The 227,503-nt window shown below is 60.8% G+C and carries 218 protein-coding genes, 3 pseudogenes and 1 riboswitch (2 of these 222 only partly in view); of the genes and pseudogenes, 120 read left to right on the top strand and 101 right to left on the bottom strand.

What is annotated here, in order from left to right; all coding sequences use genetic code 11:
- The 6 genes from EFQ99_RS03300 to EFQ99_RS03275 all read right to left on the bottom strand — a co-directional run.
- Nucleotides 1–1,831 carry the 5' portion of an ABC transporter ATP-binding protein gene (locus EFQ99_RS03300; protein WP_126919216.1) on the bottom strand. Its footprint begins 2 nt before the window's first position, so 1,831 of the gene's 1,833 nt are visible here — the first part of the coding sequence; the start codon lies at nucleotides 1,829–1,831; only part of the stop codon is in view: it crosses the left edge, with 1 base visible at nucleotide 1.
- A gap of 17 nt (nucleotides 1,832–1,848) precedes the next feature.
- On the bottom strand, nucleotides 1,849–3,045 hold the full coding sequence (locus EFQ99_RS03295; RefSeq protein ID WP_126919215.1) for an aminotransferase class V-fold PLP-dependent enzyme: 1,197 nt from the start codon (nucleotides 3,043–3,045) through the stop codon (nucleotides 1,849–1,851).
- 135 nt (nucleotides 3,046–3,180) lie between these two features.
- Entirely contained in the window at nucleotides 3,181–3,693 is a 513-nt protein-coding gene (locus tag EFQ99_RS03290; protein WP_037173635.1) for a RidA family protein, read from the bottom strand.
- Nucleotides 3,694–3,741: 48 nt separating this feature from the next.
- A complete protein-coding gene (locus EFQ99_RS03285) occupies nucleotides 3,742–4,611 on the bottom strand; it encodes an ABC transporter permease (protein WP_126919214.1) in 870 nt (289 codons plus the stop codon).
- On the bottom strand, nucleotides 4,611–5,552 hold the full coding sequence (locus EFQ99_RS03280; protein WP_164736330.1) for an ABC transporter permease: 942 nt from the start codon (nucleotides 5,550–5,552) through the stop codon (nucleotides 4,611–4,613). The genes EFQ99_RS03285 and EFQ99_RS03280 overlap by 1 nt, the downstream gene beginning before the upstream one ends.
- Before the next feature lie 84 nt (nucleotides 5,553–5,636).
- Entirely contained in the window at nucleotides 5,637–7,163 is a 1,527-nt protein-coding gene (locus tag EFQ99_RS03275; protein WP_126919213.1) for an ABC transporter substrate-binding protein, read from the bottom strand.
- 225 nt (nucleotides 7,164–7,388) lie between these two features.
- Here EFQ99_RS03275 and EFQ99_RS03270 point away from each other — a divergent pair, with 225 nt between their 5' ends.
- From EFQ99_RS03270 to EFQ99_RS03205, 14 genes are all read left to right on the top strand, one after another.
- Nucleotides 7,389–7,973, top strand: a complete 585-nt coding sequence (locus EFQ99_RS03270) for a DUF1349 domain-containing protein (protein ID WP_126919212.1) — start codon at nucleotides 7,389–7,391, stop codon at nucleotides 7,971–7,973.
- A gap of 201 nt (nucleotides 7,974–8,174) precedes the next feature.
- The gene (locus EFQ99_RS03265; RefSeq protein WP_126919211.1) at nucleotides 8,175–9,839 is read left to right on the top strand and encodes a S8 family peptidase; all 1,665 of its coding nucleotides are present in this window, start codon (nucleotides 8,175–8,177) and stop codon (nucleotides 9,837–9,839) included.
- A 9-nt stretch (nucleotides 9,840–9,848) separates the two neighbouring features.
- A complete protein-coding gene (locus EFQ99_RS03260; protein WP_126919210.1) occupies nucleotides 9,849–11,174 on the top strand; it encodes a hypothetical protein in 1,326 nt (441 codons plus the stop codon).
- 82 nt (nucleotides 11,175–11,256) lie between these two features.
- Nucleotides 11,257–11,353: riboswitch (TPP riboswitch) on the top strand.
- Nucleotides 11,354–11,401: 48 nt separating this feature from the next.
- Entirely contained in the window at nucleotides 11,402–12,205 is an 804-nt protein-coding gene (gene thiM / locus EFQ99_RS03255) for a hydroxyethylthiazole kinase (protein ID WP_126919209.1), read from the top strand.
- The gene (gene thiE, locus EFQ99_RS03250) at nucleotides 12,202–12,837 is read left to right on the top strand and encodes a thiamine phosphate synthase (protein ID WP_126919208.1); all 636 of its coding nucleotides are present in this window, start codon (nucleotides 12,202–12,204) and stop codon (nucleotides 12,835–12,837) included. The genes thiM and thiE overlap by 4 nt, the downstream gene beginning before the upstream one ends.
- Complete coding sequence (thiD, locus tag EFQ99_RS03245; RefSeq protein WP_126919207.1) at nucleotides 12,834–13,643, top strand: bifunctional hydroxymethylpyrimidine kinase/phosphomethylpyrimidine kinase; 810 nt, start codon at nucleotides 12,834–12,836, stop codon at nucleotides 13,641–13,643. Before thiE ends, thiD begins: the two co-directional genes overlap by 4 nt.
- Before the next feature lie 250 nt (nucleotides 13,644–13,893).
- Nucleotides 13,894–14,373, top strand: coding sequence for a GNAT family N-acetyltransferase (locus EFQ99_RS03240; RefSeq protein WP_126919206.1), 480 nt, complete (start codon nucleotides 13,894–13,896; stop codon nucleotides 14,371–14,373).
- A 24-nt stretch (nucleotides 14,374–14,397) separates the two neighbouring features.
- Nucleotides 14,398–15,420, top strand: coding sequence for a glycoside hydrolase family 3 N-terminal domain-containing protein (locus EFQ99_RS03235; RefSeq protein ID WP_126919205.1), 1,023 nt, complete (start codon nucleotides 14,398–14,400; stop codon nucleotides 15,418–15,420).
- A gap of 42 nt (nucleotides 15,421–15,462) precedes the next feature.
- Nucleotides 15,463–17,109, top strand: coding sequence for an ABC transporter substrate-binding protein (locus EFQ99_RS03230; RefSeq protein ID WP_126919204.1), 1,647 nt, complete (start codon nucleotides 15,463–15,465; stop codon nucleotides 17,107–17,109).
- 106 nt (nucleotides 17,110–17,215) lie between these two features.
- Entirely contained in the window at nucleotides 17,216–18,193 is a 978-nt protein-coding gene (locus tag EFQ99_RS03225; RefSeq protein WP_126919203.1) for an ABC transporter permease, read from the top strand.
- A 1-nt stretch (nucleotide 18,194) separates the two neighbouring features.
- Nucleotides 18,195–19,073 (top strand): ABC transporter permease, encoded by an 879-nt coding sequence (locus tag EFQ99_RS03220; RefSeq protein ID WP_126919202.1) that lies wholly within the window; start codon nucleotides 18,195–18,197, stop codon nucleotides 19,071–19,073.
- On the top strand, nucleotides 19,070–19,873 hold the full coding sequence (locus EFQ99_RS03215) for an ABC transporter ATP-binding protein (RefSeq protein WP_126919201.1): 804 nt from the start codon (nucleotides 19,070–19,072) through the stop codon (nucleotides 19,871–19,873). The genes EFQ99_RS03220 and EFQ99_RS03215 overlap by 4 nt, the downstream gene beginning before the upstream one ends.
- Nucleotides 19,870–20,769, top strand: a complete 900-nt coding sequence (locus tag EFQ99_RS03210) for an ABC transporter ATP-binding protein (RefSeq protein WP_126919200.1) — start codon at nucleotides 19,870–19,872, stop codon at nucleotides 20,767–20,769. The genes EFQ99_RS03215 and EFQ99_RS03210 overlap by 4 nt, the downstream gene beginning before the upstream one ends.
- Before the next feature lie 70 nt (nucleotides 20,770–20,839).
- Nucleotides 20,840–21,520: a spermidine synthase gene (locus EFQ99_RS03205; RefSeq protein WP_126919589.1), complete on the top strand. Its 681-nt coding sequence runs from the start codon at nucleotides 20,840–20,842 to the stop codon at nucleotides 21,518–21,520.
- Between the two features lie 18 nt (nucleotides 21,521–21,538).
- On the opposite strand, the gene EFQ99_RS03200 is transcribed toward EFQ99_RS03205, so the two are convergent.
- From EFQ99_RS03200 to EFQ99_RS03190, 3 genes are all read right to left on the bottom strand, one after another.
- Nucleotides 21,539–22,165: a CatB-related O-acetyltransferase gene (locus EFQ99_RS03200; RefSeq protein WP_126919199.1), complete on the bottom strand. Its 627-nt coding sequence runs from the start codon at nucleotides 22,163–22,165 to the stop codon at nucleotides 21,539–21,541.
- A gap of 116 nt (nucleotides 22,166–22,281) precedes the next feature.
- Nucleotides 22,282–23,070: an HpcH/HpaI aldolase family protein gene (locus EFQ99_RS03195; RefSeq protein WP_126919198.1), complete on the bottom strand. Its 789-nt coding sequence runs from the start codon at nucleotides 23,068–23,070 to the stop codon at nucleotides 22,282–22,284.
- Nucleotides 23,071–23,130: 60 nt separating this feature from the next.
- Entirely contained in the window at nucleotides 23,131–23,334 is a 204-nt protein-coding gene (locus EFQ99_RS03190; RefSeq protein WP_125848475.1) for a hypothetical protein, read from the bottom strand.
- 582 nt (nucleotides 23,335–23,916) lie between these two features.
- Between EFQ99_RS03190 and EFQ99_RS03185 the strand changes: the two genes are divergently transcribed.
- Nucleotides 23,917–24,849 carry a hypothetical protein gene (locus tag EFQ99_RS03185; protein WP_126919197.1) on the top strand — a complete coding sequence of 311 codons (933 nt, stop codon included), beginning with the start codon at nucleotides 23,917–23,919 and terminating at the stop codon, nucleotides 24,847–24,849.
- Nucleotides 24,850–24,976: 127 nt separating this feature from the next.
- On the opposite strand, the gene EFQ99_RS03180 is transcribed toward EFQ99_RS03185, so the two are convergent.
- Nucleotides 24,977–25,882, bottom strand: coding sequence for a choline sulfate utilization transcriptional regulator (locus EFQ99_RS03180; RefSeq protein WP_126919196.1), 906 nt, complete (start codon nucleotides 25,880–25,882; stop codon nucleotides 24,977–24,979).
- Nucleotides 25,883–25,977: 95 nt separating this feature from the next.
- Here EFQ99_RS03180 and betC point away from each other — a divergent pair, with 95 nt between their 5' ends.
- Nucleotides 25,978–27,492, top strand: a complete 1,515-nt coding sequence (gene betC, locus EFQ99_RS03175; RefSeq protein WP_126919195.1) for a choline-sulfatase — start codon at nucleotides 25,978–25,980, stop codon at nucleotides 27,490–27,492.
- Nucleotides 27,493–27,510: 18 nt separating this feature from the next.
- On the opposite strand, the gene EFQ99_RS03170 is transcribed toward betC, so the two are convergent.
- Together EFQ99_RS03170 and EFQ99_RS03165 are read right to left on the bottom strand one after the other, a co-directional pair.
- Nucleotides 27,511–28,371 (bottom strand): sugar phosphate isomerase/epimerase family protein, encoded by an 861-nt coding sequence (locus EFQ99_RS03170; RefSeq protein WP_126919194.1) that lies wholly within the window; start codon nucleotides 28,369–28,371, stop codon nucleotides 27,511–27,513.
- A 66-nt stretch (nucleotides 28,372–28,437) separates the two neighbouring features.
- Nucleotides 28,438–29,808, bottom strand: a complete 1,371-nt coding sequence (locus EFQ99_RS03165; RefSeq protein ID WP_126919193.1) for an amidase — start codon at nucleotides 29,806–29,808, stop codon at nucleotides 28,438–28,440.
- A 274-nt stretch (nucleotides 29,809–30,082) separates the two neighbouring features.
- Between EFQ99_RS03165 and EFQ99_RS03160 the strand changes: the two genes are divergently transcribed.
- A complete protein-coding gene (locus EFQ99_RS03160; protein ID WP_126919588.1) occupies nucleotides 30,083–30,361 on the top strand; it encodes a hypothetical protein in 279 nt (92 codons plus the stop codon).
- A 68-nt stretch (nucleotides 30,362–30,429) separates the two neighbouring features.
- Nucleotides 30,430–30,867, top strand: a complete 438-nt coding sequence (locus EFQ99_RS03155) for a DUF1810 domain-containing protein (protein ID WP_126919192.1) — start codon at nucleotides 30,430–30,432, stop codon at nucleotides 30,865–30,867.
- A 32-nt stretch (nucleotides 30,868–30,899) separates the two neighbouring features.
- On the opposite strand, the gene EFQ99_RS03150 is transcribed toward EFQ99_RS03155, so the two are convergent.
- The gene (locus EFQ99_RS03150) at nucleotides 30,900–31,088 is read right to left on the bottom strand and encodes a hypothetical protein (protein ID WP_126919191.1); all 189 of its coding nucleotides are present in this window, start codon (nucleotides 31,086–31,088) and stop codon (nucleotides 30,900–30,902) included.
- A 68-nt stretch (nucleotides 31,089–31,156) separates the two neighbouring features.
- Nucleotides 31,157–31,780 carry a TetR/AcrR family transcriptional regulator gene (locus EFQ99_RS03145; RefSeq protein ID WP_126919190.1) on the bottom strand — a complete coding sequence of 208 codons (624 nt, stop codon included), beginning with the start codon at nucleotides 31,778–31,780 and terminating at the stop codon, nucleotides 31,157–31,159.
- A gap of 127 nt (nucleotides 31,781–31,907) precedes the next feature.
- On the opposite strand from EFQ99_RS03145, the gene EFQ99_RS03140 reads away from it, so the two are divergent.
- The 4 genes from EFQ99_RS03140 (at nucleotide 31,908) to EFQ99_RS03125 (ending at nucleotide 34,021) form a co-directional block, all read left to right on the top strand.
- Complete coding sequence (locus tag EFQ99_RS03140; RefSeq protein WP_126919189.1) at nucleotides 31,908–32,123, top strand: hypothetical protein; 216 nt, start codon at nucleotides 31,908–31,910, stop codon at nucleotides 32,121–32,123.
- Nucleotides 32,124–32,404: 281 nt separating this feature from the next.
- Complete coding sequence (locus EFQ99_RS03135; protein ID WP_126919188.1) at nucleotides 32,405–33,253, top strand: IclR family transcriptional regulator; 849 nt, start codon at nucleotides 32,405–32,407, stop codon at nucleotides 33,251–33,253.
- A 70-nt stretch (nucleotides 33,254–33,323) separates the two neighbouring features.
- Nucleotides 33,324–33,578: a FitA-like ribbon-helix-helix domain-containing protein gene (locus EFQ99_RS03130; RefSeq protein WP_126919187.1), complete on the top strand. Its 255-nt coding sequence runs from the start codon at nucleotides 33,324–33,326 to the stop codon at nucleotides 33,576–33,578.
- Complete coding sequence (locus EFQ99_RS03125; RefSeq protein WP_126919186.1) at nucleotides 33,575–34,021, top strand: type II toxin-antitoxin system VapC family toxin; 447 nt, start codon at nucleotides 33,575–33,577, stop codon at nucleotides 34,019–34,021. The genes EFQ99_RS03130 and EFQ99_RS03125 overlap by 4 nt, the downstream gene beginning before the upstream one ends.
- A gap of 125 nt (nucleotides 34,022–34,146) precedes the next feature.
- Here the strand turns inward: EFQ99_RS03125 and EFQ99_RS03120 are convergent, their stop codons facing one another.
- Nucleotides 34,147–35,355: an amidohydrolase/deacetylase family metallohydrolase gene (locus EFQ99_RS03120; protein ID WP_126919587.1), complete on the bottom strand. Its 1,209-nt coding sequence runs from the start codon at nucleotides 35,353–35,355 to the stop codon at nucleotides 34,147–34,149.
- Between the two features lie 249 nt (nucleotides 35,356–35,604).
- A complete protein-coding gene (locus tag EFQ99_RS03115) occupies nucleotides 35,605–36,474 on the bottom strand; it encodes a sigma-70 family RNA polymerase sigma factor (protein ID WP_126919185.1) in 870 nt (289 codons plus the stop codon).
- Between the two features lie 126 nt (nucleotides 36,475–36,600).
- Between EFQ99_RS03115 and EFQ99_RS03110 the strand changes: the two genes are divergently transcribed.
- A complete protein-coding gene (locus tag EFQ99_RS03110; protein ID WP_126919586.1) occupies nucleotides 36,601–37,059 on the top strand; it encodes a carboxymuconolactone decarboxylase family protein in 459 nt (152 codons plus the stop codon).
- Between the two features lie 51 nt (nucleotides 37,060–37,110).
- On the opposite strand, the gene rhaI is transcribed toward EFQ99_RS03110, so the two are convergent.
- Together rhaI and EFQ99_RS03100 are read right to left on the bottom strand one after the other, a co-directional pair.
- A complete protein-coding gene (gene rhaI / locus EFQ99_RS03105; RefSeq protein WP_126919184.1) occupies nucleotides 37,111–38,403 on the bottom strand; it encodes an L-rhamnose catabolism isomerase in 1,293 nt (430 codons plus the stop codon).
- 227 nt (nucleotides 38,404–38,630) lie between these two features.
- Complete coding sequence (locus EFQ99_RS03100; RefSeq protein WP_126919183.1) at nucleotides 38,631–40,727, bottom strand: bifunctional rhamnulose-1-phosphate aldolase/short-chain dehydrogenase; 2,097 nt, start codon at nucleotides 40,725–40,727, stop codon at nucleotides 38,631–38,633.
- A 200-nt stretch (nucleotides 40,728–40,927) separates the two neighbouring features.
- Here EFQ99_RS03100 and EFQ99_RS03095 point away from each other — a divergent pair, with 200 nt between their 5' ends.
- The 8 genes from EFQ99_RS03095 to EFQ99_RS03060 all read left to right on the top strand — a co-directional run bounded on the left by EFQ99_RS03095 (nucleotide 40,928) and on the right by EFQ99_RS03060 (nucleotide 48,931).
- Nucleotides 40,928–41,740: a DeoR/GlpR family DNA-binding transcription regulator gene (locus EFQ99_RS03095; RefSeq protein WP_126919182.1), complete on the top strand. Its 813-nt coding sequence runs from the start codon at nucleotides 40,928–40,930 to the stop codon at nucleotides 41,738–41,740.
- 47 nt (nucleotides 41,741–41,787) lie between these two features.
- Nucleotides 41,788–42,783: a rhamnose ABC transporter substrate-binding protein gene (gene rhaS / locus EFQ99_RS03090; RefSeq protein WP_126919181.1), complete on the top strand. Its 996-nt coding sequence runs from the start codon at nucleotides 41,788–41,790 to the stop codon at nucleotides 42,781–42,783.
- Nucleotides 42,784–42,853: 70 nt separating this feature from the next.
- Nucleotides 42,854–44,389, top strand: a complete 1,536-nt coding sequence (locus EFQ99_RS03085; protein ID WP_126919180.1) for a sugar ABC transporter ATP-binding protein — start codon at nucleotides 42,854–42,856, stop codon at nucleotides 44,387–44,389.
- Nucleotides 44,390–44,399: 10 nt separating this feature from the next.
- Nucleotides 44,400–45,389 (top strand): ABC transporter permease, encoded by a 990-nt coding sequence (locus EFQ99_RS03080; RefSeq protein WP_126919179.1) that lies wholly within the window; start codon nucleotides 44,400–44,402, stop codon nucleotides 45,387–45,389.
- Nucleotides 45,386–46,411, top strand: a complete 1,026-nt coding sequence (locus EFQ99_RS03075) for an ABC transporter permease (protein ID WP_126919178.1) — start codon at nucleotides 45,386–45,388, stop codon at nucleotides 46,409–46,411. Before EFQ99_RS03080 ends, EFQ99_RS03075 begins: the two co-directional genes overlap by 4 nt.
- Nucleotides 46,408–46,728 (top strand): L-rhamnose mutarotase, encoded by a 321-nt coding sequence (gene rhaM / locus EFQ99_RS03070; RefSeq protein WP_126919177.1) that lies wholly within the window; start codon nucleotides 46,408–46,410, stop codon nucleotides 46,726–46,728. The genes EFQ99_RS03075 and rhaM overlap by 4 nt, the downstream gene beginning before the upstream one ends.
- On the top strand, nucleotides 46,725–48,092 hold the full coding sequence (locus EFQ99_RS03065) for an FGGY-family carbohydrate kinase (RefSeq protein WP_126919176.1): 1,368 nt from the start codon (nucleotides 46,725–46,727) through the stop codon (nucleotides 48,090–48,092). The genes rhaM and EFQ99_RS03065 overlap by 4 nt, the downstream gene beginning before the upstream one ends.
- Before the next feature lie 77 nt (nucleotides 48,093–48,169).
- A complete protein-coding gene (locus EFQ99_RS03060; RefSeq protein ID WP_126919175.1) occupies nucleotides 48,170–48,931 on the top strand; it encodes a fumarylacetoacetate hydrolase family protein in 762 nt (253 codons plus the stop codon).
- A gap of 37 nt (nucleotides 48,932–48,968) precedes the next feature.
- Here EFQ99_RS03060 and mmsB read toward each other — a convergent pair whose 3' ends face one another.
- The 7 genes from mmsB to EFQ99_RS03025 form a co-directional block, all read right to left on the bottom strand.
- Nucleotides 48,969–49,850 (bottom strand): 3-hydroxyisobutyrate dehydrogenase, encoded by an 882-nt coding sequence (gene mmsB, locus EFQ99_RS03055; RefSeq protein WP_126919174.1) that lies wholly within the window; start codon nucleotides 49,848–49,850, stop codon nucleotides 48,969–48,971.
- 9 nt (nucleotides 49,851–49,859) lie between these two features.
- A complete protein-coding gene (locus EFQ99_RS03050; protein WP_126919173.1) occupies nucleotides 49,860–51,455 on the bottom strand; it encodes a GMC family oxidoreductase in 1,596 nt (531 codons plus the stop codon).
- Between the two features lie 132 nt (nucleotides 51,456–51,587).
- Complete coding sequence (locus EFQ99_RS03045; RefSeq protein WP_126919172.1) at nucleotides 51,588–52,577, bottom strand: branched-chain amino acid ABC transporter permease; 990 nt, start codon at nucleotides 52,575–52,577, stop codon at nucleotides 51,588–51,590.
- Between the two features lies 1 nt (nucleotide 52,578).
- On the bottom strand, nucleotides 52,579–53,466 hold the full coding sequence (locus EFQ99_RS03040) for a branched-chain amino acid ABC transporter permease (protein WP_126919171.1): 888 nt from the start codon (nucleotides 53,464–53,466) through the stop codon (nucleotides 52,579–52,581).
- Between the two features lie 4 nt (nucleotides 53,467–53,470).
- Entirely contained in the window at nucleotides 53,471–54,172 is a 702-nt protein-coding gene (locus tag EFQ99_RS03035; protein ID WP_126919170.1) for an ABC transporter ATP-binding protein, read from the bottom strand.
- Entirely contained in the window at nucleotides 54,172–54,954 is a 783-nt protein-coding gene (locus tag EFQ99_RS03030) for an ABC transporter ATP-binding protein (protein ID WP_126919169.1), read from the bottom strand. The genes EFQ99_RS03035 and EFQ99_RS03030 overlap by 1 nt, the downstream gene beginning before the upstream one ends.
- Nucleotides 54,955–54,959: 5 nt before the next feature.
- Nucleotides 54,960–56,165: an ABC transporter substrate-binding protein gene (locus EFQ99_RS03025; protein WP_126919168.1), complete on the bottom strand. Its 1,206-nt coding sequence runs from the start codon at nucleotides 56,163–56,165 to the stop codon at nucleotides 54,960–54,962.
- A gap of 175 nt (nucleotides 56,166–56,340) precedes the next feature.
- Between EFQ99_RS03025 and EFQ99_RS03020 the strand changes: the two genes are divergently transcribed.
- Nucleotides 56,341–57,294, top strand: coding sequence for a LysR family transcriptional regulator (locus tag EFQ99_RS03020; protein WP_126919167.1), 954 nt, complete (start codon nucleotides 56,341–56,343; stop codon nucleotides 57,292–57,294).
- Here the strand turns inward: EFQ99_RS03020 and EFQ99_RS03015 are convergent, their stop codons facing one another.
- A complete protein-coding gene (locus EFQ99_RS03015; protein ID WP_126919166.1) occupies nucleotides 57,295–57,633 on the bottom strand; it encodes a cupin domain-containing protein in 339 nt (112 codons plus the stop codon). It abuts the gene before it with no gap.
- A gap of 172 nt (nucleotides 57,634–57,805) precedes the next feature.
- Between EFQ99_RS03015 and EFQ99_RS03010 the strand changes: the two genes are divergently transcribed.
- The 4 genes from EFQ99_RS03010 (at nucleotide 57,806) to EFQ99_RS02995 (ending at nucleotide 61,501) form a co-directional block, all read left to right on the top strand.
- Nucleotides 57,806–58,993 (top strand): acyl-CoA dehydrogenase, encoded by a 1,188-nt coding sequence (locus EFQ99_RS03010; protein WP_126919165.1) that lies wholly within the window; start codon nucleotides 57,806–57,808, stop codon nucleotides 58,991–58,993.
- A gap of 90 nt (nucleotides 58,994–59,083) precedes the next feature.
- On the top strand, nucleotides 59,084–59,542 hold the full coding sequence (locus tag EFQ99_RS03005) for a DUF4126 domain-containing protein (RefSeq protein WP_126919164.1): 459 nt from the start codon (nucleotides 59,084–59,086) through the stop codon (nucleotides 59,540–59,542).
- The gene (locus EFQ99_RS03000; protein WP_126919163.1) at nucleotides 59,542–60,909 is read left to right on the top strand and encodes an FAD-containing oxidoreductase; all 1,368 of its coding nucleotides are present in this window, start codon (nucleotides 59,542–59,544) and stop codon (nucleotides 60,907–60,909) included. Before EFQ99_RS03005 ends, EFQ99_RS03000 begins: the two co-directional genes overlap by 1 nt.
- A 22-nt stretch (nucleotides 60,910–60,931) precedes the next feature.
- Complete coding sequence (locus EFQ99_RS02995) at nucleotides 60,932–61,501, top strand: DedA family protein (RefSeq protein WP_126919162.1); 570 nt, start codon at nucleotides 60,932–60,934, stop codon at nucleotides 61,499–61,501.
- Between the two features lie 14 nt (nucleotides 61,502–61,515).
- On the opposite strand, the gene EFQ99_RS02990 is transcribed toward EFQ99_RS02995, so the two are convergent.
- Entirely contained in the window at nucleotides 61,516–62,559 is a 1,044-nt protein-coding gene (locus EFQ99_RS02990; protein ID WP_126919161.1) for an NAD(P)-dependent alcohol dehydrogenase, read from the bottom strand.
- Nucleotides 62,560–63,059: 500 nt separating this feature from the next.
- Here EFQ99_RS02990 and EFQ99_RS02980 point away from each other — a divergent pair, with 500 nt between their 5' ends.
- From EFQ99_RS02980 to EFQ99_RS02935, 9 genes are all read left to right on the top strand, one after another.
- Entirely contained in the window at nucleotides 63,060–63,422 is a 363-nt protein-coding gene (locus EFQ99_RS02980; RefSeq protein WP_126919159.1) for a copper resistance CopC family protein, read from the top strand.
- 312 nt (nucleotides 63,423–63,734) lie between these two features.
- Nucleotides 63,735–63,824, top strand: a complete 90-nt coding sequence (locus EFQ99_RS02970; protein ID WP_003547774.1) for a K(+)-transporting ATPase subunit F — start codon at nucleotides 63,735–63,737, stop codon at nucleotides 63,822–63,824.
- 50 nt (nucleotides 63,825–63,874) lie between these two features.
- Nucleotides 63,875–65,578 carry a potassium-transporting ATPase subunit KdpA gene (gene kdpA / locus EFQ99_RS02965; protein ID WP_126919158.1) on the top strand — a complete coding sequence of 568 codons (1,704 nt, stop codon included), beginning with the start codon at nucleotides 63,875–63,877 and terminating at the stop codon, nucleotides 65,576–65,578.
- Nucleotides 65,579–65,587: 9 nt separating this feature from the next.
- Nucleotides 65,588–65,743, top strand: a complete 156-nt coding sequence (locus EFQ99_RS34895; RefSeq protein WP_164736329.1) for a hypothetical protein — start codon at nucleotides 65,588–65,590, stop codon at nucleotides 65,741–65,743.
- A gap of 45 nt (nucleotides 65,744–65,788) precedes the next feature.
- Complete coding sequence (gene kdpB, locus EFQ99_RS02960) at nucleotides 65,789–67,849, top strand: potassium-transporting ATPase subunit KdpB (protein ID WP_126919157.1); 2,061 nt, start codon at nucleotides 65,789–65,791, stop codon at nucleotides 67,847–67,849.
- Nucleotides 67,850–67,886: 37 nt separating this feature from the next.
- On the top strand, nucleotides 67,887–68,456 hold the full coding sequence (kdpC, locus tag EFQ99_RS02955; protein WP_126919156.1) for a potassium-transporting ATPase subunit KdpC: 570 nt from the start codon (nucleotides 67,887–67,889) through the stop codon (nucleotides 68,454–68,456).
- A gap of 204 nt (nucleotides 68,457–68,660) precedes the next feature.
- Nucleotides 68,661–71,369, top strand: a complete 2,709-nt coding sequence (locus tag EFQ99_RS02945) for a sensor histidine kinase (RefSeq protein ID WP_126919154.1) — start codon at nucleotides 68,661–68,663, stop codon at nucleotides 71,367–71,369.
- On the top strand, nucleotides 71,366–72,058 hold the full coding sequence (locus EFQ99_RS02940) for a response regulator (protein ID WP_126919153.1): 693 nt from the start codon (nucleotides 71,366–71,368) through the stop codon (nucleotides 72,056–72,058). Before EFQ99_RS02945 ends, EFQ99_RS02940 begins: the two co-directional genes overlap by 4 nt.
- A gap of 53 nt (nucleotides 72,059–72,111) precedes the next feature.
- Complete coding sequence (locus EFQ99_RS02935; protein ID WP_126919152.1) at nucleotides 72,112–72,567, top strand: PTS sugar transporter subunit IIA; 456 nt, start codon at nucleotides 72,112–72,114, stop codon at nucleotides 72,565–72,567.
- Nucleotides 72,568–72,625: 58 nt separating this feature from the next.
- On the opposite strand, the gene EFQ99_RS02930 is transcribed toward EFQ99_RS02935, so the two are convergent.
- A complete protein-coding gene (locus tag EFQ99_RS02930) occupies nucleotides 72,626–73,642 on the bottom strand; it encodes a porin (RefSeq protein WP_126919151.1) in 1,017 nt (338 codons plus the stop codon).
- A gap of 362 nt (nucleotides 73,643–74,004) precedes the next feature.
- Between EFQ99_RS02930 and EFQ99_RS02925 the strand changes: the two genes are divergently transcribed.
- The 5 genes from EFQ99_RS02925 (at nucleotide 74,005) to EFQ99_RS02905 (ending at nucleotide 78,832) form a co-directional block, all read left to right on the top strand.
- A complete protein-coding gene (locus tag EFQ99_RS02925; protein ID WP_126919150.1) occupies nucleotides 74,005–75,030 on the top strand; it encodes a sulfate ABC transporter substrate-binding protein in 1,026 nt (341 codons plus the stop codon).
- An 8-nt stretch (nucleotides 75,031–75,038) separates the two neighbouring features.
- Nucleotides 75,039–75,896, top strand: a complete 858-nt coding sequence (cysT, locus tag EFQ99_RS02920) for a sulfate ABC transporter permease subunit CysT (RefSeq protein WP_126919149.1) — start codon at nucleotides 75,039–75,041, stop codon at nucleotides 75,894–75,896.
- Entirely contained in the window at nucleotides 75,886–76,758 is an 873-nt protein-coding gene (gene cysW, locus EFQ99_RS02915) for a sulfate ABC transporter permease subunit CysW (RefSeq protein WP_126919148.1), read from the top strand. Before cysT ends, cysW begins: the two co-directional genes overlap by 11 nt.
- A gap of 10 nt (nucleotides 76,759–76,768) precedes the next feature.
- Nucleotides 76,769–77,809, top strand: coding sequence for a sulfate/molybdate ABC transporter ATP-binding protein (locus EFQ99_RS02910; protein WP_126919147.1), 1,041 nt, complete (start codon nucleotides 76,769–76,771; stop codon nucleotides 77,807–77,809).
- Between the two features lie 162 nt (nucleotides 77,810–77,971).
- Complete coding sequence (locus EFQ99_RS02905) at nucleotides 77,972–78,832, top strand: cell wall hydrolase (protein ID WP_126919146.1); 861 nt, start codon at nucleotides 77,972–77,974, stop codon at nucleotides 78,830–78,832.
- Nucleotides 78,833–78,868: 36 nt separating this feature from the next.
- On the opposite strand, the gene pepT is transcribed toward EFQ99_RS02905, so the two are convergent.
- The 7 genes from pepT to EFQ99_RS02870 all read right to left on the bottom strand — a co-directional run bounded on the left by pepT (nucleotide 78,869) and on the right by EFQ99_RS02870 (nucleotide 86,307).
- Nucleotides 78,869–80,101 carry a peptidase T gene (gene pepT, locus EFQ99_RS02900; protein WP_126919145.1) on the bottom strand — a complete coding sequence of 411 codons (1,233 nt, stop codon included), beginning with the start codon at nucleotides 80,099–80,101 and terminating at the stop codon, nucleotides 78,869–78,871.
- Between the two features lie 91 nt (nucleotides 80,102–80,192).
- The gene (locus tag EFQ99_RS02895) at nucleotides 80,193–81,251 is read right to left on the bottom strand and encodes an ABC transporter ATP-binding protein (protein ID WP_126919144.1); all 1,059 of its coding nucleotides are present in this window, start codon (nucleotides 81,249–81,251) and stop codon (nucleotides 80,193–80,195) included.
- A 5-nt stretch (nucleotides 81,252–81,256) separates the two neighbouring features.
- Entirely contained in the window at nucleotides 81,257–82,087 is an 831-nt protein-coding gene (locus tag EFQ99_RS02890) for a carbohydrate ABC transporter permease (protein ID WP_126919143.1), read from the bottom strand.
- Nucleotides 82,088–82,091: 4 nt separating this feature from the next.
- On the bottom strand, nucleotides 82,092–83,027 hold the full coding sequence (locus EFQ99_RS02885; protein ID WP_126919585.1) for a carbohydrate ABC transporter permease: 936 nt from the start codon (nucleotides 83,025–83,027) through the stop codon (nucleotides 82,092–82,094).
- A gap of 97 nt (nucleotides 83,028–83,124) precedes the next feature.
- A complete protein-coding gene (locus tag EFQ99_RS02880; protein WP_126919142.1) occupies nucleotides 83,125–84,384 on the bottom strand; it encodes an ABC transporter substrate-binding protein in 1,260 nt (419 codons plus the stop codon).
- A 31-nt stretch (nucleotides 84,385–84,415) separates the two neighbouring features.
- Nucleotides 84,416–85,588 carry a PLP-dependent transferase gene (locus EFQ99_RS02875; protein WP_126919141.1) on the bottom strand — a complete coding sequence of 391 codons (1,173 nt, stop codon included), beginning with the start codon at nucleotides 85,586–85,588 and terminating at the stop codon, nucleotides 84,416–84,418.
- Complete coding sequence (locus EFQ99_RS02870) at nucleotides 85,585–86,307, bottom strand: FadR/GntR family transcriptional regulator (protein WP_126919140.1); 723 nt, start codon at nucleotides 86,305–86,307, stop codon at nucleotides 85,585–85,587. Before EFQ99_RS02870 ends, EFQ99_RS02875 begins: the two co-directional genes overlap by 4 nt.
- A 325-nt stretch (nucleotides 86,308–86,632) precedes the next feature.
- Between EFQ99_RS02870 and EFQ99_RS02865 the strand changes: the two genes are divergently transcribed.
- Nucleotides 86,633–87,346, top strand: coding sequence for a PDZ domain-containing protein (locus EFQ99_RS02865; protein ID WP_126919139.1), 714 nt, complete (start codon nucleotides 86,633–86,635; stop codon nucleotides 87,344–87,346).
- Between the two features lie 157 nt (nucleotides 87,347–87,503).
- Here the strand turns inward: EFQ99_RS02865 and EFQ99_RS02860 are convergent, their stop codons facing one another.
- On the bottom strand, nucleotides 87,504–88,475 hold the full coding sequence (locus EFQ99_RS02860; RefSeq protein WP_245441426.1) for a GGDEF domain-containing protein: 972 nt from the start codon (nucleotides 88,473–88,475) through the stop codon (nucleotides 87,504–87,506).
- Nucleotides 88,476–88,629: 154 nt separating this feature from the next.
- On the opposite strand from EFQ99_RS02860, the gene EFQ99_RS02855 reads away from it, so the two are divergent.
- From EFQ99_RS02855 to EFQ99_RS02845, 3 genes are all read left to right on the top strand, one after another.
- On the top strand, nucleotides 88,630–89,730 hold the full coding sequence (locus EFQ99_RS02855) for a heparin lyase I family protein (RefSeq protein ID WP_126919138.1): 1,101 nt from the start codon (nucleotides 88,630–88,632) through the stop codon (nucleotides 89,728–89,730).
- Between the two features lie 159 nt (nucleotides 89,731–89,889).
- The gene (locus EFQ99_RS02850) at nucleotides 89,890–90,846 is read left to right on the top strand and encodes an AraC family transcriptional regulator (RefSeq protein WP_126919137.1); all 957 of its coding nucleotides are present in this window, start codon (nucleotides 89,890–89,892) and stop codon (nucleotides 90,844–90,846) included.
- Between the two features lie 113 nt (nucleotides 90,847–90,959).
- Nucleotides 90,960–91,247 carry a putative quinol monooxygenase gene (locus tag EFQ99_RS02845; protein ID WP_126919136.1) on the top strand — a complete coding sequence of 96 codons (288 nt, stop codon included), beginning with the start codon at nucleotides 90,960–90,962 and terminating at the stop codon, nucleotides 91,245–91,247.
- A gap of 5 nt (nucleotides 91,248–91,252) precedes the next feature.
- Here EFQ99_RS02845 and EFQ99_RS02840 read toward each other — a convergent pair whose 3' ends face one another.
- A complete protein-coding gene (locus EFQ99_RS02840) occupies nucleotides 91,253–92,143 on the bottom strand; it encodes a LysR substrate-binding domain-containing protein (RefSeq protein ID WP_126919135.1) in 891 nt (296 codons plus the stop codon).
- A 313-nt stretch (nucleotides 92,144–92,456) separates the two neighbouring features.
- Between EFQ99_RS02840 and EFQ99_RS02835 the strand changes: the two genes are divergently transcribed.
- The gene (locus EFQ99_RS02835; RefSeq protein ID WP_126919134.1) at nucleotides 92,457–93,029 is read left to right on the top strand and encodes a hypothetical protein; all 573 of its coding nucleotides are present in this window, start codon (nucleotides 92,457–92,459) and stop codon (nucleotides 93,027–93,029) included.
- A gap of 52 nt (nucleotides 93,030–93,081) precedes the next feature.
- Here the strand turns inward: EFQ99_RS02835 and EFQ99_RS02830 are convergent, their stop codons facing one another.
- Nucleotides 93,082–93,897 carry an endonuclease/exonuclease/phosphatase family protein gene (locus EFQ99_RS02830; RefSeq protein WP_126919133.1) on the bottom strand — a complete coding sequence of 272 codons (816 nt, stop codon included), beginning with the start codon at nucleotides 93,895–93,897 and terminating at the stop codon, nucleotides 93,082–93,084.
- A gap of 94 nt (nucleotides 93,898–93,991) precedes the next feature.
- Nucleotides 93,992–95,455, bottom strand: a complete 1,464-nt coding sequence (locus EFQ99_RS02825) for a phospholipase D-like domain-containing protein (RefSeq protein WP_126919583.1) — start codon at nucleotides 95,453–95,455, stop codon at nucleotides 93,992–93,994.
- Nucleotides 95,456–95,614: 159 nt separating this feature from the next.
- On the opposite strand from EFQ99_RS02825, the gene EFQ99_RS02820 reads away from it, so the two are divergent.
- The 6 genes from EFQ99_RS02820 (at nucleotide 95,615) to EFQ99_RS02800 (ending at nucleotide 98,437) form a co-directional block, all read left to right on the top strand.
- Complete coding sequence (locus EFQ99_RS02820; RefSeq protein WP_126919132.1) at nucleotides 95,615–96,256, top strand: UdgX family uracil-DNA binding protein; 642 nt, start codon at nucleotides 95,615–95,617, stop codon at nucleotides 96,254–96,256.
- A gap of 142 nt (nucleotides 96,257–96,398) precedes the next feature.
- Nucleotides 96,399–96,656 carry a DUF2934 domain-containing protein gene (locus tag EFQ99_RS02815; protein WP_126919131.1) on the top strand — a complete coding sequence of 86 codons (258 nt, stop codon included), beginning with the start codon at nucleotides 96,399–96,401 and terminating at the stop codon, nucleotides 96,654–96,656.
- 137 nt (nucleotides 96,657–96,793) lie between these two features.
- Nucleotides 96,794–96,994: a hypothetical protein gene (locus EFQ99_RS02810; RefSeq protein WP_126919130.1), complete on the top strand. Its 201-nt coding sequence runs from the start codon at nucleotides 96,794–96,796 to the stop codon at nucleotides 96,992–96,994.
- A 9-nt stretch (nucleotides 96,995–97,003) separates the two neighbouring features.
- On the top strand, nucleotides 97,004–97,177 hold the full coding sequence (locus EFQ99_RS34890) for a hypothetical protein (RefSeq protein WP_164736328.1): 174 nt from the start codon (nucleotides 97,004–97,006) through the stop codon (nucleotides 97,175–97,177).
- 237 nt (nucleotides 97,178–97,414) lie between these two features.
- The gene (locus EFQ99_RS02805) at nucleotides 97,415–97,705 is read left to right on the top strand and encodes a DUF3175 domain-containing protein (RefSeq protein WP_126919582.1); all 291 of its coding nucleotides are present in this window, start codon (nucleotides 97,415–97,417) and stop codon (nucleotides 97,703–97,705) included.
- 6 nt (nucleotides 97,706–97,711) lie between these two features.
- Nucleotides 97,712–98,437, top strand: a complete 726-nt coding sequence (locus tag EFQ99_RS02800; RefSeq protein ID WP_126919129.1) for a glutathione S-transferase — start codon at nucleotides 97,712–97,714, stop codon at nucleotides 98,435–98,437.
- Between the two features lie 2 nt (nucleotides 98,438–98,439).
- On the opposite strand, the gene ligD is transcribed toward EFQ99_RS02800, so the two are convergent.
- The 11 genes and pseudogenes from ligD to EFQ99_RS02740 form a co-directional block, all read right to left on the bottom strand.
- Complete coding sequence (gene ligD, locus EFQ99_RS02795) at nucleotides 98,440–99,318, bottom strand: non-homologous end-joining DNA ligase (RefSeq protein ID WP_126919128.1); 879 nt, start codon at nucleotides 99,316–99,318, stop codon at nucleotides 98,440–98,442.
- A complete protein-coding gene (locus tag EFQ99_RS02790) occupies nucleotides 99,315–100,322 on the bottom strand; it encodes a DNA topoisomerase IB (protein ID WP_126919127.1) in 1,008 nt (335 codons plus the stop codon). The genes ligD and EFQ99_RS02790 overlap by 4 nt, the downstream gene beginning before the upstream one ends.
- 14 nt (nucleotides 100,323–100,336) lie before the next feature.
- A complete protein-coding gene (glgX, locus tag EFQ99_RS02785; RefSeq protein WP_126919126.1) occupies nucleotides 100,337–102,493 on the bottom strand; it encodes a glycogen debranching protein GlgX in 2,157 nt (718 codons plus the stop codon).
- Nucleotides 102,494–102,595: 102 nt separating this feature from the next.
- The gene (locus EFQ99_RS02780) at nucleotides 102,596–103,390 is read right to left on the bottom strand and encodes an SDR family NAD(P)-dependent oxidoreductase (protein ID WP_126919125.1); all 795 of its coding nucleotides are present in this window, start codon (nucleotides 103,388–103,390) and stop codon (nucleotides 102,596–102,598) included.
- A 349-nt stretch (nucleotides 103,391–103,739) separates the two neighbouring features.
- Entirely contained in the window at nucleotides 103,740–104,954 is a 1,215-nt protein-coding gene (locus tag EFQ99_RS02770) for an MFS transporter (RefSeq protein WP_126919124.1), read from the bottom strand.
- A 132-nt stretch (nucleotides 104,955–105,086) separates the two neighbouring features.
- The gene (locus EFQ99_RS02765) at nucleotides 105,087–105,569 is read right to left on the bottom strand and encodes a GNAT family N-acetyltransferase (RefSeq protein ID WP_126919123.1); all 483 of its coding nucleotides are present in this window, start codon (nucleotides 105,567–105,569) and stop codon (nucleotides 105,087–105,089) included.
- A 130-nt stretch (nucleotides 105,570–105,699) separates the two neighbouring features.
- Entirely contained in the window at nucleotides 105,700–106,827 is a 1,128-nt protein-coding gene (locus tag EFQ99_RS02760; RefSeq protein WP_126919122.1) for an ABC transporter ATP-binding protein, read from the bottom strand.
- 7 nt (nucleotides 106,828–106,834) lie between these two features.
- Complete coding sequence (locus EFQ99_RS02755; RefSeq protein ID WP_126919121.1) at nucleotides 106,835–107,680, bottom strand: carbohydrate ABC transporter permease; 846 nt, start codon at nucleotides 107,678–107,680, stop codon at nucleotides 106,835–106,837.
- A 2-nt stretch (nucleotides 107,681–107,682) separates the two neighbouring features.
- A complete protein-coding gene (locus tag EFQ99_RS02750) occupies nucleotides 107,683–108,600 on the bottom strand; it encodes a carbohydrate ABC transporter permease (RefSeq protein ID WP_126919120.1) in 918 nt (305 codons plus the stop codon).
- A gap of 181 nt (nucleotides 108,601–108,781) precedes the next feature.
- A pseudogene (locus EFQ99_RS02745) lies at nucleotides 108,782–109,896 on the bottom strand (ABC transporter substrate-binding protein).
- Between the two features lie 234 nt (nucleotides 109,897–110,130).
- The gene (locus tag EFQ99_RS02740; RefSeq protein ID WP_126919119.1) at nucleotides 110,131–110,829 is read right to left on the bottom strand and encodes a GntR family transcriptional regulator; all 699 of its coding nucleotides are present in this window, start codon (nucleotides 110,827–110,829) and stop codon (nucleotides 110,131–110,133) included.
- A 64-nt stretch (nucleotides 110,830–110,893) separates the two neighbouring features.
- Here EFQ99_RS02740 and EFQ99_RS02735 point away from each other — a divergent pair, with 64 nt between their 5' ends.
- Nucleotides 110,894–112,039: a mandelate racemase/muconate lactonizing enzyme family protein gene (locus EFQ99_RS02735; RefSeq protein ID WP_126919118.1), complete on the top strand. Its 1,146-nt coding sequence runs from the start codon at nucleotides 110,894–110,896 to the stop codon at nucleotides 112,037–112,039.
- A gap of 60 nt (nucleotides 112,040–112,099) precedes the next feature.
- Here the strand turns inward: EFQ99_RS02735 and EFQ99_RS02730 are convergent, their stop codons facing one another.
- The gene (locus EFQ99_RS02730) at nucleotides 112,100–113,644 is read right to left on the bottom strand and encodes an acid phosphatase (protein WP_126919117.1); all 1,545 of its coding nucleotides are present in this window, start codon (nucleotides 113,642–113,644) and stop codon (nucleotides 112,100–112,102) included.
- Nucleotides 113,645–113,837: 193 nt separating this feature from the next.
- Here EFQ99_RS02730 and EFQ99_RS02725 point away from each other — a divergent pair, with 193 nt between their 5' ends.
- On the top strand, nucleotides 113,838–115,130 hold the full coding sequence (locus EFQ99_RS02725) for a cytochrome-c peroxidase (protein WP_425376261.1): 1,293 nt from the start codon (nucleotides 113,838–113,840) through the stop codon (nucleotides 115,128–115,130).
- Between the two features lie 199 nt (nucleotides 115,131–115,329).
- Here the strand turns inward: EFQ99_RS02725 and EFQ99_RS02720 are convergent, their stop codons facing one another.
- The 3 genes from EFQ99_RS02720 to EFQ99_RS02710 form a co-directional block, all read right to left on the bottom strand.
- A complete protein-coding gene (locus EFQ99_RS02720; RefSeq protein ID WP_126919116.1) occupies nucleotides 115,330–115,896 on the bottom strand; it encodes an ankyrin repeat domain-containing protein in 567 nt (188 codons plus the stop codon).
- 12 nt (nucleotides 115,897–115,908) lie between these two features.
- Nucleotides 115,909–116,217, bottom strand: a complete 309-nt coding sequence (locus EFQ99_RS02715) for an immunity 53 family protein (protein WP_126919115.1) — start codon at nucleotides 116,215–116,217, stop codon at nucleotides 115,909–115,911.
- A 72-nt stretch (nucleotides 116,218–116,289) separates the two neighbouring features.
- Complete coding sequence (locus tag EFQ99_RS02710) at nucleotides 116,290–116,571, bottom strand: hypothetical protein (RefSeq protein ID WP_126919114.1); 282 nt, start codon at nucleotides 116,569–116,571, stop codon at nucleotides 116,290–116,292.
- Between the two features lie 211 nt (nucleotides 116,572–116,782).
- Here EFQ99_RS02710 and EFQ99_RS02705 point away from each other — a divergent pair, with 211 nt between their 5' ends.
- The 10 genes from EFQ99_RS02705 to EFQ99_RS02660 all read left to right on the top strand — a co-directional run bounded on the left by EFQ99_RS02705 (nucleotide 116,783) and on the right by EFQ99_RS02660 (nucleotide 128,349).
- Nucleotides 116,783–116,983 carry a type II toxin-antitoxin system VapB family antitoxin gene (locus EFQ99_RS02705; RefSeq protein WP_126919113.1) on the top strand — a complete coding sequence of 67 codons (201 nt, stop codon included), beginning with the start codon at nucleotides 116,783–116,785 and terminating at the stop codon, nucleotides 116,981–116,983.
- A complete protein-coding gene (locus EFQ99_RS02700) occupies nucleotides 116,980–117,363 on the top strand; it encodes a type II toxin-antitoxin system VapC family toxin (protein ID WP_126919112.1) in 384 nt (127 codons plus the stop codon). Before EFQ99_RS02705 ends, EFQ99_RS02700 begins: the two co-directional genes overlap by 4 nt.
- A gap of 119 nt (nucleotides 117,364–117,482) precedes the next feature.
- Entirely contained in the window at nucleotides 117,483–118,409 is a 927-nt protein-coding gene (locus EFQ99_RS02695; RefSeq protein ID WP_208722713.1) for an ArsR/SmtB family transcription factor, read from the top strand.
- Nucleotides 118,410–118,618: 209 nt separating this feature from the next.
- Nucleotides 118,619–120,127: an arabinosylfuranosidase ArfA gene (arfA, locus tag EFQ99_RS02690; protein ID WP_126919111.1), complete on the top strand. Its 1,509-nt coding sequence runs from the start codon at nucleotides 118,619–118,621 to the stop codon at nucleotides 120,125–120,127.
- Nucleotides 120,128–120,315: 188 nt separating this feature from the next.
- Nucleotides 120,316–122,220, top strand: coding sequence for an ABC transporter substrate-binding protein (locus EFQ99_RS02685; protein ID WP_126919110.1), 1,905 nt, complete (start codon nucleotides 120,316–120,318; stop codon nucleotides 122,218–122,220).
- Between the two features lie 120 nt (nucleotides 122,221–122,340).
- Nucleotides 122,341–123,345, top strand: a complete 1,005-nt coding sequence (locus tag EFQ99_RS02680) for an ABC transporter permease (protein ID WP_126919109.1) — start codon at nucleotides 122,341–122,343, stop codon at nucleotides 123,343–123,345.
- A gap of 3 nt (nucleotides 123,346–123,348) precedes the next feature.
- Nucleotides 123,349–124,206 (top strand): ABC transporter permease, encoded by an 858-nt coding sequence (locus EFQ99_RS02675; protein WP_126919108.1) that lies wholly within the window; start codon nucleotides 123,349–123,351, stop codon nucleotides 124,204–124,206.
- A 1-nt stretch (nucleotide 124,207) separates the two neighbouring features.
- Nucleotides 124,208–125,197, top strand: a complete 990-nt coding sequence (locus EFQ99_RS02670; protein ID WP_126919107.1) for an ABC transporter ATP-binding protein — start codon at nucleotides 124,208–124,210, stop codon at nucleotides 125,195–125,197.
- Nucleotides 125,194–126,006: an ABC transporter ATP-binding protein gene (locus EFQ99_RS02665; protein WP_126919106.1), complete on the top strand. Its 813-nt coding sequence runs from the start codon at nucleotides 125,194–125,196 to the stop codon at nucleotides 126,004–126,006. Before EFQ99_RS02670 ends, EFQ99_RS02665 begins: the two co-directional genes overlap by 4 nt.
- Nucleotides 126,007–126,108: 102 nt before the next feature.
- A complete protein-coding gene (locus tag EFQ99_RS02660; protein WP_126919105.1) occupies nucleotides 126,109–128,349 on the top strand; it encodes a bifunctional diguanylate cyclase/phosphodiesterase in 2,241 nt (746 codons plus the stop codon).
- A 118-nt stretch (nucleotides 128,350–128,467) separates the two neighbouring features.
- On the opposite strand, the gene EFQ99_RS02655 is transcribed toward EFQ99_RS02660, so the two are convergent.
- Genes EFQ99_RS02655 through EFQ99_RS02625 form a run of 7 tightly spaced genes read right to left on the bottom strand, consistent with a single transcriptional unit; the run spans nucleotide 128,468 to nucleotide 136,155 of the window.
- Nucleotides 128,468–128,935 carry a RidA family protein gene (locus tag EFQ99_RS02655; protein WP_208722712.1) on the bottom strand — a complete coding sequence of 156 codons (468 nt, stop codon included), beginning with the start codon at nucleotides 128,933–128,935 and terminating at the stop codon, nucleotides 128,468–128,470.
- Nucleotides 128,935–130,131: a kynureninase gene (gene kynU, locus EFQ99_RS02650; RefSeq protein ID WP_126919104.1), complete on the bottom strand. Its 1,197-nt coding sequence runs from the start codon at nucleotides 130,129–130,131 to the stop codon at nucleotides 128,935–128,937. The genes EFQ99_RS02655 and kynU overlap by 1 nt, the downstream gene beginning before the upstream one ends.
- Nucleotides 130,132–130,133: 2 nt before the next feature.
- Nucleotides 130,134–130,973, bottom strand: a complete 840-nt coding sequence (locus EFQ99_RS02645; RefSeq protein WP_126919103.1) for a tryptophan 2,3-dioxygenase — start codon at nucleotides 130,971–130,973, stop codon at nucleotides 130,134–130,136.
- A complete protein-coding gene (locus tag EFQ99_RS02640) occupies nucleotides 130,973–132,589 on the bottom strand; it encodes an AMP-binding protein (protein WP_126919102.1) in 1,617 nt (538 codons plus the stop codon). The genes EFQ99_RS02645 and EFQ99_RS02640 overlap by 1 nt, the downstream gene beginning before the upstream one ends.
- Nucleotides 132,590–132,635: 46 nt before the next feature.
- Nucleotides 132,636–133,121: a MarR family winged helix-turn-helix transcriptional regulator gene (locus tag EFQ99_RS02635; RefSeq protein WP_126919101.1), complete on the bottom strand. Its 486-nt coding sequence runs from the start codon at nucleotides 133,119–133,121 to the stop codon at nucleotides 132,636–132,638.
- Nucleotides 133,118–133,861: an SDR family NAD(P)-dependent oxidoreductase gene (locus EFQ99_RS02630; protein ID WP_126919100.1), complete on the bottom strand. Its 744-nt coding sequence runs from the start codon at nucleotides 133,859–133,861 to the stop codon at nucleotides 133,118–133,120. Before EFQ99_RS02630 ends, EFQ99_RS02635 begins: the two co-directional genes overlap by 4 nt.
- Nucleotides 133,858–136,155 (bottom strand): bifunctional salicylyl-CoA 5-hydroxylase/oxidoreductase, encoded by a 2,298-nt coding sequence (locus EFQ99_RS02625; RefSeq protein ID WP_126919099.1) that lies wholly within the window; start codon nucleotides 136,153–136,155, stop codon nucleotides 133,858–133,860. Before EFQ99_RS02625 ends, EFQ99_RS02630 begins: the two co-directional genes overlap by 4 nt.
- 200 nt (nucleotides 136,156–136,355) lie before the next feature.
- Here EFQ99_RS02625 and EFQ99_RS02620 point away from each other — a divergent pair, with 200 nt between their 5' ends.
- From EFQ99_RS02620 to EFQ99_RS02600, 5 genes are read left to right on the top strand one after another with little or no spacing between them, the layout of a single operon-like run.
- Nucleotides 136,356–137,171, top strand: coding sequence for an alpha/beta hydrolase (locus EFQ99_RS02620; RefSeq protein WP_126919098.1), 816 nt, complete (start codon nucleotides 136,356–136,358; stop codon nucleotides 137,169–137,171).
- A gap of 40 nt (nucleotides 137,172–137,211) precedes the next feature.
- Nucleotides 137,212–137,673: an acyl-CoA thioesterase gene (locus EFQ99_RS02615; protein WP_126919097.1), complete on the top strand. Its 462-nt coding sequence runs from the start codon at nucleotides 137,212–137,214 to the stop codon at nucleotides 137,671–137,673.
- A complete protein-coding gene (locus tag EFQ99_RS02610; protein ID WP_126919096.1) occupies nucleotides 137,663–138,091 on the top strand; it encodes a cupin domain-containing protein in 429 nt (142 codons plus the stop codon). The genes EFQ99_RS02615 and EFQ99_RS02610 overlap by 11 nt, the downstream gene beginning before the upstream one ends.
- Nucleotides 138,088–138,936 (top strand): fumarylacetoacetate hydrolase family protein, encoded by an 849-nt coding sequence (locus tag EFQ99_RS02605; protein ID WP_126919095.1) that lies wholly within the window; start codon nucleotides 138,088–138,090, stop codon nucleotides 138,934–138,936. The genes EFQ99_RS02610 and EFQ99_RS02605 overlap by 4 nt, the downstream gene beginning before the upstream one ends.
- A 2-nt stretch (nucleotides 138,937–138,938) precedes the next feature.
- On the top strand, nucleotides 138,939–139,721 hold the full coding sequence (locus tag EFQ99_RS02600; protein ID WP_126919094.1) for an SDR family NAD(P)-dependent oxidoreductase: 783 nt from the start codon (nucleotides 138,939–138,941) through the stop codon (nucleotides 139,719–139,721).
- A 196-nt stretch (nucleotides 139,722–139,917) separates the two neighbouring features.
- Here EFQ99_RS02600 and EFQ99_RS02595 read toward each other — a convergent pair whose 3' ends face one another.
- The 4 genes and pseudogenes from EFQ99_RS02595 to EFQ99_RS02580 all read right to left on the bottom strand — a co-directional run.
- A complete protein-coding gene (locus tag EFQ99_RS02595; RefSeq protein WP_126919093.1) occupies nucleotides 139,918–142,014 on the bottom strand; it encodes a carboxy terminal-processing peptidase in 2,097 nt (698 codons plus the stop codon).
- A 233-nt stretch (nucleotides 142,015–142,247) separates the two neighbouring features.
- A complete protein-coding gene (locus tag EFQ99_RS02590; RefSeq protein WP_126919092.1) occupies nucleotides 142,248–142,769 on the bottom strand; it encodes a hypothetical protein in 522 nt (173 codons plus the stop codon).
- Between the two features lie 6 nt (nucleotides 142,770–142,775).
- Complete coding sequence (locus tag EFQ99_RS02585) at nucleotides 142,776–144,533, bottom strand: hypothetical protein (protein ID WP_126919091.1); 1,758 nt, start codon at nucleotides 144,531–144,533, stop codon at nucleotides 142,776–142,778.
- Between the two features lie 117 nt (nucleotides 144,534–144,650).
- Nucleotides 144,651–144,858 (bottom strand): annotated as a pseudogene (locus EFQ99_RS02580) (alpha-glucosidase/alpha-galactosidase); the annotation flags it as partial.
- 82 nt (nucleotides 144,859–144,940) lie between these two features.
- Between EFQ99_RS02580 and EFQ99_RS02575 the strand changes: the two are divergent.
- Nucleotides 144,941–145,246 (top strand): hypothetical protein, encoded by a 306-nt coding sequence (locus EFQ99_RS02575; protein WP_126919090.1) that lies wholly within the window; start codon nucleotides 144,941–144,943, stop codon nucleotides 145,244–145,246.
- Nucleotides 145,247–145,384: 138 nt separating this feature from the next.
- Here EFQ99_RS02575 and EFQ99_RS02570 read toward each other — a convergent pair whose 3' ends face one another.
- Complete coding sequence (locus tag EFQ99_RS02570; protein WP_126919089.1) at nucleotides 145,385–146,281, bottom strand: GGDEF domain-containing protein; 897 nt, start codon at nucleotides 146,279–146,281, stop codon at nucleotides 145,385–145,387.
- A 203-nt stretch (nucleotides 146,282–146,484) separates the two neighbouring features.
- On the opposite strand from EFQ99_RS02570, the gene EFQ99_RS02565 reads away from it, so the two are divergent.
- From EFQ99_RS02565 to EFQ99_RS02535, 7 genes are all read left to right on the top strand, one after another.
- Nucleotides 146,485–146,919, top strand: coding sequence for a hypothetical protein (locus EFQ99_RS02565; protein WP_126919088.1), 435 nt, complete (start codon nucleotides 146,485–146,487; stop codon nucleotides 146,917–146,919).
- A gap of 469 nt (nucleotides 146,920–147,388) precedes the next feature.
- Complete coding sequence (locus tag EFQ99_RS02560; RefSeq protein WP_126919087.1) at nucleotides 147,389–150,379, top strand: ATP-binding protein; 2,991 nt, start codon at nucleotides 147,389–147,391, stop codon at nucleotides 150,377–150,379.
- Nucleotides 150,380–150,397: 18 nt separating this feature from the next.
- Nucleotides 150,398–151,546 (top strand): YcaO-like family protein, encoded by a 1,149-nt coding sequence (locus tag EFQ99_RS02555; RefSeq protein ID WP_126919086.1) that lies wholly within the window; start codon nucleotides 150,398–150,400, stop codon nucleotides 151,544–151,546.
- Nucleotides 151,536–152,300: a TfuA-like protein gene (locus EFQ99_RS02550; protein ID WP_126919085.1), complete on the top strand. Its 765-nt coding sequence runs from the start codon at nucleotides 151,536–151,538 to the stop codon at nucleotides 152,298–152,300. The genes EFQ99_RS02555 and EFQ99_RS02550 overlap by 11 nt, the downstream gene beginning before the upstream one ends.
- A gap of 42 nt (nucleotides 152,301–152,342) precedes the next feature.
- Nucleotides 152,343–153,563 (top strand): gluzincin family metallopeptidase, encoded by a 1,221-nt coding sequence (locus EFQ99_RS02545; protein ID WP_126919084.1) that lies wholly within the window; start codon nucleotides 152,343–152,345, stop codon nucleotides 153,561–153,563.
- A gap of 20 nt (nucleotides 153,564–153,583) precedes the next feature.
- A complete protein-coding gene (locus EFQ99_RS02540; RefSeq protein ID WP_126919083.1) occupies nucleotides 153,584–154,063 on the top strand; it encodes a hypothetical protein in 480 nt (159 codons plus the stop codon).
- Nucleotides 154,064–154,085: 22 nt separating this feature from the next.
- Nucleotides 154,086–154,388, top strand: coding sequence for a hypothetical protein (locus EFQ99_RS02535; RefSeq protein ID WP_126919082.1), 303 nt, complete (start codon nucleotides 154,086–154,088; stop codon nucleotides 154,386–154,388).
- A gap of 118 nt (nucleotides 154,389–154,506) precedes the next feature.
- On the opposite strand, the gene melA (EFQ99_RS02530) is transcribed toward EFQ99_RS02535, so the two are convergent.
- From melA (EFQ99_RS02530) to melA (EFQ99_RS02505), 6 genes are all read right to left on the bottom strand, one after another.
- Nucleotides 154,507–155,877 (bottom strand): alpha-glucosidase/alpha-galactosidase, encoded by a 1,371-nt coding sequence (melA, locus tag EFQ99_RS02530; RefSeq protein ID WP_126919081.1) that lies wholly within the window; start codon nucleotides 155,875–155,877, stop codon nucleotides 154,507–154,509.
- A gap of 22 nt (nucleotides 155,878–155,899) precedes the next feature.
- Complete coding sequence (locus EFQ99_RS02525; protein WP_126919080.1) at nucleotides 155,900–157,567, bottom strand: ABC transporter ATP-binding protein; 1,668 nt, start codon at nucleotides 157,565–157,567, stop codon at nucleotides 155,900–155,902.
- A gap of 10 nt (nucleotides 157,568–157,577) precedes the next feature.
- Nucleotides 157,578–158,714 carry an ABC transporter permease gene (locus EFQ99_RS02520; protein ID WP_126919079.1) on the bottom strand — a complete coding sequence of 379 codons (1,137 nt, stop codon included), beginning with the start codon at nucleotides 158,712–158,714 and terminating at the stop codon, nucleotides 157,578–157,580.
- A gap of 1 nt (nucleotide 158,715) precedes the next feature.
- A complete protein-coding gene (locus EFQ99_RS02515) occupies nucleotides 158,716–159,723 on the bottom strand; it encodes an ABC transporter permease (RefSeq protein WP_126919078.1) in 1,008 nt (335 codons plus the stop codon).
- Between the two features lie 116 nt (nucleotides 159,724–159,839).
- Nucleotides 159,840–161,927, bottom strand: a complete 2,088-nt coding sequence (locus tag EFQ99_RS02510) for an ABC transporter substrate-binding protein (RefSeq protein WP_126919077.1) — start codon at nucleotides 161,925–161,927, stop codon at nucleotides 159,840–159,842.
- A 121-nt stretch (nucleotides 161,928–162,048) separates the two neighbouring features.
- The gene (melA, locus tag EFQ99_RS02505; RefSeq protein ID WP_126919076.1) at nucleotides 162,049–163,515 is read right to left on the bottom strand and encodes an alpha-glucosidase/alpha-galactosidase; all 1,467 of its coding nucleotides are present in this window, start codon (nucleotides 163,513–163,515) and stop codon (nucleotides 162,049–162,051) included.
- A gap of 245 nt (nucleotides 163,516–163,760) precedes the next feature.
- Between melA (EFQ99_RS02505) and EFQ99_RS02500 the strand changes: the two genes are divergently transcribed.
- On the top strand, nucleotides 163,761–164,603 hold the full coding sequence (locus EFQ99_RS02500) for an AraC family transcriptional regulator (RefSeq protein WP_126919075.1): 843 nt from the start codon (nucleotides 163,761–163,763) through the stop codon (nucleotides 164,601–164,603).
- A gap of 24 nt (nucleotides 164,604–164,627) precedes the next feature.
- Here EFQ99_RS02500 and EFQ99_RS02495 read toward each other — a convergent pair whose 3' ends face one another.
- A complete protein-coding gene (locus EFQ99_RS02495; protein ID WP_126919074.1) occupies nucleotides 164,628–165,689 on the bottom strand; it encodes a class I SAM-dependent methyltransferase in 1,062 nt (353 codons plus the stop codon).
- Nucleotides 165,690–165,923: 234 nt separating this feature from the next.
- On the opposite strand from EFQ99_RS02495, the gene EFQ99_RS02490 reads away from it, so the two are divergent.
- The 9 genes from EFQ99_RS02490 (at nucleotide 165,924) to EFQ99_RS02450 (ending at nucleotide 175,016) form a co-directional block, all read left to right on the top strand.
- Entirely contained in the window at nucleotides 165,924–166,244 is a 321-nt protein-coding gene (locus tag EFQ99_RS02490) for a helix-turn-helix domain-containing protein (protein WP_126919577.1), read from the top strand.
- A gap of 3 nt (nucleotides 166,245–166,247) precedes the next feature.
- A complete protein-coding gene (locus tag EFQ99_RS02485; RefSeq protein WP_126919073.1) occupies nucleotides 166,248–166,508 on the top strand; it encodes a hypothetical protein in 261 nt (86 codons plus the stop codon).
- A 9-nt stretch (nucleotides 166,509–166,517) separates the two neighbouring features.
- On the top strand, nucleotides 166,518–166,757 hold the full coding sequence (locus EFQ99_RS02480; protein ID WP_126919072.1) for a hypothetical protein: 240 nt from the start codon (nucleotides 166,518–166,520) through the stop codon (nucleotides 166,755–166,757).
- Nucleotides 166,758–166,835: 78 nt separating this feature from the next.
- Nucleotides 166,836–166,955 (top strand): hypothetical protein, encoded by a 120-nt coding sequence (locus EFQ99_RS36270; protein ID WP_164736327.1) that lies wholly within the window; start codon nucleotides 166,836–166,838, stop codon nucleotides 166,953–166,955.
- Nucleotides 166,956–167,182: 227 nt separating this feature from the next.
- Nucleotides 167,183–169,744, top strand: a complete 2,562-nt coding sequence (locus tag EFQ99_RS02470; RefSeq protein ID WP_126919071.1) for a GcvT family protein — start codon at nucleotides 167,183–167,185, stop codon at nucleotides 169,742–169,744.
- Nucleotides 169,745–170,160: 416 nt separating this feature from the next.
- Nucleotides 170,161–171,141, top strand: a complete 981-nt coding sequence (locus EFQ99_RS02465; RefSeq protein ID WP_126919070.1) for an HlyD family secretion protein — start codon at nucleotides 170,161–170,163, stop codon at nucleotides 171,139–171,141.
- 1 nt (nucleotide 171,142) lies between these two features.
- Nucleotides 171,143–172,351 (top strand): ABC transporter permease, encoded by a 1,209-nt coding sequence (locus EFQ99_RS02460; protein WP_126919069.1) that lies wholly within the window; start codon nucleotides 171,143–171,145, stop codon nucleotides 172,349–172,351.
- A complete protein-coding gene (locus EFQ99_RS02455; protein ID WP_126919068.1) occupies nucleotides 172,348–173,484 on the top strand; it encodes an ABC transporter permease in 1,137 nt (378 codons plus the stop codon). The genes EFQ99_RS02460 and EFQ99_RS02455 overlap by 4 nt, the downstream gene beginning before the upstream one ends.
- 14 nt (nucleotides 173,485–173,498) lie before the next feature.
- Entirely contained in the window at nucleotides 173,499–175,016 is a 1,518-nt protein-coding gene (locus tag EFQ99_RS02450) for a mechanosensitive ion channel family protein (RefSeq protein WP_126919067.1), read from the top strand.
- Between the two features lie 63 nt (nucleotides 175,017–175,079).
- Here the strand turns inward: EFQ99_RS02450 and EFQ99_RS02445 are convergent, their stop codons facing one another.
- Entirely contained in the window at nucleotides 175,080–175,817 is a 738-nt protein-coding gene (locus EFQ99_RS02445) for a phosphatase PAP2 family protein (protein WP_126919066.1), read from the bottom strand.
- A 191-nt stretch (nucleotides 175,818–176,008) separates the two neighbouring features.
- Between EFQ99_RS02445 and EFQ99_RS02440 the strand changes: the two genes are divergently transcribed.
- A complete protein-coding gene (locus EFQ99_RS02440) occupies nucleotides 176,009–176,554 on the top strand; it encodes a hypothetical protein (protein WP_126919065.1) in 546 nt (181 codons plus the stop codon).
- A gap of 5 nt (nucleotides 176,555–176,559) precedes the next feature.
- On the opposite strand, the gene EFQ99_RS02435 is transcribed toward EFQ99_RS02440, so the two are convergent.
- The 5 genes from EFQ99_RS02435 to EFQ99_RS02415 all read right to left on the bottom strand — a co-directional run bounded on the left by EFQ99_RS02435 (nucleotide 176,560) and on the right by EFQ99_RS02415 (nucleotide 181,243).
- Nucleotides 176,560–178,053, bottom strand: coding sequence for an HAL/PAL/TAL family ammonia-lyase (locus EFQ99_RS02435; protein WP_126919064.1), 1,494 nt, complete (start codon nucleotides 178,051–178,053; stop codon nucleotides 176,560–176,562).
- Complete coding sequence (locus EFQ99_RS02430) at nucleotides 178,050–178,826, bottom strand: ABC transporter ATP-binding protein (protein ID WP_126919063.1); 777 nt, start codon at nucleotides 178,824–178,826, stop codon at nucleotides 178,050–178,052. Before EFQ99_RS02430 ends, EFQ99_RS02435 begins: the two co-directional genes overlap by 4 nt.
- Before the next feature lie 27 nt (nucleotides 178,827–178,853).
- Nucleotides 178,854–179,558 (bottom strand): ABC transporter permease, encoded by a 705-nt coding sequence (locus EFQ99_RS02425; RefSeq protein WP_126919062.1) that lies wholly within the window; start codon nucleotides 179,556–179,558, stop codon nucleotides 178,854–178,856.
- A gap of 10 nt (nucleotides 179,559–179,568) precedes the next feature.
- The gene (locus EFQ99_RS02420) at nucleotides 179,569–180,294 is read right to left on the bottom strand and encodes an ABC transporter permease (protein WP_126919061.1); all 726 of its coding nucleotides are present in this window, start codon (nucleotides 180,292–180,294) and stop codon (nucleotides 179,569–179,571) included.
- Between the two features lie 106 nt (nucleotides 180,295–180,400).
- Nucleotides 180,401–181,243: a transporter substrate-binding domain-containing protein gene (locus EFQ99_RS02415; RefSeq protein WP_126919060.1), complete on the bottom strand. Its 843-nt coding sequence runs from the start codon at nucleotides 181,241–181,243 to the stop codon at nucleotides 180,401–180,403.
- A 195-nt stretch (nucleotides 181,244–181,438) separates the two neighbouring features.
- On the opposite strand from EFQ99_RS02415, the gene hutC (EFQ99_RS02410) reads away from it, so the two are divergent.
- Nucleotides 181,439–182,194, top strand: a complete 756-nt coding sequence (hutC, locus tag EFQ99_RS02410) for a histidine utilization transcriptional repressor HutC (RefSeq protein ID WP_126919059.1) — start codon at nucleotides 181,439–181,441, stop codon at nucleotides 182,192–182,194.
- Between the two features lie 34 nt (nucleotides 182,195–182,228).
- Here the strand turns inward: hutC (EFQ99_RS02410) and hutC (EFQ99_RS02405) are convergent, their stop codons facing one another.
- Both hutC (EFQ99_RS02405) and EFQ99_RS02400 read right to left on the bottom strand, forming a co-directional pair.
- On the bottom strand, nucleotides 182,229–182,951 hold the full coding sequence (hutC, locus tag EFQ99_RS02405) for a histidine utilization transcriptional repressor HutC (RefSeq protein ID WP_126919058.1): 723 nt from the start codon (nucleotides 182,949–182,951) through the stop codon (nucleotides 182,229–182,231).
- A gap of 155 nt (nucleotides 182,952–183,106) precedes the next feature.
- Complete coding sequence (locus EFQ99_RS02400) at nucleotides 183,107–184,453, bottom strand: formimidoylglutamate deiminase (RefSeq protein ID WP_126919057.1); 1,347 nt, start codon at nucleotides 184,451–184,453, stop codon at nucleotides 183,107–183,109.
- Nucleotides 184,454–184,575: 122 nt separating this feature from the next.
- On the opposite strand from EFQ99_RS02400, the gene hutI reads away from it, so the two are divergent.
- The 6 genes from hutI to EFQ99_RS02370 all read left to right on the top strand — a co-directional run bounded on the left by hutI (nucleotide 184,576) and on the right by EFQ99_RS02370 (nucleotide 191,416).
- Nucleotides 184,576–185,838: an imidazolonepropionase gene (gene hutI / locus EFQ99_RS02395; protein WP_126919056.1), complete on the top strand. Its 1,263-nt coding sequence runs from the start codon at nucleotides 184,576–184,578 to the stop codon at nucleotides 185,836–185,838.
- Nucleotides 185,835–187,370: a histidine ammonia-lyase gene (hutH, locus tag EFQ99_RS02390; protein ID WP_126919055.1), complete on the top strand. Its 1,536-nt coding sequence runs from the start codon at nucleotides 185,835–185,837 to the stop codon at nucleotides 187,368–187,370. Before hutI ends, hutH begins: the two co-directional genes overlap by 4 nt.
- Before the next feature lies 1 nt (nucleotide 187,371).
- Nucleotides 187,372–188,175, top strand: coding sequence for an N-formylglutamate deformylase (hutG, locus tag EFQ99_RS02385; protein WP_126919054.1), 804 nt, complete (start codon nucleotides 187,372–187,374; stop codon nucleotides 188,173–188,175).
- Between the two features lie 30 nt (nucleotides 188,176–188,205).
- A complete protein-coding gene (gene hutU, locus EFQ99_RS02380) occupies nucleotides 188,206–189,879 on the top strand; it encodes a urocanate hydratase (protein WP_126919053.1) in 1,674 nt (557 codons plus the stop codon).
- A gap of 5 nt (nucleotides 189,880–189,884) precedes the next feature.
- Nucleotides 189,885–190,460, top strand: a complete 576-nt coding sequence (locus EFQ99_RS02375) for a HutD/Ves family protein (RefSeq protein WP_126919052.1) — start codon at nucleotides 189,885–189,887, stop codon at nucleotides 190,458–190,460.
- Nucleotides 190,461–190,786: 326 nt separating this feature from the next.
- Nucleotides 190,787–191,416 carry an outer membrane protein gene (locus EFQ99_RS02370; protein WP_126919051.1) on the top strand — a complete coding sequence of 210 codons (630 nt, stop codon included), beginning with the start codon at nucleotides 190,787–190,789 and terminating at the stop codon, nucleotides 191,414–191,416.
- Nucleotides 191,417–192,088: 672 nt separating this feature from the next.
- On the opposite strand, the gene EFQ99_RS02365 is transcribed toward EFQ99_RS02370, so the two are convergent.
- From EFQ99_RS02365 to EFQ99_RS02355, 3 genes are all read right to left on the bottom strand, one after another.
- Nucleotides 192,089–192,388, bottom strand: coding sequence for a hypothetical protein (locus tag EFQ99_RS02365; RefSeq protein WP_245441425.1), 300 nt, complete (start codon nucleotides 192,386–192,388; stop codon nucleotides 192,089–192,091).
- A gap of 147 nt (nucleotides 192,389–192,535) precedes the next feature.
- The gene (locus EFQ99_RS02360) at nucleotides 192,536–193,969 is read right to left on the bottom strand and encodes a sensor histidine kinase (protein WP_126919049.1); all 1,434 of its coding nucleotides are present in this window, start codon (nucleotides 193,967–193,969) and stop codon (nucleotides 192,536–192,538) included.
- Nucleotides 193,966–194,640, bottom strand: coding sequence for a response regulator transcription factor (locus tag EFQ99_RS02355; protein ID WP_126919048.1), 675 nt, complete (start codon nucleotides 194,638–194,640; stop codon nucleotides 193,966–193,968). Before EFQ99_RS02355 ends, EFQ99_RS02360 begins: the two co-directional genes overlap by 4 nt.
- A 310-nt stretch (nucleotides 194,641–194,950) precedes the next feature.
- Here EFQ99_RS02355 and EFQ99_RS02350 point away from each other — a divergent pair, with 310 nt between their 5' ends.
- Nucleotides 194,951–195,580 carry a J domain-containing protein gene (locus EFQ99_RS02350; protein ID WP_126919047.1) on the top strand — a complete coding sequence of 210 codons (630 nt, stop codon included), beginning with the start codon at nucleotides 194,951–194,953 and terminating at the stop codon, nucleotides 195,578–195,580.
- 13 nt (nucleotides 195,581–195,593) lie between these two features.
- Here EFQ99_RS02350 and EFQ99_RS02345 read toward each other — a convergent pair whose 3' ends face one another.
- A complete protein-coding gene (locus EFQ99_RS02345; protein WP_126919046.1) occupies nucleotides 195,594–196,295 on the bottom strand; it encodes a DUF899 family protein in 702 nt (233 codons plus the stop codon).
- 352 nt (nucleotides 196,296–196,647) lie between these two features.
- Between EFQ99_RS02345 and EFQ99_RS02340 the strand changes: the two genes are divergently transcribed.
- A complete protein-coding gene (locus EFQ99_RS02340; protein ID WP_126919045.1) occupies nucleotides 196,648–197,289 on the top strand; it encodes an alpha/beta hydrolase family protein in 642 nt (213 codons plus the stop codon).
- A gap of 19 nt (nucleotides 197,290–197,308) precedes the next feature.
- Here EFQ99_RS02340 and EFQ99_RS02335 read toward each other — a convergent pair whose 3' ends face one another.
- The 3 genes from EFQ99_RS02335 to pcaQ form a co-directional block, all read right to left on the bottom strand.
- Nucleotides 197,309–197,980: an RES family NAD+ phosphorylase gene (locus tag EFQ99_RS02335; protein WP_126919044.1), complete on the bottom strand. Its 672-nt coding sequence runs from the start codon at nucleotides 197,978–197,980 to the stop codon at nucleotides 197,309–197,311.
- On the bottom strand, nucleotides 197,977–198,498 hold the full coding sequence (locus EFQ99_RS02330; protein ID WP_126919043.1) for an MbcA/ParS/Xre antitoxin family protein: 522 nt from the start codon (nucleotides 198,496–198,498) through the stop codon (nucleotides 197,977–197,979). Before EFQ99_RS02330 ends, EFQ99_RS02335 begins: the two co-directional genes overlap by 4 nt.
- A 131-nt stretch (nucleotides 198,499–198,629) precedes the next feature.
- Nucleotides 198,630–199,556, bottom strand: a complete 927-nt coding sequence (pcaQ, locus tag EFQ99_RS02325) for a pca operon transcription factor PcaQ (RefSeq protein ID WP_126919042.1) — start codon at nucleotides 199,554–199,556, stop codon at nucleotides 198,630–198,632.
- 95 nt (nucleotides 199,557–199,651) lie between these two features.
- Here pcaQ and pcaD point away from each other — a divergent pair, with 95 nt between their 5' ends.
- The 8 genes from pcaD to EFQ99_RS02280 all read left to right on the top strand — a co-directional run bounded on the left by pcaD (nucleotide 199,652) and on the right by EFQ99_RS02280 (nucleotide 206,396).
- Nucleotides 199,652–200,461, top strand: a complete 810-nt coding sequence (pcaD, locus tag EFQ99_RS02320; RefSeq protein WP_126919041.1) for a 3-oxoadipate enol-lactonase — start codon at nucleotides 199,652–199,654, stop codon at nucleotides 200,459–200,461.
- Nucleotides 200,458–200,862 carry a 4-carboxymuconolactone decarboxylase gene (pcaC, locus tag EFQ99_RS02315; protein WP_126919040.1) on the top strand — a complete coding sequence of 135 codons (405 nt, stop codon included), beginning with the start codon at nucleotides 200,458–200,460 and terminating at the stop codon, nucleotides 200,860–200,862. Before pcaD ends, pcaC begins: the two co-directional genes overlap by 4 nt.
- A 9-nt stretch (nucleotides 200,863–200,871) precedes the next feature.
- Nucleotides 200,872–201,621, top strand: coding sequence for a protocatechuate 3,4-dioxygenase subunit beta (gene pcaH / locus EFQ99_RS02310; RefSeq protein ID WP_126919039.1), 750 nt, complete (start codon nucleotides 200,872–200,874; stop codon nucleotides 201,619–201,621).
- A gap of 2 nt (nucleotides 201,622–201,623) precedes the next feature.
- Entirely contained in the window at nucleotides 201,624–202,235 is a 612-nt protein-coding gene (gene pcaG, locus EFQ99_RS02305; protein ID WP_126919038.1) for a protocatechuate 3,4-dioxygenase subunit alpha, read from the top strand.
- A gap of 194 nt (nucleotides 202,236–202,429) precedes the next feature.
- Nucleotides 202,430–203,476 carry a 3-carboxy-cis,cis-muconate cycloisomerase gene (locus EFQ99_RS02300; protein ID WP_126919037.1) on the top strand — a complete coding sequence of 349 codons (1,047 nt, stop codon included), beginning with the start codon at nucleotides 202,430–202,432 and terminating at the stop codon, nucleotides 203,474–203,476.
- A gap of 65 nt (nucleotides 203,477–203,541) precedes the next feature.
- Nucleotides 203,542–204,309 carry an SDR family oxidoreductase gene (locus EFQ99_RS02295; protein ID WP_126919036.1) on the top strand — a complete coding sequence of 256 codons (768 nt, stop codon included), beginning with the start codon at nucleotides 203,542–203,544 and terminating at the stop codon, nucleotides 204,307–204,309.
- A gap of 313 nt (nucleotides 204,310–204,622) precedes the next feature.
- The gene (locus EFQ99_RS02290; protein WP_126919035.1) at nucleotides 204,623–205,453 is read left to right on the top strand and encodes an MBL fold metallo-hydrolase; all 831 of its coding nucleotides are present in this window, start codon (nucleotides 204,623–204,625) and stop codon (nucleotides 205,451–205,453) included.
- Between the two features lie 181 nt (nucleotides 205,454–205,634).
- A complete protein-coding gene (locus EFQ99_RS02280) occupies nucleotides 205,635–206,396 on the top strand; it encodes a hypothetical protein (RefSeq protein WP_126919034.1) in 762 nt (253 codons plus the stop codon).
- A 58-nt stretch (nucleotides 206,397–206,454) separates the two neighbouring features.
- Here the strand turns inward: EFQ99_RS02280 and EFQ99_RS02275 are convergent, their stop codons facing one another.
- Both EFQ99_RS02275 and EFQ99_RS02270 read right to left on the bottom strand, forming a co-directional pair.
- Nucleotides 206,455–207,207, bottom strand: coding sequence for a polysaccharide deacetylase family protein (locus EFQ99_RS02275; RefSeq protein WP_126919033.1), 753 nt, complete (start codon nucleotides 207,205–207,207; stop codon nucleotides 206,455–206,457).
- Nucleotides 207,207–208,295 carry a glycosyltransferase family 4 protein gene (locus tag EFQ99_RS02270; RefSeq protein ID WP_126919032.1) on the bottom strand — a complete coding sequence of 363 codons (1,089 nt, stop codon included), beginning with the start codon at nucleotides 208,293–208,295 and terminating at the stop codon, nucleotides 207,207–207,209. The genes EFQ99_RS02275 and EFQ99_RS02270 overlap by 1 nt, the downstream gene beginning before the upstream one ends.
- A 181-nt stretch (nucleotides 208,296–208,476) precedes the next feature.
- On the opposite strand from EFQ99_RS02270, the gene EFQ99_RS02265 reads away from it, so the two are divergent.
- On the top strand, nucleotides 208,477–210,195 hold the full coding sequence (locus EFQ99_RS02265) for an adenylate/guanylate cyclase domain-containing protein (RefSeq protein WP_126919031.1): 1,719 nt from the start codon (nucleotides 208,477–208,479) through the stop codon (nucleotides 210,193–210,195).
- Nucleotides 210,195–211,073: an FkbM family methyltransferase gene (locus EFQ99_RS02260; protein ID WP_126919030.1), complete on the top strand. Its 879-nt coding sequence runs from the start codon at nucleotides 210,195–210,197 to the stop codon at nucleotides 211,071–211,073. The genes EFQ99_RS02265 and EFQ99_RS02260 overlap by 1 nt, the downstream gene beginning before the upstream one ends.
- A gap of 63 nt (nucleotides 211,074–211,136) precedes the next feature.
- On the opposite strand, the pseudogene EFQ99_RS02255 reads toward EFQ99_RS02260, so the two are convergent.
- Nucleotides 211,137–212,266 (bottom strand): annotated as a pseudogene (locus EFQ99_RS02255) (hypothetical protein).
- Between the two features lie 357 nt (nucleotides 212,267–212,623).
- On the opposite strand from EFQ99_RS02255, the gene EFQ99_RS02250 reads away from it, so the two are divergent.
- On the top strand, nucleotides 212,624–214,537 hold the full coding sequence (locus tag EFQ99_RS02250; RefSeq protein ID WP_126919029.1) for an adenylate/guanylate cyclase domain-containing protein: 1,914 nt from the start codon (nucleotides 212,624–212,626) through the stop codon (nucleotides 214,535–214,537).
- Nucleotides 214,538–214,880: 343 nt separating this feature from the next.
- Here the strand turns inward: EFQ99_RS02250 and EFQ99_RS36265 are convergent, their stop codons facing one another.
- The 9 genes from EFQ99_RS36265 to EFQ99_RS02210 form a co-directional block, all read right to left on the bottom strand.
- Nucleotides 214,881–215,093 (bottom strand): DUF6719 family protein, encoded by a 213-nt coding sequence (locus tag EFQ99_RS36265; protein WP_425376260.1) that lies wholly within the window; start codon nucleotides 215,091–215,093, stop codon nucleotides 214,881–214,883.
- Between the two features lie 286 nt (nucleotides 215,094–215,379).
- The gene (locus tag EFQ99_RS02245; protein ID WP_126919028.1) at nucleotides 215,380–216,279 is read right to left on the bottom strand and encodes an RDD family protein; all 900 of its coding nucleotides are present in this window, start codon (nucleotides 216,277–216,279) and stop codon (nucleotides 215,380–215,382) included.
- Nucleotides 216,276–217,355, bottom strand: a complete 1,080-nt coding sequence (locus EFQ99_RS02240) for a stage II sporulation protein M (RefSeq protein WP_126919575.1) — start codon at nucleotides 217,353–217,355, stop codon at nucleotides 216,276–216,278. The genes EFQ99_RS02245 and EFQ99_RS02240 overlap by 4 nt, the downstream gene beginning before the upstream one ends.
- Complete coding sequence (locus EFQ99_RS02235; protein ID WP_126919027.1) at nucleotides 217,355–218,674, bottom strand: DUF58 domain-containing protein; 1,320 nt, start codon at nucleotides 218,672–218,674, stop codon at nucleotides 217,355–217,357. Before EFQ99_RS02235 ends, EFQ99_RS02240 begins: the two co-directional genes overlap by 1 nt.
- Nucleotides 218,675–219,631 (bottom strand): AAA family ATPase, encoded by a 957-nt coding sequence (locus tag EFQ99_RS02230; RefSeq protein WP_126919026.1) that lies wholly within the window; start codon nucleotides 219,629–219,631, stop codon nucleotides 218,675–218,677.
- Complete coding sequence (locus EFQ99_RS02225) at nucleotides 219,618–220,892, bottom strand: hypothetical protein (RefSeq protein ID WP_126919025.1); 1,275 nt, start codon at nucleotides 220,890–220,892, stop codon at nucleotides 219,618–219,620. Before EFQ99_RS02225 ends, EFQ99_RS02230 begins: the two co-directional genes overlap by 14 nt.
- Nucleotides 220,885–221,655 carry a DUF4129 domain-containing protein gene (locus EFQ99_RS02220; RefSeq protein WP_126919024.1) on the bottom strand — a complete coding sequence of 257 codons (771 nt, stop codon included), beginning with the start codon at nucleotides 221,653–221,655 and terminating at the stop codon, nucleotides 220,885–220,887. The genes EFQ99_RS02225 and EFQ99_RS02220 overlap by 8 nt, the downstream gene beginning before the upstream one ends.
- 3 nt (nucleotides 221,656–221,658) lie before the next feature.
- Complete coding sequence (locus EFQ99_RS02215; protein ID WP_126919023.1) at nucleotides 221,659–222,108, bottom strand: DUF805 domain-containing protein; 450 nt, start codon at nucleotides 222,106–222,108, stop codon at nucleotides 221,659–221,661.
- A 235-nt stretch (nucleotides 222,109–222,343) separates the two neighbouring features.
- On the bottom strand, nucleotides 222,344–222,823 hold the full coding sequence (locus EFQ99_RS02210) for a class I SAM-dependent methyltransferase (protein ID WP_126919022.1): 480 nt from the start codon (nucleotides 222,821–222,823) through the stop codon (nucleotides 222,344–222,346).
- 122 nt (nucleotides 222,824–222,945) lie between these two features.
- Here EFQ99_RS02210 and EFQ99_RS02205 point away from each other — a divergent pair, with 122 nt between their 5' ends.
- Complete coding sequence (locus EFQ99_RS02205) at nucleotides 222,946–224,121, top strand: DUF3095 domain-containing protein (protein WP_126919021.1); 1,176 nt, start codon at nucleotides 222,946–222,948, stop codon at nucleotides 224,119–224,121.
- Here the strand turns inward: EFQ99_RS02205 and EFQ99_RS02200 are convergent.
- Complete coding sequence (locus tag EFQ99_RS02200; protein ID WP_126919020.1) at nucleotides 224,111–225,448, bottom strand: nucleotide sugar dehydrogenase; 1,338 nt, start codon at nucleotides 225,446–225,448, stop codon at nucleotides 224,111–224,113. The two genes, EFQ99_RS02205 and EFQ99_RS02200, sit on opposite strands and share 11 nt — an antisense overlap.
- Nucleotides 225,449–225,892: 444 nt before the next feature.
- Between EFQ99_RS02200 and EFQ99_RS02195 the strand changes: the two genes are divergently transcribed.
- On the top strand, nucleotides 225,893–227,236 hold the full coding sequence (locus EFQ99_RS02195) for an adenylate/guanylate cyclase domain-containing protein (RefSeq protein WP_126919019.1): 1,344 nt from the start codon (nucleotides 225,893–225,895) through the stop codon (nucleotides 227,234–227,236).
- 156 nt (nucleotides 227,237–227,392) lie between these two features.
- Nucleotides 227,393–227,503 carry the start of an ABC transporter ATP-binding protein gene (locus EFQ99_RS02190; RefSeq protein ID WP_126919018.1) on the top strand. 1,779 nt of this gene lie beyond the right edge of the window, so 111 of the gene's 1,890 nt are visible here — the first part of the coding sequence; it begins with the start codon at nucleotides 227,393–227,395; its stop codon lies beyond the right edge, outside the window.

Here is a 227,503-nt window from a genome sequence, read left to right as displayed (position 1 = left end):
AGCGATCGGCCATCACCAGATGGCCCGGACCGACCTCACGATAAAAAGTGGCCGAAGGCTGATAATCGACCGCACGCATCGGGCTCTTGACCTCGTCATTCGCCACCATTCGTTTTTCATGGCGACGGTCGGGATCGGGCACCGGCACGGCTGAAATCAATTTCTTCGTATAGGGGTGCTGCGGATTTTCGAAGACGGCGGCGCGTGGGCCAATCTCGACGATCTCGCCGAGATACATCACCGCCACCCGGTGGCTGACGCGTTCGACCACCGCCATATCATGCGAGATGAACAGGAAGGCGAGATTGAGGCTCTGCTGCAGGTCCAGCATCAGGTTGATGACCTGCGCCTTGATGGAAACGTCGAGCGCCGAGACGCTTTCATCGGCGACGATGACCTTCGGCTGCAATGCAAGCGCTCGGGCGATGCAGATGCGCTGGCGCTGGCCGCCGGAAAATTCATGCGGATAGCGCGAAGCCATGTCAGGCGACAGGCCGACCTTCACCAGCAGGTCGGCCACGACCTCCTTTGCCTGTTTCGAGCTACCCATCCTGTGTTCGAGATAGGGCTCGGCGATCGCCGCACCAACCGTCATGCGCGGGTTGAGGCTGGCAAAGGGATCCTGGAAGATCATCTGCACGGATTTGCGCATCTCGCGCAGATCCTTCCTGTCGAGGCCGAGCACCTCCCTGCCCTCAACGAGAACCGAGCCGGCCTGCGGCTCGATCAGACGCATGATGGCGCGGCCGGTCGTCGATTTGCCGCAGCCGGATTCGCCGACAAGCGACAGTGTCTCGCCGGCGTGAAGGTCGAAGGAGACGTTTTCGACCGCATGCACCCGGCTGGTCAGCCGATTGAAGAGGCCGGAATGAATATCGAAGCGCTTGGTAAGGTTCTTCACCTGCAACACCGGCGTCGCCGCCACCGTATCGGCAGCCTCGGCGGGAATGTCCGATTCACCGGTCGCAGTGTTGACTACGGGAAAACGCAGAGGCCTTTGACGGCCCTGCATCGAGCCCAGCACCGGCACGGCTGATAGCAGCGCTCTCGTATAGGGATGTCTGCCGCGGTGGAAGATGTCGGCGGTGACGCCGCTTTCGACCTGTTCGCCGCGATACATCACCACCGTCCTGTCGGCGATCTCGGCGACCACACCCATGTCATGGGTGATGAAGAGAACGGAAGTCCCCTCCTCGTCCTGCAGCATCTTGATGAGATCGAGGATCTGGCCCTGGATGGTCACGTCGAGCGCCGTCGTCGGCTCGTCGGCGATCAGGAGCTTCGGCCGCGAGGCAAGCGCCATGGCGATCATCACCCGCTGGCGCATGCCGCCGGAAAACCGATGCGGATATTCGTCGAAGCGCGAGCCCGCAGAGGGAATGCGAACCTTTTCCAGAAGCCTTATCGTCTCGGCCCTGGCATCGGCCCTGCTCATATCGGAATGGCAAAGCAGCGCTTCGGAAATCTGGTCGCCGATGGTGAAGAGCGGATTGAGCGAGGTCATCGGCTCCTGGAAAATCATCGCCACTTCATTGCCGCGCACCTGCCGCATGGCACGTTCGGGCAAGTTTAGAAGGTCGCGTCCGCCGAGCATGACGCGGCCCTCGATGCGGCTCATGTCAGCCTGCAGCAGCCGCATGATCGAGAGCGATGTGACGCTCTTGCCCGAGCCGGATTCGCCGACGATTGCCACCGTCTCACCCGGCGCTACAGTGAAGGAGACGTCGCGCACGACCGGTTTCCAGGCGCCGTCCACCAGAAAGGACGTCGTCAGTCTATCGACGGAAAGTACGGCGTCTGTCTCGATCGATTGCGCTTGGGCCCTGGCCATGATGGTTCCTCTGCAGTTCAATCCGGCCAGCGCAGCGCGGAATCAAAGCGGTGCCGGCTGCGGTTCTCGATGGGCGTGGCGATGATCTCGTTGGAGGCGCGCGCCTTGTCGAGTTCCTGCGCCAGGCGCTCCGCCACGATCTTCTCCTCGCCCGGATGCAGGTTGCAGGGGTCGAGATAGAAATAGCGGTGCTCGACCTCATGGTCGCGCACGATGATCGGCGGGCTGCCCTTGGCAAGTGCATCCGCCAGATCCCAGGCGGTGATATGCGCCTGCTCGGGATCGACGATCAGGCGCAGCCGATCGAGCGGATTGTTGGTTGGGTCGGGCTCGATCAGCGCGGTGAGGCCGGGGCGGCCGTCGAGTGTGCGCTTCCACAGGTTGAGATAGCTAGTCTCCCGTTCCCGGATGCCGGCATGGTCGCGCTTTTCCCAGGCTTCGAGTGCGGCCATGACGCCGAAAATGCTCTCCTTGCCGACCTTCATGCCGCGGCCGATACCCATATTCTGCAGGAAGGCATGGCGCACCAGCTCCTTCCTGCCGGCGACGATGCCCGAGGTCGGGCCGCCGAGGAATTTGTGGCCGGAATAGAGCGCGATATCGGCCCCCTGCTCCAGGAAAATCCTGAGGTCATATTCCGAGGCCGCATCGATGATGACGGGCACGCCCCTGGCATGGGCAATCTCGACGAATTCCTTCAGGTTCAGCAGGCCGTAATCGACCACATGGTGGGAGACGACATAGACGGCGGCGGCCGTCTTGTCGGTGATGGCATTTTCCATGTGGAAACGATGCGTCGAGGTCGCCTGGCCCACAAGCACGACCTTGCCGCCGGCAAGTCGGATCGCCTGGTCGACGGGCGCGCCATAGCTCACCACATGGCCCATTTGCACCAGCACCTCGTTCTTTTCAGACACGATATCCGGCAGCTTCTCGATCGCCAGCAGATTATTGCCGGTGATCGCGCCGGCAACCGCGAGTGAAATACCGGCCGAGCAGGAGGCGGTGACGAAGCCCGCCTCGCCGCCGGTCAACCGGGCGATGACGCCGCTTGCCTTGCGCTGCAGATCGTTGATCTCGACGAAGTGCGGCAGGATCGATGCCATTGCCTCGATCGCCTCCGGCACGACGATCGAAGCGCCGAGGCTCGTCATCGTGCCCGATACATTGATGACAGGGCGAAGGCCGAGCGAAGGGCGGATGTCAGTGGACATGAAGATCTCCAGGATTCTGGGTCGAAAGGCGGGACATGACACAGTCATTCCGCAATGGTGCACTGCTGAATGAGGAACATGGACTTGAACACAAAGAGGTCATCGAAATGACTGCTCCAAATATGGAAAACTTTGTCAGCCGTGCAAGGCGACGATCGCCTCGATCTCGACGGTGATGTTACCGGGCAGCGAGCCGAAGCCGACAGCCGAGCGGGCATGTTCGCCAGCCGGCCCGAAGACTTCGATCAACAGGTCCGAGCAGCCGTTGATGACGCTCGGATGATCCTCGAAATCAGGCACGGCATTGACCATGCCGAGCAGCTTGACCACCCGCTTGACCCGGGAGAGATCGCCGAGCGCCTCATGCATCACCGACAAGAGGTTGATGCCGGTCAGCCGCGCATGGCCGTATGCCTCCTCGACACCGACGCCGCCGGCGCCGACCTTGCCGGCATGCAGGAAGCCATCGGCCTCGCGCGGCCCCTGGCCGGAGAGATAGAGCATGTTGCCCTCCAGCACATGCGTCACGAAATTGGCGATCGGCGGCGGCGGCGGCGGAAGCTCGATGCCGAGCGCGGCAAGCCGTTCATAGGGCGAGTTCTCAACCGTGTCTGCGGCGGGAAACTGATTCACGCTAACTCCTGTCATGCGAATTCCAATTGGCGAATGTCATTTGGCCGAGGTTTCCTCGGCGGATTAAAGGTCCTTGCGAAGTCTGGGATCGAGCATGTCCCTGAGGCCGTCGCCGACCATCTGCAGCGACAACACGGAGAGGATGATCGCGACACCGGGAAAGAGCGTCATCCAATCGGCCTGGCCGATATATTGCCGGCCGGCGGCGATCATCGTTCCCCAGGTCGGGATCTCGGGGCTGACGCCGAGGCCGAGGAAAGACAGGCCGGCTTCGGCAAGCATGGCGCTGGCGAAAAGGAACGTCGCCTGCACCAGGATCGGCGACAGCAGATTGCGCAGCACATGCCGCGTCATGATATGGAAGGTCGAAATCCCAAGCGCCCTCGCCGCCTCGACATAGGGCAACTCGCGAATAACAAGCGTCGAGGCGCGCACGATGCGGGCAAGGCGCGGCGCATAGACGATCGACAGCGCGATGATGACGGTCGTCAAGGATGGCCCGAGGGCGGCAACGAGCGCGATCGCCAGCAGAATATCCGGAAACGCCATCATCGCATCGATCAGCCGGGCGATCGGCGTGTCGAGTTTCTGGAAGAAACCGGCAAGCAGGCCGAGCGTCACGCCGATCACCGCTGACAAGGTCACGACCGCCGCACCAACGAGCAGCGACAGGCGGCCGGCAAAGATCGTGCGCGAGAAGACGTCACGGCCAAACTCATCCGTGCCGAAGAAGAAGAGCTCGCTCGGCGGCTTCAGCCGGTTGACGATCGAAAGCTTCGACGGTGAATAAGGCGCGACGACAGGTGCGAAAACCGCCAGCAGCACGAAGATCGTCAGGATCAGCAGGCCGCAGGCGACCGTCTTGCGCTTCAGCAGGCGGCGGACGAATTTGCCGCCCTCGCTTTCGGTGGGCTTGATTGCGATATCGGCCATCAGTAGCGCACCCTCGGATCAACAAGCAGGTAGAGCATGTCGATCGCAAAATTGATCAGCACGTAAAGGGCGGCGATGACGAGCAGAGCGCCCTGGATGACGGGGTAATCGCGGCGCAGCACCGCCGAGACGACGAGATTGCCGACACCCGGCAGGCCGAAGACGGTCTCGGTGACGACGGCGCCCGAAATCAGCACCGCCGCCGTCAGGCCGATCACCGTCAGGATCGGGATCAGCGCATTCTTCAGCGCATGCTTGAGGATGACTTTGCGCTCGATCAATCCCTTGGCGCGTGCCGTGCGGATGTAATCGTCGCCGAGCACATCGAGCATCGAAGCGCGGGTGAAGCGCAGGATCAGCGCCGAAGAGACGATGCCGAGCGCAAAAGCCGGCAACGTCAGGTGATACATCCGCTCGAAAAAGGTCGAGCCGGGGCCGCCATAACCCGAGACCGGGAAGAGATTGAGCCTGACGGCGAAGAACTGCATCAGGATGAGGCCGAGCCAGAAGCTCGGAATGCTGGCGGCAAACATCGCGAGCGTCGTGGCCGCCTGGTCGACGAACGAGCCGCGCCGATAGGCGGCATAGATACCGATCGGCAGAGCGATGACGCTGGCGATGGCGAGCGAGAACAGCGTCAGGAAGAAGGTCGGTTCGGCGCGGTCGAGCAGTGCCGAGGTAACAGGCATGTTGAGGAAGATCGACTGGCCGAGATCGCCCTTCAGCAGCTGGCCGATATAATAGACATATTGCAGGCCGAGCGACCGATCGAGGCCGAGCCGGGCCCTGAGATCGGCAATATCCTGCGGCGTCGCATCCGGCCCGAGCATGACGGCAGCCGGATCTCCCGGCGTCACGCGCACGATGACGAAGACGATCGTGACGACAAGAAACATCACGACGATCATGCCGAACAGGCGCTGGAGGATGTAGCGTATCATGAATGGCCTGTTTTCGAGCCCTTGCAGATGCGGCTGAAAGGAAGACCGGCACCAGCCACGGAGGGCCGGCGCCGGTGGCGATGCTTACTTCTTGATCGAGGCATTCCAGAAATACGGCCACGGAGCCGGATCGACGCCTTCGAGCTTGACCGATTTCGCCGAGACGGCGTTGAAATCGCCGATCTTCATAAAAGGCGCGTCGGCATAGATCGCCTTCTGAACATCGGCCCAGAGCGCGACGCGCTTCTTCGGGTCGACCTCGGAGGTGAAGGCATCGACAGCGGCCTTGCGGCCAGGCGTATCCCACCAGCCCGGCGAGCTGGTCGAGAGCGAGCCGATGAGCGCCGGCTCCGGCAGGAAGGGGCTGTGGGTGATGTAGATATCCCAGAGCTTCGGATCGGTGCGGCGCTGCGTCAGCGTTGCCCAGTCCACAACCTGCATGTCGACGGTAAAGCCGGCAAGCTTCAGATATTCGGCGGCGACCTGCGCCATCTTGTAATGAAACTCATACTGGCGGCTGGTCAGGATACGGATCGGCTCGCCATTGTAGCCGGCCTTCTTGGCGGCAGCCGCCGCCCCTTCCGGATCGGCGACGTTATAGGCTTCCTCGACGCCGGCATCCGTCGACCAGGCAAAACTCTTCGGATAGATGGCGCCATCGAGCGCATAGAAATCCGTGCTGCCGAAGGCGGCTGCCAGCATGTCTTCCATGCTGAGCGCCTGGCGGATCGCCTTGCGAACTTCGACATTCCCAGCAACACCTTCCTTCGTGTTGAAGACGAAGACCGGATAACCGAAGGGCTTCAACATGACCGGCTGAGAGGCTGTGGAGGCCTTCAGCTTGTCGTAGGATTCCACAGGGATCGAGTCGACATAATCATACTGGCCGGACACGGCGGCCTCGACGCGGGTGTTCGGGTCCGGCACCGGCACGAAGCGGATCTCGTCGAGATATTGATGACGGGCGCCGCCATAACCATCGCTCTCGCCGCTGCGCGAGACATATCCGTCGAAGCGGACAAGCTGGATATACTGGTCGGCCTTGCGCTCCTTCAGCATATAAGGACCGGTGCCGATGAATTCCTTCATCGGCTCGTCCTGCTTTTCGGAGGGGATGATGATCGCGGCCGAATTGTTGAAGGCAAGCAGCGAGGTCAGCGGCGCATAAGGCTGCTTCAGCGTGATCGTGACGGTTGCCGGATCGACGGCTGTGATGTTGTCGATGAAGCCCGCCACCTGCTTGCCGCGCGAGGCGATCTTCGTCCAGCGGCCAAGCGAAGCGACGACATCTTCCGAGGTCATGTCACTATTGTCGTGAAACTTGATGCCGGTCCTGAGCTTGATCGTATAGGTTTTGCCGTCGGCGCTGACCTCAGGCAGGCTTTCGGCCAGCAGCGGCGTGACGTTCCAGCTCTTGTCGAATGTGTAGAGCGTTTCGAAAATATGCTGCGTGACAATGCCGACGAGATCGGCCGTCGACGACATCGGATCGAGCGTCGGCGGCTCACCGATCGTCGCAACGTTGATGACGCCGCCCTTTTCCTGGGCAAGAAGGGTCGACGGCAGGGCGACGAGCGCGGTGCCGAGCAGGAATGCGACCAGAATTTTCATGTGATGGCTCCCCTTTAGTTCCACAATTATGTAATTCATCTTTTTGTAACAGAATAGGAGCTGGATCAGTCCTGTCAAGCATGAGCGGCCGATTATGCAGCCGCCGATAGCGCACCGTCGGAAGGCGCCATCTTCGGCTGCGCCCGCCCTCTGCACGAAGCCTGCGTGATATGCCAAGGTGAGGCGACCGCCCTGCGGCAAGGTTTCAAAGGAAGGAAGATGCGAATGAGCATCAATTTCAACGACGGAAAATGGCTGAACGAACCGGCCAGCTGGCACACCGACGAAACCGGCCTGACGGTGACGACAGGCGAGAAGACCGATTTCTGGCGCGAGACCTATTACGGCTTCACCCGCGACAGCGGCCACTTCCTCGCCTTTCCCACCGGCGACAGCTTCACCGCGCAGATCCGCGTCCAGGGCGAATTCCGCACCCTCTACGACCAGGCCGGTCTGATGGTGCGCATCGACGAAAAACGTTGGGTGAAGACAGGCGTCGAATTCACCGACGGCGAACCCTTCCTCAGCACCGTCGTCACCGACGGCAGATCCGACTGGTCCGTGGCGCAACCGTTCAAGGAGCTCGAGGATTTCCGCGTCCGGGTGACGGTCGCAAACGGCGCCCTGCGCATCCAGGCCTCGCGCGATGGGAGCTTCTGGCCGCTGCTGCGGCTAGCGCCCTTCCCCGCCGCCGAGCGCTATGAGGTGGGGCCGGCTGCCTGCACGCCGGAGCGCAGCGGGTTGAAGGTGCGGTTTTCGGAGTTTTCGGTTGAGGCGGCGATTACGACCGGGCTGCATGATTTGAGTTAGAAGTCTCCGGCTTCGCCACAAGCATAGTTTACATGAAACGTCTGGCATCTGAACGTAAAAGATGAATAGCAGACGCGTTTCGAGCATACTTAATCAAGTCTGCCTTGCCAAGTTTCAGTAAAATATGCAGGTGTATTTTAGAAATGAATTGCACCCATGGTTGTTGCTGTTATTCTTTCCGAAACGGGAGAGGACAGTCGCATGGCGAAGAGGCAACGGCCGGCGCAACCCCGGACGGAATCCGAAGACAGCATTCAGGAAAACCTGGTCAAGACCCGAATCGGCGGCGATCTCTCGTCTTTTATGAAAGGCGATCAGGACCGCCCGAAGAGGGCCAGCAAGACTCCTGAGAGTTTCGATGTCGTCATCGAATTCAACCGCGATTTCCCCGGTGGCGTGACGGCAGCGCAGCAGCTCTTGTTCGAGGCATATCTGCTCTCCCTCGACAGGGTCGGCGCGACGGACGAGAGCAATAATCTGCGGCGTTTCGGCATCTCGGCGCCGCTCGGCATGCCGGCGATCCCCGATGCCAGCAAGCTCGATCTCTCGCAGATCTTCTCGAACGGCAGCAGGATTGCCGCCAAATCGCTCTGGACCGACAGCTACGCTTTCGCGACCCTGACCCGGGAAGCCATCGGCCGGCTGTCGACCTGGATGATGCCCAAGAGCGATGACGAAAAGAAGAGCGGCGGCAAGCAGAGGGATATCCCGCTCGTCTACAAGATCTGGCACGATCACGAGATATCTCGCTGCGTCTATGAATCCGTCAGGACGATCAAGTGCGATGCGGCGCAAGCCTCGTTCGCGGCTAGCGGAAAGGGCGTCGTCTGGGCTGTGGCCGATACCGGCATCGACAAGAATCATCCCCACTTCTCGACGCTGAAAACGCTCGAATTGCCGGATGGCCTCAGCCATTGGGATTTTACGTCGGACAATCCCGATCCGGCGTCCGCCCCGGCAACGGCGCTGACTGACGCCGCCGGCCATGGGACTCATGTCGCCGGCATCATCGCCGGCCGCACGTCCGTATCGGAAGACCCGAAGACGGATAAGCTAACGAAAATCTCGGTCACCTCGGAAATACGCAACGAGGATGATACCAAGTCTGAGGTGACCGAGGAGCATCAGGGCGCGATCTCAGGCATGGCGCCGCATTGCAAGCTGATGAGCCTGAAAGTGCTCATCAATGAGAAGCAGGGGAAACTCAGCAACCTGCTGGCCGCAATCAACTACGTCCAGCGTTCGAACGACTATGGGCGCAATATCAAGATCCACGGCGTCAATCTCAGCCTGGGATATGTGTTCAACCCGGTGTGGTTCGCGGCAGGGCAAAGCCCGCTCTGCGTCGAGGTCAACAGGCTCGTGCGCTCGGGCGTCTGTGTCGTCGTTGCCGCCGGCAATGCCGGCTACGGCACGGTGGCGCAATTTTCCGGAGCGGTGGAGCGCGCCGCCCATAGCGGCACGATCATGGATCCCGGCAATGCGGCGCTCGCCATCACTGTGGGGTCGACGCATCGCGACATGCCGCATACCTACGGCGTCTCCTATTTCTCCTCAAAGGGGCCGACCGCCGACGGGCGCATGAAGCCCGATCTCGTCGCACCCGGCGAGCGCATCATTTCCTGCGCGCTCTACGACGGTGACAAGCCGGGCGAGGCGCCGTTCCGGGAGGATACCGGCACGAGCATGGCCGCGCCCCACGTCTCCGGCGCGATCGCCGCGTTCCTGTCCGTCCGACGCGAATTTCTCGGTCAGCCGGAGCGCGTCAAGGAGATCTTCGTCGGCGCTGCGACAGACCTCAAGCGGCGGCCGGAGTTTCAGGGCGCCGGACTGCTCGATCTGATGCGAACGCTGCAAGCTGTGTAAGGAGGACACATGGACACGCTTGGACCCTCGCCATTCCTGTGGCTCGAATTCGACAAGGACGGTGTGATCGATCCCGCGCTGACGGGAAAGCTCGCCGCACTGCTAAACCAGCCCGATATGACCGATCTGGTCGTGATGTCGCATGGCTGGAAGAACACCAAGGACAATGCCCGGACACTCTACGGAACGCTGTGGGCGAACGCCTGTAAAAAGCTTTCGCCCGATAAGACACGCCACATCGTCGTCGCCGGCGTCGTCTGGCCGGCCAAGGCCTATCGCACCGATTTCGACGAGCAGACGCTGGTGACGGCAGGCGGCGGAGCCCAGGCAGCCGGCGGGACGGCAGCGGATATCAAGGATATCGACGACCAGGTTTTCAACCAGGTGCTGGCCGATTTCGAGGATCTCTTCGGGCCTGACGGCGCTGCCACGACCGAAAAGGCGCGGGCCGCGGCCAAGACCCTCGATGAAACGACGTCGCTCTTTCTCGTCAGGAAAGGCAATGAAGCACTCGGCTCTCCCGGAGACGATACGGAACTGAAGGCCGATGCCGAGCCGATCGCTCTGGCGACGGAGGATGCCAACAGCGCCAAGGTGCTGATGGAAGGGCTGGTCCCGCCGCCGACCTTCAAGATCGAAAGCTCCGTCGGCAAGGCGCAGGGCCTCGGCGACGTCGTCTCGGGCCTGATCTCCGGGCCGAGAGCAGCCGTCGCGCGGTTCCTGAACCAACTCACCTACTACGAAATGAAGAACCGCGCCGGCATCGTCGGCGAGGCGTTGACGAAAAGCGTGCTGTCGAAACTCGTGTTGCAGCGGCCGATCCGTCTGCATCTCGTCGGCCACAGCTTTGGAGCCCGGCTGGTTTCGGCGGCGGCAAATGAGCTCGCCCCGGTCCCGAAGCTGGAATTCTTCTCGCTCACGCTGCTGCAGGGCGCCTTCTCGCATAATGGCTTCGCCAAAGAGATCAAGCCGGGCCTCGCTGGCGCCTTCCCCAATGTCGTGGGCAAGCCGACCGGGCCGATCTGCATCACCCACACCCACAACGATCTCGCCTGCACGCTCGCCTATGCGCTGGCGTCGCGCCTGTCGCGCGACATTTCGAAGAGCATCGGTGATGCCAACGATGCGTTCGGCGCGATGGGGGCAAACGGCCCCCAGCACCTGAAGGCCGGACAAGCGGTCGCGGACGATACGGACACCGTCTTCGCGCCGCAGTCCGGCAAGGTGAACACCTTCCTGGCGGACAAATACATCATCAAGACGGAAACGTTGGATGCCCATAATAACGTAACGAATGAGGATGTCGGACGGTTGCTCGCAAAGATCGTCGGCTGATCGCCTTTCGGCCGCACCGCGCAGTTCGCAGAATTGTCATTTTCGGGGTGACATGCACCCCGTTCTCTGCAAAATAGAGCCTGATGAGAGACAGGGGCGTCCGTCGAAAGACGGGCTGAGAAGTACCCTTCGAACCTGAACCGGATAATGCCGGCGGAGGGAGTCGCTCGGGGTTGCGGCTTGCCCGCACGAAACGCCCCGTGCCTGCCCCGCCTGAAAGGGGCAATATGCAGACCGAGACCACGCCAGGAACGATGCTGAAGGCGATGCGCGAGAAGCCGCCGCTCGTTCAGTGCATCACCAACTACGTCGCGATGAACATTGCCGCAAATGTCCTGCTTGCATCTGGCGCTTCGCCCGCCATGGTGCATGCCGCTGAGGAAGCCGGCGAATTCGCCGGGATCGCGAGCGCGCTGACTGTCAACATCGGCACGCTCTCGACGCAATGGATCGAAGGTATGCGGGCGGCGGCCAAGGCTGCGAACGCCGCCGGCAAACCCTGGGTGCTCGATCCGGTTGCCCATTACGCCACGGCCTTCCGCCGCAGCGCCACTGCCGATCTCCTGGCGCTCAACCCCACCGTCATCCGCGGCAACGCCTCCGAAATCATCGCGCTTGCCGGTGGGCAGAGCCGCGGCCAGGGCGTCGACAGCCGCGATCCGGTCGAGCAGGCGGAAGATTCGGCGCGATGGCTTGCGAAGCGACAGCAGGCAGTCGTTGCCGTCACTGGTGCGGTGGATTTCGTGACCGATGGTGAAAGGGCGGTGCGCGTTGCGGGTGGATCGGCCTTGATGCCCCAGGTCACCGCGCTCGGCTGCTCGCTTACCTGCCTTGTCGGTGCCTTCGCCGCGACCGCGCCCGAGGATATTTTCGGCGCGACTGTCGCAGCCCTCGCGATCTTCGCTGTCGCCGGTGAGGATGCAGCGCTGGGGGCTGCCGGCCCCGGCTCCTTCTCCTGGCGCTTCCTCGATGCGCTGGCCGCGATCGATTCCGAAACGCTCGATGCCAGGGCAAGGATATCGGCGGCATGAAGCCTTTCGACCTCTCGCTCTATCTCGTCCTCGATCCCGAACTCTGCGCCGGGATCGGCATGGTCGAAACGGCGCGCCTTGCCGTTACCGGCGGTGCGACGATGGTGCAACTGCGCGACAAACATGCGAGCACCGCCGGAATGATCGAGACCGGCCGCGGCTTGAAACAGGTGCTTGAGGGAACCGGCGCCCTCCTCATCGTCAACGATGACGTCGAGGCGGCGATTGCCATCGGCGCCGACGGCCTGCATATCGGCCAGGACGATATGGATGCGCGGACGGCACGAGCCATGATCGGCCCCGACATGATCCTCGGCCTCTCGGTCGAAACCGAACTGCTTGCCCGCGCCGTCGATCCCGATCTCGTCGATTATACCGGCGTCGGACCTGTCTTTGCGACGCCGACCAAGACCGATCACAAGCAGCCGATCGGCTTTGACGGCCTTGCGAGGCTGGTGAAGGCCTCGCCGGTGCCGTCGGTTGCTATCGGCGGCCTCAAGGTGGAGCATGTGGCCGAAGTGTTCACAGCCGGCGCAAAGGGGCTTGCCGTCGTCTCCGCAATCTGTGGCACGCCCGACCCTGAAGCCGCCACGCGCCGCATCGCCGCAGAAATCCGAAAGGTGCGCTCATGATCCGTAACGTTCTCTCCATCGCCGGCTCCGATCCCTCCGGCGGCGCCGGCATCCAGGCCGATCTCAAGGCCTTTTCCGCCCGCGGCGTCTACGGCATGGCGGTGCTGACCGCGCTGACGGCGCAGAACACACAAGGCGTCAGCGGCGTGCATCTGGTGCCGCCACAATTCGTCGCCGATCAGATCAATGCCGTCTTTGCCGATGTGCGCGTCGACGCCGTCAAGATCGGCATGATCGCCAATGCCGGCATCGCCGAAGCCGTTGCCGGCGCACTCGCCGATCGAGGCGGCATCCCCGTCGTCATCGATCCCGTCATGATCGCCAAGGGTGGTGCTGCCCTGCTTGCGCCCGAGGCGGTCGACGTGCTGACCCGCCAACTGCTGCCGCTCGCAACCCTTCTGACTCCGAACCTGCCCGAAGCCGCCGCCCTGCTGCACCGACCGGTCGCGACAAACCGCGCTGAGATGGCAGAACAGGCCGAGCGACTGCGTGCGCTTGGCCCGGCCGCCGTGCTGGTCAAGGGCGGCCATCTCGACAGCAATGAAAGCCCCGACGTGCTGGCCACGGCCGATGGCCTGCATTGGTTCGAAGCCCGGCGTGTGCCGACCAAGAACACTCACGGCACCGGCTGCACGCTCTCCAGCGCGCTGGCAGCCGAGCTCGCCAAGGGCGCCTCAGCCCGGGAGGCCGTTGCCATCGCGAAGGAATATCTCGCCGGCGCGGTCGCGGCGGCCGGCAGCCTCACCGTCGGTTCCGGCCACGGCCCGGTTCAGCATTTTCATGCGCTTTGGAAGCACACCGCATAAGCGGATGGATCAGCAATCATACCGGCCGCCATCACATGATGGTTGTCCGGCCTAACGATTACAGAAACGGCCCGCCTCATGGGCCGTTTTGCATTCCGTGTCCACTTTGCGTTGCTATGCGGCTCGCTGCGGCTTGCGACACTACGCCCATTTGAAAAATCCCTGTTGACAAGCTCGGCCCCATGGCCAAGTCTATAACATTAAAAGGGGATACATTCTCTAATAACGGAATAAACGGGAGGAGAGACAGGTGCCAGACCTGCTTGTGAGCTTATATTCCGCCAAGCTCGCCGAACTCAAAGAACGAGCCGATGCCGTCCGTGTCTCCATCCGCCCGGCTCTCCCTCCGGAACTGCATCTCGTCGTTGGCTGGGTTCGTGAACAGTTCAGCGAAAACTGGGCGAGCGAAGTGTCGGTCGCCTTCTCCCGCCAGCCCATCGCCTGCCTCATTGCCGTCGAAGGCAGCCAGCTTTTGGGCTTTGCCTGTTATGACACGACAGCCCGCGGCTTCTTCGGCCCGACCGGCGTCGATCCCGACGCGCGGGGCAAGGGCATCGGGCTCGCCCTCTTTTCAGCCTGCCTGCAGACGATGAAGACGCTTGGCCACGCCTATGCCTTCATCGGCGATGCCGGCCCGGTCGATTTCTACGCCAAGACGGCAGACGCAATCATCATCCCCGCCCCCGACAAGGGCATCTACGAAGGCATGCTGAGAAGCGCGCCGAAATGATCCTCTGATACCGGAGTTACAGAATTGTCCTCGACCCCGCTCGCCCTTTTCGTCGGCCTTCCCACTCCCACGATTTCGGACGATGAATTCGCCCTCTTTCGCGAGACCAATCCGCTCGGCCTCTTCGTCGGCAGGCGCAATCAGCGCGAGCCGGATCAGACTAGGCGTCTGATCGAGCGCTTCCGCGAAGCCGTCGGCCGCGACGACGCGCCTGTTTTCACCGACCAGGAAGGCGGCCGCGTCCAGCATCTCGATGCCGGCCCCTGGCCGCTCTTCCGCAGCTTTGGCCAGTTCGCCGAACTTGCGCGCCGCGATTTTGATCTCGGCAAAAAAGCACTGCGCCTTTCCTCCCAGGCCATGGGCGCGATGATGACGGAACTCGGCCTTTCCAGCGGCTGCTCGCCGGTTCTCGATCTCGTTTTCGACACCACGAGCGCGGTCATCGGCGCCCGCTCCTTCGGCCCTGATCCCGACTTCATCGCCGCCCTCGGCCGCGAGGTGGTCGACGGTTTGCTCGAGACCGGCAACATGCCTGTCATCAAGCATATTCCCGGCCATGGCCGGGCAACGCTCGATTCCCACAAGGAACGACCGGTGGTCGACGCCAGCCGCGAGACGCTCATCGCCACCGATTTCAAGCCCTTCGTGGCGCTGAAGGATACGCCATGGGCCATGGTCGCCCATGTTGTCTATTCGGCCTACGATCCGGAATTACCGGCTTCTATCTCGCCAATCATGCACGACGTGATCCGCAAGGACATGGGGTACGAGGGTGTGCTGATCTCCGACTGCATCTTCATGGAATCGCTCTCCGGCACCCTGCCGGAGCGCGTCGCCCAAGTGCTCGACGCGGGCTTCGATATCGCGCTGCACAGCCATGGCGACGTTAGGGAAAGCGAAGCTGCTGCCAAGGCTGCGCGCCCGCTGACGGACGCCGCCTTGAAGCGGATTGCCGCCGGCAAGGCTCGCCTCGGCACGCTCAAGCTCGATATCCGCGCCGCCCATGCGGAAGTGGAAGACATGTTTGCAAACGCGCTGGTCTCCTGACCGGCACGTCATCTCTCACCGCATAAGAAAAGGGGAATAAACATGAAAAAATATCTTCTTGCTGCCGCCGCGCTGACACTGCTTTCCGGATCCGCCATGGCGCAGACGGTCCTGACCGCGAATATCGAACCGGCGACGACCTGGGTGCGCAACTTCAACCCGTTCAACCAGACCTCGGCGCGCCAGTCGACGCTCGACTTCATCTACGAGCCGCTTGTTATTTTCAATCGCTTCGACAGCAACAAGCCGGTCTATCGCCTGGCCGAAAGCTTCAAGCTCTCCGACGACCTGAAGAGCATCGATTTCAAGCTGCGCCCGAACCTCAAATGGTCCGACGGCAAACCGCTAACCGCAGCCGACGTCAAGTTCACCTATGACTACCTGAAGAAATTCCCGGCGCTCGACTTCGTCAGCATCTGGACCTTCATCACCGACGTCCAGGCCGTCGACGGCCAGACGGTGCGCTTCACGCTCGCCAATCCGAGCTCGCTTGCCGCCGAGCAGATCTCGCAACTGCCGATCGTTCCGGAACACGTCTGGAAGGATGTCGCAGATCCCGTCACCTTCGCCAACGAGACCCCGGTCGGCAGCGGCCCGCTGACGGAAGTGCCGCGCTTCACCGGCCAGACCTATGATCAGTGCCGCAACCCGAACTACTGGGACAACGCGCATCTGAAGGTCGATTGCATGCGCTTCCCGCAGCTTGCCGACAACAACCAGATGCTGACGGCAACTGCCGACGGCACACTCGACTGGGGCGTCTCCTTCATTCCTGATATCGACAATGTCTATGTCTCGAAGGATCCGGCCCATTTTCACTACTGGTATTCGCCAAGCAGCATGGTCGCCTTCCTGTTCAACTTGGAAACAGCGAATGAGAACAACAAGAAGGCTTTCAACGACCTGAAATTCCGCCGTGCCGTCTCGATGGCGCTCGACCGCAAGACGATGATCGACGTCGCCGGCTACGGCTATCCGACGCTGAACGAAGACCCCGGCCTGATGGGCGAGCTTTACAAGAGCTGGGCGGACCCTTCCGTCAAGACCGACTTCGGCAAGTTCGCAACCTATGATGCCGATGCCGCTAAGGCCCTGCTCGACGAAGCGGGTTACAAGGACAAGGACGGCGACGGTTTCCGCGACAATCCCGACGGCAGCAAGATCTCCTTCTCGATCATCGTTCCGAGCGCCTGGACCGACTGGATCGACACCGTCAACCTCGCCGTCGAAGGCATGCAGGCGGTCGGCATCGACGCCAAGATCGAAACGCCGGAGGAAGCCGTCTGGACCGGCAACCTCATCAACGGCACCTTCGATGCGGCGATCAACAGCCTGCCGGCATCGGCTTCGCCCTATTATCCCTACAAGCGCGCCTTCAGCGCTTCGGACAAGGGCAAGACCCGCTTCACCGCGCAGCGCTGGTTCAACCCGGAGGTCGAGAAACTCGTCACCGAGTTCACCCAGACCGCCGACCTTGCCAAGCAGAAGGAAGCGATGAACAAGGCGCAACGCATCGTGGCCGAAAACATGCCTGTCATTCCGGTGTTCAACAATCCGAACTGGTATCAGTACAACACCAAGCGCTTCACCGGCTGGTCGACCAAGGAAAACCCCTTCGTCAATCCGTCGATCTCGCGCACCAATCCGGCACGCCTGCTGAACCTGCTCGCTCTCGAGCCGGTGAAGTAAAGCATCTTCCAGGAGCGGCGTCAGAGCATGATGCCGAAAAGTGTAAGCGGTTTTCGGATGACATCATGCTCATCCAAAGCGCCGCTCCTGTTACGACGGAGTTTTCATGGTTTTCCTGCTTCGCCGCCTCGTCTTTTACATCTCAGCCTTCATCGCGGCAGCGACAATCAATTTCTTCCTGCCCCGTCTGATGCCGGGCGACCCCGTGCAGATCATGTTCTCGAGCGCCGGCACCGAATTGCCGCCGGAAAGCCTGCAGGCGCTGAAGCTCACCTTCGGCTTCGTCGACGGTCCGCTCTGGCAGCAATATCTCACCTATCTCGGCAGCATCTTCACCGGCGATCTCGGCCGCTCGATCAAGTATTTTCCGCTGCCCGTGACGTCGGTGCTCGGCCATGCCTTGGTCTGGACGGTTGGCCTGATGGGCACTGCGACGATCGTCAGCTTCGCGCTCGGCACCTTCCTCGGCATCCTCGCCGCCTGGCGGCGCGGCAGCCGGTTCGACGTGATCATCTCTGTCGGCGCGATCTTTGCGACTTCGGTGCCGGCGGTCGTCACGTCGCTGATCGTGCTCTTTATCTTCGGCTTCACGCTTGGCTGGTTTCCGAACGGCTATGCCGCCGACCCCTCGCTCGATCCGGCCTTCAGCCTGCAATATGCCGGCAGCGTCGCCTATCACGGCATCCTGCCGATGGTGACGCTCTGCACCGTGCTGATCGGCGGCTTCACCGTCACCATGCGCAACAACATGATCAACCTGCTCGGCGAGGACTATATCGTCATGGCCCGCGCCAAGGGCTTGTCCGACCGGCATGTGATGCTCTGGTACGCGGCCCGCAACGCCCTGCTGCCCACCGTCTCCAGCCTTGCCATCGCCATCGGCACCATCCTCGGCGGCTCGCTGGTGACGGAGGTCGTCTACAACTATCCCGGCCTCGGCAACATTCTCTACCAGGCGATCCTCGCCCGGGATTACCCCGTCATCCAGGGCCAGCTTCTCATCATGACCGCGACCATGCTGATCGCCAATTTCATCGTCGATATCAGTTACGTCATGCTCGATCCCAGGCTGAAGGGAGCGTGAGATGAAGACGCTGCTTCGAAACCGCAAGGCGCTCATCGGCCTCGCCATCATCGCCTTCATCGTCATCGTCGCGCTCGCGGCGCCGCTGCTGACGCAATACGATCCCGCCGCCCGCACCGGCAGGCCGCACCAGCCGCCGTCGCTCGACCATCTGCTTGGCACGACCCGCATCGGCCAGGACGTCTTCGCCCGGCTGATCTACGGTGCTCGAACCTCGCTCGCTGTCGGTTTCGGCGCTGGCCTGCTGATCACGGTGGTCGGCACCGCGCTCGGCATCATCTCAGGCTATCGCGGCGGCAAGACTGATGAGGTGATCAGTTTCTTCACCAACATGGTGCTCGTCGTTCCGAACCTGCCGCTGCTGCTGGTGCTCGCCGCCTTCATCGGCCAGGCAAGTCCCGTCGTCATCGCCCTCATCCTCGGCGCCACCTCCTGGGCATGGGGCGCGCGCGTTACCCGTGCCGAGACGCTCTCCGTCAAGCAGAAGGATTTCGTCAAATCGGCCGAGATGATGGGCGAGCCGCAATGGCGCATCATGACATTCGAGATCTTCCCCAACGTGATCTCGATCGTCGGCATCAACTTCATCGGCAGCGTTATCTTCGCGATCATCACCGAGGCTACGCTTGAGTTTCTCGGCCTCGGCGATCCCCGAGCAATCTCCTGGGGCACGATGCTCTACAATGCGCAGAAGGCCTCGGCACTTTCGGTCGGCGCGTGGTGGGATATTCTCACCCCCTGCTTCGCGCTCGCCTTCCTCGGCATCGGCATGTCGCTCCTGAACTTCGCCGTCGACGAGATCGCCAATCCGCGGCTGCGCACCGGCAATCATCTGAAGCGCTGGTCTCTGCTCGTCCGCTCCGGGGAGGGCCGCCTGTGACGCAACCGCTGCTTTCGGTGAGGAACCTCACTATCGACTATATCGGCGAAGAGAAGGATTTCCGCGCCGTCGACGATGTCAGCTTCGACGTCGCACCCGGCGAAGTCTTCGGCCTTGCCGGCGAATCCGGCTGCGGCAAGAGCACCATCGCCTTCGCCATCAGCCGCCTGCACAAGCCGCCGGCGCTGATCCGCAAGGAGAGCCGCATCCTGCTCGACGGCCGCGATGTGCTCGGCCTCGACCGGCAGGCGCTCAGCGCCTTCCGCTGGCGCGAAGTCGCCATGGTCTTCCAGAGCGCCATGAACTCGCTGAACCCGGTGCTGCGCATCGAGACGCAATTCTACGACATGCTGCGCACCCACAAGGGCATGAGCCGTGCGGCGGCTCGTGAGCGCACCGCCGAGATGCTGAAGCTCGTCGATATCGCACCCGACCGCATGCGCGACTATCCGCACCAGTTTTCGGGCGGCATGCGCCAGCGCATCGTCATCGCCATCTGCATGGCGCTCGACCCGAAGCTCGTCGTCATGGACGAGCCGACGACGGCGCTCGACGTCGTCGTCCAGCGCGAGATCCTGCAGCGCATCAACGAACTGCGCCGCCGCTTCGGCTTCTCTGTTTTGTTCATCACCCATGATCTCGGGCTGATGGTGCAGTTCTGCGACCGCATCGGCATCATGCTCGCGGGTCAGTTGGTGGAACAGAATTCAGCCGAGGCGATCTACAGGACACCCAAGCACAACTATACCAAGAAGCTCTGGGCCTCCTTCCCCTCGCTGCATGGAGGAGTGCTGCTATGACCGACGCCATTCTCGCGCTCGACCAGGTGACCAAGACCTTCGGCCACGGTCCCGGGGCCGTACATGCGGCGCGCGCCATTTCGTTTTCCCTGCATGCCGGCCGTGCACTGGCGCTGGTCGGCGAGTCCGGCAGCGGCAAGACCACCTGCGCCCGCATGGCGATGCGCGAATATCTGCCGACGTCGGGCCGGATCCTCTATAAGGGCCGGCCTGTCGAACCGGCGAAATCCGCCGAGATCGCTCGCTACCGTCGCTCCGTGCAGATGATCTTCCAGGACCCCTTCGCCTCGCTCAACCCGGCTCATACGATTGCCCATCATCTCAGGCGGCCACTGAAGCTGCATCGACCGGAGATCAAGGGGGCCGAGATCGACGTTGCGGTCCGGGAATTGCTGCAGCGCGTCAGGCTCGATCCCGATCTCGTCGCACCGAAATATCCGCATGAGCTCTCCGGCGGCCAGCGCCAGCGTGTCAACATCGCGCGCGCCTTGGCCGTCAAGCCGGAGGTGATCGTCGCCGACGAGCCGACTTCGATGCTCGACGTTTCGGTGCGCCTCGGCGTGCTGAACCTGTTGAACGAAATGAAGCAGGAGATGAATCTCGGCCTGCTCTACATCACCCATGATATCGCCACCGCCCGTTATATAGCCGAGGACATCGCCGTCATGTATGCCGGCCAGATCGTCGAATGGGGCAGCGTCGCCAAGGTGATCGACAATCCACTGCATCCCTATACAAGACTGCTGCTTTCGGCCGTGCCCGATCCCGACGTCCGCTTCGAGGACCCGAAGGCGCGGCTGCGGCCCGACGAGGTCGAGGATATCCGCCGCCGTTCAGCCGCGCCGCACGACGAGATCGTCGAAATGGAGCCGGATCACTTCATGAGGATGATCTGAGGCCGGCTTGCTGGCCTCATCACGCGCCCTATGCTAGGGGACGGTCCCTTTCATGCGAGGCGAAGCCGTCATGCTGCCCTGGATCCAGCTCGATTCCGCGACCATTCCCGGCGAAGCCGGCGAACTCAGGCTGAAGCAACGCGGCAACGAATTTTCGATCATGCTCGGCGCCAATGAGCTGATGAACAGCCGTCTCAGCGGCTCTGAGGAAGCGCTTGCGACCCTTTCCTGGGAACGGATCAAGGCGCATCCAAAGCCGAAGATCCTGATCGGCGGGCTCGGCATGGGCTTCACCCTGCGCGCTGCCCTCGCTGTCCTTCCAGAAGACGCTGGCGTCACGGTTGCCGAACTCGTGCCGGCCGTGGTCGCCTGGGCGCGCGGGCCGATGGCCGAGGTTTTCAAGGGTTGTCTCGACGATCCGCGCGTCGGCATTCATCAGGGAGATGTCGGCGAGGCGATCCGCGCCGGCAAGGCCGCCTATGATGCGATCCTGCTCGATGTCGACAACGGCCCGGATGGCCTGACCCGCAAATCCAACGATCGGCTTTATGATTTTGCCGGCCTCCGCGCCGCTCGCGACGCGCTGCGCCCCGGCGGCGTGCTCGCCGTCTGGTCGTCCGGCCCCGACGCCGATTTCACGCGGCGTCTCAAGGATAGCGGCTTTGCTGTCGATGCCGTCAACACACGCGCCAACGGCAAACGCGGCGGCGCCCGTCACGTCATCTGGCTGGCCGTCAAATCGGCCCGCTGACGGACAGCCTTAGAGACGTTAGGCGGCGTCCGTCTGTGGCTCGCCGTCGGTGCCCTGCCCCCGGAACGCCTGCAGCATCAGATCGAGAAGCTCCTTGGTCGGTTCGCTGCAGAAGAGGATCTCGGAAATCTGCTTGATGCTCTCGTCCGGCAGCTCCCACCATCTCAGCTGCATCATGAGATCGCGGATTTCGGGATTGAAGCGATATCGTATATGCTTGGCCGGATTGCCGCCGACGATCGAGAAAGGCTCGACATCCTTGTAAACATGCGAGCGGGCGGCGATGACCGCGCCATCGCCGATGGTAACGCCCGAAAGAATGGTGGCTCCGAAGCCGATCCAGACGTCGTTGCCGATAACGACATCTCCCTTGGTACCGCTCGGCTGCTTGATCCCCTCGCCGCCGAGTTGCGATAGAAATTTCGCATGTCCGAAAGGATAGGTCGTGAAGCAGTTGGTCCTATGCTCGCCGCCAAGCAGGATGCTTACGTCCATGGCCATGGAGCAGAACCTGCCGACCCGCAATGACGCGCCCTGATCGTAGGTAAAGACTCGAACCCCCGAGATGCCATAGGAATACTTTCCGATATATACGCGGCTTGCACCGCTTTCGATAATGCGATCCTCAGCTACTGCGTCGTCCATATAGACCCCCGATTGTTGGGGTCATGTTGCCAGGCGAAGCTTTCGTCAGGCTTGCACCGACACAACGACTGCGTGCCGTCGGAATGACATGAGGGCTTCGCTCAAACAGGCGTTATTCAGCTTCCCGACGCGATCCTGCGCGCGGCGTTGATCGCGCGGCGAGCACCAGCGCGCAGTTGCACGGTCTCGGCGCCGGCGATGACCAGATCGAAGCCGAACTTCAGCAATTCGCCGGCCCGCTCGCCGTCGCCGGCATAGGCACAGGCGAATTTGCCGTGGGCCCGGCAACGCGCCACGGCGTGCTGCATGGCGCTGTCGATTTCGGCAGCGTTCGGCGCCACCTGATCGCCGTTCGACAGCGCAATCGAAAGGTCGGCTGGGCCGATGAAGATGCCGTCGATGCCGGTAACGCCAAGAATGCCGTCGATCGCATCGAGAGCGGCGCGGGTTTCGACCATGGCGATAGCGACGGTGAGGTCGTTGGCGCTCTTGAGATAGTCGTCGGCCGACAGGCCCATATGGTTCAGCGCCAAAGACGGCCCCCAGCTGCGTTCGCCGAGGGGCGGATATTTCGTGGTCCTGACGAGCGCCCTCGCGTCTTCGGCCGAATTGATCATCGGCGCGATGATACCGGAGGCGCCAGCATCGAGCAGTCGCGAGGCGGAGGCGAAATCGCCGACGGGAATACGCGCGATAGCCGGCTTGCCGGCAAGACGTACCTGGGCGACGGCATTTGCCGCCGCCGGCATATCCCACATGCCGTGCTGCATATCGAGCACGACGGCATCGAAGGCCTCCTGCGCCAAATGGTTGACGAGCATGGCATCGGGAATCCCGACCCAAGCGGAGATCATGCCGCCCTGATGCTTCCTGATCCGGTCGGCAAAACCATCGATTTCACTCATGCCATTCTCCTCAATTCATCAGACCGCCAGCGGCCATTGTTGTCCGGCAGCGGCGGCGGTTCACACTCTCCGGCGCAGTCGCGAGACGATGATCATGACCACGACTCCCAGTCCCGCCAGGATGGCTCCCCAAAGGATCCAGATCGTTTGCCTGATCATGAAGCTGGACGACGGATAGGGAAAATAGCCACTTCCCTGGCCGATCCAGATCAGTCCGAAGATGATCATAAGCACTCCGAGAACATATCCGATCGTTCGCCACATGCTTCAGCCGCCTTCCCTGTCGATTCGATCCCACAATGGCGACCGGCGTCGTTCATGACAAGGCTTCTCCTGGGCACAAACGTCGGCGTTGAGGCGTGGTGAGCCGCAAGGCTGCTGCTAGCCACCCAGATCGGCGGGCATCCATGTGGCGCTTTTGAAATCCCGATATAGACCAGGAGAACGAGATACACCCGCCCACTCACCGAATGCCTCTCTATTACTCATGTTGCATAGATCGCTAGCAAGCCACGATCCAGTACGGGAGGAAGAACTCCATCGAATCTCGCAAATCCGAAGGAATCACAACTCGCTGAAATCACTCAATTCTTTTTGAGGCAGCCTCTCATGCGCTTCAGCAACCCAGCCATGGTCATTGTGATTATTGCTGTACGCCCAATGAATGACTTTAGGTTCGTGAAAATATCAATCACTATGAGCCGCGTACAATCCAAACTAGCGAGTCCAAGGCCGAACCATATTGCTTGGCTTTTCTTTGGTCTCTGATGATGTTGCACGCGAATTCTGCTGGGTAGAGCACGCCGGACATTGCTGTGCTGGAGTTTCGATGAAAAAGGTGGCGCCATGACCCATATTGCACTTCGCTCCCTAGCCAAGGGACTGGGTTCCTTTGTCCTTCCGCAACTGCGAAATACGCACGTTGAAGGGGGCACTGCTTCTGCGCGCCACTGTTATGACCTTTTCTTTCGCCACTACGGTCACCTAGCGCCTTGGCTGAACGGCAAAAGACCTGAAGTATTGGTCGAGGTCGGCCCCGGAAGTTCGCTTGGCGTTGGGCTTGCCGCACTGCTTGCGGGCGTCGACACGTATATCGGGCTGGATTTGCAAGACCACCGGAGCATCGAGCACGATCTTGAAGTCCTCAACGGTTTGATTGAACTCTTCGGCGAGCGGGCCGCATTTTGGGATAACACCGTATCGGGCGACATCTTCTTTCCGCCGTCACCGACAAACTTCGCCTGGGATCGTATAGATGGGATCGTGCAACAGCGCCTCAGTGCGGAGGCGATCGACGCGCTGAAGGCGGACCTCGTGAATGGCAGCGAACGATTAAAGTTCGTCGCACCATGGACCGATTTCAACGTACTGCAGGCGGGTGTGGCTGATTGGCTGATGACGCATTCAGTCATGGAGCACGTGGACAACCTCGTTGATACCTATATCGCTATTGCCCGGTGGCTGAAGCCAGGAGGGTTTGCGACGCACCTGATCGACTTCCAATCTCACGGTCTGTCAAGCGACTGGAATGGGCACTGGGTTTTGAGCGCGCCCACGTGGACGATGATGCGTGGACGACGACCCTACCTGATAAATCGGAAGTGGCGCAGCCATCACATCAATCTGATGCAGGAGAGCGGCTTCGAAATCCTTGCGGAACTCCAGTACATCCGTACGGACGGACTAGGACGGAAGGAACTTCGATCGCCGTTCACGTCAATGCCAAATGGCGACGAAAAAGTTGCGATGAGTTTCTTTGTGACGAGAAAAATCGGCTAAGAGTCGGACTCGAAAAGGCTTCAACTATATCCATATCTTGCGAGGCGTCTGGTGAGCATGCGGATGTGGCGACGGTTATCCGGGATAACCGCCGTCAGAGCCTTTGCGCCATGCGGCGCGGCTCGAGCTAGCCGACCTTTCCCGCCTCGTTCATCAGCCAGGCGCTGAGCTTCTCGCTGTGGGCGCTTGCCGATCGCGGCGGTACCAGCCAGTAACCGCGGTCGGCCGCCTCCAGCGACGGGCCGGCCTCCACCAGCATGCGCGCGGAGAGGAGCGTATCGACGAGACCGATCCAGCCGAGCGCTACGCCCTGCTCGCTGAGCGCGGCCTGTACAACCAGCGAATAGGTATTGAAACTGATGTCGCCGCGCCCGGCATAGGCGTCCCGGGCAGCGGAGAATTCGGCAAAATAACTGCGCCAGTCGAACCATGGCGACGGCATCGACGCGTCGAGATGGATCAGTCTCGCCTTGGCAAGCTGCCCTGGATTTTCGAATGGTCCGTTGCGATCGAGAAAGCCTTGCGTGCAGACTGGCACGACCTCTTCCGGCAGCAGAAGCGTACCGACAGCGCCGAAATCCGCCCGCGTCCCGAAAACGATCGCGACATCCGCATCGTCGCGAAACCCGACCTCCACCCTTTGCGTTGCGACGATCTGTGTGTCGGTTTCGGGATGCAGAAGGCGAAATCCGTCCATGCGCGGGATCAGCCAAAGCGCTGAAAAGGCATAGTCGGTTCTGAGCCTGACGACCGGCCTTTGGGCTTCGAGACGGAAACTGCGGGCGAGCGCATCGATGTCGCCGACCGCCTTGGCGGCCACATCAAGAAGCCGCTCGCCCTCTGCAGTCAGCTCGACGCCGCGGTGCCGCCGGTGCAGCAGGCTGACGCCGAACTGCTCTTCCAGCCGGCGGATCTGGTAGCTGACGGCAGGTTGCGTGAGTCCGAGACGTGCTGCCGCAGACGAAAAGCTCCCGAGTGTCGCGACCTGGACGAAGATGCGCATCCATCCAAGCTCAGGCTGATGGTCTGGCATAAAAATTCCTTTTGTCACCTATCAAAAAAAGCTGTCTTTACAGTTGCAATGATAGGCGCTTGAGTAAATTCTTCAAATAGCCAAAGAGGAATTCCATGACGCGTCCCAATATGCTCATCCTGATGGTGGACCAGTTGAATGGGACCTTCTTCCCGGATGGTCCCGCAGATTTTCTTCATGCGCCGCATCTGAAATCATTGGCAGATCGCTCCGTGCGTTTTACGAACGCCTATACCGCAAGCCCGCTCTGCGCGCCGGCGCGGGCCTCCTTCATGTCCGGACAGTTGCCGAGCCGGACGCGCGTCTATGACAATGCGGCGGAATTCGCCTCCGACATCCCGACCTATGCGCATCACCTGCGCGCCGCCGGATACCAGACGGCACTATCAGGCAAGATGCACTTCGTCGGCCCCGATCAGCTTCACGGTTTCGAGGAACGGCTGACGACGGACATCTACCCCGCCGATTTCGGCTGGACGCCCGACTATACCAAGCCGGGCGAGCGCATCGACTGGTGGTATCACAACCTCGGTTCCGTCACCGGCGCCGGCATTGCCGAGATCACCAACCAGATGGAGTATGACGATGAGGTCGCTTACCACGCCGCCCGCAAGCTCTTCGATCTCTCGCGCGGCCACGATGAGCGCCCCTGGTGCCTGACCGTCAGCTTCACCCATCCGCACGATCCTTATGTCGCGCGCCGCAAGTTCTGGGACCTCTATGAGGATTGCCCGGCGCTCGATCCGGCGGTTGCGCCGATCGCCTTCGACCAGCAGGACCCGCACTCGCAGCGGCTGATGAAAGCCTGCGATCACGATGCTTTCGACATCAGCCCGGAAGAAATCAGACGGGCAAGGCGCGGTTATTTCGCCAATATCTCCTATGTCGACGAGAAGATCGGCGAAATCCTCGACGTCCTGGAGCGGACCCGCATGGCCGAAAACACGATCATCGTCTTCGCATCCGACCATGGCGACATGCTCGGTGATCGCGGCCTCTGGTTCAAAATGAACTTCTACGAAGGATCGGCCCGCGTTCCGCTGATGATCTCAGTTCCCGGCTGGAAGCCCAGCCGCATCGATCAGCCCGTTTCCACGCTCGACGTGACGCCGACGCTCGCCGGTCTTGCCGGGATCGATATCGCCTCGTTGAAGCCGTGGACCGAGGGCTGGGATCTCGCAGCACTCGCTGAAGGTACCGGCAGTCGCGGTCCCGTGCCGATGGAATATGCCGCCGAAGGCTCCGAAGCGCCGCTCGTCTGCATCAGGGACGGTCGATACAAGCTGTCGCTCTGCGAGAAGGACCCGCCAATGCTGTTCGATCTCGACGCCGATCCCGAAGAACTCGACAATCTGGCGACCAATCCCTCGCATGCCGAGACCTTGGCAAGGCTTACCGAAGAGGCAAGCCGCCGCTGGAACCTTGCCGATTTCGACGCCGCCGTGCGCGAAAGCCAGGCGCGCCGCTGGGTGGTCTATGCGGCGCTTCGCAATGGCGCCTATTATCCATGGGACTATCAGCCGCTGCAGAAAGCCTCAGAGCGCTATATGCGCAACCACATGGATCTGAACGTGCTTGAGGAAAGCCAGAGGTTCCCGCGCCAGGAATGAGCGGGAAGTGTTTTTGATTTAAGCCGTCCGGCGCGCCGGCGCCTCGCGCAGGAAATCCTCGATGAACTGCTTTTGCAGCAGGATGCCATCCCATTCATCTTGGAAGAAGGGCGAGTCGTAGATCAGCGTGAAAGGACCGGCGTAACCGGCCTTCTCGCACATCTCCAGGCATTTGCGGTAATCCTCGGCATCGAGACCGGTGACGCCGTAATCAGCCTTGGCATGGCAGATTTCTGCCCGGCGCATGATATCGGCGAGGCCCTGGTATTTCGCAGGCGTTGCCCAGTTGCCAAGATCGCCGTTGAGCCCAACCTTGCCGTCCAGCCGGTCCAGCAGCCAGTTCATTTCGACGGGTGACGGCAGCAGGTCGAACCAATTCTCGACGACAACGCGCACACCGCTGCCTTCCGCCTTTTCGGCCAGCCAGCCAAGGTGACGAGCGGCGCGCCTGAGATTTTCCTCCGTCGGCTTCTGCTTGCCCGCAATGACCCGCATTCTCTGCGCTCCGAGGGCAGCGGCAATGCCGATCCACTCCGCCATCCATTCAACATCGCGTTCCGCTGTCTCGGCATGGCTGGGATCGCCATCCTCGACGAGCAATGTCTGGAACAGCACGTTCGACGCCGCCATGGCGCCGCGGAGTTCACCGAGATAGCCGGCATCGAGGCTCGGCAGATGGAAGGAACAGATTTCCAACCGGCGGATGTCGCGCGCCGCAAGTGCCGCGGGCACATCGATCAGCGCTGCGACGCCGGGTCCATAGGGCTCCTTCGGCGCAGCGCTTTTGTCGGGATCGGGGCTATAGGCATGGACGGCGCCAAGCAGCCGATGCAGTGACCATGTCGAAACCGCGAAGCGTCCGTTCTGCAAAACCTGCATATGCCTTCCTCCAGGATCTCCTCGTGCCATCAATGGCAACAAAAGCCGGGCGGTTCAATTGCGAATTCAGGCAAAATCGCCGCGGATGATCGCCTCGGCGGCAAGGCTCGTCCCGAGCAGCGCCTCATCGCGGCGGGCGGTCGCCGAAAGCAGCAGGCCGACCGGCATGCCTGATGCACCCGTGCCGCAGGGAATGGAGACGCCGCACCAGTCGAGGAAATTGCCGAGCGCGGTGTTGCGCAGCGTCTTGTTGTTTGTCGCGAAAAACAGATCGTCATCCTGCTCCAGAGGTTTAATCGGCGGAGCGACGTGCGCAACAGTGGGAAAGGCGATCAACCGGTCGCCGACAAGACGGTCGACATTAGCGACTAAGCGGCTGCGCGCTTCAAGGATACTGAGGTAATCGGGCAGCGTCGTCTTGCTTCCCAAGCGGGTGCGCACGACGACACGGTGATCCATCCTGTCTGCGTCCGGTCCCGCCAGCCGTTCGCGGTGAAGTGCGAAAGCCTCCGCCGTTACCAAAGGACCATATCTCGTCATCAGATCGAATATCTTGTCGAAGGCGGGAATGACGGTGCGGGCAATAGAGACGCCGGCCTTTTGGAGGCGTTCCAATGCTGCCTCGAAGGCGGCGACGACGCCGGGTTCCGCGCCCTCGAAGACGATATTTTCAGGCACGACGAGTTCCAATCCGTGCAGCGGACGCTCGACAACGTCAGGCGCCGTCAGACCGCGCATGCCGGCATCGATCCAGACCGCGTCCTTGACGGTGCGGCAGAGCGGCCCCAGCGAATCGAGGCTCTTTGCCAGGGGATAGACACCCTCCATCGCATAGCGGCCGCGGGTCGCCTTATAACCGACGATGCCGTTGAAAGCGGCTGGAATACGCACCGAGCCGCCCGTATCCGTGCCCATCGCCACCGGCACCAGCCCCGCTGCAACCGCGACGCCGGCGCCTGAGGACGAACCGCCGGGAATGCGAGGGAGATCCGCGCTTCGCGGATTGACCGGCGTACCGTAATGCGGGTTGATGCCAAGCCCGGAAAAAGCGAATTCGCTCATATTGGTGCGACCGACGGCAACCATGCCAGCCTGCCTGAGCAAACCGACGACGGCCGCATCGCGCTCGGCTGATGCATCCGCGGCTAGGACGACCGAACCGGCCGTGGTCGCCAGGCCTTCAATGTCGAAAAGATCCTTCCAGGCGATCGGAATGCCGTCCAGCAATCCGAGCGAGCGCCCTTCCCGCAAACGCTTCGAGGAGGCAACCGCCTCCTCCATCGCTCGGCTTTCGGTGAGCCTGGTGAAGACGGCCTTGTCGGCGTAATTGGCGATCGATTCGAAGATCGCCTCGGCCACGTCGACCGGATCGGCCGCACCGCCTTGAATGAGAACGGAAAGCTGCGCGACCGACATCGCGCCGAAGGATTTGCTCATAGGACGATCCAGACGAAAGATGATCCTTTCGACTACCCCGGATCGTTCCAACGAACCAGAGCTTCACGATATTTTGCATTTATTAGGACGATTTTTTGAACACTGAGTTTGCAGATTGCCCCTTCAATTACCACGATTGAAGACACACATGCTGCTCGCGTGAGGAGTGGGCTCGGCATGAGGGTAAGAGGTTTGCTCTTAAAGAACCGACTCCGCATGTGTTGCAGGAGTAAATTAAATGACAGATTGTGAAACTTTAAGCCGCCGCCAGGATATGGTGACCCTTCATGCGAAAGAGGATGAAACCATCGGCTTGGGCGAGCGCGACTATGTGGATCATGTCAGCGCGCAGAAACTTTCGGGCTTCGAACGCATTGTTGTGGTCGGAGCGCTTGTTGTCTTGAGCTTTGCGGGGTTCGCCGCATATTCTTCGGGCAACACAGACCCGATGACGACGTCGGCCATCACCGCCACATCAGGCGACAGCGCGCCGCATCATCCGGCCTACGGCCATTGCCGCGAGAGCAGCCCTTACGCCGAAAGGGTCTGCTGACCGAAAATACATCGCCGGGCATGGCAACCTTGGCCCAGGCTGCATCGACAGCAGAAAGGGAAAGGACCATGGCCGGCGATATCGACTACAACCTTCACCGCTTCGTCGACGCCCAGAACGGCATCTATGAAAAGGCGCTCTCCGAGCTGAAAGCCGGGCGCAAGACGTCTCACTGGATGTGGTTCATCTTCCCACAGATCGCCGGTCTCGGCACCTCTGTCATGGCCGAGAAATATGCGATCCGTTCGGCTGAGGAAGCCGCCGCCTATCTCGCCGATCCCATTCTCTCAAGCCGGCTGCTGCGCTGCGTCGAAGCCATACTGTCCATCAAAAGCCGATCCGCCCATGAGATCCTCGGCTCGCCCGACGACCTCAAATTCCGCTCATCGATGACCTTGTTTGCCGCGATCAGCGACCACGGTTCGCCCTTCCACCAGGCGATCGAGCATTTCTATCAGGGAAAATTCGACGAGCGGACGATGGAAATCCTCAGCGCCGGAAATTAGGCTTTTGGCGCATGCTTTTACTGGGAGTGCTTTCAGCGGCCTGGTCCGCTTTCCAGCGCGGCAATTTCCTCGGAAATCTCGCTCAGCCGCTCGCGCAGATCGCTGTCGGTGCCGTCATCGACTTCCTCGTCGCCGAAGCAATAACGCGCATCATGAAGCTCCAGCTTGGCTTCGAGCTCCGCGCGTCTGGCATACAGGCGCTTGAGATAGACGTAGTTCATCTCTCTGCCTCCACGTCATCCTCCCTTAGGGAACAACGACACCGAAGCAGTAAGGTTCCCGACGCGGTTCAGGCGAAAGAGGCGATCGCTGCCCTGCAGGCCTTGGCGAAATGGCCGCAGCATCCGTCGGCGCCCATGGCCTGCCGGCTGACACGCGCGCCTTCGAGGAGCAGCGTCAGAGTGTCGGCAAGCAACTGGGGTTCGCGTGCACCGGCCGCCGAACAGAGCGCAACCAGGCGGTCCCGCTGCTCGGCCTTGTGCCGCTCGATCATCTCATGGGCGGGATGGCCCTCGCCTTTGAGCTCGATGGCGGCGTTAGCGAGATCGCAGCCAGCGGGCTCGCCGTTCAGACACTGCGCCCGCATATCCACCCAGGCATTCAACTGGGCACGCGGATCGCCGGGATACTCTGCCTCCAGCTCGCGCCAGATCGCGCCCGCCTTGTCGGAAGCCCGGCGCAGCGTCTCGCAGACCAGTTCGTCCTTCGAACCGAAATGCCGATAGAGCGTCATCTTGTTGGTCAGAGCCGCGTCGGCGATAGCATCGACGCCGATGCCGCGGATGCCGTGCTCACGGAAAAGCTCCAGGGCAGTCGAGACGATACGCTCCCGCGGTGGGATGCGATCTTCTGGAGCGACTGCGGAGATTTCATTCGAAGTTTCTGATTTTTTTGCGGACGAAGTCCTTGACATCAATGTGACCGATCGGTAACAAACGTATTGTTACTTACCGGTAACACCACAGACCGCGAAAGTCAATGCCGAGGGCGTGGCGGCGGGAGTGGAACACGGGCGACCGCCCACGAAAGGAGGACAAGCCATGAGAAAGACCAGAGACGACCTGACGATATCCGAAGCCCTTCGCGACCCCCTGATCGCCATGGTGTTGCGCGCCGACGGCGTGAAGCTTGAAGACTTCAAGCAACTTCTGGAGACGGCGGCCGGTAAACGCGAACCGCGCCAAACGTCGGTGGGCAACATGATCGGTGCGCTTGCGAGCCGCGCCAATCTGCCGGCGATGCCCTGCTTCGGCTGATAACGCCGCCTGAACATTTTGGGGATCTCTCCCTGCCCCCGTCAAGGGCTGCCGTCCTAAGAAGCGGCGGCCTTTGTCGTTTGACGGTAACGTCCTGATATCCGGGGGACGACGCGCTCCGGCACTTCTCCTCATACCGCAGGATCATGCTTCCGGCGGCAGACGAAATGGCTAGCCGATTTCCATCGCTGCCGTATCGGCCCGCACGATCAACCTACAAGATGTTGCGATTTGCCACAGCGACCGCTGTGCCATAGTAATGTAATATAACCGCAGTTTTCATGAGGTGCGTGGAATTGGACGGAAAGACATCACCCGAAGTTTACTCCGAAGATGAAGGCCTTGCCGCCGAAGGCGGCGACAAGGGCACACGGCGTGCGCGCGTCAGCGGCATCGACCGGGCGCTTCAGGTGATCGATCATCTCTATGAGACCGGCTCGCCGGCCGGCGTCTATGCCATTGCCAAGGCAGTCAAGGCGCCGCTGTCGACCGTCTACGTCATCGTCGACGATCTCGTCGAAAAGAACATGCTGACGCGCCAGGCGGACGGCTCGATCTGGCTCGGCGCGCGGCTCTATCATTACGGCCTCGCCTATGCCCGATCGCTGGATTTCATGAGCATCGCCACCCATGAAATGCACGATCTCTGCCGCCAGGCCGGCGAAACCGTGCAGGTTTGCGGCCGCGACGGTGACTATATGCTGGTGCTTGCCATGGCCGACGGTCCGAGCCACTTCCAGGTGGCGTCGCGCGTCGGCACCCGCGTGCCGCTGAACTGGACGGCCTCGGGCCGCCTGCTCGCCGGCCACCTGCCGCAGGAAGAGCGCATCGAGCTCTTCAAGCGCTGCGCCCGCTCATCACCGACCGGCCGCGCCGAAATCGACCCGGGCACGCTGTCGGAAGCCGCCGGCAAGGCCTTCGAGGCGCGTCTGTCGATCCAGGCAGGCGAATCGGATTATGCGGTTGCCTGCATCGCCTCGCCGATCTGCGACCGCGACGGCCAGTGCGTTGCCACCATCTCCATCGTGCTGCCGGAACAGAAGGCATTTTCCGATGAAAACCACTATACGGCCCAGGTGCGCAGTTCGGCGGAACAGATCGAAAAGCTGATGGGGTGGCGTAACCGCTGAGTCCCTACCTTGCGACATGACTGCATGATGACTATATTGCTGTCATTGACAGCAATGGTGGGCTTTGAATATGGCCGTTCTGACAGTTCGAAACGTGCCCGACGAGGTGCATCGCGCATTGCGTGTGCGTGCGGCGATGCACGGGCGCAGCACTGAAGCGGAAGTTCGCGAAATCCTGGAAAGCGTGGTGAAGCCCGAGCAGCGCATTCGCTTGGGGGATGCGTTGGCCGAGCTCGGTCGGCACTTGGGGCTTAGCAATGATGATTTCTCAGTGTTTGACCAACTGCGTGACAAGACGCCGGCGGAGCCATTGAGATTTGAATGATCATCCTGGACACCAATGTCCTTTCCGAGGCCATGAAACCAGCCGCCAATGCGGCAGTGCGCTCGTGGCTGAACGAGCAGGTCGCTGAAACCCTGTATTTATCGAGTGTGACATTGGCCGAGCTGCTGTTTGGCATCGGTGCATTGCCGGACGGCCGGCGCAAGGCGGCTCTGAGCGAAATGCTCGGCGGCGTGCTCGAACTGTTTGGGGATCGGGTATTGCCGTTCGACGTGGGAGCTGCCCGGCATTATGCCGATCTTGCCGTCAGGGCTCGGGCGGACGGCAAAGGCTTCCCAACCCCTGACGGATATATTGCCGCCATAGCCGCTTCGAAGGGCTTTATTGTTGCAACGCGCGACGTCAGCCCCTTTGAGGCCGCGGGACTTACTGTCGTAAATCCGTGGAACCACCAAACATCCGATGCCTCTCCGGCGGACGTTTGATCGAACCAAGCCCAGCGGAGGATGCTAGAGCGGTTCAACTTTTCACGGAAGCGCAGACCGCTCTAACTTTTTGTTTTTACGCAATTCCGGACGGAAAACCGCTTCGCACTTTTCCTGGAATTGCTCTAGCGGTAAGAATAACCATGGCTGTGGCGCACAAGCTTGCGCGCCCGTGGCACATAGCGGCTGGCGGCGAAGGCATCCGCGCCGATAACCGCGTAGCGCGGCTCGAACAGCTTGTTGAGAACCGAGACATCGCCGTTGGAATCCGTCGCTTCGATCCCGGAGTCGACGAGGTCAAAAATGGTGAATTCGGCTTGCGAGCCGACCGCGAGACGGTTTTCCATCGACAGCTTGATGACCGATGCCGGCGCATGGGTGACGGCCTCGACCACCTTGTCGAAGGGCATGCCGACGCTCAACAGCTTCGACATCGTCGTCGCCAGATCCCAGACGGGGAAGTTCATCGAATGGCCGTGCAGGTCGGTCGAGATCGAGAATGGCAGAAGCCCGCGCGCGATCGCCGCTTCGGCGACCTTGAAGGAGAAGGAGGCGCCACCGTGGCCGATGTCGAGGCGGATGCCCTCGGAGGCGCAGCGCTCGGCGAGATAGAAGAGATCCTCGTCCTCCATGATGCTCGAACCGGCCTTGCCGTTGAAGCAGTGGGTAACGACGTCGCCTGGGCCGAGGATTTCGAGCACCTCATCATAGAGCGCCGGCGGTTCGCCGACATGTACCATCATCGGCACTTTCAGGATCTTGGCGATCTTTTTGCCAAGCTTGACGGGGGTGACGCCCCAGGAGCCGGTAATCACATGGCTGGCGCGCACCTTGATGCCGACAATGTGCTCGCTGTTTTCGGCATAGACTTCGAGGATGCGGTCGAGGTCGATATCTCTTATATCCCTAAGTTCGGCGACGCGGTTGCAGGCGACGAGGCCGATCGAGCCGAGATTGAGGAAGGCCTTGATGCGCTCGCGCGAGGGCTCGATGATATATTCGCGGAAGCCGTGAAAATTCGCCTCACCAGCCGAGCCGGCATCGACCAGCGTGGTGACACCGCGCTCGACGCCGCACTCCGAAGGGCGGATGGAGATGTCGGTGCCGCCGTGCCAGATGTGCACATGCAGGTCGACCCAGCCCGGGGAAATGAACGCGCCCTTGCCGTCGATGCGCGACACGTCCTGCGAGACGTCAAGCGATGGACCGATCTCGGCGATCCTGCCGTCGGCAGTGATGAAAATGTCGACCGCCTTCTCGGGTGTTCCCGCACCGAAAGCCATGGGTTTGACATTGGTGAGCAGGAGCGGTTTTTTCGCCTCGTCGCCGGTCATGCTGGGCATTCCTTCCAAGGTTTTGGATGCGGATCGGCCTGAGCCGGCGGCGATCCTTCTATTGATCATTATGGAAGGACGATGAAACGAATATCGTTCAAGATTCCATAATTACGTTATATAAATCTTTATAATAGAATATCGGTGACGCCATCTCTGTCAAGGGAAATGACTGGCGCGAAATGTCGGCAAGCGCGCTCGTTTCCAAGCGCGCTTTTCGAACATCAAGCTAATGCCTACGTTTTATTTTCAGTCCGAAAGGACCGAATAATCGACCCGTTCAATATGATCAGGATCGGCAAAGGCGTCGATCGAGACGATTAACCCGTCGGCAATGGTAAGCGCCACCACGACGCGGAGCTTACCCTGAATACGCACGATATAGCCGAGTTCGCCATCGACGAGAGCGACCTCTGCCGCCTGCGCCCTGCCCTTGAAGAGTTCGGCGATTGCCGGGGCGCCGCGAATTTCGCCGGCGGCGCCGAACTGTGCCGCCGTCGCATCCGGCCGGAAGACGACGTCGGGGGCGAGCACCGCGAGCAGCGCCGGTAGATCGCCATTGCGCGACGCGGCTAGAAACGCCTCGGCGATCAGTCGCTTGCGGCCGAGATCGACATCAGGCGTCTCATCCATGCCCTGTACGCGGCGGCGGGCACGGCTTGCGAGCTGGCGGGTGGCGGCGGACGAACGGCCGATGATCGGTGCAATCTCGTCGAAGGGCAGATCGAACATATCGTGCAGCACGAAGGCAACACGTTCGGCCGGCGCCAGCGTCTGCAGCACCACAAGCAGCGCCATGCCGACTGAATCGGCAAAGGCCGCCTCGCGCTCCGGATCGTTAGCCGGATCGGCGATCCCGCCATGGAAAGGCATCTCCAGCGGCTCCTCGCGCCGGGTCTTGCGCGATCGAAGCATATCGAGGCAGATGCGCGCCACCACGGTCGTCAGCCAGCCACCCAGATTGCCGACACTTGTTGCATCCGTGCGGTTGAGCCGCAGCCAGGCTTCCTGAACCGCATCGTCGGCCTCGCTGCGCGAGCCGAGCATGCGATAGGCGGCCGCTTTCAGATGCGCCCTGTTTGCCTCGAACTCATCGGCCAGCCATTTTTTCTCGTCCATCCGTCACATTCCTCCGCTGCGTTCCGTCAAGACCATGACGAACGAAAACCGGCCGATGTGACAACGCCGGTGGATCGTCAAACGACAAACGCATCAAGGAGACATATCATGCACGAGAGAATGGTCATGCAGGAAAGAATGGGAAATCCCGCCCTCGTCATTCCCGAGGCGATGCAGGCGCTGGCTGCCCTCAGCAAGATACCGGCCGACACCGGCCTTTCACCGAAGCTGCTCGAGCTCGTCAACCTGCGCGCCAGCCAGATCAACGGCTGCAGCGTCTGTGTCGACGGTCATCCCCGCATCGCCAAGAAGCTTGGCGAGACGGATGAAAGGCTTTTCGCCGTCAGCGCTTGGCGCGATTCGCCCTATTTCAGTGATGCCGAACGGGCAGCCCTCGAGCTTACCGAAGCGGTGACCCGCGTCAGCGATCGCGCCGACCCCGTGCCGGACGCTATCTGGGATGAGGCGACCCGGCATTATGACGGCAAGAGCCTCGCGGCACTCGTCATCGCCATCGCCAATATCAACGTCTGGAACCGGCTGAATATCGCCACCCGCCAGATCGCCGGCGCCTGGAAACCATGAGCGGCAATTGCCGGCAGCGTTTCACCCCCGCGCTGCCGGCAACCACGGTTCTCAGATGATACCGCCGCCGCCGGCAGCGGAGGCCGGGCGCTCGGCCGCCACTTGTCTGCGGTAGCCACTGGCGCGGTAGGCGGCGATCGGGTCGATCGCGCCGCCCGCCCGGCGGCGGGCTTCGGCCAGGATCGGCTCGACATCGGCGCGATAGGCGCGCTTCAGCGTTTCCGACGCCATCAGCGCGTCATTATCCTGCTGATAGCCATCGAGCGCGTTGCGGTCGACGAGAAGCGCCTGCGCATAGGCGCGGCGGATTTCGTTGGCGCTGTTGATCAGGCTTTCGATCGGGTCGGTGACATTGTGCGACTGGTCGATCATATGGGCCGGGTTGAAGTCGTTGACGCCGCGCTGCTCGGCATCCACCAGTTCGTTGAAAACCAGGAACAGCCGGTAGGGATCGATCACGCCGGCGTCGAGATCGTCATCGCCATATTTCGAGTCGTTGAAGTGGAAGCCGCCGAGCTTGCCGAACTGGATCAGGCGGGCAACGATCATCTCGATATTGGTATTCGGCGCATGGTGGCCGAGATCGACGAGGCAATAGGCCTTGGGGCCAAGCGTCTGGGCAATCAGGTAGTTGGTGCCCCAATCCTGCACGATTGTGGAATAGAAGGCCGGCTCGTACATCTTGTGCTCGGAGAAGAGTTTCCAATCATCGGGCAGCGCCTTATAGATATCGGCCATCGAGGCGAGGTAACGCTCGAATGCCCTGGTGAAATTGCTCTGGCCGGGGAAGTTCGAACCGTCGCCGATCCAGACCGTCAGCGCCGTGGAGCCGAGCGCCTTGCCGATCTCGATGCATTCGAGATTGTGCTCGACCGCCTGCGCCCGTGTTGCCGCATCGGTATGGCTGAGCGAGCCGTATTTGTAGGAATTAGCCTGGCCCGGCGCATCTGAGAACGTGTTGGAATTCATCGCGTCGAAGCCGAGACCGAGCGCATCACCCTTCGCCTTCAATTCCCTGGCATCCGCCTTGTCCCAGGGAATATGCAACGAAACATTCGGCGTCGCCTGCGTCAGCTGGTTGATGACGGCGCAATCGTCGAGCTTGTCGAAGATGCCGCGCGGTTCGCCGGTACCGGGAAAGCGGGCAAAACGCGTGCCGCCGGTGCCCACGCCCCAGGAGGGTACGGCGACGAAGAATTCGGCCACCCTGCGAGTGACCGTCTCGATATCGACGCCGCGGCGATCAAGCGTCGCACCCAGCGCCTCGTAATCGGCTTTCAGCGCGGCTGCCCGCTTGTCATTTTCGCTCGCGACCAGATCCTGCGCGATCCTCAGTTCAACCATGTCTTCCTCCCGACCTACATCGCGGTCTTGGACGCCCGCTGTTGCATTCCTCATTCCTGTGCTTGTCACAGGAATCCAGCCACGGCGCGCCTGCGCCGTGAATGACTCACATGTAGCGAGGATGATGTTCTCCCGCGCCCAAAGACTTGGGCGCACTGGATTCCTGTGACAAGCACAGGAATGAGGGAGGAGAGTAGCGTCCCCGCATCACCCCAAAGGCACGGTCGTTACCGCGTAAAACTCTGCACGTTGCCGGCGTCGACGTTGATGATGTTGCCGGTCGACTTGGCCGAAAGGTCCGAAGCGAGGAAATAGATCGCCTCGGCGATATCCTCCGGAAACACGTTGAGTTTCAGCATTGAACGCTTGCGGTAATGTTCCTCGAGATCATCAACCTCGATCTTCGACGAGGCGGCGCGCTGTTCGCGCCATTCCCCGCTCCAGATCTTTGAGCCGCGCAGGACAGCGTCCGGATTGACGGTGTTGACGCGGATGCCGGCATCCGCGCCTTCGAGCGCCAGGCATCGGGCGAGATGGATCTCGGCGGCCTTGGCCGTGCAATAGGCAGACGCATTCGGTGAGGCGGCGAGACCGTTTTTCGAAGCGACGAAGACGACGTTGCCGCCGAGCGCCTGACGGCGGAACAGACGGAACGCTTCGCGCGAGACGAGGAAATAGCCGGTCGCCAGAATGTCGATATTGCGGTTCCACGTCGAAAGCTCGGTCGCCTCGATCGGCGCGGAGGAGGCAATACCGGCATTCGAGACGAGGATATCGACGCCGCCGAATTCGACGCAGGCTTCCGCGAAGGAGGCGATCACAGCATCTTCCTTGGTGACGTCGAGCCGGACGCTGCGCACGGCGTCAGCGCCATATTTCTTGACGAAATCGGCTTCTGTGCCCTCGAGTGCCGCCTGGTCGATATCGGCAAGCACCACGCAGGCACCCTCGCCGACAAGCCGCGCAGCAGTTGCGCGGCCGATACCGCCGGCGCCGCCGGTGACGAAGGCCACGCGGCCGGCAAGGCTCTTCGGCTTCGGCATGCGCTGGAGCTTTGCCTCTTCGAGCAGCCAGTATTCGATATCGAAGGCTTCCTGCTCCGGCAGTCCCTGATATTCCGAAACCGTCGAGGCGCCGCGCATCACGTTGATCGCGTTGACATAGAATTCGCTGGCGATGCGGGCCGTCGCCTTGTCGCGGGCAAAGGACAGCATGCCGACGCCGGGTACAAGGAAGATGACGGGATTGGCGTCGCGCATGGCGGGCGAATTGTCATGCTTGCAGTCGTTATAATAGCGGGCGTAATCGGCGCGGTAATCCTCCAGCGTCTGATCTAGGCCGGCGATGATCGCGTCGACATCGGGCTTGGCCGGATCGAAATCGACGATCAGCGGGCGGATCTTGGTGCGCAGGAAATGGTCCGGGCAGCTGGTGCCGAGCGCGCCGAGGGGGCGCAGATCCCTGGAATTGACGAATTCGAGCACGGCGTCCTGATCGTCGAAGTGACCGAGCTTGCGCTCCTGCTTGCCGATGCGGCCGCGAATCTCCGGCATCAGCCGGGCGGCAATGGCGCGGCGCTCAGTGACGGGCAGGCTCTGCGTGACCGCACCGCCGAAAATCGTCTTTCCTTCGGTCTTTTCGGCAAACCAGAAGATCGCCTTGTTGATGATCTCAAGCGTCAGCTCGTAGCAGGCCTTGGCATCATCAGCCCAAGTGAACAGGCCGTGGCTTTCGAGTACGACGCCCTTGGCATTCGGGTTTGCGGCGACGAAGGCGCCGAGATCGAGGCCGAGCTGGAAGCCCGGACGACGCCAGGGCAGCCAGCCGATCTCGTTACCGAAGATCTGCTGCGTCAATTCTTTCGAGTTCTTCGACGCGGCAATGGCGATGATCGCGTCGGGATGCATATGGTCGACATGGGTGAAAGGCACGAAACCGTGCAGCGGCGTATCGATCGAGGCAGCGCGTGCATTCAGGCTGAAGGTGCAGTGCGGCAGGAAGCCGACCATGCGGTCTTCGTCCTCGACCCCCTTATAGATGCCCTTCAACGATTCCAGCTTGTTCTGATAGAGCGTCGCGAAACCGTCGAGCTTGATGGTGCCGACATCGCCGCCGGAGCCCTTGACCCAAAGCACCTTGACCTTGCCGCCATCAAGCGGATCGGTCTCCATCACCTTCGCCGAGGTATTGCCGCCGCCGTAATTGGTGATGCGCTTGTCGGCGCCGAGGAGATTGGAGCGATAGAGAAGCTTGCCGGGCTCGTCGAGGCCTGCCGCGTAACCATCATCCCACCGGTTTTCCAGAAGCCGGACGTTCGCCGCCATGTCATCCTCCCATATAAAATCATCATCGGGACGCGAGGGTCGCGCCCCTTTTCGTTGATGGTATCGCTCATCAAAACTGAACTTGTCAATCGAAAACGATCAAATTCGATTATTGTGCAGCGCAATATGAAAATTTATGATCGTTTGTGATTGACAGCTTTTAACGGATGCTCAATAAATATGACAAGAGGAGGAGCCCAATGCACGAACGCGAACGCCATCGCATCATCTTAAGCGCCGTTCAGGAAAAGTCCGTCGTCACGATCCAGGACATTTCCGAGCTGACGGAAGCCTCTGAAGCCACCATCCGGCGCGACATTGCGGCTCTTCATGTGCAGGGCAAGATCCGTCGTGTCCGCGGCGGCGCCGAAGCGGTACACCCGCCCCAACTCGGCAATCTGGCCGGCCGGCCCTTCCGCGTTTCAGAATCGGTCAACATCGATAAAAAACGCGCAATTGCGCGCGCAGCCGTCGATCTCTGCGAAGCGGGCGATGCCATCATCATCAATGGCGGCACCACGACCTTCCAGATGGTGCATTACATGGCCGGCCACCGCCTGCAGGTGATGACCAACTCTTTTGCGATTGCCGAACACCTGGTCAAGCATTCCAAAAACACGGTGACGGTGCCTGGAGGCGCGATCTATCGCGAACAGAGCCTCATCCTGTCACCTTTCGACAATGACGCGATCCGCAACTTTTATGCGCGGCGCATGTTCATCGGCGCCCAGGGCGTCGGCCCGCTCGGCATCATGGAGGCGGATGCCCTCATCATTCAAAGCGAGCAGAAGCTGATGCACCAGGCCGACGAACTCGTCGTCATGGTCGATTCAAGCAAATTCAATCGCCGGTCGAGCCTCATTCTCTGCGCGCTCGACCGCGTTTCTGTGGTCATCACCGATGACGGGATCCCGGACGAGGCAGCCCGCATGATCGAGAATGCAGGCGTCCGCCTCGTTGTCGCAAGCCCGGTGGCCCAGAATGTGAAGGAGGATTCCTCGTCGGTCGCATGAGGCGCCGTCGAGGTGTGGAAGTCTAATCTTAATGGGAGGAAAGTGACATGAAACTCGCAAAAACACTGGCGCTCAGCGTAGCGCTGGCCGTCGCCATGATGGCCGGCACCGCAAGCGCCAAGGACATCAAGATCGGCCTGGTCGTGAAGTCGCTCGGCAACGGCTTCTTCGACGCCGCCAACAAAGGCGCCCAGGAAGCAGCCAAGGAACTCGGCGGCGTGGAAGTGATCTACACCGGTCCGACGACCACGACGGCCGAAGGCCAGATCGAAGTCATCAACTCGCTGATCGCTCAGGGCGTTGACGCCATCGCCGTTTCGGCCAACGATCCGGACGCGCTCGTACCGGCGCTGAAGAAGGCTGCCCAGCGCGGCATCAAGGTCATCTCCTGGGATTCCGGCGTGGCACCTGAAGGCCGCATCCTGCAGCTCAACCCGTCGTCCAACGAGCTGATCGGCAAGATGTGCTTGACGCTCGCCAAGGACCACCTCGACGGCGGCAAGGGTGACTTCGCCATCCTGTCGGCAACGACCACCTCGACCAACCAGAACATCTGGATCGACCAGATGAAGAAGCAGCTCAAGGATTTCCCGGGCCTCAACCTCGTCACCACGGTTTACGGCGACGACCTCTCGGACAAGTCCTATCGTGAAGCCGAAGGCCTGCTGAAGTCCAACCCCAACGTCAAGGTCATCGTCGCTCCGACGACCGTCGGCGTTCTGGCTGCTTCGAAGGTCGTTGAAGACAAGGGTCTGGTCGGCAAGGTCTACGTCACCGGTCTCGGCCTGCCCTCTGAAATGGCTGGCGCGATCAAGTCCGGCGCGACCAAGGAATTCGCCATCTGGAACCCGATCGACCTCGGCTATTCCGCAACGCAGATCGCTTATCACCTGGCAAAGGGTGATGCCGATGGCAAGCCGGGCAGCGAAATCGAAGCCGGCCGCATGGGCAAGATCAAGATTGGCGACAATGGCGAAGCCGCCATGGCCGATCCCTTCGTCTACAACGCTTCGAATATCGACCAGTTCTCCAAGGTCTTCTGATCGTAGATCATGAACGGACACCCGGCGGCTCTGTCGCCGGGCTTCTCTTTCGATGGTGGTAAGCTTGCTGATGACCCCTGCCCTTCAACACCCCGTCTCGGACCCAAAACCTGATGACGCAACTGCCATTCTGGAAATGCGCGGCATCTCCCAGATCTTTCCTGGCGTGAAGGCGCTCGACAATGTCAGCATCGCGCTTCATCCCGGCACGGTGACGGCGCTGATTGGCGAAAACGGCGCCGGCAAATCGACGCTCGTCAAGATCCTGACCGGCATCTACCGGCCGAACGAAGGCGAGATCCTGGTCGACGGCCATTTGACGACCTTTGCCAGCGCCCAGGCCGCGATCGATGCCGGCGTGACCGCTATCCATCAGGAAACGGTGCTGTTTGACGAGCTAACGGTTGCCGAAAACATCTTCCTCGGTCATGCGCCGCGCACGCGTTTGCGCACCATCGACTGGACGGCGATGAACAGCCGCTCGAAGACGCTGCTGACCGCGCTCGAAAGCAATATCGATCCGACCATCCGCCTGAAGGACCTCTCGATCGCGCAGCGCCATCTGGTGGCGATTGCGCGCGCGCTGTCGATCGAGGCCCGCATCGTCATCATGGACGAGCCGACCGCCGCCCTTTCCCGCAAGGAGATCGACGATCTCTTCCGCATCGTCCGCGGTCTGAAGGAGAAGGGCAAGGCGATCCTCTTCATCAGCCACAAGTTCGACGAGCTCTATGAGATTGCCGACGATTTCGTCGTCTTCCGCGACGGCCGCGCCGTCGGCCAAGGCCGGCTCAAGGAAACGCCGCAGGACGAGATCGTCCGGATGATGGTCGGCCGCGACGTCGAGAACGTATTTCCGAAGATCGATGTCGCCATCGGCGGCCCGGTGCTCGAAGTCGAAAAATACAGCCACCGCACCGAGTTCCGCGATATTTCGCTGACGTTGCGCAAGGGCGAGATTCTCGGCATCTACGGCCTGATCGGCGCCGGGCGCTCGGAGCTCGCGCAATCGCTCTTCGGCATCACCAGGCCACTCTCCGGCAGGCTTGTTCTCGAAGGCCGGGAAATTTCGATCAATTCTCCGCACGACGCCATCCGCGCCGGCATCGTCTACGTGCCGGAAGAGCGCGGCCGCCATGGCCTGGCGCTGCCGATGCCGATCTATCAGAACATAACGCTGCCGTCCTTGACGCGCACCTCACGCAAAGGCTTTCTGCAGGCGGCGCAAGAATTCGCGCTCGCCCGCAAATATGCCGAGCGGCTGGATCTGCGCGCGGCGGCCCTTTCCGTGCCTGTGGGTACGCTGTCTGGCGGCAACCAGCAGAAGGTCGTCATCGGCAAATGGCTTGCCACCATGCCCAAGGTCATCATCCTCGATGAACCCACCAAGGGCATCGACATCGGCTCGAAGGCCGCCGTCCACGGCTTCATCAGCGAGCTTGCCGCAGAAGGTCTCTCGATCATCATGATCTCTTCCGAACTGCCCGAAATCATCGGCATGTCGGATCGCGTGTTGGTCATGAAGGAAGGCCTCTCAGTCGGGCTCTTCGAGCGCGATAAGCTTTCGCCGGAAGCGCTGGTGCGCGCGGCGACCGGAAATGCATGAGGTGATGGGCATGGCCAAACTGATTAGAAAACGCGAAACTCTGCTGTTCGCCATCATCGTGGTGATGATCGTCGTCTTTTCGACGCGCGCGGCCGATTTCGCCACACCCGATAATCTTGCCGGCATCTTCAACGATACGGCGATCCTCATCATCCTGGCGCTTGCCCAGATGACCGTCATCCTGACGAAATCGATCGATCTCTCGGTTGCCGCCAACCTTGCCTTTACCGGCATGGCCATTGCGATGACCAACGCTGCTTTTCCGGGCCTGCCGCTGATCGTGCTCATCCTTGCCGCGATCGCGATCGGCGCCGCGCTCGGCACGATCAACGGTTTCCTCGTCTGGCGCCTCGAAATCCCGCCGATCGTCGTGACGCTCGGCACGCTCACCATCTATCGCGGCATGGCCTTCGTGCTGTCGGGCGGCGCCTGGGTCAACGCGCATCAGATGACGCCGATCTTCCTCTCCGTCCCCCGCACGCCGATCCTCGGCCTGCCGGTGCTGAGCTGGGTGGCGATCATCATCGTTGCGCTGATGTACATGCTGCTGCGCTACAGCCAGTTCGGCCGCTCGGCCTATGCGACCGGCGGCAATCCGACGGCGGCCGTCTATGCCGGCATCGATACGGGCAAGACGAAATTCTTGGCCTTCGTGCTTTCGGGCGCGCTCGCCGGCCTGTCCAGCTATCTCTGGGTCTCGCGTTATGCGGTCGCCTATGTCGATATCGCCAACGGTTTCGAACTCGACAGCGTCGCAGCCTGCGTCATCGGCGGCATTTCCATTGCCGGCGGCGTCGGCTCGGTCGCCGGCACGGTGCTCGGCGCGCTTTTCCTCGGGGTCATCAAGAACGCTCTGCCCGTCATCGGCATTTCGCCTTTCACCCAGATGGCGATCTCTGGAACCGTCATCATCCTTGCCGTCGTCTTCAACGCCCGGCGCGAGCGTAATCGCGGCCGCATCATCCTGCGGGATCGCGCAGCGGCGGAGGTCAGAGCATGAGCATGGTTTCCGCCCCCCTCGACAAGCAGCCATCCGAAAAGCGCGTCATTCCCGACCGTCTCGGCACGCCCTTCCGCCGCATCGCCGCGAGCTGGGAAGTGCTGCTCTTTGCCGTCGCCGTCCTCATCTTCGTCTTCAATTCCCTGGCCTCACCCTACTTCCTCGATGCCTGGAACCTCTCGGACGCCACCTTCAACTTCACCGAAAAGGCAATGATCGCCTTTGCCATGGCGTTGCTCGTCATATCTGGTGAGATCGATCTTTCGGTAGCCGCCATCATTGCGCTCGCCTCGACGGCAATGGGTGCCGCGGCCCAGATCGGCATCGGCACGCCGGGCCTGGTTCTCATCGGCATCGGCACCGGCCTTGCCTGCGGCATCTTCAACGGCGTCCTCGTCTCTGTGCTGAAATTGCCGTCGATCGTCGTCACCATCGGCACGATGAGCCTGTTCCGCGGCATCTCCTACATCGTACTCGGCGACCAGGCCTATGGCAAATATCCGGCGGATTTTGCCTATTTCGGCCAAGGTTACGTCGTCTGGGTGTTTTCCTTCGAGTTCGTGCTCTTCATCGTGCTGGCGATCCTCTTTGCGATCCTGCTGCATGCGACGAATTTCGGCCGCCAGGTCTATGCGATCGGCAACAACGACTTTGCCGCCCGCTTTTCCGGCATCCCGGTCGAGCGCGTCAAATTCATCCTCTTCCTGCTGACCGGTATCATGAGCGGTGTCGCCGCCGTCTGCCTGACCTCACGCCTCGGTTCGACCCGGCCATCGATCGCACAAGGCTGGGAACTCGAGGTCGTCACCATGGTCGTACTCGGCGGCATCTCGATCCTCGGCGGTTCTGGTACGATCGGCGGGGTCGTCATCGCCGCCTTCGTCATGGGCCTCGTCACCTTCGGTCTCGGCCTGTTGAACGTGCCGGGTATCGTCATGTCGATCTTCATCGGCCTGCTTCTCATCATTACCATCGCCATCCCGATCATCGCCCGCCGCATCAAGATCATGAGTTCCCGATGACCTCAGAAAAACACGCCTTCAAGATGCAGCTCAATCCCGGCATGGAAGCCGAATACCGCAAGCGGCATGACCAGATCTGGCCGGAACTGGTCGATCTCCTGCATAAATCAGGCGCTAGCGACTATTCCATCCATCTCGACCGTGAGACCAACACGCTATTCGCAGTGCTGACGCGGCCGAAAGACCACAGGATGGCGAGCCTGCCGGAACATCCGGTCATGAAGAAATGGTGGGCTCATATGGCCGATATCATGGCGACCAATCCAGACAATTCGCCTGTTCAAAGCGACCTAATCACCGTCTTCCATATGCCATGAGCAATTATCACCGCATCGCCGTCCTCGATATCGGCAAGACCAATGCCAAGGTCGTCGTGCTCGACAGCCGGACCGGTGCCGAAATCGCCGTCCTGAAACGGCCTAATATCACGATCAAGACCGGCCCCTACCCGCATTACGACATAGAGGCTCTCTGGTCCTTCGCCCTCGACGCGCTGAAGAGCCTTGCGCGCGAACCCGGCTTCGACGCCATTTCGATCACCACCCATGGCGCCGCCGCAGCACTCCTCGGCCAGGACGGCACGCTTGCCATGCCTGTGATCGATTACGAACACGAATATCCGCAGGAGATCCGCGATGCCTATACACGGCTGCGCCCCTCCTTCGACGAAACCTTCTCGCCGCGCCTCGCGATGGGCCTCAATGTTGGCGCGCAGCTGCATTACCAGAGAACCGCCTTTCCCGAGCAATTCGCCGGGGTCACTAATATCCTCACCTACGCTCAGTACTGGACGGCGCGCCTGACAGGCGTCGCTGCCAACGAGCTGACCTCGCTCGGCTGCCACACCGACCTCTGGAATCCGAAGACATCAAACTATTCCTCACTGGTCGACAGGCTCGGCATCCGCGAGCTGATGGCGCCGATCCGTTCCGCCTTCGATGCGCTCGGCCCCGTCCTGCCTGAGATCGCCGATCAAATCGGCATCTCTGTGCTGGTCTATTGCGGCATCCACGATTCCAACGCTTCGCTGCTGCCGCATCTCGTCCATCGCGAGGCGCCCTTCGCCGTCGTCTCAACAGGCACCTGGGTCATCAGTTTCGGTGTCGGCGGCGATCTCGATCATCTCGATCCGAAACGCGATACGCTCGCCAATGTCGATGCCTATGGCCGAGCCGTTCCCTCCTCGCGTTTCATGGGCGGGCGGGAATTCGAGATTCTCTCGGCCGAGATCGGATATGCCGACGAAAAGGATGTTCAGGCGGCGATCGGGGCTGTGATCGCAAAGGGCATGCTGCTGCTGCCGAACATCGCGCCCGGTTCCGGACCCTTTCCTGACAAGGCAAGCCGCTGGATCGGCGCGGAGGAGGCAAGCCGCGAGGAACGTCACGCCAGCGCCTGCCTTTATCTCGCTCTGATGACCGATGCCTGCCTCGGGCTGATCGGCGCCAAAGGCCCTGTGATCGTCGAAGGTCCGTTTGCCCTGAACGCGACCTATCTCAAACTGCTTGCGGCTCTTACCCGCCGTGAGGTCATGGCCATTCCCGGCTCGACCGGCACCAGCCAGGGGGCGGCACTTCTCACCGGCATCCGCCCGGTGTCGGGTGCCGAGACCCACTTCCCGCCGGCCGATATCCCGGGACTGGCCGCCTATCGCGATCGCTGGTACGCGGCGATGGAATAGGACTCTTTCCAAAAGCGGTCTTGCTCGGCCCGGCCTTGCGGTTAGTGTGCACCTCGAAATTCATTCGAGGAGATGCCATGACAGAGACATTCGATCCGCGCGCCCTTGCAGCCAGACTTCACAGCCTGCGTCAGGCCGGCCGGCAGGAGACGACGAGTACGTTCACGCTGCCCGCAGATCTGCATCAGGCGATGGAGGCGCAGACTTTCCTCACTGCGGCGGACGGCATTTCCAGCAATGCCTGGAAGGTGACGGTATCGCCCCAGGGCCAGGCAGTCACCGGACCGCTGCACCCCTATGTCGAAGCCGCCTCGGGCGCGAGCATTCCCTGGTATCCCGGCCTGAAATTCGAAACCGAGATCGCCGTGCGCCTCGGCAAGGACCTGCCGATCCGCGCAGGCGTTCCATACAGCCGTGCCGACGTGGTCGAGGCGATCTCCGCCGTCCATCTCGGCGCCGAACTGCTGGTCAGCGCCGTCAGGGAAAGCGGCAGCATCGCCTTTCTGCTGTTCCTCGCCGACCGGCTCGGCAATAGCGGTTATGTGCTCGGCCCCAAGATCGACAAAAGCGTCGTCGACACCGCCGGGGGCACACCGCTCAAGGTCACCCATGCCGGCCGCACGATTTATGATGGTCCGGCGCAGCATCCGAAGGGCGACGTTCTCACCTGGCTCGTCGACTACGCCAATGACGGTTTGCGCCCTGAGACATCGCTGAAGACAGGCGCGCTCATCACCACGGGCACATTGAGCGGCGCGATCGAACTGACCGAACCCGGCGAGATCGACATCCTGTTCGGCGACGTCAGGCTGAGTTTTTTGGTATCCAAGGCCGATTGACGGCCGGCGCTGCCGGCTATCTCCTGCAGGCAGTCGGCTACGTCTTTTCGCGGAACATCTCTATGATGGCCGAGAAATCCCTGCCGCCATTGCCTTGCTTTTCGAAGAGCGCGAAAAGCTGGGCCGCCTCCGCGCCGAGCGGCGTGGAGGCGCCGCTCGCGAGCGCCGCTTCCTGCGAGAGCCTGAGATCCTTCAGCATCAGCGCTGCGGCAAAGCCCGGTTTGTAGCTATTGTTCGCAGGCGAAGTCGGCACCGGCCCCGGCACCGGGCAATAGGTATTGATCGACCAGCACTGCCCTGACGAGGTGGAGGCGACGTCGAACAGCGCCTGATGCGAGAGGCCGAGTTTCTCGGCGAGCACGAAGGCTTCGCAGACGCCGACCATCGAAATGCCGAGGATCATGTTGTTGCAGATCTTCGCCGCCTGGCCGGCACCCGCCTCGCCGCAATGGACGATCTTCTTTCCCATCGCCTCGAGGATCGGCTTCGCCTTGGCGAAGGCTTCATCCGCGCCACCCGCCATGAAGGTCAGCGTGCCCGCGCTCGCCCCGCCCGTGCCGCCGGAAACGGGCGCATCGAGCGACAGGCAGCTCGCGGCCTTGGCCATCTCATGCGCCTTGCGGCTGCTTTCGACATCGATTGTGGAGCAATCGATAACAAGCGTGCCTTGCGCGGCGGACTGCAGAATATCGGTCCAGGCCGTCAGTACGTGTCTGCCCTGCGGCAGCATTGATATAACGATCTCCGCGTCCTTGACCGCCTGGCTCACATGGCTCGCCGGCTTGACGCCGCTCTCTTCTGCCGCCTTTAACACGGAAGCAGCCAGATCAAAGCCGAGAACCTCGTGACCTGACTTGACGAGATTGGCCGCCATCGGGCCACCCATGTTGCCCAATCCGATGAATGCGATCCTTGCCATGGTCTTCTCCTATCGATTGTCTTCGAGGATCATCGCCGCTGCCTTTTCGGCGATCATGATCGTCGGTGAATTGGTGTTGCCCGAAGTGATCGAGGGCATCACCGAGGCATCGGCGATCCTGAGCTTGCCGAGCGCCCTAAGCTTCAGCCTGGGATCGACGACACTATCCCTGTCGGCGCCCATGCGACAGGTGCCGACGGGATGGAAGATCGTCGTGCCGATCTCGCCCGCCGCCCGCTCCAGATCGGCCTCCGTCTGATAGGACAGTCCGGGCTTGAATTCCTCCGGCCTGAACCGGGCAAAGGAGGGCTGCGCCACGATCCTGCGCGTCAACCGTATCGAACGAACAGCTATGTCACGATCGCGCTGCGTCGAGAGGTATTTCGGACTGATCGTCGGCTGGGCGGCAAAATCCGGGCTCGATAGATGGACCGAACCTCGGCTTTCCGGCCTGAGATTGCAGACGCTCGCCGTGATTGCCGGGAAAGGATGGACGGGATCGCCGAACTTCTCCAGCGATACCGGCTGCACGTGATATTGCAGGTCAGGCGTTTCCCGGTCCGGGCCTGAGCGGGTGAAGATGCCAAGCTGGCTCGGCGCCATCGCCATCGGCCCGGAGCGGCGGACAAGATATTCGAGCCCGATCGCCGCCTTGCCGATCAGCTTCGTCGCCTTCTCGTTCAGCGTCGGCACGCCCGTCACCTTGTAGGCCAGGCGCAATTGCAGATGATCCTGCAGGTTCTCGCCGACGCCCTTTACCTCGGTCACGACATCGACGCCCGCCTGGCGCAACACGTCGCCCCTGCCGATGCCGGACAGTTCCAGAATATGCGGTGAGCCGATCGAACCGGCGGAAAGGACGGTTTCCCTGGCCGCATAGGCGCGTTTGGCCACGCCATCATACTGGAACTCGACGCCGGCAACAGTGCCCTCCTCCACCAGAAGCCGCCGGACCTGCGCCTTGGTGAGCACGGTCAGGTTGGAGCGCTTCATCGCCGGGCGCAGGAAGGCCTTCGAGGTATTCCAGCGGATTCCGGAACGCTGGTTGACGTCGAAATAACCGGATCCTTCATTGCTGCCGCGGTTGAAATCCGCGGTCTCGGGAATGCCCGCCTCTTTTGCTGCCTGCTGGAAGGCATCGAGCACGGCCCAGCGCACGCGCGCCTTCTCGATGCGCCATTCGCCGCCGGCGCCATGCATATCGTCTGCGCCGCGATAAAAATCCTCGGATTTCAGGAAGAAGGGCAGAATGTCGTCCCATCCCCAGCCGCTGCAGCCCATCTGCCGCCAGAGGTCGTAATCGCGGGCCTGGCCGCGCATGTAGATCATGCCGTTGATCGACGAACAGCCGCCGAGAACCTTGCCGCGGGGATAGCTCAGCGCCCTGCCGTTCAACCCCGCTTCCGGCGCCGTGGTGAAGCACCAGTCGGTACGCGGATTGTTGATGCAATAGAGATACCCCACAGGAATATGGATCCAGTGGTAGTTGTCCCTACCGCCGGCTTCCAAAAGCAGTACGCGGCTCCGGCCATCCGCCGACAGCCGGTTGGCGAGCACGCAGCCGGCGCTGCCTGCCCCGATGATGATGTAGTCGTAACGATCCATGTGCGCCCCGCACGAATTCCAGATGCTTGCCGCTTCCCTCTCCCCGCGGGACGGGGAGAGGGACAGTCGCAGTGCCGCCGCCGTCTCTCTTTCCGGAGAAGAAAGCTTCCCCGGGGAGAGAGGTCCGCCCGTTCAGCGGCGATAGACGAAGCCCAGTTTCCGCCCCAGCCGCGAGGCGTAGAATTCGCCGATGACGCCGCGGCGGAAGATCAGCACGCAGACCATGAAGACGATGCCGGTGATGATCGTCACCGGGAATTCAGACGTGGCGAGGTAATTTTCCAGCGCCACCACCAGCCCGGCGCCAAAGAGCGGGCCGATCAGCGTGCCGATGCCGCCGAGCAGCGTCATCAGGATCACTTCGCCCGACATCTGCCAGGCGACATCGGTCAGTGTCGCGAACTGGAAGACGATCGATTTCACCGCGCCGGCCAACCCGGCAAGTGCGGCCGACATGACGAAGGCGCCGAGCTTGTAGCGCGCCACGGAATAACCGAGCGAGATCGCACGTTGTTCGTTTTCACGAATCGATTTCAGGATCATGCCAAAGGGCGAATTGATGAAGCGCCAGATGATCAGCACGCCGATGATGAAAACAGCAAGCACGAAATAGTACATGTTGGTCGAGCTGTTCAGATCGATGAAGCCGAAGAGATGGCCGCGCGGCACCGACTGGATGCCGTCCTCGCCCTCGGTGAATTTCGCCTGCAGGCAGAAGAAAAAGAACATCTGCGACAAGGCCAGCGTGATCATCGCGAAATAGATGCCCTGGCGGCGGATCGCGAAGAAACCCATGACGAGACCGAGAAACGCCGCACCCGCCACCCCGACCAGGATGCCGAGTTCCGGCGGCAGGCCCCATGACTTCACCGTGTAGGCGGTGAAATAGGCCGCACCGCCGAAGAAGGTGGCATGGCCGAAGGAAAGCAGGCCGGTATACCCGAGTAGCAGGTTGAAGGCGCAGGCAAAGAGCGCGAAGCAGAGCAGCTTCATCAGGAAGATCGGATAGAAGAAGAACGGCGCCAAGAGCAGGAGCAGCAGTCCCACGAGAAGGAAGCCCGCCTGCACCGAAAGGGCGGTTCGGCTTTTTTCCGTTCGGATGGTTTCGGTGATGTCAGCCATATCAAGCATCCCGGCCGAAGAGGCCCGCGGGCCTGATGAGAAGCACGATCGCCATGATGACGAAGATCACGATGTTGGAGGCCTCGGGATAGAAGACCTTGGTCAGGCCCTCGGCGATCCCCAGCACATAACCGGTGATGATCGCACCCATGATCGATCCCATGCCACCGACGACGACCACGGCGAAGACGACGATGATCATGTTCGAGCCCATCAGCGGCGAGACCTGATAGATTGGCGCGGCCAGCACGCCGGCGAAGGCCGCAAGGCCCGCACCGAGCGCGTAGGTCAACGTCAGCAGCACCGGCACGTTGACGCCGAAGACCTGAACCAGCACCGCGTTTTCGGTGGCAGCGCGAAGGTAAGCCCCGAGCTTGGTCTTTTCGATCAGCAGCCATGTGCCGACGCAGACCACAAGCGAGACGACGACCACCCAGCCGCGATAGATCGGCAGGAACATGAAGCCGAGGTTCGCTCCGCCGGCAAGCGCTGCCGGCGTCGCATAGGGCTGACCGGAAGAGCCGTAGAGATAGCGGAAAGTGCCTTCGACCGCGAGCGCCAGGCCAAAGGTGAAGAGCAGGCCGTACAGCGGATCGAGGTCGTAGAGCCGCCGCAGGAACAGCCGCTCGATGACGGCGCCGGCAAACCCGACGATGACAGGCGCCAGGATCAGCGACGGCCAGTAGCCGATGCCGGCATATGCCAGCAGCAGGTAAGCCGCGAAGGCGCCGAGCATATATTGTGCGCCATGGGCAAAGTTGATCACCCGGAGCAGACCGAAGATGATGGCGAGGCCGAGGCTGAGCAGCGCATAGAACGAGCCGTTGATCAGGCCGATCAGCAGTTGGCCGAACAGCGCCTGCAGGGGAATGCCGAAGATCATCGTCATCAGGTCACACTCCCAGAACCTTGTGCAGCGTATCCATGCGCTGCGGCAGTTCGCCGACCGGGAATTCCGACACCATCTGCCCATGATCCATCAGATAGAAGCGATCGGCAATACGGCTGGCGAACCGGAAGTTCTGCTCGACGAGCAGGATCGTCATGCCACGCTCCTTGAGTTTCTTCAGCACCTCGCCGATGCGCTGGACGATGACGGGGGCAAGCCCCTCCGTCGGTTCGTCGAGGATCAGCAGCCTGACGCCGGTGCGGAGAATCCGGGCGATTGCCAGCATCTGCTGTTCGCCGCCGGAAAGCTTGGTGCCGGGGCTGCCGCGGCGTTCGTAGAGATTGGGGAAAAGCTCGTAGATTTCGTCGAGCGTCATGCCGCCTGCGGCCACGATAGGCGGTAGCAGCAGGTTTTCCGAAACGGTGAGCGTCGAGAAAATGCCGCGCTCTTCCGGCACGAAGCCGATGCCCCGGTGCGCCGTCTTGTGCAGGGGCACCTGCATCATGTCGCTGCCGGCAAAGCTGATCTTGCCCTTTCGGGCACGCACGATGCCGGTAATGGTGCGCAGCGTCGTCGTCTTGCCGACGCCGTTGCGGCCGAGAATGGTGATCGTCTCGCCTTCGGCCACCCGCATGTCGACGCCGTGCAAGATGTGGCTTTCGCCATACCAGGCATTGAGGCCCTGAACTTCGAGGAGAGCTGCCATCAATGCTCCTCCGTACCCATATAGGCGACGCGCACGCGCTCGTCCTGGCTGACGGTGGCATAGTCGCCCTCGGCGAGGATCTCGCCGCGCTGCAGCACGGTGACATGCTGGCAGATATTGGCGACGACGGAAAGATTGTGCTCGACCATCAGCACCGCCCGGTCGCGGGCAACCTCGCGGATGATCGAGGAAACGACGCCGACATCCTCATGTCCCATGCCGGCCATCGGCTCGTCGAGAAGCAGCACTTTGGGATCGAGCGCCAGCGTGGTGGCGATCTCCAGCACGCGCTTGCGGCCGTAGGAAAGATCGGCGGCGATATGATCGCGCTCCTTGGACAGCCCGACGCTGGCTAGCAGCTGCTCGGCGCGCTCGTTCAGCCGGTCGAGCGCGGAAAGCGGCCGCCAGAACTGCGTGGAGAGACCGTTCGGTCGCTGCAGCGCCACGCGCACATTGTCGAGCACGGAAAGGTGCGGGAAGACCGCCGAGATCTGGAAGGAGCGCACCAGCCCCATGCGCGCCACCCTGTCGGGCGGTGTCCCGGTGATGTCGGTGCCCATCAGGGTGATCGTGCCTGCCGTTGGCTGCAGGAACTTCGTCAGCAGGTTGAACACCGTCGTCTTGCCGGCGCCGTTCGGGCCGATCAGCGCGTGCACGCTTGCGTCATGCACGTCGAGATCGACGTTCTTGACAGCCGTGAAGCCGCCGAAATCGCGGCGCAGGCCGCGGGCGGACAATACCACCCGCGGCTTCGCCTGAGTTTCAATCGCGGAAACCGCCATCGTACTTACTTCACCAGATCGCAGCCGCTCTTGGCGGGGTCGATATAGGCTTCCTTGCCGGGAATGGTGGCGAGAACGTTGAAGTAATCCCACGGCTCCTTGCTTTCGGAAGGCTTCTTGACCTGCAGCAGGTACATGTCGTGGATCATGCGGCCGTTGGCGCCAACCGTGCCGCCGCGGCCGAAAACGTCGTCGACGGGCATTTCATGCAGCAGCTTGGCGACGGCATCAGTCTCGTCGGTGCCGGCCTTCTGTACCGCCTTCAGATATTGCGTCACTGCCGAGTAGGTGCCGGTATGGATCATGTTCGGCATCTTGCCGGTGCGGGCGAAGAACTTCTTGGCGAAGGCGCGGCTTTCATCGTCGCGGTTCCAGTAAAAACCTTCCGTCAGGGTCAGCCCTTGAGCCGCTTCGAGGCCGAGACCGTGGACTTCGGCGAGCGTGAAGAGCAGCGCCGCCAGATGCTGGCCGCCCTGGGTGATGCCGAATTCAGCCGCCTGCTTGATGGCGTTCGAAGTGTCGAGGCCGGCATTGGCAAGGCCAATCACCTTGGCGCCCGAGGATTGCGCCTGCAGCAGGAAGGACGAAAAGTCCTGGCTCGAAAGCGGATGACGAACCGAGCCGACGACCGTGCCGCCGCTCGCCTTGACGTAATCCGTGGTCTGCTGCTCCAGGGAGTAACCGAACGCATAGTCGGCGGTCAGGAAAAACCAGCTGTCTCCGCCCTGTTTGACGAGCGCGCCGCCCGTGCCGACGGCCAAAGCGTGGGTGTCGTAGGCCCAATGGAAACCATAGGGCGAGCATGCCTTGCCGGTAAGATCGGTCGTCGCAGCACCCGTGACGATGTCGATCTTCTTCTTCTCCTTGGCAATTGCCTGCACGGCCAGCGCCACGGAAGAGGTCGTCAGCTCCATGATCGCATCCACCTGCTCGGTGTCATACCACTGGCGGGCGATGTTGGAGGCGATATCCGCCTTGTTCTGGTGGTCGGCATCGACGATCTCGACTGGAACGCCGAGCACCTTGCCACCGAAATCCTCGACCGCCATCTTGGCAGCTTCGACGGAAGACTTGCCGCCGAAGTCGGCATAGACGCCCGACTGATCGTTGAGAATGCCGATCTTGACCTTGCCGTCAGTCGCGCTCTGCGCGAGCACTGCCGTGCTGCTTGCAAGCAGAAATGCAATGGATGCAACGAGATTCTTTCGCATACTCTCTCCTCCCAGAGATTAGCCAGATTACGGATCTGTTCAGATTTGGCCAGCCGCACTCCTCAGAGCGACCGACCCTTTCCTTACGATCAAGGAAATTTCGCCTTGAAGCAACGGGTGGTTTACAACTAATTCCAAACAGTATCTGTTCGCTTTTGAACAGATGGGGACGGCGATGACCAATCCACCGCAGTTTACTTGGGACGATCTTCAGTTTTTTCTAGCCGTCGCCCGCACCGGACAGCTGTCGACGGCGGCCCGCCAGCTGCGCTCCAGCCATGCGACCGTTTCGCGCCGCATCGACCGGCTGGAATTCACCCTCAAGGTCAAGCTCTTCGAGCGCAATCCGCGTGGCTATGTGCTGACCGCCATGGGCATGCGTTTCATCGAAACGGCCGAGAAAATGGAGCAGGAAACCGAGCGGCTGCGCGCCGATCTCGCCGACGGCTCGATGGCGCAGCGAGGGCTGGTGCGTCTCAGCGCGCCGGAGGGCTTTGCCAATTTCTTCTTCGCCACCGTGCTTCCCCGCTTTGCCGCCCAGCATCCGCATCTCTCGCTCGAGCTGGTGACGATCCAGCAGATCATGTCTCTGTCGCGCAAGGAGGCCGATCTTTCCGTCGTGCTCGACGAGCCGAAGGGCGGGCCTTATTTCGCCGAGAAGCTGACGGACTACCATCTGCAGATCTATGGTTCGCGCGATTATCTGGCGAAGGCGCCTGACATCACCTGTCGCGACGACCTGCTTGAGCATCCTTTCATCAGCTATATCGAGGAAATGATTTTCGCACCGGGCCTGGACTACCTGAGCGATGTGCATCCGCGCATCAAGCCGCAGTTCCAGAGCTCCAGCATCTTCGCGCAGCTCACCGCCACGAGGAACGGCCTCGGCCTTTGCATCCTGCCCTATTTCTTCGCCAGCCGTTATCCCGAACTCGTCCGCGTTCTGCCTGACGAGATCGATCTCAAGCGCCACTACTGGATCACCTGCCATCGCGACCTGAAGCAGGCGCCGCGCGTGCGCGCCGTCATCGATTTCCTGCGCGAGGCGGTGCATGGCGAGGATGCGCGCTTCGTGCCGCCCTATGTCACTCCGACAGGCCCGGCGCGCCGGACAAAGGCAGAGGGCTGATTATTTCAAAAATTCGGCCCGATGCGGCGTGAACGTATCGATCAGCCGGCCCTTCTCCAGCGCCCTGACGCCGTGGATCAGATTGGGAGGCACGATGAAGCTGCCGCCCTGTTTCAGCACCTCAGTCCGCCCATCGATCGTCACCTCGAAGCTGCCTTCGGCGACATAGCTTGCCTGGATGTGCGGATGCGAATGGGCGGCACCCACCGCACCGCTCTCGAAAGCCACTTCCACCATCATCATCTCGGGCAGATAGGTCATGATGCGCCTGACGACGCCGGGCTCGGGATTGACCCACTCGGCGCCTTCGGCCGATACGAACAGATCGCTTGATGACATTTCCGTCTCCTCGTTCCAGAATCGGTCGCGGGCAAAGTGGAGCATGCCGCCGCTTTTGAAAAGATGGCGGGGTCCGTCTTTTCAAGACGGCCGCCTCGGTTGACGCGCTCGGCTGGCGGGTCTATGCGACCTTGACGAGGCAAGCATGAATTCAGGGTGAGGAGACGCCGCCATGCAGCATACGCGCGAGGTTTTTGACTGGACCGATCCGTTCCGGCTGGTGGAGCAACTGACGGGCGAAGAGCGCATGGTGCAGGACACCGCCCATGCCTATGCGCAGGAGAAGCTCGCTCCCCGCGTTCTCGACGCGTTCCGCAACGAGAAGACCCATCCTGAGATTTTTCGCGAAATGGGCGAACTCGGCCTGCTCGGCCCGACGATCTCCGCCGACTACGGCGGTTCCGGGCTCGGCTACGTCGCCTACGGCCTGATCGCCCGCGAAGTCGAACGGGTCGACAGCGGCTATCGCTCGATGATGAGCGTGCAGTCGTCGCTCGTCATGGTGCCGATCGAAACCTTCGGCTCCGAAGAGCAGAAGCTGAAATATCTGCCGAAGCTTGCCACCGGTGAATGGATCGGCTGCTTCGGCCTGACCGAGCCCGATCACGGCTCCGATCCGGGCTCGATGGCAACGCGCGCCAAAAAGGTCGACGGCGGCTACAGCCTCACCGGCTCGAAGACCTGGATCTCCAACGCGCCGATCGCCGATGTCTTCGTCGTCTGGGCAAAGACCGAGGACGGGCTCATCCGCGGCTTCATCCTCGAAAAGGGTTGGAAGGGACTTTCGGCGCCCGCCATCCACGGCAAGGTGGGATTGCGCGCTTCGATCACCGGCGAAGTGGTGATGGACGGGGTCTTCGTGCCCGAGGAAAACCTGCTGCCCGGCGTCACCGGCCTCAAGGGTCCGTTCACCTGCCTCAACTCGGCCCGCTTCGGCATCGCCTGGGGCGCGCTCGGTGCTGCCGAGGATTGTTATGCGAGAGCGCGGCAATATACGCTGGAGCGCAAGCAGTTCGGCCGGCCGCTCGCCGCCAACCAGCTCATCCAGAAAAAGCTCGCCGACATGGCGACGGAAATCTCGCTCGGCCTACAGGGCTGCCTGCGCCTCGGCCGCATGAAGGAGGAAGGCCATCCGCCGGTGGAGCTGACCTCAATCCTCAAGCGCAATAGCTGCGGCAAGGCGCTGGATATCGCACGTGCGGCGCGCGACATGCTCGGCGGCAACGGCATCTCCGACGAATTCGGCATCGCTCGTCATCTCGTCAACCTCGAAGTGGTCAACACCTATGAGGGCACGCATGACATCCACGCGCTGATCGTCGGCCGCGCCATCACCGGCATCGCCGCCTTTGCGAACTGAGCCACTGGTGCGTGGCGAATTGCCACGCGCCTGACAATATGCAACCTTCCCTGACGACGGCCCCAAAGCCGGCAAAGAGGGGGATCGCGCATGTTTCTGCTTCTTGCATTGCTGATCGGTGTCATATCGGGTCTTCGCGCCATGACCGCGCCGGCCGCCGTCGCCTGGGGGGCGGCGCTCGGCTGGCTCGATGTCTCCCAGACGCCGCTTGCCTTCATGGGATACCAGTGGACGCCATGGGTTCTCACCCTTCTCGCCGTTGTTGAACTGATCACCGACCAGTTGCCCTCCACGCCGTCGCGCAAGGTGCCGGTGCAATTCGGCGCCCGCATTGTCACCGGGGCGCTGTCGGGGGCGACGATCGGTGCGGCCAGCGGCCTGCTCTTTGGCGGGCTGATTGCCGGCGTGATCGGTGCAGTCATCGGCACATTTGGTGGCGCCGCCCTCCGCGGCAGGCTCGCGGCCTCCTTCGGTAAGGATCTGCCGGCCGCCCTCATCGAAGATGCAATCGCCGTCATCGGTGCGGCGCTGATCGTGGGGGCCGTCTGATGAAAAGCTTCGACGCTATCGTTGTTGGTGCTGGCCAATCCGGCCCGTTCCTCGCCGCCCGCATGGTCGAAAAGGGCATGAAGGTGGCGCTCATCGAGCGCAAGTTCCTCGGCGGCACCTGCGTCAATGCCGGCTGCATGCCGACGAAGACGCTGGTCGCCAGCGCTCGCGCCGCCCATGTCGCCAGAAACGGCGCCGTTTACGGCGTCAACATTCCCGGCGAGATTGCCATCGATATGAAGGTGGTGAGAGCCCGCGCCGAAACGGTGACCATGAACGCCCGTAACGGCCTGATCGACTGGTTTAACGCGATGGACGGCATGACCGTGATTTACGGCCATGCCCGTTTCGAGGGCCCGAAGACCGTCAGCGTCAACGGCGAAACGCTGACCGCGCCGCGCATCTTCCTCAATGTCGGGGCGCGGCCTGTTATCCCTGACCTGCCAGGCATCAACGATATCGATTATCTCACCAGCACCTCGATCATTCATCTCGACACGCTGCCGAGGCATCTCGCCGTCATCGGCGGCAGCTATATCGGGCTGGAATTCGCGCAGATGTATCGGCGCTTCGGCGCCGAAGTCAGCGTCATCGAGCACGGCCCGAAGCTCGCATCGCGCGAGGACGAGGATATATCGGACGCGATCGCCGATATCATGCGTTCGGAAGGCATCGGCGTGCACACCGATGCCGGCAATATCGCTTTTGCACGAAACCGCAGCGGGGTTACCATCACTGCCGGCTCGGCGAAGATCGAGGCGAGCCATGTGCTGATCGCTACCGGCCGCACGCCGAACACCGACGATCTCGGCCTCGACGCCGCCGGCGTTGCCACTGACAAGCGCGGCTACATCCCCGTCGACGACAAGCTCGCCACCAACGTCGAAGGCATCTTTGCGCTCGGTGACTGCAATGGCCACGGCGCCTTCACCCACACCTCCTACAATGATTTCGAGATCGCCGCCGCCAACCTGCTCGACGGCGACGACCGTAAAGTCTCGAGCCGCATCCTCGCCTATGCCCTCTACATCGATCCGCCGCTCGGCCGCGTCGGCATGACGGAGAAACAGGCGCGCGCCTCGGGGCGCAGGATCATGGTCTCGACGCGGCCGATGAGCCGTGTCGGCCGCGCCAACGAACGCGGCGAAACCAAGGGCTTCATGAAGGTGGTCGCCGATGCCGAGACCAAGGAGATCCTCGGCGCAGCGATACTGGGCATCGAGGGCGACGAAGTGATCCACGGCTTGATCGATGCGATGAATGCGGGAACCACCTATCCCACGCTGCAATGGTCGGTGCCGATCCATCCGACGGTGTCAGAGCTGATCCCGACGCTGCTTGCGGATTTAAAGCCGGTTCAGCTGTGAGTGCGGCTGGAGGCGGACCCGCGTGTCTATCGAACTGCTGATCGAGCATTACGGTCTGCTGGCAATATTTCTGGGCGCTGCCTTCGAAGGCGAAACGGCCGCCTTCCTTGGCGGCGTGATTTCCCACCATGGGGTACTCAGTTACTGGTCGGCATCGATTGCGGCCACGGCAGGCTCCTTCGCCGGCGATCAGATGTGGTTCTTCGCCGGCCGTTATGCAGCGCAGTGGGGCTTCGTCCGCCGGCTGATGGAAAGGCCGTCGCTGGCACGCGTGACCCGGCTTCTGGAAAACTATCCGACCGGCTTCATCCTGGCGTTCCGCTTTCTGATCGGCTTGCGGACGATCAGCCCGATCGTCATCGGGACGACGCGCATACCAACCGGAAAATTCGTCGTCCTGAATGCCGTCGCCGCGCTGGTCTGGGGACAGCTTTTCACGGCGCTCGGCTACCTGTTCGGCCATGGCATTCAGCAGACAATGGGGCACCTTCCCCTACAGCACCACCTGCTCATCGCAATCGGAGCCGCCGCTGTCGTCGCAGTCGCGGCTCTTGCCTTTCGCAAAATGAAACCGAGAGCCGGGCCCCCATAGAGAGGCGCGGCTTCCTACCCCATCACGATCTGCAGCTTGACGTCGCTCGGCCGCGCCTCCACAGCCCGATCGAACGCCTTGATCGAATCTTCGAATTCGAACGTCTCAGAGATCAGGGGCTTGAGATCGACGCGACCCGATGCCAAGAGCGCGATCGAACGCTCATACTGGTGCGCATAGCGGAACACCGTCTCGATGCGGATTTCCTTGGTGGATGCCGTCGAGACGTCGAAACCAACAGGGTTGACCGGCAGGCCGACGGCGACGATGACTCCACCCGGACGCGGCAGCGCCATGATCGTCTCCCAGGCTTTCGGCGAGCCGGAACATTCGAAGACGACATCGGCGCCCCAGCCATCGGTCAGCCGGCCGACTTCCTCGATCAGGTTTTTCTCGCGGATATTGACCGGGATCACCCCCTGATACTGCGCTGATATATCGAGCTTCGGCTGGGCGAGATCGGCAACGATGGCGCGGGCGCACCCGCCGGCAAGCGCGGCGATCGCCACCATCGTGCCGATCGGCCCGGCGCCAAGGACGACGGCGGTATCGCCAGGCGCAATCTTCGCCTTGTGAGCCGCCTGCATGCCGACGGCGAAGGGCTCTACCATGGCACCTTCGGCGAAGCTGACATTGTCCGGCAGCTTGAAAGTATAGTTGGCGGGATGCACGACCTCAGGTGTCAGCACGCCATGGATCGGCGGCGTTGCCCAGAAGGTGACATCGGGATCGATATTGTACATGCCGAGCCGGCTTGCCTTCGAATTCGGATCGGGGATGCCGGGTTCCATGCAGACGCGGTCTCCGACCTTGAGATGCGTGACATCCGGTCCGACCTCGACCACTGTGCCCGCCGCTTCGTGGCCAAGCACCATCGGCGCATTGACGACGAAGGGGCCGATCTTGCCATGGGTATAATAATGCACGTCCGAACCGCAGACACCCACTGTGTGAATCTTGATCTTCACCTGCCCCGGTCCCGTTTCCAGAGGCAGATCGATATCGCGAAGCGCAAGCTCATGCTGGCGCTCCAGCACCAGCGCACGGACTTTGGTCATGATCGGTTTCCTTCCCTATGGCCCCCGCAATTCATGGAGCGCCGTTGACGGGACTATAAGACCGTAAGGGGCAGCAATTCAATCGCATCAATCAAGCTTTTGCTCATCATGCGATGAAATGCCCATTTTCCATAACCCGAAAGATTCCCGTCCCAAGACCTCTGGATGATTCCACCCGAGGCTATTGGGGAGTATATTCTCAAGTCTATGTCGCTATCAATGAAGAAAGATAAAGATATGAACCACGATAACGATAATATCGTCAGGAATATCTCTCGCAGCGCGAAGATATCAAAGCAACTCCGGGATCTCTGGCGCCGGCTCGTGGACAACTGTATCGCAGCGCTCGACGAAGACCGCTCGCCGAAGCCGGTGCGCGTTATTGTCAAGCCAATGGATCGAAATCGTCCCATACAGCGTTAATAGCAGGCGCCGGCATGGCGTCGCGGGACATGACGGCTCCCGGCACCACGCGGATCGGCAAGAGAAGGAAGACCATCATGAAGTTGATCGTGTCAGCTTGCCTGTTCACATCCCTTCTCTTTGCCGCAAATGGAGCGTCCGCGGCGATCGAGCAAGCATCGCTTCCCCCGCAGCAGCAGGAAGATAGGCTGGTGCCGGTCAATCTCGAACTCACGTTCACCGGCCCTGTCGATCTTGCCCGCTCGACGGCCACCCTGCTGGATGCCAAGGGTACGGCCCTTCCGACAGGCAAGCCGTTTCTCTCCGGCCCCGAAGGATCCATATTTAAGATCCCGCTCGATCCCTCCATGGCACCGGGCCTCTATACCCTCGACTGGCGCGTCCTCTCGATGGACGGCCGTAGCGCCGAGGGCCAGTACCAGTTCCGGGTCGATCCTTAGCGCCGCGATCGCCGATTTGGCTCGCAAAAGCATTTATAAGATTTTTATATTGATGGCCGCTGGCCCGTCTCGAACCTTTATGCCCTTCGGCTCCATATTGATGTCCGAGAGATCAAAACGATCATCTCCACGCCAGAAAGCATGAAAGGCGGCCTCCTTCGGGATGGCGCCCTTTGTCTTGTCTGACTCCAAGAAGAACAACAGGAGTCACGATCATGATGGATATCATTCTACTCGCCACGGCGATCCTATTCTTCGCACTGTGCTTTGCCTACGTCAGCGCCTGCGACAGGCTCTAACGGGAGACCGACGATGACCCTCGATTATGTCTTGAGCGGTGCCGTAACCGTGTTTCTCACCGTTTATCTCACCTACGCTCTCCTTCGCCCCGAACGCTTCTGAGGTCGCGCATGCGCGACCGGGAACCAGCCGGGTATTGAAAGTTTAACTCCATGACCCTCAACGGATGGCTTCAGATCCTGCTTTTCTGCGGGATCGTCCTTGTGCTCGTCAAACCGCTCGGCGCCTATATGACGCGCGTCTTCAGCGGCGAGCGCACGTTCCTCTCACCCGTCCTCGTTCCGATCGAACGGGGACTTTACCGCATTGCGGGCACCAGCGAACGCGAGGAACAGCATTGGACCTCCTATGCCTTCGCCATGCTGCTCTTCAACCTTCTCGGCGTCATCGCGCTTTACGCGCTGCAGCGCCTGCAGGCCGGCCTGCCCTATAATCCAGCCGGCATGGCGGCCGTCCCGCCCGAGCTTTCCTTCAACACCGCCGTCAGCTTCGTCAGCAACACCAACTGGCAGAATTACGGCGGCGAGAGCACGATGTCCTATCTCACGCAGATGGCCGGCTTCACCGTCCAGAATTTCGTCTCCGCGGCGACCGGCATTGCCATCGCGCTCGCCTTCATCCGCGCCTTCTCGCGCGCTTCGGGCAAGGCCATCGGCAATTTCTGGGTCGATATGACGAGGGCGACCTTTTATGTGCTGCTGCCGATCTGCATCGTGCTGACGCTCGTCTATGTCTATCTCGGCGTGCCGCAGACGCTCGGACCCTATGTCACTGCGACGACGCTCGAAGGCGCGCAGCAGACGATCGCCATCGGCCCCGTCGCCTCGCAGCTTGCCATCAAGATGCTCGGCACCAATGGCGGCGGCTTCTTCAATACCAATTCCGCCCATCCGTTCGAAAATCCCGACGCGATCTCCAACCTCATCCAGATGGTCTCGATCTTCGCGATTGGCGCCGCGCTCACCAACGTCTTCGGCCGCATGGTCGGCAACCAGCGTCAGGGCTGGGCGATCCTCGCCACCATGGGCGTGCTGTTCGTCGCGGGCGTCATCATTACCTACTGGGCGGAAGCTGCCGGCAACCCGCTGATGCATGCCTTTGGTCTGAGCGGCGGCAACATGGAGGGCAAAGAAGTCCGCTTCGGCATCGCCATGTCCTCGCTCTTTGCCGTCATCACCACGGCCGCCTCCTGCGGCGCGGTCAACGCAATGCATGGCAGCTTCACTGCGCTCGGCGGCCTCGTTCCGCTGATCAACATGCAGCTCGGCGAAGTCATCGTCGGCGGTGTCGGCGCGGGCTTCTACGGCATCCTGCTCTTCATCATCGTCGCCGTCTTCGTCGCCGGCCTGATGGTCGGTCGCACGCCGGAATATCTCGGCAAGAAGATCGAGGCGAAGGAAATGAAGATGGCCGTTCTTGCCATCCTCTGCCTGCCGCTCGCCATGCTGGTCTTCACCGCGATCGCCACGGTGCTGCCAAGCGCCGTCGCCTCGGTCGGCACCGCCGGTCCGCACGGCTTCTCCGAAATCCTCTATGCCTATACGTCGGCTGCGGCCAACAACGGCTCGGCTTTCGGTGGGCTCACAGGCAATACACCCTGGTACAACGTGACCCTCGGTATCGGCATGCTCGCAGGCCGCTTCCTGGTCATCATCCCGGCCCTTGCCATCGCCGGCTCGCTGATCGCCAAGAAGTCGGTTCCGGCCTCGGCAGGCACCTTCCCGACGGACGGTCCGCTCTTCGTCGGCCTGCTCGTCGGCACGATCCTGATCGTCGGCGGCCTGACCTTCTTCCCGGCCTTAGCGCTCGGTCCCGTCGTCGAGCACCTGGTCATGATCGCCGGCCAGACCTTCTGAGGTGATGTCATGATCCTCCGTCACAGGCTTCGCCACGCCTTCCACTCACGTCCCGGTACGCCGGGACGTGGACATGGCCCGAGACCCCAAGCCTCCGACATCATCCTGGTGATGATGGCAGGTCTGCTCGTCGCCGTGGCGATCTTCAAGATTTTACAGGGCTGACCGGCTTCCGGTCCCGCCATCCTCGTTTCAAAGCTGGAGTCTCTTATGAGCCAGGCAAAATCCGCGAGTATCATGGATAGTCGCATCCTCATTCCGGCCGTCGGCGCCGCTTTCAAGAAGCTCAACCCACGGGCGCTCGCCAGAAACCCGGTCATGTTTGTCGTGGCCACGGTTTCGGTGCTGACCACCGTCCTTTTCCTGCGCGATCTTGCGGCAGGCAACGGTAATCTCGGCTTCTCCTTCCAGATCAATCTCTGGCTCTGGTTCACCGTGCTCTTTGCCAATTTCGCCGAAGCCGTCGCCGAAGGCCGCGGCAAGGCGCAGGCGGATTCGCTGCGCAAAGCGCGTACCGAAACCCAGGCCAAGCTGCTCACCGGCAATAACGGCAGGGACTACCGCATGGTGCCGGGCACCAGCCTCAAGGTCGGCGACATCGTGCTCGTCGAAGCCGGTGACATCATCCCGTCGGACGGCGAAGTGATCGAAGGTGTGGCCTCCGTCAACGAAGCGGCGATCACAGGCGAATCCGCCCCTGTTATTCGCGAATCCGGCGGCGACCGCTCGGCGGTAACAGGCGGCACGCAGGTGCTGTCCGACTGGATTCGCGTGCGCATCACCGCGGCTGCCGGCTCGACCTTCCTCGACCGGATGATCGCGCTCGTCGAAGGTGCGGAACGCCAGAAGACGCCGAACGAGATCGCGCTCAACATCCTGCTCGCCGGCATGACGCTGATCTTCGTGCTCGCCACGGCGACGATCCCGAGTTTTGCCATCTATGCCGGCGGCTCGATCCCGATCATCGTGCTCGTCGCCCTCTTCGTCACCCTGATCCCGACGACGATCGGCGCGCTGCTGTCGGCAATCGGCATCGCCGGCATGGACCGCCTGGTCCGCTTCAACGTGCTCGCCATGTCCGGCCGCGCGGTCGAAGCCGCCGGCGACGTCGATACGCTGCTGCTCGACAAGACGGGCACGATCACGCTTGGCAACCGTCAGGCGACGACCTTCCGTCCGGTCCGCGGCGTTTCCGAACAGGATCTTGCCGATGCCGCCCAGCTTGCCTCGCTGGCCGACGAAACGCCGGAAGGCCGCTCCATCGTCGTGCTCGCCAAGGAGAAATACGCGATCCGCGGCCGCGACATGGCAAGCCTCAAGGCCACGTTCGTGCCCTTCACCGCGCAGACCCGCATGAGCGGCGTCGATCTCGAAGGCGCCTCGATCCGCAAGGGCGCTGTCGATGCCTTGCTGGCCTATGTCAACGGCGACGCCTCCTCGAAAAACGGCAGCGAAGTCGTGCGCGAGTTGCAATCGATATCAGACGACGTCGCAAAGGCCGGCGGCACGCCGCTGGCGGTTGCCCGCGACGGCAAGCTGCTCGGCGTCATCCAGCTGAAGGACATCGTCAAGGGCGGCATTCGCGAACGCTTCACCGAGCTTCGCCGCATGGGCATCCGCACCGTGATGATCACAGGCGACAACCCGCTCACGGCAGCCGCCATCGCCGCTGAAGCCGGCGTCGACGACTTCCTCGCCCAGGCAACGCCCGAGATGAAGCTGGCGCTGATGCGCGAGGAACAGTCGAAGGGCAAGCTCGTCGCCATGTGCGGCGACGGCACCAACGACGCGCCGGCCCTTGCCCAAGCCGATGTCGGCGTCGCCATGAACACCGGCACGGTCGCCGCCCGCGAGGCCGGCAACATGGTCGATCTCGACTCGGACCCGACGAAGCTCATCGAGATCGTCGAGATCGGCAAGCAACTGCTGATGACGCGCGGCGCGCTGACGACCTTTTCGATCGCCAACGACATCGCCAAGTACTTCGCGATCATCCCGGCGATGTTCCTGACCTTCTACCCGCAGCTCGGCGTCTTGAACGTCATGGGGCTGTCAACGCCGCAAAGCGCCATCCTCTCGGCGATCATCTTCAATGCGTTGATCATCATCGCGCTGATCCCGCTGTCGCTGAAGGGTGTCCGCTACCGTCCGATCGGCGCCGGCGCGCTTCTGTCGCGCAACCTGCTGATCTACGGCCTCGGCGGCATCATCGTGCCCTTCATCGGCATCAAGGCGATCGACATGGCCGTCGCGGCCCTCGGCCTCGCCTAGCAGAAGTCAGCCTGAACGCTCCAAAGGAGTAAGAACAATGTTGAAAGAACTTCGCCCGGCAATCGTCATGATCGTTGCCACCACCGCTATCACAGGCCTTCTCTATCCGCTCGCCATGACGGGTGCGGCCCAGGCGCTCTTTCCGACCCAGGCCAATGGCAGCCTGATCGAAAAGAACGGTCAGGTGATCGGCTCGACGCTGATCGGCCAGGCCTTCACAAGCGACAAATATTTCCACGGCCGCCCCTCGGCCGCCGGCGACGGCTACAATGCGGCCGCCTCCAGCGGCTCGAACCTCGGCCCGACCAGCCAGAAGCTGATTGACCGCGTCAAGGGCGACTATGAGGCTGCCAAGGCGACAAACCCGAGCGCCGACGTACCGGCCGACCTCGTCACCGCTTCGGGCAGCGGCCTCGATCCGCATATCTCACCGGAGGCCGCTTACTTCCAGATCCCACGTGTCGCCAAGGCACGCGGCGTTGACGAGGCCAAGGTCAAGGCACTGGTCGACGGTGCGGTTCAAGGCCGCGAACTCGGCTTGCTGGGCGAGCCGAGTGTCAATGTTCTGGCGTTGAACCAGAGCCTTGATGCTTCTATGACTGAGTAAGGTTGCGGTTGTGATGCGACTTCTCCTCCTCCCTCATCCCTGTGCTTGTCACAGGGATCCAGCAGCGTCGCGTCGGCGACGCGGGAGACTCCTTTCACGCGAAGGACTTCGCGTGGCTGGATTCCTGTGACGAGCACAGGAATGAGGGAGAAGGAAGCGTAGCGCTCACCCTCAAGTACAGGCACCTGCAGAAAGACCACACGCATGCCAGACGACAATCGCGACCAGGCCGGCAGGCCCTCGCCCGATGCGCTTCTTGAAAAAGCCCGGGCCGAAACGCGCGGCCGTCTGAAGATCTTTCTGGGGGCTGCGCCCGGCGTCGGCAAGACCTACGAGATGCTGATCTCCGGCCATGCCAAGCTCGCCGACGGTCTCGATGTCGTCATTGGTGTCGTCGAAACCCACGGCCGCAAGGAGACCGAGGCGCTGCTCGCCGGCTTCGAGATCATCCCCCGCGTCAAGATCGACTACAAGGGCCGGCTGCTTGAGGAAATGGACCTCGACGGCATCCTCGCCCGCAGACCCGATCTCGTGTTGGTCGACGAACTCGCCCATACCAATGCCGAGGGCAGCCGCCATCCGAAGCGCTATCTCGACGTGAGGGAATTGCTCGACCGCGGGATCGACGTCTACACCACGCTGAACATCCAGCATGTCGAAAGCCTGAACGACGTGGTCTCGCAGATCACCCGCATCCGCGTGCGCGAGACGGTGCCGGATTCGATCATCGATCTTGCCGACGACGTCGAGATCATCGACCTGACACCGGATGATCTGATCAAGCGCCTGCATGACGGCAAGGTCTATATGGCGCGCACCGCCGAGCGGGCGCTGACCAACTACTTCACGCCGGGCAACCTGACGGCGCTGAGAGAACTGGCGCTCCGCAAGACTGCCCAGCGCGTCGACGACCAGTTGCTGACCCACATGCAGGCCCATGCCATTTCGGGCCCCTGGGCGGCAGGCGAACGCGTGCTCGTTTCGGTCGACCATCACCCGCGTTCGGCCTCGCTGGTGCGTTATGCCTCGCGCATGGCCTCGCGGCTGCGCGCGCCCTGGGCCGCCGTCTATATCGAGACCAACCGCTCGATCAATCTGTCGGAAACGGAGCGCGATACCGTCGCCGCCACGCTGCGCCTTGCCGAGCAGCTCGGCGGCGAAGCGATCACCATTCCCGGCCGCGAAGTGGCCGAGGAACTCGTTCGCCACGCCACGGCCAACAACGTCACCCATATCGTCATCGGCGCGCCGAAGAAGCCGACATGGCGCGACTGGTGGGGCCGCTCGATCACCGACGAGCTGATCCGCAAGACCGGCGAAATCAGTGTCCATGTCATTTCAGGCAACGAGAAGGACGGCACCACCACGCGCGGCGTCAAAGCCGCCGCCACCGCGCCGCCACTCGATTTCTGGGCCTACCTGCTCGCCACAGGCTACGTCGCCATCGCGCTCGGCGTCAGCGTCGTGCTCGACCAGGTGCTCGACGTGCGCAACCTCGCCCTCGTCTTCCTGATGGCGGTGCTGACCTCCGCCGTCATTCACGGCCTGCGGCCGGCGCTTTACAGCTGTATCCTGAGTGCGCTGTCCTTCAACTTCTTCTTCCTGCCGCCGCGCTACACGCTGACGATCAGCGACCCGGAAAGCGTGCTTGCACTCTTCTTTTTCCTCGGCGTCGCCATCATCGCCAGCAACCTGACCGCGACCGTGCAGCGCCAGGCCGCCGCCGCTCGCCAGCGGGCGCGCACCACGGAAGACCTCTATCTCTTCTCGAAGAAGCTCGCCGGCACCGGCACGCTCGACGACGTGCTATGGGCAACCGCCTTCCAGCTCGCCTCGATGCTGAAGGTCCGCGTCGTGCTGCTGCTGCCGGAAGAGGGCACCATCGCCGTCAAGGCCGGTTATCCGCCCGACGACACGCTCGACGATGCTGATATCGCCGCCGCCCGCTGGGCGTGGGAGCATAATCACGCCGCCGGCCGCGGCGCCGATACGCTGCCCGGTGCCAAGCGCCTCTATGTGCCGCTCAGAACCGGGCGCACGGCTGTCGGCGTCATCGGCCTCGACAGCGACCGCCGCGACGGGCCGCTGCTGACGCCGGAACAGCAACGCCTGCTCGATGCGCTGGCCGACCAGGCGGCGCTTGCCATCGAACGCGTCCAGCTGGTCGCCGATGTCGACCGGGCAAGGCTCGCGGCCGAAGCCGACCGGCTGCGCTCAGCCCTGCTCACCTCCATCTCGCATGACCTGAAAACGCCGCTCGCCGCCATACTCGGCGCCGCCGGCACGCTGCGCGACTATTTCGTCTCCATGCCCGAGGAGGATCGAATCGACCTGCTCTCGACCGTCGTCGACGAATCGGAGCGGCTCAACCGCTTCATCGCCAACCTGCTCGACATGACCAAGATCGAGTCCGGCGCGATGGAGCCGAACTATGCGTTGCATTATGCCGGCGATATCGTCGGCAGTGCGCTGCGGCGCGCCGCAAAAATCCTCGAGCGTCACAAGACCGAGATGCGCATTCCCGCCGACCTGCCGATGGTGCGGGTCGATCCTGTTCTCTTCGAGCAGGTGATTTTCAACCTGCTCGACAATGCGGCGAAATACGCGCCCGAGGGATCGGTGATCCATATCGAGGGCTGGGCCGATGCCGACAATGTCGTCGTGCAGGTCTCGGACGAAGGCCCAGGCATCCCTCCGGCTGATCTCAATCGTGTCTTCGACACCTTCTACCGTGTGCGCAAGGGCGATCAGGTGCGCGCCGGCACCGGGCTTGGCCTTTCCATCTGCCGCGGCTTCATCGAGGCGATGGCCGGCACGATCACCGCCGGCAACCGCACCGGCCGCCCGGGCGCCGTCTTCACCATCCGCCTGCCGAAACCCAACGACATTCCGAAACTGGATGAACTCAGATGACTGGCTCAGCCGTCAAAATCCTCGTCGTCGATGATGAGCCGCCGATCCGCAAGCTGCTGCGCGTCGGCCTGACTGCGCAGGGCTATGAGGTGCACGAAGCGCCGAATGCCGCCGCTGCCAGCCAATCCATCGCTCAAGACATGCCCGACCTCGTCGTGCTCGATCTCGGCCTGCCCGACAAGCCGGGCCATGACCTGCTGCAAGAATGGCGCGATGAAGGGCTCTCGATGCCTGTCGTCATCCTCTCCAGCCGCACCGACGAGGCCGGCATCGTCAAGGCGCTGGAAAGCGGTGCCGACGACTACGTCACCAAGCCCTTCGGCATCAACGAACTCGGTGCCCGCATCCGCGTGGCGCTGCGCCACCGCCTGCAGCAGCAGGGCGAAAAGGCGATCTTCCAGACCGGCGGGCTGTCGATCGATCTCGTCAAGCGCATCGTCAAGGTCGACGGCCAGGAAATTAAATTGTCGCCGAAGGAATACGACATCCTGCGCGTGCTCGCCCAGCATGCGGGCAAAGTGCTGACACACCAGTTTCTTCTCAAGCAAATATGGGGGCCGGCGGCTGATGTGCAGTATCTGCGCGTCTACGTCCGGCAGCTGCGTCAAAAGGTCGAGCAGATTCCAGACCAGCCGCACTATATCACCACCGAGACCGGCGTCGGCTACCGGCTCAGGGAACCGGATTGACCCCTCCCCCCGCTCACCGAACAATATCGAGCCCGAACAGCATCGAGAATGACATGAACCTCCCCAATATCATCCGCCCGGAACACACCTTCATCGGCGTGCCGGCGCCGACGAAATGGCGCGCGCTGCAGACCATAGCGGATAAGGCCGCCGAGGCTTTCTCCATCGATGGCCAGACCATCCTGAAGGCGCTCGAAGCGCGTGAGAAGCTCGGCTCTACCGGCATCGGCAACGGCATCGCCATCCCGCATGCGGCGATCGACGGGATGAGCAGCCCACGCGGACTTCTGGTCCGCTTCGCCCGGCCGCTGGACTTCGAAGCGATCGACGATATCCCGACCGACATCGCCGTCGTACTGCTTTTCGGGGAAAACAACCGCGGCGAATATCTGAACGTGCTCGCTGCCATCGCCCGCCGCCTGCAATCGGCCGGCGCGCTTGCCGCCATGCGCAAGGCAAGAACCGTCGACGAATTCTATTCCGATTTCATCGCCGATTCACGAGTATGACGTCATGAAAAAGGGCGCGGCCCGAAGGCCGCGCCCGCTCGTCTGCAACCAGGCTATCTTAGAAATCTCGCTGGAAGCGCAGGAAGCCGAAGACTTCGTCGTCGCCTTCGTCCTCATCGTGATATTGCACGCTGAGCTTCGTACGCAGGTCTTCGACGATCTGGTAGTCGATCGTGACACCGGTCGTGTAGGCGCTGCCGCCGGTGAAGCCATTGCCGTCAGCCTCGAGAGCAATGTTTTCGAAGTACTGGAAGCCGGGAGTGATCTTCCACTTGTCATTGATCTTCAAGGCGTATTCTGCTGCGATCGTCCATTCGGACTCTTCGTAGTAGTAGTTGGCGCCGCTTGCCCATACACCAGCAATGCCGAGGGTGCCCGGGCCGATATCGGCATAGACGATGCCGCGAACCGCGACTTCGCTGGTGTCGGTGTCATAACCGGCAAGCAGGTAAGCGCTGATGGCGCCGGCCTTATAGGAGACCTGGCCTGCGACACCAAAGTTATTCGGGCCTTCGCCCGGCTTGGTAGCGTAATCGTCTTCCAGTTCGTCGACCGAAATGCCGGCGGCGAAGGCGCCGGACTCGTACTGATAACGGATCGAGTTGTGCGTCGTCTCGTTGCTGGCGAGCGTATCGGTCTCGCCGCTCATGTCGTCATCCCACCAGCTGTACAGCTTACCGACGCGGAAACCGGCGATGTCGATATAGCCTTCATCAAGCAGTGCGTCCTGGTCGGACGCATTGTCGACATTGTAACGCAGGGTGATGACGCCGGTGAGCGTGCCGTACTCGGTGTCATTCTTGGCCTGGAAGGTGACCTGGCCGCGTGTCCAGAAATTAACGTCGGAATCACCGGCAATATTGTCACCGAAGCGCACTTCGGTACGGATATAACCGCCGATCGAAAGGCATGTTTCCGTTCCCGGAATATAGAAATAACCCGTACCGTAGGCGTCGCAGACGCGAACATACTCCACGGGCTCGGGTTCCGCCGCCACGATGGCGTCGGCAGCGCGGGCTCCGGATGCCGCGGCAAGGGCGGCAACGGAAGCAAAAAGGATAGTTCTGATATTCATTTTAAATGGCCCTTAACAGGTTTGGAATGCGAGGCGCATTTCAAGGATGCCCCCACGTAGCGGTCGGCGAATACGGCCGCACCGTCGCCATATAGGAATCCGCAAGTGTCATCGCGGCAAAATCTGGGCAAAAATCAGCATCGCCAAGGCCGCTTGTGGAGAAACTGTGGCAGAAAAAACACGGAGCCGTGGCAGGACGGGGACGGCTCAGCGATTGGCCGCGGCCAACTTCGGCACGTCCATTTCAAAATGAGCCACTAAATGGAATGACATTCTAACGGCAACAAGGGAACAGGAAGAACCTTCGTTTCATTATACGACTGACTTGATAGAGTTACGGCAGAAAAACAGGAGGTTTCCCCATGCAGACACAACGGCTCACGCGGCTCCTCGCGGCGGCGGTCATGGCAGGCAGCTTCGCGATCGGAAGCATTGCTCCGGCATTCGCGGATCAAACGCTGCTTAACGTTTCCTACGATCCGACCCGCGAATTGTACAAGGATTTCAATGCCGCCTTTGCCGCCAAGTGGCAGAAGGACAATGGCGAAGCCGTGACGATCAAGGCTTCGCATGGCGGCTCCGGCGCCCAGGCTCGCTCTGTCATCGACGGTCTCGACGCCGACGTCGTCACGCTTGCACTCGAAGGCGATATCGACGCCATCGCCAAGGCGACCGGCAAGATCCCGGCCGACTGGAAGACCAAGTTCCCGAACAATTCGACGCCCTACACCTCGACGATCGTCTTCCTTGTGCGCAAGGGCAATCCGAAGGGCATCAAGGATTGGGGCGACCTCGTCAAGGACGACGTCCAGGTCATCACGCCGAATCCGAAGACGTCTGGCGGTGCCCGCTGGAACTTCCTCGCCGCCTGGGCATGGGCCAAGCAGGCGAATGGCGGCGACGACGCCAAGGCACAGGAATACGTGACGAAACTGCTGCAGCACGTTCCGGTTCTCGACACCGGCGCGCGCGGCGCCACGACCACCTTCGTTCAGCGCGGCCTCGGCGACGTACTGCTTGCCTGGGAAAACGAAGCCTATCTTTCGCTTGAGGAACTCGGTCCCGACCAGTTCGAGATCGTGACGCCCTCCTTCTCCATCCGCGCCGACCCGCCGGTCGCCATCGTCGACGGTAACGTTGACAAGAAGGGCACGCGCAAGGTCGCCGAAGCCTATCTCAACTACCTCTATTCGGACGAAGGCCAGAAGATCGCCGCCAAGCACTTCTACCGGCCGATCAAGCCTGAAGCCGCCGATCCGGCCGATGTCGCCCGCTTCCCGAAGCTGACGCTCGCCACCATCGACGACTTCGGCGGCTGGAAGAGCGCACAGCCGAAATTCTTCGGCGACGGCGGCGTATTTGACCAAATCTACAAGCCGGCCCAATAATAGACTTCATGAAAGCACATAGCCCCACGCGGTGGCGGTTCAAAAGGCCGAGCGTCATTCCGGGTTTCGGAATGGCGCTCGGCCTTACCTTGACCTGGCTCACCCTTCTGATCCTCATCCCGCTCTCGGGCCTTGCCGTCCGTTCGAGCGCCCTCGGCTGGGAGAAATTCTGGTCGATCGCTTTCGATCAGCGCGTATTGAACGCGCTGCGCATCAGCTTCGGCAGCGCCTTCATCGCAGCAATCGTCAACGCCGTCTTCGGCATCATCCTTGCCTGGGTGCTGGTGCGTTACCGTTTCCCCGGCAAGCGCGTCATCGACGCCATGGTCGATTTGCCCTTCGCGCTGCCGACCGCCGTTGCCGGTATCGCATTGGCGGCCCTCTACGCGCCGAACGGCTGGGTCGGTCAACTCCTGACACCGCTCGGCATCAAGGTCGCCTTTACGCCGGCCGGCATCGTCGTGGCGCTGATCTTCGTCGGTCTGCCCTTCGTGGTGCGCACCGTGCAGCCTGTCATGGAGGAGATCGACAAGGAAGTGGAGGAGGCCGCCGCAACGCTCGGCGCCAACCGCCTTCAGACGATTTTCCGCGTGCTGCTGCCGGGGCTGGCGCCCGCGGTCCTCACCGGCTTCGCGCTCGCCTTTGCCCGTGGCGTCGGCGAATACGGTTCGGTCATCTTCATCGCCGGCAACCTGCCGTTCAAATCGGAAATCGCACCGCTGCTGATCATCATCAAACTCGAAGAATATAATTACGCGGCGGCAACCGGTATCGCGGCGATCATGCTGGTGATCTCGTTCGCCTTGCTGCTCGTCATCAACCTCATCCAGAGCTGGAGCAGGCGGAGGTACGGCTATGGCGCTTGATGCGACCGTTCAACCTGCGAAACTGCGTTCGGTGACCACCGAACACAGGATGGCGCGCTACACGCTGATCGCCCTTTCGCTCATCTTCCTGCTGCTGATCCTGCTGCTGCCGCTCGCCGCCGTCTTCGTAGAGGCCTTCCGCAAAGGCCCCGGTCCCTTCCTCGAGGCGCTTGGTGATGCCGAGACCTTCTCGGCGATCCGCCTGACGCTGATCGTCGCCGGCATCAGCGTACCGCTGAATCTCACCTTCGGGGTCGCCGCCGCCTGGGCGATCGCCAAGTTCGAGTTCAAGGGCAAGGCATTCCTGACGACGCTGATCGACCTGCCCTTCTCGGTTTCACCCGTGATTTCGGGTCTGGTCTTCGTGCTGCTGTTCGGCGCCAACACGTGGCTCGGGCACTGGCTCAGCGCTTACGACATCAAGATCCTGTTCGCCGTGCCGGGATTGGTTCTCGCCACGATGTTCGTGACCTTTCCCTTCGTCGCCCGCGAGCTGATCCCGCTGATGCAGGAACAGGGAACCGCAGACGAAGAGGCAGCCCTTTCGCTCGGCGCCAGCGGCTGGCAGACCTTCTGGTACGTGACGCTGCCGAACATCAAGTGGGGCCTGCTCTACGGGGTACTGCTCTGCAATGCCCGCGCCATGGGCGAATTCGGCGCCGTCTCCGTCGTGTCAGGCCACATCCGCGGCCAGACGAATACCATGCCGCTGCAGGTGGAGATTCTCTACAACGAGTATAATTTCACCGGCGCTTTTGCCGTCGCCACGCTTTTGGCCTTGCTCGCGCTCGTGACTCTTGTTTTGAAGACGCTGCTGGAAATGCGCTATAGCGCTGAGATCGCTGCCAGCCGGCGGCACTGAAGGATTTGGAATGGAAGTACGCGTTCAAAACATTCGTAAGGAATTCGATCGTTTTCCGGCGCTGCATGATGTCTCGCTCGACATCCGCTCCGGCGAGCTGATCGCACTGCTCGGTCCTTCGGGCTCCGGCAAGACGACATTGCTTCGCCTGATTGCCGGCCTCGAAAGCCCGACGGAAGGGCAGATCTTCTTCGGTGACGAAGATGCCTCGAAGAAATCAGTGCAGCAGCGCAATATCGGCTTCGTCTTCCAGCATTATGCACTTTTCCGCTACATGACGGTGCTCGAAAACGTGTCCTTCGGCCTGAAGGTCAGAAACGGCGCGCGGCGGCCACCGAAAGCCGATATCCGCAGGCGGGCGCTGGAACTGCTCGACCTCGTGCAGCTCTCCGGTCTGGAGAAACGCTATCCGGCGCAGCTTTCCGGCGGCCAGCGCCAGCGCGTGGCGCTCGCCCGCGCCATGGCCGTCGAGCCGAACGTGCTGCTGCTCGACGAGCCCTTCGGTGCGCTCGACGCCCAGGTGCGCAAGGACCTGCGCAAATGGCTGCGCGAGATCCACGACCGCACCGGCCACACCACCGTCTTCGTGACCCACGACCAGGATGAGGCTCTGGAGCTTGCCGACCGCGTCGTCGTCATGAGTCAGGGCGCGATCGAACAGGTCGGAACGCCCGACCAGGTCTACGACAATCCGAACTCTCCCTTCGTCTTCGGCTTCATCGGCCAGTCGAACTGCCTGCAGGTCGAGATATCAGATGGCGACATCCGATTCGACGGCCGCTCGCTCGGTCTCAATGCCGAGGGCGAACTAGACGGCGCAGCCCAGCTCTACTTCCGCCCGCACGACGTGCGGCTGTGCGAATCAGCCGAAAACTGCATCGCCGGCCACTCCGTCTCCAGCCGCCGCGTGGCCGGTACCCGCCATATCGAACTCGATATCGGCAACGACCGCCCGCATATCGAAATCGAGCTGCCGCCGAGCGAGGCAGACAGGCTGGACCGCAATCGTATCGCTTTCAAACCGACCCGCTGGAAGCTGTTTCGCAGCTAACGGAAGAGGGCCGTAATCGGGACGATCGCCGGAATCGTATTTGGCGAGAGTCCGTCAGGCTTTTTGTGATCTTAGGTTGTTTGTATTTTTGTCACATGCCGGGTAAAAACGTTTTCGCGTTAATCATAAGGGCTGGACTGATCCAAACGGAGGCACCTGGCGTTGAGGGCGGAGATTTCCTTTGGAAAATCCCTGATCGGGATTTTGCTCGTAGGACTGGCGGCGGCAAGCTGCACAACGACATCGAAACCGGCGGCAACGGCGGGTAAGACCAAGCAGGCTCAAGCGGCGAAAGTCACCTTTAATTATACGGCCAAGGATCGCGACTGTCTGAAGCGCGCGATGTATTTCGAATCGCAGCATTCGGATGAGGACGGCTACATGGCCGTCGGCACCGTCGTGATGAACAGGCTGACCTCGGGCGCCTATCCTCCTTCGATCTGCGGCGTCGTCGCCCAGGAGAAACAGTTTGCACCCGGCGTCATGACGCGCGAAGTCAAGCCGCAGGCCGAAACGGAGCTTACGACGGCCGCCGATGCGATCCTCGTGAAGGGCGCACGTCATCCGGCGGTGAAGGATGCGATGTTCTTCCACACCGATGGGCTGAAATTCCCTTACGACAACATGCATTATGTGACGGTCGCCGGCGGCAACGCCTTCTATGAGAAGCGCGACTCCAACGGCATGCTCGAAACGCCGCCTCCGCTGCCCTCCTATGAGGTGGCGATGAATTATGTGCCCGGCGAAAGCATGCTGCCGCCGCAATTCGAAGCACTGATACCCTCGGCCGTTCCGGTCCCTCTACCGGCCCCCGATTCCATGGCCACGGCGAGCACGGCGTCGATGCAGATCACCGCTCCGGTGACCGCGCCAGCACCTTCGCCGGTTCCCGTGATCGCGCCTGCACCCTTGCCGGTAACCTCAATTGAGCCCGAACCGGGAATACCGATCGCCATCCCCATTCCCCGCCCCGCCTATGACAGCGTGATGCTGCGCGGGAGCATTCCGACGAACGGCGGCTAACACAGCCAATCCTGCACCCTGGACAAGGAAAAGCGTCTAAGCACGCTCTTCCCAAACCTTGGCAAGTTCCACGATCGTCCGGACGGCCTTTTCCATATCCTGGCGGCTGACCCATTCGAGCGGCGAGTGGAAAGCATGACCGCCGGCGAAGATGTTCGGGCACGGCAGCCCCATGAAGGAGAGGCGCGAGCCGTCCGTGCCGCCGCGGATGCTGCCGCGCACCGGCGTCATGCCGGCACGACGCACTGCCTCGATCGCGTTTTCGACGATCTCAGGGTGACGGTCGAGCACCACTTTCATGTTGCGATACTGCTCCTTCACCTCAAAACGATAGGTCGAGCCGGGATAGGCCGACATCACGTCCTTGACGATGGCTTCGAGCATGGTCTCCTTTTCCACGAGACCTTCGTCGGTGAAGTCGCGAATGATCAAGCTCAGCGAAGCCTTTTCCATCGAGCCGGTCAGATCGACCGGATGGATGAAGCCCTGCCTGCCCTCCGTGGTCTCGGGCGCAATATTCCTCGGCAGCCGGTCGATGATCGCGCCGGCGATCTTGATGGCGTTTTCCATACGATCCTTAGCAAAGCCCGGATGGATCGCCACGCCCGATATGGCGATCTCCACGCCATCGGCCGAAAAGGTCTCGTCCTCGACATGGCCTGCCGTTTCGCCGTCCATCGTATAGGCGAAATCCGCTCCGAGTTTCTTCAGATCGACCTTGTTGACGCCGCGCCCGACCTCTTCGTCTGGCGTGAACAGGATCTTGATCGTCCCATGCTTGATATCAGGATTATCGACGAGGATCTGGGCCGCGGTCATAATCTCCGCCAAACCAGCTTTGTCGTCGGCGCCGAGCAATGTCGTGCCATCGGTCGTGACGATGTCGTTGCCGATCTGGTTCGTCAGCTCGGGATGCTCGCTGACGCGGATCACCCGGCCCTGATCGCCTGTCAGTTTGATGTCGCCGCCCGGATAATTCCTGACGATCTGCGGCTTGACGTCAGTGCCGCTGAAATCGGGCGCCGTATCCATATGCGAGCAGAAACAAATGACCGGCACCGTCTTGTCGCTATTGGCGGGAATGGTCGCATAGATATAGCCGTGTTCATCGAGATGCGCGTCCGCAAGACCGATCTTCAGCAGTTCATCGACCAGAACCCGGCCGAGATCCTTCTGCTTGCCGGTGGTCGGCTGCGTCGTCGAGGCAGGATCGGATTGCGTGTCGATCACGACATAACGGAGAAAGCGGTCGAGAACAGTGTCGGTCATAGATTCATCCCAGCAAGATCACGCGGAGGATATAGCCCTCACGGACGATGCGGCAAAAGTTTTTTCGCTCACGACGCGAGAGGTTCGCAGTTCAATCGACGCGTTGTCCCTCGCCGTCGAACACATGCAGATATTGCGCCGGGAAGGCGACATTGACTTTGGGGCCTGCCTTCAGCGCTTCGCGGTTCAGCGTGAAGATTTTGAAGGGCAGACCGTGCAGGGAAAGGTGCAGGATGATGCCGAAGCCGGTGGGCTCAACAAGTTCCACGTCGGTGGCAAGTCCCGTCCCGTCAGTCGTCATCAGCACATGCTCGGGCCGGATGCCAAGTGTCACCTTTGCGCCATCGACAAGCGGCAAAGGCTTTGCAAGCGGCACGACCGTGCCGTCCTTCAGCCGCACGCCGCCGGCATCATAGGTGGCGTCGAGGAAATTCATGCCCGGCGAGCCGATGAAACCGGCGACGAAGAGATTGGCGGGGCGGTCGTAAAGCTCCAGGGGACTGCCGACCTGCTGGACCACCCCGCCATGCATGGCGACGATCCGATCCGCCAGCGTCATTGCCTCGATCTGGTCGTGGGTCACGTAGATCGAGGTCGCCTTCAGGTCGCCATGCAGTTTCTTGATTTCGGCGCGCATCTGTTCGCGCAGGCGCGCATCGAGGTTGGACAGCGGTTCGTCGAACAGGAAGGCCTTCGGCTGGCGCACGATGGCGCGGCCCATGGCGACGCGCTGGCGCTGGCCGCCGGACAACGCCTTCGGCCGGCGTTCGAGCAACGGGTCGAGGCCGAGCTTGCCGGCGGCCGCTGCCACCGCACTTGCTATCTTCTCCTTGGCCGTCTTCCGGAGTTTGAGACTGTAGCTCATATTGCCGGCGACGTTCATATGCGGATAGAGCGCGTAGGATTGGAACACCATGGCGATGTCGCGATCCTTGGGATGCAACTCGTTCACCCTGGCTCCGGCAATACGGATCTCGCCTCCGGTGACATCCTCCAGCCCGGCGATCATGCGCAAGAGCGTGGACTTGCCGCAGCCGGAGGGGCCGACGAGCACAACGAATTCGCCGTCCTGGATTTCGAGGTCGACGCCGTGCAGCACCTGCACGTGACCATAGGCTTTGCGGATATTGCGGATATCGATCGATGCCATTTTGTTTAACCCTTGACCGCACCGGCCGTCAGGCCCTGGACGAGATAACGCTGGATAAGCAGGAAGAAGAGGCCGGCCGGGATGAGCGCCATGACGCCCGCCGCCATCATCTGTCCGAAATCCACCGAGAATTTCGAAACGAAGGTGAGAAGGCCGACCGGGAAGGTCGCCGCATCATTGCCGTTGATCAGCATCAGCGCGAAGAGCAGTTCGCTCCAGGCGGCGGTGAAGACGAAGCCGAGCGTCGCGGCGATGCCGGGCAGCGTCAGCGGCAGGATGATCTGGCGGAATGCCGTGAACTGCGTCGCGCCGTCGATCATCGCCGCCTCTTCGAGATCCCTCGGGATGCCATCGAAAAAGGACTGCATCAGGAAGGTGGCGAAGGGAACGTTGAAGGCGGTGTAGACGATGACGAGCCCGGTCAGGCTGTTGGTCAGATGTAAGGGCGAAAGGATCTTGAAGATCGGCGCGACCAGCATGACCAGCGGGAACATCTGGGTCAGCAGCATCAGGGCGACGATCCAGTACTTCGCCCGGAAATTAAAGCGCGACAGCGCGTAGCCGGAGAGCGAGGCTGAGATCGTGACCGTCACGGCCGTCGAGGCCGAGACGATCAGGCTGTTCTTGAAGAAGGTCGGAAAGGCGCTGTGCTGCAGCACGAAGGCATAGTGATCCCATGTCGTGCGCGACGGCCACATGCGCACGCCCTCGGTATAGAGCAGGTCGTTCGGCGTCACCGAGACCTTGAGCAACCAAAACAGCGGGAAGAGCGCGAAGGCGATGTAGCAGAGGATCGCCAGGCGGTGCGCGATCGTGGGAATGACGGATCGTCTCATGGCCTCAATCCTTGTTCAGCAGCGTTTGCCGCAGCAGGATGATCAGCATCGAATAGGCGAGCAGCAGCGCAAGCAGCACCAGCGCGATCGCCGAGGCATAGCCGAAATCCAGCCGCTTGAAGGCCGTCGTGAAAATATAGCTGGCGACGATCTGCGTCCGATCCGCCGGCCCGCCATTGGTCATGACGACGATGAGATCGGCGAAATTGGAGATCCAGACCGTGCGCAGCAGCACGGTGATGGCGATCGTCGGCGCCAGAAACGGCAGGGTGATAGAGCGGAAGCGCTGGAACCAGCCGGCGCCGTCGATCGACGCCGCCTCGTAGAGATCGCGCGGGATCGCCTGCAGCGCCGCAAGCAGAGTGATCGCGAAGAAGGGAATGCCCCACCAGACGTTGGCGATGATCGGCCCCCACATGGCATGGTTGGGATCGGAAAGGATATTGCCCGGCTCATGCATCAGCCCGAGCGCGAAGAGCCAGTGCGGGATCGGCCCGATCACCGGATTGAACAGCCAGGCCCAGTTGAGGCCGGCGAGGAAGGACGGCACGGCCCAGGGCAGGAAAACCAGCGCCTGCGCGATTGCCCGGCCCGGGAATGGTTTGTCAAGCAGCAGCGCCAGGATCAGCCCGAAGACGAATTGCAGGACGACGGAGGCGCCGGTCCACCAGAGCGTATTCCTCAGCGCGCCGTAGAAGGCGGCATCCCCGGAAAGCTCGCGGAAATGATCGAGCCCGATGAAGCCGCCGGAAAAGGGATTGAGCAGCTGGATATCGCGGAAGGCGTAGGAAACGCCTAATGTCAGCGGCACCAGCATCACGGCTATGATCAGGATCAGCGAGGGCGCACTGTAGAGATAGGGCTCCGAAGCATCGGCAAGGCGACGCAGCCATGGTCTGCGGTCGCGACGCATGTCGAGCGTATCGGCGGAAATGGTCATCAGCCAGAAATTCCCATTCGCGGCGTTCATGCGCCGTCTGTCTCAAAAAAGAAGCGGCGGCGGCCCTATCCTGAAGCCGCCGCCGATGGTCAGTCACTTATTTCTTCGACAAGAACTTCTGCTGTGCCTTGGTCAGATATTCCGCCCACTGGTCAGCCAGGTCCTTCGCCGAGATATCGCCCAGCATGGCCTGCTGCGAGGTCTTGATCGCCAGCGAATCCTTGAAGAAGGCGAATTCCTCGAGATAGGTCGGCATCACGGTTGGTACCGTGTTCGGATCGGCCAGTTCCTCGAACCAGCCCTTGAACTGGTCACCGGCATAGAAGGGATCCTTCTCGGCGGCCGTATAGGCCGGCAGGGCGCCGATGCGCTTGTTCCACTCGATATTGCCTTCCGGCCCTTCGAGGGTGGCGATCAGCTTCCAGGAGAGATCCTTGTTGCCGCTCGTGGTGAACATCGACCAGCCGCCATAGCCGATCGTCGGGAACGACTTGCCGTCAGGACCCTTCGGCAGCGGCATGACGCCGAAATCGTCCTTGTTCATGCGTTCGGCGATGGCGATCAACGCATCCGGATCCTGATCGAGGAAAGCGCAGGTGCCGGAATAGAAGCCGGCGACGACTTCGTTGAAGCCCCAGTTGACGCTATCCTTCGGCGCATAGCCCTTCTTGTAGAGATCGACCATCCATTCGATGCCCTTGGCCCAGCCGGGGCTGTTCATCGTCGAGGTGCCGTCCTCGTTGAAGTACTTGTTCGAGCCAGCCATCGAGGCGGCGAAGATCATCCAGCCGTTGAGGCCGCCAGGTCCGCCGCGCATGCAGTAGCCGTATTTGCCGGACAGTTTGGAGACTTTTTCCGAAGCGGCAGTGAATTCCTCCAGCGTCTTCGGCGGTGCGGCGACACCGGCTTCAGAAAGCAGCTTCTTGTTGTAGAACATTGCCCTGAGATAGAAGCCGTAGGGCAGCATATAGGCGGTGTTCTTGACGTCGCGGCCGAGTTCGAGCGCGCGCGGCGTCAGCTCCTTGGTGTGCTCCCACTTTTCAAGGTACGGCTCGAGGCTCTCGAGCATGCCGTTATTGGCATAGAGCGACAGCCAGGTATCGGGCATCTCCATCACATCGGGCACGTCGCCGGCCGACACCATGGTGGCAAACTTCTGGAAGGCTTCGTTCCAGGGCAGAGAGATGATGTCGACCTTGGTGCCGGGATTGGCGGCCTCGAACTTGCCGACGATCGATTTCAGCGTTTCGGTGCGCTCCGGGCTGGTGATGACTTCGACAAGCTTCAACGTCGTGTCGGCCAAGGCCGTACCCGCCATCATCGAAGCAAAGAGCGTCGAGATTATTAGCTTTTTCATGCTCAGTTCCCCCTTCTTGGTCTCTTGGGTTTCAGGATTGAGAGGCGGCGGCGAGCGCCTCCTCGATGTCCCTCCACAGAGCCTCGGTTCCTTCGAGGCCGACATGGAGGCGTACGGATCGCGCATGGATGCCAAAGGCATGCGCGGAATTCGGCTGTGCCTTTTGCTGAAGCACCACCTCGCCCGGTACGATCAGGCTTTCATGTCCACCCCAGCTTACACCCAGTTTGAAAAGCTTGAGGTGATCGGCGAAGGCGCGGATATCGACGCCTTCGCGGAAGATGAACGAAAACAGGCCCGACGTACCGTTGAGCCCGGCGGGCAGACGGTTGGCGAGGCCGGGATGGCAGACCGTCTCCACCACCTCGAGCCGCTGCAGACGCCTGGCAATTTCGAGGGCGGAGGCCTCGTGCGCTTTCATACGCAGCGGCAGCGTGCGCAGGCCGCGGATCAGGAGCCAGGCGTCGAAGGGCGACAGCTTGCCGCCGAGATAGGGATAGGCCTCGGCCTTGATGCGCGCGATCATCTCCTTGGAACCGGCAACGACGCCTGCCACCACATCGCTGTGGCCGCCGAGATATTTCGAGGCGGAATGGATGACGAGATCGACGCCGAGCGTCAGCGGCCGCTGGAAGAATGGGCTCGCCCAGCTGTTGTCGATCATCGAGACGACGCCGTGCCGCCTGGCGAGCGCTGCGAGCGCGCCGACGTCGTGCGCCTCCATCACCCAACTCGTCGGGCTTTCCAGGTACAAGACCTTGGCGCCGGGCAGCACTCTCGCGACCGCCTCCTCGTCGCGCCCATCGACATAGGTCACCTCGATCTTCATCCGCTTCAGGATGGTGCCGAACAGACGAAATGCGTCGGGATAGACATGTTTGACCGCGACGATGCGGTCGCCCGGCTCGACGAAGCTCAGTACGGCCGACGAGATCGCCGCCATACCGCTTGCAAAACCCAGCGCATCCTCGGCACCCTCGAGCTTGGCCAGCATTTCCTCGAAGGCGCGCACCGTCGGGTTCAGCCCGCGCGTATAGATCGGGCGGACCTTCTCGCCGCGATAGGAGGCGATCATCTCATCGTAATCGGAAAAGGTGAAAAGCGAGGTCTGGAAAATCGGCGGCACGACGGCTTCGGCGAAGTTGCCTTCGTCGTGAGCCGTGATGATGGAAGCGAGATCGAACGGGTCTGCGCCGCTGCTCATTTGGACATTTCCTTGATGTCTTCCTCGACGATATCGAGAATTTTCAATGTTTCCGCGCGCGCCGCCTCCGGATCTCCCGCAGCGATCGCGTCGAAAAGGGTGCGATGAAAGGGAAAGGACCGGCGGGCGAAATCCTGCCGGTCGAAAGGGTGCTCCCAGAAGCGCTCGAAGGTCTCGCGCATCTGTTCGAGAAGCTGGCGAAATAGCGGATTGTGGGTGGCGTCGTAGACGGCAAGATGGAAGGCTAGATCCTCCGGCCCGGAGGTGCCTTTCTCCAGGTGCACCCGCTCCATTTCATCAAGCTTTTCCTCGATGATGACGAGGTCTTTCCTTGTGCGTCGACGGGCCGCGACCATGCCCGCCTCGCATTCGATGCCGCGGCGAACCTCCAGCGTCTGTAAGAGCGCGTCGCGCAAATGAACCGCGTCGAAGGACAGCGGCATGTGGATCGTCGCCCGGGAAACCGGCTTTAACAGATAAGTACCACTGCCCTTGCGCGTCTCGATGACGCCGAGCGCCTGAAAGTGGCGGATCGCTTCGCGAATGGTCGAACGGCCGACGGCAAGCGCCGCCATCAGCTCGCGCTCGGCCGGCAGCCGGTCCCCAGCCTGCAACCTGGCTTCCTCGACATAATCCGCCAACGCATCAGTCACCTGACGCGCCCGGTCCATGACGGGAAGCGGCCGGATCACCGGCCTGTCGCTACGATTTGCCTTCATGGTTCCCCATCTTCTTATCAGGCAGCCGACCTCTGAAATTGGTCTGACATCTTAGCATTTCTCAAAGATGGAGAGGCGTCAAGTGGGTTTGCGCCATCAGACTCTCAATCGGCATCACACCGGCCGGAGTCAGGGATCGTTAATCGTTAACTGAATCGCGTCTTTGGATGCTTATATGGTCATAAATCGCCTGGCGCAGTTTATCGAACACGGGCTCACGAAAGAATCGCGTTACGTTTCTCCAATAAATTAGAGATATATTAAAGCCAGACTGATACTCCTCGCACTCTATGCAAAGCCAACAGCATAGGGTGGAGAAAAGTCGTTGAAGACCTCATATAACGCGCTACGCGCATTGCTTATTATTGCTAACATTACATCGCCATTGACCGGATATTCCGCCGCCTATGCCGCGGCGCCGCCGAAGCATGGGCTTCCTTCGCCTCAGATTTCCAAGGCGCTCGATGCGTTGCTGCTGCCCGTCAACAAGGCGGTCATAAAGAAGTTCAAGCTTGCCAAGGGTGAACACGGCGTATTGGTGCTCTCGGTCAAGAAGGGCGGCGTCGCCGACAAGCAGGGAATCAAGCCGGGCGATGTGCTGTCAGAGGTTCACGGGCATAAGGTTCACAAACCTGTCGACGTCGACGTCGCTGTCAGCCGCGATCTGAAAGCGGGTAAATCCGATATCGCCCTCGCCGTCCTTCGGGACGGTGCGCCGGTGGCTGTCGCCGCCGTCATCACGCTTGAGGAGTACAACGAGGCCATCTCGGTCACGGAAGTTTCGAGCTGGGAGAGCGACACATCGGAGACGTCCTTCTCCTATTCCGAATATGTGTCCGAGGAAACGCAGACAATCGAGTCCTCCTATGAAAGCGAAGAGACAACCGTCGAGGAAGCGATGACGCAGGAAGAATCTTCCAGCGACGAGGAAACAAGCGAAGAGGCGAGCGACGATAGTTCCGACGATGACGGCGACGACGACGCCGGTAGCGATGATGATGGCGGCGATGACTCGGACGGCGATTCCGACGACGGCTAATCATAGCCTGGCAAGGCTCTACCGCGTCTCACCCATCTGCAGCAGCGCATCGGCCACCACGTTGTGGCCGATGCAATGATCGAGCGCGTGAGGGAAGTCGCAATCAAACTCCAGGATCCTTCCTGGTCAGATTGCAGCATTCTGACCAGGAAAGGCTCTAACGGCGGCTCCGGACCACCCTGCCGCCGGCGTGGGCAAGACCGGGATGGCCAAGCCAGACCAGTGCGAGCCGCTCGCCCGTCTGCTTGGCAAGATACATATAGCTGTCGGCACGCTTCATGAATGACGTCACGTCGTCGTCCGGCTGCAGCATCGTGACACCGACTGCGGCGCCGAGTTCGACCACGGCGCCTTCGATCGCCATCGGTTTGAAAATGCGGTCCATCGCATTGGTCAGCGTCGGCTCGACGTCGTTCAAATGGGCCGGATCGACCTCAAGCAGAACGACAAATTCGTCGCCCCCAATACGTGCGATGAAGTCATTTGTTCGGAAACTGTCTCGAAAACGGCTGGCAATGGTTCTGAGCACCTCATCGCCGGCTGCGTGGCCCATCGTATCGTTGACGGCCTTGAACCCGTTGAAATCGATGAATGCCAGCACAAGGCGCTTTTCGCTCTCGTGCATCCGCTCCACATGTTCGGAGAGCACTTCGTCGAAACAGGCCCGGTTGGGAAGCCCTGAGAGCGTATCGGTTCGTGCCGACGCGCGCAGTGCAAGTTCGATTTCATGCTGGTGTCGAACACGTGCGGAAACATCGAGAATAACTTCAACATCGAAGGAAACATCATCCACGATCGTGCGCTGAGCGGAAATCAGCGTCGGGATGACCGTGCCGTCGGCGTGCCGGATATCGACCTCCTCCAACACGTAACCGCCATCTTCCTCGAGCATGCGGTGTCTGCGATCACGCGCCGGGCTGCTGATGGCAGCCCCCTCGGATGTCAGCGTCCTGCCGCGAATATCATCCCACTTCAGGCCTGTCAGGCGCAGATAGGCATCGTTTACCTTGAGGTAGCTCGATGTCTCCGTGTCGCTGGTTGAGATTGCCATCGCTATCGGCGCAAACTCGAACATTCGCATCAATATCGAGGTCAGAACCTCTGAAGGAAGTATTTCTTCGTCAGCCATGCGCTATTTCACCAAAACGACGAAAACACCCTAACCGATGAAAGTTAAGCTCTCCCTGACGGCGGCGGCCAATTTAAAAGGCCTTCTTGTCCGAACTTCAATCCGCTCGAGCATATGATAATAATTCGCCGTGGCTCGTTGACCGGGGATCAGTATGCGAGGTGCGTTTCTGACATTCGTCATTGCTCTTTCCGGCGGTGCCGCCTGCGCAGCAGGGCTCAAGGATAGCTTCGATTCAGATAGGCTGAATACGACAAATTGGACGACGCAGCAGATTCTGTCGCGTCAGTACCAGTTCGAGAAACCCGGACGCTGCGGAAGCGCTGCCATCGACATCGTCACGACGGACGGCGACAACGGTCTCGAATGCGAAGACGACTGCCAGCGCGCCGAGTTGAGAACCACCAAGAAGACGTGGCCGATTTTCGGTGACGAGGTTTGGTATGGTTTCAGCTTCAGGATAACGGGCGACGTACCGATGACAGGCAGCGCCCGTTCGGTGATTGGTCAGTGGAAGGGTCCGGGCGACGGCAGCCCGATGATTGCTCAGCGATTTGACAACGGAGTCTTCCACATCACCGTGCAGGACAACAACGTCCGGCGCGTGGTCGCAAGGGCGGAAGGCGATCCGGATGCCTTGCTTTCGGCCCAGGCCTTGCTCGGAAATCTTCCTCGCGACGAGCGTACAGTCAACGCGATCAATTCGCTGCAGTCTCTTGACCTCTTCACCAAAACGCAGCCGGACCTTTCGCAGCAGTTCTTCAAGCAGAATCTGATGGACAGCCTGGGGCCCGAGGCGCAGCCATCCGACTCCCAGCAGTTGTCGCAAGCGCTCGGACTGGGCGACCCCGCCCTGGTCGGACAGTTCAACGCTTTTTCCTTCGTGGCGGAACCCGGAAAGTACATCGGCAAGGCGGACATCGACATAGAGCCGGAAGACAACCGCTCGCTGCCGGACCCCCGCAAGGACTGGGTCGACATGGTCTACCGCATCAAGCCAGGACGCACCGACAACGAGTATGGACCGCGGCGTCCCGGGGAGATCGACATCTGGGCGAATGGCCAGAAGATCGTGTCCGTCAGAGGCAATATCGGCGCCACGCTGAGGAAGAACGATCCCCGGCCGTTGGTCGGCCCATATTTCAAGTTTGGAACCTACAGGCTGCGTACACCCGGCACCTTCCATTTCCAATTCGACGAGTTCTCTCAGGCGTCGACGCGAGCGGGACTGGGTCAAGTCTGCGCGGCTCACTGACATGACGCGCGCTTCTTCGATCCTGAGTTCGCTGTCCTTCATGCTTCAAGATGAACGCATAACAGACGGGCGGGGCGAAGAAGTCTCGGCTCTGCTCGACATTTTTAAGTGCTTGTCGATCTTGGACATGTATTGGGATCTTAACGTCGCAACGAACCAATGGAGCAGACAATTCTCTCGTCATCATTTGCCAATCCCGAGCCTGTGCAATTCGAGACCGGGTCTTTCGGCAAGCTCGTGGAGCAAGTGCGTACGCTCGCCACATGCGCAGGGCAGATCGTTACCCCGTCGCCCGACATATGGGTTTTCCGGACGGACTCGTCCATTTCCTATGTCCGCAGCTATTCCTCGATGATGAACATCGCAGTCGCGGTGTCCGGCCAAAAGACCGTCCGGATAGGCAATCATATCAAAGTCAATGATCCGAAAAACTACCTTTTGATGCATGGAAGTACGCATTATCAGGCGAGCGTCGATGCTAGTCCGGACGACCCTTACATCGCACTGAAACTGCAACTTTCCCCCGGCATTCTTGGTCCCATCCTGCTCGAACTCGCCGATCTGGGAGGGCTTCGAGACGGCACCTTTGAATCACCGCCACCGGTGTTCGTGGGTCCGGTCGAAGACACTTTCGCCGAGCCGCTCTGCAGGTTGCTGACATGTCTCGATAATCCGCTGGAGCGGCGAATGCTCGTACCTTTATACTTGCGGGAAATTGCATTCCGACTGCTGCGTTCGGATGCTGCCAGCCTTTTGCGAGCTTCCATCACGCGTGAACACACGCGCGTCTTGCGAGCCATCCGCTTCATCGAGGAAAACGCCGATGCCGGAATAACGGTCCAGGCGATGGCCGAGTCGGTTGCGATGAGTGGATCACATTTCGCGCATCGTTTTCGTGAGATTACCGGTGTCTCGCCCATTCAGTATTTGAAGAGAATTCGGCTGGAAAAAGCTCGGCTCCTGCTGCTCGAAGGCGACCTGCCGGTGAGCGTTGCTGCGGAAGAGACGGGTTATGCCAGCACGTCGCATTTCTCACGTGATTTCCGGCGACAATTCGGCCTCAGCCCCACATGTTATGCGCAGTCATTCAAAGAGCACGTCGCGGTTACGTCATGATCCGGGCTATACATTCCGCAGGATTGAGCAGCTCTTTCGCTGTTCTCGGCATGGCTTCGTCGTCGTAGGTTTGAGAGAACCGCTCCAGAAAACAGACCCACTGGAGAAACGACATGAGCATATTACTGACCATCGCCTTCGAGGCAAAACCGGACAAGCTGACAGCATTTCTGGAGCTTCTTGCGACAGTGAAGGCAGAGCTTCCGGGAACCGCCGGCTGCGAGGATATTCGCATCCTTCAGAACATCGACGAGCCAACCTCCGTCTCGCTGATAGAGACGTGGGGGTCGAGGGTCGAATATCAAGCGCATGTCGAGGCCATCGTGGCGAACGGCGGATGGGATCATGTCATGTCCCACCTCGCGAGCCCGCCGGTGAGTTTCTATTTTCAGGAGGCGTAGCGCCGTCAAGCCGCCTCGATCCGGGACCTGATCCAGCGAACGAACAGCGAGGCGGGCGGAGTGAGCCGGTCGAAACTGCGCGCGACCAGCCAGTAAGCGCCGAGGGGAATGGCGAGATCGAAGAGGCGAAGCAGCCGACCCGTCTCGATCTCCTCCTCGGCGAATATCTCGTCCATTAGCGCTATGCCCTGCCCGCGCAAAACGGCCTGCATCACCAGGCCACCATCGGCATAAACAGGGCCCCGCGCCGTCTCCGGCATGGCGCCGTCAGCCGCCTCGAACCAGCGCGACCACACGTCCCGGTTTTCCTCATGCAGCAGCGTGTGGCGCAGAATGTCCTGCGGCCGTTTGATGGCCGGCCCGGTCTCGAGCAATGCAGGCGTTGCGACCGCTATCATCCTGACATCGGCAAGATGCTTGCTCTCGACCCTCGGCCAGGCGTTCGCAACGGCGCTGTGGCGGATAGCGATCTCGGCCTGCCCGCTCCGGAACTCGACCAACCGCGGATCGGAGTCGATCGTCACATCGATCTCGGGATGCTGCGCATGAAACTCCGGCAGGCGGGGAACGAGCCAGCATGCCGCAAAGGATGGTTCTGCGCTGATCGTCACCGCCGCAGCAGCCGGCCGGCCGCGGATCTCCTCCAGGCATACATCGATCCGATCGAAGGATTGCGTGAGGATGGCCAGCAGCTTGGCGCCGGAGGGGGTGAGATGGACGCTGCGATGTCGGCGCTCGAAAAGCGCCTCGTCCAGCAGCGCTTCCAGCTCGCGAATCTGACGGCTGACGGCCGCCTGCGAGATGAACAGCTCCTGCGCAGCCAGTGTGAAGTTTTCGAGACGGCCGGCGACCTCGAATGTGCGCAAGGCCGTCAGTGGCAAGCGTCCGCGCTTCATCCATAACCTCAAGTCATTCGAAAGCGACGATAAGCTCGTTTGAACGCATAGGGCAAGAGGAAGCAGATGATCTCGAAGGAGAAATACCATGTTCGAGATCTTACGTGATGTCATCAGGCTCGTGACCTTTCAGCCGCGGCCGACCGAACCGCGAACGCCATCCCGTTCGACAGGGGTCTAAATCAACCGTCACCGCGCAACCTCCAGGCACTCGCGCTGAAAGACGCCTGACGGTGCAGGTGTCCATTGTGCCTTCAAGCATGCCATGAGAAGCTCCCGGGATCGGTGTAGCCCTTAGGATAGGCAGTGAAACATGCGCGACTATTTGAAAAGTCGAGACTTTCACCGACATATGCGCTCACTGCTGGCTCCGAGATTTCAGGAATTGGGCTGGGAACCGCAAACAGGCAAATGTAGCTTTGTCCGTGGTGGAAGGGTTGTTTGGCTGCAGGTATCCCAATATTCCAACAGCGTCATGGGCGCCAAATTTACGATCAACATGACTGAGGGCTCCGGCTCCGCCAGCGACATAAGAATACTTCATCGCCTGGAGGAGACGGATCGAGCCGTTGGCAAAGCCTTGGAGGAGCGCATCATCGCGCGCCTTCCGAGGCCCGATCCTGACCCGGAGGTTGAAGTCGTCGGAGATAACGGCCAGATGGTATCGGTGAAGCTCGGTGATCTCACTCGAGCAAATCCACGACAGTGGGAGGGTCCCGCCGACGTCTGGCTGCCTTATTTCAGCAAAAGCGATCTCGACGATTGGGCTGCATTTCTCCTGCCTCGCCTTGACCGGCTGATCGCGTCTTCCTCGTCTGAAACAGTCGATCCGCAATTGTGGGCACAGCGGTTTCGCCGTCTCACAGGTTTTTTCCGCTCAAAGTGAGAGATATGCGGTGGTCGATTACCCCAGGTGGATGGCACCCATCGGCAGCTTTCTAACCCGCTACCGGCTTCAGATCGACGAGCGCCTTGATCGGCAGGTGGTCCGAGGCGATGCGGGCCAGCGGCGTGTCGTGCGCTGCCACCTCCGAGATGATGCCCTTGCGATTGGCGATGATACGGTCGAGGGCGAGCAGCGGCAGGCCGGCGGGAAAACTCGGGACGGCGGGTGGCAGCGGGCCGAAGGCGGATTGGAAAGTGTTGAGCGACGAACTGTCGCCGAGCCGCCATTCGTTGAGGTCGCCGAGCAGGATGGTCGGCATTTCGTGCCTGTCGTTGATGAGTTCGACGAGGGTCCGGGCCTGCTGGGCTCTGTTATGGCGCAACAGGCCGAAATGCGCGGCGATGATGCGCAGCACCCCGCCCTCTTCGAGTTCGATTTCGGCGACAAGCGCCCCACGCGGCTCCAGCCCCGGCAGCTTGACCTGATGCACGTCGTGCACCAGCCCCTTCTTGAACAGCACGACATTGCCGTGCCAGCCGTGCGCTTTCGCCATGCCCGCAACCGGCACCGGGATCAGCCCCGTCTCCCGCTCAAGCCGACCGAGATCGAGAATGCCCGTGCGCTCGCCGAAGCGCGTATCGGCCTCCTGCAGCGCAATCACGTCGGCGCCGATTTCGTGGATCACCCGGCTGGTGCGTTCCGGATCGAAGCGCCGATCGGTGCCGACACATTTGTGCACATTGTAGGAGGCGATCAGGGTTCCGGCGCTGTGCGGCCTCGACTCCGTATAGGCCGGATCGAGTCGCTTTTTCCTGTTCCTGATCGAGGCGAGAATACTGGAGGGAAGACTGTCTTTCTTGGCCTGCATCGGACGGCGCACTTGTTCCGTTGATCAAAAAGGCTTCTCTCGGGAGTATAGGCAAGGCGGCGCAACTTGCCACGTCCGATCGCGAAAAATCCGCTCAGAGATAGGGGGAACCGAGCCACAGCACCTTCTCGAGCAGCCGCACCGGGAACGGCCGCGCGCGTAAGCCCTCCAGCGTCACCGGCGTCGCCGATTTCAGGGTTTCCTCGATATGCTCGTCGATCTCGGCTGCGAAGCCCTCATTCAGCACCTCGAGATCGACCTCGAAATTCAGCCTGAGCGAGCGCGGGTCGAGATTGGAGGAGCCGACATAGGCCCATGTGCCGTCGATCGTCAGCAGCTTCGAATGGCTGAAACTGCCGGTCGCGCGCCAGATGCGGCAATAATTCTTGAGAATCTGATCGAATTGCGCCGTCATCGCTCTATCGACCAGCATGAGGTTGTTGACATCAGGCACGACGATATCGACTTCGACGCCGCGCCGCGCGGACGTCACCAGGGCGCTGATGAGCTCGCGGTCCGGCAGGAAATAGGGCGACATGATGCGGATCGACTGGCGCGCCACCGAAAAGGCGCCCATCAGCATCTTGTGGTTGGTCTCCACACTGCGGTCCGGCCCGGAGGCGACCACGCGCATCAGAATGGGATCGCCGGGGCTGCGCTGTGGCGGCTCGATGCGCCAGGCCTCGCCGTTCAACAGTTCCTGCGTGGTGAAGCGCCAGTCTTCGGCGGCAAGGTCGAAGAGGTCGGCGACGACGGGGCCGGTGACGCTGAAATGCGTGTCGTGGGCAAAGCTCTCGCCCGTCGCCTCCTCGCTGAAGCCTGCCCTGATGTTCATCCCGCCGGTCAGAGCAATTTTACCGTCGACGATCAGAATCTTGCGGTGGGTGCGCAGGTTGGCATAGGGCAGCCGCAGGCCCATGATGACGTTGCCGTTAAAGACGGCGACGGTGACGCCGCCCTCCGTGAGATGGCCGAGAATGCTCGGCACAGAATAACGCGCCCCTACCGCGTCGATCAGCACCCGGACCTCCACGCCGCGCCGCGCCGCCGCAATCAGCGCATCGGCGATGCGAAGACCGATGACGTCGCGGTCGAAAATATAGGTTTCGAGCAGGATGCTGCGCGACGCCTCGTCGATGATCGATTTCATCGCCGCATAGGCCTCGTCGCCGGTCTCCAGCATGTCGATAGAGTTGCCTGAAGTCAGCGGATTGCGGGTCACCCGGTCGCCGAGTGTCTGCAGCGCCGCAAAGCGGCGGCCGAACTGGCTGATCACCGTCTCGGGCTCGGCGTCGAAAGTCTCCAACTCGTCGATCTCGGCCGCGGGCAGCAGCGCATCGCGGCGGATGCTCAGCGATTTCCGACGAATGCGGTTGATGCCGGCGATCGCATAGAGCAACGCGCCGATGATGGGAGACAGGATGATGACGCCGACCCAACCGATTGCGGCGCGCACTTCCTCCTTGGTCATGGCGGCATGGATCGCCGCCGCGGCTCCCATGGCGATCGAAACGACAAAGAGGATATGCGGCCAATAGGTCGACAGGAGATAGAACATCGCTGGCAAATATAACCGCGAAACGGCGGCGTTCAATCGCGCTGCCGTTCTCCCCTGACGCGAAATTTTTAGAGACGATCAATTTGCCGCCTGCGCCCACGCCGACGCGGGAACAATCCCGGTGCGGATCGATTTGACCGAGGAGATAAGGATCGCACCATGAACATCGCCGCAAGCGTCGGTCCCGCCCTGGCACCCGAAGTCGCGAACGCCGAAAGCATCGCCGAACTCCGGCATCAGGCCGAAGGCTGCACCCGCTGTGATCTCTACAGGAACGCCACGCAGATCGTTTTCGGCGAAGGCCCCGGTAAAGTCGAGATCGTCGTCGTCGGCGAGCAGCCGGGCGACCGGGAAGATCTGACCGGCAGGCCTTTCGTCGGTCCCGCGGGCAACCTGCTCGATCGCTGCCTTGAGGAGGCCGGCCTCGATCGTGAGCGCTGTTACGTCACTAACGTGGTCAAGCACTTCAAGTTTACCCCGCGCGGCAAACGGCGGCTGCACGCAAAGCCGAACGCAGGCGAGATCAGGCGTTGCGCCTGGTGGCTTGGGGCCGAGCTCAATATCCTCCGGCCGAAACTCATCGTGGCGCTCGGCGCGAGCGCGCTTTACGCGCTGCTCGGGCCGAAAGTGAAGTTGACGCCGGAGCGCGGCCACATCCTCTATCCGGCAAACCGTCCGCCTGTTCTGGTCACCATCCACCCGTCCTATCTGCTGCGCATCCGCGATGAGGCCGACCGGGATAGGCAGCACCGAAATTTCGTCTCAGATCTGCACAAGGCAGCGGAGTTTCGGCCCGAATGAACGGCGATTCTCAACCTTGATATGCTGCAATGCGAAATATTTGCGGTTGTGGGGCGATTTCGCTTGAAAGAGCTCCGCTCCTCTGGAACCATCTAACCAGTATCGCGTTCGAACGACGGCATCATGTGACTGGAGATCAGCGATGACAGAAACTCGGGATGAGTGGATCAAAAAACGTGCATACGCCCTCTGGGAAGAAGAGGGTTACCCGACAGGGCGAGATTCCATCCATTGGGAACAGGCACGACACGAGCGCGACACGCTCGAGGGTTCGGCTGCGACGTCCAATGGCAAGGAAGTCAAGGCCAAGGCAAAACGCACCGTGACGGGCAGCAAGACGACGAACGGTGTCGTTAAACCGGCGCCAAAGCGGACCGCGAGCCGCAAGACGGCGTCCTAAGCACAGGAATATCAAGCAGGTCGACTAAAAAAGGGCGCCCCGCGGCGCTCTTCGACCTTGCTTGTCATATGCCTGAATTAGTTGTGCTTTATTAAATTGTGAGGGCGGCTTTTTATGCGGGGGTGAACACAGGCCGAATGATACTGCAAGCTTTGAGGCTTCCCCAAAAATCTGCGCCCACGCGACAGTCCCGAGAACACAGCCTGTTCCGGGAACAAGAAGATGCACCGATTGTTTATGGCGAAACAGGGAAAGTTGCCATGGACGACGGCCATATCGATCTCCATTTCCTTCCGCGCTTTAAAGCCAGCGGCCGCATTCCGGCCGGGATCGTGTGAGGGATGGAGATGTCGCTCCTGCTCATCGCTGCCCTGCTCTACCTCGGCCTCGCACTCGGGTTCATCCTTGTCATCGACAATCTCGTCGGCCTGGTTTTCCGCGATCCGCGCGCGCCGCTGCAACTGCCCTCCTTCGACATCAGCCGCGCCTTCGCTGCATCGCAAAAACTCTATCGAAAATAGCGTTCACGGGCGCGCCCGCAGACCGGCGATATCTGGGCGTTCATGCCGCTCGCGCCGTTTCCGTCGGCTTTGACGATGTGTTTTGCGCTGCTCTCGCCGCCCTTCTCCGAATCCCCACCTTTGCGATCGACGACCAAATGGCCGGAACTTTTGGCCTCCTTACCGGTTCGATCTCTTTGCAAAACAAAGGACGCGGCGGTGACAACCGCCGGCCGCATCCGGGAAGGGATTTTCGACATGGCCAAATCGAAGAAGAAGTGGTCGCAGGACGTTACTGAACACAGCGACGCGATGGACCTGAAGGAAGGCGTGTTCAAATCGGACGATCCGAAGAAGATTGCCCGCTCCGTCAAGCATTCCGCCGACGAAAGTCATCGCCGCAAATCGAGCCCCTTTCGTGCCGCGATGTCGATGCTCACCTTCTACATCAACCGCGCCGGCGACCAGTTGACCAAAAAGCGGCGAGGCACCCTTGAAAAAGCCAAGGACGAACTGCGAAAAGACTTTGGTCGGGAACCGAAGGGTTAGGTGCAGATGGCATACGAGCTGTATTACTGGGACGGCATTCAGGGCCGCGGCGAATTCGTCCGGCTGGCGCTGGAAGAAGCCGGCGCTGACTATATCGACATCACCCGCCAGCCCGGGCGGGGAACCGGCGCCATGTTCGCCGTCATGGAAAGCGAAAGCGAGCCGCATGTTCCCTTTGCGCCGCCCTTCCTGAAGGACGGCGACCTCATCATCCCGCACGTTGCCAACATCCTATTTTATCTCGGGCCGAAGCTCGGTCTGGCACCTGATGATGAGGGCCTTCGTTATGTCGTCAACGGCCTGCAGCTCACCGTCACCGATTTCGTCGCCGAAGTGCACGACACGCACCACCCGATCGACACGTCGCTCTATTACGAGGATCAGAAAGAGGAGGCGAAAGCCCGCTCAGCCGCTTTCATCCGCGAACGCATTCCGAAATTCCTCGGTTATTTCGAGCGTGTGCTGCGGCAGAATCCTGAAGGTCCCGATCATATGGTCGGGAATGCTCTCACCTATGTCGATCTCTCGCTCTTCCAGGTGATCGAGGGCCTGACCTATGCCTTCCCCAAAGCCATGGCGAACTGCAAGGCGGAATATCCCGGCCTCCTAGCCCTGCGTGATGCAGTGACGAAGCGTCCAAACATTGCCCGCTATCTCGCCTCGCCACGCCGCCTCGCCTTCAATGAGGAAGGGATTTTCAGGCATTATCCCGAACTCGATAGTGCGGAATAAATTCATTGCAGCGGCACGGCCGCATCGAAGAAATCGCTCCAGGGATCCCTTGCCCGGCTCTCCAGACGCTGCGCCACATTGGCGAGCGTGAAGGCGGCCGGACCGGCCAACTCCCGCAATTCCTGCCAATCCAGCGGCATCGAAACCGGGGCGCCAGCGCGCGCCCGCGTCGAATAGGGCGCGACTGCCGTGTTACCGCGGCCGTTGCGGAGATAATCGATATAGATATGCCCGCCGCGTTTTGCTTTCGTGGCCGTTGCCAGATACTTCTGTGGCGCGTCGGCCGACATGCTTTCGGCAAACCCGTGGGCGAAATCCTTCACCTCAGCCCAACCGGCCTTCGGCGCAAGCGGCGTCACCACATGCAGCCCCTTGCCACCCGACGTCTTGACGAAGGCCGCAAGGCCGCGCGCCTCCAGCCGCGTCTTTACTTCAAAGGCGGCTGCGATCACCGCGCTCCAGGCGACGTCTTCGCCGGGATCAAGGTCCATGGTGATCATATCGGGTCTTTCCCAATGATCGGTGGTCGTACCCCAGGGATGGATTTCCAGTACGGCCGACTGCACCAGCGCCACGAGGCCGTCGAAATCGGCGATGCGCAGCAGCTTTTCACCGTCCGCATCCTGTGGATCGGCGATCTCCTCGATATGGGGATTCATGCCCTTCCATGCGTGTTTCTGGAAAAACCGCTGATGGCTTTTAATCCCGTCCGGCAGGCGCAGCAGCGCCAACGGCCGGCTGACGACATAGGGGGCCATGAAGCGCCAGACCTCGGCGTAATAATCCGCCAGCCCCTGTTTGGTCACGCCCTCGTCCGGCCAGTAGAGCCGGTCGGGATGGGTTAGCGATACGTCCGATTTCAGCGGATTGCTCTGGCTCATTCTTCGATCTCGCGTGTGAGGAAATCAAGTAACCTGTTTTCCTCGGCGCGCAAGCCGCGCAATGGTTCGCTGCAGTCCTCCGGCAGCGGATGATCGTTGCCGGCAAGCGCGATGATTGCGGGATGGATATAACTCGAGCGCGAAATCGCCGGCGTATTGTGCAGCGCCTCCGCTGCGGCCTCCGACATCTGCTTCACCGTCGGCCGGCTGCCACTGATAATCTTTTCGCGCGCTGTCCCGAAGGCCGCCAGCGATCCGGCCCAGGTGCGGAAGGTCTTCGCCGAAATGGGAATGCCGGATATTTCGGCGAGATAGGCATTCAGCCGGCCGGAATCGACCGGCTTCAGCGCCCCGCTTTCGTCCTTCCAGACGAAAAGCTGGCGGCCGGGCAGATCCGCGATCTCCTCCAGGATCTTCTGCAATCTGGGATGCCTGAGGCTGCGCTGGACACGCTTGCCGCCCTTGGCCCGGAATTTGAGTTCGATCTGCCCATCGACGATCTTCAAGTGGCGCTTCAGCAGCGTAGTGGCGCCATAGGTGCCGTTTTCCCTGACATAGGCCTGGTTGCCGACACGCAAGTGCGCCTCGTCGAGCAGCGTCGTCAAAGCCGCCAACACGCCGTTAACATCCTCGGTGCCGGTATCGAGATGGCGCAGCACTGTGCGCCGTATCTTCGGCAACGACCGGCCGAATTCGATCAGCTGATGGAATTTTCCGGCACTTCGGAAGGATTGCCAGTCCTTGTGGTAGCGGTATTGCTTGCGTCCGCGCGCATCGAAACCCGTCGCCTGCAGATGGCCATTCTCATAAAGACAGATCCAGACGTTCTCATAGGCCGGCGGCAGGCCGAGTGCGCCGATACGCGCCCGTTGCAATCCGTCGGCAAGCGTCGTTCCATCCGGCATCACATAGCTGAAGCCCTTGCCTTTCCTGCGCCTGCGGATGCCAGGTTCGGTGTCGCTGACATAGACAAGACCAAGTTCGGTGATGGCTTCGGCATTCATCTTCTCTGCGCCTGCTACCTGCTCCTGCGACCGAACTGGAACCAGCGGCGGCGCTCGGCCTTTGTCGCGTCCTTCGGCGGCTCGGTCTGTCCCTTCGGCGCAAAGACCGCCACGCTCTGGGCATAGACGATGACCGGGTTGTCGGGATCGTGCACCTCGAAGGCATCCGTCTCCGTTCCGGTGTCGAGAACCCTCGACCACTCCTCCAGCCCGTTCACGACAGGCAGGTGAATCTCGCAGTCGCCGCCGGCATTGAAGACGAGGAAGAGGTCGTCCATCGTCTCGGTGTCCGGGGCATGCACACTCCTCGAGACATAAACCCCGACCACCTGCAATCCATCGTCGTTCCAGGCGCCGTCGTCCATGAAACTGCCGTCCGGCTTGTACCAGGCGATCTCGATGCGCCCCTCCTCACTGACCTCCCCGGTCAGGAACCGCTCCTGCCTCAGAACCGGATGCGCCTTGCGGAAGGCGACGGCCTGCCGGCAGAAATCAAGGAAGGGATCGTCGAGCCCATCCCAGCCCGTCCAGCCGATCTCATTGTCCTGACAATAGGCGTTGTTGTTGCCGCCCTGGCTATTGCCGAGCTCGTCGCCGGCAAGGATCATCGGCACGCCCTGGGAAAGCATCAGCGTCGCAATCATATTGCGTCGGCGCCGCGCACGCGCTGCGTTGATATCGGCATTATCGGTTGCGCCCTCGGCGCCCATATTGTCGGAATGATTGTCCGAATGGCCATCTCTGCCATCCTCACCGTTCGCCTCGTTGTGCTTGCCGTCGAAGGAGACCGTATCCGTCAGCGTAAAGCCATCATGGGCCGACAGAAGATTGATCGAGGAGGTCGCCCCTCGGTCGGAATGGTTGAACTGCGGCGCCGAGCCGGTGACGCGAGCCGCCACCTCCGACACCATGCCGCCATCGCCCTTCCAGAAACGGCGCACGTCGTCGCGGAACTTGTCGTTCCACTCGCGGAAGGGATGCGGGAAGCCGCCGACCTGATAGCCGCCCTCGCCGATATCCCAGGGTTCGGCGATCAACTTGACGCCTGACAGGATTGGATCCTGGCGGATCGCGCCGAAGAAACCGCCCTGCCGGTCGAACTCCAGATCCTGCCGCCCAAGCGTGCTGGCGAGATCGAAGCGGAAGCCGTCGATATGCATGACGCCCACCCAGTAACGCAGGCTGTCGAGCACCATGCGCATCACCATCGGATGGGCGACATTCAGCGTATTGCCGGTTCCCGTCGTATCGAAGGTGTGGCGCGGATCATCAGGAGAGAGGATGTAATAGCTGGCATTGTCGAGCCCGCGGAAGGACAACGTCGGTCCCTTCTCGCTGCCTTCGGCGGTGTGATTGTAGACGACGTCCATGATGACTTCGATGCCGGCGGCATGGAACTTCTTCACCATGGTCTTGATTTCGGTGATCTTGTCACCGGACATGTAGCGCGACTGCGGCGCGAAGAAGCCGAGCGTCTGGTAGCCCCAATAATTGCGCAGGTTCTTTTCCAGGAGATAACGGTCGTCGAGGAAATATTGGATCGGCAGAAGCTCGATCGCCGAGACGCCGAGCTTGACGAGGTGATCGATGATCGGATCGCTGCACATGCCGAGAAAGGTGCCGCGCAGCCGGTCGGGCACCTTCGGATGCGTCATCGTCAGGCCGCGTACATGTGCCTCATAGATGATGGTGTCGGGCCAGGGGCGGCGGATCGCCTCTTCACCTGCCCAGTCGAAGTCCGGATCCTGGACGACGCCCTTGACCATGAAGGGCGCGCTGTCGCGATCGTCGAAGGAAAGATCGTCCTCGCCGATCTGGTAACCGAACAGCGCGTCATTCCATTTCAGGTCGCCCGTCACCTGCTTGGCATAGGGGTCGAGCAGGAGCTTGTTCGGATTGAAGCGGTGACCGGCGTTGGGATCATAGGGACCATGGGCGCGATAGCCATAGACGGTGCCCGGTCCGATGCCGGCGATATAGCCGGACCAAATATCGCCTTCGCGCTTCGGCAGCGGCAATCGGGCGATTTCATCCTTTCCGTCAGGTGAGAAGAGGCAAAGCTCCATCTGTTCCGCGTGCGCCGAGAATACCGCGAAATGGGTGCCGGAACCCGTATACTCCGCTCCTAGCTCCGGCTTGAGGAAGTCGAGTTCCGAAAATGAAAAGCTCATGATGCCCCGCTTGCTGAAAAGACCATGCGGGAAACGTCAGGGTGGTTCGAAAGTTCCCTGATTAAAGGGAAAGCGAAAGATGGTGCTCGCCGGTGGATGCTTTTACGGCATCAGTTGGCCGCCATTCACCTCGATGATCTGGCCGGTGATATAGCCCGACAGCGTCGGCGAGGCGAGGAAGAGATAGGCCCCAACACAATCCTCGGATGTGCCGACGAAGCCCATCGGGATCGACTTGCGCTGCAGCTCCATCTGCTCGTCATTGGTATAACGCTCATGGAAGGGCGTGGCGATGACGCCGGGCGCCACCGCGTTGACGCGGATCCTGTCGGCGACGAATTCCTTGGCATGACCGCGCGTGATCGTCGAGACGAAGCCTTTGGACGCCGCATAGAGCATCGCGCCATTGCCGCCGCCATTGCGGGCCGCGATCGAGGTGGTGTTGATGATGAAACCGCCCTGCTTCTTCAGCCACGGATGCGCCGCACGCGTTGCCGCCAGCACCGAGCGGGCATTGAGGTCCATGACCGCGGCATAATGCGCGTCGGTATATTCCGAAGTCGGCTTGCGCCCGAGCATGCCGCCGGCATTGTTGATCAGTCCGTCGAGATGGCCGAAGGTTTTCGCCGTCTCCTCGACGACGCGCTCGGTCTCGCCTTCCCTCGAGACGTCGCCCTGGATCAGATGCACGGTGCCGCCGGCCGCCCGGATCTCCTCGGCAAGCTTTTCCGCCGGTTCGCGGCTGGCATTGTAATGCACGCCGACCTTGGCCCCTTGAGCCGCAAAGGCGCGGGCGAGTGCCGCACCGATCCCGGTCGAGGCGCCGGTGATCAGCACCGCCTTGCCGGACAGGTCCGGCAGCTTGATGGCTGCGAGCGATTGCGCAAGTTCTACCATGGCGACGATTGCCTCCCGAAAAAGCAAAGACATAGGTGATGAAACGAATAGGAGAAGTCTATCAGGGGAAATCAACGAAGGGCAATGCACGAAAAGGCGAGATTGCCTCTTTGGGGAGCGCCACGGCTGTCCTGGTCGGACCACCCAAGACCCCTCCCCAACCCCTCCCCACAAGGGGGAGGGGCTTGAGTGCCGCACCCCACATGTTCCACTTCACTGTTTCATCTGCAAAAAAGGTTGCTGCTTGGCACTATACAATGCGCCAGCTTAGTCCCTCCCCCTTGTGGGGAGGGGTTGGGGAGGGGTCTTTCTTGAGGCTGGCCTAATAGATCCTGATTGGAGAATCTCGTCACTGAGCCACGCCCAAGAGCGGCTGCGGTTTTTCTCGGGCGAGAGGCGGGAATGCAAGCGCAATCGCTGCCGCCCCGAGCCCAACCATCGCCGAACCGATGAACAGCCAGGAATAATTGGCGAAAGTGTCGAATATCCAGCCGCCGATGAGAGGCCCGAACGCCATGCCGAGGCTGGAGAGCATCGTTGCCGCGCCGAGGACGGTGCCGAGGATGCGCGGCCCGAAATATTCCCGCGCCAGCACGGCATAGAGCGGCATCACCCCGCCATAGGCGCTGCCGAAGACAATGGCGAGCGCATAGAATTCGCCGAGCCGGCTGACGAAGAGATAGGTGGCGAGCGCGGCCGCCTGCACCAGCAGGCCAGCGACCAGCACAGGTTTCACCCCGATCCTGTCGGCAAGACTGCCATAAACCAGCCGGCCACCCAGACCGGCGAGGCCTTCGACGCTGTAGATACTGACGGCCGCCATCGGTGCCACGCCACAGATGGTCGCATAGCTCACCATATGGAAGATCGGCCCGGAATGCGCCGCACAACAGGCAAAGAAGGTCAGCCCGAGCACGATGAATTGCGGCGATCGGAAGACTTTCGACAGTTGCGGCCGGGCGCCATCGACTGCGAATTCGGTTCCTGTGTCAGCGGCCTCGACAGGCGGACGCCTGACCAGCAGGGCGACCGGCACCAGCAGCACCCAGACGGCAACGCCGATGATCAGCATGGCGGGCCGCCATTCATAGGCCGAGATCAGCCAGCGCGCGATAGGCGAGATAGTCATCGGTGCAACGCCCATACCGGCGGAGACGAGCGACACGGCAAGCCCGCGATTTTCATCGAACCAAGCGATCGTCGTCGCGATCATCGGCGCGAAAAACGTACTGGCAGCCAGTCCGACGAGGATGCCGTAGGTCAGTTGGAACTGCGTGAGCGTCTCGGCACGGCTCGCCAGGACCAGCGCCAGCCCGAGCAGCACCGCTCCGATGAGCACGACGATGCGCGGGCCGAAGCGATCGCTTGCCGCGCCCCAGAGAAACCCGCCGAAGCCCATGACGATGAAATTGAGCGTCATCGCGCTCGCAATCCCGACATGCGACCAACCCGTCGCCGTTGCGACAGGCTCTTGGAAAATCGCCAGCGAGAACATCGCGCCGATGGCAACGCACGACATCAAAGCGCCCACGGCGACGATGACCCATCGATAGGAAACACTCATGGCTTCACAACCTCCATGCCGACAGAGTGATCGCGGCGCCTGCAGCTCTTCCCGCCACGCCCGCGATCTAAAGACGATCGAGCCGCTGCGATTTCGACAGCGCCCCCGCATCTTTTTTATCCGCCGCATAGCCTAGAGATTACGGAACATCACCAACGCATCAACATAACCTTCCGTGGGATGAAGGAAAGCGCCGGGAAGGCGGCCGACGATATCGAAGCCGAGGGATTGCCATAGCTGGACGGCGCGCTGATTGCTGCTGACGACGAAATTGAACTGCATCGCCCGAAAGCCCCTCACGCGGGCATGATCCAGGGAATGTTCATGCATCCGGCGAGCGACGCCGCGGCCGGCCGCGGCAACATCGGTCATGTAGCCGCAATTGCAGACATGCCTTCCGCCACCCGCCTGATTGGCCTTGATGTAATAAGTGCCGAGGATCACGCCACCCTCTTCCGCGACGAAGGTCTCGCGGTCCGCTCCCATCCAATAGGCCAGCGCATCGGCTTCCGAGAGATCGCGATCGAGCGCATAAGTCTCGCCGGCGCGGATCGTCGGACCGATGATCCTCCAGATAGCGTCTTGATCGTTCTTATCTGCGGGGCGGATCAGCATGCCCGATTTCTACAGAAGCCTGGCATGGCGCGCAACGGACTGATCGACTTCGGCGTCCACCGAAGGGTTTGTAACGCGCGATTTTGCGGCGATGGCCGCGATTCTTGCGGGATGGCGGCACCACCCGGGTCTAGAGCTTGACTTCCTCTGGGAGTGGGCCAGTGCCTTCACTTTCCCAGTTGGGCAGGTCAATCCGCGCCTCTGTACGTGGATCGAACAAATTGACGCTTGCGGGATCGACTTGAAACGCAATGGGATCACCGCGCCTCCCGGAAAAGCGGGCCTCGACCCGCGCAACCACCGTCTGTCCGCCGACGATAGCCGTGACCATCGTGTCGGGTCCGGTCGGTTCTACGACATCAATCACCCCCCGCAGAGCGCGGTCGCCCTCCCTCGCGATCTTCAGCTCTTCCGGCCGCACTCCGAGAATGCAGTCCGACTGCTTGGCACGGTGGTCCCCACTGCTGATGGCAACATCAACGTCGACACCGGTAAATCGACTTCCCGCCGCGGCAATATTGAGTGTACCTTTGATGAAATTCATCGACGGGGACCCGATGAAACTTGCGACAAATATGTTGGCGGGTCTTTCATAAATGGTGCGAGGGTCGGCGAGTTGTTGGACATACCCACCCCTCATCACGGCGACTTTGGTGGCAAGTGTCATCGCTTCGATCTGATCGTGAGTGACGTAAACGATACTGGTGCCCAGACGCTCGTGGAGTCTCTTGATCTCCGTCCTCATTTCCACACGAAGCTTTGCGTCCAGGTTCGAAAGAGGTTCATCAAACAGGAACAGATCCGGATCTCGTACGAGGGCGCGACCCATGGCGACACGCTGGCGTTGCCCGCCCGACAAATTGGCTGGCTTGCGATCAAGCAAATGGCCGATTTGGAGCACGTCCGCCGCCTGCTGCACAGCGGTCTTGCGCGCCCCTTCCTCGACCCCCCGCATCTCGAGACCGAAGCCGATATTTCGCTCGACCGACATCGTCGGATAAAGCGCATAGGACTGGAAGACCATGGCGATGTTGCGGTCCTTCGGCGGAAGCTCGATGACGGATTTGCCGCCGATTTCGACGTCACCAGCGCTCGGATCATCAAGGCCTGCAACGATGTTGAGCAAGGTTGACTTTCCGCATCCGGACGGCCCGAGAAGCACGAGGAAGCCGCCGTCTTCAAGCTCGATATCTATGCCGTGAAGGACATCCAGCGCGCCGTAGGACTTGCGGATGTTACTGATTGAAAGAGTTGCCATCTGTGCCCTATCCTTTCACCGCGCCTGCCGTCAGCCCTTGGACCATGGTACGCTGAACGACAGCGAACAGGAAAACCACAGGAAGAATGCTGAGGATGCCGCCTGCAGCGAGTACGCCCCAGGGCAATTGAAACTCGCCGACCATAAGCTGAAGCCCCACAGGCCAGGTGCGGGAGCCTTGCCCTGTCGTTAGCATCAAGGCGAAAATGAACTCGTTCCAGGCGGCAATAGCGATAAAGACGGAGCTCGCTACCAAGCCGTTCCTGGCCAATGGCAAAACTATTCGCACCATCGCGCCGAACCTTGTCGAGCCATCGATCCTCGCGGCGCTTTCAAGCTCTTTGGGCGCGGCATCGAGGAACCCCTTGAGCATCCAGACAAAGAGCGGCAACAGAAAGCTGGTGTATGCCAGCGCGAGTCCAAATCGGCTGTCGACCAGGCCAGCCGTCCGCATCATGAGGTAGAGTGGGATGATCATCATCACTGCCGGAAACATGCGAACAAGCAGATATCCGAGCATTATCTTGTCACGTCCACGGAATGAAAAGCGCGAGAAGGCGTAAGCGGCAAGCGTCCCGGTAACAACGCAAATCACAACGGTGGTCGTCGTCACAACAATGCTGTTTGCTATGAGAACCGGAAAGTTCGATTGCGTCCATATCGCAGCATAGTTTTCGAACGTGATCGAGCGCGGAATATACTGCATCCGTGAGGTAACGATGTCCGCCTCCCGCTTGAGCGAAGTCATCAACATCCAGACCATCGGTCCGAGACAGAAAACCGCAAGCGACGTAAGGACCGCATATGCAAGGACATCCCCCGCAGCACGCCTGCTGTTTTTCGTTTTCAGCAATCTCATTCCTCCGAAATGCGGGATAGGCGGATATAGAGCACGGCAAACACCATCAGCAGAGCGAACATCACGACCGACAGGGCGCCGGCATAGCCGAAGTTGAATTCACGGTAGGCGACCTGAAATGCGTAAAGCGACAGGACCTGGGTCGCATTACCTGGCCCGCCTCCGGTGAGGACCAGCAACAGATCGGGTGAATTCACCAGACTGATCACCCTCAGGATAACGGCGGCGGTGATCACGGTCTTCAACATCGGTACCGTAATCAGCCGGAACTGCCGGAAGGCTCCCGCGCCATCTACAGCTGCCGCCTTGTAAAGGTCTTCCGGAATGCCCTTCAGGCCCGCCAGGAAAAGCAGCGCGAAGAACGGAAATCCATGCCATCCCTCGACGAGGATCGCGGCTGCGAGCGCCGTATCCGGATCGGCGAACCAAGCTTTGTAACTGTTCAGCAGACCAATATGGACGAGGATGTCGTTGATTATTCCCAAGCGGGGATCCAGCATGAGCGCCCACATGTGGCCAGCCACGACATTCGGCAAGAAGTAAGGTAGCAGGATCGCCACCCCGAAGAACTTCGTGCCCGGGACGTTACGGTTGAGCGCGAGCGCTGCAACGAACCCAAGTAGAACTTCCAACGCGATCGCCGAGGTCACCCAGATCGCCGTGTTCTTGAGCGAAATCCAGAACACCCGGTCCGAAACCATTGCCGAATAATGTTTCAATCCCACCCACCCGCTTAAGCCCGGCCGCGTGAGACGCATCTCCCGTGCGCTTATGACGAAGCTGTAGATCGTTGGGTAGGCAATCACGAGAAGGAGAAGGGTCAAACTGGGCAGAAGCAGCAGATAGACCCAGTAACGCGTCTCGGAAAGATCTCCGATGGCGTGCGAAAGTTTCAACCGGGAAGTGGATGCCATGAACTCGCGGCCAATTGCCGTCCTTCTTTGCTAACGCGATGGCCGGAGTCGTCGCGCTAGAGCAATTCCAGGAAAAGTGCGAAGCGGTTACTCAGGCAAAGCGCCAAGCGGTTTCGCCGGGAATTGTGTAAAAACAAAAAGTTAGAGCGGTTCCCTGAAAAGTTGAACCGCTCTAGCGAATTTAGCGAAGTGCGGTTTCGAGACCCTCGATCATGCGGTCTACCGCCTGATCGGGTGTCAGCTGTCCCGTCAGCACGGATTGAAACGCGGGATTGACGACGGTCTCGGACCAGCCCGCGGCGCCGACGAAACTGTTGGGAAGGCGCCCGAAATCAAGTGTAGCTGCTGCAGCCTGATAGATCGGATTGGACTTGATTCGCGGGTCTTCCAAGGCAGCCGCAGACGCGGGAAAATAGCCTGTCGCCTCAAGCAGTGCGAGGGCGGCTTCCGTTTCGCCCCAGAAGCTCACCCAGTCCCATGCCGCATCGACATTGTCGTCCTTCATCACTCCATTCGCAGCGTATGCCACGCGGGCGATATGCGCCTTTGGACCGGTGGGCATGGGCGCTGTGGCAAACTGGTCGCCGGGTTTGAGGGCGCCCGAGATTTCGATCAGCGAACCTGTGTGATGCCAGATCATGGCAGTCTGTCCGGTGCGGAAGCCTTCCATTATCTGGCGATAACTGTCGTTTGGCGCGCTGGGCGGGACGACCTTCTCCTTCAAGAAAAGATTCGAGTAGAAAGTTAGGGCCTCGACGGCAGCGGCCTTGTCGATAGCTGCCTGCCCATCTTTCACGATCGGTGATCCGAAGGCTTCCATCACGTCGATAACGTATTTGAAAGCGCCCGCGCCTCCACGCATCCCGAACGCGTAGCGGCCCTTGGAGGGATCGGTAAGTTTCCGGCAGGCGGACAGGAATTCTTCGAAAGTTTTCGGCGGCTCGCCCAGCCCCGCCTCCTCGAAGTAGTCCTTCCGATAGTACATCCAGTCAACGAAGGCGAAGCGGGAACAGCATAGATCGCGCCATCCTTTGACATGCCTGTCCATCGGTTGTCAGGGAAGTTCACTTTCTGCTTCCAGCCATTCACGCGTTCGGTGATGTCAGTCAGCGCACCCATTGCCATGAGGTCGGCAAAACGCTCCGCAATTACCATTCCCGTATCGGGACGGCCCCCAGCCACAACAGCGGAGGAGATTTTAGCCATGTATTCCGAGTTTGGGATGCTCTCCTGTGTAATGGCAATTCCCTGGTGGGCCTTGCCGAACAGTTCGATGATCTTGAGAAGACCCGCCATCTCGGATTGGCTGGCAAAATGATGCCAGTAGTTGATAGCCGTAGCCGCGCTCGCCGTGCGACCGTTACCAGCCAGCGCCAAAGCGGCGGCTCCGATTAGAAATTCCCGCTTATTGATTTGCACGATAGCTTCCTCCCAAAAATATCAGATCTTCTGTCTGATAGATCAGTTCGGGAAGTAGCATCCTTTACAATTCTCGGCAAGACCAGTTCCACCGCCATTCCGCCTACGGGATCAGACCAGACCAAGATTGCGTTGGATTGCAGCTTGGAAATGTGCCTGCAGCGCCTTCTCCGCGGCGTCCGCGTTTCTCGTTGCACACGCCTCAAGGATATCGAGGTGCTCCTTCAACGTGCGAAGCAGGATAGGGACCGTCAATTTCCGGTCGAGGCGAAGGAGCCGAAGGTAATTGTGCATTCGGCGGTAGGCGATTTCGATCAGAGGGTTGCGAAGGGCCTTGATGATCTGACCATGAAGTTCAAGTTCGAGCTCGTCGGTTTCGGTCAGGCTCTCCGTTGTGATTCCGTCTCTCTCAACCTTTCTGATGAGCCGCGAATGCCTGACTTCCAACGCATTCATCACATTTTCATCGCCTTCCTCGGCGAACACACGCACGGCTGCTTTCTCGACAATGGAACGGAACTGATAGGTAGACCGCGTCAGCTCCAATCCTGGTCGTACGAACTGGATTCCGGAGCGCGGATGGATGGTCAAGATCCCTTCCGCTTCAAGCATGCGCAGCGCGTCGCGAAGTGGCGCGACGGGCACGTCGACGATCGCCGATAATTCATTCTGAGATATAAACGCACCGACTGGAACCTTGCGGTCGAACAAGCTCTCGAGGATTCGATCGTATGCGATGTCACTCAGCCGCCGCGCGGTTACGTCGGGCCTCTCGAATTTCGTTCCGACACGCTCTTGCGATTTCTTCATGTGTCCAGTATCTAGCCTATCTGATAGATCAGTTCAACGAATTAACAGATTAGAGCGCATCGTCATGCCCCTCTCGCAATTTCGTATAACCCGTTTTCAGTTCGCTCGCGACAGAGTTATCGGCGACAGCCAGGTCAGGGCCGACGACGTGAACGTTGCCGCGCTCGAACTCGTGACGGAGGCAGGGATTGTCGGCCTGGGTTTCATCCAGACCCTGTTCCACCCTCTGCCTGACCAGGCGGAGATCGAAGCCGTGTTCGAGAACGAGGTGTGGCCTTCCCTGAAGGGGCAGGAGGCGATCGCGCTGGTACACCGCGTCAACCGTCCAAGAGGCGGTAACCAGCGCGCATTCTCTCTGCCGTTCCACGAAGCGTTGCAGGTGGCGCTGTGGGACCTCGCTGCCAAGGAAGTCAACTTGCCGCTTCACACGTTGCTTGGAAGCCGTCGCGACAGGGTTCGCGCGTACGCCAGCGGTCTTGATTTCCACCTGAGCGACGATGCCTTCGCAGCGCTGTTCTCCCATGCGGCTAGCATCGGTTATTCGGCTTTCAAGATTAAAGTCGGACATCCTGACTTCAGTCGGGACCTGCGACGCCTCGATCTCCTGAAAGAGGTCGTCCCGGCAGGATCGCTCGTCATGATCGACCCCAACGAGGCCTGGAGTTCTAAGGAAGCCTTGATGAAGCTGACGGCGATCCGCGATGCAGGTCACGAGCTTTTATGGGTCGAGGACCCAATCTTGCGGCACGACTTCGAGGGATTGCGCACCCTTCGCCATGCCGTCAACTGGACTCAAATCAACAGCGGCGAGTATCTCGACCTTTCCGGAAAGCGAATCCTGCTCGAAAACCATGGAACTGATATCCTCAACGTTCACGGGCAGGTGTCCGATGTCATGCGGATCGGCTGGCTGGCGGCGGAACTTGGCGTGCCCGTCAGTCTCGGCAACACATTCCTGGAGATCGGCGTACACATGGCTGCAGCCCTCCCGGAAGTCGAATGGCTGGAATATTCGTTCCAGAATTTCGATCATCTGGTCGACACGCCGATTGAAATCAGAGACGGGTACGCCTATGCGCCTGACCGTCCGGGCCACGGCCTTGTGCTGTCCGAGGTTGCACGTCGCGAGTGGGCGCGCCCAAGCAGACTGCAACGATCAGAGCTTGGCCCCGCGCCCGAGAATTCCCGACTACCCCCGCACCTTGGATGAGCGTCGACGTATAACGCATCCTGTCCGACCCCGGCCGGTGACCGGGGCCGCTGTCAAGCGTCAATGCGTCAGGTCGAGCGAGGCTGTGAGGTCACCCATCGGCGGCTGGCCGTTGTTGCGCAGCGCCTCGTCGCGGGCGACGATGCCGGGCAAGACAGGCAGATCGTAGCGCGCGGTGATCAGGCGGATGATCGAGGTCGTGTCGTACTGGGTATGATCGACCGTGCCGCCCTTGGCGAAGGGCGAGATGATGAAGGCCGGAATGCGGTTGCCCGGACCCCAGCGGTCGGCCTTCGGCGGCGCGGCGTGATCCCAGAAGCCGCCATTCTCGTCATAGGTGACGATGACGAGCATATGGCCCCATTGCGGGCTCTTTTCGAGGTGGGAGACGATATCTGCAAGATGCTGGTCGCCGCTCGACACATCGGCATAACCGCCATGTTCGTTGAGGTTGCCCTGCGGCTTGTAGAAGGAAACCGCCGGCAGCTTGCCGTCGTCGATATCTTTGAGGAAGGCCTCGCCGGCAAGGCCGCCGTCCTTCAGATGTTCGGCGCGCGCGGGCGTGCCGGGCGCAAAATTGGCGAAATAGTTGAACGGCTGGTGGTGGAACTGGAAGTTCGGCACCGGCGTGGCGTTCTTGCCGTCGAGGGCGGCCTGCCAGGCGCCGCCATACCAGGCCCAGTTGACACCCTTCAGCGACAGGAGGTCGCCGATGGTGATCGCATGCTGCGGCGGCAGGGTCGTGGCGGCAGCGGGATCGGCAAAGGCCGGATCGCCGTCCTTGGCCGGCGGATTGGCGCTCGGCTCATAGGGCGGCTGCATGGTGTTGACGGCGTAGAAGTCGGGCGTCAGCGTGCCGTCGGAGACGAATTTCGGTGCGCCCTCCAGCGCCGACTTCGGTGCGTTCTCCGCCACAACAAGCGACGTGCCATCCGCATCGACCTTGGCGATCACAGGCTTGGCCGAGCTCTTGTCGGCATCGGGATAATAGGGCGCGCAGGCGCAGACCAGCGCGAAATGGTTGAGGAACGAGCCGCCGAAGGCGCCCTGGAAGAAGTTGTCGGCAAGGACGTATTTCTTTGCGACCTGCCACATCGGTAGGATGGAGCCGTCGTAATGGCCCATCACGAGGCTGCCGGAATCGGCCCAGGCGACAAACTTGTCGTTCTTGCCGCCGTCGATCTGCATCTGCTCCTGATAGAAGCGGTGCCAGAGGTCACGGGTAATGACCGTAGGCGCCTGCGCAAAACCCTTCGGATCGTCGATCGCGAAGCTGGCGTTGGCAAGATGGGCCGACTGCGCCTCGGTGATGGCAGGCGTGACGCCCTTGGCGGTCAACCCGCCCCAGGCCGGCGGCAGTTCGGCGAGCGGCTGACCGTCACGGTCGAGTTGGCGGGCCTGCTCGGGGCTGACATTGGAAAGACCGTTGGCGCCGGGAAAGCCGCCATAGAGATTATCGAAGCTGCGGTTTTCGGCATAGATGACGACGATATTGTCGATCTTGTCGTAACCGGCCGGTGCGGCATGGGCTGATGCCGCCATGGCGAGCGGAACGAAGGCCGATCCGGCGAGACAGATCGAGGCGAGGAGTTTCAGTCTTTTCACGGGGGTACCTCATGGCTAGGGGGCGTTGGCTAGAGGGAGCGGGGAACGCTCGGGGGCGCGCCGACGCTAGACCCGCCATCTATCAACTTTGTGACATGGTTCTGTCACGAAGCGGCGGGAGAGCGACCGTCATCAATTTGTTGCAGCGAGGTTTGATGATGATGGAAGGCAGTCCTAAGCTATTGGAATCCTTATGATGACGAAGACGACTTTCCGGTTTGCGCGGTCCAGACTGGCAGTCGGCATCGGTGTTACGGCACTGTGTCTGGCCATTCTGCCGCTGCGGCAAAGCAGCGCGGCGGCAGCTTCCGGCGTGCATCCCGGCCCGATGTCGCGCGCCGAGGCCTTCGCCCGGGCCGAAACGCTGACCGCGCTCGGCCGGAAGATATTCTCAGATACTTCGCTGTCGGCCTCGGGGTTGCAGGCCTGCGCCTCCTGCCACGACCCGGCGCACGCTTTCGGCCCGGCATCCGCCGCGCCGGTCGAAATGGGTGGCGAACATATGGACCGGTCGGGGCTACGCGCCGTCCCGACGCTGCGCTATCTGCAGGCCGTGCCCGCCTTCACCGAACATTATTACGATTCCGAGGACGAGGGCGACGAGAGCGTCGACAATGGCCCCACCGGCGGCCTGACCTGGGACGGCCGGGTCGACCACGGCGCCAACCAGGCGAAGATCCCGCTGCTCTCATCCTTCGAGATGGGCAACAAGGATGCGGCCGAGGTCGCCACCAAATTGCGCAAGGCGCCCTACGCCGCCGACATCAAGGCAGCCTTCGGCGAGACCGTGTTCGACAACCCGCAAGACACGTTCGACGCCGCCGCCGAGGCGCTCGCCACTTTCGAACAGAGCGGCACGGATTTCTATCCCTATTCCAGCCGCTACGACGCCTTCCTCGCCGGCAAGGCGACGCTGACCGCGCAGGAGTTGCACGGGCGGCAGCTGTTCGAAGATCCCGCAAAGGGCAACTGTTCGAGCTGCCACCTCAGCGAACCCGCCAATGACGGCGAGCCGCCGCTCTTTTCCGATTTCGGCTTCCTCGGCCTCGGCGCACCCCGCAACATGGCGATCCCGGCCAACGCCAACCCCGGCTATCACGACCTCGGCCTCTGCGGCCCTCAGCGCACAGACCTTGCCGGCCACAGCGAATATTGCGGCCTGTTCCGCACGCCGACACTGCGCAATGTCGCGCTGAAGAAGAGCTTCTTCCACAACGGTTACTTCCACACGCTGCGGGACGTCGTCTCCTTCTACGCGACCCGCGACAGCGATCCCGGCCGCTGGTATCCGAAAAATGCAGACGGCACGATCCGCCGCTATGACGACCTGCCGCAAGTCTATTGGGACAATCTCAACCAGGACCCGCCCTTCGGCCGGAAACCCGGTGATGCGCCGACGCTGACCGACCCCGAGATCGATGACATCGTTGCCTTTTTGGGGACGCTGACGGATGCCGATCTGCTGCCGGGGGCGACCGGGCACTGAAGCATCCTCCAGATACAACGACGACACCGACACCACTTCTGTGCCGTCACATCGCAGCACCACCTGGAACGGCTCGGCAATTGCGCCGAAGAAGACATCCACCTCCTGAGCCCATCGATCCCGCAGCACGCTATGCGCGGACTTTTTCGACTGGCTAGACTCGATGCCGAACGCCTTCCAGAAGTCAGCTTTCAGAAGACTATACACTCTTCCGCGACGAGTATGAGCTAATCAGGTCTGCGGTATCGTCCTCACCTTTCTCGCGTGCAATATCGGCGGCCGTTGCACCAGTGCGATCGGTCTTTGTCAGGTCCGCATGGTTCTCCAACAATAGCTTTGCAACGTCGGTGCTTCCCCATGCCGCCGCACACATGAGCGGGGTCACGCCATCGACGGTCTGGGCGTTAACGTCCGCGCCAAGGGATAGGAGGTAGTGTGCAACGGCTGCTTCGCAATTCGCAGATGCCTCGTGCAGCGCCGTTATTTCACCGCGACCTGCCGCGTCTACTGATGCACCGTTTCGCACCAGCGTCTCAACCGCTGCAAGCAAACCCTCAGCTGCCGAGACCATGAGCGGTGTCCGACCATGAAGGCCGACTTGGTTCAAGTCGAGTTCCTTTGACTCGACTTCCAGCTGAGCTTGCGAAGCGCCGGCCACTATTCGCGCAATGAAATGCTCAATCTTCGACTGGTCGTTCGTGGGAGTGCTGAAGTTGCCGAGTTCAACTCTGTTCAGTATGCCGTCAGTCCCCGTAATGGTTTCCATTGATCACCTGCCTTAGTAGAGACGGTCGCGCAGTCCGTTCTCAGCCCACGCGAGAAAGCTTTCAATCATTTCAGTGAGGTTCGTTGGCCCACCAAATGCCTCAAAGGTTTGCCCATTTCTGCGAGCAACAAACCAATCACGCTCCGATCTTTCGACTCGGACCTCCTCAAATTCTTTGCCTTGAAGGACCGTTCCCTTGAGGTCGGCTTTCATCGACCAACCGGGATTGTCGATGGTATCGATTTTGATCCCGCGGTCCTCATGCCATTCGTCTATGCATTGGCGCTCAAACCAGGCACACAACCTTGAAACGGCATCCATCAGTTACCCCACCTTTCAATCTCTCGCGCTACCTAGATGTCACCGACCGTCACCACCGGATCGAAACCGTCGCTATCGCCACTGAACACCGATTCCCGCCCAGTGAGGCACCAGAAAATCCAAGCCGAAATAATCGTCGACATAGACAAGACCAGCGATCTCGAGGCGCCGCATAATGGCTTGGTAAGCCTCTTCTCCAAACAATGGTCCGAACGTCAGAAGATCCTCGTTTTCCGCAATAAGGTCGATGCCCTGCATCACGTCGTCAAGAACTTGCCGCGCAAGGGTTTTTTCGGCCAGAGCGGCTTTCCGCATTACCAACCCGTATTCACATGTGGCAGCGATATAACCCATCTCATACCCCCAAGAGCTTAGTTCTTCTGGCACAGCAGTTTGCAGGTTGTAAACGGTCCGGCCGGGTCGTTATTTTAATATAGAGTATCCATCGTTCGGCCCGCTATTGAGCGTCCTAGTCTAACAATTTCCGACGTATGGGGTCGAGCGGCAGGCATAGCTTTCAGCACCAAATGGTGCTATTTAAACGCCAGGACAAGGAGGCTGGACGATGCGATCGACTATCAACCTCGACGACGCTCTCCTGGAAAGAGCCAGGGCCCTCACCGGCACAAAAGAAACTGCCGCTCTCGTCCGCCAGGCGTTGGAGACGCTTGTCCGAGTGGAGTCCGGAAAGCGCCTCATCGCGCTCGGAGGAACCATGCCGGATGCAGAGGCAGCCCCACGACGCCGGAGCGCCGCGGCCAAGTGATACTGGCGGACACTTCTATCTGGATTGACCATTTCCGCCATGCCGATTCAGAGCTGCGTGCGATTATTGAGGACGATCGTCTCCTGTGCCATCCGGTTGTGATTGGCGAGTTGGCTCTTGGCAGCTTCCGCAATCGCGGCAGCGTTATCGCTTTCCTGGCGGCCCAACGCGAGGTGTCCGTCGCCACACACGACGAAGTGATGACGATGATTGATCGCCACAACATTTTCAGCATGGGCATCGGTTATACGGATACCCACTTGCGCGCCTCGGTCCTCCTTGATCAGCGAGCAGCCTTATGGACCAGAGACAAACGTCTGCAGGCAGCGGCCGAAAAGGCGGGCGTTTCCCTATATGCGCCTGTCAATGTGCGTCGCTGAATGCTGAATAATGCTGCTAGTCGAAGGTTTCCGACCTCTTTCGATCCCTCACCTTTGAAGCGCCCACTTGCCGTATCATAATTTCCGATATACATCATTTCATCGGAAATGATGGGGAAATGATGGAACGCTCGTTTTTGACGATTGCCGCCGGCGAGAATAATGATGCATTGCGCGCGCTTTCGGCACCGGCAAGAGTTGAGATACTCAGGCTGCTCTGCGCTAAGGGACCAATGAATATCAACGATATCGCGCGGACTCTTTCTCTCCCCCAATCCACCGTCGCAACCGGCATCCAGATTTTGGAAGACGCCCGGCTTGTCGATTCCCAACTGGCGAAAGCCCGGAAGGGAAACCAGAAGATCTGCTCCGCAATCTACAGCGAAATTCTGATCAGCTTCGAGGAAAGTGCCGCCCAAAGGGCCAACAATATCATCGAAGTCGAGATGCCGGTCGGACTTTACACCAGTTGCGACGTTCATGCGCCCTGCGGTCTTTGCTCGACCGAGAGCGTCATCGGCCCCCTCGATGTGCCCGATTATTTCCTTGATCCGCAGCGCATGCAGGCCGGTCTGGTCTGGTTCGGACGGGGCTATGTGGAATATAAATTCCCCAACAATGCCAAGGTGTTGAACAAGGATATCCGTGCCATCGAGTTTTCGCTGGAACTTTCGTCGGAGGTGCCCGGCACCAATCCGGACTGGCCCTCCGATATCACGCTCTGGGTCAACGGCATGGCGATCGGCACCTGGACCTCGCCGGGCGACTACGGCGACAAGCGCGGCGCCTTCACGCCGGCATGGTGGAAGCTCGAGGGCTCGCAATATGGGACGATGAAGACCTGGCGGATCTCGACGCGCGGAACCTTCATCGACGGCATCGCCGCATCGAATGTCACGCTCAGCGATCTCGCCCTTGCCCAGCACTCCTCCATCCGGCTCCGGGTCGGCATCGCAGAAAATGCCGGCCATACCGGCGGCGTGAATATTTTCGGCCGCGGCTTCGGAAATCACGGCCGCGATATCATCATGCGGCTGCACGTCTAATCGATCAATATCGGATATCTTGATTTCAATCATGCACTTCTTTTTCACATCAGCATAAACTGAAATACATCAAACTATTGTAATAAATTAATTTTTCTGAAAATCATATTAGTATGATTAAAGATGCGGTTTGGTTGACAGAACGACATTCCTGATATCAAGTTAGAGGCAAGAAAACAAAATTCTTGATACATAAACGGGAGGATCCGTTGAAGACGAATGTCGTTGCCCACCGCGATTTCCGCATCGCGACCATTGATTCCAGGCTCTACAGCTCGTTTCTCGAGCATCTGGGCAGAGCGATTTACGGCGGCATCTACGAGCCGGGACATCCCACAGCCGACGAAGACGGTTTTCGCCGCGACGTCCTTGATCTGGTTCGTGAGCTCGATACGCCATACTGCCGATATCCCGGCGGCAATTTCGTATCGGCCTATAATTGGGAAGACGGCGTCGGCCCGCGTTCGGAGCGCCCGGTACGTCTCGACCTTGCCTGGCGCACCCGCGAGGCCAATCAGATCGGCGTCAACGAATTCGTCGATTGGTGCAAGAAGGCGAATACCAAGCCGATGCTTGCCGTCAATCTGGGATCACGCGGCCTGGATGCCGCCCGCAATTTCCTGGAATACTGCAATCATCCCGGCGGCACTTACTGGTCGGATCTGCGCCGCAAGCACGGTTGGTCCAATCCGCATGATGTCAAATTGTGGTGCCTCGGCAACGAGATGGACGGTCCCTGGCAGGTCGGTCACAAGTCGGCCTATGAATATGGCCGGCTGGCGGATGAGACGGCGAAAGCGATGCGCGGCTTCGACAAGTCGCTCGAACTCGTGGTCTGCGGCTCGTCCAATTCGGATATGAAGACCTATCCCGATTGGGAGGCTCAGGTTCTCGAACAGTGCTACGACAGCGCCGACCATATCTCGCTGCATATGTATTTTGCCAACCGCGAGAAGAATACGCTCAACTATCTCGCCCGCGCGACGAAGCTCGACCGCTACATCACCACGATCGGCGGCGTGATCGATTACATCAAGGCGAAGAAGCGCTCGAAGAAAACCATCGGCATTTCCTTCGACGAATGGAATGTCTGGTATCATTCCAACCAGCAGGACAAGGAAATCCTGGCCCGCGACGACTGGCCGGATGCACCGCATCTGCTGGAAGACGTCTATAATTTCGAGGACGTGCTGCAGGTCGGCGGCATCCTGAACACCTTCATCCGCCGTTCCGACCGGGTGCGCATCGCGTGCATCGCCCAGCTCGTCAACGTCATTGCCCCGATCATGACCGAGGATGGCGGTGCTGCCTGGCGCCAGACCATTTATTACCCCTTCTACTACGCCTCCCGATATGGCCGCGGCACAGCACTGCAGCTCGTCGTCGATGGCCCGACCTATGACAGCGACGAGGAGAACGACGTTCCCTATCTCGACGTATCGGCAGTCCATTCCGAAGACGGCCGGTCGCTCACCTTCTTTGCTGTCAACCGTCATCCGGATACGGCGCTCGATCTCGACGTGCGACTGGAAGGGTTCGGAAATGCTCGCCTGATCGAGCAGGTGGAAATGACCCACAGTGATCTGGAAGCGGTCAACACGGCCGCGCGGCCGGGGACGGTCGTTCCCGTCAACGTCGAGACTGCGAAGGTCGAGGACGGAAGGTTGCGGGCGGCCTTGAAGCCGCTGTCCTACAGCGTCATCCGGCTGTCGGTGTGACAGCCGTCGCCGGGCAGCCCATCGGCCCCGGCTCAGAGTATTCGGCTCACTGCGAGGAGGCAGCGAGCCGGAGGGATGGTTCGCCGAGGCCTCGAGCTGCCAAGCTCCGGCTTCTGCGAACCGACAACCGCGACGTGCCCATGCGTGCCTTAGCGGCCGCCGTATCGTCGCTTTCTAGGGAGGAGTTCATGCAACAGTGGAAGAGGCTCGCATTCGGCGTCGCGCTGGCCGCACTCAGTCTGGCAGCCGCCGCCAAGGCCGATGACTACACCTCCTTGCCCCGCAAGGAGACGCTCATCGTCGAAAATCCGGAAGGGACGATCAAAAATCCCGGCTGGTTCAACATCTGGGTCAATGGCGGGGGCGGCGTATCAACCGGCCTGCAGCAACTGACCATGGATACGCTCTGGTACATCGACCCCGAACAAGGGCTTGGCGGCGCGGCCTGGGACAATTCGCTCGCCGCCGACAAGCCGCAATATAATGCCGACTTCACCGAGATGACCGTGAAACTGCGCAAGGGGCTCTACTGGAGCGACGGCGTGGAATTTACGGCCGACGACGTGGTTTATACCGTCAAGACCCAGATGGACCATCCCGGCATGGTCTGGAGTGCGGCCTTCTCGGTGCAGGTGGCAAGCGTCGAGGCGACCGATCCCCAGACCGTCGTGTTCAAGCTGAAGAAGCCCAACTCGCGCTTCCACGCCATTTTCACCGTTCGCTGGAACGGCGCCTGGATCATGCCCAAGCACGTCTTCGAGAAAGTCGAAGATCCGCTTCGCTACGATTTCGCCAACCCCGTCTCGCTCGGCGCCTACAAGCTGAAGGCCTACGACCCGCAGGGCAAATGGTATACCTGGGAGAAGCGCGACGACTGGCAGCGGACCTCGCTGGCCCGCTTCGGCGAGCCGGCCCCGAAATATGTGACCTATACCGATCCCGGCCCGCCGGATAAGCGCACGATCGCCCAGCTCGAGCACAATCTCGATATCATCCACGACAACACGCCGGAGGGCATGTTCACCCTCAAGGAGAAGTCGAAGACGATCGACACCTGGTTCCCGGGCTTCCCCTTCGCCCATCCGGATCCGACGCTTCCGGCCGTCATCTTCAACACCCAGAATCCGCCGTTCGACAATGCCGATGTGCGCTGGGCGCTGGCGCTGCTGATCGACATCAAGGCCGTCGACATGGCGAGCTACCGCGGGGCGGCGACGCTTTCGGCGCTCGGCGTGCCGCCGACGGCGGCTACGATGAAAGACTATCAGGCGCCGATGCAGGATTGGCTGAAGAATTTCGAGATCGATACCGGCAAGAGCAAGATCAAGCCCTATGACCCGACAGTCGGGCAACAGATCGCCGATATCCTGCGCAAGCAGCCGAAGTTCAAGGACCAGATCCCGACCGATCCGGAGGCGATCAGCGGTGCCTTCGGCTATGGCTGGTGGAAACCGGACCCGAAAGCGGCCGGCGAACTTCTGGAAAAGGCAGGCTTCAAGAAATCCGGCGGCAAATGGCTGACTCCGGACGGCCAGCCCTTCAAGATCCGAATGACGGTCGAAGGCGACACTCGCTCGGTCTTCACTCGCGCCGGCACGCTGATCGCGCAGCAATGGGCGGCCTTCGGTATCGACGCCAAAGCCGTTCCCGCCGCGAAACTTTGGCAGACGGCGCTGCAGCCCGGCGATTTCCAGGTGGCGATCGCCTGGAGCGTCGAAACCTGGGGCGGCGATCCCGACCTCTCCTTCTTCCTCGACAGCTGGCACTCCCAGTTCGTCGCGAAGAAGGGTGACGTTCAGCCGCCGCGCAACTGGCAGCGTTGGTCCAATCCGGAGCTCGACAAGATCATCGAGAGCATCCGCGGCATCAGTGCCGACGATCCGAAGGGCATGGAGCTCGGCAAGGACTATCTGAAGCTGGTCACCCGCGAAATGCCGACGATCCCGCTGATGTCCTATAACGTCTTCACGTCGATGGATACGACCTATTGGACCGGCTATCCGACGATCAAGGACCCCTATACGGATCCGGTGCCGAACTGGGCGAACTCCAGGTTGATGATGGTCAAGCTGAAACCGGCTCAACCGAAATAACCCTCCCAACGCCGGCGCGCGAGCCATCGCGCCGGCCCCCTCATCGACGGGCATGTGGCTTGAAGCCGCCCGTGCTCGTCGATCCTTTCAAGAGAGGAACCAGAGAGGAACTTCCGCCTTATGACGTCCTATCTGATCTTTGTGCTGAAGCGGTTTGGTCAGTTTCTGCTCGTCGTCTTTCTCGGCGTGACGATCACCTTCTTCGTCACCCACCTGACCCCGATCGACCCGGTCGAAGAAAGCATAGGTGCGATCACCCAGATGGGTCAGTCGGATCCCAATGCGATCGAACTGATGCGCCAGTCGCTACGCGAGCTGTACGGAATGCAGGGCTCGATCTGGGAGCAATATCTGCATTTCTGGCTGCGGCTTGCGACCGGCGATCTCGGCCCCTCGCTCTCGGCCTTTCCGACCCCCGTCTCCACCATCATTCTGCGCTCCCTGCCCTGGACGATCGGGCTGATGACGGTGTCGACGCTGATCACCTTCGTGCTCGGCAATGCGATCGGCGCGCTTGCCGGCTATTACCGCAAGGACATGGTGCTGAAGGCCGTCAGTCTCGTCTTCATCGCGATGCTGCCCATTCCCTATTATATCCTCGCCTTCGTGCTTCTCATCGTCTTCGGCTTTATCTGGCCGGTGCTGCCGATCAATGGCGGCTATGAGATGAACGCCAATCTGGACCTCTCCTTTGCTCTCATCTTCGATATCCTCAAACACTCCATCCTGCCGGCCCTGTCGCTGATCCTTGTCGGCGCCGGCAGCTGGCTGATCGGCATGCGGGCATTGGTTTCCAACATCATCACCGACGACTATGTCGTCTTTGCCGAGCTCGGCGGCGTTCCCAAGGGAAAGATCCTGCGCTCCTACATCGCCCGCAATGCCATGGTGCCGCAATTCACCGGGCTTGCCATGTCGCTCGGCGCGATCTTCAACGGCACGGTCATCACGGAAATCGTCTTCGGCTATCCCGGCATCGGCAATCTGCTGATCGAAGCGGTGCATGCCGGCGACTACAGCCTGGTGCTCGGTCTCAGCGCGCTCTCGATCGTCGGCGTCGCCGCCGCCGTCTTCATCATCGACGTGCTGAGCCCGCTGATCGATCCGCGCATCAAGGTGGAATAGGCCATGTTTACCATCATCCGCGACCTCGCCCGCCAGAACATGGAATTCCTCTGCGGTCTGCTGCTCTTTGCCGTCATCGTCGGCTTCGTCATCTTGTCCTATTTCTCGCCCTATGGCGCGACCGACATCTATCTCCTGCCGCCCGATATGCCGCCGGATAGCGAATATTGGCTGGGCACCACCTCACGAGGCCAGGATGTATTCTGGCAGCTGACGACGGCGCTGCGCAACACGCTGTTTTTCGGCATCGGCGTCGCCTTTCTCTCGCGCATCATCTCGCTGGTTGTCGGGCTGGTGGCCGGTTATGCCGGCGGCACGGTCGACCGGGTGCTGATGGCGATCAACGACAGCGTCATGGTCATCCCGCAATTTCCGCTGCTGATCCTTTTCTATTTCGTGCTGAAGGACAACATGACCTGGGCCGTGCTGATCGTCATCATGGCCTCGCTCGGCTGGTCCTATGATGCTCGGCTGATCCGCTCCGTGGCGCTCGGCCTGAAGAGCCGACCATTCACCACCCAGAGCGTCTATTCCGGCATGACGATGCGCAAGATCCTCGTGGAGGAGCACCTGCCGTATGTGCTGCCGATCGTCTTCGCCACGACGATGAACAACATGATCTGGTCGATCGGCATGGAGATCACCCTGTCGGTGCTCGGCTTCACCGATATCGAGACGCCGACCATGGGCATGATGATCTACTGGGCCAATGCCCATTCGGCGCTGATATCAGGCATATGGTGGTGGGTGGCAGCCCCCGTCGCCGTCATCGTCATCCTCTTCCTGGCGCTCTTCCTGCTGTCGATGTCGATGAACGAATACAATGATCCGCGCAGCCGGCTGAATCGGATGGGAAGTTAGTATGGACCCTTTGGTCGAAATCCAGAATCTGAAGGCCTATTACCGCGCCTTCCTTTATGGCGTCGATCGCGAAGTGCGCGCCGTCGACGATATCAGCCTGACAATCGGCCGCGGTGAGGTCTATGGCGTTGCCGGTGAATCGAGCAGCGGCAAGACGACCCTGATCAAGACCATTGCCGGCGCGATCCGACCGCCGCTGAGGGTCGTATCGGGGAACGTGAAATTCCATTTCGCCGGCGGCACCCAGGACATTTACGCAATGAAGCCGGAAGAGCGCATGGCGCTGCGCTGGCGACATCTGTCCTACATCATGCAGGGTTCGATGAATGTGCTCAATCCGGTGCGCCGGATTCGTCACTCCTTCACCGATTTTGCCTTTCGCCACATGAAGGTCGACAGGCGTGTGTTTTTCGAAAGGGTCGCCACCCATCTGCAGCGGCTGAAGCTCGATCCGCAGCTGCTCGACGCCTATCCGCACGAACTCTCCGGCGGCATGCGTCAGCGCATGACCATTGCACTTGCCACGATCCTGACGCCGGAATTCATCATCGCCGACGAACCGACGACCGCGCTCGACGTGATCGTTCAGCGCGACGTCCTGTCGATGATCCGCGAGATCCAGCGCGACATGGGCTCGTCCTTCCTGTTCGTCACCCATGACATGGGGGTTCACGCGACGGTCTCCGACCGCATCGGCATCGTCTATGCCGGGCGTCTCGTCGAGGAAGCGCCGACCGCCAAACTCTTCAGCATGCCGCTCCACCCCTATACGCAGCACCTCGTCGGCAGCCTGCCGCGCATCGGCGATGCGACGACGCGGCCTTCGCTGGAGGGACGCCCGCCGAACCTTGCCATGCCGCCGGAAGGCTGCCGGTTTCACCCGCGCTGTCCCAAGCGGATGGAGATTTGCTCACAGAAGGTTCCGCCCCTGGTCACCGTCGAGCCGCAGCGGCGCGTGGCATGTTTTGCGGTTACGGGAGATCCGGTTTGAGTGCTCTGCTTAGCCTCTCGCATGTCACGAAAGTCTACCGGCAGGGCGGCATGCTTGGCCGGCGCCTGATCACGGCGGTCAAGGATGTCAGCTTCGAACTTGGAGAGGAGCCGGAGATCCTCTCGATCGTCGGCGAATCCGGCTCGGGAAAATCGACGGTCGCGGCGATGATCCTCGGCCAGACCGAACCGACGGAGGGCGAGCTTCAATTCGATGGCAAAACCGTCGCCATCCATAGCAGAGCCGAACGCAAGGCTTTCATGAAAGAGGTCCAGCCGGTTCTTCAAAACCCCTTCGAAGCCTTCAACCCGCTGAAGCGGGTCGACCGCTACCTCTTCGAGACCGCCCGCAATTTCTCCGCCTCCGGAAAACGGCCGGACCGGCAACAGGCGGAAAAAATGGCCGATGCCGCGCTCCATCATGTCGGCCTGACGCTGGAAGAGGTGAAGGGCCGCTTTCCCCACGAACTCTCCGGCGGCCAGCTGCAGCGCGTCGCCATCGCCCGCGCGCTCATCCCACAGCCCCGCCTGCTGGTGGCCGACGAACCGGTATCGATGGTCGACGCCTCGCTGCGCATGGCGATCGTCAACCTCTTCGGCCGCCTGAAAAGCGAACTCGGGCTTTCGATCATCTACATCACCCACGACCTCGCCACCGCCTATTATGTCAGCGACAACATCATCATCATGCGCAAGGGCGAAATCGTCGAGCGGGGACGAGCACGGACCGTGTTGGACAACCCGCAGCATCCATATTCAAGGGCGCTGAAGGATGCGGTTCTTGGCGCCGATTTCAGCCCGGCGACGTAAGTGCTGTGGGGAATAGGCCGCTCTATCGGACCTTGGCGAGTTTAGCGTTACCTTAAAGAAGCTGTGCCAGGATGAGCGCCTGTCATCCACGCCGGCAACCTGATGAAGTTTCGAAGAAATCTAGCTCGCTCTATCATGAGCCATACCAGCGCATTCGCGCCGGCAATTTTTGCAGCAACTATTGCTTTAATCGTTGTCTGGGTAGCAACGAACTGGCGACTGGAGAAATCACTTGCCGATGAACGCTCGATTGTCGCCGGCGAGCTTGCCACCATATCGTCTCGGCTTCAGACGAACCTCAATAGCAATGTAAAGCTATTGCAAGGGCTAGCGGCTGGTATCGCAGTCAATCCGACGATGGACCAAAGCGGATTTTCCAAACTTGCGGCCCAGATCATGCAGCCGGATTCACAATTGCGAAGCTTTGCCGCGGCGCCCGGTATGGTCGTCCGGTGGGTTTACCCGGAGAAAGGCAACGAAAAGGCCATCGGACTCGACTACCGAACGAATGAGAAGCAACGGGCTGCCGCGATGCTGGCGCGCAACACGCACAATATCGTTCTGACGGGACCGGTGGAACTGGTCCAAGGTGGAATTGCTTTTGTGGTCAGGTGCCCAATTTATATCAATGACGGCACGAGCCAGATTTTTTGGGGGCTGCTTTCTGGGATCGTGGACACACCAAGGCTTTACCAGGAAAGTGGCCTTGGTTCGACCGAGCTCGAGATTGCCATCAGCACCACGCCGGAGCCAAAGTCACCCGAGCAGGTTTTTTTCGGTAACCTGGGAACGTTTTCAAAAAAACCGGTCCAGACATCCGTCGATATGGTCTATGGCAGATGGACCCTCGCCGCGCGGCCAAAGCAAGGATGGGGTCAAAATAGCGGGATTGGGACTTTTGAGTTCTATGCGATCCTGTTGTCACTATGCGTCGTTGCGCCGATTGTCTGGGTCGGTTTTCTGACAAAATCCCGCCAAGGAACGATTGAAAAGCTTCGCCTTCACAAGAAAAAGCTCGTTCGAGCACAGCAAAGGCTGGAATACCTGTCATTGCATGATGCCCTGACCGGGCTTCCCAATCGCCGATTTGTCGACCGGATGATCGCGCAACCGCAAAGACCCAGCCCAGACAATTGTCTGATACTCATTCATATCGACCTCGATCGCTTCAAAGAGATCAATGACACGAAGGGGCATGCCGGAGGTGACACGGTCTTGCAGGCAACGGCTTTCCGCCTTGCCGATTTGGCTGGTCCAAACGACGTAGCGGCTCGGATCGGTGGAGATGAGTTCATCTTCGCCAGCTGGAGCACCAATCCCGAGCCGAAGGCCAACGAATTGGCGCAGCAAATCGTCGATACACTGGAGCAGACCCTTTTCATTGATGGTGCGGAGTGTCTGGTCGGCGCAAGCGTCGGCGTCGCGTGGGAAACTGATGCTGGTGACCGGGACCTCGGTCAATTGCTTCTCAATGCCGATCTGGCTCTCTATGAGGCGAAGAAGACGGGCCGCGGCCGAGCGGCCGTCTTTACGGAAGAGCTTCGCAGCGCCGCGATCCATTCGAAAGAATTGGCGGATGAATTCAATCATGCGCTCGATCGCGATGAACTGGTCGCGTTCTTCCAACCGCAGTTCAATGCAAACACGTTGGATATTGTCGGTGTCGAGACGCTTGCCCGCTGGGATCACCCTCGAAAAGGACTGCTTGCCCCGGACAAATTTCTTGATGTTGCGGAAAGGCTGGGGCGTACCGGCGACATGGACAGGCTGATCCTGCAAAAGGCCCTGTTCGAGCTGACAAGGTGGGACAGCCTGGGAATGCAAATCCCACGTGTCTCAGTCAACATGTCTGCGCGTCGACTGGCGCAGCCGAACCTGCTTGCCGAGCTGTCCGAGCTTCCGCTCGCGAGCGGTCGCCTGTGTTTCGAGCTGCTTGAAACAATCTCCTTCGACGAACTTCAACCCGTCCTCAATGAGATCATTCCAGCGGTCAAAGAGCTTGGCATCGAAATCGAGATCGATGATTTCGGCACCGGACATGCCAGCATCGTCAGTTTGCTTCGATTTGAGCCGCGAAGACTGAAGATCGATCGCGAAATCATCAAGCCGATTATCGCGTCTCCATCTCAGCGCCGTCTGGTCACCTCCATTATCGAAATCGGCCGATCGCAGAACATCGACATCGTTGCCGAGGGCGTGGAGACAATGGAACATGCGAAGATCCTGAAAGATCTCGGCTGCCATATCCTGCAAGGTTACGCCCTGGCGCGACCGATGTCCTCGGAGCAGTTGATTGAATTCTGCCGTATGAAGGACAAAGGCGTTGCAGAAGTAGGCCGATAGAGCAATTCCAGGCAAAGCACACCACGCCGGCTTCGTCGCCGCTTGGAATTTCGGCCGCAGGAAGACGGGCCGCTGCATCGGCAACCCGTCAGCACACCGACGGAGGTGAGGAATCCCGTCAGGACGGGATGTAAGCAGTCCCCTCGATCTCGATCAAAGCCTCATCTTCGACGAGGTCCTTGATGACGATCATGGACATGGCGGGAAAGTGCTTTCCGAACACACGACGATAGGCCGCACCGACTTCCTTTTGCTTGGCGAGGTATTCGGCCTTGTCCTTCACGAACCACGTGAGGCGGCCAATATCGGTGATTTCCCCTCCGGCCGCCTTGACGATCTCGGCGACATTAGACAGCGCCTGTTCCATCTGGCCGATGAAATCCTTGGCCTCAAACACCTTGTCCTTGGTCCAGCCGATCTGGCCGCCGATATGAAGTGTCCCATCGGCCATCAGCATGCCGTTCGCGTAACCCAGGGCTTGGGCCCACCCCTCGGGGTGAATGACTCTTGGTTTCACACGGGATCTTTCTTCATTATTTCCAAAACCATGGTCCCCTGCCGCACTCTTGATATCAGTGAAATTCATCAGGTGACCCTCGATCGAGCACTGTATTTGGGATCTCTCCAGAGCTCTTTAGAAATCACCTCTTCCAATATCCCAGCGGCGGCGAGAACGTCCTGAGCATCGAGATAGAGCGGCGTGAAGCCGAAGCGCATGATGTTCGGCGCACGGAAATCACCGATTACCCCACGGTCTATCAGCGCCTGCATGGCTTCGTAGCCATTGTCGAAGGCGAACGATACTTGGGAGCCTCTCTTTGCGGCATCACGCGGGGATGCCAGGGTCAGCTGGGGGCACCGTCTTTCGATCTCGGCGATGAACAGCTCCGAAAGTTCGATCGAGGCCTTCCTGACATCTGCCAGTTCGACGCCGTCCCACACATTCAGCGCCTCATCGAGCATAGAAAGCTGGACAATAGCGGGTGTTCCCACTCTCAGCCGTTCCGTGGACATGGCCGGCCTGTAATGAAGCTCCATGGCGAAGGGAGCATCATGGCCCATCCAACCCGCGAGCGCAGGCTCGATGTCCGCCACTATGTCGGGGCGGACATAGATGAATGCCGGTGCTCCGGGACCGCCGTTGAGATATTTGTACGTGCATCCGACTGCGAACTCCGTCCCGCAGCCTGCGAGATCCAGCGGAAGCGCCCCAGCACTATGGGCGAGATCCCAGATCATCACCGCCCCGGCTGCTTGCGCCCGGCGAGTGATCTCCGCCATGTCGTGCATGCGGCCCGTGCGATAGTCAACATGGGTCAGCAGCACGGCGGCGACCGTCTCATCGATGGTATCGGCGACCTGTTCCGGTTCGGGAGTACGGAGTTCGTAACCCGCGTCGATGGTCTGCAGCAGGCCCCGGACCATGTAGAGATCCGTCGGGAAATTGCCGCTATCGGACAGGACGACCTTCCGGCCGGGCCGCATCTTCAGCGCGGACGCCACGGCCTGATAGACCTTGATCGAAAGGGTGTCTCCCGTGATCACGGAACCCTCGGCAGCACCGATCAAGCGCGCGATCCGATCTCCCACCCGTTGCGGAAGAGACATCCATCCGGCGGAATTCCACGCGCGGATGAGCTGGCCGCCCCACTCGCGCCCGATGGTATCGGTCGCCCGGCCCACAACGCCCTTGGGAAGGCATCCCAGCGAGTTGCCATCCAGATAGATGGTGTCTTCAGGGATTTCGAATAGGTGCTTCAGAGGTAGGTTCGATACGCTCACGTTCACAGTTCTCCGCGCAGATGCCAGATTTCGGGAAAGAGTTCGACGCTCAGCATTTTCTGCAGATAGGCCACACCAGCCGTCCCGCCTGTCCCGCGCTTGAATCCGATGATCCGCTCGACCGTCGTGACGTGGTTGAAGCGCCATCGGCGGAAATAATCCTCCAGATCGACAAGTTTTTCCGCCAGTTCATAGAGCGTCCAATGGCGCTCGACGTCCTCGTACACGATCTTCCACCGGGCTTGCACCTCGGGGATTGGCGCGTGTGGCGTGCGTAGCTGGGGAGCCGGCACCTTGGCATCGGGTCCGTCGAGCTCGCGGTAGAGATACGCGATGACCTCGTCATAGAAGCTCGGCCGGTCGAGTTCTTCGGAAAGCATCCGGTGCACGTCAGGAACATGCTCATGCGGACCGAGCATGCTCGGGTTCCGGTTGCCGAGAATGTATTCGATCTGGCGGTACTGGTAGGACTGGAAACCTGAGGAGGCGCCAAGCGCTTCGCGGAACTTCGTGTAGTCCGCCGGCGTCATGGTCCTCAGCACGTCCCATGCATTGTTCAGCTGCTCGAATATCCTGGACACGCGCGCCAGCATCTTGAACATGTTCGGAGTGTCGCCCGCACGCAGTGCCTTCCGGGCACCGGCCATCTCGTGAATGGCGAGCTTCATCCAGAGTTCGCTGGCCTGATGCTGCACGATGAAAAGCATTTCATCGTGCGCGGAACTCAAAGGATGCTGCTGATTGAGAATTCCGTCGAGATGAAGATAGTCGCCATATGACATGGCGTCTGCAAACTTCATCTTGGCCCCGTCGCTGCCGGGATTGTAAACCTGATTGGACATCACGGGTTCCTCAGTTTGAAGCGCTGGATCTTTCCCGCCTCTGTCTTGGGAAGCGAGTCGGCAAAGACAACCGAACGAGGGTACTTGTAGGGAGCGATGACCGCCTTCACATGGTCCTGAAGCACCTTGATCATGAGGTCGCTCGGCTCGTTTCCGGGCCTCAGCACGACATGCGCTTTCACGATGTGGCCGCGCTCGTCGTCGGGAGTGCCCACGACCGCACATTCGGCAACCGCCGGGTGCGACAGCAAGGCCGCCTCGACTTCCGGGCCGGCGATGTTGTATCCGGACGAGATGATTATGTCGTCGTTGCGCGCGGCGAAATGGAAATAGCCGTCCTCGTCGCGGATGAAGGTGTCACCGGTGAGGTTCCACCCGTCCTGCACATATTCGCTTTGTCTCTCTCCGCGCAAATATCTGCAACCGATGGGGCCGCGCACGGCGAGCCGGCCGGGCGACCCCACCGGCGCTTCTTCGCCATCAGGGCCGACGATCTTCACCTCGTATCCGGATACGGGTTTGCCGGTGCACGCCGGCCTGTGGTCGTCGAAACGGTTGCTGATGAAGATATGCAGCATCTCCGTCGCGCCGATGCCATCAAGCATCGGCTTGCCCGTCTTCGTCATCCATTCCTCGTAAATCGGCCCCGGCAGCGTCTCACCCGCGGAGACTGCTGCACGCAACGACGAGAGATCCGCGCCGCCGTCCATTGCCCGCATCATCGCGCGGTATGCGGTCGGCGCCGTGAAGCAAACGGTCGCCCTGTATTTCTGGATGATCTCGATGATGTTAGGCGGCGAGGCGGTCTCGAGCAGCGTCGCCGCCGCACCGAATCTGAGGGGGAATACGGCAAGACCGCCGAGTCCGAACGTGAACGCGAGTGGCGGCGAGCCTACGAAGATGTCTTCGGGCACGACACCCAAGACTTCTTTGGCATATCCGTCCGCGATGATCAGGAGGTCGCGGTGGAAATGCATGGTCGCCTTGGGGTCGCCCGTCGATCCGGACGTGAAGCCAATGAGCGCGACGTCATCCTGCGAGGTCGCTACCGCCTCGAATGTCACGGGCTTCTCGAGTGCCAGGCGGTCGAGTTCGGCGTCGTGGTTCGACGTGCCGTCGAAGCCGACCACCGTCTTGAGATAAATGCTGTCCTTCGCGCAGGCTGCGAGCTCTTCCATGAGCCGTGTATCGCAGAGAGCGTGGGTGACTTCAGCCTTCTCGACGTATTTCTTGAGTTCGCCCGCTCTCAGCATGGGCATGGTGTTGATCACGACGGCGCCGACCTTGGTCGCAGCCAGCCAGCACGCCACCATGGCGGGGTTGTTCGCCGAGCGGATCAACACCCGGTTGCCGGGCTTCACTCCGAGATCCTCGACGAGGACATGCGCAAGCCTGTTGCTCCAGTCCGTGAGTTCCTTATACGTCCGGCGGCGGCCATTTCCGATCAAAGCCGTGTGGTCGCCGAAACCTTTCGCCACCATGGCATCGGTGAGTTCCACAGCCACGTTGACCTGGTCGGGATATTCGAACCCGTTAAGCAGCAGATCCGGCCAGGTTCCAGGCGGCGGAAGGTTTTCGCGGGCGAAACTGTCGTGATGCGCGGATGGTCTCAGCATAATCTCTTCCCCTCCATAATTCGGCGGTGCGACAAGTTGGCCGCCTTCAATCCGCCTCGTCCTGCTCCTCGAGCTTCTCGGTCAGGTGATCCAGACGAAGGATCATTCCGTCGACGTCATCTTCGTTAAGCCTGCCGAATATCTCGTCGATCCACGCCTGATGGGCTTCCGCGTTCCTGGCGAATTCCGTTTGTCCTTTTGGAGTCAGCCGGATGATCTGGGAGCGCCGGTCGCCCGGCGGCGTGATGCGCAGCACCAGCCCTTCCTCGTTCAGCTTGTCCACGATCCCGGTGATGTTGCCATTCGAGACCCGCAACAGTTTCGAGATCTCGTTCATCTTCATGCCCTCGACCGACCGGGAGAGCGCCGACATCACGTCGAATCGGGGCAACGTGGAAGCGAATTCGGCGCGAAGCCGCCGCCGGACTTCATCCTCGACGTAGCGGGTGGCCTTCAATAGCCGCAGCCAGAGCCTCAACCGCTTCTTGGAGAGCGGCTGGAGATCTGGAGCTATTTTCGTCTGGGGTGTCATGTTTCGCCTCCGGATAGTGCCAGTGCATGACCGTTCACTGAAGTCGCCGCCTCGGAGCAGAGCCAGAGGGCCGTCTGGGCGACTTCGACCGGCTGCACGAATCGGTTCTGGGGATTAACGGCCGCCAATGACTGGAGCGCCTTTTCGCGGGACATGCCAGTCTTCGCCATAATATGCTCCACAGAGCGCTCGAGCATCGGGGTATCGACAAAGCCGGGGCAGATGGCATTGACGGTGATGCCCGAGGTCGCCAGTTCCTGCGCGAGTGCCCTCGTAAGACCGATAACGGCGTGCTTGGCCGCACAGTAGGCGGAAACGTAGCTGTAGCCCTTGAGCCCGGCGGTCGACGCGATGGCGATCATCCGTCCCCATCCCGCCTTCTTCATATCGGGCAAGGCAGCCTGCCAGACGTTCACGACGCCGATGAGATTGACGTCGATCATGGACCTGAAGGCATCGACACCGGTGCGCTGGAACGGAGCGCTTTCCGCCGCCCCGGCGCTGGCCACGACCCCGGTGATGGGCCCGCTTCTCGTCCGGGCGATGTCGAACGCTTCAGCTACGGCAACGGAATCGGTCACATCGCAGATCTGGTAGGGAAGCGATTGCGCCCTGAGTTGCGCCTCTCGCCTGCCGATGATCGTGACGGACGCTCCGGCAAGCGCGAGCACCTTGGCGGTTTCCGCTCCCACTCCGCTGCCGCCACCTGTGACGACGATATGTTTGCCCCAAAGAGTCATACTTTGCCGACAGCCTCCGCTCCGCGATTTGCCAACTGCCAAGCCTGGTTGCGTCCGCCGATATAGGGATCCGGCCAGTCCGCGTGCCTGTCGCCGATCGCGGAGGCAACATGCAGCGTCCAATAGGGGTCTGCCAGATGCGGACGGCCGATGGCGACGAGGTCTGCACGCCCGGCCATCAGGATGGAGTTCACGTGGTCTGCTTCGTAGATGTTGCCCGCCGTAATCGTCTTCACACCAGCATCATTGCGGATGCGGTCGGAGAATGGAGTCTGGAACATGCGGCCGTAGACAGGCTTCTCGTCCTTGGTGACCTGGCCGGACGAGACATTGATCAGGTCGGCACCCGCATTCGAAAACGCTTTCGCGATCTCGACGGCTTCGGACGGCGTGATCCCGTCGTCGCCCACCCAGTCATTGGCCGAGATGCGCACTGACATCGGCTTGTGGGCGGGCCATAGCTCGCGCATCGCGTGGAAGACTTCCAGGGGGAACCGCATCCGGTTCTCGAAGCTGCCACCATATTCGTCGCTCCGGATGTTGGTCACGGGCGAAATAAACGACGAGATCAAATAGCCGTGCGCGGCATGCAATTCGATCATGTCGAACCCGGCGCGGTCGGCCATCTTCACCGCTTCGACGAACTGGCTTTTCACTTCGTCCATCTCCTCGCGTGAGAGTTCACGGGGAGTCTGATTGATTGATGAAAGCGGAATCGGCGACGCCGACACCAGTTCCCAATTGCCGCTTTCCAGCGGCGTATCGATGCCCTTCCAACTGATGTTGGTGGAGCCCTTGCGTCCGGAATGCCCGATCTGACAGCAGATCTTCGCCGACGTCTGCGTGTGCACGAAGTTGGTCAGCCGCGTCCATGCGGCCTCATGTTCCGGTGCGTAGAGCCCAGGACAGCCGGGCGTGATCCGACCGGAGGGCGAAACGCATGTCATCTCGGTGAAGACAAGACCCGCGCCGCCCTTGGCGCGCTCGGAATAATGCACGAAGTGCCAATCGTTCGGGCAGCCATCCACCGCCTTGTATTGGGCCATGGGCGAGACCACGACACGGTTTTTCAATTCCATATCGCGCACCTTGAACGGTGCGAACATCGGCGCACGCACGGGTAAGGCGGGCAACTGCCCGGCACTCTCCTGGAACCAGCGCTCTGCGGTCGACAACCATTTGGCGTCGCGCATCCTCAGATTCTCGTGACTGATGCGCTGGGAACGTGTCAGCAGTGAATAGGTGAACTGCAGCGGCTCCATGCCGAGATAGCGCTCAACCTCCTCGAACCACTGCAGGCTATTCCTGGCGGCCGACTGGAGGCGGAGGACTTCCACCCGCCTCTCCTCCTGATAGCGCCGGAACGCCTCCTCGAGCGTTGGTTCGGAGTGGAGATAGTCCGCAAGCGCGATGGCACTGTCGAAGGCAAGACGGGTGCCGGACCCGATCGAGAAATGCGCGGTGGCGGATGCGTCACCCAGCAGCACCACGTTCTTGTAGTGCCAATTCTCGCAGAGCACGCGCGGGAAATTGATCCAGACAGCCGACCCGCGGAGATGAGCCGCGTTGGACATGAGTTCATGGCCGCCGAGATGTGCGGCGAAGACCTCTTCGCAGGTCGCGATGATCTCCTCCTTGGACATCCCCTCGAAACCGAAACTCGTCCAGGTTTCAGGGGAGCATTCGACGATGAACGTCGCCGTGTTCGCGTCGAACTGGTAGACATGCGCCCAGATCCAGCCGTGGTCCGTCTTCTCGAAGATGAAGGTGAAGGCATCGTCGAACTTCTGACGAGTGCCAAGCCAGATGAACTTGCAAGGCCTCACGTCAATCTGCGGATTGAAGTGTTCGGCATATTCCGAGCGGATTCGGGAGTTCAGTCCGTCCGCAGCGACGACGAGGTCGTAGTCCTTGCGGAGCTCCTCCGCGCCGCTGAACTCCGCTTCGAACCGCAGGTCGACCCCGAGTTCACGCGCCCGCTGCTGCAGCAGGATGAGCATCTGCTTGCGCCCGATCCCCGCAAAGCCATGGCCGCCCGAGACGGTGCGCACTCCATTATGGATCACGGCGACGTCGTCCCAATAGGCGAAGTGGTCCCGGATGGACTGCGCGCTGACCGGATCATTCTTATGCAACCTGGATAGCGCGTCGTCCGAAAGCACGACGCCCCAGCCGAATGTGTCGTTAGCCTTGTTGCGCTCGAACACCACGACCTCATGCGAGGGATCGCGCAGCTTCATCGATATCGCGAAATAGAGACCGGCGGGACCTCCGCCCAAGCACGCAATCCGCATTCGTTCACTCCCTAAGTGCCGGCATCGAATGCCCCGACATTTCCATCGCAACATAACTGAGGATCCCAGATACTTCAAGCTTGAAATATTCAATCTTATATTTTATAGGTATAAACATTATCGACCTAGGCATCGGGTTTCTCATGCGCTGGAAGCGCCGGGAGCCAGAGCGCGGTCCGCACAAAGGGAGGCGTCGAAGGATGGAAGTTCACGGCATCGACTGGGAGGATGCGTTTGCCAACGCCGCCTATATCGATAGCGGGATGGATTATCCCGATCGCTGGGAGCGTGACGCCGAAGCATTCAGATTGAAAGCGAACGCTGAACTGGACCTCCCTTACGGCGCGGCCCCGCGCGAGAGGTTCGACCTTTTTCGTCCCGCGTCCGAGCCCAGGGGCCTGGCCGTGTTCGTGCATGGCGGATATTGGTTGAGCTTCGACCAGTCCAGCTGGTCCCATCTCGCAGAAGGCGCCCTGTCGTCGGGCTGGGCAGTCGCTCTACCGACCTACACCCTTGCGCCGGAAGCCAGAATTCACGAGATCACGCGCTCGATCGGTCGAGCCGTTACAGCAGCAGCGAAGCTGGTCCCGGGACCGATAAGACTGGCGGGACATTCCGCCGGAGGTCACCTCGTCAGCCGCATGGTTTGCGATGATACGCCGCTCGACGAGGCTACCGCCGATAGGATCACCCGCGTGGTGAGCATAAGCGGTCTTCACGACCTCCGACCGCTTCAGCTTCATTCGATGAACGCCCAGCTGAAGCTCGATGAACAGGAGGCAACCTCGGAAAGCGCGGCACTCCGATCTCCCCGCCCCAACACCGAGCTCGTTGCCTGGGTGGGCGCTCGCGAACGGCCGGAGTTCCTGCGGCAGTCAGCGCTCATTGCCGAGGCGTGGAGACGGAAGGGCTCGCGCGCCGACCTCGTCGCCGATCCCGGCCGTCATCATTTCGACGTCATCGAAGGTCTGGCGGACCCCAACCACCCGCTGACGCGAGCCTACATAGGGCCTTGAGCGACAGGCCTTTCAGCCAGAAAATCAACAGGAGGGCGCCATGCCATTCACAATTTCAAAGCCCATGCGCTTCGGCGACTGCGACCTGACCGGGATCGCCTACCATCCCGCCTATCTTTCCATGCTCGTCGACGTCAACGAGGCGATGTTCGCGTCCTTCGGCATCACGTGGAAGGAGATCATGTTTGAGCGAAAGATGGGCCTGCCCACCGTGTCGCTCGACCTCCGCTTCTTCAAGCCTGCCATGTATGGCGACGTGCTGGATTTCACCGTGAACGTACGCGCGATCGGCCGCTCCTCTCTGGACCTCGAAACGGAAGTGCACGTTCGCGGCGACACCATATGGACGGTGAAACAGCGGATCGTGCTCACGTCCACCGAAGACCACAAGTCACGGCCATGGCCGGACGACCTGCGGACCGGCCTCACCCGCTATCTCACCGCTAAAGAAACCGGAACGGCGGAAACCACCAAACCCAAGGAGCACAAGAATGTCGCATGATCTGAGACCCGTCGTGACCCGCAAGGGCGATGAAGACAAGAACACACTTCAATCAGGGGGATGCATTCGCATCAGCGGCGTGGGGCCGCAGCACACGCCGGCAACGAAAATATGGTTTGGCAAAGTCAGCAACGAGCCGGGCTACCGCTCCTACCCCCATCACCACGGCGAGGCGGAGACCGGCGGTTATGTCCTCAAAGGCAAGGCACGCATCTACTTCGGGAAAGACTGGCAGGAATATCTCGACATGGAGGAAGGCGATTTCATCTTCGTGCCGCCGAATTGGCCCCATATCGAGGTAAACATGTCCACGACCGAGGAGCTGGTATGGCTCACCACCAGGACGCCGGACAATATCGTCATCAACCTTCCGGATGTCGATGATTCCGTTCTCGCTGGATTTAGGCGCGCACAATGAAGCTGCTTCGATACGGACAACCGGGCAGCGAGAAGCCCGGACTCGTCGATGATCGGGGAACCGTGCGCGACCTATCCGGCGCGATTTCCGATCTCGATGGATCGGCACTGTCTGACAAGGCGATCGAACGCCTCAGGCAGATCGATCCGGCGACTTTACCCGCGGTGACACCAGACAGGGTCGGACCCTGTGTCGGAAGGGTCGGAAAATTCATCTGTGTCGGCCTCAACTACATCGACCATGCGCGTGAGACCGGGAAGGAGCCCCCCGCAGAGCCGATACTGTTCATGAAAGCGACCAGCGCGATCGTCGGCCCTAACGACGATATCGAGATTCCAAGGTCGTCGAACAAGGCTGACTGGGAAGTGGAACTCGGCGTGGTCATCGGCAAGCGCGCCAAGTATGTCGAGACATCAGACGCACTGTCCCACGTCGCGGGCTATTGCGTCGTCAACGATGTCTCCGAACGCGCTTTCCAATCCGAACGGGGCGGACAATGGACAAAGGGCAAGAGCCACGACACATTCGGCCCGCTCGGTCCCTGGCTTGTCACGCGAGACGAAGTGACCAATCCACAGGCTTTAGAGCTTTGGCTCGATGTCGACGGTGTGAGACAGCAGACCGGAGCCACGTCGAACATGATCTTCGATGTCGCATTCCTCGTCAGCTACATCAGCCAGTTCATGACGCTTGAGCCAGGCGACGTCATCGCGACGGGCACGCCTCCAGGCGTAGGCATGGGGATCAAGCCGGCACCCGTTTTCCTGAAGCCGGGTCAGACGATTGCGCTCGGCATATCAGGCCTGGGCTGCCAGAAATCCAGAACGGTGGAAGCGAGGAACTGACGATGGCGGACTTGAGCGGCAAACTCGCGCTCGTAACCGGAGGAGCGCGCGGACAAGGGGAGGCTGAAAGCCGTCTCCTTGCGGAAAAAGGGGCAGCGGTCATCGTGGCCGACGTCCTCGAGAAGGAAGGCCGTGAGCTCGTCGACAGCCTCCAGAAGTCGGGGTTGGATGCGACGTTCATTGCGCTTGATGTCACGTCGGAGGCCAATTGGGCGGCGGCGGTCGGCCTGGCCCGAGAATGGAAGGGGCGGTTGGATATTCTGGTCAACAACGCCGGCATCATCAACCGCACCACCGTCGCCAGCACCCCCCTCGACAAATGGGAAGCGGTGCTGAGGGTCAATCTGACCGGGGCGTTTCTCGGAATTCAGGCCGTGGCCCCCCTCATGGCAGAGGGTGGCGGCGGATCGATTGTGAACATCTCTTCGAACAGTGCATTTTCGGGGCACTATGATCCCGCATACACCGCCAGCAAATGGGGCCTCCGTGGCCTGACGCGGAGCGCGGCCATGGAGCTGGTCGGCAACGGAATCCGCGTGAACACAATCTGCCCGGGGCTGGTCGTCACCGGCCTCAACGCGAACAGCCCCCATCTTCAGCCCATGATCGAGATGACGCCGATGCGTCGAAGCGGAAAGCCGGAGGAGATCGCCGCGCTGGTGCTGTTTCTTGCCTCGGACGAGTCAGGTTTCATCACCGGTGAGGATTTCGTGATCGACGGAGGTTTCACTGCAGGAGCGGCTTACCGACAGGTGGCGGTGAAGACTGGCATTATCGAAGGGTGATGGAGAGGAATGTAGCGAGAAGGGCGGAAGGGCCGATGCGCCAGAGCCCTTCCGGCTAGATTGAAACATTCTGCCGGAGCAGGTTTTCGTCAGGGCAAAGGCGGTTGGCGAAGGGCATACCCCAAGGTACGTCCGAGCCGATCGCCTTTGATCCTGGCTAGAGATGACCGGTTGGCCATTTTCCGATCGTGTTTCCTTATTGCTTGGTGGCCGCCTTCAGCACGTCCCCCTGCAAATCCGTCTCGTCAGCAAGAATGGCGGCGGCCTCGTTCAGCAAAACATCCTTTGCCTTCTTGCGGGCATTTTCCATGGCAATATCAGCGCTCAGGCTGCGCTCGTCTGCTTCCAGGCCGTCATCGCCACTGGGATCTTCGTCATCGCCTGCCTGCGCTCGATCCTTGAACCGTTTCTCTCGCGCCGCCGCTTCCTTGCGACGTTCGGCTTCATTGAGGGAGATGACCCCTTTCTCGCGTTGCGCTTTCAGGTCGGCAATGTCCTTCAGCAGGTTTTGGAAGTCCTGATCGCTGCCAACCCGCGCATCGTGGCGGCTTTGCAATGTCGGCAGCAACTTGGCAAGCGTGTCGGCGGGCGTGTAATTCGCCGGCTTGATCTCAGCCCACGGCAGGGCATTGTCATAACTGGTCTCGCCAAAGCTTGTCGGATCGGAGAGCCCAGGCAGACTGATATCAGGCGTCACGCCGCGCAGCTGCGTCGTACCGCCGTTGACCCGGAAAAACTGGGCAATCGTCACTTTCAGCTCGCCGAATTCGGGTTTGCTGTTGTGAACCATCTCGTCGAGATCGACGACGGTTTGCACCGTGCCCTTGCCGAAACTCGGTTCGCCGACGATCACGCCTCGGCCGTAATCCTGGATTGCCGCGGCAAAAATCTCCGAAGCCGAGGCCGAGCCGCGATTGATCAGGACACCCATCGGCCCTGTCCAGACAGGCGCTGCCAGGTCAGAGCTTTTGACCTCGATCTTGCCGTCGCTGCGACGTTGCTGAACGACCGGTCCCTTGCCGATGAAGAGACCGGTCAGATCGATCGCTTCGTCCAAAGAGCCGCCGCCATTGTTGCGCAGGTCCATGAGAACGCTGTCGACCTTTTCTTCCTTCAATTCATCGAGAAGCTTGGCGACATCGCGGGTTGCGCTTTTGTAATCCTTGTCGCCTTTGCCCTTGGCTTCAAAATCCTCATAGAAGACCGGCAGCGTGATGATCCCGATTTTATGCGTGGCGTCGCCCGCCTTCACGGACAGCACAGTCTTCCTGGCAGCCTGCTTATCGAGACTGATTTTATCGCGCACCAGGCTGATAACGCGATGCGTGGCATCTGCCCCGGCATCGGCGGGCAGGACGTCCAGGCGCACGACGGAGCCCTTTTTCCCGCGTATCATCTGCACGACTTCATCAAGGCGCGTGCCGACCACTTCTTTGATCGCCCCGTCCTTGCCTTGACCAACGCCGGTGATGCGGTCTCCGACGGCAAGCTTGCCGGAGAGCTGCGCCGGCCCGCCAGGCACGAGTTCACGGATCGTCGTATAGTCGTCGCGTTCCTGCAGCACGGCACCGATGCCAAATAGCGAAAGCTTCATCGACACATTGAAATCGGCCGAAGCGGCCGCGCCGAAATAATCCGTGTGCGGATCGATCGACGTTGCATAGGCGTCCATGAACGACTGGAAAACGTCGTCGCTTTTAAACTTGTCGACGCGCTCGAGCGTGTTTTCATAACGTTTGTCGAGCGTTTCGCGAATAGCCGCGTCGGTTTTGCCGCCGAGCTTCAGCCGCAACCAGTCGCTTTTGACGCGCTTGCGCCAAAGCTCATTGCTCTCGGCTTCAGACTGCGGCCACGGCTCCTTATCGCGCAGCACCGAAAAACTTTCCTGCGCGCTGAAATCGAAGCCCTGCTTGAGCAGGCTGCGCGCATAGCCCATGCGGTCGACGACGCGCTGTTCATAGGCGTTGAAAATCGCAAACGGGATCCTCAGGTCCTTCCGTTCTATCGCATCGTCGATCTGGCTGCGGTCAGCCATGAACTTGTCGACATCGGCTTGCAGGAAGAGCATGCGATCCGGATCAAGCGACTTGACGAACCGATCCATGATCCTCGCCGACAAGGCATCGTCGAGCGGAACGGGTTTGTAGGTATAGCGCGAAAGAAACTGCGCGCTCAGCTGAGCGGCCTGCTCCTGTCGCTTCAGCGGCGCCAAAACAGGCGATGAGGCGACTTCAGCATATGCGGACTGTGCGATTGCAAGAAATGCACCGAGGAGAACGTAGTGTATGCGCATTCAGTCTTGATCCAATTCTTCATGCCTGTGGTCGATGTGTGATCTATGTGAGGCAATCATGGTTTTTTGGCAACCGGGTGGCAAATGGGATGGTGTGAAAGGTCGCGGGAAAAGTATTCGGCGTGATTGGCCGGGAGATAGTGAAGCGTATGGATAGGCTCGAAACCGCCCGCAGATTTGAATGCGTTCAGGGTTTTAATGATATGCGGGCTCTCACGCATATGACCAAAAGCTTAATCTGACCAACGGATTTTGTGCCCCTGGAGGTGCTTGGTATCGCTTGCCCACTTGATCTGCGCTTGAGTACGTGCGCTCGAAATCAGAGGGCACAATGCTTCGACGAGCGGGTCGAGCACTTCCAAGCACAGCCTCGGCGACGGGAGCATCAGATTGTAGTTGCTGGGGTATCGGAAATCGAAGTCCCTATTCTTTTCCGCAATGTCGCGTGTGAACACTTCGATATTGGCGATGGCGGGGATGCCGAGCGCCGCACATCTCTCGTAGATCTTGTCCAGCTTGTGTCCGAGCTGCCTGTCCTGCAACTCCTTTTTGCTGACACCACGTGCGGCCAGAAAAGATTTTAGTAACAGCTCGAATGCATGAGCCATCATAAAATATTTGGCATGCATCATCAGACCATCGTGCTCGGAAAGTCTGCGAAATGCTTCGAGATACTCTTCCCCACGGGTGTAAAGTTGGCCTGCATACAAGCCAAGCGGCTCGGGCATATCGATGATACGAGGTTTTGTTTCCATGTCTTGCTAGCTGCCATCTGGTTCCGAGGTCGCTATCGCCTCGTCAAGAGAAATTCCGAAACGAGCGATCTTGCGCGCCCGGATTGGCGACTTTTGAGCTATCCGCCGTAGTGCATCGGTCGATGCTTTCCGAATGGCTTCAGCGCCGGGCCTGCCACTGTTTCCGATTGACCCTACCGATTCGATACCCCACCGAACCTCATTCCCTTGAAGAGCTTCAAACATGGTTTCAAAATCGCTTGATGTCTGTTTTGCCAACAAAGCTACGTCAGCCTCTGACCAACCCTGGCGCTGCGCAATCGACTTAAGTACGTCTAGCGGCTTTCGGTCATCGACGAAGCTGTCAAATTTCTCCTGAAAGGCGGTCTTTAGGTTATCGTCTACAGACTCGTCACCGCTGAAATGATGATGTCGAAGATCAAAGAATTCGAGATTTTCGTCCGACTTTGCGTCGATATACGCATCGATAAGTTTATCAGCCAGTTCCGGCCGGCCGAACTCACGTAGCAACTTTATTGAACTATTGATGTTGAGTGGGGTTATCAGGGCCGCTTCCTGCATGGCGCTTTTGAATAGCGCTTCCAAAAAGTCTTCGTCGCTTGTCGCTAAAGATCCATGATACATATCTTTCCAGACACGACTGAACTCCTCTCCGCCCTCAGTTTTCTTCTTCCGCGCAGAAATTAAAGCGGCACGCTGGTTTAGAAGCGTCTCATTGAAATAGCCGGCTTCAGCACCAGCGATGACCACGTCGTCAAGTTCATCAGTCGAATTGTAGGGATATAGTGCGAGTAGATCAGCAAACTTATCGACAGGCGTCTCTTTGCTGTTAGACGCCCTTAGGGCAACAGCAAATTCGTTATAGCCGCGGATATAGGCGGTTGGTGGGGCATTGTCCGGATCCAACACAGCCCACTTGCTAAGAACAAATGCGGTGAGCGCTTGCTTCACGACATCCTCATCTTGGCCCGCCAGGATTTCAGTCAAACGGGCCGCTCCGAGCTGGATCTTCTTTATAATCCGGATGTTCGTAATATTCAGAATGTGTAGCAACGGCTCAACGATGGTTCGTATATCGCTCTGGTGAGTGCCAAAGGCGATATTAGACGCCTCGCTCGGGCTCAGGTTGAAATGCAGGATAGTATCTGCGACCTTCTCTACTTGCTTCCAGAACTCAGCTTTGCTTTCACCAATTTGTTCGTCGTTAAGAAGGAGCACGATCTTACAATCTCGTTTCGCCCTTAGAAATGAGATGAGGCCTAGCACATCGCGAACCTCAAGACCTTTGCCTGCTCGTTCAAGGTCATCGACACAGATGAGTTGTTTACGAACATTGAGGAAGCCGACTTTTGCCAATGCGTCGGTTATCCCCTTGCGATTGAACGCTGACGCCACAAACTCGATCAGATTTCTGGATCTCCGGCCGGCATCTGCGGCTTGCTGGATCATGCTGCTAAAGGATTCGATCGTGGCGGCTTGGGTGAGTTCAGCGCCTGAATTTGTGTTCTCAAAAATCGAGAACCGAAGATCTTCGAGTGAGTTGAGGCCGAAGAGCGTCACATAGGCATATTTCTTCAACGCTACTACATTGTTGTTGGCGGCCTTACCTAGGAGACTGTCCCAGGTGTAAGTCTTCCCGACACCCCACTTGCCGCGAATGCAAAGGACCTCCGGTTCGCTGTCTGCAAGGAACCGAAGAATTTCTTTTTCGATAAGGTCTAACGACATTACATCCTCGATGTTGGAAGCCAAATCGGTGCCCACGCTACAGTTTCAATATCTACTGGCCTTCCCTTATTCGCAAATTAGCCGATTCTCACACAAAAGCTTCGCGGTCGTTGCCGCCGCAGAGCTCCCTGACGCCTCACCCGGCAGAGCATGTCAAGCGGCCTGTACCTTGCGAGCTGTGCGCGCCCATTCGAGCAGCCAATCTGTGGCGAGCAGATCGTCGACCAGCGACCCGATCTGGCCGAGGTCGAGGTCGGCCGCCGTATGCGGTCCATCGTCGCGGCGTGGTAGATGTGCTCGCGGTCAGCTGCGGCGGCAGGTCGCCGATGAAGGTCGGCTGGATGCCGGAGGCATCGGCGAGCACGGTTCTCACAAAGTTTGAGTTGACCGCTTTCGCCGGCAAGGCGACACTCGCAACCTGCAGCGAGGGAGGAGAAAAGACGATGGACGAGCCAGATCGCTGGCGCCACATGGCAAACGCTCCGAAAGACGGTAGTCGGATCCTCGTCACGATTCGCCAGTCCGAGCAGGGGCCGGCGGAAGTTGATCTCGCCTATTGGTCGAATGGCGATCAGTTCGCAGGAGAAGGCTGGCGCGCCTCTGATTCCTCGCCAGGGCACATCATCGAATATGCGGAGCCGGAATTGAAGTGTTGGATGCCGATGCCCTCGGCCAACCGCAATCGCATCTCGATGCCCTCACCTTGGGAAGGCGACGATGACCAGGAGCTCCACGGGTCTGGAATCTGAGGCATCGCGCCCAATCACATTGGTTCCTACCTCAGCAAACAGGCCCGGGTCGCCGTCCGCCATGACTGCGGCCCACGACAAAGTGCTGCTCTGAGCAGCGGCACACCAAATTGGGGTTCAACCATATAGTCTGGGCCCCTACGCTGCGCGCACCCTGTCCCGGCCGCTTAGCTTGGCAGCATAGAGTGCCTGATCGGCGCGTCGATAGAGGTCCGACGCGCTGTCGGACGGGATACAGGCGGCGATGCCGGCGGAGCAGGTGTAGCTGAAGTCGGGAGATTCCGGCAGAGGCCGGGAGAACCGGATCACCGTCAGCATGCGCTCGACCATGGCAATGGCGTCTTCCGGCCCGGTTGCCGGCATCACGAGAAGGAACTCTTCTCCGCCGACCCGCCCGAAACAATCGTTGCGGCGAACATTCTGATGAATGCGATGCGCAAAATCGCGCAGGACGAGATCGCCGGCGTGGTGGCCGAGCCGATCGTTGATGTGTTTGAAATTGTCGATGTCGAACACCGCAAGGCACCCCTCGTTTCCATGCTGGGCCGCTGCCAGCATGTCATCAACGCGGGCCATCACAAAGCGGCGGTTGGCGACACCCGTGAGTTCATCGGTGTATGACGCTTTGATCGCCTGGTCGCGATCTTGCCGGACAGTCCTGCCATGCGCTCGCAAACCGGTGATGTCGCTCGCAATGCACAACATCCAACCGTTCGTCTGCACTGCCTCGGTCATCCAAAGCCATCGGCCATCCCACAGGTCCGTCTCGAAGGCTCGATAGCCGATCTTGCCGCGGCGAGACTGTGTCGATCGCAGCCACTCCTCGAAATTGCTCGTCCGAATGACCGTGCCCCGCCGTAGCTCAAAATTGCGCCGCATGAGATCCGGCCAGAGCGGAGTTTCATCCGGCTCGATGAAATAGACCGAACGAAAGGTGCTGTTGGCGTATTGCAGCCGGTCATTGCTATCGTAAACGGCGATGAGCGTCTCGGTGCGTGCAGAAAGGTGCAGAAGCTGTTCGAATATCTCGTCCATACCGAACCTTGTCTGGTTGCCTTGGCATGACATGGCGCAGAAATCCTATGAGAAAAGAGCCAGTCGGCAAGTAAAGGCGTCTCCAGTGATTACGGAAACGTCAACGGGACGCCGTTCCCAATCGTGATTGGACATCGGCAGCCACCTGAGCCACGCTGTTTTTGGGAGCGGACCATCTATTTTTCCGGGGATAGGAGGCCGAGATGGAACAGTACGCACTCGATCAATTGAAAACCATTGCTAAGGTCAGCACGACCTGCAAGCGCCTTGAGATGACGCGGCGCGAACGGCTTGAACGGTGGGCCGAAAGTCTCGAACGCAGCCCCCGACCGTTTCTTAGGACGCTTCACGAAACCGAATATAAGTCGATTGCAGATCGGCTTGCTCTGCGCGATGACGACACCCCGATCTCCGTTGCATTCGCTGATCCCATTCTGCGGGCGGCAGGAATGGAAAATGACAGCTATGGAGAGGCCAAACGGTTCTTCGAATTCAGCGACGAGCAATTGCATGATCTTGTCTGCTTCTGCCATTTCGGTGAAAGCGTCAGCGCGGCAGTCATCGCTCGCCGCTTGCGAAAAATGGCAAATTACAAACCAGACGGGTTCTTCGCTCAGCTTCGCGCGTTCTTTGGCTGATTGAGGCTGAAGGCCATCTGGCGCTCAAAGGTTGGCGCTCGCCGCCGTGGTGAAAAGGGCCGCCACGGCGATAGGCCGGTCGCTCATGGCTGGTAATCTCCGGCGGCTAAAGCCCCGCGGTCGTTGCCAGCGCGAGGCCTTTCGACACGTCACCCGGGAGAGAAGGTCGGCCACCCGCACTTTGCGGCTCGTGCGCGCCCATTCGGGCAGCCAGTCGCCGTGGGTGGCTGTTCGTCAGCCGCGCATCGTTGGGAAACTGATATTCCACATAGCCGCGCGTCACCCGGATCAACCCGGCCCGAAGCGATGCGGTCGTGGCCTGCGCGTAGATCGAGGGGGATAGTATAGTTCACTATCAGGCGATGCATGATGCAGCAGGCTTATATTAGCATCAGCGCACGAAAAGCTTGCATCAATGCTATAAATCGGATGTCCTTGCCAAGGCTTCTGTGGTGTTGGGCGACCCATTATGAAAACCCTCGACGCACGATTTCGTTTCACTGGAGAGCGGCGACAGGTCACTGCCCTTTTCTATGACATCGTGGGCTCGACGGAGCTCTTACTGCGAAGCGACCCGGAGCAATTCTTCCGATCCGTGTCAGCGCTGCACCAGAGTGCCGAAGCTGTCATAAAAGAACATGGAGGATTTCTTCATCAGCGGCTCGGAGACGGCGGATGCTGTTTCTTCGGATATCCCGACCAGTCCGAAGATGCCGCTGAAAGTGCCGTGCGGGCTTCCCTCGAACTCGTGCGCATTGCAGCCAGGACGAAAGCCAAAGCGCGGATGCGTTTCAAGCTGCGGATTGGGGTTGCCACCAGTCTCGTCGTATTCTCCACCGAAGGTGATGAGATTGTTGGCACGGCACCTGTTCTGGCGGCTCGCCTGCAAGCAGAGGCCGAGCCGAATTCCGTCCTTGTCGCAGATTCCACCGTTCAGCTCACGCGGCACAAATTCGACTACAGCCTGCTTCGAGAAGCCAGGCTCAAAGGTTTTGAAGATCCGATTGCGCTCTGGCGCCCGCAAGAACGTGATCAATCAACGTCCGAGCTATCGCCATCCCATGAGCGGGAGAAGCCAATCAGAGGCAGGGAAAGAGAGCTTGCGGCTCTTTCCAGTGCCTGGAATTCGGCTCTCGACGGTAAGGGGAGTTCGATCGCCCTCGTTGGAGAGGCAGGCATCGGCAAATCCCGGCTGGTTGGCGAATTCGCCCGAAACCTACGGCGAACGGCGCATGAGACCTTGGTCTTCCAGTGCGGCAGGCGCATGGAGAGCCAGCCTCTGCATCCGTTTGTTGCGTTTCTGGAGAGGCTTGTCGCCGAGCCTTCGGTTCTAAACGATGGCGACAATGGCGCTTTTGCGCAGGCTCTTCGGGCATCCGGCCGAGATGTAGAGGTTGATGCAATCGACACAATTCTCGCATTTACTGCCGACCGATCCTCGGCAACATCTCGCAATATTCGGGTGCCGGATTTGTCCGGGCGCGCGTTCAGGCGGAAGGTCGTCGAAGCGGCTGCTGACATCCTGACATGCAAAGCGACTGCTGTTCCGACGCTCCTCGTCTTCGAGGATGTTCATTGGGCCGACGGCATGACCTTGGAGTTGATGGATCTGCTCGGATTGCAAGCCGGCAAGCTTCCGATCCTTGTGATTCAGACGTCGAGAATCAGGCGATCCCTGGCCGTTGCCACGGAGATAGAATTGTCAGGGCTAGCCTCCGCCGCGGTTCGGGATCTCGTCGCCTCGATCTGGGGGGAACGCCCTCCGTCCGGCCTCTCGGATTTCATACTGGATCAATGCGATGGCATGCCGCTCTATGCGGAAGAACTGGCGACCTTCTTCCTGACGAGGCAACCTTTGGGCAACGCCTTATCCGAATGGAAAGGGTTGCTGCTGGAAGGCGGCGTCACTTCGCTCAATGATCTCCTTTCCGCCAGGCTCGCCGCGACCGGTCCCGCCCGACGGATGGCGCAATTTGCGAGCGTCATCGGCCGCGAATTCAGCATCTCACTGCTCACCTACCTTCTCGAAGGCGTCAGCCGGCAGAGCGTTGACGTTGCCATTGAGCAGCTTCTTTCTCAAGGCATCATCGAGCGTTCTTCCGTCGCCCCCGGCTCATTCCAGTTCCGGCACGTGCTGGCCCAGGAAGCTGCCTACAGCAGCCTTCTCAAGAGCGACAGGCGTCGCATACACAGGCGCATCGCGGATCTGTTGATCGGAGAAGGGAAGCCCAGCTTGCCAGCTGCGATCGCCGCCTGGCAGTGTGCCGAAGCGGGCCTGCACGATGCCGCGGCCAAGTTTGCCTTGGCGGCGGCGGAAGCAAGCGTTCTTCGCTCGGCAATGCACGAGGCAAACGTGTCACTTGAACTCTGTGCGCGGGAGGTCAACAGCGTTTCGCGGCGCCATCCCGATCGCACCGAGCTCGCACTCGGCTTGTTCGAACTTCAAGGCGTCGTGGCGGCCGCGCTTGACGGAGAGGGCTCGGAGAGCGCACGGCGGGTCTATTCCCGCGCGATGCATTTTCTGAGGAAACAATCATCGACAGTTCGGGTAAAACATTTCCCGGTCTACTGGGGATGGTGGTTCACGGCGCCCAACATTCTGACGCAACAATCACGCGCGCGAATTCTCGTGGGGGACATGCAAGCCGTCGAGGATCAGGAGACGAGACTTCAGTCCTATCATTGCGGATGGGCGACGAGCTTTCATGCCGGGGAGCACGATTTTTGTCTCGATTGCGTCGCCAAAGGCCTCGATCTCTACGATCCCGAAAGAGCCGTGAGAAATCGAGCCTTCTTCGGTGGACATGATGCCAAGGTATGCGGGTTGGGTGAAAGCGCCCTCTCCTACCTGCTTCTGAATGATCCCGACGCCAGTGAAGATGCGATCAAACAATGCCTGGAATGGGCAACCTCAACTGATCACGCCGGCAGCATGGTTCATTCGCTTTATTACGCAATCGTCCTTCGTCGCTGCCAAGACAGATATGACGATGTCCATGCGCTCGGCGAACAGATGCTGTCGCTTGCCAAGCGGCACGGTCTCGCCGCAAGCCAGGCGCGTGCCAACATGTACTGCGGCTGGGCGGAGCTGATGACGTCATCCGCAAAACGCGGCGAAGAGCGCTTTCAGGGCGGCCTCCTGCTCCAGCAGCAATTGGGCACCGACGACAATTTTTCCATACACAGTGACATGCATGCGCAGGTGCTGCAGCGGCTCGGAAAACCTGCGGAAGCGCTCGCAACCGTTCACAATGCGATCAATGTTGGTCGCAGCAGCGGCCAGTCGTTCTGGCTCGCCGAACTCTATCGCCTCAGCGCAAAACTGAGACGTGATCTGAACGACACTCCCTCATCGATAAAAAGAGACCTGACGAAAGCCATCCAGATTGCAGAAGCGCAAAAAGCTGCCTGGCTCACGGAAAGAGCAAAGCGCGCCTTGGACGGATTGCCAAGGTTCTAGCCCCAAGAGGAGGATCGGATGGACGAAGGGATGCTCGACAATATCTTCGATACCCTTCCCCCCTCGCCCCCTGATCCCTGGCAGACCGTGCGGCGCATCCTCGCGCATAAGCAGGAATACGGGATCACGAGGCTGGGTTCGGTCACGCAACTCGACTGGATCGGGATTCCCGTCGTCCAGGCGGTGCGGCCGCGGTCCCTTTCCGTCGTGGTCAGCCAAGGGAAAGGTTTGACTTTTCCGCTCGCGGCGATATCGGGCCTGATGGAATCCCTGGAGGGATGGGCCTCGGAGCGGATCCCTCCGGACCGCGTCTTCAGAGCGGCCTTCCGCGAAATGAACGAACAGAAATACTGGTCGCACCTTGGCGTCGGGCGGGGCGATGAGACGCTTTTCTGGATTGGCGGGTTGGATCTCTTTTCAGGTCAGGAAATTTCAGTTCCGCTTGCCCTTGTGGATACCGCCTACACCATCCCCTCGCCTCATCCACATTGGATGCCCAGAGACACAACGGGCCTGGCAGCCGGCACGAGCCTTCAAAGCGCGGCAAGACATGCGTGCCTGGAGATTCTGGAGCGGCAGGCTCGATGCACGGCAATGAAGACCCCCCATTTCTTTGATCGCTTTCAGATCGACAGCCGGTCGGTTCACTCGGGAAGCGCCGGAGAAATCATGCGGCGACTATCCAATGCAGGTTTTGTCGTGGGCGTCTGGCAGATCCCGGCGCCGCACGCGCTGCCGATCTACTGGTGCCACATCATGGAAGACGCAAGCAGAGCCCCGTTTGCGCCTCTGCCGGCTGAAGGCTTCGGCTGCGACTTCAGCCACGATCGCGCGCTGACGAGCGCATTGCTCGAAGCATGCCAGTCTCGATTGGGCGTGATTTCAGCCGCGCGGGAAGATATCAGGACCGAGCTTTATGGATGCCCGGATGCCTCGGAGTTGGCCGCATGGCGCAGTCAACTCGCAAAAGGAGGCAGTTCCTATGTCGAAGAGTGTCCTCCCGCCAACGACCAATCCATCCGAGCGACCATCGAGGCCTTAAAGTTGGCAGGCGCGACGGCCGCCATTCTTGTGGTTCTTCATTCGGATGATCGCATACCTCTTCATGTCGTCCGCGTGGTTGCGCCACCACTGGAAACAAATCCGGAGGCAGACCTTGCGCGATGATATCGTGGTTTTTCTCGGCCCCACTCTCTCCGGGACGGAAGCGCGCAGCCACCTGGACGCGATATACCTTCCTCCCGTCGGATGCGGAGATGTCGTGCGAGCCGTGGCGCAATACGCTCCCTCCGTGATTGCGCTGATCGACGGCGTCTTCGCGCAGTCCCCGGCTGTTCGTCACCAGGAAATTCTCTGGGCAATGTCCCGAGGGGTCCGCATGTACGGTGCATCAAGCATAGGCGCGCTACGAGCAGCGGAACTAGCCCCCCAGGGAATGATCGGGCATGGACTGATCTACCGGTGGTATCGAAGGCATCCGCTCACCGATGATGCCGATGTCACGGTGCCAATGGCTCCCATTGAGCTGGGATCAACCGCACTGGGTGACGCTCTCATAGACATCAGGCTCTCTCTGAGAAACGCGGAACGCGCCGGGATCATCGAAAAATGGCTCAGGCATGACCTTGAGTCACTGGCACGCTCGCTTCACTTCAGCGAAAGGTCATTCGCCAAGCTCTTTGTGGCGGCTGAAAACAGTGGCAGCCCTCTGGACCAGCTCGGAACACTAAAAGCATGGCTGAAAGCGAGCGCTGTAAACCAGAAGCGAACCGACGCGGTAAATCTTCTGAAATACCTGGACAATCAAAATATCAGCAATCTAAACGAGAGCTTTCCTTTGGAGTTTGAACTTACGGAATCGTTTGCGAACGACATGGAGTACTACAATCTGCTCGATACACTATTGTCGAAAGGCGCGTAGTACTGGTATATTAGAAAATTCGCTTGGCGTGGGAAACGAGCGGTGGGGGCAGCATTGGATGCCATCACACATCCGGAGGGCGCAGGCAGCGGGGCAGCTTCAGGGCAGCCCTTGGGAGTGCGTTTCCTTGTCTTTCCCCAGCCACCCTTCATCCCCGGCTATGAAAAGCCCGAAGTGGTGTGGATTGGAGCTTCCGCGGGGCCGATCCTGGCTGGGCCGTCGGACAGCCGAATGTATGTGGCAAACCCCGTTGAACCGAAGTCTCCCTATGCCGCACCATACATCCCTCCGTATTCCGGCCTTTTGCAGCCTCCTGTAGAGCCTGGCGCCGACGGTCATTTCGATCATATCGGGCCTGGTTCGCCGGCATTCCTTTCGACGCACAGTTTTGCCTGCGCGCACCGGGTTCTCGATATTTGTGAGAGCTATGTCGGGCGCTCGATCCCCTGGTTCTTCGAACCAACGCTGGAACGATTGGAAATTGTTCCTCGCATTCCCAATTGGGAGAATGCACAATCCGGCTTTGGCTTTCTGGAGCTGGGTGAGAGCGAGCCGGGAAACTCGGCATCAAGTTTCGCGCTGAATTTCGACGCCGTTGCTCACGAAATGGGACACCTCATTCTGCTGAGCGAACTCGGAATCCTCCAGGGCGACGGACGTGACAGCGATTTCTTTTCCTACCATGAGGCTATCGCCGATTTCATATCGCTGCTGGGATTGCTGCAATTCGACACCGCTCTCGATCGGCTCCTTCGCCGCACCGGCGGAAATCTGCTCTTGCACAATGAACTCGACAAATTTTCCGAACTCAGCGACGAGAAGCAATTGCGATCGTTTAATAACTCGCTTCGCATCGGTGATGTCGGCAGCGATGTTCACGACCAGTCAAAGCCGTTCGCGGCGGGCCTTTTCGATTGCCTGATCGAGGTCTTCCAGTCGCTGCAATTCGAACGCGGAACGTCGGACATCGATCCCAGGAAATTCAGCGATCTTCGCCGGCAAATGGTGCCTGCGCTTATCGAAGAAGGCCTGCGAGCGCCGAAGGCATCCTATGAATTGAAGCACTTCGCCACGAAGGCCGCCCTACAGGATGCACGAGACATCGTGGGCGAAGCCGTTGTGCGTTCCTGGAGATATCTCGAACCGGACAGCCTGACGTTTGAAGTCGCAGCAGCAGCCTTCCTCGAAGCTGCCAGCCGGGGGCGGGGTGTCGCTTACATGGACCAGCTTGAAGATTGCATGAGGTGGCGTGGAATTCTTTAACCAGACGACGGGAGGTATCGATGATAAATGAAAGCGTCCCCGCTCCAGCGACAGAGCGCTACGAACCAGATGCCCTAATCCTTTACGGCGTCAAGCTCAACGACAGAAACGATTATGCTCGCTTCGATATCGGAGAGGGATTCCAAACCGATCTTCGAATGCAATTGTTCCATGGTGATGTCGGAAGTGCGTCTGGAGAATATTCGATCGTTTTAGCCTATGGCTATGCTTTCGAAGGGCATTGCTACAGGTTCGATTCAAACCGGGTATTTCTCGTTACAGGCGACACTCCCCGGGACGCCGTGGGATGTGGATTTGATGATCTTGGCTATATGATGTGGAGGATCCGTGCGTCCGATATGTTGCTTGAGATATGCACAAACTTCGGCGACGCAAAGACACTCATACTAGACGCCAATCTACCGGGAAAACGATCTCCAACTTCCTACGCAATCACCCTCAGGATGGCACATCGTGACGGCCGTCTTACCCGCGATTAATCCAGCATCGATGGAGAGCATCATGGCATTCGAGGTCAGCGTAAAAATACTGGACGACTACGAGCAGCTATCGATCTTTGACGAGTATGCTTCAAGTCTGTGTGTGGACAAGAACGGGAAAATCAGCGGTCGAGATGGCAATAAAAATGACGAGTACAAATTCTCTGTCCGGGAAGACAAGAAGAGTGCACCGCCCGGTCTGATCACGGTAACAGCAACATTTACCATTATCACGGAATCGGGACGAACGGTGAAGGATACCCCGACAGTGAAATACCCGATCCTAAAAAGCGGTCAGCAATTTGAATTTCCGAAGCCAGCGTAACGCCGACGAAGCAATTCTCGCGCATGAAACGTGGTGTCCTACAACGGGCTTCACGCACGAAAAACCCCGCGGTTGTTGCGACCGCGGGGCTCTTTGACGCCCAATCCGGGAGAGAGGATCAGGCAGCCTGAACCTTGCGGCTGGTGCGCGCCCATTCGGGCAGCCAGTCGCCGTGGGTGGCGAGCAGATCGTCGACCAGCGACCAGATCTGGTCGAGGTCGAGTTCGGCTGCCGTATGCGGGTCCATCATCGCGGCGTGATAGATGTGCTCGCGGTTCTCAGTCATCAGCGCCTGCACCGTCAGTTCCTGCACGTTGATATTGGTGCGGATCAGAGCGGTGAGTTGCGGCGGCAGATCGCCGATGAAGGTCGGCTGGATGCCGGAAGCGTCGACGAGGCAGGGCACTTCGGCGGCGCAATTATAGGGCAGCGAGGTGATGCAGCCATTGTTGCGGACATTGCCGTAGATCACCGAGGGCTCGCCGGTCCAGACCGAGTTGATGATCGAGGAGGCATATTCCTTCGACGGCTCGACCTCGATCTTGTCGGCGGTGCGATAGGCTTCCGCCTGCCCCTTCCAGCGCTCGATCTGCTCGATGCAGCGCTTCGGATATTCATCGAGCGGAATGCCGAATTTCTCGATCAGGTCCTCGCGGCCTTCCTTGATGAAATACGGCGTGTATTCGGCGAAATGCTCGGAGCTTTCGGTGACGAAATAGCCAAGCCGGGTCAGCATCTCGTAGCGCACCTTGTTCGGGCAGCGCGGGTTCCAGCCGGGCTTTGGCGCCCTGCCCTCCCGATAGCCGCGCACGAGATCCGGATAAAGGTTCTTGTAGGAACCATCAGGCTGGCGATGCTCGAACTTGAGATAGAAGGCCATGTGGTTGATGCCGGCGGCGCGGTAGCGGATTTCCTCGTAGGGAATGTCGAGGTCGTGGGCCAGTTCCATCGCCGTGCCCTGCACCGAATGGCAGAGGCCGACCTGGCGAATCGTGGGGTATTTCTCTGATATCGCCCAGGTGTTGATCGCCATCGGGTTGACATATTGCAGCATGATCGCCTCGGGGCAGACGGCGAGCATGTCCTCACAGACCTTCCAGAGATGCGGCACGGTGCGAAGCCCGCGCATGATGCCGCCGACGCCGAGTGTGTCGGCGATCGTCTGGCGCAGCCCGTATTTCTTCGGCACCTCGAAATCGGTGACCGTGCAGGGCTCATAGCCGCCGATCTGGAAAGCGACGACGACGAAATCGGCGCCCGCAAGCGCCTTGCGCTGGTCGGAATAGGTCTCGGCCTTCGCCTTGACGCCGAGCGTCGAGATCAGCTTGTTGACGACGACGGCGCTTTCTTCCAGCCGCTGCGGATTGAGATCCATCAGGGCGATGGTCGCACCCGACAGGGCCGGACGCTGCAACACGTCGCCGACGATATTCTTCATGAAGACGGTGGAGCCAGCTCCGATGAACGTGATTTTGGGATTTGCTGCCATAATAACCTCCGGCATTCGGCGTTCACGCTACCTCGAAAGCGGCTTTGACGAGCCGTTCGGTGTAGGCGGTCTTGGGATTGGATAGAACTTCGTTGACAGGTCCCTCTTCGACGATCTTGCCATGCTGCATGACGATGACCCGATGGCAGAGCGCCCTGACGACCTTGAGGTCGTGGGAGATGAAGAGATAGCTCAGGCCCCGCTCGTCCTGCAGCTTGCGCAGGAGTTCGATGATCTGCGCCTGGACGGAAAGATCGAGCGCCGATGTCGGCTCGTCGAGCAGGATGAATTCCGGCTCCAGCGCGATGGCACGGGCAATCGCGATACGCTGGCGCTGGCCGCCGGAAAATTCATGCGGGAAGCGCGACAGGATATTGCCGGGCATGCCGGCGGCAATGAGCGCTTCGCGCACCCGGTCCTGCCGTTCGCTCCTGGTCGCGCCCAGCTTGTTGACAACGAGGCCTTCGTCGATGATCTGGCCAATCGTCATGCGCGGGTTGAGCGATGAGAACGGATCCTGGAACACCACCTGCATGCGGGCGCGCAGTGGCCGCATCTCAGCTCGGGAAAGGCCATGGATCGGCTGACGGTCGAAATAGATCTCGCCGTTCTGGGCATTGTTCAGTCGCAGGATCGCCTGGCCGAACGTCGTCTTGCCGGAGCCGGATTCGCCGACGAGGCCGAGCGTCTCGTGACGGCGCAGCGTCAGGTCGAGGCTGTCGACGGCGACAAGCTCACGCATCGCCGGCTTGAGAAAGGTGCCATGGCGCAGCATGAAAGCGACACGCACGCCCTTGGCATCCAGGATGACATCCGATCCCTCCGGCAGCGGATTGGCCTGGCCGCGCGGTTCGGAGGCGAGCAGGTGCCTCGTATAGGCGTGCTGCGGATTGGCAAACAGCGCTTCGGTGGTGTTGTGTTCGCGCACTTCGCCGTGCTGCATCACATAGACGTAATCCGAGAACTGCCGCACGACTGTGAGGTCGTGGGTGATGAGGATGACGGCCATCCCCAGCTCTTTCTGCAGGTTGCGGATCAGATTGAGGATCTGCGCCTGCACGGTGACGTCGAGCGCCGTCGTCGGCTCGTCGGCGATCAGCACGTCGGGATCGTTGGCGAGCGCCATGGCGATCATCACGCGCTGGCGCTGACCGCCGGAAAGCTGATGCGGATATTGCATGAGCCGCGCGGCGGGATCGGGGATCTGCACATGTTCGAGCAGTTCGAGCGCGCGCTTTTGCGCATCCCTTTTGCTGATCCGGCGATGCACGCGGATCGCCTCGACGATCTGGCTGCCGATCGTATAGATCGGGTTCAGCGAACTCATCGGTTCCTGGAAGATCATCGAGATGCGGTCGCCGCGCAGCTTGCGACGCGCCCGCTCGGAGAATTTCAGGATGTTGTTGCCGTCATAGGCGACCGTGGATTTGTCGGAAACCACGGCGCGCTTCGACAAGAGCCCCATCACCGTACGGGCCGTCACCGATTTGCCGGAGCCGGACTCGCCGACGATCGCGATCGTCTCACCGCGATAGAGCTGGAAGGAGACGTCCTTGACGGCTTCGACCATGCCGTCCTCGACCTTGAAATTCACAGCGACGTTGCGGGCGTCGATAATAGGCGTTTCCGAGCGGCCGTCGTGGTCGTGGCGGACGGGCGGGGCGAAGGAATTGACCAGTGCAAGAGCCATATCAATCACCTCAATAAGGATCGACCGCATCGCGCAGTCCGTCACCCAGCGCATTGAAGGCGAAGACGGTGACGAGCACGAAGGCAACGGGAGAGAGAATCCAGGGATAAGAGCCGATGACCGAATAGGTCGCCGTGTCCTGCAGCATCAGTCCCCAGGAAATCAGCGGCGGCTTGACGGCAAAGCCCAAGAAACCGAGGAAGGATTCCAGCAGCACGACACTTGGTATGGCGAGCGTCACCGCGACGATGACGTGGCTCATCACGTTCGGAAAGATATGCTGCAGGATGATGCGCGTGTCGGTGGCGCCGACGGCCATGGCCGCCCTGACATAATCGATGCGGGCGAGCGCCAGGGTCTTGCCGCGCACCTCGCGCGACATCTGCGCCCAGCCGAGCGCCGACATGACGGCGATGACGAAGGCGAGGAAGACGTTGGTCGGTGCAGTCACCGGGATCAGCGAGGTCAGCGCCAGATAGAGCGGCAGCTGTGGGAAGGCGAGCACCAGTTCGACGAAGCGCTGCACCCAGACATCGAAGCTCCCGCCGAAATAGCCCGAGACCATGCCGACCGTCGTGCCGATAATGGTGACGATGAAGACCACAGTCAGGGCGATCGTCAGCGAGATGCGCGAGCCGATGATGGCGCGCGACAGCACGTCACGGCCGAACTTGTCAGTGCCGAGGAAATGGACCGGCTGGCCGTCGGTCGAGCCGAAGAAGTGGCGGTTGGCCGGGATCAGACCGAGAAGGTTGTATTCAGCGCCCTTGACGAAGAAGCCGAGCAGCCGCGGGTTGTCATAATCCATGCCGACGATCGGCTGGAAGGTGACCGGATCGAGCTCTTCGGAATCGGACAGCGCATAGACGCGCGGCTGGAAAACGAAGCCCCCGTCCTTGTCGTGGAAGCTCATGATCTGCGGCGGCGCGAAACCGACATCGGTCGCCTTCGGGTCCATCGGCGCGAAGAAATCGGCAAAGATCGCCATGAGGATCAGGAGCCCGACGAGCACGAGCCCGGCCATGCCGGTCCAGGAGCGCCTCAGTCGGCGCCAGACGAGCGCCAGATAGCTCTCGCTGCCATGCGACGGCTTCTTGATCGCGGGTTCGGTTGTCGGCGGTGTAGCGGAAGAGTCAAAAGCAAGCATTTCAGGCTCCTCCGAACTGACGCACGCGCGGATCGAGCAGGGCCAGCAGCATGTCGGCGATGATATTGCCGACGATCAGTGTCGCCGACAGCACCATCATGAAAGTGGCGGTGACATAGACGTCGCCGACCGCCATCGAGCCGACGATCGCCGGGCCGACGGTCGGCAGTGCGAAGATGATGGCGGTTTCGATCTCGCCGGTCAGCATGTAAGGCAGCACGACGCCCTGGTACATGACAAGCGGATGCAGCGCGTTCGGCACCGCATGGCGCATCACCACCGCGCCGCCGGAAAGTCCCTTGGCCTTTGCCGTCTCGACATATTGGGCATTCAAAGTATCGAGCAGATTGCCGCGCATGACGCGCATATTGTAGGCGAGCCCGCCGAAAGTGGCGATCGCCACAACAGGCCAGACATGGTGGACGAGATCTGCGAATTTCGCCCACGACCATGGCGCCCCGCCATATTGCGGCGAGAAGAAGCTGCCGATCTCGGAAACGTTGAACTGGAAGACTAGGAGATAGACGATGATTAGCGCCATCAGGAAGCGCGGCACCGTCATGCCGAGGAAGGAAATCGCCGAAAGCGTGCTGTCGATCCAGCTGTACTGGCGCGTCGCCGCCCAGATGCCGAAGCCGATGCCGAGCACCGAGGCGAAGATATGGCAGACGAGCGCCAGAAGCAGCGTGCGCGGCAGCCGCTCTGCGACCACGTCGGCGACCGGCTTGTTGTAAAACATGCTGTAGCCGAAATCGCCGCGCGTCACGATTCCACCGATCCAGTTGACGTATTGGACGACCATCGGCTTATCGAGGCCGTGTTCGGCCCGGTAGGCCTGCGCCTGCGCATCGGCCTGAGCGTAGGACGCACCGCCCTGGTTGATCAGCTGGGATCTTATATAATCGGCGTAATCGCCGGGCGGGGCCTGGATGATCGCGAAAGTCACCACGCTCAGGATGAAGAGAACGGGGATCGCGGAGGCTATGCGCACGAGCAGGAATCGTAACATCGGACGGCTCGCTTCTCCTTACCGCCAGTCGCTCCTTGTCAGCGCGGCCGGCTTGTTGGTCATATCAGGCCGCGCGCGGCACGCGCGGCCTGAGGCTCACTTCAGCTGGGAGGAGCTTAGTTTATCGGACCCTTGTCGCCGGGCTTACCGGGCAGCTGTTCGGGGAACAGCTCGTATTTGCCCTGCTTGTCGGCGGCCACCCACAGGCGTTCGCGGATCACGGAATCTTCAGCCCAGTTGAACATGAAGATCGGCGTGCCCTGCGGGACGTTCGAGAACCGCTTGTTGATGATCAGCGCTCCCGGATATTCCGTCAGACCGACGGTGTTGACGTGCTCCGTCGAGATCTTCTGATACTGCTTCATCAGATTGACGCGCTCCTCATTGCTCTGGCTCGTCGTGAACTTGTTGACCACGTCGACAAGCTCCGTTTCGAAGGGCATCAGATCTAGTTTGTCATCCTTCCCGGCACGATGGTTCCAGCTGGTGCGCGGACCGACAGGAGCAAGCTGTTCGGTATTCTGCACCACCGATGACAGTTCCGTCGTGTTGCGCTGGATCAGCCAATCCCAGCGGCCGGAATAATGGGCATCGTCACGCTTCGTACCGTCGAGCCCATTGATGACGATCTTCAGACCGAGCTTTTCCATCTGGGCGACGACACCTTCGGCAAGGCTCTTGTCGGTCGTGTACTGATTGGTGATCAGCATGACGATTTCGACATTCTTGCCGCCAAGCGTGCCGGCCGGGAAGTTCACGATGCCGTCGCCATCCGTATCCTTGAGGCCGGCTTTGGCGAGTTCCGCCTTGGCGCCGGCGAGATCAAAGGGATAGTAGACAGTCGAGTTGCGGTCGTAGAAGCTGGTGCCCGAGGAGAGCCCGCCCGCATAGATCGCGGTAAACGGTCCCTTGACCAGCGAGTCGCCGATCGCCTTGCGATCGAGCGCCATGGTGACGGCCTTGCGGAAGTCCTCGTTGCGGTTCAGCTCGCGGATCGCCTGACCGCGCTCGTCCGGGTTGCCCCAGCCATTGGCGGAGAAGTTCATGCGCAAGTTATAGCCGATGAGGCGCGGACCGAAAGCAAGGCGGGCGGGCGCCGTCTTCTCGGCGGCACGCTTCAGCGACGCAACGAAGTTTTCCGGCTGCTCGAGGTTCGAGATGTCGGCAGAACCCGCAACAGCCTGAACGTCGCGGTCGGCCCAAGTCGAGAGCTTGTAGTGCAGCTCGTTGAGATAAGGCAGCTGGTTGCCCTTCTCGTCGACCTTCCAGTAGTAAGGATTGCGCCGCATGACGATGATGTCGTCGGAGCGATATTCCACAGGCACCCAGGCGCCCATAACAGGCATGTTCATGAATTCCGGCGGGAAGGCGTTCTTGAACTGGTCGTAGGTGTTCTTCGAATATTTCGGATGCTGTGGCTTCAGGATATGCGATGGACCCGGGCAGAAGTTCGGGTAGGACATCGTGTAGAGATATTGCTTCGGGAAGGCCTCCTTGAAGGTCCATTCGACCGTGTAGTCGTCGATCTTCTTCAGCGTTGTGCCGGCGCCGAAGGCTTCCGGCGATGCGCCGCCGCCGAGCGGCGAGACGTTCGGGTCGATGACTTCGTCATCCCAGTAGAACATGATGTCGTCGGCGTTGAACGGCGCGCCGTCGGACCACTTGGCGCCTTCGACCAGATGCATGGTCAGCTTATGGCCGTCCGCAGACCAATCCCAGCTCTTGGCAAGGTTCGGCAGCGGCTCGGTGTCCTTGGCTTCCACCTGGAACAGCGGCGCGGTGCGCGTCAGGCATTCGGAGAGGCCGATATCGATGCCACCCCAGCCCTGCGTCTGGCCGGCGCCGTAGTTCCAGCCTTCGGGCCGGCCGCCGATGACGTGGCGCATCGTATCGCCGTAGACGCCGATGCCGTCAGGCATATTGCCTGTCTTGAAGACCATCGGCTCCTTCGGCAGCCGGTCCTTGACCGGCGGCAGCTTGCCGGCGGCGACGAAATTCTTCGTGACCCAGTCGGGCTCGTGATATTCGGGCAGCGCCTTGAACTCCAGGATGGAGTCACGCGCCACATATTTGATCTTGCCTTCGGCGGGGAATTCCGCCGGCACCGGCGGAACGGTCGCTTCGGAAGCGTATGCATTCAGTGCCAGGACCGAGACGCCGAGCGCCAGTCCGGCAAGAATGCCAGTTTTGCGGAAATTCATCATCGTTTCTCCCTCTGTTCCGGAGCGCGGTCACGCGGCTCCTTTTCCTCGCACGACGTGAAAGCGGGCCTGGTGTCATGGACTTCCCTCCCGGAAAACCATGACGACCCATCCTTCACAAAACTCAGACGGCCTGTTTCACAGCCGCCTTTTCGGCGCGCAATTCCTCGATCGATCGGACGTTGCGCCGTGCAGCGCCCGCCCAGTCGCGGGTCTGCACCTTCGATTTCGACAGCCGCTCCTTGGCGGCCGGGACGGCATCTGCATATTGCGGCAGCCAGCGGGCCTGGGCAACAACCATCTCGTCGACCATCTGCCAGACCTCTTCCGGCGTCGATACGGCGCCGACCAGCGGATCGTGCAGCACGGCGAGCTTCAGAAGATCGATGTCGCCTGAGATCGCCGCATGCACCGACATGCGCTGGACATTGATCGATGCTGTGCAGGTGGCCGCACAGGCTTCCGGCAGGGTGACGCCCGAGACCATGTTGATGCCGAAGCGGTCGACGAAGCCCGGCGATTCGATGATCGCGTCGGAAGGCAGGTTGGTGATGACGCCATTGTTCTTGACGTTGAAATGGCCGCGATAGACCCGGTTCGTCTCCAGTGCTTCCAGGATATGGCTGGCATGTTCGTTCGAACGCTTGGCAGGATCGATCGGCTTGGCGGCGGATTCCAGGAATTGCGGAAATTCCGTCTCGAACCAGTTGCGCGTTTCGGTGGAGTAGCGGAGATAGCCGCCGGTCTCGCCGTGGATCCAGTCGGACATGTCGATCCAGCGGGTAATCTCGTCCGGCCGCTTGCGGTACCAGGGCAGGTATTCCGAGAGATGGCCGTTGCTTTCCGTCGAATAGACGCCGAACCGCTTCAGCACGTCGATGCGCAGCTTCTCCTGCTGCGAAAAGACGGGATGCGCCTCGAAGGCGGCAACCAGTTCGTCCTTGCCGATCTTGCGGCCATTGAGACGCAGGTCGATGAACCAGGTCTGGTGGTTGATGCCGGAGCAAATATAGTCGAGCTCGCTGTGAGACTTCGCACCGAGGACCTCGGCGATCTGTTCGGCGCCGTGCTGGACGCCGTGGCAGAGGCCGACAGTATCGACCTTGCCGTATTCGATCGCCGCCCAGGTGTTCATCGCCATCGGGTTGGCATAGTTCAGGAACTTCGCGCCGGGCTCGGCGACCTCTCTTATATCCTTGCAGAAGTCGAGGATAACGGGGATGTTGCGTTGGCCATAAAGGATGCCGCCGGCGCAGATCGTATCGCCAACGCACTGGTCAATGCCGTATTTCAAGGGGATGCGGATATCATCCGCATAGGCTTCGAGGCCGCCGACCCGGACGCAGCTGATGATATAGCGTGCACCTGCCAGCGCCTTGCGCCGGTCGGTCGTCGCCGTCACTTTCGTCGGCAGCCCGTTCGCCTCGACGACACGATCGAGGATCGCCTTGATCATTTCGAGATTGTGTTCGCTGAGATCGGTCAGCGCGAATTCGACGTCGCGAAACTCGGGAACGCACAATATGTCGGTAAACAGCTTCTTGGTGAACCCGACGCTGCCCGCACCAATGATAGCGATTTTGAAACTCATGATCTTCACCTCGACCCAATCGAATGCTACAGAAAAGATGGCTACGGAGGATCCGGCCGCATGCCGGCGCATGTGGTTGAAAAAGCCCTAAAACTGCCTGTTTTCCTCCCGACCGTTCGCGTCGGCCGTGGTCTCTTCCTTCTTGTCGAGCGGGATTATGCCCGAAATCGGCGGAGCCACCAGAGAAGGATTATGCTTTCAGGGGTAATTTTGTGCTGCATGATTTGATCTCTAACGGACAGTCGATGAGGACGGTATCATTGCCCCGCGGCCGCCAGCCATTGCACGCCATGCCGACCAGTACCGGCTATGAAGTGCGCGAGAACGAAACCTATGATTGGGACGGCCGCCGGCGCGGCCAGACCCCCTTCACCGTGCTGCAGCACACGATCAGCGGCAGCGGCCGGCTGCGCTACCAGAACCGCAACTATCGCCTCCAGGGTGGCGACACGCTGCTGGTGCTCGTTCCGCACAATCACCGCTACTGGCTGGAGAAGGGCGACCGCTGGGAATATTTCTGGATCTCGATGAACGGCGAGGAGACGCTGCGCATCCACAAGCTGGTGCTTTCCACAGCCGGCCCGGTCTTGAAACTGCAGCCCTCGACCATCGACCATCTTGCCGATTGCAGCCTGCGCCTCGTCAAAGGCGCGACGTCGCCGGGCGCCGCCTCGGCAATCGCCTATGAGGCGGCGATGGCGCTCTATGACGACGTCTTCGGCTCGCCGGCCTTTGCCGCCGAACTCAGCCTGATGCAGCCGGTGATCGACCATATCAACGCCAATCTCGACAAGCCGCTGCCGGTCAGCGATCTCGCCGGCATCGTCGGCCTCAGCCGCGCGCATTTCTCCCGCAGCTTCGCCGAGAGCGAAGGCATGCCGCCCGCCGAATTCGTGCTGCAGCAGCGCCTGCAGCGCGCCGTCAAGCTGCTGACCAAGGCGGACTTCCTGCCGGTCAAGGAGGTCGCCATCATGTGCGGCTTCGAGGACCCCAACTATTTCGCCAAGGTCTTCCGCCGCGTCTACGGCACCAACCCCACGGAATTCCGCACGACCGGCATGTATGCCAGCATCGGCAAGCTTAGATAGCGGGTCACCCCGAAGCGGGGTTCTTTACGCCCGTACCTCGAACACCATGTTGAACGGCGTTTCCGTCGCACGGCGGAAATGCGTGAAGCCGGCGTCGAGCGCGACCTTTCGAAGCTTCATTTCTCCCGCCTGCGCGCCGAGCCCGAGCCCCACTTCCTGGGAGAGCGATGCCGGCGTGCAGATCATCGTCGACGCACCGTAATAGACGCGGCCGACCGGGTTGAGATTGTCCTTGAGGTGATCATGGGCAAAGGGCTCGACGATCAGCCAGGTGCCGTTCGGGGCAAGCGTCTCCTTGACGTGCCGTCCGGCGCCGACCGGATCGCCCATGTCGTGAAGGCAGTCGAACATGGCTACCATATCGTAGCTGCGCCCCGGAAATTCGGACGCCCGTCCCTGCTCGAAGGTCACGCGGTCCGCCACACCAGCCTCTTGCGCGGCTGCCTTGGCTCTTTCGATCGATGGGCCGTGATAGTCGAAGCCGGTAAAGTGGGAGGCGGGATAGGCCTGCGCCATCAGGATGGTCGATGCGCCGTGACCGCAGCCGACGTCGGCGACATTGGCGCCCGCCTTGAGCTTCTCGTCCATCCCGGCAAGAGCCGGAATCCATTCGTTGACGAGGTGGCTGTTGTAACCCGGGCGGAAGAACCGCTCGGTTCCCCGGAAGAGACAGGTGCTATGCTCGTGCCAGCCGAGACCCGTGCCGGTGCGGAAGGCTTCGGCAATCTTCGGCTCGTCCATCCACATGGATTGGACGACCTCGAAAGCGCCGACGAAGAAGGCGGGGCTGTTTTCCTCGGCGAATACCATCGCCTGTTCCGGCGTCAGGCTGAAACGATCGGTTTTCTCGTTGTAGGTGACATAGTCCGCCGCCGCCTGGGCGCTGAGCCATTCCCTGAGATAACGCTCCTTCACCCCGGTTTTCGCGGCAAGTTGCTCGACGCTCAAGGGTGTCCCGTCGGCCATCGCCTTGAACAGTCCCACCTTGTCGCCAAGCACGACCAAGGCACCTGACATGGCGGCGCCGACGTCACCAACAAGACGACCGACAAGCGCATCGAGTTTCTGCATATCTGGCTCACGCATTGTTACCTCCCGGCGCGTGATAAAGGGGCCTTAAATTAGGCTTTAATGATATTCAGTCAATCAACCTCCCTATCGCCCAATGAGGGTAGACTATCAAAGGTCGAAAGAATCGAATGGCGGACAACAGGCCATATTTCCGGGACGGCAAGACATGCGCTTGCTTTCTGCACCCGAGATTACATCTTTATATCGCGAACCCGAAACAAGGGTCACGCTATCAGTTCAGGTGTTATTTTGTGTCTATCTCCAGCTCAGTGCCGGGCCGCACGTGCCCTTATCGGGTGGTCTCGCGATGACCTGTCTTCGGCCTCCAAAATTGCCGAGGCGACGATTGCCGATTTTGAGGCCGGGAGTTTTTTCCCGGCTGAACGAGCCCTGCAGAATATAAAGCAGAGCTTGGAGGATGCGGGCGTGCTGTTCATTCCGGAGAACGGCGGCGGTGCCGGCGTTCGCTTGGCAAAATCGGAATCGGCTTCTATAGACACTGATGAAACCGAGACGGTTCAATACGAAGAATATTTGAAAAACGACGCCCCTCCCGGCGCTGGCGGCTGAATAATGGCAAAGAAGCAGAAGTTTGAGCATTCCGAACTGGCGGGCGAATTCACCGAGGACGGGATTACCGTGCTCGTCGATATTTTTCGAGCCTCCGGCAGCAATGAGGATTGGACGATGGAAGTCGTCACGCAGTCGGAGGATCTGATCCAATGGGAAGAGCCCTTCGCGACTGACCGGGATGCCTTTGATGAATTCCTGGCTGTCGTGGCAAGGGACGGCATTCGATCCTTTTTGGAAGACGAAGAACCTTCCGTGCATTGAGGGATATTTGTGAAAAGCATCAATGATCTCGTCGCCTCGGCGAAAACCGTCTGCGACCGATACCGGGCCGGGCGGATGGAGCGCGAAACCGTGCGGGAATGGGTCCTCGGACTGGGCGCCTATCCATCGCCTCACGGAGACCGCGTGCGCGAAGCGGCCGAATGGTTCCGCCTGCACAATCGCGAGCCTGTTTCGGAAGACATCGTGCTCGCGGACATCGATCGGCTCAGGGCGATTTCAGCGCCGTAATCCCGGGGCGCGAATCCCGGGGCGCGCGCGTGACGATAGGCCAGATGCAGGGGCTCGCCTATCCGGTCGTCGTCAGTCTTGCCTGACCGTTCGATCCGGGCTGACGCAATTACGCCGGTCCTCGACGGCGTAGGACCAATGACGGTCATGAGCCTTATGCATAATAGCCGTTGCAGCTTCCATGCGGAGAGGTCTTAAGGGTTCCGCAGCTTCGGCAAATGTGACACCCTTACGAGGCTGGCATGGCGCCTGCAGCTGACGCGTGAAACGTAGGTCGAGCGCGGCTACTGCATAATTCCTCAAATCGGAATCGCTTTGAGGAATTATGCAGAAATTCAAGGTGTTACAGCGTCCTTTGCGCGTCTTGTCAGACGCGCGGCGCTGTAAGGTAAGTTTAATTCGTGCGGAAGCAGAAGGAACAGCACGTGGCAGCATTTCCCGAAAAGGCAAAGGTCGTCATCATCGGGCTCGGCGGTATCGTCGGCGCCTCCATCGCGCATCATCTCGTCGAGCGCGGATGGGACGATATCGTCGGCATCGATAAGTCGGGCATACCGACCGATATCGGCTCGACAGCCCATGCCTCGGACTTCTGTTACACCACGAGCCACGACTATCTCTCCGTCTGGACCACGCAATATTCGATCGATTTCTACGAGAAGATGGGCCACTACGCCCGCATCGGCGGCCTCGAAGTGGCGCGTACCGGCGACCATGCCTGGATGGAGGAAATCAAGCGCAAGCTTTCCTCGGCACGCGCTTTCGGCACGCGCGCCCATTATGTCAGCCCTTCCGAGATCAAGGAGAAGTTCCCGCTGATCGAGGCAGATCAGGTGATGGGCGGCCTTTTCGATCCGGATGCCGGCCTCGTCATTCCGCGCTCGCAGACCGTTGCCGGCAAGCTGGTCGACGCCGCCGAAAAGGCAGGCAAGCTGCAGGTGTTCGGCAACACGCCGGCGAAGTCGCTGATCGTCGAAGGCGGCCGCATCAAGGGCGTCGTCACCCATCGCGGCACTATCATGGCCGACCACGTCATCGTCTGTGCCGGCCTCTGGGGGCGCCTGATCGCGGAGATGGTCGGTGAAGACCTGCCAGTCATGCCGGTCGACCACCCGCTCACCTTCTTCGGCCCGTATAACGAGTTTGAAGGCACCGGCAAGGAAATCGGCTTCCCGCTGCTACGCGACCAGGGCAACTCCGCCTATATGCGCGATACCGGCGACCCGGCGACGACGGAGGGCGGTCAGATCGAGTGGGGCTATTACGAAGCCACCAATCCGCGCATGTGCCACCCGCGCGATATTCTCGAAAAACACGAAGCACGCCTTTCGCCCTCGCAGCGTGACCTCGAGATGGAACAGATCATCGAGCCGCTCGAGCGCGCCATGGAACTGACGCCGATCCTCGGCGAGCTCGGCTATAACGAGGGTCATTCCTTCAACGGCCTGCTGCAGGTTTCCGCCGGCGGCGGCGCATCCTGCGGCGAGAGCCAGAAGGTGCGCGGTCTCTGGTACTGCGTTGCCATCTGGGTCAAGGACGGCCCGGGCTACGGCAAGCTGATCGCCGACTGGATGACCGATGGCCGCACGGAAATCGATCACAACAGCATCGACTACGCCCGCTTCTATCCGCATCAGTTGACGGAAGAGTTCATCGAGGGCCGCTGCTTCGAAGCCGCCCAGAAGATCTATTTCCCGGCTGTTCACACCCGCGAACCCTATGCATCCGGCCGCAACGCCAAGCGCTCGCCCTTCTACGAGCGCGAAAAGGAGCTTGGCGGCTACTTCATGGAACTTGGCGGCTGGGAGCGTGCACACGGCTACGCCGCCAACGAGCACCTTCTGGAGAAATATGCCGACCGCGTCCCGGTTCGCGAAAACGAATGGGACAGCCGCCATTTCTGGCGCGTGTCGAATGCCGAGCATCTGGCGATGAGCGAGGATTGCGGCATCGTCAATCTCAGCCACTTCCACATGGTCGATATCGAGGGTCCTGACCATGTCGAGCTGATGGAATGGCTGTGCGCCGCCAAGGTCGGCGGCGATGCAAACATCGGCAAGGGCGTCTACACCCACTTCCTCGACGACGAAGGCATGGTGCGTGCCGACTTCACCGTCTTCCGCATGGCCGACCGTTGCCGTCTCGTCAACGGCGCCGATGCCGGCCCGCGCGACCTGCACTATATGAGGCGCGTCGCCCAGGACCGCGGTCTTGACGTGACCATCACCGACGTCTCGGAAAAATTCGTGACGATCGGCATCTGGGGTCCGAACGCACGCGACACGCTGAAAAAGGCCGTGGCCGATCCGGCCGGGCTCGATCAGGAAAACTTCGCTTTTGCGGCGATCAAACCGATCGAAATCGCCGGCAAGCCCGTCACCGCCTTCCGCATCTCGTATGTCGGCGAGCAGGGCTGGGAATTGCACATGAAGTACGAAGACGGCCTCGCCGTCTGGGATGCGCTGCGCGCGACCGGTGTGATGGCCTTCGGCGTAGAGACCTATGCAAACTCGCGCCGCATGGAAAAGAGCCTGCGCCTGCAGAACGCCGACCTCCTGACACAGTACAACCTGATCGAAAGCGATCTCGCCCGTCCGAAGGTCAAGGAAGCCGATTTCCGCGGCAAGGCAAAGCATCTGGAATACAAGGCGCGTGAGCACCAGCCGGCCATGCTCTGCACGCTTGTGATGACCGAGAATACCGACAAATCGGGCGTGAAGCGTTATCCCCTCGGCAACCTGCCGGTTGTCGATCCCGCCACGGGAGAGGTTCTGATCGACGAGCTTGGCCGTCGGTCCTACACGACCTCGATCGCCTACGGCCCAACGGTCGGCAAGAACATCGCCTTGGCCTATTTGCCATGGTCGCATTGCCAGGTCGGACGCAAGCTCAATGTCGAGTACTTTGCCGAGACTTATCCGGTGGAGGTTGTCAGCGTCGGGTACAAGCCGATCTATGACCCGGAAAATCTGAAGCCGCGCAGCTAAGCGCTCAAGCCATCTAGTACTTGTGGCGCCGCAAGCATGCGGCGCCACAAACATGAGGCTGAGCCGCTCGGCCGAAAACGGCGAGAAATCTCGGAACAGACCCGGCCGGTCTTTGTGCGGCGATCTGGCGGCCTGCCGTTTCCAGCGTCAGCGCCGCGATCTCGGCCCAATCAGGCAGCCCTTCGGCGCCGTAATCCTCTCCGCCGCCTTTACGGCACCAATCCCACCGAATTCGAAATGACCGGCATGCATGCCGCTATCGGAAGCGCCCTCGATCAACCGAAACTGCGGTGCGCAATCTATTGCCTCGTGGCGGTTTGACATCGGTCGAGCGAACGGCAATGTTGCTTTCAGGCTCTTCGCCCTCCCCGGGGGCAGACGTCGCGACGATATGGAATTTTCTCAAGGAATATTCGATGACAGCGACAAGAATTCTCCGACCGGTCATTGCCATCGCGGTTCTTGCGGCTCTCGGTATCCTGCTGTGGCTGGCGACCCGCCCACCACCGCTGATCGTCCAGGGGGAAGTCTCCGCCAACCGCGTCGACATCAGCCCTCGGGTCTCCGGCCGCATCGCCAAGCTCAATGTGGATGTCGGCGATAGTGTCGAGGCGAGCACGGTGATCGCCGAGCTCGAAAGCCCGGAGCTGACCGCCGCGCTGCATATGGCGCAGGCCGCCCTTGCCGTTTCCGAGGCCGATCTTATCCGCGTCAACAGTACGCGTCCTGAGACGATCGATGCGGCCAATGCCGAGCTTGCCGCCGCGGCTGCCGATGTCACCCTTTATCAGGAAGAGTCTGCGCGCCAGGCAAGGCTGATCACCACAGGCGCCTCGACGCAGGCGCAGGTCGACCAAACGGCGCGCAATCTCGAAGCGGCGATCCGCAAACGCGAATCCGCCGAGGCCAATGTGCGGTTGGTCGTGGCCGGCTCCAGCAAAGAGGAGAAGGCGCTTGCCGCAGCGCAGGTGGAGCAGGCGCGAGCCTCGCTCAATCAGCAGCAGGTCAACGTTTCCGAGCTGACCATCCACGCGCCGATCTCCGGCCAGGTGACGACGAGGGTGGCAGAGCTCGGCGAGAATTTCAGCGCCGGCGCACCGCTCTTTTCGATCATCGACATCCAGAACCCGTGGTTCACCTTCAACCTGCGCGAAGACCTGTTGAAGGGGCTGAAGATCGGCGACGGGTTCGATGTCGTCGTACCTGCGATCGGCCCGGACCGGATCGCAGTCAAGGTCACCATGATCAATGCGCAGGGGCAGTATGCCACCTGGCGGGCGACACGGGCGACCGGCGATTTCGATCTCCGGACATTCGAGGTGCGCGCCGTCCCCGTAAACCCCATGAACGGCCTGCGCCCCGGCATGAGCGCCATCGCCGCCTGGTCGGAGCGTTGAAATGACGCCGCGCTGGCGCGTGCGCCCGGGTTTCCTCCTCGTCTTCGCACGGGAGTTTCACTGGTTTCGCCGCCGGCCGTTTCTGCTGTTCCTGACGACCGTCCTGCCGCTGTTGTTGATGGGCCTTCTGGCCGCCGTTTTCAACGCGGGTCTGGCGACCCGCCTGCCGATCGCCGTGCTCGATCAGGACGGCACCAATCTGTCGCGCCAGATCATACGCATGGTCGATGCCACCCAAGACACATCGGTCGCGCTCGCGGTCAGCGACCTCGCCGAAGGGCGGCAGCTTATCCTCTCCGGCGAGGTTCACGGGCTGCTCCTGCTGCCGCGCAATCTCGAGCGCGACGTGCTGTCCGGCCGGCGACCGGAGGTGGTGTTCTTCTACAATACCCAGACGATGACGACGGGCAATCTGGTGCTGCGCGGCATAAACTCCGCAATCCCGAGTGTGGCCGCCGGCATCAGATTGTCGTTGCGCACTGCCCAGGGAGAACCCGTCGATGTCGCGCAGGCCGCTCTCGCCCCCGTTCCGGTCCAGGTACATCCGCTCTTCAACCCCACCCTCAACTATGCCCACTTCCTCCTTGCCGCCCTGATGCCCAGCGTGCTGCAGGTGGTGATCATCACCACGATGGCCTATTCGCTCGGGCTCGAGGTCGAGAGCCGCCACCGGCTGCGTATCCTCCGGCGGCTCGGCGGCGGGTTATGGCCGGCGCTCGCAGGCAAGATCCTGCCTTACACGCTGATCTTTCTCGCCGTGCTCGGCATCGCGGATCTGGTTCTCTTCGATTTTCTCGACATGCCGCTGCACGGCGATCGCTGGCTGCTGCTGCTGGCCGGCACGCTGTTCATCCTGGCAAGCCAGTTCATCGGGGTGCTGCTGGCGCTGTTCCTGCGGCCGATGGCGAGCGCCATCAGCATCGGCACGCTGCTCGCCGCGCCCGCCTTCGGCTTCATGGGCATCGGTTTCCCCAGGATCGGCATGAATGACTTCGCCTATTATTACGGCCAGATGATCCCAGGCACATGGTACCTGATGGCAAGGATCGACCAGACGATCCGCGGCACGCCGCTCGATCTGTCGTGGAAGCCGATCCTGGTGCTGCTCTTCCTCGTCGTCCTGCTCGCATCCGTCACCGCGCTACGACTGGAAGCGATGCGATCGAGGAACCAGCGCCAGGCATCGGCATTGCGGGAGGCGCCTCGATGAACGGCCTTCTTGCCGCCTGCCGCATCGAACTCATGCGCATCCTGTCACTGCGGCCGGTATTCTCGGTGCTCATTCTGGCGGCCGGCATCTATGCGGCCCTCTATCCCCAGCCCTATAGAAACGAGGCCCTGCGCGACGTGCCGATTGCTCTCGTCGACCTCGACGGTACCGACAGCAGCCGCCAGTTCGCCCGCCGCGTCGATGCCTCGGCCGATGTGGCCATTGGCGCCGAACTGCCCGACGAGCCCAGCGCCGAGCGGGAGGTCTTCGCCCGCCAACTCTACGGCATTCTCGTCATCCCGAAATATTTCGAGCGCGATCTCTTGCATGGGCGGCAATCGCCCGTAGCGCTCTATGCCGATGCCAGCTATTTCCTGATCTATTCGCGCATTTCCGGCGGCGTTTCGGCCGTCGCCAAGACCTTCGGCGTCGAGATCGAGACCGCCCGGCTGATCGCCGCTCATGTCGATCCCGCCATCGCCATCGCCGCCTCCGATCCGATGCCGCTGACGACGGTGCCGCTCTTCAACCCTCAGGGGGGCTACGCCACTTATCTCCTGCCTGCCGCCTTCGTGCTTCTTCTGCAGCAGATGCTTCTGATTGGCGTCGGCCTGCTCGGAACGCTGCGAAACGACAGTCTCTCGGGTTTTTCGGCAGGCGCTCTCGCAACCGTACTCGGCAAGTTGCTCGCCTACCTCATCATGGAAGCGGTGGTGCTGCCCTTCTATCTGATCGTGCTGCCTTATCTTTACGACATTCCGAGACTGGGGAACCCCCTCATCCTTTTCGCCGTCTCGCTGCCATTCGTGCTCTCGGTCAGCGCGCTCGGCATGGTCGTCGCGGCATTGTTCCGCAACCCCCTCACCGTCCAGCTGATATTCGCGGCCATCGGCATCCCCTTCCTGTTTCTCGCGGGCTTTTCCTGGCCGACCGAGGCAATGCCGAAAGCGCTGCATTATCTGGCTCTCCTGGTTCCCAGCAGCTCCGCCATCAACGGCATCGTATCCGTATCGCAGCTCGGGGCGCCGCTGAGCGACGTCCGCACTTCGTTTCTGACGCTCTGGGCACTGGCTCTATTCTACGGTTGCCTCGCGGTCGGATTGGAAGCCAGGATACGGCGAAATGATCGCTAGAAATGAGAATTTCGATGCTTGACGAACTCACATGGTCCGGGGTGCTTGCCGATCCTGTTGTCCAGGCCGGAACATTGGCCGTGGTCGGGGCAATCGTTACGCGCATAGCGCTTCGCCCCTTCCCGAGCTGGCGGCTCGCCGGCCAGGTGTTCTTCTTCGCAGCGCTGACCGTTCTGCTCCTCTATCACGACATCGTGCCCTACGAAGTCGGCCCAGCGCCGGCTTCGACCTTCGAACGCGTCTTCATCGCCCTTGCCAAGGTAGTCTGGTGGATCAACGCCGCCTGGGCACTGATCGGCTTCGTCCGCGTCTTCCTGATCTTCGAACGCCAGCCGCGGGAAGGCCGCCTCGTCCAGGATCTGGTCATCGGCCTGATCTATCTCGGCGCGATCCTTTCGGTGGTCGCCTATGTCTTCAGCTTTCCCGTCGGCACGCTGATCGCCACCTCCGGCGTCTTCGCCATTATCCTCGGCCTGGCGCTGCAGAGTACGCTGAACGACGTCTTTTCCGGCATCGCCCTCAATCTTGGCCGGCCCTATACGATCGGCGACTGGATCGTCCTCAACGACGGTGTCGAAGGACGCGTCGTCGAAACCAACTGGCGCTCCACGCATCTCCTGAACGGCACGAACGACCTCGTCATCCTGCCCAATAGCTTCCTTGCCAAGGTGGGACTGACCAATCTCAGCAGCCCCGACCGCAGCCACGGCGTGACGCTGACGGTCCGCGTCGTGCCGACGACCGGGCCGTCGGCGGTCGTCGACGTCATGCGCACCGTGCTGCTAAGCAGCGGCTCGATCCTGACCGAACCGAAGCCCGGGGTGCAGGTCAAATCGTTGAATGCCGACGCGGTGGAAGTTGAACTCTCCTTCCGTGTGAGGGATATCGGCCAGGCGGGGCCGGCGAAGAACGAGATTTTCGATCTCGTTTACCGCCATATCAAGGCCGCGGGCCTCACTCTGGCGCGGCCGATCGATGCCGGCGGCCCGCCCGACAAGGTGCAGTCGGAAGAAATGGCGAAGCCGCACCGTCCGACGACCCTCAAGCTTCTCGACGCCATCCCGCTGTTTTCCTCGCTGACCGAGGACGAGAAGGAAACACTGGCCGCCTCGATGACGCGGCGGACCTTCAAGAAGGACGCCACTCTCATCGAGCAAGGCGATACGGTGGCATCGCTGATGATCGTGCGCAGCGGCGCCCTTATCGCGACACGGATGGAAGGCCGCAAGGAAATCGAACTCGGACGGCTGGCGCCGGGCGATTATTTCGGCGAGAGCGGGCTGCTGATCGGCGTTGGCGAAGCGGCGAGCCTGCGCGCACTCACCTTTGTCGTCGTCTACGAAATCGCCCAGGCCAGCCTGACGCCGCTGCTGCACGACAGGCCCGCTATCGCCGAGGAACTTGCCGCCACGCTGTCGCGCCGCATCGAGGCCGGCCAGCATTCCTTCGCAGCCGAAGGCGACACGCTGAACGGCGGCTCGATGACTTCGCTGGTGATGCGAATCCGCCATCTCTTCCAGGTGCCGCAATAACCGCCTCTTGGGCCTCGGTCCAGGAGAAGGCCGCCACGGCTTTCGAGATATAGGACCGAGCTGCTATCTCGGCTCCTCCATGCCAGGCTCGGGGGCCGCGTCGGCGGAGCGGCTTGGAATGAACCGTTTGGAAATCAGCCAGCAGCCGAGTGCCCAGAGTGCGCCGGCGCACCATCCGGCCAAGACGTCCGTGGGGTAGTGGACGCCGAGGTAGATCCGGCTCAAACCGACGATGACCGCAAGGAAGACGCCGGCACCCATGACGAAGATCCGCGTCGAGCGGTAACGCTGCGTGCGCGCCACCAGCGCCCCGAGCGTCAGGTAGGTCACCGCCGAGACCATGGCGTGTCCAGAGGGGAAGCTCAGATCGCTCACCTCGACGAGATGCGGCACGATATCGGGACGCGGCCGTGCGACGAGGATCTTTAAGAGCGTGCTCGCCAGCCAGCCGGTCAGCACTGACGAAAACACGAAGATCGCGATCGGCCAGCGTCGATCGAGCAGAAGATAGACGGTGATGAGTACCGTCATAAGCGTGAGGACGGTAACGCCGCCGAGGCTGGTGATATCGCTGATGGCATGCGTCAGCCAAGCGGGACCGACCGGTACGGCAAGATCGCCCTGCTGTCGCAGCGCCAGCAGAATTGTCTCATCGAAACGAAAGGTTTCGCCCTCGAGAACCTCGCTCGTCAGCCGCTGCAGCACGAACAGCCCGCCGGCGATCGATGCCAGCATAATCAATGTCAGCGGCTCATATGCGGTGAGCCTCGCCAGGATTCCGCGTCGTTGAAGCTCAGTCATGCCTGTCGTCGAACTCCCTTTAGCTCATGTCCATCCTCGCCAGATTGGCAAGCCGAGCGCGGGTTTCAAGACCTTGCGGCATTAGGGACAACTCGGAGGCAACCGTCGGCCGATTTCGGCACGCCCGGTAGCAAAAGCTCAACCTTCTTTTGCTATGGCTGGAGCCGGTTGTCCTGGAGATGGTTTCGGCGATGAAAATTCTGACGGCGATGGTTCTGACGGCGGCCATCCTGCAGCCGGTCTCTGCGCTCGGTGAGACCGAATGGATGGGCGGAGCGAGGCAGTGGTCGGTCGGTTACGCGACCGATGGCCCTCATTCCTATTGCCGGCTGGTGTGGGACAGTGAGATCGGCAAGACCACGGAATTCCGCCAGAGCATGAGCGAGACGTTCTGGCTGGTGGCGAAGAATACATGGGACATTCCCGCAGGCACTACGACCGAGGTGACGCTGACCGATCGCAAGATAACGAAAGTGGTCGCCGCCGAATTCTTCGACAAGAACACGCTTCGCCTCTGGCCTCCGGCCAGCAAGGGGAGCGGCGGGCTGAAGAAGATCATCAAGAATTCGTTTGCCGGAACCCCTGACGTGCAGCTGACCTTTGCCGGCGACGAAGGCGACTGGACGCTGCCGCTCTCGCGTGTGGATCAGCTCTACCCGACCTTCGCCCAGTGCCTCAAGCGCCTTGAGGCCGGCGAAAAGCCAAAACTCGATTCCGAATCCAGCAAGCCGTTCTGACGAACTCAGCCGATCGGCGGCGGCGCGGTTTCGCGGATCAGCCCGCGCACGGCCTCGATATCGCCGTTGAGCGGCCGCTCGTCGCCATAGTGGGAAACATGCTCCCGCACGGCTTTATAGAGAAGGTCGGTGCCTGCCGCCCGCGGCGCTGTCGCCGCCAGGAAATCATGCGCCTGGGCAGCGGCCATCAGCTCGATCGCCAGGATATATTCGGCATTGTCGATAACGGCGAGCAGCTTGCCGGCGGCCGCCGTCGGATGCGCGAGGAAATCCTCCTGCAGCCCGGAGGTCAGGCCGCCGTCCATTGCCGCGGGTGCCGCAAGGCGACGGTTCTCGTTGCTGAGGGCGGCTGCGGTATATTGGGCGATCATGAAGCCGGAATGGCTGCCGGCATCACTTGCGAGGAACGGCGGCAGGCCGCTCACCAGCGGGTTGACGAGCCGGTCCATCCGCCGTTCGCTGATCGCGCCGATCTGCGCCAGCGCAATCGCAAGGCTGTCGGCCGCCTGCCCGAGCGCGGGTGCCACCGCATGCGCCTCGGAGGAGACGATCGGCTGCTCCGGCGTGCCTAAGACGGCGGGATTGTCCGTGACGGAAGCCAGTTCCTGGTCGGCGACGCGGGCGGAATTGTCGAAGACATCGCGGGCGGCGCCATGGGCATGCGGCACCGAACGAAGGCTGAGCGCATCCTGGGTGCGCCGGCCGCGCGCGGCGGCAATAAGGCCGCTGCCTCGAAGGCGCTCTCGAAGTGTGGCTCCGACTTTCTCGATGCCGACCGACGGGCGCAGCGCGAGCACCGCCTCGTCGAAGGCGGCAATCTGGCAGCCTGCTGCTTCCAGCGTCAGCGCGGCGATCGCATCGGCCCAGTCGAGCAGCCGTTCAGCGCGGGAAAGCGCCATGGCAGTAAGCCCGGTGGCGCAGGCCGTGCCGTTGACGAGGCTCAAGCCTTCTTTGGCGCCGAGGACCAGCGGTTGCAGGCCGATCGCGGCAAGTGCCTCGCGGCCACCAAGACGCCGGCCGGCGAGCGTGGCGCTGCCTTCGCCGATCAACACAAGCGCAGTATGGGCGTTGTGAGTGAGGTAACCCGCCGAGCCTTTCGACGGCATGTCGGGAATGCAATCATGCTTCAGCAAAGCCGTGAGATGCTGGACGACCTCGCGCCGCACGCCGGAATGGCCATGGGCGAAATTGGCGATCTCAGCGGCGATGATGGCGCGCACCTCACGGGCAGGCAGCAGCGGCCCGACGCCGCAGGCATGGCTGAGCACGATGCTGCGCGACAACAGGCTTTGCGAGGCACGGTCGACCACCGTGTCGGCCAGCGCCCCGACGCCGGTGTTGACGCCATAGGCCCGCACCCCGGTCTCGACGATGCGCGCGACGATGCGGCTTGCCTGCTCGACCCGTTCCCAGGCTGCCGGCGACAGCGCAAGCGCTTCCCCTGCCCCGACGCGCGCGACGTCGCGCCAGGTCAGCACTTTATCGATGACGATCGTCATTGACCTGTTCCGAAATGGCCGATGAACTGACGGAAAGCGGGCGTCGCGCCGCCGGTAAACATCTCGTCCGGCTTGCCGCTGCTTTCGATCAACCCTTCGCGCATGAAAACGACGCGGTTGGAGACGTTGCGGGCAAAGCTCATTTCATGGGTGACGACGAGCATGGTCATGCCCTCCTCGGCAAGCGCGCGCATGACGCGCAGCACTTCGCCGACAAGCTCCGGATCAAGCGCCGAGGTCGGCTCGTCGAAAAGCATGACCTTCGGCTTCATCGCGAGCGCCCGGGCAATCGCGGCGCGCTGCTGCTGGCCGCCGGAGAGATGGGCCGGATAGGCGTGGCGCTTGTCAGCGATGCCGACCTTTTCGAGCAGCGCTTCGGCCTCAGCGATGCAGTCTGCGCGCGGCCGCTTCAATACATGGACCGGCCCTTCGATGATGTTCTGCAGGATCGTCATGTGGGACCAGAGATTGAAGGACTGGAACACCATGCCGAGTTCGGAGCGGATATGGTCCACCTGCTTCTGGCTGGCCGGCTTTGTCTTGCCGTTCTTGTGAACCATTTCAATATGCTCGCCGTCGACCCAGATCTCGCCGTCGCTGGCGGTTTCGAGCATGTTGATGCAGCGCAGAAAGGTCGATTTGCCGGAGCCGGAGGCGCCGAGCAGCGAAATCACGTCGCCGTCCTGTGCATCGAGGGAAATGCCGCGCAGCACTTCGTGCGTACCGAAGCTCTTGCGGATATTGCGGACCGATAGTCGGGTTACGCCTGGCATGAGTGCTCCAATCGGGTCAAAAGCCGCTTATGCCTTCAGCGCCTGCGGAATCGCGCGGCGGTGTCGGGAAAGCGAATATTCGAGCAAGGCCATGCCCTGCAGGATGATGAAATTCAGGACGAGGTAGATGATCGCCGCGCAGAGGAAGACTTCCATCGTGCGGTAGGTCTGCGAGATCAGCCGCTGGGCCACGCCAGTGACCTCCCAGACGGTGACGAGGCTTGCGAGCGCCGTCGACTTCATCATCAGCACGATCTCGGTGGAATAGGCCGGCAGCGCGTGGCGGAAGGCGATCGGCGCCAGGATGCGGCGCACCAGCAGGGAGCCGGACATGCCGATCGAGCGCGCCGCCTCGATCTCCTTCGGGGACACGGCGCGGATGCCGCCGCGGAAGATTTCCGCGGTATAACCTGCCGTGCAGAGCGCCAGCGACAGGATGGCGCAGACCATCGGCTCGCGCAGGAACGGCCAGAGGAAGGAGTAGCGAATGAAGCCGAACTGGCCGAGCCCGTAGAAGACCAGGAACATCTGGATCAAGAGCGGTGAGCCGCGGAAGACGAAAATGTAGCCCTTGGCGAAGCGCGAAAGCACCGGATTGCCGCTGACCCGCATCCAGACGATGACGAGCGCCAACAGGCCGCCGAAGAAGATCGATAGTGAAAACAGGATCAGCGTCGTCGGCACGGCCTTGAGCAAGGTTACCATCGTTGAAGCGAGGAAGGTGAAATCCATCGTCGTCTCCCTACGCCTGGCCCATGGCCGATGCCGGCATGCTGCGGTTGGCGCGCCGCTCGGCGCCGTTGAAAATGCGATCCGAAAGGCTGGTCAGGATCAGATAGAGGCAGCCGCCGGCGATGAAGAACAGGAAATATTGCCGCGTTGAGCCTGCCGCCACCTGGCTGGTGCGCATCAGCTCGGCAAGGCCGGTAACGGAGATCAGCGCCGAATCCTTGAGGCTGAGCTGCCAGACATTGCCGAGGCCCGGAATGGCGTAACGAAGCACCTGCGGCATGATGATGCGCCGGAAGCGCAAGCCGCGATGCATGCCGATTGCGGACGCCGCCTCGAGCTCGCCCTTGGAGATGGCAAGGAAAGCGCCGCGGAACACTTCCGCCTGGTAGGCACCGGAGATGATGCCGACGGCAAGCGCGCCGGCGGCAAAGGAGGGCAGGCCGAGGAAGCCTTCGTAACCCATCGCCGTGCCGATCGATGTGACGGCCGAGGAGCCGCCGAAATAGATCAGATAGATGATCAGCAGTTCCGGCACACCGCGAAACACGGTCGTGTAGACATTGCCGAGCGTGACGAGGAGAGCATTGCCGGAGAGTTTCGCGAACGCGACGAGCGCGCCGAGGACAGCACCAATCGCAAGCGCCGTCGCGGTGACGGCGAGCGTCATCAAGGCAGCGAGAAGAAGCAGCGCGCCCCATCCCGTCGAGCCGAAGCCAAGCAGTTCCAAGCTTGCCATATCGTCCGTTCCCCGTCCGCGGCAGTGTTTTGTGGATTTAACAATAACACGCGGTCCCCGGCATCAAAGCCGGAGACCGGCGCTTGCGGCCAAAAGGCCGCAACGCTTACTGCTGAGGGCTGACGTCGACCTTGAACCACTTCATCGAAAGGGTCTTGACGGTGCCGTCGGCAAGCGCGGACTTGATCGCCTCGTTGAACTTGTCGCGCAGGTCCGTATCGGCCTTGCGGATACCGAGGCCTTCGCCCTCGCCCCAGATCGGGCCGACGATCTCAGGACCGGTGAAGTCGAGCGCGCCATTGGCGCTCTGGAAGGCATTGGCGAAATAGACGGCGTCGTCGAAGCCGAGGTCGATGCGGCCGTTCTGCAGATCGAGGTCGCGATCGGCGCCGGTCTTGTATTCGCGGATCTCGGCAATGTCGCCGAAATTGTCATAGACGAACTTGGCATAGACGGTTGCCGCCTGGATGCCGATGGTCTTGCCCTTGAAGAGGGTCTTCAGCGCATCGATCTCCTTCACGCCGGTCTGGCCGGGCGTCATCTTGATCGTTGCGCCGGTGCCGGCGGCTTTCGCCAGCGGGCTGTCCTTGGCCGTGGCGAAAGCGGCAGGTGTCGCAGCATAGGGAATGGTGAAGCCGATGACCTGCTTGCGCTCATCGGTGATCGACAGCGCATCCATGATGACGTCGAACTTGCCGGCGTTGAGCGCCGGGATCATGCCATCCCAGTCGGAAGCGACGAGCGTGCATTCGATCTTGGCGCGTTCGCAGAGCACTTTGGCAAGCTCCGGCTCAAAGCCGCCGAGCGTGCCGTCGGCATTGGTGAGATTCCAGGGCGCATAGGCGCCTTCGAGCGTGATCGTCGCCTTGGTCCAGTCCTTGGCGAAGGCGGGTGCGGCGAAAGCAGAAAAGGCGGCGACGCCGCAAAACAGAATGGCGCTGAATTTCATAGATGAATTCTCCTCTGAGATTGAAACTGACCTTGCGGCACCGGGGCCGATCTTCGCCGGCTTGCCCTTTCCACCCTATTTTTGTCTCAAGGATGGATCAGGAGGTTGTATAGGGTACCATATGAGATATTTTGTGATATGCAAGAGGAAAGTCGCTTTAAATGGCGAATTCCATTCGTGCAAAAGGAATAGGCAATGAAGCGTTCCGGCGAGATGAAGCGCGAACTGGCGGGAAATGACAGCACGCCGCTCTACGCCGGCGTCAAGCAGGTGATCCTCGACCGCATCCACAGCGGCGAATGGCCGCCGAAATACCGCGTACCGTCGGAAAACGAGTTGGTGGTCGAGCTCGGCGTCAGCAAGATGACCGCCAACCGAGCACTGCGCGAACTCGCCAACGAGGGCGAACTCGTCCGCATCCAGGGCGTCGGCTCATTCGTCGCCGAGCGCAAGGGCTATTCGGCGCTCTTCGAGGTGCGCAACATCGCCGAAGAGATCGCCGAGCGCGGCCATGCGCACGAGGCGTCCGTCATCGTTCTGGCGCAGGAGACGGCTTCTCCCGAGATCGCCGATGCGCTGGAACTCCCGATCGGCGCGGCGGTGTTCCACTCGCTGATCGTGCACAGCGAAAACGGGGTTCCGGTGCAGATCGAAGACCGTTTCGTCCATCCGGAGGCCGCTCCCGAATATCTCGATCAGGATTTTGCGACACTGACGCCGAACGCCTATCTGACGGCCGCGGCCCCGCTCAGCGGCTCCGAGCACGTCGTCGAGGCAGCGATGCCGCAGGCCTGGGAATGCAAGCTGCTCACCATCCTGAAAACCGAACCGTGCCTGACCATTCGCCGGCGCACGTGGTCGGCGAAGCAGGTCGTTTCGACCGCCCGCCTCGTCTATCCCGGCTACCGTTACCGGCTGGAGGCGCGCAGCGGCAAGATGTTCGAGGAGTGAAAACACCGGCCATCTTGTATATGGAACCTGACGGCTATTGTGACGCCGGCGTGAAACGCGCCACGAGCGCGTGACGATCTCCCGGATAGGTGAAGCGCACATGGGTCACCGGGCCGGCGCCGCTCCAGGTACGGCGTTCGACGACAAGGCAGGCGGTGTTGCGCGCTATATCGAGAGCCGCCGCGACCTCCGCGCTCGCGGAAATGGCATGGATCCGGTGTTCGGCCGTGCTCCATGGCACCTGGTTGAGCAGCCACGGCCCCGGCGCCACCGTCAGAAAATCGGCATGGGCGGCTTCCGGTACGGTCTCGAGGCTGATCAGCCGCTCTTCCAGACAGAATGGCCGCATGCCGGCATTGTGGATGCAGACGACCTCGACGACCGAGGAAGCGACGGGGAGTTCCAGCCGGCGGCTGTCTTCCGCCTTGGCCTTGCGGCTCGCCTTTTTCGAAACCGCGTAGGAATAAGGCAAATTCAGCGACTGCACCTCGGCCTTGATGTCGTGGATCTCGAGGATGGCTGATTGGGCCTGCGGCTGAGTGACGAAGCTGCCGGATTTTTTGCGCCGCTCGATGAGGCCGGCCTTGGCGAGCTGTGTCAGCACCTTGTTAACGGTCATGCGCGAGCAGTCATATTGCGTGGCGAGATCGACCTCGAAGGGAATGCGGTGCCCCGGCGGCCATTCGCCCGAGACGATACGGCCCTCGATCTCGCTCAGGATGCGCTGATGCAAGGTGAGGTCCCTGCTTTGATTCATCGCCACGTTCCGATTGGTCTTCCGCTATAGGGCATTTCCGCATTCTCTTCAGAATGCCCTATCTCTTTGTTTTTATGCAACTCCGGACACAAACCGCGACACACTGTTTGCTGGAATTGCTCTAGTTCGAATATCCGGACAGGAAAAGCTCTTTTTCAGCCGGCGAGCAATTCACCCATGGCGGCGAGGAACCGCCGGTCGATCGCGTCACGCTTGAGATGGCGTCCGCCCTCCACCTGCTTGCGGCCACGCGCCCAGACGCAATCGACGGAAACGCCGCCGGCAAACAGCCAGTGATCGAGGATCTGGTCGCCTGCGAGATAGGGAACCGCCGCAGCATCGAGCGAAACGAGATCGGCGTGATGGCCCTCAGTGAGACCCACCGGGGCCTTCAGCGAGGCAGCGCCGCCGGCAAGCGCATGCGTGAACAGCGACAGCGCCGTCGAACCGCCGGGCACGGCGACGACATTGCGAGCGCGAAGCGCCAGGCGCTGCGAATATTCGAGCTGGCGCAGCTCTTCGGACACGGAGATCAGCACGTTGGAATCCGAGCCGATCCCGTAACGCCCGCCCTCTTCCAGGAAGAGCGGCGCGGCAAAGGCGCCGTCGCCGAGGTTGGCTTCGGTGATCGGGCAAAGGCCGGCGATTGCGCCGCTCTTTGCCATGCGCCGTGTCTCGTCCTCGGTTATGTGCGTTGCATGAATCAGGCACCAGCGCTCATCGACCGGGGCGTGATCGAGCAGCCATTCGACTGGACGCGCGCCGGACCAGGCGACGCAGTCCTCGACCTCCTTCATCTGCTCGGCGATATGGATATGGATGGGGCCGTCGCCCGCCAGCGGCACGAGCTTGGCCAGTTCCTCGGGAGTGGCGGCACGCAGGCTGTGCGGCGCCAGCCCGAGTTCGGCGCCGTCGAGCCGATTGGTCACCACCCGGCAGCCGTCCATCAATCTTTCGAAGCTTTCGAGCGAATTGATGAAACGCCGCTGGCCGTCGATCGGAGCAGCACCCCCAAAGCCCGAATGGGCATAGAACACCGGCAGCAGTGTCAGGCCGATGCCGGTCTCTTCGCTCGCCGCGCCGATGCGTTCTGCAAGCTCGGCAATATTGGCGTAAGGCGCGCCATCCCTGTCATGATGGAGATAGTGGAATTCGCCGACGCGGGAAAAACCCGCCTCCAGCATTTCCGCATAAAGCTTGGCGGCGACCGCCTCGACATGATCAGGCGTCATCGCCAGGGCAAACTTGTACATAACAGTACGCCAGCTCCAGAAGCTGTCATTGGCGGGGCCGCGCACTTCGGCAAGACCGGCCATCGCCCGCTGGAAGGCATGACTATGCAGATTTCCCATCGCGGGAACGAGGAGAGCATGGCGCTCATCGCCAGCCTCGGGAGAAACGCCGGTCTCGATCCGGGCGATGCGCCCGGCTTCCAGCGTCAGCCGCACGTCCTTCTGCCAGCCTTGCGGCGTCAGCGCCGCGTCTGCGTGAAGTCTGGTCATGGCCTTCCCTTTCCTCATACCGCGCCGCCGATCTTTCTTTTCCAGAAGAGCGCGCAAAATTTCTCTTGTCACCTGCTTATTATGTATATACATGTTTTGGCATAAGGAAAGGCGCAAAGCTGATGACCGGGAACAATTTTTCAGAGGAAACCCCATCCGCCGATGTCAGGCCGGTGCTTTGGCGCAATGCGCGCCTGGCGACGCTTGCGCCTGATAAAACGGGCCTCGGCATTGTCGAAAAGGGCGCCCTGCTCACTGAAAACGGCCGCATCGCTTTTGCTGGCGCAGAAAGCGACTTGCCGGCATCCGCTATCGAACGGTCCGAGATCGTCGACCTCGAAGGCCGCTGGGTGACCCCCGGTCTCGTCGACTGCCACACCCATATCGTTCATGGCGGCAATCGCGCCCGCGAATTCGAGATGCGCCTTGAAGGCGCGACCTATGAAGAGATCGCCCGCGCCGGCGGCGGCATCGTCTCCTCGGTGAAAGCGACCAATGCGCTGTCGGTCGAAGAGCTTGTGGCAGAGGCCATGCCGCGCCTCGACACCTTGCTTGCCGAAGGCGTGACCACGATCGAGATCAAATCCGGCTACGGGCTGAGCAGGATGGGTGAAATGAAGATGCTGCAGAGCGCGCGCCTGCTCGGTCATATCAGACCGATCCGCGTCGCGACCAGCTATCTCGGCGCGCATGCCACCCCGGTCGAATACAAGGGCCGCAACGGCGACTATCTCGATGACGTCGTCCTACCGGGCCTTGACGATGTGCATAATCTCGGCCTTGCCGATGCCGTCGACGGCTTTTGCGAGGGTATCGCCTTTTCCACGACCGAGATCGCCCGCGTCTTTGACAAGGCGAAGGCGCTCGGCCTGCCGGTCAAGCTGCATGCCGAGCAGCTCTCCAATCTCGGCGGCGCCAAGCTCGCCGCATCCTATGGCGCGCTTTCGGCCGATCACCTCGAATATCTCGACGAGGATGGCATTGCCGCGATGGCCGCAGCCGGCACCGTCGCCGTGCTCCTGCCCGGCGCCTTCTACGCCATCCATGAGAAGCAGAAGCCGCCGGTTGCGGCGCTGCGCCAGGCGGGCGTGCCGATCGCGATTGCCACCGATTGCAATCCCGGCACCTCGCCGCTCACCTCGATGCTGCTCACCATGAACATGTCGGCGACGCTTTTCGGTCTTACGGTCGAGGAATGCATCGCCGGCGCCACCCGCGAAGGCGCCCGCGCGCTTGGCCTGCTCGGCGAGACCGGAACGCTCGAAGCCGGAAAATCCGCCGATCTCGCGGTCTGGAATATCGAAAACCTTGCCGAGCTCGTCTACCGCATCGGCTTCAACCCGCTTCACGCGCGCGTCTTCAAAGGCGAAAGGAACGGCCGATGACCATCACGCTCCACCCGGGCTCTGTCTCGCTGAGAGACCTCGAAACCATCTATTGGACGGGCGAACCGGCAAGGCTCGATCCCTCCTTCGATACCGGCATTGCCAAGGCCGCCGCCCGCATCGCCGAGATCGCCGCCGGCAATGCGCCTGTCTACGGCATCAATACCGGTTTCGGCAAACTGGCCTCGATCAAGATCGACAGCGCCGATGTCGCCACCCTGCAGCGCAACCTCATCCTGTCGCATTGCTGCGGCGTCGGCGCGCCGCTGCCGGAAAATATCGTGCGGCTGATCATGGCGCTGAAGCTCGTCTCGCTCGGGCGCGGCGCCTCCGGCGTCCGGCTGGAGCTGGTGCGGCTGATCGAAGGCATGTTGGAAAAGGGCGTCATCCCGCTCATTCCGGAAAAAGGCTCTGTCGGCGCCTCCGGCGATCTTGCGCCGCTCGCCCATATGGCGGCCGTGATGATGGGCGAGGCCGAAGCCTTTTTCGCCGGCGAACGCCTCTCCGGCGCGCAAGCCCTGGAGAGAGTCGGACTGAAACCGGTCGTGCTCGCCGCCAAGGAGGGTCTGGCGCTCATCAACGGCACCCAGACCTCGACAGCGCTGGCGCTCGCCGGCCTCTTCCGCGCCCACCGCGCCGCACAAGCAGCGCTGATCACTGGCGCCATGTCGACCGATGCGGCCATGGGCTCTTCGGCGCCCTTCCATCCGGACATTCACACGTTGCGCGGCCATAAGGGCCAGATCGATACGGCCGCCGCGCTTCGCGCCCTGCTCGAAAACTCGGTCATTCGCCAGAGCCATATCGAGGGCGACGAGCGCGTGCAGGATCCCTATTGCATCCGCTGCCAGCCACAGGTCGACGGCGCCTGCCTCGACCTGCTGCGCTCCGTCGCCCGCACGCTTGAAATCGAAGCCAATGCGGTCACCGACAATCCGCTGGTGCTCTCCGACAATTCCGTTGTATCGGGCGGCAATTTCCACGCCGAACCCGTCGCCTTCGCCGCCGACCAGATCGCGCTCGCGGTCTGCGAGATCGGCGCGATCTCGCAGCGCCGCATCGCGCTGCTGGTCGATCCTTCCCTCTCCTACGGGCTTCCCGCCTTCCTCGCCAAGAAACCGGGCTTGAATTCCGGCCTGATGATCGCCGAAGTCACCTCGGCGGCACTGATGTCCGAGAACAAGCAGATGTCACACCCGGCCTCGGTCGACTCGACGCCGACCTCGGCCAACCAGGAAGACCACGTCTCGATGGCCTGCCACGGCGCCCGCCGTCTTCTGCAGATGACGGAAAACCTCTTTTCCATCATCGGCATCGAGGCGCTGACCGCAGCTCAAGGCGTCGAACTGCGCGCGCCGCTTGCGTCGAGCCCAGAGCTTGAAAGCGCGATTGCGGCGATCCGCAGCAAGGTGCCGACGCTTGATGTCGACCGCTATATGGCAAACGACCTCGCCGCCGCTGCCGAGCTGGTAGCGACGGGCGCGCTGAACGCCGCGGTTTCAAATGGTATTCTGCCGGTTTTGGAGGGTTGAGATGACCGCACCATACGAAATCCGCCAGGGCACCTCGGCTGTCATCCTCGGCTTTCCCCACACCGGCACCGACGTGCCGCCGGAGATCCATGACCGCCTCAACGACAACGGCAGGATCCTCGCCGATACCGACTGGCACATCCACCACCTCTATGACGGCCTGCTTGACAACGTCACGACGGTGCGCGCCACCTTCCATCGCTATGTGATCGACGCCAACCGCGATCCGGCGGGTGTCAGCCTCTATCCCGGCCAGAACACCACCGGCCTCGTCCCCGAAACGGATTTCGACGGCAAGGCGATCTGGAAGGACGGGCAGGCGCCCGGCGAGGCCGATATTGCGGCGCGGCTCCGGGACTTCCACGCGCCCTATCATGCGGCACTTGCTGCCGAGATCGAGCGCGTCAGAGCAATCCACGGCGTCGCAATTCTCTATGATTGCCACTCGATCCGCTCTCACATTCCCTTCCTCTTCGAAGGCAAGCTGCCGGATTTCAATATCGGCACCGATATGGGCAAGACCTGCGACAGCGCGATCGAGCAGGCGACGCTCACCGCCGTCGGAGCCGCCGAAGGTTATGACAGCGTGCTCAACGGCCGCTTCAAGGGCGGCTGGACGACACGCCACTATGGCCGACCCGAAACCGGCGTGCATGCGATCCAGATGGAGCTTGCGCAATCCACGCATCTGCAAACCGAGGCGGTGCCCTTCGCCTACGACACCGCCAAGGCAGAGCGCCTGCGCGTCCATCTCAAAGACATTCTGGTGCGTATCGAAGAGATTGCACCAGGCCTGAAACGCTGAAGATTGAAACCTGAGAACAGGGGAACCGTCATGAACAATCCACGCCACAACATCCGCGAAATCCGCGCACCCCGCGGCAACGATCTCAATGCCAAGAGCTGGATGACCGAAGCGCCGCTGCGCATGCTGATGAACAATCTCGATCCCGATGTCGCTGAAAACCCGAACGAGCTTGTCGTCTACGGTGGCATCGGCCGCGCCGCCCGCACCTGGGAGGATTTCGACCGCATCGTCGCGACGCTGAAGACGCTGACGGAAGAAGAAACGCTGCTCGTCCAGTCCGGCAAGCCGGTCGGCGTGTTCCGCACCCACAAGGATGCGCCGCGCGTGCTGATCGCCAATTCCAACCTCGTGCCGCATTGGGCGACCTGGGATCACTTCAACGAGCTGGATAAGAAGGGCCTTGCCATGTACGGCCAGATGACGGCCGGCTCGTGGATCTATATCGGCACGCAGGGCATCGTGCAGGGCACCTACGAGACCTTCGTAGAGGCCGGCCGCCAGCACTACGGCGGCAATCTCAAGGGCAAATGGATCCTGACCGGCGGCCTTGGCGGCATGGGCGGCGCCCAGCCGCTCGCCGCCGTCATGGCCGGCGCCTGCTGCTTGGCCGTCGAGTGCAATCCCGACTCGATCGATTTCCGCCTGCGCACCCGCTATCTCGACGCCAAGGCCGAGACGCTCGACGAAGCGCTCGAGATGATCGACCGCTGGACCAAGGCCGGTGAAGCCAAATCCGTCGGCCTGCTCGGCAATGCTGCCGAAATCCTGCCGGAAATGGTCCGCCGCGGCATTCGCCCCGATATGGTCACCGACCAGACCTCGGCGCATGACCCGATCAATGGCTACCTGCCGAAGGGCTGGACGATGGCCGAATGGAAGGCCAAGCGCGAGAGCGATCCGAAGGCAGTCGAAAAAGCCGCACGCGCCTCGATGCGCGAACATGTCGAAGCGATGATCGCTTTCTGGAACGCCGGTATTCCGACGCTCGACTACGGCAACAATATCCGCCAGGTCGCCAAGGAAGAAGGCTTGGAAAACGCCTTCGCTTTCCCGGGCTTCGTGCCGGCCTATATCCGCCCGCTGTTCTGCCGCGGCATCGGCCCCTTCCGCTGGGCCGCCCTGTCAGGCGACCCGGAGGATATCTACAAGACCGATGCCAAGGTGAGAGAGCTGACCCCCGGCAATACCCACCTGCACAACTGGCTCGACATGGCCAGGGAGCGCATTGCCTTCCAGGGCCTGCCGGCGCGCATTTGCTGGGTGGGCCTCGGCGACCGCCACCGCCTGGCTCTCGCCTTCAATGAAATGGTCAGGAACGGCGAGCTTTCCGCGCCGATCGTCATCGGCCGCGACCACCTCGACTCGGGCTCCGTCGCCTCGCCGAACCGCGAAACCGAAGCCATGAAGGACGGTTCCGATGCCGTCTCCGACTGGCCGCTCCTGAACGCCCTGCTCAACACCGCGTCGGGCGCCACCTGGGTATCGCTGCATCACGGCGGCGGCGTCGGCATGGGCTTCTCCCAGCACTCCGGCGTCGTCATCTGCGCGGATGGCACCGACGATGCGGCAAAGCGTCTCGAGCGCGTGCTCTGGAACGACCCGGCGACCGGCGTCATGCGCCACGCCGACGCCGGCTACGAGATCGCCCTCGACTGCGCCAAGGACAAGGGCCTGCGTCTGCCCGGCATTCTCGGGAACTGAGCCCCGTGAAGATCTTGCGCGCCAGCGAGCACAAGCGCATGCCCTGGAAAAACGGAAAAGGAGAGACGGTGGAGATCGCCGTCTTTCCGCCTGATGCTTCGATCGACGACTTCGACTGGCGCGTCAGCACGGCCACGGTCGCAGAGGATGGCCCGTTTTCGATCTTTCCCGGCATCGACCGAACGCTGAGCGTTCTGACCGGTGAGGGCATCGCCCTGTCGGTCGAGGGCACGGAAGCGGTCGAACTCAGGCCGCCTTCGGCACCGCACGCCTTTCCTGCCGACACTCGGACGGCGGCGCGCTTGCTCGACGGTCCGATCACCGACCTGAACGTCATGACGAGACGGGGTGCGTTTCGCCATAGCGTCAAGCGGACGACTTCCGACGACGATGTTCGGGTTGGGCCGAGCTCGGCGGCCGTCTTGCTCGTCGTAAACTCATATTGCCAGATCGTTCCCGATGGGGCCTGGCTCGAACCGCTCGACGCACTGCTGTTGGAACCCGATACCTCCGTGCGCCTTCGCTCGAATGGCCTGCTATCGATTTTCGAGATCGAGATTTCTTCAGAAGCTAAACGCTAGTTGGCAAACGCTTCCAGACAATCAATCGGCTCCTTGATTGTCTGGCGCAATTCAATTGAGGAGCGGCCGGCCTAGCCGAATGCGCCCGAAGATGGCGGGCAGATCATCGGCACACACCTCCCCTGCCGCATCAACAACCAATCAAAACTATCTGATAACAGATAATTATCTCCCGGCATCATTTCACGTAATCTATCGGCAATTCTCGCAAGCAGAGTGACATCCATCCTTCGGGGAAGCTCTCGAAGGGTTCGCGGGAGCTCCACGCTCCCATGTTCACTTCCACGCCGCGCCAAAGAGCGCCGCACTTCTGTTTGGAGTCATAAATGCTTTCGATCAATACGAGGTTAGCCCTGTCAGCCGCCTTCGCCGTGTTGCTTTCCGAAGCTGTCGCGGCAGCGGATCTGGACAACTCCTATGTCAAGGCACCTTATCCCCAGCCGACCGCCTTCGATTGGGGCGGCGCTTATATCGGCGGGCATGCCGGTGTTGCTTCCAGCCACCTCAATCCATTTTCCAATGGCAAGGGCCTCGCAGCCGGGGCGCAGGCCGGATACAATTTTCAGTTTGGTTCGGCGGTCCTCGGCGCCGAGGTCGAGGGCACCTACATGGGCGGCACCGATCAGAGTGTGCGCGGCGGCAAGCTGGACGAGCAATGGCGCCTGGCCGCTAAAGCAAAGGCCGGGATGGGCCTCGACAAGACACTCGTTTACGGCACCGCCGGTTATGCGATGACCAAATTCGAGAACGGCAACAACATCCGACGGAGCCCAGGCTGGGAGGGCGGCTACCTAGTCGGCGGCGGCATTGAGCAGGCTTTTGGAAACGGCCTTTCCGCAAAGGTCGAGTACAATTATGTCATGACCCCCGATGTCAAGACGACCACGAATGCCGGCACCACCCGCACTGATATAGACAGCCATGTGATCAAGGCCGGCATAAACCTTCGCTTCTAGAGCAAGTTCCGGCAAAGCACGAAGCGCTTGCCGGAATTATACAAAAACAAAAGGTTAGGCGGTGCAGCGTTTTCATGAAAAGCTGAACCGCCCTACAACATGATACCGGGAAAGTGTGAGCGGTTTTCGGGCGGCATCATGCTCTTACTATTTAATTTGGAATAGGATGATCCTAGGCGCTCGTGAACATGCGTCTCATCAATGCCGCACGAAGCAGGGCGCGTCCGGAACCGCACGCGCCCTGCGGCGTGAAAAAATATCTGCGAGGCTGAACCGGGCTGGGGACAGGCAGCAAGTTTCCACCGGAGCCGAAGCAGGCCAGTGAACGGAGCGCTGCCACCCTGGAACTCTATACCCTATTTTGGAACATCCGCTCGATCGAGCGCCGTATGTCGGTGCAGCCGCCTATCCAGCTATCGCGTGACGGGCAAAGAGCACCAGTATCAGGCACATCAAGAAGATCAGGACGGCACCGAACAACCTGTCCGATCGGGCTGGATCTGGAAGCTTCTGGCGGAAGGCATCCCGCAGTCGCGACAAATGGCTGAGCATATATCTCTCCATGAAATCCAATGCATGTCGCCCGAAAGTGTGCAGCGCTTTTGGGACAACGACATGCATAAAACAAAGACTTAAGACACCCATAGGGGTTCGTCGGGCGCAGTGAATCGATCACTCGCATTCGAGCTGCGGCCTACGGAAACTCGTGACGAACCATCGCGTCCCGGAGGCACGCGCGAAGAATGTGTAGAAGCACTCCGTTTCTTTGACGTAGCCGGGCGACTCGGAAAGCTCATAGCGTTCGCCATGGCGTGTCTGACGAATTTCGCCGCTGGTGGTGCCCGTCACCGCTTCCGTGTTGACGCGCCGCCATTGGTAGGCCCTTTGACCGACGCCGATCTCAACGACGTTGTCGGGTGGCCCATAGTCCAGTATCACCGCCTCCAACGGTCCCCCGACATAGTTCTTCATGATCTGCGATGCACAGCTTGCCAGCAGCGCAACGGCCGCCAAGGCGAGAAACGAATGCGTTCGACGTATTTTCCGTGGTGATTCCTGACACATAGCAGCGGCTCCAGTTGGTCTTGCGCTCGCTACGTGGTGAAGATTACGCGCGCATTACCGATTGGTGGCACGGCCGGCGTGCAGTGCGCCGATCTCCAGGCGCACTCGGAATCCGCCGTCGGTATCGGCAAATAACAACCGTCCGAAATGAAGTTCCATCGCCTTGAGCGCCAGATTGAGCCCGAGGCCTGCGCCTGACGAGCGTGTATTCAGCCGATAGAAGGGCTCCAGTACGCGGACCCGTTCGGCCGGAGGGATGCCTGGACCTTCATCGCAGACATCGATGAAGCCACGCGCATCGACTGAGACCGCAATAGTACCTTTGCATCCGGAATGATCGACCGCATTGCGGATCAGGTTGGTCACCGCAAGCTCTATCGTCGAGGGATAGATCACGAAGGATGCCTCGGCAGCACTTGGCTCGAAGAGGAAATCGTAACCCGCATCGATGACCTGAGGTGCGAGATCGGCAGCGATCCGTCCGACGAGCTCATTCAGATCGACCATCTGTGCAGTCTGAGAACCGGCACCGACCGCCTGCATGTCGAGCAGCTGATGCGCGACCCTGGAAAGACGGTCGATATCTTGCAGCAGCTGCCGGCTATCGGCGCTTTCCGGCAGAAGGTCTGCCCGGGTCCGCACGATCGCGATCGGCGTGCGCAGCTCGTGCGCGGCATCCGCCAGGAAACGGCTGTGCTGCTTGTAGCCGCGATCGAGCTTTGAAAGCGTATGATTGAACGCATCGACGAGCGGAACGATTTCGCTCGGCACTTTCGAAACCTCGAGGCGGGCGGACCGTGTTTCGAATTCGATCGCCTTCGCCTGGTTGGCCGTATCGACCAGGCCAGTCAGAGACCGGCCGATCGAATAGGGTGTGACGATCAGCGTTGCCGCGCCGCTGACGAGCAGGATCGGAAGCACCAGGATGGCCAGGATGACGCCGGTCGCCGGCACGACACCCAGCCAGAACCTCTTTGCATCGCCGCCCTTGGGAATATCGATGTCGAGATTGATCCAGATGTTGACGCCCTGGTTTTGCGCGCCAATGCGCTCGGTCGATCCGATGAACTGCAGCCGGCCGATCGGCGTGTCGCGATTGCCGACGGCCAGGCGCCCGCTCGGACTGGTCTTCACAAACGCCTCGTCAATGGACATCGGGAAGGTTTCGGTCAGTAGCTCCTTTGGAAACACGCCATGCTGGTAGAGATTGTTCCTGTCGTCCCGGATGATGAACCACAGATCGGGATATTCACGTTTCAATTCGGCAAGCTCCGGCGTCTCGATGACATTGAGCGCGCCGTCGGTCTGGCGTTCCACGTGCTTTATCAGCACGCGGACGATCGCTTCGTTGGTGTCTTCGAGTTCGGGATCGATGATCCAGACCCATCCGGCGAGCAAGGAGACGAACAACAGCAAAAAGCAGGCCTGAAGACCGATCAGGCGTCGCGTCAGTACCCATTTGAGCGAGCGGCCGCTGCGCAGTCTCATGTGCTGACCCGCAGCAGATATCCGATGTTGCGGACGGCGCGGATTTCGACCGACGCACCGGCAGCGCCAAACTTGCGGCGGATCCGTGAAACATGCGCGTCCAGCGCATTGGACTCGATCTCGTCATCGATCGTATAGACGGCGTCGACGAGCATCGACCGTGTGACGATACGGTTCGCGCGCCGGATCAGCGCCTCGACGACAAGATACTCCCGTCGAGCCAGGTCGATGAAGTCGCCGCCGACAGTAACTTCGTTGCTGCGTGGATCGACCGTCAGATTGCCGAGCGAAAATCGCTCGGCGGAAACGGTCGGCGAGCGTCTCTGCAGCGCGCGCAATCGCGCCAGCAGCTCCTCGATTGCAAAGGGTTTAGCGAGATAGTCGTCGGCGCCGCCGTCAAGCCCTTCGACACGTTGATCGACGCCGCCAAGTGCGGTCAGCATCAGGATCGGGGTAGCATTTTTTTGGAAGCGAAGCACGGGGATGAGATCGAGGCCTTCGCCATCCGGCAAGCGACGATCGAGCATGAGCACGTCATAGGTCCCCAGCCGGGCCATTAGTTCGGCGTCGGCGATCGTGCTCACATGGTCGACGATGATGTCGCGACGTCTGAGCGCGGTGATCAATGCCGCCGCCATCTCCGGCTCATCTTCAAGCAATAATATACGCAATGCGTGTCTCCGGATCCCCTGCCGCGGCGCTCATCCAGTGATATGGCGAAGGTTGCCCGAACATTACAAAAGCAAACGATCAGGAGACCGAATTACGCATGATTTTCACAATGGATATCCACCTGAATTGCAATGAACGTATCTCCAACTCTATCTGGTTGGCGAGCATCCCGTCGATGGATGAAGCGTCGGCATCAGCCAATCCAGTCGCAGGCCATGGACGTCATTCATCCTTTCGGTCTAAACTTTGCCTTTCTGATGCAGAAGAAGACCTAGACTGCCCGCCACGTTGGGTAGCAAGGGAGCAGGCGTGACGGATCCATACGATATTCTCGGCGTTGAACGCGATGCGAATGAGGCGCAGTTGAAGGCCGCCTATCGGCGTCTGGCCAAGGTCGCCCACCCCGATTCGGGCGGTGACACGGAAGCCTTCGATAATTTGCAGAAAGCCTATGGGCTGCTTCTCGATCCCGTCCGCCGCAAGGTTTACGACGATACCGGCTATGACGTCGAACTCGCCGACGCCGCCGAGTTGCAGGCGCTCGTCATAATCGAGAAGCTGGTCACAGACGCGGTACTCGACGAGCGCGCGCCCGGAAGTTTCGATCCCGTCGCCGTCATGCAGGAAAGCCTTTCCGAGGAACTGCGCAAGGCGCGGTTCAGCAAGAGCGAGCTGGAACGCCACTCCTCGCGCATCGGCCTGCATCTGGAACGGCTCGAAAAACAGTCCGGCCGCGATGTGCTCGCCCACATGTTCCGCGCCCGCATCGAAGCAATCGCCAAGGCGGTCGCGGAAACCGACGCGAAGATCAAAGCAGCGGAATGCGCCGCCGACATGCTCACCGGCTATGTCTACGATGTCGATCCGTCACCGCTGCCGGAGGCTTCGGTCGCCAATCTCGAATGGATCGAGACCTCCAGAAGCCGTTCCACCGGCTGACGCCCCGCAAGTATTAATAGGAAAGCTTCGGATACCAGTCCGCCGCCCGGCCTTCCGGAGTCGAATCGAGCACAGTCCAGAGCGGCATCAGATCGGGTGCACCACGCGGGTCCTCACCAGGATCGGCCGTCACGTTGCCCATCTCCTGGCTCCAGAAGTGGCGGATGGTGCCGTCGCGTCGCGTGAAGACGTCGAAAGCGGCATCATCGCCGCCATCTTTGCCGATGGCATGGTAGTCCCGGCTATAATCGCCCGTCAGATCAGAATAGAGCGGCAGGTGATGCCAGCCGCGCTCCTTCTTGAAGGCGAGCAGCCTTTCGATCGGCGAGCGGGCGACGATGGCAAGCGCGGCGCGCTGCTGGATATCGAGAGCTTCGCCGTCCCAGGCCGACAGTAGCGAGGTGCACATAGGGCACGGGCGCTCGCGTTGGGGTCCGAACATATAGCTATAGACGATCAGCGTCTCCTTGTCGGCGAAGAGCTCGCTGAAGCTTATCGGCCCGTTGACGCCTTCGAAGCGATAACCTTTCTTCACTTCGCCGCCCGGCGGCAGCGCCCGGCGCTGCACCGCCACGCGCTCGATGTGCCGGCGCAATTCGATCTCTTCCGCCAGCAGCGCGTCGCGGGCGCTGCGATATGCCTCGCTCTCATTGGGGAAACGCACGCCGTTCTTTGCCGCAAGCACGGCGGCGGGTACCAGATGCCGATTATCCATGACGATATCCTCTTTCTGTTTTGCCAGACGCGCGGAAGCCGCAAGTGGAATTCCAGCACATCATAGGGATGACGAACGGCGGATGCGAAAATCGACAGTGCCGATGCTAAAAATCCGCCTCGACGAAGCCGGAAAGCAAAAAGGGCGCTCGACCCTTTCGGGGAGCGCCCTTATCCTGTCGGACAGCGGACCGCTCGACGACGTCGATACCGTACGCATCCATTTTTCAGGCAGGGCCGGTATATGTACCTTCTGCATCACGGTTTCAAGGGTGATTGTGTTTTGCGGTCGTCTTCTCCGAGAAATGTCGCGGCCGCCGATATGGTTCCCGCAATGAAATACAGGATTTCCGATGGTTGACAGATTTCTGCAGCAAGGACCTCAGGACGCACGCTTCACGATCCTTCTTGCCCACGGCGCCGGCGCGCCCATGGATTCGGCGTCGATGACATCGGCGGCAGACGCGCTCGCCGGCGTCGGCTTCCGTGTCGCCCGTTTCGAATTCGCCTACATGGCCGCCCGCCGCACCGAGGAAAGCCGCAAGCCGCCGCCGCGTGCCGAAACGCTCAATCCCGAATACGAAGCGGCCGTTGCCGAACTTAACGCCAGCGGCCCTCTGATCATCGGCGGCAAGTCGATGGGCGGCCGGGTCGCCAGCATGATCGCCGACGATCTCCATGACAGGGGAAAGATCGCCGGCCTGCTCTGTCTCGGCTATCCCTTCCATCCGCCCGGCCAGCCGGAGAAACTGCGCACCGGCCATCTCGCGGGACTGACGACCCCCGCACTGATCTGCCAGGGGACGCGCGACGAATTCGGGACGCGCGACGAGGTGCCGGGTTACGATCTCTCCGACAGGATCGAGATCCTCTGGCTCGAGGATGGCGACCACGACCTCAAGCCGCGCAAGAAAATCTCCGGCTTCTCCAGCGCCGATCACCTCGCCACAATGGCCAAGGCAGCAAAGGCATGGGCCGAACGCCTGCCGGTTTAAAGCCGTGCGCCTGTCGCCGTCAGGCCGCCAGCTTCCTGACATCGATGCGCCGGTCGGTGGCGGAAACGGTGATTTCGAAGTGATCGGCCTGCACGACGTCCCGAATGTTGCGCGGCCGGTGCACGACGACGTTCACGCCGCCTCGCAGCCGGACACTATGATAGAGGATGCCGGCCTGGCCTTTTGAGCGCACCTGCTCGCCAAGCACCTGCGCTGCCGCGTAGCTGGTGCCGTCATAGATATCGGGCCGCAGCGTCTGTTCTCCGCGAATGTCGAGGTAGTCGCCAAGCAGGGTGGCCGAGTAGCATCTATAGGTGCGCGCCATCGTCGCCACCCCGCGCGCGACAACCTCGCGCCGGAGATGGTGGCCAACCTCGGCGGCAGCTGTCTTGAGATCGTCGGCCGCATACCAGGCGCCGAGATCGGGACCATTGAACCGCATGCCACCCGGCGCGACATGCAGGAACGACGCCATCACGATGCTGGCGTTCGCCATACCGTAAACCCATTCCGTCTCGGGCAACCGCTGGATGCGGTCGGCAACCAGACGGTCGTTGGTCCATCCGACGAGTTCCATCACCGCCTCGAGATCGGCCGCCCTCGTCACCGTATCAAAAAGCCCGATCGGCGGAAATTGCGACGGGATCAGCCGGTATGACGGACGCGGCGCCTGGGCGAAACGCTCGCTCACCGGAAGACAATGTCCGTGTCTTTGTAAGGCGTGAAAGCTTCGTCGAGCATGTTCGGCTGCATGTAGACACCGCCTCGCGCACCATCCAGGAACCGGCGTACCGTCATCAATCCGTCCTGGGTTCCGTTCGTCACGACATCGAGCGGCGGATGCCCGCCGAATATGGGCGCCTGATGCGGCATGCGCAGCCAGGCGACGGCGGCGCGTTCATCGGCAAAGAGCACCCCGAGTGCCTGATGAATGCCGAGCACGGCCGAGATCCGGGTCAGCGTATCGACATCGAGAGTAAAGGTGCCGTGCTCGCGCGCCTGTTTCGCCCAATTATGATAGGTCGACCGGGAGGGATAACCGAGCACGAGCAGACGCTGCTCTTCCGTCAGCCCCCAGAGATCGGCGATCGCCAGGAAGGTTCGCAAGGCCGGCGCGCTCAGCCTCCTGCGGTTTGCCGGGGCAAAGCGTTCGGTGTCGAGCCGCTGTGGCCCTTGGCCTTCCCGCTCCTGAGGTCGCGCATGCTGCATGAAAGCCACTCCTGTCCTGAATTAGACTTAGTCCAAATATGGGCATATATCAAGCCAATTTAAAGAATCGGCTCCGCCGCCGCTGCAACGATATCCTGCGAAAGGTAAGCCAGACGACTGTGCCGATCCGGTCACGGTTTGCCTGACACCTCACCTGCCGCCTCCCGGATCGTCTGCATCAGGATTGATTGCGGCGCCGACGGCACGGCGTCGGCGCGCATCGTCAGCCCGACCGGCCCCTTGGTCTCACCGGTATCGACCGGCAGGAGCGCCAGCCATCCATCGGCGACATCGGCGGCCACGACACCATTGGAAATGATCCAGATCGCATCGCTTCCCCTGAGGAAGGCGCGACCAAAGGAATCCGACACTGTCTCGATCTGGTTCGGCAGGCTGGAGACGCCGTTGGCGATAAGGAAATTTTCGACCACCGGCCGGATGATCGAACCCCGCGTCGGCATCAGCACGGTGTAATTCGCAAAGCCGGCAAAGGGCGATTGCCTGCCGTCGAGTAGCGGATGGCCGGCACGCACGGCAAACACCACCTGCTCGGAATAAAGATGCTCGAAGGAAAAGCCCGCCATCTTCTCCGCTCCCGCCAGGCGCCCGACGACGAGGTCGAGATCTCCGACGCGAAGCTGCTCCAGCAGCACGGCATTCTCACCGGTGACGATCTTCACCCGGCTCCGTGTTCCCTCTTTGAGGAAGAGTTCCATCGCCCGCGGCATGATCCGTGAGGAAACCGTCGGCAGAGCGCCGATGCGGATCGGCGGCGCATCGGCGAACTGTTCCTGGGAGACGGAATCGAGTCCTTGGCGCAACGCCGTCAAAGCCGCCCCAGCGTGGCGCAGGAAGACCTCGCCGTAACGGGTAATCTTGATGCCCCGGCCGTCGCGCTCGAAGACGCTGACACCCAGCACCTGTTCCAGCTCGCGGATCGTCTTCGTCACCGCCGGCTGGCTGACATGCAGCAGTTCTGCCGCCTTCATGACGCTCTTTTGCCGCGCCACCTCGACAAAGGTTTGCAGATGGCGAAACTTGACGCCGCTGTCGATCATCGCTCACATAACTCCGGGGTTATCGAAAAGCCTGAAAATATCATTTTACTTAACCGGATCAAACATTCAAATTTGCCGTTCAGGAGGAGAGTGACGTGCAATTCGCCCGAATAAACGACGTGACGATCCATTATCAGGTCATCGGCGCACCCGCCGACAGACCGGTCATCGTCTTTGCCAATTCGCTCGGAACGGATTTTCGCATCTGGCGCGATGTCGTGGTGCGGCTCGCCGGCGAATTTGCCATCGTGCTTTACGACAAGCGCGGTCACGGCCTTTCCGATGTCGGCCAGCTCCCCTCATCGATCGAGGACCATGCGACCGATCTCGCCGGCCTGCTCGATCTTCTGTCGGTGAAAAAAGCCGTCGTCTGCGGCCTCTCGGTCGGGGGCCTCATCGCCCAGTCGCTCTATCAGCGCCGACCGGACCTGGTTGGCGCCCTTATCCTCTGCGACACCGCCCACAAGATCGGCACATCAGAGAGCTGGAACACCCGCATCGCCGCCGTGGAAAAGGGTGGCATCGGCAGCATCGTCGATGCCGTCATGGAGCGCTGGTTCACGCCGGCTTTCCGCAGGCCGGAGAACACCGCCTATTCTGGTTATTGCAACATGCTGACGCGCCAGCCGGTCGAGGGATACCTGGCCGCCTGCGCGGCGATCCGTGATGCCGATTTCACCGAGGCGGCCAAGACAATCACTGTGCCGACAATCTGCATCGTCGGCGACCAGGACGGCTCGACGCCGCCTGATCTCGTGCTCTCGACCGCGAAGCTTATTCCCGGCGCGCGTTACGACGTCATCCCAGATTGCGCACACATTCCCTGCGTCGAGCAGCCGGAAGCGCTGACGGCGGTCATCCGCGCCTTTCTCACCTCTCTTCCGTCAGGAGAAACCCGCTCATGAATGAAGACGCGCCCTCCTCCGAGCGCTACATCAAGGGCATGTCGACCCGCCGCGCGGTGCTTGGCGACGCCCATGTCGACCGCGCCACGGCAGCTGTGACGGAGTTCGACCGTCCCTTCCAGGAACTGATCACCGAAGCCGCCTGGGGCCATGTCTGGTCGCGCCCGACGCTGACCAAGCGCGAGCGGTCGATCGTCACGATCGCCCTGCTTGCAGCGCTTGGCCAGGACGATGAGGTCGCCATGCATGTGCGCGCCACCGCCAATACGGGCGCCTCTCGCGAGGATATCTGCGAGGCGCTGCTGCATGTCGCGATCTATGCCGGCGTTCCCGCCGCCAACCATGCGATCAAGATTGCCAAGCAGGCCTTTGAACAAATGGACGCCGAACAGGCGGCCTGAGGGGGATAGATGTCCGAACGACCAAACCGCAAGCCCGAAACCGGCGCCTTCTTCGCCAGGGATCGCGCCTGGCATGCGCCGGCGCTGACGCCGGGCTACAAGACTTCCGTGCTGCGCGCGCCGCAGCGCGCGCTGCTTTCTCTTGACGGCACGATTTCCGAAATCACCGGCCCGGTCTTCGGCCATTCGATCATCGGCGAACTCGACAACGACCTGATCCTGAACTACGCGCGCCCCGGCGAAAGCGCCATCGGCGAGCGGATCATCGTTCATGGCCGCGTACTTGACGAGCGTGGCAAGCCCGTCGCCGGCGCTCTGGTCGAGTTCTGGCAGGCCAACGCCGGCGGTCGCTATCGCCATAAGAAGGAAACCTATCTCGCGGCGATCGACCCGAATTTCGGCGGCTGCGGCCGCGCCATCACCGACGAGGAAGGGCGCTATCATTTCCGCACCGTCCGCCCCGGAGCCTATCCCTGGCCAAACGGCGTCAACGACTGGCGCCCCGCCCATATCCATTTCTCGATCTTCGGCCACGGTTTTGCCCAGCGCCTCATCACCCAGATGTATTTCGAGGGCGATCCGATGATCTGGAAATGTCCGATCGTCGGCACGATTCCCGACAAGGCGGCGATCGAGCAGCTGATCGCGCCGCTCGACTGGGGCAATACCATTCCGATGGATTCACGCGCCTATAAATTTGATATCGTGCTGCGCGGCCGCCGCTCGACGATGTTCGAAAACAGATTGGAGGGCAACTGACCATGCAGCAGCTCGGCTATCTCAAGGAAACCCCTTCGCAGACGGCAGGTCCTTACGTCCATATCGGCCTGACGCCGAATTTCTGCGACATATCGGGCGTCTACGACACCGATCTCGGCACTGTGATGGTCAACGAGAAGACGCTCGGCGAACGCATTACCGTCACCGGCCGCATCTTCGATGGCGCCGGCGCATTGGTGCGCGATGCCGTCGTCGAGATCTGGCAGGCCGACAGCGCCGGGCTCTACAACAGCCCGTCCGAAATGCGCGGCGCCGCCGACCCGAATTTTTCCGGCTGGGGCCGCTGCCCAACGCGTGCCGAAGACGGGGTCTACAGTTTCGAGACCATCAAACCCGGCCTCGTTCCCTTCAAGGACGGTCGCAGACAAGCCCCGCACATCACCGTCTGGATTGTCGCCCGCGGCATCAATATCGGCCTGCAGACACGCATGTATTTCCCGGAGGAGGCCGAGGCCAACGCTGCCGATCCACTGCTATTGCGCATCGAACATCGCGAGCGCGTCGCAACGATGGTCGCCACGCGCGACGGCGCGACTTGTCATTTCGACATTCATCTGCAAGGTCCAAAGGAAACGGTGTTTCTGGATATTTGAGGGCATGCTGGCGGCTTGTTCGGAGAGCCCTGTGCAAGTAGCCTCCCCCTCACCCTACCCTCTCCCTGAGGGGAGAGGGGACGTGCCACAGAGATCACTTGCCCAGAAGGCGCCGCCGCCCCAAGTCCTTTCTCCCAACGGGAGAAGGTGGCGGCAGCCGGATGAGGGGGTCGCAACCGCAAACCGAGACCATTATGACCGCATCGCCCTTCGACCACCCCTTCCTCGCGGGCCTGCTCGGCGACGATGAAATCGCCTCGTACTTTTCCGCCGAGGCCGATATCCGCGCCATGCTCTCCTTCGAGGCCGCGCTCGCAAAAGCCGAAGCCGCACATGGTCTCGTTCCTGGCGAAGCGGCACGGCGCATCACCGACACCTGCGTCGCCTTCTCGCCTGACGTGTCCGGTCTCCGCTCGGCAACAGCGAGGGACGGCGTCGTCGTTCCCGACCTCGTCAAGCAGTTGCGCGCCGCCGTCGGCGAGGAAGCAGCAAAAAGCCTGCATCTCGGCGCCACCAGCCAGGATGTCATCGACACCAGCCTGATGATCCGACTGAAGGCTGTCACCTTCCTATTTGCCGGCCGGCTTTCCACCATTGCCGCAGGGCTCTATGCGCTCGACCACAAGTTCGGCCACAACCGCCTGATGGGTCATACCCGCATGCAGCCGGCGATCCCGATCACCGTCTGCGACCGCCTCAACGCTTGGCGCGCGCCGCTGGCGATCTATCGCGACCGCCTGACCGAGCAAAGTTTTCCTGTCCAGTTTGGCGGCGCTGCCGGCACACTGGACAAGCTCGGGCCGCAGGCGGCTGCCGTCCGCGCCTCGCTCGCCCAGGAGCTCGGCCTCACCGATGCACCGCAATGGCAGAGCGGGCGTCTGCCGATCGCCGATATTGCCGGCCTGTTTTCCTCGATATCGGGCAGTCTCGGCAAGATGGGCCAGGATATCGCGCTGCTCGCCCAGGCCGGCAATGAGATCGAAATCGCGGGCGGCGGCACTTCCTCGGCCATGGTGCACAAGCAAAACCCGGTTTCCGCCGAAGTCCTGGTCTCGCTCGCCCGTTTCAACGCCACAGCACTGTCGGGCATCCACCAGTCGCTCGTCCACGAGCAGGAACGCTCAGGCGCTGCCTGGACGCTCGAATGGCTGCTGCTGCCGCAAATGACGATGGCGACCGCCGCCAGCCTTCGCCTCGCCGGCGAACTTGCAGGAAATATCAAAAGGCTAGGAACCGCCTGACGCCAGATCTTCATGCATGGTCGGAAACCGGCTATGCAGGATGTGATAAAATCAGGAGCAGTCCCGTGACCTTTCCTCTCTTCGATCTTTCCGGCCGCCGCGCCCTCGTCACCGGCTCCAGTCAGGGTATCGGCCATGCGCTGGCGCTCGGACTTGCCGAACATGGCGCTTCCGTCATCATCAACGGCCGCAATGCGCAGAAGGCGGAAGCCGCTGCCAAGGCGATCCGCGAACACAAGGGCCATGCCGTCAGCGCCGCCTTCGATGTTACCGATGCCGAAGCGAGCCGCACCGCCATTGCCTATATCGAGGCGGAAATCGGCCCGATCGACATCCTCGTCAACAATGCCGGCATGCAGTTCCGCACGCCGCTTGAATCTTTTCCGGTCGATAAATGGGACGAGATCTTCAAAACCAATGTCTCCAGCCTGTTCTACGTCAGCCAGCCGGTCGCCCAGGCGATGATCTCACGCGGCCGCGGCAAGATCATCAACATCGCCTCCGTTCAGGCCGAGCTCGCCCGCCCCGGTATCGCTCCCTATACGGCGACCAAAGGCGCGGTCAAAAATCTCACGCGTGGCATGGCGACGGATTGGGCGAAGCACGGCCTGCAGGTCAACGCCATTGCGCCGGGCTATTTCAAAACACCGCTCAATCAGGCACTCGTCGACGATCCGAAATTTTCCGCATGGCTTGAGAACCGCACACCCGCCGGTCGCTGGGGTGAGGTGAAGGAACTGGTCGGCGCGGCCGTCTTCCTGGCCTCAGACGCCTCTTCCTTTGTCAACGGCCACATGCTGATGGTCGACGGCGGCATCACTGCCTCGCTATAGTCCTCGTCATGAATGATATTGCAGCGTTGCTTAGCCGTTGCGACGGCAATTTGCTTTTTCGATCGCGCGCAACCATCTAATAGGCATGACTTGCGGGAAAATGTTCCACCCCCCAGCAGCCCATTTACCGAAAACCAACCATGCTGGGTTGCTTTCCGAGGCGAAAGCCGATTGCTTAGGAAAATCTACTTCTTCTTCCGCTAGCGGTTAGGAGAATGAAAGGGGACACAGGCAAACCCGTGGAATTCTACTGCTTCGCATCGAGACTGACTACGACTACGATGGCGAAGCGGGAAGGCCGGTTTGAAGAACGATGACGACAGAACTGTTTCAAGTTAAATTTTGGGGTGTCCGCGGCAGTATTCCCGTATCGGGCCCCGAGTTCGACCGCTACGGCGGTAACACTTCCTGCATTGAAATCCGCTGTGGAAACCGCCGGATGATCTTCGATGCGGGTTCCGGCCTGCGCGAGGCCGGACTGTCGCTGATCGCCGAAGGCGTCAGTGACGTCGACCTGTTCTTCAGCCACTGCCATTACGACCACATCATCGGCCTGCCTTTCTTTAAGGCGATCTATTATCCCTCGATCAACGTCAACATCTGGTCCGGTCATCTCGACGGCAAGATGAGCACGCGGGAAATGGTCGAGCAGTTCATCAGCCCGCCCTGGTTTCCAGTCAAGACCGATATCTGCCAGGCGACGATGAACTTCCGCGATTTCCATCCTGGTCAGGTGCTAAATCCCCACGAGGGCATCGTGATCAAGACCTTTATGCTGAACCATCCGGGCGGCGCCATCGGCTACCGCATCGAATGGCAGGGCCGGTCGGTCGCTCTCATTTATGATATCGAGCATATTCCCGGCGCTTACGATCCGGTCTCGCTGGAGATGATGCAGGACGCCGATCTCGTCGTCTACGACTGCACCTACAATGAAGACGAGATGCAGCGCTTCAAGGGCTTCGGCCATTCCACCTGGCAGCACGGCACCGAGCTTGCCAAAATGGCGAACGCCAAGCGCTTCGCCCTGTTCCACCACGCGCCCTCCCGCACCGACGAACAGCTGGCCCAGATGGAAGCGCAAGCGCAGGCCGCCTTCCCCGAATCCTTTGCCGCCCGCGACAATCAGACGGTTGTGATCTAGGCTGCAGGCGGGCGCGACCAAGGTGTTCACCGACGTGAAATCCGGTAAGAGCATGGATCGGCCCGTCTCGCAGACCTGATCGCCTATGCTCGCGCCAGTGACATTCTTGCGATCGATACGTCATCAGCCGCCGGCGAAATGTACTGGCTAGGTGCCAGCCGCTCTGATCAACAGGTTTCCTATGACAAATAGCTCTTTACGAAGCGGTGTTCAAAAACGCTCAGATGAGGAAAAAGTGCGGCTTTGTGCCGCTAACAATGCCGACCTGTACCAGGCAATATTCCGTGCCCATGGATTGCCTGATCATCGAACCAGCGGATTCTGGTCAAGTGATGCAATCGCACCTCCATACTATTCCAACATGACAACACTCGACCCGGATGCAACAGGGGACCAGCTGATTGAAATCGATCGGCTGACAGATCGGCTAGGGCGGCGACCTGGGATCAAGGACGGCTTTTCCAAGCTAGATCTCAACAACAACGGCTTCCGGTTGCTGTTTTCCGCATCATGGATTTGGGCTGAACCTCAGAAAATTTCATCGAGTGCGCCTCACGGTTGGGCACACGTTCGCGATGCGGCGGCACTGGATCGCTGGGAATGTTCCTGGAAAGAGTCTGGTAGCCCGACCGATGCCAACGTCTTCACACCTGCGCTGCTTTCCGATCCCAACATGCATATCTATGGACGATTGACCGGCGGGGGCTTTGATGCGGGCTGCATCGTAAATCGATCGCCGGAGGCTGTAGGTATCTCCAATATCTTCAGCTTGAGTGGTACTCCGAAGGCCTTCCGGGATGCTATTTCGTTGGCCAGTATCGCGTTTTCACCCGGTTTGCCCCTTGTCGGATATGACAGTGGCGGAGCGCTGGACGAAATGAAGAAGCTAGGTTTCAAACCGGTCGGACAATTGCGAATCTGGCTATCTGGTGAGGGCGCATAAACACATCCCTTCCGTCGTTCATTCGCGTTGTTTGGCAGAAAACAACGCTTTGCCCTCCCTAAGCTTGCAGGAGCGCCAGCGCCGGCGACCACAGGACTGCAGGATGCCGAGCCGTCACTGCAAACAAGGCCGACAGGAAGTTCCACGCGGCCGCGTCATGGACCAGATGATGGGCGAGCACGCCGACGGGCTCGTCGCTGCCGGCAAACCGGTCGCGAAGTTCCGCCACCAGCTCGGCCACCAATTCCTCTTCGCCCCGTCCACCGCGCGTGCCATGCCAGTCGATAATATCGACATGGGTGTTGAGAAGCGGCACGGGGCCGACCTGCTTTGCCCGCCCATAGACCGAAAGCGCGGCGAATCCGAGCCCGGGCAGCGCCGGGACGAGTGCCGTGTCGATACGGTTCCATGGCGGCACCAATACCGGCACGAAGCGCGCCGGGTGCAGCCGCTTCAACAGCTGAAACCCTTCACGCAATTCGCCAAGTACGACCTCCGCCGGCCGCTCGCCACCGAGTTCCTGCTTCTTCCTCTCCGGCCTTGCATGGTTCGTGTGAGACCAGCCATGCACCGTGACCGCGATGTTTGCCTCCTCCGCCAGCCGCGCGGCAAGCGCTTCGCCGGTCAGGGCGGGAATGACCGCGAGCGTCAGCGGAACCTGACTGTCGCCTGTTAACGCCATCAACATCTCCAGTGCCGGCGTCGGCTCGGCGGCATCGTCATCCCGCAGCCAGAACCGCGCGACGCGGCCGGCGGCATGCCAGCGGTCGAGTTCCTGGCGCAAGGGCTCCCATGCGATGCTGTCGCTCATTACCTCACTCCTATTCCCACACTGTCTCGCAATATCCCATCCAGAACGTGCGCCGCCATCGCAAGCGACCGCTCTTCGAGCACAAACCGCCGCGCCGCCTGCCCCATGGCGTCACGTCTTTGCCTATCGTCAAGCAGGGCAGCCACGGCGCCCGCAAAGGCACCGACATCGCCATCCGGCGTCAGCAGACCGGTCACGCCAGCCTCGACCACCGCGGGCACTCCCGCCGTTTCCTGCGCAATAACGGGCAGGCCGGCGGCTTGGGCCTCCAGATAGGCAAGGCCATAGGCCTCGCCGCAGCCCGGCCAGACATAGATGCCGCCGTGTCCCAGCAATTGGGCAATCTCAACGGCATTCCGCTCGCCCAGCCATTCGACGCGGCCGGAAAGGCCGGCAAACAGCGCCTGCACCTCTTGCCGCATCGGACCATCGCCGATGACGGCAAGCGTCCAGGGCCGGTCTTCGATCAGCCGCAACGACTTTGCGAGCATCGCGTAGCTCTCCATCTTGTCGCCGGCCCGCATCATCGCGACCGTCATCAGCCGGCGCGGATCGGGCGCCGGTGATAGGCTCTCGAACAGCGCCGTGTCGATTAAGGGTTTCAGGCCGGCAAACCCGGCCGCTGGAAAGGCGGCTGCAAGACCTGCCCGGTCGCGCTCGGTGAAGCTGATATTGACCGCCGCCCGCATGATCGCCTCGCCGACCGGCTTTTGTATAGCGGCCCAGCCGGTCGCGTCGCGTTTTGCCGCATAGGAAGCTTCGGCGGTAACATAGGGAATGGCGAATTCGGCTGAGATAACAGGCCCGAAGGGGTCGGGCGATTTGTAATAGGGGTGGTAGCAGAACCAGAGTTCAGGTCGCGGCTCCGAACTCCATTTCAGCCGCAGCCGCGCCAGCTCGGCACGGATGGCCGATTCGAGTTCGGCTGCCGCCTCTGGCGTTGCGGCATAGGTGCGAAATTCGGAGGCGACGTCGACCTCATGCCCGGCAAGCTCCAGCGCCCGGATCAGCAGCCGCGCCATCAGCCGGTCGCCTGACGGTACCGGGTGGTTCGGCGATTTCATCGGCGCGTAGAAAGCCACCCTCATTGACACCTCACATAAGACAGACTGTTTACCTCAGCACTCGCGCCTATCCAAAAAAATTCCGCTAATGTGCCCTTCCTTAAAACTTGTGCATCAGCGTATGGAATGTGATCGCGATCGAAGCAATTCCGCCTCTTTCTCAATCTCTATGGGCCTGCGGTTATATCGACAAGAACGGGAATGAATGACGACGGTCTCGGCCACAGGGATTTTTTCGGAACGTGCGATCAGAAGGGCGAGGCTCGGTTCCGGCCTTGTCATTTTCATCTTCGTGCTGCTGCATTTGTCGAACCATGCGATCGGTCTGATTTCAGTCACGGCCGCAGATAATGTCGCTGACCTCTTCCTCGCGATCTGGCGCAATCCTGTCGGGACCGCCATCTTCTATTCGTCGGTTCTCATCCATATCGCACTGGTGCTGCGCGCCATCTACATGCGTCGCAGCCTCGTCATGCCAAAGGGGGAAATGGCGCAGATCGTGCTCGGCTTGCTGATCCCGCTGCTTCTCCTCGATCATGTCATCGGCACGCGCATCGCTCACGAGTTCTATGGCTACATCGATGACTACGACGCGGTCGTCAGCATGCTTTGGATCAGAAACCCGACGAACGGCCTGCGGCAGGGGTTCGCTGTCGTCGCCGTCTGGATCCACGGCTGTATCGGCATCCATTTCTGGCTGCGCTACCGCCCCTGGTATCCGCGTTTCGCGCCCCTCCTGCTGGCGCTTGCGATCCTCGTGCCGGTGCTGTCGCTGCTCGGCTTCATCGAAATGGGCCGCACGCTCGCCGATCCCTCCTATCGGCAGGCAATGACCATCAGCGCCTACAAGGAGGGCATCAACACCCATTACACCTCTAATCCGGAGGTTCACCGTCAGGTCGCCATGATCCGCGCCGGCCTCTACGGCGCCTTTTCGGCCTCGCTGCTGATCGTCGTCGTCGCCCGCACTCGGCGCAAGCTGAAGGAGAGGCTCAACCAGGTTGCCGTGCATTATCCGGGTGGCGAGGTGATCCGTGTGCCGCGCGGCTTCTCGGTGCTGGAAGCAAGCCGGCTCGGCGGCCTGCCGCATTACGCCGTCTGCGGCGGCAAGGGTCAATGCTCCACCTGCCGGGTGCAGATCCTTGGCGATTACGAAAACCTGCCGGCCCCCGACAAGATGGAACAGACGACGCTGAGGCGCATCAAGGCCGGCCCGGATGTCCGGCTCGCCTGCCAGCTTCGCCCGAGCGCCGACATCGCAGTCGCACAGCTTCTCGTGCCGGCAACCGAGGCAGCGCTTCCGGCCAACAGCCAGGAGACGAGCCCCGGCCGCGAGCGCGAAATCGCCGTGCTCTTCGTGGATATCCGCCATTTCACCACGCTGACGGAAACCCGCCTGCCCTTCGACGTCGTCTTCCTGCTGAACCGTTATTTCGCCATCATCGGCAAGGCTGTGGAGCAGGCCGGCGGGCGGCTCGACAAATTCATCGGCGATGGCGCCATGGCGCTGTTCGGCCTCAATGCCACGCCGGAGGAAGCCTGCCGCCAGGCGCTCAACGCGGCAGCTGCGATCGTCGCCGAAATCGAGAAACTCGCCGCCGAGCTCGCTGACGAACTGGTGCTGCCGCTGCGCATCGCGATCGGCATTCATACCGGCCCCGCGGTCGTCGGCACGATGGGATACGGCCGGGTTCGCAGCATGACCGCGATCGGCGATACCGTCAACGTTGCGAGCCGGCTCGAGAGTGCCGCCAAGGAATTCGAAGCGGCGATCGTGATTTCCGAGCCGGTGGCAAGTCTCTCCGGCGCCGATCTTTCCGGCATCGAAAGCCGTGAAATCAGCGTGCGTGGCCGGGCCTTGCCCTTGAAAGTTTACGTCATTCCGAGAGAAAAAGCGGCAGAACCGCTCGAAGGAAAAGACTGATGTCCGGCAGGCCCTGGCTGACCGCCAAATACTGGAAGCGCCGCCTGCGCAAGGCGCGCAATGCCGCGGCCTCGCGTTTCTTCAACACCCGCTTCGGCCGCCGCCTGCTGATCGAGAATATCGGCACGCGCGTCGTCTCGATGACGGTCGATGCGGGCGACCACCTGATGACCTTCTCACCTTCGGATTACATCGGCCGCAAGGTCTTCCGAAAGGGCCACTTCGAGCGTGAGGCCGTCGACCGGCTCATCGTCATCCTGCGCGAGCGCGGCCTCCTTAGAAAAGATGCGACGCTGCTCGAGATCGGCGGCAACATCGGCACCCAGACCGTCTACTTTGCCCTCAGCGGCGCTTATGCCCGGATCGTCAGCATCGAACCCGATCCGCGCAACTTCCCGCTGCTTGCCCTCAACATCCGCCAGAACCGGTTGGAGGAAAAAGTCCGGCTGGTCAATTGCGCCGCCGGCGAGAGCGAAGGCGAGATCGACTTTTTCCTCAACCTCGACAATCACGGCAAGAGCAGCGCCATCCGCCAAAGCCCGAGGGACAAGAAGATCAGCGTGCCGGTGAAGCCGGTTCCCGATATCCTTGCAGGCCTTTCGGTCGATCCGACCTCGATCGGCCTCGTCTGGATGGATATCGAGGGCTACGAGCCGGTCGCCTGCCGCTCGATGCAGCCGCTGCTTGCCCGCCGCGTGCCGCTCTACATGGAGTTTACGCCGCTCTTCTACGGCCCGGAGGGAACGAAGGCCTTCATATCGATGCTCTCTGGCTTCTATGAGGATTGCCTGGTCCTCTTCGAGGACCGCGAAGAGGAAATGAAGGTCTGCGACCTGCCGGGCGAGTTCGATCAGTACAACGTACTGTTCTTGCCCTAAAGCGCGTCTCGATCTCAGGTTCGACGGCCATTGCCGGGTTTGTGTCGATCGCCTCCCGCCGGTTTAAGCGACCTCTGCCGAAACCCCTTCATAGCTCTTGTTTGCCGCATTCTGCACCAAAGTAATGGCGATCGGCGGGATGAGGAAGCTCCAGAAGCCGAGCCAGATGATCGAGATCAACTGCCCTTTACTGCTCTCGCGCCCGCGATCGTTGAGGAGATCGCCAAGCGTCATCAGGAGAACCGGCAGACCGAGCGGCACGAAGATCGCGATCAGCATGGCGGCAAGCGGGGTGAGCAGGCGCTGCGAGGGTGCAGCTCCCGCGAGTTCGCCATGGATGCGATAGGACCAATAGGCAAGATAGATGACGGCGGCGATCGTGATGACGAGCACCAGGAAGGCGAGAAGCAGCGTGATCTCGAAGTAGCCGTTCGCTTGGAGACCATCGACCTGAAAACCATAGACGCCAAGAGTAAGGAGGAAGATCAGCACGGGTGGCGTGGTCAGGATCGCGGCGACCATGAGCGGCGATCGCTTTTGCGGCGCGATCGGCCTGTGGCGCTGACGCGGTGTGTCGTCGAAAGCCAAATGCTGCGCCGGCAGCAACAGGATGATGGCAATCACCAGACAGAAGAGGAACCCCAGGATGACAGGCAGCCCGCTCTGGTCGGCCTGATATAACCAGGAGACGCCGCTGGGTGCGAGGGCCGAGGTCAGGATCGTTGTCGACATCAGCGTGAACGCGCAGCCGAAATCGATCTTACCGGGCCGCCCGCCGACCAGGAATATAAAGATCGCCAGCGGAAAAACGGCCCGGACTGTGCCGAATAATAATCCGAACAGAAACAGAAAGACCGGCGAGGCCCAGAGCGTCGGCGCCGGCACGACGCTGACGGCGACAAGGGCGCAGGCGATCAGCGGCAGGATCAGCGCCGGCCGACCGTGGCGGCTGGCAACGACGAAGCCAGGAAGGCGCCGGTGATCCAGCCGGCATTGGAGCCGAGATAGAAGATCGCGACAGTCTGATAATCGCTCCCGGTCTCCCGCGCAATCAGCGGAAAGACCGTAGTGAGCCCTTGCCCGCCGACTGCGACAAGCAGCGAGGCAAGAAACAAGGCCCAATAACGATAAGTGCTGAGGAAATCGGCCAGCGTCCATTCGGCCTCGCTGGAAGGCTGAGAGGTGTTTTCCATCAATGAGACGGCTCCGTTCGAAATCATCACTCGTCGCCCCAATGGCGAACCGGTGAAATACTGGCCATGACGCAAATAGAAGCGCGGCGACGATTTTCGAGAGGCTTGGAGGCCAATCAATCGCGGGCTCTTCATTCGCGCCCCAACAAGGCGGATGCCGACAAGAGGAGAGGACCACGAACGGACATCTTCTGCCGAGCAGCCGGTCCGGCTAGCCGGCGGAGTACCCGCATCGACGCCTTGTGCAAGTTTGAAAAAAGCGGTTAGCTACCGCCGTTGGGGACGCTCATTCCTGCACAATCAACGATCATGAAACGATAGGTGCGCTGAGGCGGTCCGCATTTCGAGGGAAATCTCGTGCGCTGGTCTAAACCGCTCAGAGTGCATCTCGGCGTCCTGGTCGTAGCCTCGCTGCTCTGCACGTCGATGCCGATCATCTGGATGGCATTCAGGCAGGGAAGCGATGCTGCAGTGAATGCCGGCGCGCAGCAGATGCGCGAGATGAGCCTGCGGCTGATCGAGGGATACCGCAATACACTGCAGGGAGGCACCGAAGCGGTCGCACTGGCATCGACCGCGCCTCAGCTCGTTTCTGCGCCGCCTCAGGATATCGAGGCAAAACAGGAATTCTTTCTGGAAGTTCTGCGAAACGTCCCCGAGGCGACAAGTATCTACACCGGATATCCTGACGGTTCTTATCTGCAGGTCATCAACCTCGTGAGAGAGGATGTTCGCCAGACCCTCTCCGCGCCCGTTGGTTCGGCTTTCGCGGTCAGGACAATCGCCAGGAGAGAAAGCGCAGATGTCATCTCGACACTTCGTTTTCTCGACGGCCAGGCAAGACCGATCGGCGAGCGGAACGTTGAATACGCTTCCTTCGATCCGCGGCAACGCCCCTGGTATCAATCCGTCGTTCAGGATGGCGTTCCAGTCTCCGTCGGACCCTATGTGACCGGAACGCTCAATGTTCCCACGCTGACCATTGCAGCTCCGATGAAGGGTGACAGCCAGGTGGTCATCGGCATCAACATTCACCTGCAGACGATCGGCCGCCTGCTGGATGCGCAGGGAATTTCGCAGCATGCCCGCGCCTACATCATCGATGAAGGCGGCAATCTCGTCGCCCATTCCAACTCTCAGATCATGAGCAGGATCATCGGGTTGTGGGCGAGAACATCAGGCGCATTCGCCGCGACGGCAAACAGTTTCGACACGAGCCTTGAAACCGTGGCCAGGCTGCGGCGCGACCCCGCCTTCGCAAGCGGTGGCGCGGCACGATTCGATCTCGATGGCGCAAGCTACCTGGTACAGATGGCCCCCGTCAGTGTGTCCGGCCTGTTCCAGGGAAGCACGGCCGCAATCGTCGTGCCGCTGGACGACCTCGTGGCCGAGGCCAACCGGCTGCTCGTGCGCAATCTCCTGATTGCCAGCGTCCTCTTGATCGTGGGTGTAGCTGCATCGGTGGTGCTTTCCCGCATGGTCAGCCGCTCTCTCTATAGGCTCGCGGACGAGGCGCGCAGGATCGGCGATCTCGATGTCGGCGAGAAAGCCTTGGCGCATTCCTGGATATCGGAGATCAACACACTCGCAAGCGCGCTCTCGGCAAGCCGTCATGCCATCGGCCAGTTTGCCCTTTATGTGCCCCGAGAAGTGGTGCGGCGGATCGTCAGTCCTGAGGGGCGAACGGTCGTCAAGGCGAAGCGGCAGGATGTGACCGTGCTGTTCACCGATATCAGAGATTTCACAACCATATCCGAGCTCAATTCGCCTGAGGACGTGGTCGATACGCTGTCGGCCTATTTCGAACGGCTGAACACCATCGCCGAGCAGAATGGCGGAACCGTCGTCCAGTATCTCGGCGACTCCATTTTCGTCATGTGGAACGCTCCGGTTCCGGATATCGGGCATGTCGAGCACGGCTGCCGATGCGCGCTGGCGATGAAAGCGGCGATCGACGACTTGAACGAATTGAACTGTAAGAACAGCCGCCCCGCGCTCATCACCCGATTTGGTTTGCATACCGGCCCGGCGGTCGTCGGCAGTTTCGGCGCGATTTCGCGACAGCAGTACACGGCCATGGGCGATACGATCAATGTCGCGTCACGACTGGAGGGATTGAACAAGGAGTTTGGGACGTCGATCCTGGTGAGTGCGGCCGTTCATGATGCGGTGGGAGATCGGTTCGGGTTTCGGCCGCTGGGCCTCGTACAGGTCAAAGGGCGGGCTGAACAGGTGGATATTTGGGAGTTGATTGGGGAGGCCGGTTGTTAGCGTTATTCCGCAATTTCGACGTAAGTGAATCGCTGTGGCGAGCCAGACATAGACACTGTGATAGCCGTAGTCCCTGATCCCCCTTGGTCATCATAGCGATCAGTCGGAGCCTCCGACTTTTCTACCCTCATCTCTGTGCTTGTCAAAGAGATCCAGACTACCCAAGTCCTTGGGCAGTAAAGATTTTTTGCATCCCCCTGATGGCGGGTGAGTCAATTACCGCGCAGACGCGCGGTAGCTGGATTCACGTGACAAGCACAGGAGCGTGAGCGCCGAACTCCCTTCGCGCACTCACCCCCTAACCCATTTCTATCAAATGATCGTAGCAGCCTGAGTCACGCGGTTAATGAAACTTCGGCACGCATTCTACTTCATCAGGCTGACCAGAGCGACCTCCTGTAACGAGCTTCATCTCCAACATTGGGCAGGAGCCATCTCCGACAATGACCTGTTGTCCTGGCCTGAGCTCGCCCTTATTCGGCACCTTATCAACGACAGAGAGGCCGCAACCGGCTAGCGCAGACAAAGATAATATAAACAGCGTCTTACGCTTCATTACGTTCCCTCACGTTGTCTATAGTCTGCGCGTTATCGATCTGAAGACAGCCACTCTGAAAGTCGGAAAAACCAGGCAGCAAGCAGCTTCACCCAGGTAGCGGCCGTGAGGCACGCGAGAACCACCAATGTGATCATCCAAGCAATTCCGTAGACCCATACGCATGAAGTATCTCCTTGAGCGCATAGATCACCGAAGACGAAATAGGCGTATACCGCATATATCGCAGCAGGATACAGAATGCTCAGAGCGATGAGGCGGCCAATCGTGGGCAATTCACTCCGCCTCAAATCAGCCTCTTCGCGTCCGTCCGCGCATACTCATGATACTTGTTCTCGCGCAGCGTGCCGAAAAGCTTGAGGCTCTCCAGATGCTCGCGCTGGGCGCGGTAGAATTCGTTGAGGAAGACCATCTCCTGGCCTGATTTCACGGCATCTTCGTAGCGGATCTTTTTGGTGATCGTCCGCACGATCTTGACGATTTCTTCGTTGTTGAACTTCTTCGTGGAGTCACGCAGCACGTCTTCCAGCGTCTGCAGCTCATATTTGCCGTAGACATCGAGATGTTCCGGCAGGAAATCGAAGGCGGGCTGCGCAGATGCGGCGGCAGGCGCAGACAGAGCGAGGTCGGAGAGCAGCACGGAGCGCGGATTGTCGACGACAAGGGTGCCGGCGATGATGTCGCCAAGCCGTTGCCGGCGCCGGTTGGTGAAGGGAACGACCACGACCACCAGGAGCCAGAGGCTTGTCAGACCGTTTTCCCAGGCCGATTGAGCGCCGACCGAAGCCAAAAGGCTCATCGGGGCGAAAATCTCCACCTCCTTCATCAGGTTGCGCGCGGTCACCTGGTGCGGCGTGAGCCGTCGTCCGTCCATGTTGATGACGCGGATGCCCGTGATCCTCTTTCCGGGCGTGCGGCCGTTCCAGATGAGCTCCGAGAGAATGTAATAAGGGGTCTGCACCAGAAAACCAATCAGCACCATCAGCATCCCCTGGGCGCTCGCAGGCAGCACACCGGTAAAGACGATTGCGAAGGCAATGATGAAGATGGCGATCGTCGTGAAGAGGATGTCGAGGAATTGCGCGCCGAAACGTGTTCCGAGCGAAGCAATGGCGAAAGTGATCGGGACGCCTTCCGGCGGGATGAACTCCCCGGCGCGCTTGCCGTCCTTGGCCGACTGGTTCATCGCACGGCCTCACGTGACGCTTTGCTTTCGCGGCCGCCAAGCGTCAGCCAGGCGATCCAGAAGAGACCGACGCCCCAGCCGATGATCAGGCGCGAGGTTGGATCCTGTATCAGCTGGCGAAGGAACCCTTCGATGAAGGCTGCGACGACGAGCATGAGTGCTGCGAGGATCGCGAGCTTGACGGCATCATGGGCCTGGTGGCGCAAGGCTTCCTTTCGCGTCCGCGCACCCGGAAGCAGAACGGCAAGTCCGAGCCTTGCGCCGCCGGCGCAAGCGATGGCGATTGCCGCAAGTTCGGTGACACCGTGGATCGAGAGCCAGGCGAAGACGTCGTAACCGAGCCCCTTGCGAGCAAACATCGCGAAAAATGCGCCGAGGATCAGACCGTTGTAAAAGGTCAGAATGAAGCTCGGCACCGACACGAAAACGCCGAGCGTGAAGATCAGCACGACGATGCTGGTATTGTGGGAAAAGAGGAACGCGGAAAATGCGGCCAGCTGGTCGCTGTCATGTTGCCCTTCGTCGCCATAGATGGTCGAGCGCAGGTAATCGGCCGACGCGTCCGGCGTGCGCTGATCGGCCATTTCTGGGGGCACAAACGTATAGAACCAGCTCGGGTCGTTTTCGTAGAGCCTGTATCCGGCGGCCGCCCCGAGGATGAGCGCCAGGAAGCCGATGAATAGAGGCAGGGCCGAGCGGCGCACCGCCTGCGGAATACCTCGGGTCAGCAGGCGGGTCGTCAGCCCGCCCAGACTTTCCTGCGGGGCATAGACGACGAGATAAGCCCGGGCGCACAGGCTTTCCAGATAGGCGATCAGGGCGCGATCGAGAGAAATGTCGCGCGCCACGCTCAGCGAATTCATCGCCTGCCTGTAGCCGCTGGCGAGATTGCGGACCTCATCATAGCCAAGCGCAGCAGTGCCGCCTCGCTCGGCACGCGTCACGAGTATGTCCAGCTGGCGCCAGTGCGCCTCGCGCTCCACCCGGAAGCGCGCCGAACGCAGCATATCATTCTGGACAGCGCCGGCATTGGCCGTCGCGCCCCGATCTATCCTGCCGTCGATACCGATATCCATCATATCATCTCACGGGATTTGATTTCGATGTAGCGTGCAATGAGATCCGAGGTCAGCGCTTCCGGTGTGCTGTCGAGACAAAGTACGCCGAGGCGCGCGAGCTTTTCCATGACGGCGCGCCGCTCATGAAGGATCTGACGGGCTGCAACGGAGCGAGCAACGGCGTCGAGCGTCGTCTCTTCGGGTTCCACAAACTTCGCCAGCATGGGATCGCGCAAGGCGACGTAGACGATGAAATGATGCCGGGCGAGCACCTGTATGTTCTCGATCATCAGCTCCGCCGTAATGGTGTCGACGAAATCGGAGAATATCACGATCAGCGAACGCCGCTTCAGGCGTCCCGACAGATGCGTCAGCCCCAGCGTATGGTTGGTCTCCTGGGTTTCATAGCGCAAGCCGGCGCACACCGTCTGCAGTCGCGGAAAGGCCGATCGGCCAGGCAGGGCCGGCACGAACAGGCGTGGGCGGCTGTCGAAACTGTAGAAGCCGACGAGATCGCCAGCAAGCCCCGCACCCCAGCACATGGCGAGCGCCGCGTTGATCGCGCGGTCGAGCTTGGTGAAGCCGGCGAGCTGCTCGGCCATCAGCCGTCCGGAATCGATGCATAGGATGACCTGGTGGTTTCGTTCGGCCCGCATCTCGCGCACGACAAGACTGCGCATTCGCGCCGACCGTTTCCAATCGATGCTGCGCGGATCCATGCCGCTGGCAAATTCCCTGAGCTGATGGAATTCCGATCCCTCGCCGCGCAGCCGCAAATCCTTCTGGCCGGCTTCGAGCGGCAGGATTTGGGTTCTTATCGCCCCTGACAGCACCGGCGATATGTCGGGCTGAACGGCGATCTCTTTTCCCACTTGCATGCGGGCAATGATGTCGAGCAACTTCAATCGCGATGGCCACTTCAGCCACAGTTCATTGACCGCAAATTGCCCCCGTCGTGTCAGGTGAAGGTCCAGAGAGGACTTGGCCTGTTTTCCCTCGGCGTCCGATGCCTGGTTCAGCCATCTGATTTCGCCGACGACGAGTTCGGGCGAGCAATCGAGCCGGATGTCGATCTTGTCAGGCAGCGCGTTCTTCTGTGGCCACATGCCGACGGTGAAGGCGGCGGTGTGGCCGACGAAACCTTGCGGCGGCAGATCGAATTCGAGCGTCATCCGGCCCGACAGTCGGGAAATGACCAGATCGGCGACCGTCAGCGCTGCGAGCGCAAGCCACATGAGAAGCAGGACATAGCTCACGTCGCGCCACCACACGCTGACGAAGACCGTCACCGCAGCCGAAATCAGAACGAGCGCGATCAGATATGAGGATGGCCGCATTTAACGGGGCGCATCCACGCGGTTCTTGATGTTGCGGAGCACCTCGTCCGGCGTGCGGCCGTCGATTTCGGCCGACGGCGAAAGAACGATGCGATGACGGAGGGCAGGCACCAGCAATGCCTGGACATCGTCAGGCAAACCGTAATCCCGGCCCTCGAACGCCGCCCTTACGCGCACTGCCGAGGCAAGAGCGTCGGCAGCGCGCGTCGACGCGCCATAGAGAATATCGGGATCGGAGCGCGTGGCGCGAACGAGATCGACGATATAGGTCAAGATTGTTTCATCAAGATGGATCGCATCGATCAAAGCGCGTCCGGCGGCGAGCGTGGCGCTGGTGACGAGCGGCCGTATGCCGGCATTGCGGGCATCCGATTTCAGCGCCTGGCTGGCATGCCTGGAGAGAATGGCGATTTCCGTATCGCGGTCGGGAAAATCAACGATGAGCTTGAACAGAAAGCGATCGAGCTGTGCTTCCGGCAAGGGATAGGTGCCCTGCTGCTCGATCGGGTTCTGCGTGGCGAGCACGAAGAAATTCGACCCGAGCGAATAATCGGTTCCGTCGATCGTCACCATCCGCTCGTTCATGGCCTGCAGCAGAGCCGATTGCGTCTTCGGCGGGGCTCGGTTGATCTCGTCGGCAAGAAGAATATCGGTAAAGACTGGGCCCTTGGTCAGGTGGAACTGATTGTTCTGGAAATTGAAGAGATTGACGCCCAGGACATCGCCGGGCATCAGATCGGGGGTGAACTGAATGCGACGATATTCCAGCGCCATGGCAGCGGAAACCGAGCGGGCGAGCAAGGTCTTTGCCGTGCCCGGAGGACCTTCGACGAGGCAGTGCCCGCCGGCAAAGATCGAGATCAGGACGAGATCGATGATCGCATCCTGCCCCTGCACCGCTTTGCCGATCTCGCCACGAACAGTGGCAATAAGATTGCGAAATTCACCTAGATCCAAGGTCAACGCTCCCGAGCGACTTTCTAAATATTTCAAGATTGCGGTGCAGATCCGCCCGCGTCATCAGATGTCCACGATCGATCAGCGCCTGCGCCGACGAATGCAATGCCTGCGCTGCCGCCTGATCACGGCGCGCCAGGCGTTTGAACAGCCGCTCTATACCTGCCTCGTTTCCGCCTCCGGGGCCGAAAAAAAGTTGCGCTTTGTCGGCGAGCAGATGGAGCACGAACTGCCCCGTCATCCGGCCATCATTGCCCGACAGGCGCAGCAGACGCGCCGTGGCTTCGATCGCAGCGGTCTTCGACATTTCGATGTTTGCGGATGCCTCACGCCTGGGCGGGCCGAAGCGATAGGCGCCGCGCCAGAAGCAGATCGCCGCGACGAGGATGAGCGTTCCCCAGATAACTGATAGGGGATAGGCGAAGAACCGCTTCAGATCGGAGGCGGAGCGCTCATAGCTGCGGCCCTCGTCAATCGATTTCTTGCCATCCAGAGGCTCCCCTGATGTATCCAGATAGACCGGCCGGGTTTCGCCCGCCTTGCGCAACAGTGTGACGAGCGACACCGCAAAGGAGGCGTTATCGGCGAGAGCCAGCCCATGATTGTTCAACAGGTCGGGATCCGACAGCAGATAGACGTTGGGGTCGTCCTGGCTACGCAGAAGCAGCGCTCCCAATGGCGTGCCTGCGAGTTCCTCCCAGCGGCCTGGGAGGCTCGACCGCTCGAAAGTTTGTGCCTGATAGAGGGCGATCTTGATTGGCTGGCCCGTTTTCACGCGCATCTCAGCCTCTTCAAAACCCGCCTCGCTACGGGCGAAGCCAAAATCCGAATAGCCGATTCTGCCGAGTTCGCCACTGATATCGCTGAGATCAACCAGTCCCGATTTGCTGGCAACACCCTCCGTTGACACGCTGCCGCGCCATTTCGGCAAAATGATCAGTGTCGGCAGCGCATAGCGGTTTGACTCCCGGACCGGGCTTTCCGGGCCTATTTCACCCGTTTCCTTGTTTGCACCAGGTGCGGCAGCCTCGCCTTGGCGGATCGACAAGGGAATGATGCGCAGCGAGATTTCCGAACGCGCTCGAGCGATATGGGGGTCCGATCGGACGACAGGGATACCCTTGGCTTGCAGCCACAACTCCAACCCCTTGTTGCCGAGGGGCGAGCGATCGTAGTCGCTGCCACGCGACAGCGCAAAGATTGCCAGCGCCGCCAGCACGAGCAGCAGCCCCAGAAACAGAAGCGGAGGGGAGCTACGCATGGGCCAACCTGCCTACAGACAGCACGTTGCGCGCCGCCCCGAGAATGACGCCGAAATGGCTATCCGTCACCGTTCGGCCGCCGTAGTGAACGAGTTCCACTGCGGCCAACAGATTTTCGAGGCGATCGCGGTCGGGCATGGTTTCCGGCAGGCGGGCAAAAACGGCGCGCTCCGTATCCGAACGGTAAAGGCGCGTTCCCGTAATGTCGGCGGCGTGCAGCAGGCAGTGCCTCAGCAGCAGCACAAGCGCCTGCCTTCGATCCGCCATGGCGGCAATGCGCTGCAGGAAATCGCTGGGCTTCTCCTCGCCCTCGGCTGCCGACGTGCGCCAGCTTTCCGGCGCCTCTCCGTGGCGCCGCTTGATGTCGCGCGGAGCCGATGAGAGCAGAACACCGCTGTTTCCGAAGTGCAACCACGCTGCGACGGCGAGGATGAGGCCGACAAATACGATGACGACCGCCAGGGGGCCGGAGATGACCGCTTCCCGCGGGATCGTCAGCGGCTCGCGCTGGGGCGATGACGAAGACGTCGTATTCGATGTATTCGAGGCCGGTTCGGCTTTTGCCGAGGCGTCGCCATAGACGAGCGTACAGCGCAATCCGTTCTGCAGGCATTGTGCGGAATAATCGACCCCGGCGGCGCTCTTTTGATACCCGCCGCCCTCGACCTGTCTGGTATCACTGTCCTGCGCCTGCGCAAGCGGGGCTTGAGCCGAGGCAGCAAGCAACAGAGCCGCCAGCAGGCCGAGATTGCGGACGGTCATGCTCTAGGCAAAGACCTCTGCTCTTGCTTCGGGACGCAGCGGATCCGGGCCGAACTTGTTCGGACCTTCCGTGCCCTTCATCGTGGAAAGAACCGCAACTGCGATGCCCGTAGCGCGACCGATATAGGGAATCGCGCCCCCCAAAATGATCACTGCGAGATACCACCAACCGGACATGTTGCGATCATGAAAGCGGCGAACCTGAAGGGATAGGATCGGCAAAGCCAATGCAAGCGCCAACAATCCGCCGATGCCCCCGAAAATAAAAATCACCGGCGAAGATTCATCCTGATTAACGGAAAAAGCGCCGCTCAAAGCGGCCAAAATTGCAAGTATGATCGCTATAGACAGATAGAATAGCTGAAACCACCAATACTCCGAGCGGGAGGCCCTCCCGGAAAAGGTTGCATATTTCTTCGTTAGAACTGTTCGAACCGCTTCAGTAAACCCCATATCAATCCCCTCATTTCTGCTTGCTGCAGCACGGCGGACTCAACATCGCCTTGCCACGATAGTTACTTCGTTGAAAAACAGCTACAATTCAAACGCATAAATTGCAATAAGCCGCCACTTCAAAAGCTCGATCCAATCGAGCCGACGGTAGCGCCCATCAGTGCGCAGGCGAGGCTTAGGGTCCGGGGTTCTTCCGGACATAACTGATAAGTCTCCCGACGATAGGAGTGGACGCTTATTTCCTCCGATAGAGGAAATAACGCCCTTCCTTGATCCCTTCCGGCAGCGGTAGCGCCACCAGCTCGGCATGCTCCAGCGGCAGGCCGCTGACGGCGATGCCGTTGTGGGCGAGCACGCCCGCCATCAGTTGCGGCAGCCAGGTCAGCGTCACCGCGTCGATCTCATCGTGGCCGGTGCCGATATCGGCATGGGCAAGGGCTGCGCCGATGCCGAGGAAGGCCTGGCCGGATTCGCGGATGTTGCCGGTCACCATGTCCTGTGCCTCCGGTGTCGAGGCTGAATAGGAGCGGACCTCCCAGTCGAAGGCGACGATGCGCCGACCAGGAAACTGTTCGCGCAGGTGATCGTAGGTGCGGCCGTTGCCAAGGCCGAACTCCAGCACCGGGCCCTCGATTTCTTCAACCAGATCGACGATCGAGTTCAGAATGTCACGTTGGGCCGTCAACCGGCGAATGAAGCTGTCGAGGCGGCTCATCTATTCCGTATCCGTCATGAAATCGTGAGGCGGTGCTAACACATGAAACCTTGCCAAGTCGATTGCCGTAAATGGGAAATGGCGTTGCAGTAGCAACATGGGTCTGTGCTAAGCTGGATGACATGGAAACCGTGACCGACGAAGAGTTCTTTGCCGCCGTGCCGCTGTTCAGCGCATTCGAGGGCGTGACCGATGCCGCCAACTATCGGCCGCTCCCTGACGGATGGGTGCTGGCACTTGCCGATATCGTCGGCTCGACGCCGGCGATCGCCAGTGGCCGCTACAAGGACGTCAACATGGCGGGGGCCAGCGTCATATCAGCTGTCTTGAATGCCGTCGGCAAGGGCGACTATCCCTTCGTCTTCGGCGGCGACGGCGCGCTGATCGCGCTTCCCGGTTCGCTGGAGAAGGCAGCGCGTGATGCGCTTGCGGCCGTGCAAGTCTGGGTCGAGGAAGATCTGAACCTGACGTTGCGCATCGCCATCGTACCGGTCGCCGACACTCGCGCCGAAGGCCTCGACGTCCGTGTTGCACGTTACTCCGCCAGCCCCTATGTCACCTATGCGATGTTCTGGGGCGGCGGCACCAGTTGGGCCGAAAGGCAGATGAAGCTCGGCCATTACGGCGTTGCCCGCGCGCCGGCTGGCACGCGTCCTGATCTCACCGGCCTCTCCTGCCGCTGGAGCCCGATCGAGGCGCGTAACGGCGAGATCGTCTCGATCATCGCCGTTCCCGGCGAAGGCCGGCCGGGCGAAGAATTCCGCGACCTCGTCAATGGCATCGTCGCCATCACCACCGAGCAGAACCGGGACAGCCATCCGGTGCCGGCTGACGGTCCGAACCTTGCCTTCTCGCTGCACGGAATCAACCGCGAGGCCAAAGCCACCGCGCCGGCAGGCCGGCGATTGCGGCAGAAGCTCTTCATCTTCCTGCAGCTCGGCCTCACGGTCCTGCTCCACAAGCTCGGCATTCCGCTCGGCAAGTTCGACGCCCGCCGCTATAAACGCGACGTCGCCGGCAATTCCGATTTCCGCAAGTTCGACGACGGGCTGAAGATGACGGTCGACGTCGACGCCGAACATCTGAAACGGATCGAGACGCTGCTGGAAGGGGCACGCGCCAGGGGCATCGCTCGCTACGGCCTGCACCGGCAGGCCTCGGCGCTGATGACCTGCTTCGTGCCGACGCCGATTTCGCGCGACCATATGCATTTCATCGACGGTGCTTCAGGCGGTTATGCCGTGGCGGCAAGCCGGATGACCGGCAAATCGCTTTCGGCTGTTTCTGTCACGCCTTGATGACGTGACCGGCCGAAAGACCGAGCCGGTTGAAAACGTTGCGCGTGTCGACGATCAGCGCGGCGCTTTTCGCAAGCGCCGCATAATCCACGCTGTCATGGTCGGTCGCGACCAGCACCGCATCGTAGCCGGCAATGGCATCAGGCGTCAGCGCCACCGATTTGCGCCCCCTCAGCGCCTGGTATTCGCGCGTCGGCGGGATCTCGGCGACGAAGGGATCATGATAATCCGCCCGCCCGCCGCGCTCCTCGATGATCTCGATCAGCCGCAGCGACGGGCTCTCTCTTATATCGGCGACGTTCTTCTTGTAGGCAAGCCCGAGCACCAGCACCCGGCTGCGGCTTAGCGCCTTGCCGGCGCGGATATCGAGCGCCTCGGCGAGCTTGCCGACGACATAACGCGGCATCGCCGAATTGATCTCGCCCGCCAACTCGATGAAGCGGGTGGGCAGCTCATATTCGCGCGATTTCCAGGTGAGGTAGAAGGGGTCGATCGGGATGCAATGGCCGCCGAGGCCAGGGCCGGGATAGAAGGGCATGTAGCCGAAGGGCTTGGTCTTGGCCGCATCGATCACTTCCCAGACGTCGATGCCCATCGCCGCGTAGACGGTCTTCAGCTCGTTGACGAGCGCGATATTGACCGAGCGGAAGATGTTTTCCGTCAGCTTCACCGCTTCGGCCGTCGCATTGGAGGATACCGGAACGACCGTCGATACCGCCGCGCCATAGAAGGCCTTCATCAGCGCCAGCGCCGCCGCGCCGTCGCCTGCGACGACCTTCGGGATGGTGGCGGTATGATAGTGCTGATTACCCGGATCTTCGCGCTCCGGCGAGAAACCGACGAAGAAATCCGAGCCGGACCTCAGCCCGGTGCCTTCGAGAATGACCTTGACCACGTCGTCGGTCGTGCCGGGATAGGTGGTCGATTCCAGCACGACGAGCTGACCGGGGCGCAAGTGCGCGGCAATCGAGCGTGACGTCGCTTCGACGAAGGAAAGATCGGGATCGCGATGCTTGGTGAGCGGCGTCGGCACGCAGATGATGATGACATCGCAATCGGCAAGGCCGGCGAAATCGGTCGTTGCCTCGAAGCGGCCCGCATCGATCTCGGCGGAAAGCGCCTCATCACTCACCGCGTCGATATAGGAACGGCGGCCATCGAGAGCCACCATCTTGCCGGGATCGATGTCGAAGCCGGTGACCGCAAAGCCGCTACGCGCCACCGCAATCGCCAACGGCAGACCGACGTAGCCGAGCCCGATGACGCCGGCACGCGCCGTGCGGGTTTCGATCTTCTTAGAGAGCGTATCGAAGGAAGGGCTGGCCAAGGGCGGGATCTTTCAAAACGGGGAAATTTCAGGAAGCTGATCTAGTGCATGATCGCAACAAATTAAACCCGGGCGCGGACCCTATCCGCGCGGGAGAGCAGAAAGCGGCACAGCGTCAGCCTTATGATGTTTAGCCGGGTGTGGCGGAAATGACTCGGCCGCCGCGTTTGCTGCAACGCCGGAGCACAAAAAAATGCCGATCCCATTGTTTCGCAATTGCAGCATCCCTATTTTGACTTTTGATAATGAACCGCCGTGAAAGGACTGCCCGTCCGGTCTCCGACAGGAGAGCTGAGGGGTGCCGCTGCCGGGCTCTCGGCAGATCGTTGACACAATAATACCGCTCGTACATCCTGATTTCCTTGTGTCCTGCGCATGAAAATGTGCCGGCGGAAGGATTTTTGGTTCTTGGGGATGGCGTGCCTTATGAGGATCATACCGAGAATGAGCACGATCGAATCCAGCGTGTCCTCCATCCTGTTGGACCGGGTCGCCGAATGGCTGACGAACTCTTCGCTGGCAGGAGACGATCTTGAAAACATCGTGCGTGGTTTCTGCGAAAGGATTGCTTCCGCAGGCCTGCCGATCGCGCGCGTGCATCTGACGTTTTCGATGCTGCATCCGCTCTACGATGCGCTCAGCTTCACCTGGCGGCGGGCCAGCGGCGTCACCATCGAAGGCTTCCGCATGCCGGCCGGCCAAAAGCCGGACCGTTTCCTGCAAAGCCCTTATTACTACCTGCTCGACAACAATCTGCAGCACATCCGCCGCCGGCTGACGCAGGAAGGGCCGAACGAATTCCCGATCTTCGAGGATTTGCGCAAGGACAATTTCACCGACTACCTGGCCTTCGTGCAGCCCTTCGGCGATGGCTCCGTGCAGGGCATGATGGGCTCCTGGTCGACGGACCATCACAACGGCTTTTCCGACGACATGATCGACGCCCTGCTGCGCATGCAGAACCATCTCGCGGTCGCCGCCAAGATGGCAGTGCTCGGCAAGCTCGCCAACAACATGCTGACCACCTATCTCGGCGGCGATGCCGGCAAGCGGGTGCTGAACGGCCAGATCCGCCGGGGTGACGGCGAAACGATCCGTGCGGCGCTCGTGATGGGCGACATGCGCGAATCCACGATGTATGCCGAAAAGGAAGGCCGGCAGGCCTATATCGACACGCTGAACGAGTTCTTCGACGCGATCGCCGCGCCCTTCAACCGCAATGGCGGCGAAATCCTGAGCTTCCTCGGCGACGGCTTCCTCGCGGTCTATCCCTGCGGACGCCACAAGGACCCCTCGAAAATTGCCTGCGAGGCGGCTCTTTCGGCGGTCCATCAGGCGCAGGCGCGGGTTGCCGAACTCAACAACGACCGCGAGCAGAAGCGCCTCAGCAAGATCGGCTACGGCATCGGCCTGCATGTCGGCAACGTCATGTTCGGCAATGTCGGCCTCAAGGACCGCCTGACCTTCTCCGCCTTCGGATCGGCGGTCAACGAGGTGCAGCGACTGCAGATCCTCACCAAGAAATACGGTCGCGAGGTCGTCGCCAGCCAGGCCTTCGCCGGCTATTGCGGCGGCGAATGGACGCGGCTCGGCGAGGAGAAGCTGCGCGGCATCCGCCAGAAGGTGACGGTGCTGCAGCCGCGCGCGCCGGCGCCTGATATCCATGTCGACGAAAGCTTCCACGACAACGCGCAGAACGGGATCTCCGAGGCCGAGCAGGTCATTCTCCTGCATCGCGACGCCAAGAAACAGGTCAAGCAGACAAGCATGGAGAAATTCATCCAGTAAACCCCAAGCTTCCGCCATCAATCCCAAGTGTTTCGCCGGAGGAAATTCGGGCGGGACGCGGGGATTTCCCCTGCGATTGTCATCAACTAGACACCCCGTTTGCGGTACGATAGTGTGCCTTAACGGGAACATAGAAGACTGGGGAATTTCATTGGTATGGCGTCTGCGGCAGATCTGTTGCGTATTGAAAATCTCGACGTCTCCTTTTCGGTTTTCGGCGACCGGCTGCGCGTCGTAAAGCAAGCCAATCTTCGTATTCTTCCGGGT

The organism is Rhizobium vallis (assembly GCF_003985155.1).
Taxonomy (GTDB): Bacteria; Pseudomonadota; Alphaproteobacteria; order Rhizobiales; family Rhizobiaceae; genus Rhizobium; species Rhizobium vallis.
Note: the sequence above shows the minus strand (reverse complement) of the source record. Positions and strands in the feature narration are given on the sequence as shown.

Coding starts and splice junctions, on each gene's coding strand:
- EFQ99_RS03295 (WP_126919215.1), bottom strand. CDS start 3,045: ATGTCCACTGACATCCGCCCTTCGCTCGGCCTTCGCCCTGTCATCAAT.
- EFQ99_RS03290 (WP_037173635.1), bottom strand. CDS start 3,693: ATGACAGGAGTTAGCGTGAATCAGTTTCCCGCCGCAGACACGGTTGAG.
- EFQ99_RS03285 (WP_126919214.1), bottom strand. CDS start 4,611: ATGGCCGATATCGCAATCAAGCCCACCGAAAGCGAGGGCGGCAAATTC.
- EFQ99_RS03280 (WP_164736330.1), bottom strand. CDS start 5,552: ATGATACGCTACATCCTCCAGCGCCTGTTCGGCATGATCGTCGTGATG.
- EFQ99_RS03275 (WP_126919213.1), bottom strand. CDS start 7,163: ATGAAAATTCTGGTCGCATTCCTGCTCGGCACCGCGCTCGTCGCCCTG.
- EFQ99_RS03270 (WP_126919212.1), top strand. CDS start 7,389: ATGAGCATCAATTTCAACGACGGAAAATGGCTGAACGAACCGGCCAGC.
- EFQ99_RS03265 (WP_126919211.1), top strand. CDS start 8,175: ATGGCGAAGAGGCAACGGCCGGCGCAACCCCGGACGGAATCCGAAGAC.
- EFQ99_RS03260 (WP_126919210.1), top strand. CDS start 9,849: ATGGACACGCTTGGACCCTCGCCATTCCTGTGGCTCGAATTCGACAAG.
- thiM (WP_126919209.1), top strand. CDS start 11,402: ATGCAGACCGAGACCACGCCAGGAACGATGCTGAAGGCGATGCGCGAG.
- thiE (WP_126919208.1), top strand. CDS start 12,202: ATGAAGCCTTTCGACCTCTCGCTCTATCTCGTCCTCGATCCCGAACTC.
- thiD (WP_126919207.1), top strand. CDS start 12,834: ATGATCCGTAACGTTCTCTCCATCGCCGGCTCCGATCCCTCCGGCGGC.
- EFQ99_RS03230 (WP_126919204.1), top strand. CDS start 15,463: ATGAAAAAATATCTTCTTGCTGCCGCCGCGCTGACACTGCTTTCCGGA.
- EFQ99_RS03225 (WP_126919203.1), top strand. CDS start 17,216: ATGGTTTTCCTGCTTCGCCGCCTCGTCTTTTACATCTCAGCCTTCATC.
- EFQ99_RS03220 (WP_126919202.1), top strand. CDS start 18,195: ATGAAGACGCTGCTTCGAAACCGCAAGGCGCTCATCGGCCTCGCCATC.
- EFQ99_RS03210 (WP_126919200.1), top strand. CDS start 19,870: ATGACCGACGCCATTCTCGCGCTCGACCAGGTGACCAAGACCTTCGGC.
- EFQ99_RS03205 (WP_126919589.1), top strand. CDS start 20,840: ATGCTGCCCTGGATCCAGCTCGATTCCGCGACCATTCCCGGCGAAGCC.
- EFQ99_RS03200 (WP_126919199.1), bottom strand. CDS start 22,165: ATGGACGACGCAGTAGCTGAGGATCGCATTATCGAAAGCGGTGCAAGC.
- EFQ99_RS03195 (WP_126919198.1), bottom strand. CDS start 23,070: ATGAGTGAAATCGATGGTTTTGCCGACCGGATCAGGAAGCATCAGGGC.
- EFQ99_RS03190 (WP_125848475.1), bottom strand. CDS start 23,334: ATGTGGCGAACGATCGGATATGTTCTCGGAGTGCTTATGATCATCTTC.
- EFQ99_RS03185 (WP_126919197.1), top strand. CDS start 23,917: ATGACCCATATTGCACTTCGCTCCCTAGCCAAGGGACTGGGTTCCTTT.
- EFQ99_RS03180 (WP_126919196.1), bottom strand. CDS start 25,882: ATGCCAGACCATCAGCCTGAGCTTGGATGGATGCGCATCTTCGTCCAG.
- betC (WP_126919195.1), top strand. CDS start 25,978: ATGACGCGTCCCAATATGCTCATCCTGATGGTGGACCAGTTGAATGGG.
- EFQ99_RS03170 (WP_126919194.1), bottom strand. CDS start 28,371: ATGCAGGTTTTGCAGAACGGACGCTTCGCGGTTTCGACATGGTCACTG.
- EFQ99_RS03165 (WP_126919193.1), bottom strand. CDS start 29,808: ATGAGCAAATCCTTCGGCGCGATGTCGGTCGCGCAGCTTTCCGTTCTC.
- EFQ99_RS03160 (WP_126919588.1), top strand. CDS start 30,083: ATGGTGACCCTTCATGCGAAAGAGGATGAAACCATCGGCTTGGGCGAG.
- EFQ99_RS03155 (WP_126919192.1), top strand. CDS start 30,430: ATGGCCGGCGATATCGACTACAACCTTCACCGCTTCGTCGACGCCCAG.
- EFQ99_RS03150 (WP_126919191.1), bottom strand. CDS start 31,088: ATGAACTACGTCTATCTCAAGCGCCTGTATGCCAGACGCGCGGAGCTC.
- EFQ99_RS03145 (WP_126919190.1), bottom strand. CDS start 31,780: ATGTCAAGGACTTCGTCCGCAAAAAAATCAGAAACTTCGAATGAAATC.
- EFQ99_RS03140 (WP_126919189.1), top strand. CDS start 31,908: ATGAGAAAGACCAGAGACGACCTGACGATATCCGAAGCCCTTCGCGAC.
- EFQ99_RS03135 (WP_126919188.1), top strand. CDS start 32,405: ATGAGGTGCGTGGAATTGGACGGAAAGACATCACCCGAAGTTTACTCC.
- EFQ99_RS03130 (WP_126919187.1), top strand. CDS start 33,324: ATGGCCGTTCTGACAGTTCGAAACGTGCCCGACGAGGTGCATCGCGCA.
- EFQ99_RS03125 (WP_126919186.1), top strand. CDS start 33,575: ATGATCATCCTGGACACCAATGTCCTTTCCGAGGCCATGAAACCAGCC.
- EFQ99_RS03120 (WP_126919587.1), bottom strand. CDS start 35,355: ATGACCGGCGACGAGGCGAAAAAACCGCTCCTGCTCACCAATGTCAAA.
- EFQ99_RS03115 (WP_126919185.1), bottom strand. CDS start 36,474: ATGGACGAGAAAAAATGGCTGGCCGATGAGTTCGAGGCAAACAGGGCG.
- EFQ99_RS03110 (WP_126919586.1), top strand. CDS start 36,601: ATGCAGGAAAGAATGGGAAATCCCGCCCTCGTCATTCCCGAGGCGATG.
- rhaI (WP_126919184.1), bottom strand. CDS start 38,403: ATGGTTGAACTGAGGATCGCGCAGGATCTGGTCGCGAGCGAAAATGAC.
- EFQ99_RS03100 (WP_126919183.1), bottom strand. CDS start 40,727: ATGGCGGCGAACGTCCGGCTTCTGGAAAACCGGTGGGATGATGGTTAC.
- EFQ99_RS03095 (WP_126919182.1), top strand. CDS start 40,928: ATGCACGAACGCGAACGCCATCGCATCATCTTAAGCGCCGTTCAGGAA.
- rhaS (WP_126919181.1), top strand. CDS start 41,788: ATGAAACTCGCAAAAACACTGGCGCTCAGCGTAGCGCTGGCCGTCGCC.
- EFQ99_RS03085 (WP_126919180.1), top strand. CDS start 42,854: ATGACCCCTGCCCTTCAACACCCCGTCTCGGACCCAAAACCTGATGAC.
- EFQ99_RS03080 (WP_126919179.1), top strand. CDS start 44,400: ATGGCCAAACTGATTAGAAAACGCGAAACTCTGCTGTTCGCCATCATC.
- EFQ99_RS03075 (WP_126919178.1), top strand. CDS start 45,386: ATGAGCATGGTTTCCGCCCCCCTCGACAAGCAGCCATCCGAAAAGCGC.
- rhaM (WP_126919177.1), top strand. CDS start 46,408: ATGACCTCAGAAAAACACGCCTTCAAGATGCAGCTCAATCCCGGCATG.
- EFQ99_RS03065 (WP_126919176.1), top strand. CDS start 46,725: ATGAGCAATTATCACCGCATCGCCGTCCTCGATATCGGCAAGACCAAT.
- EFQ99_RS03060 (WP_126919175.1), top strand. CDS start 48,170: ATGACAGAGACATTCGATCCGCGCGCCCTTGCAGCCAGACTTCACAGC.
- mmsB (WP_126919174.1), bottom strand. CDS start 49,850: ATGGCAAGGATCGCATTCATCGGATTGGGCAACATGGGTGGCCCGATG.
- EFQ99_RS03050 (WP_126919173.1), bottom strand. CDS start 51,455: ATGGATCGTTACGACTACATCATCATCGGGGCAGGCAGCGCCGGCTGC.
- EFQ99_RS03045 (WP_126919172.1), bottom strand. CDS start 52,577: ATGGCTGACATCACCGAAACCATCCGAACGGAAAAAAGCCGAACCGCC.
- EFQ99_RS03040 (WP_126919171.1), bottom strand. CDS start 53,466: ATGACGATGATCTTCGGCATTCCCCTGCAGGCGCTGTTCGGCCAACTG.
- EFQ99_RS03035 (WP_126919170.1), bottom strand. CDS start 54,172: ATGGCAGCTCTCCTCGAAGTTCAGGGCCTCAATGCCTGGTATGGCGAA.
- EFQ99_RS03030 (WP_126919169.1), bottom strand. CDS start 54,954: ATGGCGGTTTCCGCGATTGAAACTCAGGCGAAGCCGCGGGTGGTATTG.
- EFQ99_RS03025 (WP_126919168.1), bottom strand. CDS start 56,165: ATGCGAAAGAATCTCGTTGCATCCATTGCATTTCTGCTTGCAAGCAGC.
- EFQ99_RS03020 (WP_126919167.1), top strand. CDS start 56,341: ATGACCAATCCACCGCAGTTTACTTGGGACGATCTTCAGTTTTTTCTA.
- EFQ99_RS03015 (WP_126919166.1), bottom strand. CDS start 57,633: ATGTCATCAAGCGATCTGTTCGTATCGGCCGAAGGCGCCGAGTGGGTC.
- EFQ99_RS03010 (WP_126919165.1), top strand. CDS start 57,806: ATGCAGCATACGCGCGAGGTTTTTGACTGGACCGATCCGTTCCGGCTG.
- EFQ99_RS03005 (WP_126919164.1), top strand. CDS start 59,084: ATGTTTCTGCTTCTTGCATTGCTGATCGGTGTCATATCGGGTCTTCGC.
- EFQ99_RS03000 (WP_126919163.1), top strand. CDS start 59,542: ATGAAAAGCTTCGACGCTATCGTTGTTGGTGCTGGCCAATCCGGCCCG.
- EFQ99_RS02990 (WP_126919161.1), bottom strand. CDS start 62,559: ATGACCAAAGTCCGTGCGCTGGTGCTGGAGCGCCAGCATGAGCTTGCG.
- EFQ99_RS02980 (WP_126919159.1), top strand. CDS start 63,060: ATGAAGTTGATCGTGTCAGCTTGCCTGTTCACATCCCTTCTCTTTGCC.
- EFQ99_RS02970 (WP_003547774.1), top strand. CDS start 63,735: ATGACCCTCGATTATGTCTTGAGCGGTGCCGTAACCGTGTTTCTCACC.
- kdpA (WP_126919158.1), top strand. CDS start 63,875: ATGACCCTCAACGGATGGCTTCAGATCCTGCTTTTCTGCGGGATCGTC.
- EFQ99_RS34895 (WP_164736329.1), top strand. CDS start 65,588: ATGATCCTCCGTCACAGGCTTCGCCACGCCTTCCACTCACGTCCCGGT.
- kdpB (WP_126919157.1), top strand. CDS start 65,789: ATGAGCCAGGCAAAATCCGCGAGTATCATGGATAGTCGCATCCTCATT.
- kdpC (WP_126919156.1), top strand. CDS start 67,887: ATGTTGAAAGAACTTCGCCCGGCAATCGTCATGATCGTTGCCACCACC.
- EFQ99_RS02945 (WP_126919154.1), top strand. CDS start 68,661: ATGCCAGACGACAATCGCGACCAGGCCGGCAGGCCCTCGCCCGATGCG.
- EFQ99_RS02940 (WP_126919153.1), top strand. CDS start 71,366: ATGACTGGCTCAGCCGTCAAAATCCTCGTCGTCGATGATGAGCCGCCG.
- EFQ99_RS02935 (WP_126919152.1), top strand. CDS start 72,112: ATGAACCTCCCCAATATCATCCGCCCGGAACACACCTTCATCGGCGTG.
- EFQ99_RS02930 (WP_126919151.1), bottom strand. CDS start 73,642: ATGAATATCAGAACTATCCTTTTTGCTTCCGTTGCCGCCCTTGCCGCG.
- EFQ99_RS02925 (WP_126919150.1), top strand. CDS start 74,005: ATGCAGACACAACGGCTCACGCGGCTCCTCGCGGCGGCGGTCATGGCA.
- cysT (WP_126919149.1), top strand. CDS start 75,039: ATGAAAGCACATAGCCCCACGCGGTGGCGGTTCAAAAGGCCGAGCGTC.
- cysW (WP_126919148.1), top strand. CDS start 75,886: ATGGCGCTTGATGCGACCGTTCAACCTGCGAAACTGCGTTCGGTGACC.
- EFQ99_RS02910 (WP_126919147.1), top strand. CDS start 76,769: ATGGAAGTACGCGTTCAAAACATTCGTAAGGAATTCGATCGTTTTCCG.
- pepT (WP_126919145.1), bottom strand. CDS start 80,101: ATGACCGACACTGTTCTCGACCGCTTTCTCCGTTATGTCGTGATCGAC.
- EFQ99_RS02895 (WP_126919144.1), bottom strand. CDS start 81,251: ATGGCATCGATCGATATCCGCAATATCCGCAAAGCCTATGGTCACGTG.
- EFQ99_RS02890 (WP_126919143.1), bottom strand. CDS start 82,087: ATGAGACGATCCGTCATTCCCACGATCGCGCACCGCCTGGCGATCCTC.
- EFQ99_RS02885 (WP_126919585.1), bottom strand. CDS start 83,027: ATGACCATTTCCGCCGATACGCTCGACATGCGTCGCGACCGCAGACCA.
- EFQ99_RS02880 (WP_126919142.1), bottom strand. CDS start 84,384: ATGAAAAAGCTAATAATCTCGACGCTCTTTGCTTCGATGATGGCGGGT.
- EFQ99_RS02875 (WP_126919141.1), bottom strand. CDS start 85,588: ATGAGCAGCGGCGCAGACCCGTTCGATCTCGCTTCCATCATCACGGCT.
- EFQ99_RS02870 (WP_126919140.1), bottom strand. CDS start 86,307: ATGAAGGCAAATCGTAGCGACAGGCCGGTGATCCGGCCGCTTCCCGTC.
- EFQ99_RS02860 (WP_245441426.1), bottom strand. CDS start 88,475: ATGGCTGACGAAGAAATACTTCCTTCAGAGGTTCTGACCTCGATATTG.
- EFQ99_RS02855 (WP_126919138.1), top strand. CDS start 88,630: ATGCGAGGTGCGTTTCTGACATTCGTCATTGCTCTTTCCGGCGGTGCC.
- EFQ99_RS02850 (WP_126919137.1), top strand. CDS start 89,890: ATGGAGCAGACAATTCTCTCGTCATCATTTGCCAATCCCGAGCCTGTG.
- EFQ99_RS02845 (WP_126919136.1), top strand. CDS start 90,960: ATGAGCATATTACTGACCATCGCCTTCGAGGCAAAACCGGACAAGCTG.
- EFQ99_RS02840 (WP_126919135.1), bottom strand. CDS start 92,143: ATGAAGCGCGGACGCTTGCCACTGACGGCCTTGCGCACATTCGAGGTC.
- EFQ99_RS02835 (WP_126919134.1), top strand. CDS start 92,457: ATGCGCGACTATTTGAAAAGTCGAGACTTTCACCGACATATGCGCTCA.
- EFQ99_RS02830 (WP_126919133.1), bottom strand. CDS start 93,897: ATGCAGGCCAAGAAAGACAGTCTTCCCTCCAGTATTCTCGCCTCGATC.
- EFQ99_RS02825 (WP_126919583.1), bottom strand. CDS start 95,455: ATGTTCTATCTCCTGTCGACCTATTGGCCGCATATCCTCTTTGTCGTT.
- EFQ99_RS02820 (WP_126919132.1), top strand. CDS start 95,615: ATGAACATCGCCGCAAGCGTCGGTCCCGCCCTGGCACCCGAAGTCGCG.
- EFQ99_RS02815 (WP_126919131.1), top strand. CDS start 96,399: ATGACAGAAACTCGGGATGAGTGGATCAAAAAACGTGCATACGCCCTC.
- EFQ99_RS02810 (WP_126919130.1), top strand. CDS start 96,794: ATGATACTGCAAGCTTTGAGGCTTCCCCAAAAATCTGCGCCCACGCGA.
- EFQ99_RS34890 (WP_164736328.1), top strand. CDS start 97,004: ATGTCGCTCCTGCTCATCGCTGCCCTGCTCTACCTCGGCCTCGCACTC.
- EFQ99_RS02805 (WP_126919582.1), top strand. CDS start 97,415: ATGGCCAAATCGAAGAAGAAGTGGTCGCAGGACGTTACTGAACACAGC.
- EFQ99_RS02800 (WP_126919129.1), top strand. CDS start 97,712: ATGGCATACGAGCTGTATTACTGGGACGGCATTCAGGGCCGCGGCGAA.
- ligD (WP_126919128.1), bottom strand. CDS start 99,318: ATGAGCCAGAGCAATCCGCTGAAATCGGACGTATCGCTAACCCATCCC.
- EFQ99_RS02790 (WP_126919127.1), bottom strand. CDS start 100,322: ATGAATGCCGAAGCCATCACCGAACTTGGTCTTGTCTATGTCAGCGAC.
- glgX (WP_126919126.1), bottom strand. CDS start 102,493: ATGAGCTTTTCATTTTCGGAACTCGACTTCCTCAAGCCGGAGCTAGGA.
- EFQ99_RS02780 (WP_126919125.1), bottom strand. CDS start 103,390: ATGGTAGAACTTGCGCAATCGCTCGCAGCCATCAAGCTGCCGGACCTG.
- EFQ99_RS02770 (WP_126919124.1), bottom strand. CDS start 104,954: ATGAGTGTTTCCTATCGATGGGTCATCGTCGCCGTGGGCGCTTTGATG.
- EFQ99_RS02765 (WP_126919123.1), bottom strand. CDS start 105,569: ATGCTGATCCGCCCCGCAGATAAGAACGATCAAGACGCTATCTGGAGG.
- EFQ99_RS02760 (WP_126919122.1), bottom strand. CDS start 106,827: ATGGCAACTCTTTCAATCAGTAACATCCGCAAGTCCTACGGCGCGCTG.
- EFQ99_RS02750 (WP_126919120.1), bottom strand. CDS start 108,600: ATGGCATCCACTTCCCGGTTGAAACTTTCGCACGCCATCGGAGATCTT.
- EFQ99_RS02740 (WP_126919119.1), bottom strand. CDS start 110,829: ATGAAGAAATCGCAAGAGCGTGTCGGAACGAAATTCGAGAGGCCCGAC.
- EFQ99_RS02735 (WP_126919118.1), top strand. CDS start 110,894: ATGCCCCTCTCGCAATTTCGTATAACCCGTTTTCAGTTCGCTCGCGAC.
- EFQ99_RS02725 (WP_425376261.1), top strand. CDS start 113,838: ATGATGACGAAGACGACTTTCCGGTTTGCGCGGTCCAGACTGGCAGTC.
- EFQ99_RS02720 (WP_126919116.1), bottom strand. CDS start 115,896: ATGGAAACCATTACGGGGACTGACGGCATACTGAACAGAGTTGAACTC.
- EFQ99_RS02715 (WP_126919115.1), bottom strand. CDS start 116,217: ATGGATGCCGTTTCAAGGTTGTGTGCCTGGTTTGAGCGCCAATGCATA.
- EFQ99_RS02710 (WP_126919114.1), bottom strand. CDS start 116,571: ATGGGTTATATCGCTGCCACATGTGAATACGGGTTGGTAATGCGGAAA.
- EFQ99_RS02705 (WP_126919113.1), top strand. CDS start 116,783: ATGCGATCGACTATCAACCTCGACGACGCTCTCCTGGAAAGAGCCAGG.
- EFQ99_RS02695 (WP_208722713.1), top strand. CDS start 117,483: ATGATGGAACGCTCGTTTTTGACGATTGCCGCCGGCGAGAATAATGAT.
- EFQ99_RS02685 (WP_126919110.1), top strand. CDS start 120,316: ATGCAACAGTGGAAGAGGCTCGCATTCGGCGTCGCGCTGGCCGCACTC.
- EFQ99_RS02680 (WP_126919109.1), top strand. CDS start 122,341: ATGACGTCCTATCTGATCTTTGTGCTGAAGCGGTTTGGTCAGTTTCTG.
- EFQ99_RS02675 (WP_126919108.1), top strand. CDS start 123,349: ATGTTTACCATCATCCGCGACCTCGCCCGCCAGAACATGGAATTCCTC.
- EFQ99_RS02670 (WP_126919107.1), top strand. CDS start 124,208: ATGGACCCTTTGGTCGAAATCCAGAATCTGAAGGCCTATTACCGCGCC.
- EFQ99_RS02660 (WP_126919105.1), top strand. CDS start 126,109: ATGAAGTTTCGAAGAAATCTAGCTCGCTCTATCATGAGCCATACCAGC.
- EFQ99_RS02655 (WP_208722712.1), bottom strand. CDS start 128,935: ATGAATTTCACTGATATCAAGAGTGCGGCAGGGGACCATGGTTTTGGA.
- EFQ99_RS02645 (WP_126919103.1), bottom strand. CDS start 130,973: ATGTCCAATCAGGTTTACAATCCCGGCAGCGACGGGGCCAAGATGAAG.
- EFQ99_RS02640 (WP_126919102.1), bottom strand. CDS start 132,589: ATGCTGAGACCATCCGCGCATCACGACAGTTTCGCCCGCGAAAACCTT.
- EFQ99_RS02635 (WP_126919101.1), bottom strand. CDS start 133,121: ATGACACCCCAGACGAAAATAGCTCCAGATCTCCAGCCGCTCTCCAAG.
- EFQ99_RS02630 (WP_126919100.1), bottom strand. CDS start 133,861: ATGACTCTTTGGGGCAAACATATCGTCGTCACAGGTGGCGGCAGCGGA.
- EFQ99_RS02625 (WP_126919099.1), bottom strand. CDS start 136,155: ATGCGGATTGCGTGCTTGGGCGGAGGTCCCGCCGGTCTCTATTTCGCG.
- EFQ99_RS02620 (WP_126919098.1), top strand. CDS start 136,356: ATGGAAGTTCACGGCATCGACTGGGAGGATGCGTTTGCCAACGCCGCC.
- EFQ99_RS02615 (WP_126919097.1), top strand. CDS start 137,212: ATGCCATTCACAATTTCAAAGCCCATGCGCTTCGGCGACTGCGACCTG.
- EFQ99_RS02610 (WP_126919096.1), top strand. CDS start 137,663: ATGTCGCATGATCTGAGACCCGTCGTGACCCGCAAGGGCGATGAAGAC.
- EFQ99_RS02605 (WP_126919095.1), top strand. CDS start 138,088: ATGAAGCTGCTTCGATACGGACAACCGGGCAGCGAGAAGCCCGGACTC.
- EFQ99_RS02600 (WP_126919094.1), top strand. CDS start 138,939: ATGGCGGACTTGAGCGGCAAACTCGCGCTCGTAACCGGAGGAGCGCGC.
- EFQ99_RS02595 (WP_126919093.1), bottom strand. CDS start 142,014: ATGCGCATACACTACGTTCTCCTCGGTGCATTTCTTGCAATCGCACAG.
- EFQ99_RS02590 (WP_126919092.1), bottom strand. CDS start 142,769: ATGGAAACAAAACCTCGTATCATCGATATGCCCGAGCCGCTTGGCTTG.
- EFQ99_RS02575 (WP_126919090.1), top strand. CDS start 144,941: ATGGACGAGCCAGATCGCTGGCGCCACATGGCAAACGCTCCGAAAGAC.
- EFQ99_RS02570 (WP_126919089.1), bottom strand. CDS start 146,281: ATGGACGAGATATTCGAACAGCTTCTGCACCTTTCTGCACGCACCGAG.
- EFQ99_RS02565 (WP_126919088.1), top strand. CDS start 146,485: ATGGAACAGTACGCACTCGATCAATTGAAAACCATTGCTAAGGTCAGC.
- EFQ99_RS02560 (WP_126919087.1), top strand. CDS start 147,389: ATGAAAACCCTCGACGCACGATTTCGTTTCACTGGAGAGCGGCGACAG.
- EFQ99_RS02555 (WP_126919086.1), top strand. CDS start 150,398: ATGGACGAAGGGATGCTCGACAATATCTTCGATACCCTTCCCCCCTCG.
- EFQ99_RS02540 (WP_126919083.1), top strand. CDS start 153,584: ATGATAAATGAAAGCGTCCCCGCTCCAGCGACAGAGCGCTACGAACCA.
- EFQ99_RS02535 (WP_126919082.1), top strand. CDS start 154,086: ATGGCATTCGAGGTCAGCGTAAAAATACTGGACGACTACGAGCAGCTA.
- melA (WP_126919081.1), bottom strand. CDS start 155,877: ATGGCAGCAAATCCCAAAATCACGTTCATCGGAGCTGGCTCCACCGTC.
- EFQ99_RS02525 (WP_126919080.1), bottom strand. CDS start 157,567: ATGGCTCTTGCACTGGTCAATTCCTTCGCCCCGCCCGTCCGCCACGAC.
- EFQ99_RS02520 (WP_126919079.1), bottom strand. CDS start 158,714: ATGCTTGCTTTTGACTCTTCCGCTACACCGCCGACAACCGAACCCGCG.
- EFQ99_RS02515 (WP_126919078.1), bottom strand. CDS start 159,723: ATGTTACGATTCCTGCTCGTGCGCATAGCCTCCGCGATCCCCGTTCTC.
- EFQ99_RS02510 (WP_126919077.1), bottom strand. CDS start 161,927: ATGATGAATTTCCGCAAAACTGGCATTCTTGCCGGACTGGCGCTCGGC.
- melA (WP_126919076.1), bottom strand. CDS start 163,515: ATGAGTTTCAAAATCGCTATCATTGGTGCGGGCAGCGTCGGGTTCACC.
- EFQ99_RS02500 (WP_126919075.1), top strand. CDS start 163,761: ATGAGGACGGTATCATTGCCCCGCGGCCGCCAGCCATTGCACGCCATG.
- EFQ99_RS02495 (WP_126919074.1), bottom strand. CDS start 165,689: ATGCGTGAGCCAGATATGCAGAAACTCGATGCGCTTGTCGGTCGTCTT.
- EFQ99_RS02485 (WP_126919073.1), top strand. CDS start 166,248: ATGGCAAAGAAGCAGAAGTTTGAGCATTCCGAACTGGCGGGCGAATTC.
- EFQ99_RS02465 (WP_126919070.1), top strand. CDS start 170,161: ATGACAGCGACAAGAATTCTCCGACCGGTCATTGCCATCGCGGTTCTT.
- EFQ99_RS02460 (WP_126919069.1), top strand. CDS start 171,143: ATGACGCCGCGCTGGCGCGTGCGCCCGGGTTTCCTCCTCGTCTTCGCA.
- EFQ99_RS02455 (WP_126919068.1), top strand. CDS start 172,348: ATGAACGGCCTTCTTGCCGCCTGCCGCATCGAACTCATGCGCATCCTG.
- EFQ99_RS02450 (WP_126919067.1), top strand. CDS start 173,499: ATGCTTGACGAACTCACATGGTCCGGGGTGCTTGCCGATCCTGTTGTC.
- EFQ99_RS02445 (WP_126919066.1), bottom strand. CDS start 175,817: ATGACTGAGCTTCAACGACGCGGAATCCTGGCGAGGCTCACCGCATAT.
- EFQ99_RS02440 (WP_126919065.1), top strand. CDS start 176,009: ATGAAAATTCTGACGGCGATGGTTCTGACGGCGGCCATCCTGCAGCCG.
- EFQ99_RS02435 (WP_126919064.1), bottom strand. CDS start 178,053: ATGACGATCGTCATCGATAAAGTGCTGACCTGGCGCGACGTCGCGCGC.
- EFQ99_RS02430 (WP_126919063.1), bottom strand. CDS start 178,826: ATGCCAGGCGTAACCCGACTATCGGTCCGCAATATCCGCAAGAGCTTC.
- EFQ99_RS02425 (WP_126919062.1), bottom strand. CDS start 179,558: ATGGATTTCACCTTCCTCGCTTCAACGATGGTAACCTTGCTCAAGGCC.
- EFQ99_RS02420 (WP_126919061.1), bottom strand. CDS start 180,294: ATGGCAAGCTTGGAACTGCTTGGCTTCGGCTCGACGGGATGGGGCGCG.
- EFQ99_RS02415 (WP_126919060.1), bottom strand. CDS start 181,243: ATGAAATTCAGCGCCATTCTGTTTTGCGGCGTCGCCGCCTTTTCTGCT.
- hutC (WP_126919059.1), top strand. CDS start 181,439: ATGAAGCGTTCCGGCGAGATGAAGCGCGAACTGGCGGGAAATGACAGC.
- hutC (WP_126919058.1), bottom strand. CDS start 182,951: ATGAATCAAAGCAGGGACCTCACCTTGCATCAGCGCATCCTGAGCGAG.
- EFQ99_RS02400 (WP_126919057.1), bottom strand. CDS start 184,453: ATGACCAGACTTCACGCAGACGCGGCGCTGACGCCGCAAGGCTGGCAG.
- hutI (WP_126919056.1), top strand. CDS start 184,576: ATGACCGGGAACAATTTTTCAGAGGAAACCCCATCCGCCGATGTCAGG.
- hutH (WP_126919055.1), top strand. CDS start 185,835: ATGACCATCACGCTCCACCCGGGCTCTGTCTCGCTGAGAGACCTCGAA.
- hutG (WP_126919054.1), top strand. CDS start 187,372: ATGACCGCACCATACGAAATCCGCCAGGGCACCTCGGCTGTCATCCTC.
- hutU (WP_126919053.1), top strand. CDS start 188,206: ATGAACAATCCACGCCACAACATCCGCGAAATCCGCGCACCCCGCGGC.
- EFQ99_RS02370 (WP_126919051.1), top strand. CDS start 190,787: ATGCTTTCGATCAATACGAGGTTAGCCCTGTCAGCCGCCTTCGCCGTG.
- EFQ99_RS02365 (WP_245441425.1), bottom strand. CDS start 192,388: ATGAAGAACTATGTCGGGGGACCGTTGGAGGCGGTGATACTGGACTAT.
- EFQ99_RS02360 (WP_126919049.1), bottom strand. CDS start 193,969: ATGAGACTGCGCAGCGGCCGCTCGCTCAAATGGGTACTGACGCGACGC.
- EFQ99_RS02345 (WP_126919046.1), bottom strand. CDS start 196,295: ATGGATAATCGGCATCTGGTACCCGCCGCCGTGCTTGCGGCAAAGAAC.
- EFQ99_RS02340 (WP_126919045.1), top strand. CDS start 196,648: ATGGTTGACAGATTTCTGCAGCAAGGACCTCAGGACGCACGCTTCACG.
- EFQ99_RS02330 (WP_126919043.1), bottom strand. CDS start 198,498: ATGCAGCATGCGCGACCTCAGGAGCGGGAAGGCCAAGGGCCACAGCGG.
- pcaQ (WP_126919042.1), bottom strand. CDS start 199,556: ATGATCGACAGCGGCGTCAAGTTTCGCCATCTGCAAACCTTTGTCGAG.
- pcaC (WP_126919040.1), top strand. CDS start 200,458: ATGAATGAAGACGCGCCCTCCTCCGAGCGCTACATCAAGGGCATGTCG.
- pcaH (WP_126919039.1), top strand. CDS start 200,872: ATGTCCGAACGACCAAACCGCAAGCCCGAAACCGGCGCCTTCTTCGCC.
- pcaG (WP_126919038.1), top strand. CDS start 201,624: ATGCAGCAGCTCGGCTATCTCAAGGAAACCCCTTCGCAGACGGCAGGT.
- EFQ99_RS02300 (WP_126919037.1), top strand. CDS start 202,430: ATGACCGCATCGCCCTTCGACCACCCCTTCCTCGCGGGCCTGCTCGGC.
- EFQ99_RS02290 (WP_126919035.1), top strand. CDS start 204,623: ATGACGACAGAACTGTTTCAAGTTAAATTTTGGGGTGTCCGCGGCAGT.
- EFQ99_RS02280 (WP_126919034.1), top strand. CDS start 205,635: ATGACAAATAGCTCTTTACGAAGCGGTGTTCAAAAACGCTCAGATGAG.
- EFQ99_RS02275 (WP_126919033.1), bottom strand. CDS start 207,207: ATGAGCGACAGCATCGCATGGGAGCCCTTGCGCCAGGAACTCGACCGC.
- EFQ99_RS02270 (WP_126919032.1), bottom strand. CDS start 208,295: ATGAGGGTGGCTTTCTACGCGCCGATGAAATCGCCGAACCACCCGGTA.
- EFQ99_RS02265 (WP_126919031.1), top strand. CDS start 208,477: ATGACGACGGTCTCGGCCACAGGGATTTTTTCGGAACGTGCGATCAGA.
- EFQ99_RS02260 (WP_126919030.1), top strand. CDS start 210,195: ATGTCCGGCAGGCCCTGGCTGACCGCCAAATACTGGAAGCGCCGCCTG.
- EFQ99_RS36265 (WP_425376260.1), bottom strand. CDS start 215,093: ATGAAGCGTAAGACGCTGTTTATATTATCTTTGTCTGCGCTAGCCGGT.
- EFQ99_RS02245 (WP_126919028.1), bottom strand. CDS start 216,279: ATGAACCAGTCGGCCAAGGACGGCAAGCGCGCCGGGGAGTTCATCCCG.
- EFQ99_RS02240 (WP_126919575.1), bottom strand. CDS start 217,355: ATGGATATCGGTATCGACGGCAGGATAGATCGGGGCGCGACGGCCAAT.
- EFQ99_RS02235 (WP_126919027.1), bottom strand. CDS start 218,674: ATGCGGCCATCCTCATATCTGATCGCGCTCGTTCTGATTTCGGCTGCG.
- EFQ99_RS02225 (WP_126919025.1), bottom strand. CDS start 220,892: ATGCGTAGCTCCCCTCCGCTTCTGTTTCTGGGGCTGCTGCTCGTGCTG.
- EFQ99_RS02220 (WP_126919024.1), bottom strand. CDS start 221,655: ATGACCGTCCGCAATCTCGGCCTGCTGGCGGCTCTGTTGCTTGCTGCC.
- EFQ99_RS02215 (WP_126919023.1), bottom strand. CDS start 222,108: ATGGGGTTTACTGAAGCGGTTCGAACAGTTCTAACGAAGAAATATGCA.
- EFQ99_RS02210 (WP_126919022.1), bottom strand. CDS start 222,823: ATGAGCCGCCTCGACAGCTTCATTCGCCGGTTGACGGCCCAACGTGAC.
- EFQ99_RS02205 (WP_126919021.1), top strand. CDS start 222,946: ATGGAAACCGTGACCGACGAAGAGTTCTTTGCCGCCGTGCCGCTGTTC.
- EFQ99_RS02195 (WP_126919019.1), top strand. CDS start 225,893: ATGAGCACGATCGAATCCAGCGTGTCCTCCATCCTGTTGGACCGGGTC.